The organism is Nakamurella multipartita DSM 44233 (genome assembly GCF_000024365.1).
Taxonomy (GTDB): Bacteria; Actinomycetota; Actinomycetes; order Mycobacteriales; family Nakamurellaceae; genus Nakamurella; species Nakamurella multipartita.
In genome coordinates, this window is the sequence record NC_013235.1 from 1200375 (window position 1) to 1431060 (window position 230686).

The following is a 230686-nucleotide window of genomic DNA, read 5'->3' on the forward strand; positions in this document are numbered from 1 at the left end:
ATGGTCGGTGTAGGCAAAGCCGAAGGTCATGGGTGTACTCCGGGGGAGATCGGCAGCGGCTCGACGACGACGTCGTCGGCCCCATCGGTGGGCTGGGTGGTCAGCAGTGAGCCGTCGGCGACCTCGACCCAGTCCGGGTGGTCGTCGTAGGGCTCGGAGGCGACGACGACCCCGCCGGGCAGCCGGCGCCAGCACAGGCTGGTGCCCCAGGCGGTCGCGGTGATGGACCGCCCGTCGGTGAGCAGCATGGTGGCCCGGCCGCCGCCGGCGTCCTGGATCCGGGCGATCACCTCGGTCAGGGCCGCTCGGGGTGCCTTGCCGCGGGCCAGCAGGTCCAGGGTCAGCGCCCACAGCAGGGCGGAGTCGGTCGGCGCCTCCAGGGTGGCCAGCACCCCTGGGTCGAGCCCCCAGGCCAGGCGGGACGCGGTGGCCGGCCAGCCGCCCACCGCGCCGTTGTGGCTGAACAGCCAGGGTCCGCGGCGGAACGGCGCGGCGGCCGCCACCGACTGACCGCCGACCATGCCCACGGTGGCCGAGCGCACCGCGGCCAGCAAGGCCCGCGTGTGGATCACCCGGCTCAGCTCGGTGAACGTCTCGTCGGCCCAGACCGGTCCGGCGCCCCGGTGCCGGGCGGGCCCGGTGTCCGGTGCGGGGCCCAGCCTTGGGTCGGGCCCCGTGTCGGGTGCGCGGCCGGGCCCGCTCGGGTCGACGAACGGACGCTCGGGGTACCAGCCGACGCCGAACCCGTCGGCGTTGACCACCCCGTGCTGCTGCCGGCGGGGCGCCCACGACTGGCGGACCAGGCTGAACGGTGGGTCGGTCAGCAGCTCGCCCATCCGGATCGGCGGGCCCACGTAGGCCAGGTGACGGCACACGCTCAGCCCTCCCCGGGGGCGGCGTCACGCGCGCAGCGGAACCCGGCGAAGATCTGCCGCCGGATCGGGTAGTCCCAGTTGCGGAAGGTACCCCGGCAGGCGACGCGGTCGGCGGCGAACGAGCCGCCGCGCAGCACCTTGTACTCCGGGCCGAAGAAGACCTCCGAATACTCCCGGTAGGGCCAGGCGGCGAACCCGGGATAGCCGGTGAAATCGCTCGACGTCCACTCCCAGACGTCGCCGATCAGTTGCTGGATCCCCAGCGGGCTGGCGCCGGCCGGATAGGCGCCGACCGGGGCCGGCCCCAGATGGTCCTGCCCCAGGTTGGCCCGCTCCGCGGTCGGGTCGTCCTCGCCCCACGGGTACTGGCGGGTGGTGTCGGAGACCGGGTCGTACCGGGCCGCCTTCTCCCACTCGGCTTCGGTAGGCAACCGCCGGCCGGCCCAGCGGGCGTAGGCGTCGGCCTCGTACCAGCACACGTGCAGCACGGGCTCATCCGGGGGTACCGGCTCGGTCCGGCCGAACCGGCGCCGCACCCACTCCGGGCCCTCGCGCCGCCAGAACAGGGGCGCGGCCAGACCGACCCGCTGGACGTGCGCCCAGCCGGCCGGGTCCCACCAGCGGCGGGTGGCGTAGCCGCCGTCGGCGATGAAGTCCTGGTAGTCGGCGTTGGACACCGGCACCGTGTCCAACCAGAACGCGTCCACGTGCACCGGATGCGCGGGACGCTCGTTGTCCAGGGCCCACGGGTGGGCCGAGGTGCCCATGGTGAACGGGCCTGCCGGGACCAGCGTTTGCGCCGGCAGCCGGTCGCCCGGGGCCGCCGGCGGGGGCGGCGCGGACAGCACCGGTTCGCCTTGCCGCAGCTGGTGGGTGGCCAGCATCGTCTCAGCGTGCTGCTGTTCGTGCTGGGCGATCATGCCGAAGACGAACCCGTCCTCGGTCAGCCGCCGTCCCCGCAGCGGGGTGCGGTCGAGCAGGTCGATGACCTTGGACCGGACGTCGGCGACGTACGTGCGGGACTGGGCCGGGTCCAGCAGGGGCAGGCTCGGCCGGTCGGCGCGCGGATGCTGGAAGGCGTCGTAGAGCTGGTCCACCGTCTCCGGCAGGAGCGGGTCGCGGCCGCCCACGTCCCGCAGCAGCCACAACTCCTCCTGGTTGCCGATGTGCGCCAGGTCCCAGACCAGCGGCGACATCAGGGTGGAGTGCTGGCGAATGAGGTCGTCGTCGTCGACCGCCTCGGTCAGCAGGGCGGTCCGTCGGCGGGCCCGGGTCAGGTCGTCGACGATCCGCGACCGGATCTCGTCGTCGGTGCCCTGCGCCGGCTCCCTGTTCGGTGCGCTCATGCCGTTCCCTCCCGGTGGTTCTCGGATTCATCGCATGCGGGTTCGCGCCCGGCGCCGGCGGGCGGGTCGTCGGCCGGCGAGCGGCCGCGCAGCGTCCAGCGCTGCAGGTATCCCTCGACCGGGTCGGCGAACCGGGCCGCGGTCGGGTCCCGCCGCAGGGCCTGCGCGGCGGTGGTCAGCAATGCCGTCGCCGCCCGGCCCAGCGCGGGATCCCGCACCCCGGACCGGGCCGCCGTCCGCCAATGCTCCTGGACCGGTTCACACGTCGCCCGGGCCTGGTCGGCGGCCGCCGGATCGTCCAGCAGGGCCGCGATCACCGCGGCCGGCACGATCCACCAACAGCCCGGCAGGGCATCGAGGTAGCGGATCTCCAGATGCCCACGCGGTCGGACCGGCGGGAACAGGGTGCTCAGGTGGTAGGCCAGGTCGTCGACGGTGGGGGCCGGGCGGTCCGGGACCGCGCGGCGGCCGTGCCGGATCCAGGACCGCATGCTCAACTCGGGCGGGGCCGACCAGTCGTCGTGCTCGCGCCGGATCAGCATGACCGGCGCATCCAGCGACCATCGGGTGAAGGCGGTGGCCGGATCCTCGCCCGGGGCGCGGGGCGGCGCCCCGGTGCGGGCCGGGTCCAGCTCCTGCCAGATGGCCTGCCGGGTGCTCTGGAAGCCGGTCGCCCGGCCCAGCCGCCGCGGGGAGTTGGCGAAGGCGGCGACCAGGGTGGGGCCGATCGCGTGCAGCAGTTCCCACCGGCGGTGCAGGTCGACGGCCGGGGTCGCGGCCTCCACGTTGACCTGCACCGATGCGGTCGAGCACATCATCGCCGGCCCGGTCGCGCCCCAGGGCCGGAAGTACCGCTCCATGGCTCGGTAGCGAGGCTGATCGGTGATCCGCCGGGGAGGCCGGATCGGATCGACCCCCAGCCCGACCAGGCGAGCGCCCCGGCCCCGGGCGCGTCGACGCAGCCGCGCCAGGTCGTGATGAACGGTGTCCACCGTGGCGGCCAGGCTGTCACCGGGGCGGGAGCTGAGCTCGACCTGCCCCCCGGGCTCCACCGTGACCCGACCGTCCAGACCCCCGCCGGGCGGGCTGTCGGGCGGGCCGTCGATCAGGCGGTCGATCAAGTGCGGGTACTGCTCGTGCGGGTAATGCGTGGCCAGGGCGTCGTCGCCGGTGCCGGCCACCAGGAACTCCAATTCCAACCCGACCCGGTGCGGGGGCCCGTTCTTGAAGAAGGTCCGTGGGATCCAGGCCTCGGCGGCCGCTTCGGACAGGGTCGGTTCGACCGGCAGGTCGCTGAACGTCGTCGTCGACGGCGCGGTGGTGACGGGTCTCATCGGCGGCCTCCTGCGGTCGTCCGGGCTCGCGTCGAGCCCGGGTCGGTGCGGTAGTTCCCCATCTGAGCTCCAGTGTCTCTCCGAGGTCTGACAGTCGGCCCGACAGCGGGCCCACCCATGGTCTCGCGGATGGTCTCGCGGGAGGTCGGACTGAACCATTGCCCCGTCCCGGTCGTGCTTCTGGCAGCGTGTCGGGAACGGGCGAGGACGGGAGGTGAGCGTGGCCGACGACGATCGGGGCGGGCCCGTCACCGACCGGGGACCGGCGCCGGTCGAGCCGGAACTGGACGTCCCGGAACTGGACGACGCCGCGTTGCTCAAGGCGCTGCACGACGAGCACGCCACCGCCCTGTGGCATTTCGTGCTGCACCTGACCGGCGGCGACCGCAGCCGGGCCGAGGACGTGGTCCAGGAGACCCTGTTCCGGGCCTGGCGGCGGCCCGCGGTGCTGGCCCAACAGCAGTCCTCGGCCCGCGGCTGGCTGTTCACCGTGGCCCGCAACATCGTCGTGGACGGGTGGCGGGCCGACCGCCGGCGGCCGACCACGTCCACCGAGTCGGTGCCCGAACCCTTGCAGCCCGATGCCACCGACCGGGCGTTGCAGGCGATGGTGGTCGCCGAGGCGATGCAGCGACTCAGCCATGACCACGGCGCCGTCCTGCTGGAGTGCTACTACCGGGGGTGCACCGCCGCGCAGGCCGCCGCCCGGCTGGACATCCCGATCGGCACGGTCAAGTCGCGGCTGCACTACGCCCTGCACGCGCTGCGGTTGGTCCTGGAAGAGATGGGGGTGGTGAAGTGACCCAGCAGCCGGCCGATGACGACCTGCTCTGTCACGACGACGCCGCCTACGTGCTGGGCGCGCTGTCCGCGGCCGACCGCCGGGCGTACGAGGAGCACCTGCGGGAGTGCCAGACCTGTCAGGCCTCGGTGCGCCGCCTGGCCGGAATGCCCGGCCTGCTGGCGTTGGCCGCCCCGGACGCGATCGGCGATGCGGACCCACCGGTGCCGCCGTCCCTGCTGCCCACCCTGCTGCGGCGCGCGCGCCGCGCCGACCGGCGGCGCCGCCGGTTGGTCGGCGGGGTGGTCGGTGGGCTGGCGGCGGCGACGGCCGTGCTGCTGGTGGTGCTCGTCTGGGCGATCGCCCGGCCCGGCGCGGCCCCGACGAACAGCGCGGACGCGGGGACCTCGACCAGTGCCTCGGCCGGGTCGAGCGCCGGCCCGATCGCCGCACCGGACGAAACGGTGCCGCTGGACCAGGTGCTGCCCGGGCCGATGACCGCCACCCTGGAGCTGGACGACAAGCGCTGGGGGACGGCGATCACCGTCGTCTGCTCGTACGAGCAATCGATGCGGGGGTCCGTCCCCTACGACCTGGCCGTCGTCGACACCGACGGGCAGGTGACCTCGGCCGGCTCTTGGAGCGGGGTGCCGGGGGTGACCGCCCGCGTGCCGGTGGCCACCGCGGTGACCCGCGACCACATCTCGGCGTTCGAGATCCGGTTGGCCGACGGCCGGACCATTCTTCGCGGTTCGCCGTAGCGAATGCGGATTGGCGAAATGTCAATCCGCCACGCGAGCAAATACCCGGTGATCAGGTTCACGCGCAGTACCTTCGGGCCCATGACCCGTCGGATCATGCTGTTCGAACTCAACGAGGTCCCGTGGCGGATCGTCGACGAATTCGTCGCCGACCACCCCACCTCGGCACTGGCCCGCCTGCTGCCCCGGACCCGTTGCTACACCTCGATCGCCGCGGACCGCGGGCATCTGTCGCCGTGGACGACGTGGCCGACGGTGCACCGCGGGGTCAATGACGAGCAGCACATGATCAGCGCATTCGGGCAGGATCGCGCCGAGGCGGACAAATGCTTCCCGCCGGTGTGGCAGTTGCTGCGCTCGGCCGGGGTGTCGGTGGGGGTCTGCGGCTCGCTGCACAGTTTTCCGCCGCCGCCGGACATCGACGGCTACAGCTTCTACCTGCCCGACCCGTTCGCCACCGAGCCGATCGCCCATCCCGAGCAGCTGATTCCGTTCCAGGAATTCCAGCTGATGATGGTCCGGGCGTCGGCGCGCAATGTCGACACCGCGGTGCCGCGGGACGCGGCGCTGAAGTTCCTGCGGACCAGCCACCGGATCGGGGTGCGGGCCGGCACTTTCGCGGCCCTGGCCGGTCAGCTGGCCAGCGAGCGGCGCCGGCCCTGGCTGAGCACCCGCCGTCGCTCCATGCAGGCCATGGTCGCCTTCGACGTCTACGCCAAGTCCCTGTCCGACAGCCGGCCGGCGTTCAGCTCGTTCTTCACCAATCACGTCGCGTCGGCGATGCACCGGTACTGGGCGGCCGGGCATCCCGGCGACTACGACGAGATCGGCCTGGGCGAGGACTGGATGGACCGGTACCGCGAGGAGGTGCCCTGGGCGATGGCCCGGGCGGACCGGATGATCGGCCGGCTGGCCGACTTCGCGGACGAGAACCCCGACTACGAGCTGTGGATCGCCTCCAGCATGGGCCAGGGGCCGACCATGGCCCAGGCCCTGGAGACCCAGCTCTACCTGCAGGATCCGGGCCGGTTTCTGCAGGAGGTGGCCGGCGTGCCGCAGGACGGGTGGAGCCGGCGGCCGGCGATGAACCCGCAGTGCAACGTCCGGGTCGCCCCCGACCACGTGGCCGCGGTCGACCAGGCCCTGCGCACGGTCACCGTCGCCGGCCAGCCGTTGGTGTTCCGCCCGGCGGCCGACGGGTTCTTCTCGATGGACTGGGGGCAGCCGAACCTGCACGACGTGCCGGACGCGGTCCGCGTGGCCGGCGTGGTCCGGGACCCGGGCGAGCTCGGCCTGCAGGCGGTCGAGATCGAGGAGCGCTCGGACACCACCGCCTACCACGTGCCCGACGGGGTGCTGGCCATCTACGATCCGCAGGACACATCGGCCAAACCCGGTATCCGGCGCGATGTCTCGGTGCTGGAAGTGGCGCCGGCCATCCTGCACACCTTCGGCGTGACGGTGCCCGGGTACATGCAGGAGCCGTCGGTGCTGCGCCGCGAACTGGTCCCGCACTCGGTCGGCACGTTCTAGCCGGGCGAGGGCTGGTGCTGCCGGCGCATGTCCCAGGCGTCGGTGATCAACTCCTGCAGGCGGGCGGCATTCACCCGGTCCAGCCGGACCAGCACCAGCGCGGCGTGTTCGTACGCCGCGGTGGTGAAGAACAGCTCGGGTTCGCCGCGGATCAGGGCCTGCTTCTCGGCCTCGTCGCCGACGAACAGCACCGCGATGTCGGTACGGATCCGCCGCCCGCGCCCGAACCCTTCGGGGTAGGACCAGATGAATCCCCGGTTATCGACGCGGAAGTCGAAGCCGTCACTGGGGATCTCCACGACGCCGGGCAGCGCCAGCGCGATCCTGCGCACATCCGCTGCCTCAGCCACGGGGCGAGGGTACCGGGGCCGGCCGACGAGGGGCACGGAACGGACGCCGGTACCCCTCGTCGGTGACGATCAGCTCGTGCCGATGGCCTGGTGAATGGCCGCGACCACCTCGTGCGGCTTTTCCATGTGGGCCATGTGTCCGGCCCCGTCGACCACGTGCACCGGGACCCGGCTGCCCAGGGCCGAGGCATTCGCCGCCGGGACGATGGCGTCCTGCGCGCCCCAGACGGCCACCGTCGGGCCGCCGAACGAGGCCAGCGCCGCGGTCACGTCGACGCCGTCGGCCAGGTGCGTGGACAACGTGGCCAGGGCGACATCGACGCCGTCGATCCGCTTGTACCGCAACAGGTCGTCGATCAACTGGCGGTGCACCAGCGACGGATCGGCGAACAGCTCCAGCAGGTGCGGCTTGAGTTCCCGCCGGGTCTGCGCCCCGGCGAACCCGCGCAGGTACTCCACGTTGATCTGCGGCCCGACGCCGGCCGGGGAGATCAGCGTCAGCGAGGACACCCGCCCGGCGGCCGCCGGGCTGCCGGCGACCGCCGCCACCACCGCCCCGCCCATCGAGTGCCCGACCAGGTGCACGCGGGAGAGCTCAAGGGCGTCCAGGAACCCGATGACGATCGCGGCCAGCGAATCGATCGTGCCGGGCCCGACGTCCTTGCTCGACGCGCCGTGCCCGGGCAGGTCCAGCGCGTACGTCGCCCGGGGCCGATCGGCGTCGGCGGCGATGGGTTCCTGGACGAACATCCAGGAGTCCTTGTCCCCGCCGTACCCGTGCACGAAGACCACGGCCGTCTCCGCCGTCGGCTCCTCCGGGGCCAGCACCGCGTAGGCGATGGTGGTCCCGTCGAGCTGGACGGTGCCCAGCTTCGGGCCGGAATCGTCGACGATGTCACCGGAAGCCAGCTGCTCGCGGGCCTGGGCCAGCGCCGCGTCGATCTCCTCCTGCGGCACGTCGGCGTCGGCGACCAGGGCGATCGTGCCGCCCACCGGCACGTCCACCATCGTGTCCACGACCAGGGCCCGGACGGTGCCGGCCCAGGTCGATTCCAGGGCGCCGGCGATCTTGTCGGTGTCGATCTCGCAGATGTCCTGGCCGTGGGCCAGCTCGTCACCCTCGGCGACGAACCAGTCGGTGACCTTGCCGGACTCCATCGACAGGCCCCACTTGGGCATGGTGATCCGCTGGATGCGGTCGGTCACTTGGCTGGGGGCGGTTTCTTCCGTCGTGGTCACGGTCATCGGCTCCAGTCGGTGACGGTCTTGACCGCGTTGAGGATGTCCTGCGCCTGCGGGATGTAGGCCTCCTCCAGGGAACGGGCGAACGGCACCGGGACGTGCGGCGGGCTGACCATCTTGATCGGCGCCTTCAGGTCGCCGAACGCCTCGGAGACCACCTGGGCGCTGATGTCGGTGGCCATGTTGCACCGCGGGCTGGACTCGTCGACGATGACCAGCCGGCCGGTCTTCTCGACCGATTCCAGGATGGTGTCCAGATCCAGCGGGCTGGTCGTGCGCGGGTCGATGATCTCGGCCTGGATGCCGGAAGCCTCGAGCTCGGCCGCCGCCTCGACGGCCTTGCTGACCATCCAGCCCATGGCCACGATCGTCACGTCGTCGCCCTCCCGCACCACGTTGGCCTCACCGAACGGGATGGTGTAGCTCTCCTCCGGAACCGGCCCGGTGACGTCGTACATCGCCTTGTGCTCCAGGAAGATCACCGGGTCGTTGTCCCGGATCGATTGGATCAGCAACCCTTTCACCTCGTACGGGCTGGAGGGCAGGACCACCTTGAGGCCGGGCAGGTGGGTGAAGATCGGGTAGAGCGCCTGCGAGTGCTGGGCCGCGGCCGACAGCCCGGCGCCGTACATCGCCCGGATGGTCACCGGGGTGACCGCCTTGCCGCCGAACATGTACCGGAACTTGGCCGCCTGGTTCATGATCTGGTCCAGGCAGACGCCCATGAAGTCGACGAACATCAGTTCCGCGACCGGCCGCAGCCCGCGGGTGGCGGCGCCGACGGCCGCGCCGATGAAGCCGGACTCGGTGATCGGGGTGTCCAGGACGCGGTCCGGGAACTTGGGGTACAGGCCCTTGGTGACGCCGAGAACGCCGCCCCAGGCGTCGTCGTCGCCGTCTCCGGCGACCCCGCCGGCCACGTCCTCACCCATCACGATGACGCTCGGGTCGCGTTCCATCTCCTGGGCGAGGGCCTCGTTGACCGCCTCGCGGTAGCTGATCGTGCGTGTTGCCATGATCGTTGTCTCCCTTGATCGTTCGCGAGTCGGTTCAGTACTTGACGTAGACGTCGGTGAGCAGGTCGGCGGCACCGGGGACGGCGGCGGCCTTGGCCTCGGCCACCGACTCGTCGATCAGCTGCGCCACTTGCGCGTCGACCTGGTCCAGCTGGGCGTCGGTGAGCCGGCCGGTCTCGGTGACCCGGGCCCGGAATCGCTTGAGGCAGTCCAGGCTTTCCCGGGCGTGACCGATCTCGTCCTTGGGCCGGTAGGTCTGCTGGTCGCCCTCGAAATGGCCGTAGTAGCGGGTCAGCTTGACCTCGATCAGGGTCGGGCCGCCACCCTCCCGGGCCCGCCGGATGGCCTCGCCGGCCACCTCGTAGACGGCGAAGAAGTCGAAGCCGTCGACGATGACGCCGGGCATCCCGTAACCGGCGGCGCGGTCGGCGATGTTGTCCGCGGAGACCGACCACTTGGCCGCGGTCGCCTCGGCGTAGCCGTTGTTCTCGGCCACGAAGATCGCCGGCAGGTTCCACACCGAGGCCAGGTTCATCGCCTCCGCGGTGGTGCCCTGGTTGGAGGCGCCGTCGCCGAAGAAGGCGATCCCGACGCCCCCGTCGCCCTTGATCTTGGACGCCAGCGCGGTGCCGCAGATCAGCGGCGGGCCGCCGCCGACGATGCCGTTGGCGCCGAGCATGCCCTTGGACAGATCGGCGATGTGCATCGAGCCGCCCTTGCCGCGGCAGGAACCGGTGGTCCGGCCGAAGATCTCGGCCATCATCGGCTTGATGTCCACGCCCTTGGCGATGCAGTGGCCGTGCCCGCGGTGGGTGGAGGCGATGGTGTCCCGGTCCTCGTCCAGGTGGGCGCAGATGCCGGCGGCCGAGGCCTCCTCGCCGGCGTACAGGTGCACGAATCCGGGGATGTCGCCGGTGGCGAACTCGTCGTGCACCCGGTCCTCAAACATCCGGATCGACTTCATCGTCCGGTAGGCCCGTAGCAGGCGTTCGGGGGTCAGCCCGTCGTCGACGTCCGAGGGACGGTCGAGCATCGCGGTCATGATGACTCCTTCTCTGGGTTCCGGCCGGGGCCGGGAGTGGACGAGCGGGAAAGCAGGGTGGAGCGGGCGGTCGAGGCGCTCAGGGCGGTGGGCACGTCGATCACCCGGGGGCCGTCGTGCCGCAGGGTGACGGTGACCGTGTCGTCGGGACCGAACTCGATCTCGCGTTCGCCGTCGACGGCGACGGTTCCCCTGGGCTCCCGGACCGGATGCGGCCGGTCGGGGAGCAGTTCGCCGACCTCGCGGACCCCGACCGGCTGCAGCAGGCCGGGGGCGAGCGGGGCCAGCACGGTGTGCCCGGCGCGGGCCGGGTCGTCGAGCAGGACCGCCGCGCCGTGCCGATCGCGGCGGTGGGTGGGCATCAGCCGGCCGACGATGGAGGACAGGCCGATGCCGTGCGGTTCGCCGAACGTGCAGTACAGCTCGCGCAGCGAGGTCCCGGTCCACAAGGCCCGGGACCCGATGTCGACGGCGGTGCTCACGCAGGCGTCCACCAGGGCGACCTCGTGGTCGACCCGGCCGTCGGCCCGCCGCACCTGGACGTGCAGCATCTTGCCGCGGGTGGTCGGGGCGGCCGCCGCCCCGACCGCGATCATGCCCAGCGCCATGCCGGCGACGGTGGCCTCGATCATGATCGGGAAGGCGTTGTTGGTCCCGGTGGACAGGGCCAGCATGGGGGTGTCACCCAGCCCCGGCACCGCAGCCCGCATGGTGCCGTCGCCCCCGAGCAACACGACGGCCGCCGAGCACTGGTCGGCCATGATCCGGGCGTAGGCCGTGGTGTCGGCCGCGGTGCCGGTGGGGTGGTCCAGTTCCAGGAACTCGACCTTGGGCCAGCGCAGATGGGCGGTGGAGCGGGCGTTGGCCAGCCGGGTCATCTCCCGCTGCACGCCGGCCGCGATACCGAAGGTGTCGGTGGACAGCAGCACCCGCTCGACCCCGAGAGTGCCGGCCGAGCGCAGGATCCGCAGCACCATGCTGGCCTTCTCGGTGTTCGGGAACACCGAGGCCTGGGACACGATGCGGCGGATGTCGCGGCCGGACATCGGGTTGGGGATGATGCCGATGGCGCTGCCCGGCACCACCGGCAGGTCGTCCCCGCGTTCGAGTATCACTGCCTGCCCACCCCTTCCTTCCCGCGCGGATCAACTACGCCGGCGCGGCTCAACTCACTCGAAATGTGACTGGTGTGGCGGAAGTCGACGACTTCATCCGCGCGGACGCGGGCTGCGGCCTACCGGTAGACCATGCCGCCGTCGATGAGCACCGACTGACCGGTCATGTAGTCCGAGTCCGGCCCGGCCAAGTACGAGACAAAATTGGCCACGTCGTCGGCGGTCTGCGACCGACCCAGGGCAATCGTGTCCGAGAACTGTTGGAAGGTGGCGCCTTTCTCGGCACCGGTGAGATCGGCGAAGCGCTGGTCGATCTCGACCCACATGTCGGTGCCGACCACGCCGGGGCAGTAGGAATTGACCGTGATGCCGAACGGGGCGTACTCCTTGGCCGCGGCCTGGGTCAGCCCGCGAACGGCGAACTTGGTGGCGCAGTAGACGCCGAGCATGGCGAATCCGTCGTGGCCGGCGATGGACGCGGCGTTGATGATCTTCCCGTTGTTCTTCACCCCCTTGCCGCCGGTAGTGGCGCCGCGCTGCTTGAACTTGGCCGCCGCGGCCTGGATGCCCCACAGCACACCCTCGACGTTGACCGCGAGGATCTGGCTGACCTCTTCGGGGGTGACGTCGTCGATCGGGTTGACTTGGGCGATGCCGGCGTTGTTGATCATGATGTCGAAACCGCCGAGGGCGGATTCGGCGTGGTTGACGGCCGCGTAGACCTGCGAGCGATCGGTCACGTCGGCGGCGAAGACGGTGGCCTTGCGGCCCAGTGCACTGACCTCGTCGGCGACGTCCTGCATCGTCGAACGCTCGCGGTCGACGATGGCGATGTCGGCACCGTCCTTGGCCAGGCGCAGCGCGATGCCGCGGCCGATCCCTCGGGCCGCGCCGGTGATCAGGGCAACCTTGCCTTCGATGCTCATGCGGTGATGGTCCTTTCGACGGGTGGAACCGGGCCCGGGAGCGGGCCGGTCGGGTCGGTCGATGCTGTGCGGGATGCCCGCGAGCGGGCGTCCGCTCCGGGTCTCGGGTGGCGCTGGATTCCCCTGCGCGGATCAACTCGCCGGAAATGTGACTGATGGGACGGGAGTCAACGACTTCGGGCGCGCCGGGGAAGTTGATCCGCGCGGGCAGGGGGCGCGGGGGAGGGGCGGGGGGAGGGGCGGCGGGGGGGTCAGGGGTGGACGAGGATCTTGACGTTCTCGGCCTTGTGGTCGATCAGCTCGCGGAAACCGCCCTCGACGATGTCGTCCACCGCGATCTTGCCGGTGATGAACTGGGCGGCATCGACTTTGCCGTCCTGCAGCAGCTTGATGGTGGGTTCGTGGTCGTTGCAGTAGGCCAGCGACCCGATGATCGACACCTCGTTGAAGACCAGGTCGTTCATCGCGACGGTGGCCTCGTGGCCCCAGATGGCCACGTTGACGACGGTGCCGCCGCCCTTGGTCGCCCTGATCGCCTGCGCGGTGGCCCCGTTGAAGCCGGCGCATTCGAACGAGACGTCGGTGCCCACACCGCCGGTGAGATCCTTGATCGCGGCGACGATGTCGGTGTCCGTCGGGTCCAGCACGGTGCTCGCGCCGGCCGCCGCGGCCTTGACCTTGCGGACCTCGGCCGGCTCCACCACGATCACGTTCTCGATGCCCTGCGCCTTGAGCGCCGCCACCGTGACCAGGCCGATGGGCCCGGACCCGTAGACGGTGGCGCTGTCACCCGGGCGGGCCTTGGACAGCCGGACCGCGTGATAGGCCACGGCCAGGGGCTCGATCAGCGCGCCGATGTCGGTGGGCAGGTCGCCGATCGGGAAGGTGCGCTTGGCGTCGGCGACGACGAATTCGGAGAAGCCGCCGCCCCCACCGGACAGACCGATGAAACCCAGGGTGTCGCAGACGTTGTAGATGCCGGCCCGGCAGCGGGCGCAGGTGCCGCAGGTGATGTAGGGCTCGACCACCACCCGCTCGCCGACCGAGACGTTGGTGACGCCGTCGCCGACATCGGCGACGATCCCGGCGAACTCGTGCCCCAGGCAGACCGGCACGGTTTCCCCGGTCAGCGGGTGCGGCGATCCGGCCGGCGGCGCGAAGATGGGACCGTCCAGGTACTCGTGCAGGTCGGTGCCGCAGATCCCGCACCACTCGATCTTGACCTTGACCGTCCCCGGGCGGACGGTCGGCTCGGGGATCTCCTCGATCCGGATGTCCTTGTTCCCGTAGTACATGGCTGCCTTCATGCGTGGGCGTCCTTCCTGGGGCGGATTGACCGGAGCGAGCGCGATGCTCGCCATCGCGGCGGACGGTTCGGGCCATGCTGTGGCCCCCGTCACGGTGTGCAGGAAGGCTAGGACGGTGAGGGTGGCAGCGGGGTTGCAGCGGGCCGGCCGGCCCGGCGGACCGGGGCTAGAGCAACCCGCGGGTGAACCATTCGGTCTCGAATTCCACCAGCCGATCCCACTCGTCCAGGATCGGTCGGTAGGCCTCCAACCAGGCCTGATAGGCCGGTCCCTGGGTCGCCCGGTCGTAGCTGGTCCGATCGGGCCACCGCGCGATGGCCAGGACGGCGGCCGCGTCCTGCAGCTGCTCCAGGTCCAGTTCCACGGCCGGATCCAACGTTCGGTAGTGCGGTGCGATGCGGGCGCGCAGCAGGTCTCGCACCGCCTCGGCCGGCACGCCCGGCCGGAGCCGCCAGCGCCGATAGGTCACATCACGCGGCCCCGACCCGGTCACCGGCCGGGTGCCGTCCGCACTCCGGTGGCGCGGGCGCCGACCGGCTGAGGAGGAACCGAGCGCCGGCCGGCCATCGCGGGCACGCCGAACTCCCGGTCGATCCGGCGCAACCGGGCGGCAAGGTAAGCCCGGGCGGAATCGGCGGCCGGCAGGCGGGACAGCAGCAGCCGGATGGCCTGCGGGTCCATCGCGCCGACCTCGGACTCGACCCACCGGCGCAGGTGCGCGACGCCGGGAGCGGACAGCACGGCGTGCCGAACGCCCTCGTGCAGTTCGTCGCGGAGCAGTTCGATCGGCAGCACGCTGGACCGGGGGAGCAGCGGCCCGCCGTAGGCGTCCAGTGCGGCACCGAGCTTGCCGGCCCGGACCAGCCGGGTGACTTGCAGGAAGTCGGCCGTGAGCACCAGGTCGGGTTCGAAGCAGTAGGGGTTGGACCGGATGCAGCCATCGAGAATGGCCCGGATGCGGTGCATCTCGGCTCGTACCGTGGTCCGGATCCCGTCGTCGCCGTAGATCTCGCTGGCCAGCTCGTCGGCGGTCAGCCCGTGGGGGCTGGTCGCCAGCAGGGTCAGGATCTCGGCCCGGCGTTGGGACAGGCCCACCTCGCGGCCGTTGACCACGGCGCGAGCCTCGCCGGCCCCGAGGAAGCGCAGCTCCAACGTCGGCCGGGCCGCTCGGGTGCGCGCCGGGGGCAATTCGACGATGAGGTACTCGCCCTGCGGCTGGGCCGGTAGTTCGGAGCCGTCGGGCAGGGTGAGCCGGCCGGTCCGGTGGGCCTGGTCGATCAGGCTCGGGGTCAGCGTCGGCAGCTCGCCGAGCACGGGCCGGCCGCCCGGACTGAGCAGGGCGATGCCGTCGACCGCGCGGTGCTGCTGACGGACCAGGTCGCGGGCCCGTTCGTCGGCCTCCCGACGGGCGCCGCGGAGCATCTCGTGCACCAGGGCGGCGCCGCAGCGGACCAGGGCGAGTGCATCGGGATGGGCGTTGCGATAGGGCCCGGACACGTCCAGCACGCCGAGCAGGGCCCGCGTCTCCGGGTCGTACACCGGCGCGGCGCTGCAGACCCAGTTGTGGTGGCTGCGGACCAGGTGCTCGGCCGAGAACACCTGGTTGGCCCGGCCCTCGACCACGGCGTTGCCGATGGCGTTGGTACCGACGGCATCTTCGGACCAGCGAGCGCCCTCGACGAATTCCAGACTCTCGGCCAACCGGATCACATCCGGCGAACCGACCCGCCACAGCACCTCGCCGGCCGCCGAGGCGATCACCAGGATGTGTGTACCGACCACCGAGTCGTCGCCGAGCAGCCCGGCCAGCGCCGGGACGAATGGGGCCAACGGATGCTCGGCCCGCAATCGGCGGATCTCCCGGATCTCGTGCAGGCGCGGTGGGCGCTGGCTGTCCGGATCGACGCCCGCGGCCAGGGCCCGGCCCCAAGAACTCTGGATCCGGTCGGAGACGAAGGCATCCATGTCCCCGGACAGCACCTTCTCGTAGGCCGCCCGCAACGCCCGGGCCCGATCGTCCGGATCCAGGAAGGCGGCGCGGGCCCGCGGGCGCAACTCATGGTCGTGCGCATCCGCGCCCAGGAACTGCCCGAGCAGATCCACGGGTCCGCTGTCGGGTCCGCCGTCCGGCCCGCGGGGAGGTGCTGAGCGCTCAGTCATGGCCGTCCTCACATCGGTGTCGGTCTCGCGGCACGCCGTGCGCACGAACCGCCCATCAGGGGACGAACAGGTTCACACGCCGCGTTGCGCACCTCCATGGTGTCCGCGCGCCGGACCGCTGACAAGGGGGCTGCGGCTGCGATGCCTGCAACCCGGATTGCCCAGTGATGAGAGTGGTTGTCGGTCAATCGATATGAGGGGTCAGGCCGAGGCTCGCAGGATCGGCGAAGGGGCCCGGTTGCAACCCTGCTGCAACCCCGGCTAGCGGGTCACCGGGCCGTCCCAGTCCCACTGCGGCACGGCCAGCCCGGGCGGCACCTGGTCGCGGTCCTCGTGGGTCAGCACCCGGTCCACCGCCCACGTCATGTACTCGCGCATCGCCGTCCGGAACGCCGGGTCGTCGGGCAGATCGGCGTCGTCCATGGCCTGCACGAAGCACGCCACGAACCGTCGGCCCAGGTCGGACATGTCACCGTTGCCGGCATGCATCCGCAGCACCCCCGACTCGGTGCCGCACCGATCGGAATAGGTGCTCGGCCCGCCCAGCACCTGCGCCCAGTAGGCGGCCAGGCGCGCAACGTGCTCGGGGTGCTGGCCGGGATGGGAGAACGGGTGGTTGAGCTCCGGGTCCTGCAGGCACCGCTGGTGGTGCGCCTGGGCCAGGGCCAGCAAGGCCGGGTCGCCACCGGCGAATTCGTACAACGAGGCTCGCATGCGGCAATCCTGCGCCTCGGCCGTCGTCAGCGCGAGAGGCCCGAGCCGGTCTGATCGGGTTGGTCCGGTCATCCGCCCAGCGCTGCGCGGGCCAGCACGCGGGCGGCCGCCGGCACCGCCTCGTCGCGGCGCTCCGGCCAACTGTGCCGGCTGGGCAACAAGCCGGCGTACTCGAAGGCGATGGAGGTCGCCCACATCATGTGGACGGCGCCCCGTGAGTTGATCGCCTCGCCCTCGCCGTCGCGCCAGCCGGCGGCGGTCAGGCCCTCCGCGACGAGGCTTTCCCGGGCTTGCTTGGACAGTCCCGTGGCGACCCCGAGCAGGAACAGCACACCGGCCTGGCGTTCCCCCTCGGCTCGTGGCCCCCGCGCGGTCTCGGCGACCGGGAGCACGTCGACCAGGTGCTGCCAGAGAAAGTCCGGGTCGTCGATGACCCGCTGGCCGGCCCTGCTCGGCACCAACCGGCCGTTGGCCTTGCGGAGCAGGCCCAGACGGTGGGCCGACTCGCGCAGGTGCAGCACGGGAACGGTGTCGCGCTCCCGACTCGCGCGCCCGATCCACAGCTTGTCCAGATCCAGGGCCAGGGCCGCGTCCCGGACCACGGCCGGCGGGAGATAGCCGGCCGCCGTGAGGGTCACGCCGCCGGGACCGATGCGGTTGAGCAACCATCGATAGTGTCCGCCGACCTGGTGGCGCTGCCACGGTTCCACGACGGGTGGTGGCGCGGCCAGGGCATCCAGGGCCGTGCCGATCGCCGGCGAGGCGGAGATCTCGGCCAGCAGCCCGCCCAGCAGTGAATCCGGGTCGATGGCCGGTGATCGCAGCCCGCCGCGGTTTTTCAGCGCCTCGTTCACCTGCTCTGGTTCGAAGTGGGCCGGGTCGAAGTCCGCCCCGGCCCACCGTCGTAGCTCCCCGTGGTCGGGATGACTCGGGTCGGCCAGGATCTGCAGCAGGTGGGCGTACCCCCCGATGCCACCGCAGTCCTCCGGCGGGCAGGCCCACTCGCCGCCGACGCAGCGGGCCGGATCGGCGCCCGGCGACCGGTCCATCACCTCCTCGAGATCGAGTGTGTGCGACCAACTGTCACCGAAGTCGTACTCGTAGAACAGGCGGTCGCCCGGTCCGACGAGCACCTCGTCCAGGCGGACCCGTCGCTCGTCGATTCCGACGATGCCTTCGGCCAAACCGGCCGGCATCACGTAGTTCTCGGCCTCCGGGTCGTGAACCTGCCCGCCGCTGGCGAACTGGTGCAAGTGGTAGTCCTGCCAGCCCATCACCATCTGCAGGACGTCGTGGACCCGGTCAAGGAAAAGGTCGCTGGCCAGATCGACACGCCGCCACACCGGCGGCTGCGCACCAGTCAGTTCGACGTGCACCCGATAGGTGACGGGTACCTCGCGGCGCGGACGACGGCGAGACGCCGGGACAGCCTGCAGGTGACCGCCGGCCGGCCGGGAACTGGGCGTGGACACCGCGGCAGGCTATCTCGTCGTCCGGACTCGTCATTGGCGGATTCGGTGCAGGGTGTTGCGGAGGGGTTGTTGGTGGGGTCGATCCAGGTGGGCGGGATGATCTCGGGGTGGCCGTCGGGGGCCGTGCGGATGCGCCAGTGGCCGGTGTGGATGAGGGTGTGGTGGTGTCCGCACAGAACGGCACCCGGCCTGAGGATGGTGGGGCTGTGACCATCAGTCGTCGGCCCAGGTGTGGATGTGGTGCAGGTCGGACCAGCGGGCGGGGCGGTCGCAGCCGGGGAAGACGCAGCCTTGGTCGCGCAGGGTGATGGCGCGGCGGATGACGGTGGGCCAGGTGCCCGCAGCGAGCAATGTCATACCCGGGAAGCTTCCAGTATTCGGCGTGCAGCAGCCGGTCCAGACCGACCCGCACTTGCTCGGCGACGCGGGTCACGTCGTCGAGGTTGGTCACCGCCGCGGTCATGCGAAAACCATCCCACACGTGTACGACACTACGCCCTGAGCAGGGATGATTCGGAGACCTTGCCCGGGCGACGATCGACCGTCCAGCTCAGATGCGAGGTGCGCGGGGGCATCGGGGGAGCGGTGTTGGACCGACAAATGACGCCGGGAACATAGTAGGAATCCCCCGACAGCGCTGGACTACTTCACCGGGCCCGCCTCGAAGACCATCTGCAGGCCATCGTCGGGGTGGTAGGTCCAGGTGACGTTGCAGTTGCGCCCCTCGGCGTCTCGGGTCCCGTCGAGCGCGCGCGTTTGGCCCATGCGGTCGAGAACGGCGGAGCTGAAGCCGAGCTCGTCGAGCATGGCGCGCAGACCCGGCTGGGCCTTGGCCGCGCCGGAATCGAAGACCACCACGCTGACTGAATCGGAATCGCCGGTGACGACAGCGGTATCACCCAGGTGGCGTTCGGCAACCTCGATCAGATTTGGCGTCGCGGCCTTGGCGGATTCGGTCGCCGCCAGTTGGTTGCTCGTGCTCACCCACAGCGCGGTCACGACCCCCAAGGCGACCGTTAGGACGCCGATCACGGCGAGCAGGATCGGGGTCCGGGACCGCGCCGACGAACCCGGTGCCATCGCGTCCGGGGCGATGACGGGAACCGGGCCGGTGGGTGCATCAGGGTGGTAGAAGGGGTCGGCGCCGTTGTCCGGGGGAATGATCGGGGTTGTCATCGATCAACTCACCTGGGTCCAGGGAGCGCATCGCCGGGACTCGAACGCCCGGTCCGACGGGTCGATCGTCACCACGGTCGCACCGTTGCTGTTCGAGATGATGTCGTTCAGTGAGCCGCTCGTCCCGGACAGCCGTGCCCAGTAGCAGTCCCCGTTCTCCGATCGGTACGTTCCGGGCTGGACGTCGACGCCCACCAGATTGATCCCGTCCTTGATGGTCGTGGAGGGTCCGGCCGCCGCCTCTGTCACGGTGACGGTCGTCGTGACGCTGACCGGTGGTGCCGTGATCGTGGTCGGAGCGGCCGTGACGGTCGCGGTCGCGGTGGTGGTGGCGGTCACGGTTCCTGGTGGTGCCATGGACGTAACGGTGGCCGGCGCCGCGACCGGCTGCCCGGCGCTCCTCGTGGCCGACGCCCGGCCGACAGCAACGGCGGCGACGAGCGCGACGACCATGGCCGCGATCGCCACGATCCTGCCGCGGCTGGATTTCTTGGTCTGGATGGCCGGCGGTGGTTCCGGGAATCCCGGGTACTGCATTCCCCCTGGGGTGGTACTCACGATCGCTCCTTCGCGATGGTCGGGTCGTGATTCAGCAATGGGATGAATGGGATGTCGTTTCGTCACGCAGAATGGCTCGACGAATTCGAATGCACCCGATCGGGTCGTCCGGGAGCCGACCCCGCTGCGGCTCCGGGACGCCCGGCCCGGCTCAGGCAGCTGCGGATTCGGTGCCAGAGGCTCCCGTCAACGCGGTCATCGCCTGCCCGAGCAGCCGGTCCAGCCCCAACCGGAGTCCGTCCGCCTCCTTGTCGATCTTGGTCGCGTTGCTCCCGACCAGTCCGGCCAATCGCTTGACCTCGTCGATGCGGCCGAGCAGATCGATTGCTTCGGTGAGCTTCTCGCGCGCGGTGTCGATCTCCGCGTCTTCCCGCCGCGCATCCGCGGCGACTGCCGCCAGCCGCAACATCTGGACGACAGTGCGCAGCATGGCCGGGTCGTCGTACTCGGGGTCGAAGGCCATGACGATTCGGCGGGCGGTGATCGTCTGGATGGTGCGGCCCCCCAGCTGGTCGGGGCTGCGGACCAGACCCAGCGACGCCAGCGCCGTCCGGTTGCGTTCGGCCTCGTCCAGGTAGCTGTTCCAGGACGTCCGCTTCGAATCGGTCATCTCGATGACGACGTTGACGGCACCGCCGTCCACCGCGAGCACCCCGTCACCCTTCTTGCTCCGGGGCACGGCGCCGGGGCGAGTGCCCGTGGCGGCGTATTCGTCGCCCAGACCGGCGGCGATCCCGTCCATTAACTCGTGGACTCGCTGCTCGAAGGTGCCTCCCTTGAGCGTGGTGAGCCTCGCGGTGGCGGCGGCTGCCTCCGCGGCGGCGTGGGCCTGCCGGACCGCGGCCGTCAGCTCCTCGACCTTGGCTTCCAGTTCCCGATGGTTCTTGTCCAGAGACTGGCTGAGCTCCTGCTGTTGCCGGGTGAGCTCGGCATTGTGCTTGGCGATCGGCGAGGTCGGGTCGGCCGGATCGAACTGCCGAGTGACCCGCTCGATCAGGTCGGCGGTCTGCTTGGTGGCGCGGTCGTCCAAGTCCCGACCGAAGCGGTCCAGGACCGGTCCGAGCCGAGCCAACAGCTCGGGGTTCTCACCACCGAGCAGCCGGCCGACCTCGTCAGCCAGCGACTTGCGGGCGCCCTCCACGTTGTCCGAGAAACTCCGCCGGGCGGCGATTCCCGCATCGGTGATGGCCTTCCTGGCCTCGGTCGAGGCGCGCTCCATCGCTGAGGTGGCGGCCGTGACGGCGTCGGCAGTCGCGGCTGCGGCTTTGCTACTGGCCTCGGCCGTCCGGTCCCCGACCTGCGCGACCAGGGTGTCGAGGCGGATCTGGTCCTGGACGCCGCCGGCGCCGGCGATCGCATGCACGCCGATGGTGATCGCCTGGGTGACGAACGCGGCGAGATCGGCATCGCCCATGTCGGCCGGGGTGACGATGGGGCCGCGGTGCCCGGTGGCCCACCGGCGCGACTCGGTGACGACCACCGGTTCGGTGATCGACAGTGACGCGATGACGACTGCGTCGTGGTGCGTGTCGTAGTGGGCCGAGGCCGGCCCGGTGGCGATGCTGGTCATGGGTTCCTCCGTGGTCGAGACGAGTGATGGACGACTGGTCACCAGCCTCAAGTCGCATTCGACCAACGTCATCCCGATAGCGTGATAACGGGGGTTATCACTTCCGCGATTGACCCGGCGAGCGCGGGACGGTTGACTGGTCGCAGCCGAGCTCGAAGGGGGATGTTCAACGATGTCTGCGTTGTCGGCAGTGGACCTTCGACTCGGGCTGGCCGACGTCGCCGCACTCGCTCTTGTGCAACGCCCGGTCGTCTCGGTATGGCGGACCCGTAGCACCGGTACCGACCACCCGTTCCCCGCACCCGTCGAGACCCTGGACGGTCAGGAGTGGTTCGACGGTCGGCAGGTAGTCGAGTGGCTCGAGGCCACCGGTCGAGGCAACAACCCCGAAGCACGAGCGGATTTGGCCGCGTTTGCCAGCATCGATGGCGGTTCGCCCGCCGGCGATCAGGAGGTCTTTTTCGGTCTGACCGCACTGCTGTGCTTGACGGCGATAGTCGGAAGCCCCTTCGGTGAGACGGCCGCCGGGGACATCCTGGACCTGGCTGACGAGGCCGACCCGGACAATGATCTGCTGTTCGGTGAGATCGAGGAGCTCGGCGGACGAATCGGCGCCCTGGCCCACTACTGCGACCTGCTGGTCGACGCGGCCTACCACCCCGCTGCGGCGTTGGAGAAGCTGATCGGCGAGCGATTCCGTCGCCATGTCCCCGCACAGAGCACAGTGGCCTTGACTGGGCCGGCCCACGAACTCATCGGGTCCGCCGCGATCGCACTGGCCGACGGCGCCGGGCACGAGTCGCTGACCGTTGTCGACCCGACCCCTGGCGGGAGCGATCTCCTCCTCGCGGTCGCCGAGCGGGCCGGCGCGCGTGACCTGACGGTGTTCACCGGCCGATCAAACGACGCGGCAGCCCGATTGGCCCGGCGCCGGCTGCGGGTACACGGCGTTCATCGCGCGGACGGAGCGGGTAGCGACGCTTCCGGCGACCAGCCGGACCAGGCGATCCTGCTCGCCCGATACCCGAGCCCGGGGCAGCCGGACGTGGCGGCGGCGGAGATGCTCAACGCCGTCACCGATCTGCTTCTCGGCACCACCCCCCAGCAGCGATTCCTGGTCGCAGCACCAGCCGCCGTGCTGACCGATCGGCTCCGTGATCCCGGGGCGCGAATGGCCAGGGACCGGCTGATTCGCTTCCCGACGCTGCGCGCGGTCGTGCGGCTGCCGGCCGGGCTGGTCGCGGCTAAACCGCGCGAGCGACTGGCATTGATGCTGTTCGGGCGTCGGCACGACCCATCACCCGACGAGCCGCAGATGCTCGTCGGTGATCTGAGCAACGCCGCGCTCAGCAACGCGGTGATCGACGACCTGGTAACCGACCTCGTGGCCAGCACCTCGTCGCCCGCAATCGCACGAACACACCCTTTCCGCTTCCTGCGCCCGGTCATGGTGCGCCGGGTCCTGGCCACCGCCGGTTCGATCGTCGAGGTCGTCGGTCCCGGTCAGGCCCGGCCGGTCTCTGGGGCCGACTTGGTGCTGCGCATCACGGAGATTGTTGAGGGCATCGCCCGCCCGCTGGCGGCGCCAACCGTGCCGGAGATGGCGGTGGCGAGCCATCTCCAGAACCTCATCCCGATCACCACGCTCGGTGCGGCCAAGGACCGCGGTGACGTTCGGATCCTGGCCGGGTTGCGGCTGGACACCGGGCTCGGCCCCGGCGGGGTTATCCTCCTGGGCGAGTCGGAAGTGTGCGGCGCCGCCCGCGTGGGGGATCGGACGGTCGATCGGCTCGCCGTGATTGCCCGCCATCCGGCGGTCCAGTTCACGGAGCCGGGCGACGTGGTCTTCACGAGCTCCCCGCGGCCGGGTGCGCTGGTCGATACCAACGGCAGCGCGGTCGTGACCTACCCCGCGCGGATTGCCCGCATCGCCCGCCCCGACTCCGGGCTGGCCGCCCGCCTGCTCGCCGCCGACATCAACGCGCGGCCGGAAGGAGCGAAGGCCTGGCGCGGGTGGCCGCTGCGTCGGCTTCCGTCCGACCAGGCGACGGTGCTCGACCAGGCCCTCGCGGAGATCGAGGAGTATCGGGTCGACCTCGAACGGCGCCGGCACGACGCCGAGGATCTCGCCCGGCTGCTGGCCCGCGGTGCCACCGACGGCGCTGTCACCCTGACCACCACAACCGAACCGACGAAGGGAACTTGACGACCATGCCGCCCCGCGGACGGAAGGCAAGTACGGCGGTCACGCCGGCTGTTTCGACACCACCCGCTGCCTCCACGATGAAGGAACTCAAGGACACCCTGTGGAAGGCCGCCGACAAGCTCCGCGGCTCCATGGACGCCTCGCAGTACAAGGACGTGATCCTTGGCCTGGTCTTTCTTAAGTACGTCTCCGACGCGTTCGACGAGCGGCGGGAGCAGATCCGGGCCGAGCTCGAGGCCGACGGGATCGATGAAGACCAGATCGACGGTTTCCTCGATGACGTCGACGAGTACCGCGGCCACGGGGTGTTCTGGGTCAACCGGGACGCCCGCTGGTCGTACCTGGCTCAGCACGCCAAGGGCATCCCGGCTGTCGGCAACGAGCCGCCTAAGCAGGTCGGACAGCTGATCGATGAGGCCATGGACTACCTGATGGACGCGAACCCATCGCTGCGGGCCACGCTGCCGCGGATCTACAACCGCGACAACGTTGATCAGCGCCGCCTCGGTGAACTGCTCGACCTGTTCAACAGCGCCCGGTTCACGGGACAAGGCGCAACCAAAGCCCGCGACCTGTTGGGTGAGGTGTACGAGTACTTCCTGGAGAAGTTCGCCAAGGCCGAGGGCAAGCGGGGTGGCGAGTTCTATACGCCGGCCAGCGTGGTCCGGGTGCTGGTCGAGGTGCTGGAGCCGACCCGGGGCCGGGTGTACGACCCGTGTTGCGGGTCCGGCGGCATGTTCGTGCAGACCGAGAAGTTCCTGGAGGCCCACCACCGGGAGGGCTCCGAGATCTCCGTCTACGGGCAGGAACTCAACGAGCGCACCTGGCGGATGGCCAAGATGAACCTGGCCATCCACGGGCTCAGCGGCAACCTCGGACCGCGGTGGGGCGACACTTTCGCCCGTGACATCCACCCCGATGTACAGGCCGACTACGTGCTGGCGAACCCGCCGTTCAACATCAAGGACTGGGCCCGCAACGATAAGGATCCCCGCTGGAAGTTCGGCGTTCCGCCGGCCGGCAACGCCAACTACGCCTGGATCCAGCACATCATCTCCAAGCTTGCCCCCGGCGGCTCCGCCGGCGTGGTGATGGCCAACGGCTCCATGTCCACCCAATCCGGCGGGGAAGGTGCCATCCGCGCCCAACTGGTCGAGGCCGACCTGGTGTCCTGCATGGTCGCCCTGCCCACCCAGCTATTCCGGTCCACCGGGATTCCGGTCTGCCTGTGGTTCTTCGCCAAGGACAAGACCGTCGGTACCGGCGGGTCGGTGGACCGGTCCGGGCGGGTGCTGTTCATCGACGCGCGGTCAATGGGGAACATGGTGGATCGGGCCGAGCGGTCGCTGTCCGACGACGACATCGGTTTGATCGCCGGGACATTCCATGCGTGGCGGGGGACAGCCTCGGCGCGAGCGGCGGGGCTGGAGTACGCCGACAAGCCCGGGTTCTGTTACTCGGCGACGCTGGCTGAGATCAAGGCCGCCGATTACGCGCTGACGCCGGGGCGGTATGTGGGGGCGGCGGAGGTCGAGGACGACGGGGAGCCGATCGAGGAGAAGATCGATCGCCTGACGAAGCAGTTGTTCGACCAGTTCGACGAGTCGGAGCGACTGGCCAAGGTCGTTCGCCAACGGCTGGGACGGCTGTGAACGGAATCGAACCTCGCACTCTGCCCAGTCTGCTCACCTTCATCGTCGATAACCGAGGCCGCTCGTGTCCCACCGAGGCGGAGGGCTTTCCTTTGATCGCGACAAACTGTGTCAAAGACGATAGTCTTTATCCGGTGTTTGAGAACGTACGGTACGTTTCGCAGGCCACCTACCGCGATTGGTTTCGCAGTCATCCAGAGCCGGGTGACATCGTCTTCGTATGTAAGGGTTCGCCGGGACGAATCGCGATGGTTCCGGACCCAGTGCCGTTTTGTATCGCGCAAGACATGGTGGCGTTGCGTGCGAACTCTCGAATCGTGAATCCGCACTATCTATACTATGCCCTCAAGAATCAGGAGGTGCGCGCTCGAATCGAGAATATGCATGTCGGGACAATGATTCCTCACTTTAAGAAGGGCGATTTCGGAAAGCTGCACCTGGACGTTCATGTCCGATTGTCCGATCAGATGGCGATCGCGGAGGTGCTGGGCGCGCTCGACGATAAGATCGCCGGCAACTCCAAGATGGCTTCGACTGCTGGCGAATTGGCTACGGAGTGCTTCCGTGATGTATCTATTGATGCAACGTTCGATGAAACGACTTTTGAGAAGGTGGCCGCTATCGGTGGAGGTGGAACACCTTCCACGAAGGTGCCCGGGTATTGGGACGGGCCCATCGCCTGGGCAACGCCGACTGACCTGACGGCACTGCCTGGCCCGTACTTGGAGCGCACGGCTCGATCGATCACCCTGTCTGGTCTGGACAACTGCGCGTCGGCACTCTTCCCGCGGGGCGCCATTCTGATGACCTCGCGCGCTACGATCGGAGCCTTTGCGATTGCGCAACGGCCGGTGGCGGTCAATCAAGGATTCATTGTCGTCGTTCCCGAAGATCCCCAGATGAAATGGTGGCTTTTCCACACGATGCGTGACCGGGTCGACGAGTTCATCTCGCATGCTAATGGGGCGACCTTCCTGGAGCTGAGTCGGGGTAGGTTCCGAAGCCTTCCGGTTCGGGTCCCCGCCGGGCGTGTCCTGCGGGCTTTCGATGAGCGAGTGGAGGCAATCCATGCGGTAGCGCGACACGCACTGGTCGAAAATACGGAGTTGGCCGAACTTCGCGACACTCTCCTCCCGCACCTCATGTCCGGCAGGCTCCGCGTCAAGGACGCCGAAAAGCAGGTGGAGGCGGTGGTGTAGGTGTCCGCGAACGACCTCCCAGATCGCACTGGCTTCCCGCCGACCCCGAGCCACGTCGGCCTGCCCGGGTGGTACCCAGAACTGCTGGACTCGGTCGCCGGTCGGATCACCGCTGGCCGGCAGCGGGCGACCGGGGCGGTCAACCGGGAGCTGGTCCTGAGCTACTGGGCGATCGGCCGGGACATCCTGGACCGGCAGGAGCAGGAGGGCTATGGCACCAGGGTCATCGACCGGCTCTCGGCCGACCTCAAAGGGCGGTTCCCGGACGCTAAAGGGTTCTCGCCGCGCAACCTGAAGTACATGCGGAAGTTCGCCGAGGCCTGGCCCGACCCGGCAGTTGTGCAAGGGACCCTTGCACAACTGCCGTGGTGGTCCCAGATCGCTCTGATGGAGAAGCTGCACGACCCTGAGCAGCGGCTTTGGTACGCCGCCGAGGCCATTGAAGCGGGCTGGAGCCGGGACATCCTGGCCCTGCAGATCGACCTCAAGTTGCACGATCGCAAGGGCCGGGCGATCACCAACTTCGCCGGCACCATGCCGCCCGCCGACTCGGACATGGCCCAGCAGGCGACCAAGGACCCGTACGTGTTCGACTTCCTCGATCTCACCGAGCGCAGCCGAGAGCGGGAGCTCGAGACCGGGCTGGTAGAGCACGTCGGGAAGTTCCTGCTCGAACTCGGGCAGGGATTTGCCTTCGTCGGCCGGCAGGTGCGACTTGAGGTGGACGGCGAAGAGTTCTACTGCGACCTGCTCTTCTACCACCTGAAGCTGCGGCGATACGTCGTCATCGAACTCAAGGCCGTGAAGTTCGAGCCCGGCTTCCTCGGCCAGTTGGGCATGTACATGGCTGCGGTCGACGACCTGCTCGCCCACCCGACGGACGAGCCGACCATCGGGTTGATGCTCTGCAAGGGCAAGAACGATGTGGTCGCCGAGTGGGCGCTGCGCGGCTACTCCTCGCCGATCGGCGTCTCCGACTGGACCACCGCAATTTCCACCGCGCTGCCGGACGACCTGGCATCGAGCCTGCCCAGCATCGAGGAGATCGAGGCCGAGCTGTCCGATCCGAGTTCGAGCCAGACGGACAACAGCGACACCACGGACTGAACGAATAATTGGGGGCACGATGGGCTTACACGGGGGAATGAGCGAGAGCGAATGGGAACAGCTCGCTCTGGACACCTTGGGCGAACTCGGCTGGCAACCAGTGCACGGCAAGGACGTCGCACCGGGCAGTGGAGAGCGGGAGAAGTGGGAGGACCTGCACATCCCGTCCCGCATGCTGGCCGCGATGCGAAGGCTGAACCCGGAGGTGCCCGAGCAGTATCTGCAGCAGGCGCTTGCCGAGATCGTCACGCCGACGTCAAATGACGCGATCACCGAGAACTACCGGCTGCACATGGCGGTCGCCGAGGGATACCGGGGGATCACCTACATCGATCACGATGGCGCCGAACAGAATCCGACGATCCGCCTGGTCAGTCAGGACCCCGAGGCCAACGACTGGCTCGCCGTCGGCCAGGTCACCATTTTCCAGGGGGAGTTCGAGCGTCGCTTCGACATCGTGCTGTACTGCAACGGAATGCCGGTGTCCATCGTCGAACTCAAACGGGCCGGCAGCAAGTACGCCGATCTGGCGTCCGCTCACACGCAATTGCAGAACTATCTCGGGCTGTTCCCGATGGCCTTCCGTTTCTGCGTCTTCACCATCGTCTCCGACGGCATCACCGCGAAGTACGGCACCCCCTTCACCCCGCTGCACCACTTCTCGCCGTGGAACGTCGACGAGCACGGCGCCGTCGTCAATCCTGGCGACCGCGACGCGCAGGGCAACGCCGACACCGCCATCGAGGTCGCCCTGCACGGCCTCTACACCCACGACCGCTTCCTTGACCTGCAACGCAGTTACACCGCGTTCGACGAGGGCGCCGAAGGCTTGAGCAAGCGCATCGCCAAGCCGCATCAGTACGTCGCGGTCAGCAAGGCGCTCGCCAAGACAATCGACGCGGTCGAGAGCGACGGGAAAGCAGGCGTCGTCTGGCACACCCAGGGCTCCGGAAAGTCCATGGAGATGGAGCTTTACACCAACCTGGTCATCACCGCGCCGAAGCTGCTCAATCCCACCGTCATCGTCATCACCGATCGCACCGAACTGGACGGCCAGCTGTTTCAGAGCTTCCGGGTCAGCCGCCTGCTGCCCGAAGAACCCCAGCAGATCCGTCGGCGATTGGAACTCCGCGACGAACTGTCCAACCGGATCAGCGGCGGCATCTACTTCACCACCCTGCAGAAATTCAGCAAGACCGGCGACGAGAAGCTGTCCGGTTCGGATCACCCCCTGCTGTCCAATCGCCGCAACATCATTGTGATGGTCGACGAGGCGCACCGCAGCCACTACGACGACCTTGACGGCTACGCCCGGCACCTGCGCGACGCGCTGCCGCACGCCACCCTGATCGCGTTCACCGGCACCCCCATCTCCTTCGACGACCGCAACACCCGCGACGTGTTCGGCGACTACGTCGACATCTACGACCTGAGCCGAGCGGTCCAGGACGGCGCCACCGTGCCGGTGTACTTCGAACCTCGGCTGATCAAGGTCGGCCTGGCCGAGGGCGTCACCCAGGAGCAGCTCAACGAAGCCGCCGACCAGGCCACCGAAGGCCTGGACGACGTCGAGCGGACCAAGATCGAACAAGGCGTGGCGGTGATCAACGCGGTCTACGGCGCGCCGGCCCGGCTGCGTGCGCTCGCCGGCGACCTGGTCGACCACTGGGAGCAACGGCGCACCGCGATGCGACCGTTGATCGGCGCGCACGGCAAGGCGATGATCGTCGGCGGCACCCGGGAGATCTGCGCCCGGCTGTACGAGGAGATCATCGCGCTGCGCCCGAACTGGCACTCGCCCGACCTGCACCAGGGCGTCATCAAGGTCGTCTACTCGTCGGACTCGTCCGACACGGGACTGATCGCGAAGCACCGACGGCGCGCGAGTGACAACGCGACGATCAAGCAGCGGCTCCGCGAGGTCGACGATGAGCTCGAATTGGTCATCGTCAAGGACATGATGCTGACCGGTTACGACTCGCCGCCCCTGCACACCCTGTACCTGGACCGCCCGCTCAAGGGAGCGCTGCTCATGCAGACCCTGGCCCGGGTCAACCGCACATTCAAGGAGAAGGACGCTGGGCTCCTGGTCGGTTATGCGCCGCTGGCCGACAATCTGCAGCAAGCTCTGTCCGAATACACCCAGCAGGATCAGCAGAACAAACCGCTCGGCCGGGACACCGGAGAAGCCGTTGTGCTGGTCAAGGAACTGCTGCAGGGCATCGAGACGATGCTGGCCGGCTTCGACTGGCGCAGACTCATCGTTCCTCGCCAGCCCAAGTCCTACGCCATCGCGGCGACCGCCACGGCGAACTACCTGCGGAGTCCCGAGACCCCAGGCAATCAGGTCGCCGAGGGTGAAGAACCACTGCGGTCGCAGTTCCGGCAAACGGCCGGGCGGCTGACCCGGGCTTGGGCCTTGGCGGCCGGCGACCCCGGACTGGCGGACCAGAAGTGGGACGTGCAGTTCTACGAAGAGGTTCGCATCTACATGGGCAAGTTCGACGCCGACGAACGCCAGGCCAACGGCGAGCCGGTCCCCGAGGAGATCGAGCTGCTGCTCTCGTCGCTGATCGCCGAGTCGACCGCATCGGGCGAAATCATGGACATTTACCAGGCGGCCGGGATTCCGAAGCCGTCGCTGTCCGACCTGACCCCGGATTTCGCCCGAAAGGCGCAGCAGGCCCGCAACCCGCACCTGGCCATCGAGGCGCTGCGTAAGCTGGTCGCCGAGGAATCGGGCAAGGTGTCCCGGCATAACCTGGTGCGCCAGCGGGCGTTCGGCGAACGAATCGCCGAGCTGATGATCCGGTATGCCAACCAGCAGCTGACCTCGGCCGAGGTGATCGCCGAACTGGTCGCCATGGCTCAGGAGATCAAGGCCGAAGCGGGGCGCGGGCAGCACTTCTCGCCCCCGCTGGACGAGGATCAACTCGCGTTCTATGACGCGGTCGCGCAGAACCCCTCCGCGATCGACGTGCTCGGCGAGGGCAAGCTGGCCGACATCGCCCGGGACTTGGTCACGGTCATGCAACGCGACATCCGCACCGACTGGACCGTTCGCGAGGACGTTCGGTCCCGCCTGCGGTCTTCGATCCGCCGGCTGTTGGCGATTCACAAGTACCCCCCGGATAAGGCCCAGGGGGCCATCGAGTTGGTCATGGAGCAGATGGAGTCGATGGCTCCGAGGTACTCGGAGCAGCGTCGGGCCGGCTCGTAGACGCCGCGGCGCTTTCGCGCCTCGCCTAGGCCGACGGCAGAACGGCAGGCGCCCGATCCGGGGCGAGCCGAGAAGGAGCGCAGACTTGGTAATCCTGCGGCGACTGCTGGCGACACGCCGCCGCCCGCCGGCACTGGCATCATGGGCCAAGTGAGCAGCCGCCCGCCGTCGCGCCGTCACCTGGAGGCCGTGCCGGATCCCTCGACGCACGCCGGGGCTCGCCGGGGCAAGACCGGGTCGGCGTTGAGCCTGTCCGACCGATGCGAGCCGGCCCCGCCGGTCCGTCGTCGGGATGGCCGCCCCACGACCGCGCAGCCGGCCGACCCGCTCCGGACGCCGGCCGCGCACGGCGCCCCGGACCCGGCGTCGGAGGACATCACCGCGGCCGACATCTGTCGACTGCTGGCCGACCTGGGGGCACCCGCCGACCTCACCCAGGCAGTGGCGGAGTTCGGTGACGACCTGCCGGCGCTGGCGACCTGGTTGCAGGAGATCGGCGCCTTCGGTGCCCCCGGTGACGTGCTCGAACCCATGCTGGCGCAGTGGACCGACCTGCTTGAACCGGGTGTCGGCGCGCTGGCCGCCGAGATCTGCGCTGGCGAGTTTCTGCACTCCTTCCACGCGGCCGCCGACGGTTCGCCGTGCCAGATCGACGCCATGGACTTCCTGCTCCGCGAAGTCGCGGCGACCGGTCGGCCGGAGGCCCTGGCGATGTGCCGGTGCCTGGCCCACCTGGGACCGCCGGTGGTCCGGCCGACCGCCCGCCGTAGCGCGCAGGATCTGCTCGAGGCCGGCCTGGCCGACCAGCCGTGGGTCGCCGACCTGGACCGGGCCGAGTTCGCGGCCGCCTTCGCCTACGTCGAGGCAGCTCAGGAATCCCTGGTTCTCGAGTTCCGGCGGGCCGACACCGGCCATGCCGTGGTCGTGGTCGTGGACCACCGTCGTGGCGGTGGCGTCCAGGACCTGTTCGTCGTCGACGACGCCCAGGTGCTGCGTCGCGAGGTCCGTCAGGCGGCCACGACCCGCGGATTCGCGATCACGCCGCTGCCCGCGCCGCAGGCGGCGGCCCGGTTGCAGGCGGCGCTGGCGGCCCCGAGTTGTGCCACCGAGCCGGACGAGATCGTCGGCGTCGGCGTTCATTTGCCGCTGCTGCAGGACCGGCTGACCCGGCTGCCGACGTCGGGCTGACCCGGTCGGGCCGGGCTGGTGTCGGGAAAGGACTGACCAGATGCGCATTCTCGTAGTCGGGGCGGGAGCCGTGGGCGGTCTGTTCGGCGGTCTGATGGCCCAACACGGCCGGGACGTCACGTTCCTGGTCCGCGCGCCGCGGGCCGCCGCCCTGGCGGCGGACGGCCTGCAGCTGGTGGGCATCCCGGGGGGCCCGCAAGACCAGGTCCGCGCCGTCCCGGTCGCGGTCGTCACTGCCGATCAGCTGTGCGAGGCGGGCCCGTTCGACATCGTCTTGCTCGCGGTGAAGGCCTACGACCTGGAATCGGCGATCGAGGCGATCGCTCCCGCGGTGGACGCGGGAGCGGCGGTGCTGCCGCTGCTCAACGGCATGCGCCATATCGACCGATTGACGGCGCGGTTCGGTGCCGAGAACGTCCTCGGCGGCTTCGCTTTCGTCTCCGCCTACCTGGACGAGCAGGGCCGGATCGGCGCCGGACCGGTGCCCGCCGCCCTCACCTATGGCGAACTGGACGGGTCGAGCACTGACCGGGTCCGCCGCTTCCACGAGCAGGCCGACGGGTGCGGGTTCCGGGTCACCCTGTCCACAGCCGTCCGCGACGAGATGTGGGCCAAGTGGGTGTTTCTGGCCGCGTTCGCCGCGCTCACCATCCTCTCCGGCGGCTCGGTCGGGGAGACGGCGCGCGCGCCCGGCGGCCCGCGCACCGCGCGGGCCCTGCTGGCCGAAACCGCGTCGGTGGCGCAGGCCGCCGGCCACCGGCCGTCAGCGGAGAAGGTGGCCGGCGACCTGGCCGTGCTGACCGCGACCGATTCGCAGAACCGGGCCTCCATGGACAAGGACCGGTTGGCCGGACGGCCGGTGGAGAGCTCGGCGATCATCGACGACCTGGTCGAGCGGGCCGACGCAGCCGGCCTGGACGTCCCGCTGCTCCGGGCCACCCAGGCGGCGCTGGGCGTCTATGTCACCCGGCTGGCCGACGCCGCGGCGGCCGCGGGGTGAGTGCAGCGGTCATCCTGCGGCGGGGGACCGTCGCTGTGTCAGAGGCGGATGGAACGATGAGATCTCAGCCATGGCACGAGGGAGACGCATGCCGGACGGACCGACGCCGACGCTGAGCTCGGCGCAGGCGGACAAGCTCGGCCGTCAGCTCGACGCCTGGCGCCGCCAGCTGGTGGCCCTGGACCGCCGGCAGCGGCAGCTCTACTTCAAGCACACCCGCACCGCATCGTTGGAGCTTGTCGATCCGGGTCCGGACGACCTGGCCATCCTGCTGTCGGCCCGACCGACCCGGCTGTTCACCCGGGTGCCGGAGCCGAGCCTGCCGTTGGCCGTCGACGCCCCCAGCACACCGACCCCGGCACCGACCGCACCGGCCACCCCGGACACCAGCCGCGCGCAGTACGGGCGGCCGGTCGAGCACGGCATCGAGGTCGCCGACAAACGCCCCGCCGAGCTGGAGGGGTCGCTGCGTCGGCTGGACGTCATCGCCCGCCAGTTGTACGCCGACCGCGGTTTGTGGACGCTCTACACCGGCCTGTTGATGCTGCAGTGGATCGACCCGGACGACAACGCCACCGTCACCAGCCCGGTCGTGCTGGTTCCGGTCGAGCTGACCCGAGCGGCCCGCGACCAACCGTTCACCCTGCGGCGCAACGACGAGGACCCGGTGCTCAACCCCACGCTGCGGCTCAAGCTCAGTGAGCTGGGGATCGAGCTGCCGGCCTTCGACGCCGACGATCTGGACCTGGCCGGGCTGCGGACGGCCATCACCCAGGCGATCGGCGATCGGCCCGGCTGGGCGGTGCTGGACCGGTCGGTGCTGACCACCTTCAGCTTCCAGAAGGAGGCGATGTACCGGGATCTCACCGACAACGCGGCGAGGATCCTGGCCCACGCCCAGGTCCAGTTGCTGGGTCTGGGGCCCGACGCCCCGGCCTCCGGAGAGCTCGCGTTCGACCCGCCCGACCCGGCCAGCCTGGACCAGCAGTATCCGGCCGAGGAGCTGGCCAGCATCCTGGACGCCGACAGCAGCCAACGAGCGTGCATCGTCTCGGCCCGCGATGGGCGCAGCTTCGTCATGGACGGCCCGCCGGGCACCGGCAAGAGCCAGACGATCGCCAACATCATCGCCGAGTTGATGGCCGCCGGGAAGACGGTGCTGTTCGTCAGCGAGAAGGCCGCCGCGCTGGACGTGGTGCGAGACCGGTTGACCCAGGCCCAACTCGGCTCGTTCCTGTTCGAGCTGCACTCGCACGCGGCGACCCGCAAGAACGTCGTCGACGACCTCTACCGCACGCTGCAGCAGCAGGTGGCCACCAAGGCGCTGTTCACCGACAACGACCGCCGGTTGCTCGTCGCGATGCGCGAGCAGCTCACGCAGTACGCCACGGCGATGAACGAGGTCCGAGAACCGCTGGGTCGCTCGGTGTTCGGTGTGCTGGGCGAGCTCAGCGAGCTTCCGCTGGTCGCCCGCTCACTGCCCACCGCGGACTTCTGGGCCGCCCTGGACGACACGACACTGCGCCGGATCGCCGACCGGGCCGACACCCTGTCCCGGAACTGGCGCCCGGTGCTCGACGGGGAGGCGTTCGGCTGGCGAGAGCTGGCGCAGGACAACCACACCGAGTTCACCATCGCCGAGCTGATCGCCGCGGTGACCGATGCCGCGTCCTCCGCCGATGGCGTCGCCATGATCGGGGCCAGCGTCGACGACGACACCGGGCTGGTGCTGCCGATGAGCCTGCCCGCGCTGCGGGGCCGGGTGCGGCTGCTGCAACTGGCCGAACGGCGCCCGCCGGTGGCCGACGCCTGGTTGTTCCTGCCCGACCTGGCCCCGGTGGTCGAGCGGCTCGCCGCCCGAAAGTCGTTGGGTGGACAGCTGACCGCCGCGCGAGCCGAACTGGGCGGGATCGTCGGCCCGCGGGCGGCACAGGTGGACGACCCTGCGCTGGAGGTCCTCGCCGGTCTGCGGGAGCTGATGTGGGCCCCGACGGAGACGACCACCACCGACGTCGCCGGCGGGCTGCTGGACTTCCTGGACTCCGCCCCGGCCCGGCTCGCGGGCATCGATGAGGACGCCATCCACCTGGCCGGGCTGCTCGGGCTGCCCGACCGAGGACTCACGCTGGGCCGGGCCCGGGCGTACGCCGAGTTGGCGCTGCTGGCCGAGAACCCGGCCAAGCCGCAACCCGGCTGGCTGAACCCGGCGATGCAGGCGGCGGTCGGGGAGTCCATGACCGTGCTGGGTCCGCTCACCGATCTGGTCCGCCAGCACGAACGCAGCATGCGCGAGGTGTTCACCGACGAGGCCCTGGGTCTGGACCTGGCGGCGCTGAACACCCGGTTCCGCGAGTCGCACCACGGATGGGGGCGCTTCTCCGGTCAGTCCCGGGCCGACCGGCGCACCCTCAAGGCCGTCACCGTCCGCGGCAAGGTCGACAAGCGGGTCATCGAAAGGCTTCCCGACGCGGTGGCCTGGCAGGCGGCGACCCGCGAGCTCACCACCAAGGAGCAGCAGTTCGCGCCGCCGCTGGGTCGGGCCTACACCCGGTTGGATACCGACTTCGCCCGGGTCGGCAACGCGTTGGAGACGGCCCGTCGGGCCGTCGGGCTGGCCGGCGCGGCGGTCGACCCGGCCCGGCTGGCCCGCCAGCTGGCCGACGGTGGGACTCCCGACCCGGGGCTGACGTTGGTCGCCCGGCGGTTGACCGATCGGGTCGCCGACTGGATCCGGTCCACCACGGCGGCGCTGGATCAGCCGGCGGTGCGGCAGATCGAGCACCTGTCGTTGGCCGATACCGCCCGCTGGTGCACCGACCGGGCGGCGGACCTGCGCGAACCGCTGGCCGCGGCCGGGCAGGTGGCCGACCTGTGCGGCCGGCCCATCAGCCTGGCCCAGGCGCGGGCCGCGCTCACTGCCGCCCGCCGCCGGGCCGAATACGAGCGAGCCATCGAGAGCACCCGCGCCCAGGACGAAGAGCTGCTCGGGCCCGGTTACACCGGGGCCGACACCGAGTGGGCGGCGATGGATGCCGCGATCGAATGGGCCCGTCAGGTGCGCGAGGTCGCCGGTGGGTCGGTCAGTCCGGCGACCGCGGAACGGCTGTCGTCGCTGACCCTGGACTCGGGTCTGCTCGGCGGGGCCATCGAGGACTGGGAACGGGCCCGCGACCGGGTGCTGGCCGCCTTCACTGAACCGCGGGCCCGCGAGCTGGCCGCCGACCTCGAGCTGGATCTGCGCCAGTCGGCCCAGGCCCTGCGCGAGATGGCCGACAGCGCCTACGGGGACATCACGCAGTGGTGCACCTTCGCCCAGCAGCGCACGGCGCTGACCGACCTGCACCTCGGCCCGGCCGTGCAGGCGGTCGCCGACGCCCAGACCCCGGCCGAGCAGGTGCCCGGCGCGATCGAGGCCGCCGCCCTGCGAGCCTGGCTGGACACCACGATCGAACGGGACGAGCGGCTGCACCGCTACCAGGCGGCCGAACGCGATGCCCTGGTCACCCAGTACCGGGAGCTGGACCGGCGGATCGTCAACCAGGCCAACACCCTGGTCGCCGCCCGCTGCGGCGAGCGGCGGCCGCGGTCGTTGACCGGCCGGCCGGCGCAGATCATCACCCGGGAGGCCAACAAGAAGACCCGGCACAAGCCGATCCGGCAGCTGCTGGACGAGGTCGGCAGCCTGGTCACCGAGCTCAAGCCCTGTTTCATGATGAGCCCGCTGACCGTCTCGATGTTCCTCACGCCCGAGATGCGCTTCGACGCGGTCATTTTCGACGAGGCCTCGCAGGTGGTCCCGGCGGACGCGGTCAACTGCATCTACCGCGGGGACCAGCTGATCGTGGCCGGGGACCAGAAGCAGTTGCCCCCCACCGACTTCTTCGCGCGGGCCGAGGACGCCGACTTCGACGTGGCCGCCGACGCCGGCGAGGGGCAGCTGCCGGACCCGGCCGCGCTGGACACCTTCCAGTCCGTGCTGGATTTGTGCAAGGCCGCTGGCGGGCTCAGCTCGCTGCCCCTGACCTGGCATTACCGCAGCCGGCACGAGGACCTGATCACCTACTCGAACTACCGGTTCTACGACGGCAGCCTGCGCACCTTCCCCAGCGCCGCGTTCGACAGCGCCGACCTGGGCGTCGAGCACTTCCTGGTCGAGGGCCGTTACCGCCGCGGCGGACCCCGGGACAACCCGGTGGAGGCACGCAAGGTCGCCGAGCTGGTCGCCCACCACGTGCACACCCGACCCCATCTGTCCCTGGGGGTGGTCACCTTCTCCACCGCGCAGGAGGACGCCGTCCGGGCCGCGATCGAGGCGTCGGACGAACCGGAGGTCGCCGAGCTGCTCGAGCAACACGACCGGCTCGGCGGGTTCTTCGTCAAGAGCCTGGAGAACGTGCAGGGCGACGAGCGGGACGTGATCATCTTCAGCATCGGTTACGGACCCGACGAGCACGGCAAGTTCACGATGAACTTCGGCCCGCTGAACCGCGAAGGTGGTTGGCGACGGCTCAATGTCGCGATCACCCGGGCCCGGCGCCGGGTGGAGATCGTCAGCTCGTTCGCCCCGGCCCAGATCACCGGAGTCAGTTCGGCCGGGCCGCTGCACCTGCGCGGCTACCTGGACTTCGCCGACCGCGGTGCGGCCGCCCTCGCGCACGACGCGCCCGCCTCGGGCGGCGACGCGGAGAGCGTCTTCGAGGAGCAGGTGGCCCAGGTGATCCGGTCCTGGGGTTATCCGGTGCACACCCAGGTCGGGGCGGCCGGATACCGCATCGATCTGGCCGTGCTGCACCCGGACCGTCCAGGAGAGTACCTGCTGGGTGTCGAATGTGACGGCGCCGCTTACCATTCCGCGCGCACGGCGCGCGATCGCGACCGGCTGCGCGAGCAGGTCCTGGTCGGCCTGGGCTGGCGGATCCACCGGATCTGGGGTTTGAGCTGGTGGCGCGACCGGTCCACGCAGCAGGACCGGCTGCGGGCGGCCATCGAGGCGGCCATGCAGTCCACCGACCGGGCCGGCGTCGACGATGTCACCCACACCGGCCGCAGCCATCCCGCTGACGAGTCCTCGGTGACCGAAATCGCGCGTGCCGCCATCGAATTCGACGAGCTGGATCCGCCGGCCGTGCCCAGCTGGGCGCAGCCGTACCGGCCGGCGGCCCACCGCGGGTCGGAGCGGCAGGCCGATCCACGTTCCCCCGAGGCCCGTCCCGCCCTCCGTCGCTTCTTCGAAGGCGCGCTGCGGGCCGAGGCCCCGGTGCACGAGACGGTGCTGCTGGCCCGGTTCCGGGAGGCCTGGGGGATCGGCCGGTTGGGGGCACAGGTTCGGTCCAACGCCGAGTACGTGCTGTCCCGGGTGCGGGTCGACGGCCAGGAGGTCCGGCGGGACCCGGCTGGTTTCTACCGGGTCGACGGCGCGCCGCTGGCGGTCGTCCGGGTGCCCACCGAGTCCACGACCGTCCGTCCGGCGCTGGCCATTCCGCCCGAGGAGATCGACCTGGCCGTCGTCGGCACCGTCCGCGACGCCATCGTCATCGAGGAGGACCAGCTTCCGGTGGCCGTGGCCCGGTTGTTCGGCTGGCAGCGGACCGGGCCGGACATCCAGAACACCATTGCCGCCTCGCTGTCCCGGATGGTGCAGCAGGGCCGGGTGCAGCGCAACGCGCGGCGAGAGCTGCGGCTGGGCGACTGACCGACCGCCCCGGATCCGGGAGTGCCCGTCCGGGAACCCGTTCGGCCCAATCTGTTCATTTCGGGTATTTGACTGCGCCGTCGGGTCATCGGAGGAGGGACAGGCAGTCGGCGCGGGACACGGTGTTCCGCACCCACCGAAGGGGGTCAGCGATGGCGAGCAGGGACACCGGCAGAGACAGCGGCGCACCGGAAGTCGATCCACACCAACCGGTCTCCAGCCAGGCCGAGGGCGCCGATCCGGACGTGGTGCTCGAGGAATCGGTCAGCGACGCGCCCGGGACCGGGCGGGGCGCCGTGGTGGATGCGGCCGGGGCCGTCGAAGCCGTGGGCACGGTGGCCGCGCAGGCGCTGTCCTTCGACGACGTCGTTCCGGACCTGACCGGACTTCGGCCCATCGGGAGGCCTCGTACGGGCCGATGCTGGGCCCGGAGACCGTGCACGGCCCGGACAACCGGATCCAGATCACCAACACCGCCGCCTACCCGTGGAGCGCCCACGCGTCCCTGCTGATCACCGCCCGGGACGGGTCGCGCTGGATCGGCACCGGCTGGTTCATCGGACCGCACACGCTGGCCACGGCCGGACATGTGGTCCACATCAAGAACAGTGGCGTGGCCGGCCGCGACGGGTGGGTACAGAGCATCCAGGTGATGCCCGGCCGCAACGGCGGCGCGCTGCCGTTCGGCTCGGTCACCACCGCCAACCTGCGATCGGTGAGCGGGTGGACCAACGATGGCAATCCCGAGTACGACTACGGAGCCATCATCCTGCCGACCGACCTGGGCAACCAGACCGGCTGGTTCGGTCTGGGCGCCTACACCGACAACACCCTGCGCGGATCGACGGTGAACATCTCGGGCTACCCGGGGGACAAGCCGGCCGGAACCCAGTGGTACCACTGGAATCGCGTCGCCGACGTCGGAGCCCGCAAGGTCTACTACGAAATCGACACCGCCGGCGGGCAGAGCGGCAGCGCGGTCTACCGGGTGGTCGACGGGGCCCGGTACGGCGTGGCGGTGCACGCCTACGGCGGCTCGGCCACCAACAGCGGTACCCGGATCACCACGCCGGTGTTCAACAACCTGGTGGCCTGGAAGGCCTGATCGCCCGCCCGCGCACCACGACCGGATCGAACCGAGGGTCCCGGTCCGGCTCGTGGTGCGCGGGGCGGGCGGACGGCTCGCGCCCGGCCCGGGAGGCAACCGCTAGCGCTGGGCCGGCACCGACGCGGCCTGGTCTCGCTGGAAGGCCGGGTCGTCGGCCAGGTCTCGGTTCTTGGTCTCCGAGTAGGTGCCGACCGCCGCGATCGTCAGCAGCGAAGCCACCGAGACGTACACGGCGATGGCGTAGCCGGTGCCGAAGCCGGTGTAGAGCGCGACCGCGATCAGCGGCGCCAGCCCGCCGGCCAGGATCGAGGCGAGCTGGTAGCCGACCGATACGCCGGAGTAACGGACCCGGGTGCCGAACAGTTCGGACAGGAACGCCGCCTGGGGGCCGTACATCGCGCCGTGGAACAGCAGGCCGCCGACCACCGCGACCACGGTGAGCGGGAAGCTCTTGGTGTCGATCAGGAAGACGAACACGAACGACCACACGGCCACCCCGACCGCCCCGAACAGGTACAGCGGTTTGCGGCCCACCCGGTCGGACAGGGCGCCCCAGAGCGGGATCGTCACGAAGTGCACGGCCGCGCCGATGAGCACCGCGTTGAGCACGAACGAGCTGGACGCGGTGTGCTCGGGCGGATTCTTGGTCAGGTAGGTGACGATGACGACGGTGAAGATGTAGTACGAGACGTTCTCGGCGATCCGGGCGCCCATCGCGGTGAAGACCTCACGCGGGTACTTGCGGAACACCTCGACGATCGGCATGTGCGACTTGGTGCCGGCCGCCTCGCTGGTCGCCGCCTGTTCCGCGGCCTGCCGGAACACCGGCGACTCCTCGATGGACAGCCGGATGAACAGCCCGATCAGCACCAGCACCGCGGACATCAGGAACGGGATCCGCCATCCCCAGGACAGGAACGCGTCCTCGCTCTGCACGAGCGCGAGCAGGGCCAGCAATCCGTTGGCCATCAGCTGGCCCAGCGGTACCCCGGCCTGCGGCCAGCTGGCCCAGTACCCGCGCCGCTCCTTGTCCCCGTGCTCGGACACGATGAGCACCGCGCCGCCCCATTCGCCGCCGAGGCCGAAGCCCTGGACCAGGCGCAGCACGATGAGCAGGATCGGCGCGGCCAGCCCGATCGCGTCATAACCGGGCAACAGGCCGATCAGGAACGTCGACAGCCCCATCATCAGCAGGCTGATGACCAGCAGCTTCTTGCGTCCCAGGATGTCTCCGTAGTGACCGAAGACCAGGCCGCCGATGGGGCGGGCAATGAACCCGATGGCGAAGGTGCCCAACGCCAGCAGGACGCCGACCGCCGGATCACTGGCCGGGAAGAACACTTTCGGGAACACCAGAGCGGCGGCCACGCCGTAGAGGAAGAAGTCGTACCACTCCACGGTGGTACCGGCCATGCTCGCGCCGACCACCTTGACGATGGTCGATCGGCTCGGCGTGGCGGCTGGGGGCTTGGGGTTCGTCATTGATCCTCCGTGCTGGGGGCGATGTCGGCGTCGTTGCCCGGGTGATTCCCGATGCGACGCTAGAGCCACCCGCGCCCGGAAGTGATGTGCCGATCACCCATGCCTTTCCGATGATGTATGTGTCGGCACCACTGCCTCAGCTGATCGCGACCGCCAGTCGCGACCGGAGCTCATCGATCGAGATGCCGTAGGTCTCGCGGACCCGAACGCCGTCCGCGCTGATCAGGAAGACGGCGTGGTCGGTGTAGACGCGGCTGACGCAGCCGAGTCCGGTGAGCGGATAGGTGCATTCGGGGACGAGCTTGGGCCGGCCGTCCCTGGTGAACAGCGACATCATCACGAACACGTCCTTGGCCCCGTTGGCCAGGTCCATCGCGCCGCCGACGGCGGGGATGGCGTCCGGTTCGCCGGTGTGCCAGTTGGCCAGATCGCCGCGACCCGAGACCTGGAAGGCGTCCAGCACACAGATGTCCAGGTGACCGCCGCGCATGATCGCGAAGGACGCCGCCTGGTCGAAGTAGGCCGCCCCGGGCCGCTCGGTGACCGGGATCTTGCCCGCGTTGACCAGGTCGGGGTCGATCTGGTCGCCAGTTGCGGCGGGCCCCATGCCCAGCATCCCGTTCTCGGTGTGCAGGATGACGCCGCGCTCGGGGGGCAGGTGGTCCGAGACGGTGGTCGGCAACCCGATGCCCAGGTTGACCACGGCGCCCCGCGGGATGTCCCGAGCGACGGCGGCGGCCAGCTCGGCACGGGACAACGGGGTGTCCCGCATCGGCGGGCCCGGTGGGGTCGTCGACGCGCTCATCCGGCTGCTCCTTGCGGGTCGGGGGTCGCCGCGGGCGGGCAGCGGACCAGCCGGCGCACGAAGATTCCGGGGGTGACGACGGCCTCCGGGTCGAGGCCGCCCGGCTCGACGATCTCGCTGACCTGGGCGATCGTGGTGGTGGCCGCGGTCGCCATGATCGGACCGAAGTTGCGCGCGGTCTTGCGGTAGACCAGGTTGCCCATGGTGTCCGCGCGGTGCGCCTTGATCAGGGCGACGTCGGCATGCAAGGGCAGCTCGAGGATGTAGTCGCGGCCGTCGATGGTGCGCTGCTCCTTGCCCTCGGCCAGCAGGGTGCCGACGCCGGTGGGGGTGTAGAAACCGCCGATGCCGGCCCCGGCCGCCCGGATCCGTTCGGCCAGGTTGCCCTGGGGCACCACCTCGAGTTCGATGGCCCCCGCCCGGTACAGGCGGTCGAACACCCAGGAGTCGCTCTGCCGGGGAAAGGAGCAGATAATTCGACGGACCTGGCCGGCGGCCAGCAGGGCGGCCAGCCCGTGATCGCCGTTGCCGGCGTTGTTGCTGATCACCGTGAGACCGGTTGGGCCGGCCCGGCGGACTGCGTCGATCAGTTCCACCGGCTGCCCGGCGGACCCGAAGCCGCCAATGAGAATGCTGGCCCCGTCAGGTATTCCGACCACCGCTTCGTCCGGAGTGGCAGCAATGACGGTCATGCTCGGGATCCTTCCGACGCGGTCACGATTCCGCACGACAGAGAGAGCCTGCCCGACGCCGGTTGACGCGGTCGCGCGCCGGCCCTGGGATGGGGTCATGGCCACCGTAGGACCGGACGTCGTGGTCGTCGGCAACGCCGGCGTCGACACCAATGTGTATCTGCCGGCCGGGGCCGCGCTGGCCGACCTGGTGCGGACCGAGGGCCACTTCGCCTCCGACCTTGACTACGTCGGACACCCGGGCGCGTTCACCAGCCGCGGGTTCGCCCGGCTCGGGCTGCGCACCGCGTTCGTCGGACACGTCGGGGCCGATCCGCTGGGGCAGTGGGTGCGCGCCGAACTCGCCGCCGACGGCATCGACCTGACCGGAGTGGGCGTGGACCCGGCCGGCACCGCCCGCAGCGTGAACCTGATGTCCGCGGACGGCTCCCGGGTGAACTTCTACGACGGCCGCGGCCACCAGGACCTGCGCGTCGACCCGGTGGCCGCGGCCCCGTGGTTCGCCGGGGCCCGATTGGCGCTGTTCCATCTGCCGAACTGGGCCCGGCACCTGGTTCCGGTGGCCCGGGCCGCCGGCGCCGTGGTGGCCTGCGATCTGCAGGACGTGCACGATCCGGACGAGCCGTACCGACGGGATTTCGTCCGGGGCGCCGACATCCTGTTCGCCTCGGCCGCCCACCACGACGATCCGGTCCCCATGCTGGCGCGGCTGCTGGCCGGTGGGGCCGGCCTGGTGGTCTGCGGCCGCGGTCGGCGCGGCGTCCTGGTCGCCTCGGCGCGGGGGGTCGAGAGCTTCCCGCCACCGGAGCTGGACCTGCCGATCGTGGACACCAACGGAGCCGGTGACGCGCTGGCCGTCGGCTTCCTGGCCGCCCACGTCCTGCAGGGGCGGCCCATCGCGGCCGCGGTGCTGCGCGGTCAGCTGGCCGCCCGCTGGGCCTGCGCCCAACGGGCCAGCAGCTCCGCGCCGATCGATCCGGCCCAGCTGGAGGAGATGCTCGCCCGCCTCGCCGGCCGGGCTGCCGCCGGGGCCCCGCCGGGCGCAGACGGGCGGGTGCCGGGGCGGACCGGGTAAGATCGGTGGACGAAGCACCCAGCGCTGAGGTTCGACTTGCCCCCGGGGCGGCATCACTGCCGCGACCGGACCGGGAGTGGGACCGGCGAACACCGATCGACCGCGGTCGGACGTTCGTTCAGCCCTGACCGCCCAGCCAGGCGATTTGCCGGCACCCGAGTCCGACGGGTAGCCTGATCGACCGGCCCGGTCCTGCTGGGTCGCTGTCGTGTGCCCAGGATTCGATAGGGTCCCGGAACGCCCGGCAGCACTCGCAGTCACCCTCGGCCGTGTGTGCGATCCAGCCCGCTGGATCAGGCAATCTGCCGGGGCCCGTACAGGAACGAACACAGATCGGCCCCAGCACGGCCTCGTCGCGAAGGAAGAAGTCAGCAGCGCATGCCCACGATCCAGCAGTTGGTCCGCAAGGGCCGCACCGACAAGATCGGTAAGACCAAGACCCCTGCCCTCAAGGGCAGCCCCCAGCGGCGTGGCGTGTGCACCCGCGTCTACACCACGACCCCCAAGAAGCCGAACTCGGCGCTGCGCAAGGTCGCCCGGGTCAAGCTGACCAGCCTGGTCGAGGTCACCGCCTACATCCCCGGCGAGGGCCACAACCTGCAGGAGCACTCGATCGTGCTGGTGCGCGGCGGCCGGGTCAAGGACCTGCCGGGTGTGCGCTACAAGATCGTGCGCGGCGCGCTGGACACGCAGGGCGTGAAGAACCGGAAGCAGGCCCGCAGCCGCTACGGAGCCAAGAAGGAGAAGAGCTGACATGCCCCGCAAGGGACCCGCTCCGCGTCGGCCATTGGTCGCCGATCCGGTTTACAACTCGCCCCTGGTCACCCAGCTGGTGAACAAGGTGCTGCTCGACGGCAAGCGCTCGATCGCCCAGTCGATCGTCTACGGCGCGATGGAAGGCGCTCGGGAGAAGACTGGCGGCGATCCGGTCGTCATCCTCAAGCGTGCGCTGGACAACGTCCGCCCCGCGCTGGAGGTCAAGAGCCGCCGCGTCGGTGGCGCCACCTACCAGGTGCCGATCGAGGTCAAGCCGGCCCGGGCCACCACCCTGGCGCTGCGCTGGCTGGTCGGCTACTCCAAGGCCCGCCGCGAGAAGACCATGACCGAGCGGCTGATGAACGAGCTGCTGGACGCTTCCAACGGTCTGGGCGCCTCGGTCAAGCGGCGCGAGGACACGCACAAGATGGCCGAGTCGAACAAGGCCTTCGCGCACTACCGCTGGTAGGACACGGCGCAGCGCCGGACGGGAATATCGCACCCCTGTTCGGCGCTGTACGTGTGCTGCCCTCGCCGCATGGAACATGCAGTGCGAGTGTGCGGCGCACCCCCCTTTTGAGCTACTGAGACGAGGAAGAAGCCACCGTGGCCACCAACGCCCTGGACAAGGTCCGCAACATCGGGATCATGGCGCATATCGACGCGGGCAAGACCACCACCACCGAGCGCATCCTGTTCTACACCGGCATCACGTACAAGATCGGCGAGGTCCACGAGGGCGCCGCGGTCATGGACTGGATGGAGCAGGAGCAGGAGCGGGGGATCACCATCACCTCCGCCGCCACGACCACGTCGTGGAAGGGTCACAAGATCAACATCATCGACACCCCCGGGCACGTCGACTTCACCGTCGAGGTGGAGCGGTCGCTGCGGGTGCTCGACGGTGCGGTGGCGGTCTACGACGGCGTCGCCGGGGTCGAGCCGCAGACCGAGCAGGTCTGGCGGCAGGCCGAGAAGTACAAGGTGCCGCGGATGTGCTTCGTCAACAAGCTCGACCGCACCGGAGCCAACTTCTTCCGCTGCGTCGACATGATGGTCGAGCGCCTCGGGGCCACCCCGCTGGTGCTGCAGCTGCCGATCGGCGCCGAGGGCGACTTCATCGGTGTCGTCGACCTGCTGCAGATGCGGGCCCTGACCTGGCGCGGCGAGACCGTCAAGGGCGAGGACTACGCGGTCGAGGAGATCCCGGCCGACCTGCAGGCGCAGGCCGACGAGTACCGCGAGAAGCTCATCGAGACCGTCGCCGAGAACGACGACGAGGCGATGGAGGCCTACCTCGCGGGCGAGGAGCTGTCCCTGGACCAGCTCAACGCGGCGATCCGCCGGGCGACCATCGCCGGCAAGCTGAACCCGGTCGTGACCGGCTCGGCGTTCAAGAACAAGGGCGTCCAGCCGATGCTCGACGCGGTCGTGGCCTACCTGCCGTCGCCGCTGGACATCGGGGCCATCGAGGGCACGCTGACCGACGGGGTCACCCCGGCCGAGCGGCAGCCCGACCCGGACGCCGAGTTCGCCGGCCTGGCCTTCAAGGTCGCCACCGACCCGCACCTGGGCAAGCTGACCTTCGTCCGCGTCTACTCGGGCACCCTGAACTCGGGCAGCCAGGTCGTCAACGCGACGAAGGACCGCAAGGAACGGATCGGCAAGATCTACCAGATGCACGCGAACAAGCGTGAAGAGCTGGCCAGCGTGCACGCCGGCGACATCTGCGCGGTCATGGGCCTGAAGCAGACCACCACCGGGGACACCCTGTCCGACCCGCAGCACCAGATCGTGCTGGAGTCCATGACGTTCCCGGAGCCGGTCATCTCGGTGGCCATCGAGCCGAAGACCAAGAGCGACCAGGAAAAGCTCGGCACGGCGATCCAGAAGCTGGCCGAAGAGGACCCGACGTTCAAGGTCAAGAACGACGAAGAGACCGGTCAGACGGTCATCTCCGGCATGGGCGAGCTGCACCTGGACATCCTGGTCGACCGCATGCGGCGCGAGTTCAAGGTCGAGGCCAACATCGGCAAGCCCCAGGTCGCCTACCGCGAGACCATCCGCGGCACCGTGGAGAAGTACAGCTACACCCACAAGAAGCAGACCGGTGGGTCCGGCCAGTACGCCAAGATCCTGATCACCATGGAGCCGCTGGACCTGGAGTCCGCCGACGGCGCGACCTACGAGTTCGTCAACGCGGTCACCGGTGGGCGTATCCCCAAGGAGTACATCCCCTCGGTGGACGCCGGGGCCCAGGACGCGCTGCAGTACGGCGTGCTGGCCGGCTACCCGATGCTGGGGGTCAAGATGACCCTGGTCGACGGTGCCTACCACGAGGTCGACTCGTCCGAAATGGCCTTCAAGATCGCGGGTTCCATCGCGACCAAGGAAGCCGCCCGGATGGCCAAGCCGGTGCTGCTCGAGCCGCTGATGAGCGTCGAGGTGGTCACGCCCGAGGACAACATGGGCGACGTGATCGGCGACCTGAACTCCCGCCGTGGACAGATCCAGTCCATGTCCGAGCGCTCCGGCGCCCGGGTGGTCACCGCGCTGGTGCCGCTGTCGGAGATGTTCGGCTACGTCGGCGACCTGCGCTCGCGCACCCAGGGTCGCGCCTCGTACTCGATGGTGTTCGACCGTTACTCCGAGGTGCCGGCCAACGTGGCGAAGGAAATCATCGCCAAGGCGACCGGCGAGTAGGTCGGGAACGCGGGCCCGGTGCGGGCGGCCTTGGTCGCCTGCCACCCGGCCCGACACCCGATCGGCGACAATTTCACATCACCAGGGATACGGATTGGCCCCACCGGGTGGCCATCCGTACCCTGCACAGTCGGGATGGTGCACGCCCCCAGCGGGACCACCATCACGGGTCCGGACCAGCAGGTTCGGTCCAGATCCAACCAGTCCGCCTGACGAACTCAGTCCCGACCGAGGCAGTAGTCGCAAGGCGCAACGGAACAGTCCTGAGGAGGACCAGCAGTGGCGAAGGCGAAGTTCGACCGGAGCAAGCCGCACGTCAACATTGGCACCATCGGCCACGTTGACCATGGCAAGACCACCCTGACCGCGGCGATCACCAAGGTTCTGGCGGATAAGTACCCGACCCTGAACCAGGCGTCGGCCTTCGATCAGATCGACAAGGCGCCGGAAGAGCGTCAGCGCGGCATCACCATCAACATCGCGCACGTCGAGTACCAGACCGAGAAGCGTCACTACGCGCACGTCGACGCCCCCGGTCACGCCGACTACATCAAGAACATGATCACCGGTGCCGCCCAGATGGACGGTGCGATCCTGGTCGTGGCCGCCACCGACGGCCCGATGCCGCAGACCAAGGAGCACGTGCTGCTGGCCCGCCAGGTCGGCGTGCCCTACATCCTGGTCGCGCTGAACAAGTCCGACATGGTCGACGACGAGGAGATCCTGGAGCTCGTCGAGCTCGAGGTCCGCGAGCTGCTGGCCGGTCAGGACTTCGACGAGGACGCCCCGGTCATCCGGACCTCCGGCCTGAAGGCGCTCGAGGGAGACCCGGAGTGGGTCAAGACCGTCGAGGACCTGATGGACGCGGTCGACGAGTCGATTCCGGAGCCCGAGCGGGACACCGACAAGCCGTTCCTGATGCCGATCGAGGACGTCTTCACGATCACCGGTCGTGGCACCGTCGTCACCGGCAAGGTGGAGCGTGGCGTCATCAACGTCAACGCCACCGTCGAGATCGTCGGCATCAAGCCGAAGTCCTTCCAGACCACGGTCACCGGCATCGAGATGTTCCGCAAGCTGCTCGACACCGCTCAGGCCGGCGACAACGCCGGTCTGCTGCTGCGCGGCACCAAGCGTGAGGACGTCGAGCGCGGCCAGGTCGTCGTCAAGCCGGGCTCGATCACCCCGCACACCGAGTTCGAGGCCCAGGTCTACATCCTGGGCAAGGACGAGGGCGGCCGGCACACGCCGTTCTTCAACAACTACCGCCCGCAGTTCTTCTTCCGCACCACCGACGTGACCGGTGTGGTGAACCTCCCCGAGGGCACCGAGATGGTCATGCCGGGCGACACCACCGAGATGACCGTTCAGCTGATCCAGCCGATCGCCATCGAGGAGGGCCTGCGCTTCGCCATCCGCGAGGGTGGCCGCACCGTGGGCGCCGGTTCGGTGACCAAGATCATCAAGTGAGCTGAGACCTTCGGGTCTGGAGCACTCGCCAGGGCCTCGCCGTGACCTTCGGGTCGCGGCGGGGCCCTGTCGCGTTTTCGTGGCGCCGTTCGGGCGGGACCGCTGCGGGATGACACCATGGGCCCATGAGTGGTCTGTTCGCCCTGCTGGACGACGTCGCGGCGCTGGTAAAGCTGACGGCGTCTTCGCTCGACGACATCGCCGGGGCGACGGGCCGGGCCAGTGTGAAGGCCGCCGGGGTGGTCGTCGACGACACCGCGGTCACCCCGCGCTACGTGCAGGGCCTCAAGCCCGAGCGTGAGCTGTCGATCATCTGGCGCATCGCCAAGGGCTCGCTGCGCAACAAGCTGCTGATCATCCTGCCGGTCGCGCTGCTGCTGTCCCAGTTCGCGCCGTGGGCCCTGACCCCGATCCTGATGGTCGGCGGCACGTACCTGTGTTACGAGGGTGCGGAGAAGCTGTGGGAGAAGTTCTCCGGCCACGAGGCGCAGGCCCAGGACCCGGACGAGGTCGAGGCCGTCGACCCGGCCGAGCACGAGAAGCGGGTCGTCTCCTCGGCCACCCGCACCGACTTCATCCTCTCCGCCGAGATCATGGTCATCGCGCTGGACGAGGTGGCCAGCGAGGGCTTCGTCGCCCGGGCCATCATCCTGGCCATCGTCGCGGTCCTGATCACCGCGCTGGTCTACGGCGTCGTCGGCCTGATCGTGAAGATGGACGACGCCGGGCTGGCCCTGGCCCGCAAGCCCAGGCGCGCGGTGGCCGGCTTCGGGCGCGGCCTGGTCAAGGCCATGCCCATCGTGCTGAGCACCCTGTCCTGGGTCGGCGTGGTGGCCATGCTCTGGGTCGGCGGGCACATCCTGCTGGTCGGCATGGACGAGCTGGGCTTCCATCTGCTCTACGGCTGGGTGCACCACCTGGAAACCGCTGTGCACGACGCCACCGGCGGGGCCGGGGCCGCCCTGGGCTGGGTGACCAACACGTTCTTCTCGGCCGTCCTGGGCCTGCTGGTGGGCGCCATCGTGGTCGCTGTGCTGCACGTGTTGCCGATCGGGCGCAAGACGGCCGGCCATGGCGCCGACGACGGGGCTGCGGGGCACGGGGCTGCGGGGCACGGGGCCGGCCCGGCCACCCCCGATCCGGCCACCCCCGATCCGGCCACCCCCGATCCGGGCCCGTCCGAGCGGAGCACGCCCGATCCGGATGAGCCCAAGGGCTGAGCGGATCCGTCGTGGTCACCGTCATCTTCATCGCCGCGGCCATCGGCCTGCTGCTGTACATGATCAGGTACGCCCGCCGCTACGGCGCCGGCCAGACCCGGGACACCACCGACGACCAGTACGGTTGGGACAGCGGGTCGGACAGCGGGTCGGACAGTGGCTCCGATGGCGGTTCAGACAGCTCGAGCAGCGACTGAACGCGGTCAAGATCACCCCGACTTGAAGTCGGACCGCTCGCTCGGGCATACTGTTCCGGTTGCCCTGAACCGGGTTCGCGCTACCGCGCGGTCTCGATCCGGGTGAGCACTGATCTACAAGGCCTTACAGCACGAACAAGCATGTCTCGCACTCATCCGAGTGCGGCCGTTCCAGTGTTCGTCCCTTGACCGGGGCGGACGCATGCGGAAGCTGGGCGACACGCCCGACCGCGTGGACCGGTGAACCCAGACAGACTGAACAGCGGCGGCGGACACCTGTTCGCCCGGACGAGTGCGCGGAATCATCTCGCGTGCCCATCGGCATCGTGCCGGGCGTGGGCGGATGACCCGCAGGTGGTGCGCGAGCACCGCAGCAGGAACACGGCGGGCCTTCCGCCGCGAGTGAGTACAGCGCGAACACTTCGCGCCGAACGAGAGGGACGGCAAGCGTGGCGGGACAGAAGATCCGCATCAGGCTCAAGGCCTATGACCATGAGGCGATCGACGCGTCGGCACGCAAGATCGTCGAGACCGTGACGCGTACGGGCGCCCGGGTGGTCGGCCCGGTGCCGCTGCCCACGGAGAAGAACGTGTACTGCGTCGTGCGCTCGCCGCACAAGTACAAGGACTCGCGCGAGCACTTCGAGATGCGCACGCACAAGCGGCTGATCGACATCCTCGATCCGACGCCCAAGACCGTCGACGCTCTCATGCGCATCGACCTGCCGGCGTCCGTGGACGTCAACATCCAGTAGGGGATCGGCTTCACCGCAAGGTCCCCGAAGCGATCACGTCCACACCGCCCTCCGGGGCGTAGTCACAGCACAGGAGATGGGTAGTACCAACATGGCAGAAGCGATCAAGGGAATCCTGGGCCACAAGCTCGGGATGACCCAGGTCTTCGACGAGGCCAACCGCGTGGTTCCGGTCACCGTCGTCGCGGCCGGCCCGGTCGTGGTCACCGCCGTGCGCACCCCGGAGACCGACGGCTACAGCGCGGTTCAGTTCGCGTTCGGCGCCGTCGACCCCCGCAAGGTGAACAAGCCGGCGGCCGGCCAGTTCGTCAAGGCCGGGGTCACCCCGCGCCGGCATCTGGTCGAGCTGCGCACCGACGATGTCTCGGGTTACAGCGTGGGCCAGGAGCTCACCGCCGCCGAGGTCTTCGACGCCGGCGCGGTGGTCGATGTGACCGGCACGAGCAAGGGCAAGGGCACCGCGGGTGTGATGAAGCGGCACGGCTTCGCCGGCCTGGGCGCCGGTCACGGCGTGCAGCGCAAGCACCGTTCGCCGGGCTCCATCGGCGGCTGCTCCACCCCGGGTCGGGTGTTCAAGGGCCTGCGCATGGCGGGCCGGATGGGCAACGCCAAGGTGACCGTGCAGAACCTGACCGTGCACGCGGTCGACGCCGACCGCGGCCTGGTCCTGATCAACGGGGCGGTGCCCGGTCCCAAGGGCGGCCTCGTGATGATCAAGTCCGCCGTCAAGAACCAGAGCAAGGTGGGTGTCTGATGACCACCGTCCAGATCACCGACCCGGCCGGCGCGGCGGGTGCCACCGTCGAGTTGCCGGACGAGATCTTCAACGTCCCGGCCAACGTGCCGCTGATGCACCAGGTCGTGGTGGCCCAGCTGGCCGCCGCTCGCCAGGGCACGCACAAGGCCAAGACCCGCGGTGAGGTGTCCGGCGGCGGCAAGAAGCCGTACCGCCAGAAGGGCACCGGCCGGGCTCGCCAGGGCTCGACCCGCGCGCCGCAGTTCGCCGGCGGTGGCGTCGTGCATGGCCCGTTGCCGCGCGACTACACCCAGCGGACCCCGAAGAAGATGAAGGCCGCCGCGCTGCGCGGGGCCCTGTCCGATCGGGCGCGCGGGGGCAACGTGCATGTCCTCGAGTCCCTCTCGGTGGACGGCACGCCGTCGACCAAGAAGGCGCTCGGCGCGCTGCACAGCGTCTCCACCGCGCGCAAGATCCTCGTCGTGCTGCAGTTCGGCGACGAGATCGGTTGGAAGAGCCTGCGCAACGTGCCCAACGTGCACCTGCTGTGGGCCGGCCAGCTCAACACCTACGACGTGCTCGACAGCGACGACGTGGTCTTCACCCGGGCCGCGCTCGAGGAGTTCCTGTCGGCGTCCAGCCGCTCGGCGAAGTCCGCGCCGGTCAGCACCGGACGGCACGCCGCCCGCGACGAGGACGCTGCGTCCCCGTCCCTGACCAAGGCCCCGGCCGCCACCGATGTTGAACAGGAGGAGGAGAAGTGATCGCCGATCCTCGCGACATCATCATTCGGCCGGTCGTCTCCGAGAAGAGCTACGGCCTGCTGGAATCCGGCAGCTACACCTTCGAGGTGCGCCCGGACGCCAACAAGACGCAGATCAAGATCGCCATCGAGAAGATCTTCGACGGCGTCACGGTCGTGTCGGTGAACACGCTGAACCGGCAGGGCAAGCGCAAGCGGACCCGCACCGGGTACGGCCAGCGCAAGGCCATCAAGCGCGCCATCGTCACGCTGTCCGCGGACAGCAAGCCGATCGACGTCTTCAGCGGCGCCTGAGCAGGGTAAGGGACGAGAAGAACCAATGGGTATCCGTAAATACAAGCCGACGACCCCCGGTCGTCGTGGCGCATCGGTTGCCGACTTCACCGAGATCACTCGGAGTGAGCCGGAGAAGTCGCTGGTCCGCCCGCTGCATTCCAAGGGCGGCCGCAACGTGCACGGGCGGGTCACCGCTCGGCACCAGGGTGGCGGGCACAAGCGCGCCTACCGGGTGATCGATTTCAAGCGGGCGGAGAAGGACGGGGTGCCGGCCAAGGTCGCGCACATCGAGTACGACCCCAACCGCACCGCCCGGATCGCGCTGCTGCACTTCGCCGACGGCGACAAGCGCTACATCATCGCGCCGAACAAGCTGTCGCAGGGTGACACCGTCGAGACCGGTTCCGGTGCCGACATCAAGCCCGGCAACAACCTGCCGCTGCGCAACATCCCGGTCGGCACCGTGGTGCACGCGATCGAGCTGCGGCCCGGTGGCGGGGCCAAGATCGCCCGCTCGGCCGGCGCCAAGGTCCAGCTGGTGGCCAAGGACGGCCCCTACGCCCAGTTGCGTATGCCCTCCGGCGAGATCCGCAACGTCGACGTGCGCTGCCGCGCCACCGTCGGCGAGGTCGGCAACGCCGAGCAGGCCAACATCAACTGGGGCAAGGCCGGCCGGATGCGCTGGAAGGGCAAGCGCCCCTCCGTCCGTGGCGTGGCCATGAACCCGGTCGATCACCCGCACGGTGGTGGCGAGGGCAAGACCTCGGGCGGTCGCCATCCGGTGAACCCGGCCGGCAAGCCGGAGGGTCGCACCCGTCGGCCGAACAAGGAAAGCGACAAGCTCATCGTTCGTCGCCGGCGCAAGGGCAAGAAGCGGTGACCGTGACCTCGAAGTCCGCAGTCCACCCGAAGAACCCCCACGCAACCACCGACAACGGAGCAGGAAGGTAGGCACGAGATGCCCCGCAGTCTCAAGAAGGGCCCGTTCGTCGATGACCACCTGCTCAAGAAGGTGGACTCGGCGAACGACAAGAATTCCAAGGCCGTGATCAAGACGTGGTCGCGCCGGTCCACGATCATCCCCGACATGCTCGGGCACACGATCGCGGTTCACGACGGTCGCAAGCACGTCCCGGTGTTCGTCACCGAGTCGATGGTCGGCCACAAGCTGGGCGAATTCGCTCCGACGCGGACCTTCAAGGGTCACGTGAAGGACGACCGCCGGTCGCGGCGCGGTTAGGAGATCAGGACATGAACGCCAAGAACGAGGTGGAAGAGCTGCCCCGCAGCCAGGCCACCCTGCGCTACGCGCGGCTGACCCCGATGAAGGCCCGCCGCGTCGTCAACCTGATCCGGGGCCGTTCGGCCGCCGACGCCGCGTCGATCCTGCAGTTCGCGCCGCAGGCGGCGAGCGAGCCGGTGGCCAAGCTGCTGGCCTCCGCCGTGGCCAACGCGGAGAACAACCAGGGGCTGAACCCGGAATCGCTGATCGTGGACAAGGTCTACGTGAACGAGGGCCCGACGCTCAAGCGGTTCCAGCCGCGGGCGCAGGGTCGCGCGTTCCGCATCCGGAAGCGGACCAGCCACATCACCATCGAGCTCGTCTCGGTGAGTGCCGACCAGTCCAAGGGCCGCAATGCGGGCCGGAGTGCGAAGGGAAGGACCCGGTAGTGGGTCAGAAGATCAATCCACACGGGTTCCGGCTGGGCATCACCACCGACTGGAACTCGCGTTGGTACGCGGACAAGTCCTACGCCGACTATGTCGCCGAGGACGTGCAGATTCGCAAGCTGATGAGCAAGGGCATGGAGCGGGCCGGCATCTCCAAGGTGGAGATCGAGCGGACCCGGGATCGGGTGCGGGTGGACATCCACACCGCCCGTCCGGGCATCGTCATCGGTCGCCGTGGCGCCGAGGCCGACCGCATCCGCGGCCAGCTCGAGAAGCTGACCGGCAAGCAGGTCCAGCTCAACATCCTCGAGGTGCGCAACCCGGAGTCGGACGCGCAGCTGGTGGCCCAGGCCGTGGCCGAGCAGCTGTCCAACCGGGTCAGCTTCCGTCGGGCCATGCGCAAGTCGATGCAGTCGGCTCAGCGTTCGCCGCAGGTCAAGGGGATCCGGATCCAGTGCTCCGGTCGTCTGGGCGGCGCCGAGATGAGCCGGTCGGAGTTCTACCGCGAGGGTCGCGTGCCGCTGCACACCCTGCGGGCGGACATCGACTACGGCTTCTTCGAGGCCAAGACCACCTTCGGCCGCATCGGCGTGAAGGTCTGGATCTACAAGGGCGACAAGGTCGGCACCCTGGCCGAGCAGCGTGCGGCCGAGGCCGCCGCCGCGCAGCGCGGGGCCCGCGAGGGTCGGGGCGATCGGGCCGAGCGTCCGGCGCGTCGTCGCTCCGGCTCCTCGGGCACCACTCCGACATCCACCGAGGCCGGTCGTGCGGCCGTCGAGGAGAGCCCCGAGGCTCTGCCCGTCGACGTGCCGGCCGGTACCGAGACCACTGGGGCGTAGGTCATGTTGATTCCCCGCAAGGTCAAGCACCGCAAGCAGCACCGGCCCCACCGGACCGGCATGGCTTCGGGCGGGACCCAGGTCACCTTTGGCGATTTCGGCATCCAGGCACTGGAGCCGGCGTACGTCACCAACCGGCAGATCGAGTCCGCTCGTATCGCCATCAACCGGCACATCCGACGTGGCGGCAAGGTCTGGATCAACATCTACCCGGACCGTCCGCTGACCAAGAAGCCGGCCGAAACCCGAATGGGTTCCGGCAAGGGCTCGCCGGAATGGTGGATCGCCAACGTCAAGCCGGGTCGCATCGTCTTCGAGATGAGCTACCCGAACGAGGCCACCGCCCGCGAGGCGCTGCGCCGCGCGATCCACAAGCTGCCGATGAAGTGCCGCATCGTGACCCGGGAAGGAGTTGAGGGCTGATGAGTACCACCACCGCCGAGCTGCGCGAGTTGGGCCAGGACGAGCTGGTCCTGCGACTCCGTGAAGCCAAGGAAGAGCTGTTCAACCTGCGCTTCCAGATGGCCACCGGGCAGATGGACAACAACCGTCGGCTGCGCACCATCAAGCACGACATCGCCCGGATCTACACGGTCATGCGCGAGCGCGAGCTCGGCCTGTCCGTCGGTCCGGACGAGCTGGCCAAACAAGGAGGTGCTGCGTGAGCGAGCAGCCGGAGAACACCACCGCCGACGACACCGTCGACGCGGCCGCCGGTGCGCCGGAGGCCAAGGTCCGTGGCGAGCGCAAGACCCGTGAGGGCCTGGTCGTCTCGGACAAGATGAACAAGACGATCGTCGTGGCCCTGGAGGACCGGGTGAAGCACCCGCGGTACTCCAAGGTCATCCGCCGCACCACCAAGGTCAAGGCGCACGACGAGAACGAGACCGCCGGCATCGGCGATCGCGTGCTGCTGGCCGAGACCCGGCCGCTGTCCGCGACCAAGCGCTGGCGTCTGGTGAAGGTCCTGGAGCGCGCGCAGTAATCCTGCCGCCCCGGGATCGGATGGGCCCTGCCCCGAGCGTGCGCTCGGGGCAGGGCCTTTCGTCGTTGGCCGGTGCCCGGTCCTAGGGCTGACCTGGGCCGATTGGCCTTCCGGGGGATCTTCGCGTAAGGTTGAACATTGGCGTCAGTAGGGCTGCGCAAGCGGCCCGGTGATTAGCCGATCTGGCCTGGCAAGGTCGGAAATCTTGCCAGGGCTCCGTCACCTTCCTGCGTGACACGCCATGTCGAACGGCTCCGGCCGGGCGGCGGACGCGGGTCCGTGCGGCCTCGTGCCACAGGCAAGAGTGAAAAGGCGAGCGAACTTCTCGCTCGTACTTCCTCTTGTCTTTTCGCATGTCGGCGCTAGGACGCTCGCAGAGGGCGGCCGGAACCAGAAAATCGCGACCCGGCGATCCCGGGTCGCTAGGAGAAGGCGGACTGCAGTGATTCAGCAGGAGTCCCGTCTCCGAGTCGCCGACAACACCGGCGCCAAGGAGATCCTGTGCATTCGCGTACTCGGGGGTTCGTCCCGCCGGTACGCAGGCATCGGCGACATCATCGTGGCAACCGTGAAGGACGCCATCCCAGGTGCCGGGGTGAAGAAGGGCGACGTGGTCAAGGCCGTCGTCGTTCGCACCGTCAAGGAGCGGCGCCGTCCCGACGGCAGCTACATCAAGTTCGACGAGAACGCCGCGGTTCTGCTCAAGAACGACGGTGACCCCCGAGGCACCCGCATCTTCGGCCCGGTGGGCCGCGAGCTGCGCGACAAGCGGTACATGAAGATCATTTCGTTGGCGCCGGAGGTGCTGTGATGGGGCTGAAGGTGCGTAAGGGCGACACCGTTCTGGTGATCGCCGGCAAGGACAAGGGTGCGCGGGGCAAGGTCATTCAGGCCTACCCGGACACCGACCGCGTCCTGGTCGAGGGTGTGAACCGGATCAAGAAGCACACCAAGGTCTCGACGACCCAGCGTGGTGCCAAGACCGGCGGCATCGTCACCCAGGAAGCGCCCATCCACGTGTCCAACGTGCAGGTGGTCGACGCGGACAACAAGCCGACCCGCGTGGGCAAGCGCGAGGACGAGAACGGCCGTCGGGTTCGTTTCTCCCGTCGTACCGGTAAGGACCTGTGATGACCGTGACCGACACCGCTACCGAAGCAGCTCCCAAGCCGCGGCTCAAGCTGCGCTACCAGAGCGAGATCAAGGACGCGCTGCAGAAGGAATTCGGCATCGCGAACGTGATGCAGATTCCCGGCGTGACCAAGGTCGTCGTCAACATGGGCGTCGGCGAGGCGGCCCGTGACGCCAAGCTGATCGAAGGCGCCGTGCGCGATCTGGCCACCATCACCGGGCAGAAGCCGGTGATCCGCAAGGCCACCAAGTCCATCGCCCAGTTCAAGCTGCGCGAGGGCATGCCGATCGGCGCGAAGGTCACCCTGCGCAACGATCGGATGTGGGAGTTCCTGGACCGGTTGCTGACCATCGCGCTGCCCCGTATCCGCGACTTCCGCGGCCTGTCGGCCACCCAGTTCGACGGCCACGGCAACTACACGTTCGGCCTGAACGAGCAGTCGATGTTCCACGAGATCAACATCGACCGGATCGATCGGCCGCGAGGCATGGACATCACGGTCGTCACGACGGCGACGACGGACGACCAGGGGCGCGCGCTGCTGCGGCAGCTGGGCTTCCCGTTCAAGGAGAACTGATCGCATGGCCAAGACCGCTCTGATCATGAAGTCCAAGCGCAAGCCGAAGTTCGCGGTGCGCGGATACACCCGGTGCAACCGCTGCGGCCGGCCGCACTCGGTCTACCGCAAGTTCGGCCTGTGCCGGATCTGCCTGCGGGAGATGGCGCACGCGGGCGAGCTGCCCGGCGTGACCAAGTCCTCCTGGTAGACCCTGGCCCTGCGCGCCACCCGGCCAAGCAAGCTTCGTCGGTGAAACCACGACATCGGACCAGGCATCCGGGCGATCAGCCCGGATGAACCGGCCGAGAAAGGCACGACCCACATGTCCATGACCGACCCGATCGCGGATTTCCTCACCAGGATCCGCAACGCCAGCTCGGCGTACCACGACGAGGTCGTCATGCCCTTCTCCAAGTTGAAGGGCAGCATCTCCGACATCCTGGTCAAGGAGGGCTACATCGCCTCCTGGACCACCGCCGACGCCACCGTCGGCAAGTCGCTTGTCGTCAAGCTCAAGTACGGCCCCAACCGGGAGCGTTCGATCGCCGGCATCCGGCGCGTCTCCAAGCCGGGCCTGCGGGTCTACGCCCGCTCGACCGAGCTGCCCAAGGTCCTCGGTGGCCTGGGCATCGCGATCATCTCCACGTCCAACGGGCTGCTGACCGATCGTCAGGCCGCGAAGAAGAAGGTGGGCGGGGAAGTCCTCGCCTACGTCTGGTAAGGGGGTAGGGACATGTCTCGAATCGGACGACTGCCGATCCCCGTTCCCGCGGGCGTCGACGTCAAGATCGACGGTTCCTCGGTCACGGTGAAGGGCCCCAAGGGCTCGCTCACCCACGCCGTGGTCGAACCGATCGCGGTGGCCCAGGAGGGCACCGAGCTCAAGGTCACCCGGCCCGACGACGACCGCGACTCGCGGGCCCGTCACGGCCTGACCCGGACCCTGCTGAACAACATGGTCGTGGGGGTCACCCAGGGCTACAGCAAGTCCATGGAGATCGTGGGCGTCGGTTACCGCGTCACCGCCAAGGGCAAGGACCTCGAGTTCGCCCTGGGCTACTCGCACCCGGTGCCGGTTCCGGCTCCCGAGGGCATCAGTTTCGTCGTCGAGTCCCCGATCAAGTTCCGCGTCGAGGGCATCGACAAGCAGCAGGTCGGCGAGGTCGCCGCCAAGATCCGCAAGCTGCGCAAGCCCGACCCGTACAAGGGCAAGGGCGTCCGCTACGCGGGCGAGGTCGTGCGGCGCAAGGTCGGAAAGACAGGTAAGTGACGATGGCAGCATCTGTTTCCCACGCCCGGCGGGTTTCCCGGGCCCGTCGCCACTTCCGGCTGCGCAAGCGCGTCTCGGGTACCCCGAGCCGTCCGCGGCTGGTCGTCAACCGGTCGGCGCGGCACATCGCCGTCCAGCTGGTCGACGACACCGTTGGCCGCACCCTGGTCTCGGCGTCCACCCTCGAGGCGGACCTGCGGGCCACCGAGGGCGACAAGACCGCCAAGGCCCGCAAGGTCGGCGAGCTCGTCGGCCGGCGTGCGGTGGAGCTGGGTGTCACCACGGTGGTCTTCGACCGCGGCGGCGACGCCTACCACGGCCGGATCGCGGCCCTCGCGGATGGCGCCCGTAGCGCCGGCCTGGAGTTCTGATGATTCACAACATGATCGAGAGGGATATCTGATGCCCGGACAACAGCGCGGCGGCTTCGGCGGCGGCGGCGACCGGAGCAACGATCGCGGAGACCGGCGGGATCGCCGGGGCGGTCGCGACGGTGGCCGTCGCGATGCCCCCGCGGAGAAGAACCCGTTGCTCGAGCGGATCGTGGTGACCAACCGGGTCGCCAAGGTCGTCAAGGGTGGTCGGCGGTTCTCGTTCACCGCTCTGGTCGTCGTCGGTGACGGCGACGGGCAGGTCGGCGTCGGTTACGGCAAGGCCAAGGAAATCCCGGCCGCCATCGCCAAGGGCGTCGAGGAAGCCAAGAAGTACATGTTCCGGGTGCCCCGGATCGCCGCCACCATCCCGCACCCCGTGCAGGGTGAGGCGGCCGCCGGCGTCGTGCTGCTGCGCCCGGCGTCCCCCGGTACCGGTGTCATCGCCGGTGGACCGGTGCGCGCCGTGCTCGAGTGCGCCGGCATCCACGACGTGCTGAGCAAGTCGCTCGGCTCGGACAATCCGATCAACATCGTGCACGCCACGATCGACGCCCTCAAGCGGCTGCAGCAGCCCGAGGCCGTGGCCGCCCGTCGTGGGCTGCCGATCGAGGACGTCGCCCCGGCGGCGATGCTCCGGGCGCGTGCCGGTCAGGGAGTCTGACATGAGCGATCAGAAGGTCAAGGTCACCCAGGTCAAGTCGACCATCGGGAACAAGCGGGGGGCCCGCGAGTCGGTCCGCTCGCTCGGCCTGCGCAAGATTCACCAGAGCGTCGTGGTCGACGACAACGCGGTCAACCGCGGCTACATCAATCGCGCGTCCCACCTGCTCACGGTCGAGGTCGTGCAGGGGAGTGACGCGTCATGACGATCAAGCTGCACGATCTGCGGCCGGCCAAAGGCGCCAAGCGGGCCAAGGTCCGCGTCGGCCGTGGTGAGGGCTCCAAGGGCAAGACGGCGGGTCGGGGCACCAAGGGCACCGGCGCGCGCAAGAACGTCTCGCCCCGTTTCGAGGGTGGACAGCTGCCGCTGCACATGCGGCTGCCCAAGCTCAAGGGCTTCAAGAACCGCTTCAAGGTCACCTTCCAGGTGGTCAACGTCGGCCAGCTGGCCGAGCTGTTCCCGCAGGGCGGGACCGTCGGGGTGGCCGAGCTGGTCGCCGCCGGTGCCGTCCGCAAGGGTCACAAGGTCAAGGTGCTCGGCGACGGCGACCTGAACGGCGTCGTCCTGCAGCTCACCGTGGATGCCGCGTCCGGCTCGGCCAAGGAGAAGATCTCCGCGGCCGGCGGCAGCGTCACCACGTCCTGATCTGTTCCACTCGCAGTAGCCCAGCGCCACCCGCCCCCGTCACTGGGGTCGGGTGGCGTTCGGCTTTTCCGATCCCTTTCCGATCCGTTTCCGATCCGTTTCCGGGTTCTGTTCGGGTCCTGTTGGTGCTCCGTTCCGGCCCTGTTCCGCTCGCTTTTCCGGGCCGTCCCCGAGCCTGGGGTATGTCCGCCTCATCCGATTCGGAGCATTTCCGAGCGGTTGCGGCCAAGTGTCGCCGTTGGTTCACCATCCGTTCACCATCGACTCCTACCGTCCGGCAAGCCGATGGGTCGACGCCGAGGTCGAGCTTTCCCACTGTCGGTTTCCGCTTCAGTGGACCCGCCCCACCGTGACTCGGGGGGCGAACAGATCGAGGACCGATGTCGACAACCCTGTTCCTGGTGACGGTAGTCATCATCACCGCACTGTTCTTCGATTTCACCAACGGCTTCCACGACAGCGCCAACGCGATGGCCACCTCGGTGGCCACCGGCGCCCTCAAGCCCAAGGTTGCCGTGTTGATCGCGGCCATCCTGAACGTCGCGGGCGCGTTCCTGTCCACCGAGGTGGCCAAGACGATCTCCGGCGGCATCGTCAACGACGCCGTGGTCACCCCGACAATGATCTTTGCCGGGTTGGTCGGGGCCATCCTGTGGAACCTGATGACCTGGCTGTTCGGTTTGCCGTCTAGCTCCTCGCACGCCCTGTTCGGCGGCCTGATCGGCGCCGTGCTGATCGGTGCCGGCGCGTCCGGGGTCAACTTCTCGGTGGTCGTCTCCAAGATCCTGCTGCCCGCGGTGATGGCTCCGCTGGTCGCCGGTCTGGCCGCCGGCCTGGCCACCTTCCTGCTCTACAAGCTGATCAAGCGGGCCGACGCCGAGCCGGCCGCCGGCTGGTTCCGGCACGCCCAGTCCGTGTCCGCCTCCCTGGTCGCTCTGTCCCACGGCACCAGCGACGGGCAGAAGACCATGGGCGTCATCACCCTGGTGCTGATCACCGCCGGATACCAGGAGGCGGGCACCGGCCCGCAGTTCTGGGTGGTCGCGGCGGCCGGTCTGGCCATCGGCATCGGTACCTACTCCGGTGGCTGGCGGATCATGCGGACGATGGGCAAGGGCATCGTCGACGTCAAGTCCCCGCAGGGCTTCGCGGCCGAGACGACTTCGGCCGCGGCGATCCTGGCCTCCTCGCACATGGGCTTCGGACTGTCCACCACCCAGGTCTGCTCCGGCTCGATCATGGGCTCGGGCGTGGGCAAGAAGCTGGCCGAGGTGCGCTGGGGCACCGCGCGCAAGATCCTCTACGGCTGGCTGCTGACCCTGCCGGCGGCCGCCCTGGTCGGCGGCGTCGCCGCGGCCATCGCGCTGACCGGAACCATCGGCCTGCTGCTGGTGTTCCTCGCCCTGCTGGTCGGGGCCGGCACCATCTACGCGATCTCCAAGCGGTCCCCGGTGGACAGCGCCAACGTCAACGACTCCGCCGAAGTGACGATCAACCCGGTCAAGCAGCCGGCCGACGTCTGATGCCGGCACTCTCTGCTCGCCCGACCCGACCTGAGACAGGAACGACGACATGAAGATCGACTGGGCATCCCTGGGGCTGGTCGCGGTGACCACCGTGGTGGCCGCCATCGCCATCGTCGGCATCTTCTCGCTGGGGGTGTCGGCGCTGACCTCCGGCGGCCGCACCGCCAGCGGAGCGGCCACGCCGAGCGCCACCGCCCGGATCGGCGGTTACCTGTGTCTGGGGGTGTCGGGGCTGCTCGTCCTGTACGGGCTGTACCTGATCGTCCCGCAGTTCCACTGAGTGCACCGGTCTAGACGACCCCACTGACCGACCCCACTGATCGACCCTGAGGACGACCGTCCGGTCCGGGAGAACTGATGAGCGAACAACCGCTGCACGACGCCCGCGGCCAGGTCGTCGTCGGGGTCGACGATTCCACCGAATCCGCCGAGGCCGCCGCCTGGGCGGCGGACGAGGCGAGCCGGCGGCGGACCGGCCTGATGCTGGTCTCGGCCTACTCGGTGCCGCACCGCGGCCTGCTGGCCTACGACGTGATGTCCGAGGACTATGCCGGGGTGCTGCGCACGCAGCAGCAGGACCTGCACCGGCGGATCGCCTCCGGACTGCTGGAGCGGCACCCCGAGCTGCCCATCACCAGCGCGGTCGAGACCGGGCATCCGGTGGACGTGCTGCTCGGCCGCTCGGCCGGCGCCGCCCTGCTGGTCGTGTCCACCCGGGAGCGCGGCCGGTTCCGGCGGCTGATCGGCGGTTCGGTGGCCATCGGCCTGGCCGGGCACTCGCCGGTACCGCTGGCGGTGATCCGTCCGGGTGCGGCGCAGCCCCGGTCCGGGCCGATCGTGGTGGGCGTCGACGGATCGGCCGCCAGCCAGCCGGCGGTCGCGCTGGCCTACCAGGAGGCCTCGCTCCGCGGGGCCGAACTGGTCGCCCTGCACGCCTGGCACGACGACCTGACCGTCGAGGTCGACGAGCAGGGGCTGATCGGCGCCGACATCGACGAGGCCAGCCTGCGGCAGATCGAACAGGCGCTGGTCTCCGAGGAACTCGCCGGCTACGCACAGACCTATCCGGACGTGGTGGTCCGCCCGGTCGTCCGCAAGGGCGACCCGATCACCGAGCTGCTCGAGCTCAGCGCGGACGCCGCCATGGTGATCGTGGGCAGCCGCGGGCGGGGTGGCTTCAAGGGCTCCGTGCTCGGTTCCACCGGGCAGGCCCTGATCGCGCACGCCGACGCCCCGGTCGTCGTGGTCCGCCCGCTCGACTGAGCCCCGCCCGACGCCCTCTCGTCCCGGGCCCCTCTCGTCCCGCGGTCGACTTGCCACAAACGCACCTCCCACGCGCCGCGGAAGGTGCGTCTTTGGCAAGTCGGCGAGGGCGGGGGCCGGGGCGGGCGCCGCGGTCAGCCGGGGCCGTAGAGCGAGGGGAAGGCTGCATCCGGGCGCGGGGTACGCCGCACCGCCGGGTTGTAGCGCAGGCTGTTGGGCACCCGGGCGCATTCGGGGCCGATTCGCAGGGTGTCGGCGATGGCGCCCTGCTCGCGCAACCGCAGCAGGTCGGCGGTGACGATGTCGCGCAGGGTCTGCGGGTCGATGGTGTTCAGGTAGATCTTGGTGCCGCCCTCGAACCCGGCGATGGTGGACAGCCGCCACTTGATCAGCACCCGCCAGGGCATCGGCACGTCACCGTCCGGCGGCTTGTGGTGCCATTCCTCGTTGCACGGCACCCCTGGGCCCGACGCCGCGTGCAGGGCGTGGATCAGGTCGGACATGCCGCGCAGCTCGGTGGTGGAGTGCAGCCAGGGTTGCGGCCGCTCGCTGCGGGAGAAGATCTCCAGGGTGGGGTAGCGGTGGCCGAAGCCGGCGAAGGCCACCGCATGGTCGTTCTCGGTGACCGTCAGGTTGTGCTGCGCCGCGTAGTCGACGGCGAACTCGTTGTAGACGTTCGGGTTGGCCCGGGCCCGCTGGATCTCCAGCTCGGCCTGCATCCCGCGCTCGTCGATGGCCACCAGCTGCTTGTGCAGATGGTCGAAGGACGCGCCGGCCGGGCGCAGCCAGTTCTGGAACACCGCGACGTAGCGGACGTACGGGTTGGTGGCATAGAGGTCGCGCTGGGCGTCGATGGTGAAGCGCAGGTAGGAGTCGTGCTCGTCCGGGGTCAGCGTGCCCGACGAGGCCAGCTGGCCGTCGTTCTCCGCGTCGTCGGGGTAGTGCCGCCGGGCCACGATCACGTCGTGGCCGCCGCCGAAGAAGTCCTCCACGTGCGCCTCCCGGTCGGCCTGGCTCATGTGCGCCCAGGGCTGCTGGGTGCGTCGCTCGACCAGCGCGGCGACGTGGGCCCGGCCGGCGTCGGTGGACAGGTAGTCGGCCATCGCCTCCCGTTGGGCCGGCGCGAGCTGGTGGCCGTAGTTGAGCTGCCAGTAGTCGAAGGAGACGATCTCGAACAGGTTCGGGATCCGGCGGAAGTCGGCCACGGTGTCGAAGAGCTGGTCGGCCCGCAGGTGCCGGATCATCCGCTCGCCCTGCGTCCCGGTGACCAGCCGGGCCTTCTCCGGCGGGGTCTGCCGGTAGTGCTCGGGGCAGAACGCGCAGGCCCCGGTGCGCAGCTCGTCGGTCAGCGGGGCGGTGGTGGCCGGCTCCGGGGCGCGCAGCGGGCGGCGGGCCCGGCCGGGCACGGTCCACACCTGGGTTCCGGTGAAGGGATTGATCTGTTTGAGGGTGCCGTCGCTCATCCGCTGCAGGAACGCGGACGCCCCGGCGATCGGGGGCGCGGTGCCGAACGCGCCGACCCCGAACGGGCCGGCACCGAACGAACCGGGGGTGGGAGCCGACATGGGCCCATTGTCGGGGTGCCACGCGGTCGGCGCAGCGGGCCGCCGCGCCGGGCCCGGGTTCGCGCCGTCCCCCCACCGGCGGTGGGTAGGTTAGAGTCGAGTGCTGCGCCCGTACGCGGCAGCCTTCGGCTGTCCGGGTCGGGGTGTGACACGACATGCGGCTCACGGGCCACCACGCAACGACGGAGTTTCGGCCACCGGCTGTTGCTCCGATCGGGCCTGACTGCGGACGGGCCCGGTGAACCCAGGAGGATCATTGCTCGCCGCCTTCGCCTCGGCGCTGAAGACACCAGATCTGCGCAAGAAGATCCTCTTCACGCTCGCCATGGTCGCCGTCTACCGTCTGGGCGCCACCGTCCCGTCGCCCGGCGTCTCCTACGGGGCCATCCAGACCTGTATCGACGAGGCCGGAACGGGCAACGACCTGTTCACGGTGCTCAACCTGTTCTCCGGTGGCGCGCTCCTGCGGCTCAGCGTTTTCGCGCTGGGCATCATGCCCTACATCACCTCGTCGATCATCATTCAGCTGCTGGGTGTGGTCATCCCGCGCTTCGAGCAGCTCAAGAAGCAGGGGCAGGCCGGTCAGGCCAAGCTCACCCAGTACACCCGGTACCTGACCATCGGCCTGGGCATCCTGCAGTCGACCGCGTTCCTGGCCCTGGCCATCAACGGGCAGATGTTCCCCGGCTGCTCGGTCGGTGACCAGATCATCCCCGACCAGAGCGCCTTCGCCCTGATCACGTTGGTCCTGACGATGACCGCCGGCACCGCCGCGATCATGTGGATGGGCGAGCTGATCACCGATCGGGGCATCGGCAACGGCATGTCGATCCTGATCTTCACCTCGATCGCCGCGCGGATCCCGGCCGAGGGCATGAACATCCTGAACAACCAGGGTGGCGTGGTCTTCGCGGTGATCATCGTGCTGGCGCTGATGATCATCGCCGCGGTGGTCTTCGTCGAGCAGGGTCAGCGCCGGCTGCCCGTGCAGTACGCCAAGCGGATGATCGGCCGCAAGATGTACGGCGGCACCTCGACCTACCTGCCGCTCAAGGTCAACCAGGCCGGCGTCATCCCGGTCATCTTCGCCACCTCGCTGCTGTACCTGCCGTTGCTGCTGGTCCAGCTGGTCGCGCCGACCACGGTCAACGCCGACGGCACCCAGGAGGTCAGCGGCTGGGCTCAGTTCCTGCAGCTGTACGTGATCAACCAGGGCAGCTGGGTGCACATCCTGCTGTACTTCGCGCTGATCATCTTCTTCACCTACTTCTACGTCGGGATCACCTTCAACCCGACCGAGCGGGCCGACGAGCTCAAGAAGTACGGCGGCTTCATCCCGGGCATCCGGCCGGGCCGACCCACCGCGGAGTACCTGCAGTTCGTGCTGTCCCGGATCACCCTGCCTGGGGCGATCTACCTGGGAATTGTGGCCATTCTCCCGAACCTCTTCCTGGAACTGACCGGTGAAGGCAACAATCAGAACTTCCCGTTCGGTGGCACGGCGGTCTTGATCATGGTCGGTGTTGGGCTGGACACCGTCAAGCAGATCGAGACCCAGCTGATGCAGCGCAATTATGAAGGGTTCCTCCGCTGATGAGACTTCTGATCGTCGGTCCCCAGGGTGCCGGTAAGGGCACTCAGGCCAGCCTGCTCGCCGAGCACCTCGGCATCCCGCACATCTCCACCGGGGACATCTTCCGGGCCAACGTGGGCGCCGGCACCGAGCTGGGCGTGCTGGCCAAGACCTACATGGACGCCGGTGACCTGGTGCCCGACGAGGTCACCGTGGCCATGGTCGCCGCCCGGTTCGACGAGCCCGACGCGGGTCGGGGCTTCCTGCTCGACGGCTTCCCGCGCACGGTGCCGCAGGCCGACAAGCTGGGGGAGATCCTGATCGAGCGCGGCGAGGACGTCGACAAGGTGATCCTGCTCGAGGTGCCCGACGAGATCCTGCTCGAGCGGATGCTCGCGCGCGGCCGGGCCGACGACACGGCCGAGGCGATCAGCCGGCGGCTGGAGCTGTACCACACGGAGACCAAGCCCCTGCTGGACTTCTACGCCGGCAAGCTGGTCGAGATCGACGGCGTGGGCGAGATCGACGAGGTCCAGCAGCGGATCCGCACGGCCCTGGGCCACTGAGACCGGAACGGACTTCGCTGGGATGGTCGAGGCGATACAGCTCAAGACCCGCGGGGAACTGCAGGCCATGCGCGCCGCGGGTCGCCTGCTGGCCGAGGCCATCGCGGCCGGTCGCGCGGCGGTGACGCCGGGTTGCAGCACCCTGCAGATCAACGACGTCATCGCGTCGGTGATCGCCGACGGCGGGGGGACCAGCAACTTCCTGCACTACGGCGCCCAGGGCTCGGACCCGGGGTTCCCGGCCACGATCTGCGCGTCGGTCAACGACGAGGTGGTCCACGGCATCCCGGCCGCGGACCGGATCCTCGTTGAGGGGGACCTGCTGTCCATCGATGCCGGCTGCATCGTGGACGGCTGGCACGCCGACAGCGCCGTCTCGGTGCACGTCGGCGAGCCGATCGAAGGGGATCAGGGCGCGGCCGAGGTCGACCTGATCAACGCCTGCGAGCGGGCCATGTGGGTGGGCATCGCCGCGGCCCGGGCGCACGGCCGGCTCGGCGACATCTCCGCCGCCATCGAGCAGTCGGTCGCCTGGTCGTCCCGGGCCGACGGCCGCCGCTACGGCTCGGTCTCCGGGTACGGCGGCCACGGCATCGGCACCGCCATGCACATGGCGCCCTTCGTGGCCAACCAGGGCAAACGGGGCAAGGGTCCCCGGCTCGCCCCGGGCACCGCGCTGGCCATCGAGCCGATGCTCACCCTCGGCCGGCCGGGCACCCGGGTGCTGGCCGACAACTGGACCGTGGTCACCAAGGACGGCGCCCGCGCCGCGCACTGGGAGCACTCCATCGGGATCAGCGAGGACGGGATCTGCGTGCTGACCGCCGCCGACGGGGGCGCGGCGGGTCTGCTCCCGTTCGGCGTCACCCCGATCAGTCTGGACTAGGGTCGGCGCCTTGCCGTTCCTGTCCCGCGTGGCGTCGGCGGCTGCCCGGCGTGCCCCGATCTTCGTCGTCGTCACCACGCTGCTGTGCGGTCTGACCCTGGCCCTCGGATACGCCAACAAGGCCCGGTGCATCGGCCCCGAGTACGACGCCGAGGGTCGCAGCACCCCTAACTACGGCGTCCGGATCACCCGGGACGTCTGCTACACCGACATCCAGTTCCTCTGGCTCGGCCGGGACGTCAACGAGCACGTCTTTCCCTACGTGCACGGCGGGTACGACGCCGCGCGGGGTGAGCTGTACGGCGGGGCCGTCGAATACCCGGTGCTGACCGGGCTGGCCATCTGGGTGGCCGCGCTGCCGTCGGACACCGACGGGGCGTTCCTGACCATCTCGGCCGTGCTGCTGTCGATCGCCGGGCTGCTGTCGGCGGCGATGTTGGCCTGGTTGGCCGGGTTGCGGTCCTGGTGGTTCGCCCTGGCTCCGCCGCTGGTGCTCTACGCCTTCCACAACTGGGACCTGTTCGCGGTCGCCTGTTCGGTGTGGGCCTGCTGGATCCTGCTGCGGGCCGCCCGGGAGACCGGGGGCATCGACCGGGTGCGGCCGCTGATCGTCGCGGCGCTGGCCCTGGGCCTGGGCGCCGGCTTCAAGTTGTATCCGGCGATGTTCGCGCTGCCGGTCGCCTGCTGGCTCGCGGCTGGGGCCTGGCGACCCGGCCGGGCCGACGTCGGCCGCGGTCGGCGAGTGCTGGCCGGGGCCGGCTTCCTGGTCGGCACCGGCGCCGTCTTCGCCCTGATCAACCTGCCGTTCCTGATCGCCGGCTGGCGCGGCTGGTGGGCCTCGTTCCAGTTCCAGTGGAGCCGGCCGATCGACATGACCACCAACACGCTGTGGTTCTGGCTGTTCCGGCCGTACAGCAACTCGGGCAACGAGGTCGTCCAGGACCGGTTGGCCCTGGCCGCCACGATCGCCACCCTGCTCGGGCTGCTGCTGGCCGTCGGCGTGGGGTGGCTGCGGTACCGGCGGGACCGGGTCTACCCGTGGCTGCCGGTGTGCGCTGCGATGCTGGCCGCCTACCTGCTGCTGAACAAGGTGCATTCGCCGCAGTTCGTGCTCTGGTTGCTGCCGTTCTTCGTGCTGCTGCGGGTGCGGGCCGGCTGGATCCTGGCCTACTTCGTGGCCGACGCGGCCATCGGCATCGGCTTCTTCCGCTGGCAGTACCTGATCAACAGCCGGCTGCCGGACACCACCTGGGACGCCTTCTCCCCGCAGGCCGTGCTGATCGGGGTGTGGGGCCGGATCGCCCTGCTGATCGCGTTGTTCCTCGTGTTCTCCCGCGCGGCCGTGGTCGAGGTGCCGGCCCCGGCCCCGCCTCGACCGGCCTCGCCCCGCCCCGACGGTCCCGGAGCCGCACTGGACTCCGCCAAGGGGTTCTGAACTCCCCGTCGACAGGGAGTTGGGAACACCTTCGTGGAGTCCAGTTGGCCGGCGTGGAGTTGGCTGGAGTGCAGTCGGCCGGCGTGGAGTTGGCGGAATGACCCGGACATGCCGCAGCGGCGGCGAGGATGTCCTCGCCGCCGCTGCGGTGGTTCAGATCAGGATGGGTCAGTGGGCCAGTTCCTTGGTCTTGTAGGACTCGACGTCCGCCCGGTGCTCGGCGGCCGAGTGCTCGTCGAGCATGTCGGCGTCGTCGAAGGGATCCTCACCGGTGAAGACCCGCTTGGTCTGGCTGTAGTCGACCTCCTTGGTCCAGTGGGCGATGACCAGGGTGGCGACGGCGTTGCCGGAGAAGTTGGTCAGGGCGCGGGCTTCGGACATGAACCGGTCGACGGCGACGATCAGGCCGACACCGGGGACCAGGTCGGGGCGGTGCGAGGCCAGGCCGCCACCCAGGGTGGCCAGGCCGGCGCCGGTGACCCCGGCGGCGCCCTTGGAAGCGATGATCATGAACAGCAGCAGGGACAGCTGCTCGCTCCAGGTCAGCGGGGTGCCCATGGCGTTGCCGATGAACAGCGAGGCCATGGTCAGGTACATGGCGGTGCCGTCCAGGTTGAACGAGTAGCCGGTCGGCACCACGATGCCGACGACGGGCTTGGACACACCCAGGTGCTCCATCTTGGCGATGAGGCGGGGCAGGGCGGTCTCGGAGGAGCTGGTCGCCACGATCAGCAGGTACTCCTGGCGCAGGTACTTGAGCAGGCTGAAGATCGACAGGCCGGTGGTGACCTTGAGCAGGCCGCCCAGGATGACCACGATGAAGGCGACGCAGGTGGCGTAGAAGACGGCGACGAACAGCGACAGCGCACCGATGGCGGCCCAGCCGGCGTTGCCGACGACGCCGGCGATGGCACCGAAGGCACCGATCGGGGCCAGCCACATGATGCCGGCCAGGATCTTGAAGACCAGACGCTGCAGGACGGTGATGGCGCCGATGATCGGCTCACCCTTGCTGCCCAGGGCCTGCACCGCGAAGCCGACCAGCAGGGCCACGAACAGGGCCTGCAGCACGTTGCCCTCGGTCAGCCCGCCCAGCAGGGAGTGCGGGATGATGTCGATGATGAAGTTGCCCGAGCTCTCGGCCGCGGCCGGCACGGTGTAGGTCGCGGTCGCCGCGGCGGCCTGCAGGCTGTCGCCGGGGTGGACCAGGTTGCCCACCAGCAGGCCCAGCCCGAGGGCGAACGTCGACATGACGATGAAGTAGAGCAGGGCCAGGCCGCCGACCTTGCCGACCTGGGACGCCTTGCGGACCGAGCCGATGCCCAGCACGATCGTGCAGAAGATGATCGGCGCGATCATCATCTTGATCAGGTTGACGAACGCGGTGCCGATGATCGACAGGCCGGCGGCGCTCTTGCCGAAGATCAGACCGACCGCGACACCGGCGACCACCGCGACGATGACCGCGATGTAGAGCCAGTGGGTACTGATCTTCTTCTTGGGCTTGTCGGGAACGGGAACACCAGTGCTTGTCGGCGGGGTGTTGCTGGTCGTCATTGACATCTCCTCGTGGGCCGCGGTGGCGGGGTGCTGTGAAGACCATCCCGTCAACCGGACGCCAGGTCACTGGTTTGTTCATAAAGTAAGTGGCGCGAGCACCACAAACCCGCCGGCCGGCCCGGCCCGGGACCCTCACCGTTGACGGGAAGCCCTGTGTGACAACGACAATCACCGTGCTAGCGGTCGCGGCGCTGCTGGTCGGGCTGATCGCCGCGGCCCTGCTCGGGGGGCGGTGGGTGCGCCGCCGAATGCTCGATCCGCCGGGGGTGCGGGCCGCCGCCCAGGCTCTGCGCACGGCCGGACTGGCCGCGCCGCCGCTGCGTCACGGGCTGACCGCCGAGTCGGTGGCCCAGGCGCTGCCGTACCTGCTGGCGCTGCTGGAGACCCCCGGAGTGGCGCTGTGCGACCCCCAGGGTCGATCCCTGGGCGTGCAGGGCCGGGGCGGGCATCACCTGGCGGAACTGGCGCCGACCGTGCGCGCCGCCCTGCAGGCCGATCGCCGGCAGCTGGCCACTCTCGCGCCGTGCGCGCGGCCCGGCTGCCCGGTGACCCGCGCGGTCCTCGTGCCGCTGGTCGCGTCGGGGGAGCCGGCCGGCGCGCTGGTGGTGCTCACCGGGTCGGCCGTCGGCCCGTACCTGATCCGGGCGGCCGACGAGACGTCCCGATTCATCACCACCCAGCTGGAGCTCTCGGACCTGGACTCCTCGCGGGCCGACCTGGCCCGGGCCGAGGTGCGGGCGCTGCGCGCGCAGATCTCCCCGCACTTCATCTACAACGCGCTCACCACCATCGCCGCCTTCGTGCGTAGCGACCCGGACCGGGCCCGGGAGCTGCTGCTGGAGTTCGCCGACTTCACCCGGTACTCCTTCCGGCAGGCCGGGGAGTTCACCACGCTGGCCGACGAGCTGGGCAACATCGAGAAGTACCTGATCCTGGAGCGGGCCCGGTTCGGCGATCGGTTGCGCATCCGGTGGACGATCGCGCCGGAGGTGCTCGGCGTCGTGGTGCCGTTCCTGTCCATCCAGCCGCTGGTGGAAAACGCCGTCCGGCACGGGCTGGCCGGCCGGCCGGGCGGCGGCACCGTCGTGGTCACCGCCTCGGACAACGGGCCGGACTGCGTGATCAGCGTCGAGGACGACGGGGTGGGCATGGACCCGGATTCGGTCGGGGTGCACGCCCACGACGACGCCGACCACGTGGGTCTGGGCAACGTCGACGACCGGCTGCGGGCGGCGTTCGGCGAGGACTACGGGCTGGTCGTGGAGACCGCGCCGGACGCCGGGACCAAGGTGATCGTGCGCCTGCCCAAGTTCGCGCCGGGGGTCACTGCCGGCCGGTGAGGTCCGGCGGCCGGGCCGGTGCCGGGCCGGTTCCGGGCCACGGCCCGGCCGGCGTCCTGCCCACGGTCCTGCCCGGTACCTACCCCGTTGGCGGGTTGTCCCTCTCGCGCCCAGCCGACAGGATGCAGGCAGCGAGCAACCGAGGAGCGGAGGGCAGGTGCAGGTGCGTCCAGGGGATGCGGACCCGGCCCGGCCGGCCGCCGAACGGGCCGACCCGGCGCGCCCGGCCGGTCTGACGGTGCTGGCCGTCGACGACGAGGCCCCGGCCCTGGACGAGGTGGCCTACCTGCTGCGCGGCGACCCGCGGGTCGGCACCATCCTGACCGCGGGCAACGCCGCGCAGGCGTTGGCCCTGCTCACCGGGTCGCCCGGCCAGGGGCCCGAACCCGACGCGGTCCTGCTCGACATCGCCATGCCCGGGTGGGACGGCGTCGACCTGGCCCGGGTGCTGTCCGGGTTGCCCCGGCCGCCGGCCGTGGCGTTCCTGTCCGCGCACGACAACCGCGCGGTCGAGGCGTACGAGATCGGCGCGGTCGACTACCTGCTCAAACCGGTGCGGGCGGCCCGGCTGGCCGAGGCGGTCACCCGGTTCTGCGCGGCCCGGGACGCCGCGATGGAACTGGACCGGCGGCGGGCCGGGCACCCGGCCGAACCGGCCCGGGCCGCGGCCCCGGCCGCCCCGTCCGGCCGGTCCGGGCCGGCGGACGTGATGATCGCGGTGGACCTGGCCGGCAGTACCCGGTTCGTCCCGCGGTCGTCGGTCTGCTGGGCCGAGGCGCAGGGCGACTACGCCCGGCTGCACGTCGCCGGCGGCGGCAGCCACCTGATCCGCACCCCGCTGGCCGTGCTGCAGGAGGAGTGGGCACCGGCCGGCTTCGTGCGGGTGCACCGCGGGTATCTGGTCGCGCTGGGCCGGATCGTCGAGCTGCGCTCGGTGGACGGCGGCTACCGGGTGGTGGTCTCCGGCCAGCCGACCCCGGCCGACCTGCCGGTGAGCCGGCGTCACCTGCGCACCCTCAAGCAACAGCTGCTGGCCGGGCGCCGGCCGGGCCGGTGACCGAGCGTCATCCGCCCCGGCGGGTGCGGGTGGTGCTGGCCGACCGCCGGCCGTCCCGCCGGCCGGTGTTGCGCGGCGCGGAGGTGGCCGAACAGACCGAACTGGGCCGCGAGCTGGTGCGCGGGCTGGTCCGCGCCCAGCTGGTCGCCTCGATCCGGATCGCCGTGCTCGCCCTGGCCCTGTTCGCGCCCCTGCCGGCGCTGTTCGCGCTGGTGCCCGCATTCGGGCAGGCCCGGGTGCTGGGCATCCCGGTCGCCTGGTGGCTGCTGGGGGTGCTGGCCTACCCCACGCTGTACCTGCTGGCCCGCGGGCACCGGCGGCAGGCCGAACGGATCGAGCGCGACTTCACCGACCTGCTCGGCCGCGACCAGGACGACCGGCCCGACCCGCCCCGGACCGGGCCATGACCCCCGACGGCTCCACCCTGTCGTTGGTCGCGATCACCCTGGTGGTGGTGCTCACCGGGATGGTCGGCGCCTACGGGGTGCGGTTCGCCCGCACCACCAACGACTTCCTGGTCGCCTCGCGGACGGTGCGGCCGGCCTGGAACGCGGCCGCGATCTCCGGTGAGTACCTGTCGGCCGCCTCGTTCCTGGGCGTCGCCGGCCTGATCGCCGTGTACGGGCCGGACGCCCTGTGGTACCCGGTCGGGTTCACCGCCGGCTACCTGGCCCTGCAGTTGTTCGTGGCCGCCCCGCTGCGCCGCTCGGGCGCCTACACAGTGCCGGACTTCGCCGAGATTCGCTGGGGGTCAAGGCGTTTGCGGGCCCTGGCGACCGCGCTGGTGCTGGCCATCGCCTGGCTGTACATGGTGCCGTTGCTGCACGGCGCCGGTCTGGTGCTGCAGGAGGTCACCGGCCTGCCGCGGTGGGTCGGGGTCACCGTGGTCGCGGTGGTGGTAACCATCAACGTGGTCGCCGGCGGCATGCGCTCGATCACCCTGGTCCAGGCGCTTCAGTACTGGTTCAAGCTGGTGGCCATCGCGCTGCCGGTGCTGGTGGCCTACGCGCTGACCCGGCCCGGGGTGGCACAGCTGTTCACCGGGGAGTGGGCCAACGCCGGCACCGGGCTGGGCGCGGGGGAGTCCGCCCCGGAGATCTACTCGCTGATGCTGGCGACCTTCCTGGGCACGATGGGGTTGCCGCACGTGCTGGTCCGCTTCTACACCAACGTCGACGGCGGGTCGGCCCGGGCCACCACCGTCCGGGTGATCGCCCTGCTCGGGGTGTTCTACGCGTTCCCGACGCTGGCCGGGGTGCTGATGCACCAGCTGATGCCGCCGCCCGCGCCCGGGCAGGCCGACACCCTGCTGCTGGGCCTGCCGGCCCAGGTGGTTGGTGGGGTGCTCGGCGCGGTGCTGGCCGCGCTGGTCGCGGCCGGGGCGATCGCCGCGTTCCTGTCCACCTCGTCCGGGCTGGTGGTGGCCGCGGCCGGGGTGCTGTCCACCGATGTGCTGCGCGGCCGGGTCCGCGACTTCCGGGCCGCGGCCGTGGTCGCCGGGCTGGTGCCGCTGGCCATCGCCCTGCCGACGACCAGCGTCGACATCTCCCGGGTGGTCGGCATGGCCTTCGCGGTCGCCGCCTCGACGTTCTGCCCGTTGCTGGTGCTGGGCATCTGGTGGCGCGGGCTGACCACCGCCGGCGCCGTCGCCGGCCTGCTGGTCGGCGGCGTCGCCTCGTTGGGCTCGCTGGTCACCTGGGTGGTGTTCCCGGCCGTGCAGACCGGCTCGCTCGAGTCGTTGCTGGGCCAGCCGGCGGTCTATTCGGTGCCCGCCTCGTTCGCCACGATGGTGGTGGTCTCGCTGGTCACCCGCTCGTCGGTGACACCACGGGCCGACGCCGTGCTGGCCCAGCTGCACCTGCCGTCGGCGGCGCGGCGGGTCGGCGCCTGAGCGGCCGCCCGGTGCTCAGGCGTCCTGGACCCGGGCCCGGCGGTCGTCGTCCTCGCGGGCGCCGCGCAGGTTCAACGCCCGCGGGAACAGCCGCCGCTGGGTCAGCCAACCCGCGGCCGCCAGCGCCACCCAGAGCACGGTGCTCAACGCCTGCTCGCTGCCCGGCTGCGGGTGCCGCAGGAAGCCCAGCGGGTCCGGCCAGACCAGCCCCAGCCCGCTCAGGATCAGCCCGGCGCCGCCCAGGGCGGTGGCCCAGAGCAGGACGCGTTCGCGGAACTTGTCGGCCAGGAACCCGAACACCAGCGCCGTCGCGACCACCACGACGACGGCCAGCAGCACGTTGCGGTCACCGGCGGCAGTCACCGCGTACAGCTTGGCTCCGATCAGCGAGCCGGCGACCAACCCGACCACGAACCGGGCGACCTTGAACACCAGGGCGACCAGGATCTCGGTGATCAGGGCGGACCCGGCGGCGATCAGCAAGGCCGTCCAGGTCGAGGCGGCGAACAGGTCGGCCAGCAGCCAGCCCAGCCCGAACCCGGACGCCAGGATCGCGACGTGGACCGAGCCGATACCGAAGAAACACAACACGATCCCGACGCCGACGACGACCAACCCCGACACCGCCACCACCCCCGCAGGCTCCCGATCCCGGTCTTCGGATCGTCTTCAGGATCCCACGGCCGTCCGCCGCCGGGCAGTGATCGCAAGGACCCGATCGGGTGACCGGCGCCCGGAGTCGCTCACACTCAGAAGCCGCCGATGCCCTTGCCGACCAGCACCGCCCCGATGACCAGGAACAGCACGGACATCACCGCGGCGTTGTTGGCTTCCAACCAGGACTTGGCCCGGTCCAGCGGTGCGCGCATCCGGTCTCGGGTCACCGCGTAGGCAACGACCGGAATCGCCACCGTGCTGGCGGCGATCACCGTGTAGATCGCCACCACGACGACGGTGTCCGCGACGCTCAGCTCGGCGGCCCCGATCGCGATGCCCGCGGCCGCAGCCATCAGGAGGTTCTTCGGGTTGATCGCCGCCAGGGCCAGGCCCAGACCCAACGCCTGGACGAACCCCATCCGGTCGATCGCGGCCATCCACTTCGGCGCGCTCCGGTGCCGGTCGCGGGCATGCCATTGCCGCAGTCCGGCGGACATCAGCACCGCGCCCAGGCCGACCTTGACCCAGCTGACCCCGGCCTGCGACTGGCCCGCGTCGACGCCGCCGGTGATCACGGTGAACACCGTGACCGCGGCAACGATGCCGACCACCCAGCCGATCAGCAGCCCGAGGCTGGTGCTGCCGGCGTGGGTCGAGAACAGCATGAGGATGGCGGCGACGATCGCGATGGGCGAGATCGCGATGGCGATGGCCAGCGGCAGGACGTCGCCGATCACACCGTTCATGCGGCCCTCGATTCGTTCGGGTGATTAGCGAGTGATCGTTCTCCCGTGAACCGGCATGGGGCAACCCAGGCCCGGTTTGCGCAGCGATGGTCCAGCGGATCGTGCCGCTGGCTCTGTCGGGCCCGACGGGCGCCAGATCACCTGACCGACTCACCAGGGGCACGACCGAAGGCCCGCCGGTACAGCTGCTTGACCTGAACCTCCAGCTCCACCGAGGGACCCTCGACGGGGACGCCGGGGGCGACCTGACCGATCGGCAGCGGGGCGACCGGGCCGGCCGGCACGCCCCACTCGCCGAGCCAGGCGGTCAGCTGGGCGGTCGAGGTGGCGTAGACGATCCGGCCGAGGCCGACCCAGGCATGGGCGGCCGCGCACATCGGGCAGTGCTCGCCGGAGGTGTAGACGGTGGCCGCCCGCCGCTCGTGCGGGGAGAGGTTCGCGGCCGCCCAGCGGGCGAGTTCGAACTCGGGGTGGCGGGTCCGGTCACCGCCGGCCACCCGGTTGTGGTCCTCGGCGAGCACCGTGCCGTCGCCGGTGACCAGCACCGAGCCGAACGGTTCGTCGCCGCTGTCCAGGGCCTGCTCGGCCAGTTCGACACAGCGCCGCAGGTGCCGAAGATCCGTCTCGTCCATGCTCGGATCCTGCCGTGTGCGGGCCCGTCAGGCGACCCCGGCGCGGCGTTCGACGGCCTCGGCCTCGGCATTCCACTGGGCCTTTCCGGCCCGCCAGCCCTCCTCGTCGGCGCCCAGACGCCAGTACCCCGAGATCGACAGCCGCTGGGCCGGCAGCTGCCGGTCCACCCGCAGCAGCCGGCGGATCTGGGCGACCCAGCCGGCCTCGCCGTGCACGAAGGCCTGCACGTCGGTCAGCGGCAGCTCGATGCCGCGCACCGTCTCCACCAGCTGGCCGCCGAGGACCCCGTACCCGGTGTGCAGCCAGGTCAGGCGCACGCCCTCGGGTAGGTCGATGGCCAGCCGGGACTCCGGTCCCGGGACCTCGAGCACCACATGGCCGCGGGCGTGGTCGGGCAGGGCCTCGATGCTGGCCGCGATGGCCGGCAGGGCACTCTCGTCGCCGACCAGCAGGTGCCAGTCGGCCGCCGGATCGGGCCGGTAGGCGCCGCCGGGGCCGCGCACGAACAGCGTGTCGCCCGGTCGAGCGGCCTGCGCCCAGGGTCCCGCGACGCCGGCGGTGCCGTGCACCACGAAGTCGACGGTCAGCTCGTGCGCGACCGGGTCGAAGGCGCGGACCGAATAGGTGCGGACCACCGGCCACTGCTCGACCGGCCGCTCGCGCTTGATCTGCTCTAGGTCCAGCGGCTGGGGGTACTCGGCCCGCGGGAAGATCAACTTGACGTAGCCGTCGGTGAACTCGCTGGGCACGAATTCGGTGAGCCCGCCGAACGTGACCCGCACCATCGTCGGGCTCAACCGCTCGGTGCGCACCACGGTGGCCGGCGCGGGCATGGGCCGGCGAACGGCGGTGGGGGTCGGTGAAGCGGTCACACGGATCCTCTTTCTTAGGGTTGCCTTACTTGCACCCTACTGCATGCCGGGCGGGGGGTGGTGCGGATGGGCTCGGCCGCTCATCGGCACCGCGGCTCTGCCGCTCATCGGCACCGCGGCCCTGCCGCTCATCGGCACCGCGGCTCTGCCGCTCATCGGCACCGATCGACCGTTCGGCGCAGCGGCGAGTGTCCTGCCGACGGGCGGGTACCCCTCTCGGGCCCCGGTCCTTACGTTTTCCAGGTCCGGCCGGACGCAGTGTTCCGGTGATGCAGTGCCCAGGTGATGCAGTGCCCAAGACAAGGAGGTCTCATGGCCGAACCACCCCCCACCACCGCCGTCTCGAGCGCGAGCACGGTGAACTGGGAAGCCGTCCAGGATTCGCCGGATTTCCGCAAACTTCGGCATGCGTTGCGCTCCTTCGTCTTTCCCGTCACCGTCGCGTTTCTGGTGTGGTACTTCAGCTACGTGCTGTGCGCGGCGTTCGCGCGAGACTTCATGGACACCAAGGTGTTCGGCAACATCAACATCGGGTTGCTTTTCGGCCTGCTGCAGTTCGTCACCACCTTCCTGATCGCCCTGCTCTACGCCCGGCACATGAACAGCAAGTTCGACCCGGAAGCCGACCAGCTCCGCGACGAGATCGAAGGAGTGGTCTAAGTGTTGGTCTCCCTCGCCGCGACCCAGGCGGCCGAGTCGGCCGCCGCCGACACCGATTCCGGGCACCAGGTGCTGACGATCTCGCTGTTCGCGACGTTCGTCGCGATCACCCTGGGCATCACCATCTGGGCCAGCCGGCAGAACCGCACGGCCGCGGACTTCTACGCCGGCGGCCGCTCGTTCACGGGCATGCAGAACGGCTTCGCCATCGGCGGCGACTACATGTCGGCCGCGTCGTTCCTGGGCATCGCCGGGCTCATCGCGCTGTACGGCTACGACGGGTTCCTGTACTCGATCGGCTTCCTGGTGGCCTGGCTGGTCGCCCTGCTGCTGGTCGCCGAGCTGATGCGCAACACCGGCAAGTTCACCATGGCCGACGTGCTCAGCTTCCGGATGCGGCAGCGTCCGGTGCGCACCGCGGCGTCCATCTCCACCGTCGTCGTGTCGATCTTCTACCTGCTGGCGCAGATGGTCGGCGCGGGCGAGCTGGTCTCGCTGCTGCTGGGCATCAGCTCGCAGACGGCCAAGAACATCGTCATCGCCGGCGTCGGCCTGCTGATGATCGTCTACGTCGTGTTCGGCGGGATGAAGGGCACCACCTGGGTGCAGATCATCAAGGCGGTGCTGCTGATGACCGGCGCCGCGATCATGACGTTCTGGGTGCTGGCCAAGTTCGGCTTCAACCCCTCGGCCCTGCTCGGGGCGGCCGCGGACGCCTCCGGCAAGGGCGAGGCGTTCCTGGAGCCGGGGCTGCGCTACGGCGTGGAATCGGCCGACGCGACCAAGACGCTGCTGTCCAAGCTGGACTTCATCTCCTTGGCCATGGCCCTGGTGCTGGGCACCGCCGGCCTGCCGCACATCCTGATCCGCTTCTACACGGTCCCCAGCTCTAAGGCGGCCCGCAAGTCGGTGCTCTGGGCCATCGCCCTGATCGGCACCTTCTACCTGATGACGCTGGCGCTGGGCTTCGGCGCGGCGGCCCTGGTCGGGCACGAGGCGATCACCGCGCAGAGCGCGGGCGGCAACTCGGCGGCCCCGCAGCTGGCCGAGGCGCTCGGCGGGGTCGGCACCGGGCTGGGTGCGGTGATGCTCGCGGTGATCGCCGCGGTCGCCTTCGCCACCATCCTGGCCGTGGTCGCCGGGCTGACCCTGGCCTCGTCCTCGTCGTTGGCGCACGACCTGTACGCCAACGTGATCCGGCGGGGCAAGCCGACCACCGACAAGCAGGAGGTGCGGGTCGGCCGGATCGCGGCGGTCTGCATCGGTGCGGTGTCCATCGCGCTGGCCATTCCGGCGCAGTCGCTGAACGTGGCCTTCCTGGTGGCGATCGCCTTCGCCATCGCGGCCTCGGCCAACCTGCCGGTCATCCTGTTCTCGCTGTTCTGGAAGCGGTTCAACACCCGCGGCGCCACCTGGGGCATCTACGGCGGTTTGATCTCGGCCCTGGTGCTGCTGATCTTCTCGCCGAACGTGTCCGGCGGTGCGGTCAGCCAGGCCACCGGCAAGGCGGCCAGCCTGTTCAGCGACCCGTCGATCGACTTCCACTGGTTCCCGCTGAACAACCCGGGCCTGGTCTCCATCCCGCTGGGCTTCCTGTTCGCCTTCATCGGCGCGGTCACCAGCAAGGAGTTCAACAAGGCCAAGTGGGCCGAGATGGAGGTGCGTTCGCTCACCGGTGCGCACGCCGAGAAGGCGTCCTCGCACTGACCTGAGCCCACCCCACCATCGTGTCGATCATGGGAAGAGGGCCGTTGACCCGCCGGGTCAACGGCCCTCTTCCCATGATCAACTGCTGGGCGGGCGGGCGGTGGCTCCATAGTGGGGCGCGGGGCCGGGCGGCTCGGTAGGTTCGCAGGCGGGGCCACGCCGCCGCGGCCCGGGTCAGGAGGTCCGCCATGCGATCCGGTTCGAGCTGGTCGCTGGCTCGCCGCATCCTGGCGCTGCAGGCCGTCGTGCTGTTCGTCGTGCTGGCCGGGCTGCTGGCGGCGGTGCTGGTGGACTCGGACGCCGAGACCGAACGGGCCACCGGCGAGCGGGTCGCCTCGATCGCCGCCGCGGTGGCCAGCTCGCCCGACGTGGTCGACGCCGTCACCGCCCCGCAGCCGGCCGGGGCGGAGATCTCCGGGCCGTCCGCGGTGATGCAGCCCTACGCCGAGTCGGTCCGGACCTCGACCGCCACCGACTTCATCGTGATCATGACGCCCGAGGGCGTGCGCTACACCCACCCCGACCCCACTCAGATCGGCGGCACCTACTTGGGCAACCGAGCGGCCGCGCTGGCCGGCGGCGTCGGGATCGAGACCTACACCGGGACGCTGGGCCCCTCGGTCCGGGCCATCGTGCCGGTCGAGCAGGACGGCACGGTCGTCGCCCTGGTCTCGGTCGGGGTGACCGTCGACCACATCAACGAGCTGACCAACCGCCGGTTGCTCTACCTCGGGCTGATCGCCCTGGGGGCGCTGGCGGTCGGGGTCGCCGGCTCGTTGATCATCGCCCGCTGGGTCCGCCGGCAGACCCTGGGCATGGGGCCCAAGGAACTGGCCCGCCTGTTCACCTACTACGACTCGGTGCTGGCCTCAGTGCACGAGGGCATGGTCCTGCTGGACGCCAAGGGCACCATCACCAGCATCAATGCCGAGGGTCGGCGGCTGCTCGGCCTGGGCGATGCGGCGATCGGCCGGACCCCCGCCGAGGCCGGCCTGCCCGCCCATCTGGCCGCCATGATCGTCGACCCGGAGAGCCTGACCGACGAGCTGGTGCTCTCCGCCGAGCGGGTGCTGGTGATCACCCGGCGGCCGGTCGAGGTCCGGGGCACGGTGGTCGGGGCGGTGGTGACGCTGCGCGATCACACCGAGCTGGACGCGTTGACCGGGGAGCTGGACCGGGTGCAGGTGTTCTCCGAGGCGCTGCGGGCCCAGGCCCACGAGTCGGCCAACCGGATGCACGCGGTGATCTCACTGATCGAGTTGGGGGAGACCGACCATGCACTGAGCTTTGCGGTCGAGGAGATGCAGACTGCGCAGCGGCTGGCCGACCGGGTGCTTGAAGGGGTGGGCAACCCGGCAATGGCCGCGCTGCTGCTGGCCAAGTCCGCGCAGGGCGCCGAGCGGGGCATCGACGTCACTGTCCGGGCCGGGTCCTACCTGCCGCCGCACGCCGCGCCCGACCCGGAACTGGTCACCATCGTGGGCAACCTGCTCGACAACGGGTTCGACGTCCTGACCACCGTCGCGCCGACCGACGGGCCGCGGTCCATCAAGGTCGGGCTGGACGTGCTGGGCGCCACCATCCCCGGGGCCGAGGGCGTGGGCGGCGGCCCGCCCCGGCCCGACCCCCCCGGCCGCCGACGACGGTGTCGACCTGCCCGAGCCGTACGTGCGGATCACCGTGACCGACACCGGCCCCGGGCTGACCCCCGCCCAGGCCCGGTCGGTGTTCAACCGGGGCTGGTCGACCAAGTCGGCCAAGGGGCCGGCCGGTGATCGAGGGCTGGGCCTGGCCCTCGTCGCCCAGGCGGTGGCCCGCTGCGGTGGTACGGTCCGCGCGGACCCCGGGCCGGGCGCCCGGTTCGTGGTCGCGCTGCCGTACCGGCCCGGACCGCACCCCCCGACCTCGGTGCCCGATGACGCCCGCCCGGCGCCGCCCGGCGCGGCCGATCCCTCGCCCGATCCCTCGCCCCCCACCGTCGTCCGGCAGGAGACCCCCCGTTGATCCGTGTGCTCGTCGTCGAGGACGAGCCGATCGCCGCCCGTGCGCACAAGGCGTACGTGGAGCGAATCGGCGGGTTCGAGGTGGCCGCGGTGGCCAACTCCCGGATCGAGGCCGAACGGGCCCTGGCCAAGGGCGGCATCGACCTGGTCCTGCTCGACCTGCACCTGCCCGACGGCAACGGGCTGGACCTGTTCCGCCGGATCCGGGCGGCCGGCTCGACGGTGGACGTGATGGTGGTGTCCTCGGCCCGGGACGCGGATGTGGTGCGTTCGGCGGTGGCCCAGGGCGCCGTGCAGTACCTGCTCAAGCCGTTCGCGTTCAACGCCCTGCGGGACCGGCTGACCTCCTACCGGGAGTTCGCCGAGCAGGTCGCCGGGGCCGAGGACGTCGACCAGGCGTCGGTGGTCCGGGCCCTGGGCATGCTGCGGGCGCCGAACACCGGATCGCTGCCCAAGGGCATGACCAAGGAGACGCTGGCCATCGTGGTCGGCGCCCTGCGGGAGCTGGGCGATGCGTCGGCGACGCAGATCGGCGACTTCCTGGGGGTCTCCCGGATCACCGCGCGCCGCTACCTGGAGCACCTGGCCGACACCAATGTGGCCGAGCGGACGCTGAAGTACGGGCAGGTCGGGCGGCCGGAGACGCGTTACGGGCTGCGTCGCGCCGACCCGCCGAACCAGCCGATGGGTTAGACCGGCGAACTGCCGGTCGGCGGGCCGGCCGGTGGGTCGGACGGTCCGGCGGGGCCGGATGCGACCGTCGGCACCAGCGGGCTGGGCACGGATCCGACGGTCAGCCGCCAGACCTCGCGCACGGTCACGCACAGCATCAGCCAGGCCAGGCCGGTGATCCAGCCGGCGATCACATCGGTGAACCAGTGCACCCCGAGGTAGATCCGCGACCAGCCGATGGCCAGCACGAACAGCACCCCACCGGTGATCAGCACCACCCGCCAGGCGGTGCTGGCGATCAGCGGCACGACGACGACCAGGATGACCCCGACGATCGCCGCCGAGGCCAGCGCGTGGCCGGACGGGAACGACTCGTTGGTCTCGGTGACCAGCCGGAACTCCACCGGCGGGCGCTCTCGGCCGACGGTGGCCTTGCCGACCCGGACCAGCAACCCGGCGCCGGCGGCGACCACGGCGACCAGCACGGCGTCACCGCGGCGGTCCTTGAACCACAGCAGCAGGACGGTGCCGACGGCGATGATGCCCATGGACAGCGTGCTGCCGACCTCGGTGACGACCTTGGCCACCGCGGTCAGGAACGGGGTCCGGCTGTCCACCGCCCACGCCCACACCGTCGGGTCGACCGAGGCCAGCCCGTTGTGCTCGATGGCCCCGTCGGCCAGACCCAGGATCACCGCCCCGAGCACCATCAGCAGGGCCCCGCTGGCGACCAGCAGCTCGACCACCCGGGGGCGGGAGCGACGCCAGCGGATCGCCACCACCAGCCCGAGCCCCATCAACAACAGCCCGGCGATGGCGTAGGGCAACCAGACGTAGCCGTACTCGAAGAACGTGTCCTCGGCGTCGGCCCGCGCGAGCAGCATCATCGGTCGGCCGATCAGTCGAAGAACTCTTCGAGAAACGTCTTCTTACGCTTCTTCGGCCGCAGTTTGTCGGCCCGCACCCGGTCGTAATCCCGGCGCGCGTCCTTGGCCGGTCGCTGCGGGCGGTCGTAGTCCACGATCGGGGCCGCCTCGACCACCGGCGGGGTCAGGCCGAAGAACTGGGACTCCGCGGCCATCAGGCGTTCGAGCTCGCCGCGGTCCAGGAAGACCCCCCGGCACTGCTTGCACACCTCGACGGTGACCCCGTCGCGTTCGGCACTGCGCATCTTGCCTTGGCACTTCGGACAGATGAGGCTCATGATGCGTGCCAGGTTATCCCGGGCCCGGTCGCGGGCGGGGGCGGCGTCATCCGAACAGGCCGTCGATGAATGATTTCTTGCCCTTCTTGCTCGAGCTCTTCTTGCCCTTGCCCAGGTAGTCGGTGGCCATCGAGGCGATGGTCGACAGGTCGGCCATGGGGGAGCGGCTCGGCGCGGCCCCGGCCGGCGGCACGTTCGGGTAGCTCGGGGTCGGGTGGCTCGGGGTTGGGTAGCCCGGGGTTGGGTGGCTCGGGGTCGGGTGGCTCGGGGTCGGGTAGCTCGGGGCCGGCGGAGCGGCCGGGCCGCCGTTGAAGCGGGACTCGGCGTCGATCAGGTGCTCCAGCTCGCCGCGGTCCAGGAACAGCCCGCGGCAGTCGGTGCACTGGTCGACCGTGACCCCGTTGCGCTCGTAGCTGCGCATCGAACCCTGGCACTTGGGACAGATCATGCTCACGACGTCATCCTTCCCGGGGCCCTCGGCCGCGCGGCCGCGACCCCGCCTGGGCAACGTGGATCACCGGTCGCGGAGTTCCGGACGGGCTCGATCGGGGTCCGGGACGGGCCCACGGGTCCGGCAAATAGCAGGAGTTGGCGCACCGGCGCAAGGGGCGTACAGTGGAACGTCGGCGCGCGGGTCGCGTCGGCTTGCTGCTGCGCGCGGTCAAGTCGACGTTGGATGAAGTCCATCCGGTGCGCCAGCCCCCGGGCCATCCGCCGCCGGTTCACGCCGGCCGGCGACGCCTGCGGGGCCGCCGGTCCCGACGGTACCGGTATGACCCGGCGAGCTTGCAGTAAGAAGTGCGGAGGATATGGGCAAGAAAGACGGGGCCATCGAGGTCGAGGGTCGCGTGGTCGAGCCGTTGCCCAACGCGATGTTCCGGGTCGAGTTGGAGAACGGGCACCGCGTGCTCGCGCACATCAGCGGCAAGATGCGTCAGCACTACATCCGAATCCTGCCGGAGGACCGGGTCGTCGTCGAACTTTCGCCGTACGACCTGACCCGCGGTCGGATCGTCTACCGCTACAAGTAAGCGGGGCTCGACCCGGTTTCGCCGGGTTGAACCCTGCACCACCGTGCCCTTTCTCGGGGCGCGGACCGGGACCGTGCGTCCCGGGCGATCGGCCTGAGACCTCAGGACCGATAGGGAGCGGACCCGCCCGGGTCCGCGTGGTCCGACCCCGCTCCGGGGCCGGTACTAGAGAAGAGGAACAGCAGTGAAGGTTCAGCCGAGCGTCAAGAAGATCTGCGACAAGTGCAAGGTGATCCGCCGGCACGGTCGCGTCATGGTCATCTGCGAGAACGTTCGCCACAAGCAGCGCCAGGGCTGACGGCCTCCGTCCACCCTGCCGCGGACCCGCCTGATCCCAGAACGGTCCGACCGGCCGGCCTCGTGCCGGTCACCATCGCGTCACCACCGCCCTGCCCCGGTTCACGCCGGGACGGCCAGCGGGATTCCCCCGGACCACGGGCCGGGGCCTCGACCAGATGTCGGGGATGGGACGCGACCGACACCCGTGGGCGACACAAGGGAGTACACGCCAGATGGCGAGACTCGTCGGCGTCGATCTGCCCCGCGACAAGCGGATGGAGATCGCGCTCACTTACATCTATGGGATCGGGCGCACCCGATCGCTGGAACTGCTGGCGGCCACCGGGATCAGCCCGGACCTTCGCTCCAAGGACCTGACGGACGAGGACGTGCTCGCGCTGCGCGACGCGATCGACGCCGCCGATCTCAAGGTCGAGGGCGACCTGCGCCGTGAGGTTCAGGCCGACATCCGCCGGAAGATGGAAATCGGCTCCTACCAGGGTCTGCGGCACCGCCGCCACCTGCCGGTCCGTGGTCAGCGCACCAAGACCAACGCGCGCACCCGCAAGGGACCGAAGAAGACCATCGCCGGCAAGAAGAAGGCCAGGTAAGCCATGCCCCCCAAGTCCCGTCAGGGCTCCGCGGCGGTCAAGAAGATCCGCCGCAAGGAGAAGAAGAACGTCTCTCACGGCCACGCGCACATCAAGAGCACGTTCAACAACACCATCGTCTCCATCACCGACCCCACCGGTGCGGTGATCAGCTGGGCGTCCGCCGGCCACGTCGGCTTCAAGGGCTCCCGCAAGTCGACCCCGTTCGCCGCCCAGATGGCGGCCGAGAACGCCGCCCGCCAGGCCATCGAGCACGGCATGCGCAAGGTCGACGTGTTCGTCAAGGGCCCGGGCTCGGGCCGGGAGACCGCCATCCGGTCCCTGCAGGCCGCGGGGCTCGAGGTCGGCGCGATCTCGGACGTCACCCCGCAGGCGCACAACGGAACCCGTCCGCCCAAGCGGCGCCGGGTCTGACGCGGGTCTGGGATACGGAGCAAGGAGACACAAGTCATGGCTAGATACACCGGACCTATCACCAAGAAGTCACGCCGCCTCAAGACCGACCTCGTCGGTGGCGACATGGCCTTCGAGCGTCGCCCCTTCCCGCCCGGTCAGCACGGCCGCGCGCGGACCAAGGAGAAGGAATACCTGACCCAGCTGCAGGAGAAGCAGAAGGCTCGCTTCACCTACGGCGTCATGGAAAAGCAGTTCCGTCGTTACTACGCGGAAGCCGCCAGCCGGACCGGCAAGACCGGTGACACGCTGCTGCAGATCCTCGAGTCGCGGCTGGACAACGTCGTGTACCGGGCCGGCCTGGCCCGCACCCGGCGGCATGCCCGGCAGCTGGTCTCGCACGGCCACTTCGAGGTCAACGGGGTGCGGGTGGACGTGCCGTCCTACCGCGTCGAGCAGTACGACCTGATCACCGTGCGCAAGCAGTCGACCGAGTCGTTCCCGTTCGAGCTGGCTCGCGCCACGTTCGGCGAGCGGACGCCTCCGGCGTGGATGAAGGTCGTGCCGGAAACCCTGCAGATCATCATCCACTCGCTCCCGGTGCGGGCGCAGATCGACTCGCAGATCACCGAGCAGCTGATCGTCGAGTTCTACTCGAAGTAACCGCCGCCTGCCGCCGAGGGGTGTTTCACCCTTCGGCGGCAGTCGTGCGTGTCCCTGGTCCCCGGGCATGGGGAATGCGGCCGGTGGAACGGCCGTTGCAGACGGCTACATGAAGTACCCCAGTGACGTCATATGGCGGATGTCACCTGTGAAAGGACCCAACGCATGCTGATCTCCCAGCGCCCCAGCTTGACCGAGGAGCCGGTGGCCGACAACCGGTCCCGCTTCATCATCGAGCCGCTCGAGCCCGGATTCGGGTACACCCTGGGCAACTCCCTGCGGCGCACCCTGCTGTCCTCCATCCCCGGCGCGAGCGTCACCAGCATCCGCGTCGACGGCGTGCTGCACGAGTTCACCACCGTGCCCGGCGTCAAGGAGGACATCACCGAGCTGATCCTGAACCTCAAGGAACTGGTCGTCTCCTCCGAGGACGACGAGCCGGTCACCATGTACCTGCGCAAGCAGGGCCCCGGCGACGTCACCGCCGCCGACATCGCCCCGCCCGCCGGCGTGACCGTGCATAACTCGGATCTGAAGCTGGCCACCCTGACCAAGAAGGGCAAGCTGGAGATCGAGCTGGTCGTCGAGCGTGGCCGCGGCTACGTCCCGGCCTCGCCGAACAAGGTCGTCGGCGCCGAGATCGGCCGCATCCCGGTCGACTCGATCTACTCGCCGGTGCTGAAGGTCACCTACCGGGTCGAGGCCACCCGCGTCGAGCAGCGCACCGACTTCGACAAGCTGGTGCTGGACGTCGAGACCAAGCCGTCGATCACCCCGCGGGACGCGCTGGCCTCGGCCGGCACCACCCTGGTGGAGCTGTTCGGGCTGGCCCGCGAGCTCAACGTCGACGCGGAAGGCATCGAGATCGGGCCGTCGCCCGCCGAGGCCGACCACATCGCCGCGTTCGGGCTGCCGATCGAGGAGATGGACCTGACCGTCCGCTCCTACAACTGCCTCAAGCGCGAGGGCATCCACACCGTCGGCGAACTGGTCTCCCGGACCGAGGCCGACCTGCTGGACATCCGCAACTTCGGGCAGAAGTCGATCGACGAGGTCAAGATCAAGCTCGCCGGCATGGGCCTGGCCCTGAAGGACTCGCCGGCCGGGTTCGATCCCGCCGCCGCCGCGCTGTCCTACGGCGACACCGACTGGAACGACGACACCGACGACAGCGGCTACGGCTCGCTGGCCGGCCTCGGTGGCACGCCCCAGGACGACACCGACTACGCCGAGACCGAGCAGATCTGACCCATCCATCGCACCCGCGATGCGGTCCACCCGGACATCCGGGTGGGCGGGACCCGATCAGGGTCCTGAACACGAAGGAAACCGTCGGCGCCCCGGGGTTCGCCCCGGGGTGGCCGCCTCACCCGCGGTGCACACCCCACGCGCGGACCACGAAAGAAGGACAACGCGATGCCCACGCCCCCCAAGGGTCCCCGTCTCGGCGGATCGCCGGCCCACGAGCGGCTGATCCTGGCCAACCTGGCCACCCAGCTGTTCGAGCACGGCAAGATCACCACCACCGAGGCCAAGGCCAAGCGGTTGCGCCCGTACGCCGAGAAGCTGCTCACCAAGGCCAAGGTCGGCACCCTGCACGCCCGGCGTGAGGTCATGAAGGTCGTCCGCGACAAGGACGTGGTGCACAAGCTGTTCGCCGAGATCGGCCCGTCCTTCGAGACCCGCACCGGTGGCTACACCCGGATCATCAAGACCGCCCCGCGCAAGGGCGACAACGCCCCCATGGCGATCATCGAGCTGGTCGGCGAGGAGACCGTGTCCGCGGCCGCCTCCCGGGTGATCCGTTCGTCGGCCAACCGCGGTGACCGCGCCGCTCGGGTCGCCGCGTCCGCCGCCGCCGGTGGCGCGGCCGCCGCCGAGGACGCTCCGGACCGCGAAAGTGCGTCGGACCAGGTCGTCGACGCGGCCACCGAGGCGCCGGCCGAAGGCGCCGAGGTGACCGAGGCGGCTCAGACCGCCGAGGATGCCGGCGACCGCGAGAGCGGTTCGGTCCAGGCCGTCGAGGCGGCCGACGAGGCCCCGGCCGAGGGCGCCGACGACGAGACGGCCAAGTAGTACCTCGCCTCGCACGCCCGCGGACGACCCCGTGACGCACCGGCCCGACCGGCTGCGGCACGGGGTCGTTCCCGTTCCCGAGAAGAATCCGGAGCCGATGCCCGAGCGTCGCCTGCGCCTGGACATCAGCTACGACGGCACCGATTTCGCCGGCTGGGCGATCCAGCCCGGGCTGCGCACGGTGGCCGGCGAGCTGACCAGCGCCCTGACCACCATCGTGCGCACCCCGGTCCGGCTGGTCGTGGCCGGCCGCACCGACGCCGGCGTGCACGCGGCCGGCCAGGTGGCCCACGTCGACCTGCCCCAGGCGGCCCTGCTGACCGTCATCCCCCGGGACCGGGCCGATCACCCCGACCCCGAGCGGGCCGGCCGCCTGGGCCTGCTGCGCCGGCTCGGCGGGCTGCTGCCGCCGGACGTGCGGGTGCGGGCCGTGCTAGCCGCGCCGGAGGGCTTCGACGCCCGGTTCTCCGCGCTGCGCCGCCGCTACCGCTACCGGATCGGCACCGCCGAATGGGGTGTCGAGCCGGCGGACCGCCGGTTCGTCTACGCCCGCCGGCGCACGCTCGACGTCGAGGCGATGACCTTGGCCGCCCAGGCGCTGGTCGGCCTGCACGACTTCCACGCCTTCTGCCGCCCTCGGGAGGGGGCGACCACCATCCGTGACCTGCAGAAGCTGACCGTGACCCGGGCCGGTGACGAGGTGCGGATCGACGTCGTCGCCGACGCGTTCTGCCACTCGATGGTCCGGGCCCTGGTCGGCTCGCTGCTGGCCGTGGGCGAGCTGCGAATGCCCACCGCCCGGCCGGCCGAGTTGCTGGCCGCCGGCGAGCGGACCTCGGCGTTCGCCGTGGCGCCGGCGCACGGCCTGAGCCTGGTCGGGGTGGACTATCCGCCCCCCGCCGAACTGGCCCGCCGGGCCCACGACACCCGGGCCGTGCGCTCGCTCTGAGCGCCCGCGAATCGACGGCGCCGGCGATCCTGCCCGGCTGGGGCGATGCCAATCGCCCCCGCGGCGCTCTACGGTGCCCCCGAGTGCGCGAAATGGGGTCGACGTGACTGAAGAACCCGAGCTGCCCGGACCCGCGTGGACCCCGGCCGGGGGACCCGCCGGGGCCGCCCCGGACCGGCCGATCGACCATGATCTGGCCTTCGCCGACGAGGTGGTGGATCCGACTCCGCGGCCCGCGCCGGCGCCGATCCCGGTCCGGCTGCGCCGTTCGGTGACCGGGTGGCTGGCCTCGGTGCGGCCGCGACCGCGGGACCTGCGCGCGGACGCCATCGCCGGCGTCTCCAACGCCATCGCCTCGGTGCCCGACGGCATGGCCATGGCCCTGCTGGTCGGGGTGAACCCGGCCTTCGGCCTCTACTCCTCCTTCGCCGGCAAGATTGGCGGCGGGCTGTTCAGCAGCACCTCGCTGATGGTGGTGACGGCCGCGGCGCTGGCCGCCGGCTCGGTGCTCGAGGACGTCGCCCCCGACGAGCGGGCCGGCGCGGTGATCGCGCTGACCCTGTTCGTAGGCATCCTGCTGATCGCGGTCGGCCTGCTGCGGCTGGGCCGCTACATCCGGTTCGTCTCAAGGTCGGTGATGGTCGGGTTCCTCACCGGGATCGCGGTCAACATCATCTTCGGCCAGCTGCCGGGTCTGGTCGGGGTGGAGCCCGACCCCGGGGTGGCCGTGCAGAAGGCGTACTACGTGGCGGCCAACCTGCACGAGATCACCGTCGCCTCGGCCCTGGTCGGGGTGGGCGCGCTGGCCGCGATGATGCTGCTCGGACGCACCCCGCTGCGGCTGTTCGGCACCCTGATCGCGGTGGTGGTGACCACCGCGGTGGTGGCCCTGGCCGGCCTGGACGACGTGCGGACCGTGCTGGACATCGGGGCGATCCCCACCGGGTTCCCGCCCATCACCCTGCCGCCCTGGCCCACCCTGCTCAACGTGGACCTGATGGCCGGGGCGGCCGCGATCGCCGCGATCATCCTGGTGCAGGGGGCCGGGGTGGCCGAGTCCGCGCCCAACCCGGACGGCTCGCCCTCGTCGACCAACCGCGACTTCATCGGCCAGGGCGCCGGCAACCTGGTCGCCGGCCTGTTCCACGGCATCCCGGTCGGCGGGTCGGTGAGCACCACGGCGATCAACATGGCCGCCGGGGCCCGCAGCCGGTGGTCGGCCGTCTTCGGCGGGCTGTGGATGCTGGTGATCCTGGTCGCGCTGGCCCGGTGGGTGGAGATGGTGCCGCTGCCCACGCTGTCCGCGGTGCTGATCTTCGCCGCGTTGATGACGATCAAACCGGCGGTGATCGCGGTCGTCTGGAAGACCAGCACCACCGGCAAGATCGCGATGACGGTGACGTTCGTGTCCACCCTGGCGCTGCCGATCGCGGCCGCGGTCGCGGTCGGCGTGATCTGCTCGCTGGTGCTGCAGCTGAACAAGGAACAACGCGACTTCCACCTGGTGCGCCTGGTGCCGGTGCAGGGGCAGTTCGTGGAGCGGGCCGCCCCCACGGTGCTGCCGGACGCGCAACCGGTCGTCCTGGACGTCTACGGCAGCCTGCTCTACGCGGGGGCCAAGACCCTCGGGGCGCGGCTGCCCAAGCCGTACGGGTCGAGCCGGCCGGTGGTGATCCTGCGGTTGCGCGGGCGGGGCTCGTTGGGCTCGACGTTCTTCGGCGTCGTCGCCGGCTACGCCGACGAGCTGGCCGCCGCCGGCGGCCGGCTCTACCTGTCCGGGCTCGACCCGGCGATGGTGGACCGGTTCGAACGCAGCCAGCAGGCCGAGGTGCGTCGCAAGATCGCCGTCTTCCCGGCCACCGAGGTGCTCGGCCGGTCCACGCTGGCCGCGCTGCAGGACGCGCAGCAGTGGCTGGCCCAGCCGCCCGATTCGCCCCCCGATTCGCCGGCCGATTCGCCGCCCGGTCCGCAGGACGGCTGAAGGCAGGTACGGTCGGCGGGGCAGTCCCTAGCACCCCGATCGGCGATTTTGACCTTGACCGCGCCGGGGGAGTACTCTGGACAGCCGTGTGCCGCGCGGCTGCGTGTGGCGGTGATCGCGTGTGCGCGTCGCTGCCGGACTCGTCAGCCCGGAGCTGGAACTTCTCGGTGGAACCCGGGTGGATCGAGCTCATGCCGACGGCATCGACAAGGGGGCAGCCGCCCCTGGACCTGAGCAACTGGACGACAACGAAGAGGCATCACCGTGCGCACGTACAGCCCCAAGCCTGGCGATGTGACCCACGACTGGCACGTCATCGACGCGACCGACGTCGTGCTGGGCCGCCTGGCCAGCCAGGCCGCACAGCTGCTGCGTGGCAAGCACAAGCCGATCTACGCCCCGCACGCCGACACCGGCGATTTCGTGGTGATCATCAACGCGTCGAAGGTCGCGGTCAGCGGCAACAAGCGTGACGCCAAGCTGCTGTACCGGCACTCCGGCTACCCGGGCGGGCTGCGCAGCCAGACCGTTGGGCAGCTGCTGGACACCCGGCCGGAGCGGCTGGTGGAGAAGGCGATCGTGGGCATGCTCCCGCACAACACCCTGGGCCGCTCCCTGGCCCGCAAGCTGAAGGTCTACCCCGGCGCGGAGCACCCGCACGCCGCGCAGAAGCCGCAGCCGTACGAGATCACCCAGGTCGCCCAGTAACCAGTCGCCGCCCCCGCCAGCCGGCGTCGGCCCAGGTCCTACCCCAGAACAGCGAGAGAGTCTGCACGTGAGCGAGAACCCCGAAACCGTCGTCGAGGAATTCGACTACGAACTGCCCGACGAGGTCGTCATCGAGATCGACGAGACCCTCGAAGACACGGCGGACGCTCCGGCCGCGGCCCCGGCCGTGGTCGCCGTGCCGATGGATCGTCCGGTGCAGACCGTCGGCCGCCGCAAGGAGGCCATCGTCCGCATCCGCCTGCTCCCAGGCACCGGCGAGTTCACCCTCAACGGCCGTCCGCTGGACAGCTACTTCCCGAACAAGGTGCACCAGCAGCTGATCAAGGAGCCGCTGGTCACCGTCGAGAAGGCGGAGATCTACGACGTCATCGCCCGCCTGCACGGTGGCGGCGTCACCGGCCAGGCCGGCGCGCTGCGCCTGGCCATCGCCCGCGCCCTGATCGAGGTGGACGAGACCGACCGCCCGGCGCTGAAGAAGGCCGGCTTCCTGACCCGGGACGCCCGGGCCACCGAGCGCAAGAAGTACGGCCTGAAGAAGGCCCGCAAGGCTCCCCAGTACTCGAAGCGCTGATTTCGTGGGGCGGCTGTTCGGCACCGATGGTGTCCGTGGGCTGGCCAACGCCGACCTGACGCCCGAGTTGGCGTTGCGTCTGGCCACGGCTGCCGCCCAAGAACTCGGCAGTTCCGCGGGGACGGCGTCCGACACCGGTCCGTTCCGGTCGGCGGCGCCGCGGCGGGACCGGTCGCAGAGCCCGGTCCGCCCGCTGGCCGTGGTCGGCCGCGACCCCCGGGCCAGCGGCGAGATGCTGGAGGCGGCGGTGGCCGCCGGCCTGGCCTCGGCCGGCGCCGACGTGGTCCTGCTGGGCGTCCTGCCGACGCCCGCGGTCGCCTTCCTCACCGCCGACCTGGACGCCGACATGGGCGTGGTCATCTCCGCCTCGCACAACGCGATGCCCGACAACGGCATCAAGATCTTCGCCGCCGGTGGCCGCAAGCTCGAGGACTCCGTCGAGGACTCCATCGAGCGCCGGATGGACGCCCTCGCGCCGCTGCCCACCGGTGAGGGCGTGGGCCGGATCACCCTGGCCCCCGACGCCGGCCGTCGTTATCTCGATCACCTGCTGGTCGCCACTCCGAACCCGCTGCGCGGTCTGCGGGTCGTCGTCGACTGCGCCCACGGCGCCGCCTCCCAGTTCGCCCCCGAGGTCTACCGCCGGGCGGGTGCCGAGGTCATCGTCATCGGTGGCAGCCCGGACGGGCTGAACATCAACGCCGGGGTGGGTTCGACCTACCTGTCCGGCCTGCGCGATGCCGTCATCGCCGAAGGTGCCGACATGGGCATCGCCCACGACGGCGACGCCGACCGTTGCCTGGCCGTGGCCGCCGACGGGACCGTCGTCGACGGGGACGTCATCCTGGCCCTGCTGGCCATCGCGCTGCGCGACCGCGGCCGGCTGGCCGGCGACACCGTCGTGGCCACCGTGATGGCCAACATCGGTTTCCACCGGGCGATGAACCAGGCCGGGATCACCGTGCGCACCACCGCGGTGGGGGACCGGTACGTCCTGGAGGACATGAACGCCGGCGGCTTCTCACTGGGCGGCGAGCAGTCCGGACACCTCATCCTGGCCGAGCACGCCACCACCGGCGACGGGCTGCTGACCGCCCTGCACCTGATGGCCATGGTCGCCGAGACCGGCCGCCCCCTGGCCGAACTGGCCTCGGTCGTCGTCCGCTACCCGCAGGTGCTGATCAACGTCCGGGTCTCGGACAAGGTGGCCGTGGCCGCGTCCGAAGAGGTCCAGAGCATCGTCGCGCAAGTGACCGCCGAACTCGGTGACGAGGGCCGGTTGCTGCTGCGCCCGTCCGGCACCGAGCCGCTGGTCCGTGTGATGGTCGAGGCCGGCACCGACGAGATCGCTCAAGCCGCCGCGGAGCGCGTGGCCAAGGTCGTCGCCGCCGTCTGACCTGACCGTCTGACCTGGCCGCCTCGCCGCGCGGCGGGCCGGTTCGCTGATCTTTCCCGCGTCGCCCTGGCCCGGGTGTCCGCTTCGGCGCGGCTTTGATCAGCGAAGCGCCCTGACCCGGTTCCGGTCAGAGCATCGCGGCGGTGACGAGATCGCCGGCGTCCACCGGCGGGGTCAGATCCGGGTCGTTGGGATCGAGCAACGTGGTGCCCGAAACCTTGCTCTCCATCTGATCGGCCAGCTGCGGTGCATCGGTCAGGTGCCGGATGAAGAACGCCGACGCCAGGATCCGGGTCGCGTGCTGGACCTTCTTGTCCGAGTCGGCGCCCAGGATGTTGTTGACGAAGCTCGACCCCTCGGCCAGGCCCAGGTGTCCGGACCCCTTGACCCGCCGCAGCTGCGTCGGACCACCCCAGGACTGCGCGATCCGTGCGCCGTCGGACTCGGCCCAATCGTCCTGCGCACCGATCAGGTGCAGGCTGGGTGCGTCGACCCGACCGGCCGCCTCGACCGCGGACGGCCTGGTCTCCGCGGCGGTGACGGTGACGACCGCCCGGATCTGCGGGTCCTTGGCCGCGGCCAGCACCGCCGCGCCGCCGCCGGTCGAGTGCCCCAGGACCCCGAGCCGGCGCAGATCGCCGCGCACCCGGCCGCCGCCGAGCTCGCCGTAGGCGACCATCCGCAGCGCCCGGGACAGGTCCAGGGCCAGGCCCTGGTGCGAGGAGAACAGGCTCCGGTGGGTGTTCGGAGCGACGACGATGATGCCCCAGGAGGCCAGGTAACGCATGGTGTCGGCGTACTTGTCGGCCGACTGCAACCAGCCGTGGCCCAACGCCACGATGGGCAGCCGGCGGCCGGAGGACGGGGTGAACACCAGGCCGGGCAGCCCGGCCGGGGCCAGATCGCCGACGGCCACCCGATGTGGGCCCTTGTAGGTGAAGTATTCGAAGGTGGGCCGGTTGATGCTCGGCGGCGCCTGCTTGGCCATTCGAATCCTCCGTGCCCGGCGTTCCAACGGTGACCGGAACGGGGCCCCGGTCGCCCTCGTACAGTAGCCGGTGCGGCGCCGGCGGCTGGATCGGCGGCCGGCCACGACCAGGGGAGCACCCGTGCCCGACGACTTCGCAACGAATCTGCGGCGGCTGATCCGGGCCCGGTTCCCGCTGCTGTCCATCCAGACCGCGGAGGAGTCGCGGGTGCTGGCCGAGATCGCCGCCGTCGTCGGCAACCGCACCCAGATCGCGCCGGCCCGCCAGGTGTACACGTGGTCGACGGCCAACGGCTTCGCCGCCCTGGGCCAGCCCGGCAACGCCGAGACCCGGACCCCGCACGCCGCGCTCACCGCGGCCGCCGCGCTGACCATGCCCAGCGTGGTGATCCTGCTGGATCTGCACCCGTGGATGGGCTCGTCCTCGACGCCGGCCGACACCCAGCTGGTGCGGCAGATCAAGGACACCGTCCGGTTCTACAAGGACGGTCCGGTGCCGCGGACGCTGATCATGATCTCGCCGACCCCGCGGATCCCGCCGGACCTGGAATCGCTGGTCACCCTGCTGGAGTTCCCGCTGCCCACCGAGGCGCAGATCCGCTCCACCCTGGACGGGATGATCAGCCGCAACACGGCCGCCGGCGCGCTGACCCTGGCTCTGGGCCCGGACGGCGCCGAGCGGCTGGCCAAGGCGGCCCTGGGGCTGACCGCGTTCGAGGCCGAGAACGCCTTCGCCCGGGCCATGGTCGACGACGGCCGGCTCACCGACGACGACATCGTGCTGGTGCAGGAGGAGAAACGGCAGATCGTCGCCAAGTCCGGGGTGCTGGAGGTCGTGCGGTCCTCGATCGGCCTGGACGACATCGGCGGCCTGGAGAACCTCAAGACCTGGTTGCGCAAGCGCAACGGCGCCTGGCTGGACGAGGCCGCCGCCTACGGTCTGCCGGCGCCCAAGGGTGTGCTGGTCACCGGAGTGCCCGGCTGCGGCAAATCGATGACGGCCAAGGCGATGGCGTCGGCCTGGTCACTGCCGCTGGTCCGGCTGGACATCGGCCGCGTCTTCGGTGGCCTGGTCGGTGCGTCCGAGCAGAACATGCGCACCGCACTGCGCACCGCGGAGGCGATCGCGCCGTGCGTGCTGTGGATCGACGAGATCGAGAAGGGCTTTGCCTCCGGTGCCTCCGGTCAGGGCGACAGCGGCACCTCGGCCCGGGTGTTCGGCACCTTCCTGTCCTGGATGCAGGAGAAGACGGCGGCGGTGTTCGTCATTGCCACCGCCAACCAGATCGGGCTGCTGCCGCCGGAGATGATGCGCAAGGGCCGCTTCGACGAGATCTTTTTCATCGACCTGCCGACCGACGCCGAGCGCAAGGTCATCTTCGGCCTGCACCTGAAGGCCCGGCTCAAGGCCGGCCCGGCGCTGGGTGCGCTGGCCGTCGACGACGCGCTGCTGGACGAGCTGGTCGCTCTGACCGAGGGCTTCTCCGGCGCCGAGATCGAGCAGGTGGTGATCTCCGCCTGCTTCGACGCGTTCAACGAACGGCGCGCGCTGACCCGGGACGACCTGCGGCACGAGATCGGCAACACCGTCCCGCTGTCGGTCACCCAGTCCGAGCAGATCGACGCCCTGCGCGCGTGGGCCGACATCCGCGCCGTGGCCGCCTCCGCCCCGCAGGACCGCGCCGGTTACGCCACCCCCGAACCCGCCCCCTCGTTCCTCGGGGTGCCCCCGGAGTCCGTGCTGGCCCGCGGCGGGCGGCCGGTCGAGGCCTGAGCGGGCTCCAGCTCGACTCGGCGGTGGCGGCTCTTGCTGACCTCGGCTTTACTCCGCCACGGTGCTCTTTACTCCGCGACGGTGGTCTCTCCTCCGCGACAGTGTTCGGTACTCCACGTCGACGTGGAGTGAAGAACCCCGGCGTGGAGTTGCCTCGCCCGAGGCGGAGTCATGAGCGGTCCGGTGGGCGCACGGTCAGCAGCGCTCCGTCAGCGGCGGGCCTGGTGTTGCGCAGCGCCGACGTCGAAGGCCCGGCGGATCCGGTCGGCGAGAGCGCGTGGGTCGCTGAGGTCCGACCAGGTCCAGCGGACGACGTGCCAGCCCAGCTCTCGGATCTTGTCCTCGCGGACCTTCTCGGCGAAGATCCGGTCGCCCGGTGGCTCGCCGGGCCGCAGCAGCCGGCCGTACTTATGCGCGCCGTCGAACTCGCCGACCGTCCGGTGCTCGGGCCAGCCGAAGTCGCAGTGGGCAAAGACCTGCCCGCCCCGCCCATGAATCGCCAGCTGCAGCTCCGGTCTGGGCAACGACTGCTGGTCGATCAGCACCCGGCTGGCGGACTCGCCGACGCTGCCGGCCCGACCGTCGGCGAACCGGACCGCCCGATCGGCGGCGCAGACGCCCGGCCGCCGGCTCGCCCGCGCGACCGCCGTGGTCAGCTCGGCTCGGGTCACCAGCGCTCGGACCAGGGCGTGGTCCGTAGCCACGACGGCCTCCTCGAACGGCCGGCTGCGCCCCAGGTCGACCAGGGTCCGCGCGACGGAGGTCACCCGATGCCGTCCCATCATGACGATCTCGTCCGGCTCCAGGACGGCGCAGTAGGTGTGCAGCCCGGCGCGCCGATGACCGGCATGGCCGTCCGGGTTCGTGACCTCCACCGCGCCGGGCGGCGGCTGCCGGAGGTCGATGCCATGCCGGTACGCCGCCGACCGGTGACTGAGCACTGACCGCTCGTTCGCCTGCAGCAGGGCCGCGTCGATGGCCAGCAGGTGGCGTTCCCGTGGGGTCAGGGTCAAGCCCAGCTGAGTGGTGTGCGTTACGAGGTCGGCCGCCGGTGATTCTTCTTTGGTCAGGCGGCGGTGGTGATCGCTGGGGCGTTGTTCGCGGTGTTCTCCTTAGGGTCGTGCGTGCCTACGGCTTGGGATCGGGCCAGTACCTCGATGCCGAGGTAGCGGCGGCCCTCGGTCCACTCGTCGTGTTGCTCGGCCAGGACAGCGCCGACGAGGCGAATGAGGGCGCCCCGATCGGGGAAGATCCCGACGACGTCGGTCCGGCGGCGGATCTCCTTGTTGAGCCGTTCCTGCGGATTGTTGGACCAGATCTGCCGCCAGATCTCCTTCGGGAACGCGGTGAACGCGAGCAGGTCGGCGCGGGCCTGGTCGAGGTGGTCAGCGACCGCGGGCAGCTTCTCGGCGAGCGTGTCGATGACCCGGTCGAACTGGGCGGCCACGGCTTTGGCGTCGACCTGGTCGTAGATCGAGTGCAGCATGGTCCGCACCCACGGCCAGCTGCTCTTGGGGGTAATCGACATCAGGTTCACCGCGTAATGGGTGCGGCAGCGCTGCCAGGAGGCGCCCGGCAGGGCCGCGCCGATCGCGGCGACCAAGCCGCTGTGCGCGTCGCTGGTCACCAGCTTGACACCGGTCAGGCCGCGGGCGACCAGGCCACGCAGGAACGCCAACCAGCCGGCGCCGTCCTCGCGGCTGGTCACGTCCACCCCGAGGATCTCGCGGTGCCCGTCACCGTTGACGCCGGTCGCGAGCAGGGCGTGGACCTGCACGACCCGGCCGCCCTCGCGGACCTTGAGGACCAGCGCGTCGGCCGCGAGGAACGTGTACGGGCCCTGGTCCAGCGGCCGGGTGCGGAACGCCTCGACCTGCTCGTCCAGGTCGCGGGCCATCACCGACACCTGCGACTTGGACAGCGACGTCACGCCCAGCGCCTGGACCAGCTTCTCCACCCGCCGGGTCGAGACCCCGAGCAGGTACGAGGTCGCGACGACGGAGACCAGGGCGCGTTCGGCGCGGGTCCGCCGTTCCAGCAGCCAGTCCGGGAAGTAAGACCCGGACCGCAGTTTCGGCACCGCGACGTCCAGGGTGCCGACCCGGGTGTCGAAGTCCCGGTGCCGGTACCCGTTGCGGGAGTTGACCCGGTCCGGGCTGCGTTCTCCGTAGCCGGCGCCGCACAGGGCGTCGGCCTCGGCGCCCATCAGCGTCTGAATGAACGTGGACAGCATCGAGCGGAGCAGGTCCGGGCTCGCCGACGCGAGCATGTCGCCGACCATGGTCGTGGGGTCGTTAGGCTGCGCAGTGGTCATCGCGTGATGTCTCCTTCGACAGACTGTGAGAGGTCCTTCGAAGCCTCACGCGGTGGCCGTCCTCGTCCCGGGACCGACACGCCCCGACCTGCCTGGTCAGGGGGTCAAGGTCGATCAGTGGTCGTACACCACTCTGGTGGACTTAACTGGGGTCAGATGTCGCAGGTCGTCCGTCGGCACGTAGATCCCGCGTCGCACCCGGGTCCATTCGCCCCGAGCGAGGCGGCGCTTGATGTCATCCGGATCGGCCCCGCCGTCGACCAGGTCGGAACGTCGGATCAGCGGCGCCGGCTGAGACCACCCATGGATCGGGTCATGGTTGGGGTCATGGATGGGATCGATGTGGGCGAGGCTCATCTCGGCGACGGTGCCCGCTCGCGTCCCGCCGGGCCAGCGCCGTTGCCCGAATGTGGATGGATGCGGGGCATGGGGACAAATCCGGTCGGCTCGGCGTTCGGCGACGCCTTCCCTGTCTGGGCGGGGCCGGCGCTCCTCGGCTCTACTCCGGCTGCGGCGAGTCGACTCCACCGTGGGGTTCTGAACTCCGCGTCGACGTGGAGTGGAGCGCACACTCGTGGAGTTGTCTGTGTCGGGGTGGAGTTGAGTGGCGAGTTTCGCCGCCGGCCGCTGCTCCGGCTCCGCTCCGCCGCGCCGAGCCGAGCCGAGCCGCGCCTGATCGCGCTCCGCCGCGTGCGTTGAGCTGCGTCGCGCTGCGTCACGCCCCTCGGCGACACCGGCCGGCTCTACTCCGGCTGCGGCGAGACAACTCCACCATGGGGTTCTGAGCTCCGCGTCGAGGTGGAATGGAGCGCACACTGGCGGAGTTGTCTGTGTCGGGGTGGAGTTGAGTGGCGCTTGCTTTCGCCGCCGGCCGCTGCTCCGGCTCCGCCGAGCCGAGCCGCGCCACGCCTGATCGCGCTCCGCCCCGTGCGTTGAGCTGCGCCACGCCGCGCCACGCCCCTCGGCGACACCGGCCGGCTCGACTCCGGCTGCGGCGAGACAACTCCACCGTGGGGTTCTGAACTCCGCATCGACGTGGAGTGGAGTGCACACCCGCGGAGTTGTCTCGGCCGAGCCGGAGTTCAGTGGACCGGGGTGAGCAGAGAACGCCATGATCAACTTCAGCGGGGCGGAGGGCGGAGGGCGGAGCAGCGAGGGGGGGTCAGGGAGGCCGCGGAGGACGAAGCCGCGAGCGGGGCGGAGCCCCGAGAGGAGGTGGGGGGGAGGGTCAGCGGCGGTCGACCGCGTCCCGCAAGGCGCTGAACGAGGCGACCAGGAGCCGGCGCTCCTGGGCCAGGAGCGGGTCGGCCAGGGTGCAGCCGGCGGTGACCCAGCGGTCGGAGGCGTCCATGGCCTGGACTCGCAGCGCCGCGGCCGGCTGCACGGCGGCGGGCGGCAGGTCGTAGACGTAGGCGTAGAGCGCGGTGAGCGCGTCGACGAGCTGCTCTTCGGTGACGCCCGTGTCGTGCTGGTGCTCGCGATGCACCCGCCACCAGTGGACCTCCAGCGTCGCCGCCCGGGCCGGGTCGAAGCCGCCCCAGCCGGACCGGACGACCAGCCGGTAGAACCGGCGCATGGCGGCCCGCGCCCCGTCGGCGTCGTTGTCCGGGAAGGGCGCCCATAACTGGTTGGCCCGCAGCACGTGCCAGGCGCCCTGCAGGGTCCGGAGCCACGGCATGCCGAACCCGGCCCGGACCATCGTGACGGCCGCTCGCAGGAACGGCCCCCACTCCCGCCGGTAATAGGCCGCCCAGGCCGCGCATTCGGCTCGGCCGACGGCCACCGGGTCGAAGGTCACTGGTGAACACTCCTTGATGCGGGCCCTGAGAGGGTGCTCGTTGTAGGGACTCGGCGGGAGCCGGGGTGACGGCCTTCGTCGGTCGCCGTTCGACGGCCACGATGACACTGCCGCCCCCGGTTCTCGCGGGGCTGTAAACCGGCAACAGAGGGACGCGCCGCAGAGCGCCAGTCAGTGACCGCCCGGTGATCGGCCTCCTCGCCGAGTCGTCGCTGCCGTTGTGAGGAGTTGTTGAGTTGTCCCTGCCCGAATGCGATTTCTACGTCGGTATCGATTGGGCCGCCCAAACGCACGCCGTGTGTGTGCAGGACGCGGCCGGGAAGATCACCGCGCAGTTCACGATCGAGCACACCGCCGACGGTTTCGCGACCCTGTTGGCCCGCCTGGGTCGGTTGGCCAGCGACCCGATGCAGGTCAGCGTCGCCCTGGAACGGCCCGACGGTCGGCTGGTCGACGCCCTGCTCGAGGCTGGCTACCCGGTGGTGCCGGTCAGCCCGAACGCGATCAAGACCTGGCGCGACGGTGAGGTGCTCTCCGGCGCCAAGTCCGACGCCGGCGACGCCGCCGTCATCGCCGAGTACCTGCGGTTGCGGTCGCACCGGCTGCGGCCGGCCACCCCGTTCACCGCGCAGACCAAGGCGGTTCGGACGGTCGTGCGCACCCGCGATGACATCGTGGCCATGCGGACCGCCACGGCGAACCAGCTGACCGCCCTGCTCGATGCCCACTGGCCCGGCGCCACCAAGGTTTTCGCCGATATCGAGTCGCCGATCGCGTTGGAGTTCCTGACCCGGTACCCGACCGCCAAACACGCCGCGGGCCTGGGTGAGAAGCGCATGGCCGCGTTCTGCGTCAAGCACGGCTACTCCGGTCGCCGCTCGGCCGCGGAGCTGCTGACCCGGCTGCGGGCTGCGCCGGCCGGCACCACCGACCCGGACCTGGTCGAGGCCGTCCGGGACGCCGTGCTGGCGCTGGTGGCCGTGCTGCGCACCCTCGGCGCGGTCCGCAAGGACCTGGACCGGTCGGTGACCGCCCATCTCGGGGAGCACCCGGACGCCGCGATCTTCACGTCGCTGCCAAGGTCGGGTCAGATCAACGCCGCCCAGGTGCTCGCCGAGTGGGGCGATTCCCGCCAAGCCTACGACTCGCCCGACGCCGTCGCGGCATTGGCAGGCCTGACGCCGGTCACCAAAGCGTCCGGGAAATACCACGCCGTGCATTTCCGCTGGGCCTGCAACAAAGGGTTCCGCAAAGCGATGACCACGTTCGCCGACAACAGTCGCCACCAGAGCCCATGGGCGGCCGACGTATACCGACGAGCCATCCAACGCGGACACGACCACCCGCACGCCGTCCGGGTGCTGGCTCGCGCCTGGGTGCACGTCATCTACCGCTGCTGGCTCGACCGGCAGCCTTACGACCCGGCCCGGCACGGGAACGCGATCAAGATCAACAACGGCCAAATTGCGGCCTGAGGTTGACACAGAGGGTGTCATCGGCCCAGGTCGGGATGTGGCTGAGCGGGACGTGCTCGGAGCGGTCATGAGTTACCTCCGCGGACTGTGGTCTGCCCGAATTGTCGAGAATAATTCGGAATGGGGCGATCCGCGGATGGGTTGACGCCGAAGAAAGGGCATGACCGTGACCGACGAACCGGCCGCGAGCCAAGAGGCCGCCGCCATCGATCAACCCCGTCCGATTGCCGCCGTCCTGGACCGGATGCAGCGGGCGCTGGACGAGATCCCACCCCCGCTCACGCACCGTCGGTTCTTCGCCGAGACCTACCTGCGCACCACCCGGGCCGTGGGCGACGCCGTCGACCAGGCCCGCTTCGAGGACCCGGCATGGGTGGAACAGTGGGACGCGGCCTTCGCCGAGCTGTACCTGACGGCGGCGACGGACGAGGCCAACGCGCCGCGGCCGTGGCGGCTGGCCCTGGCCGCGCCGGCCGAGCTACCCCAGCTGCGGCACGTGCTGCTGGGCATCAACGCACACATCAACTACGACCTGCCGCAGGCGCTGCTCGCGGTGATCAGCGATGACGACTTCGCCGATCCGGTGCTGATGGACCGGCGACGCCGCGATCACCAGCGGATCGACGGGGTGCTCTCGGCCCGGGTCGGCCAGGAGGACGCCGAGTTCGACCGCGCGCTGCTCGACCGGTTGCTCGGCCCGCTCAACCGCCGGGCCAGCCGGCGGTTCCTGGCCGAGGCGAGGGCCAATGTCTGGCACAACACCGAGCACCTGCAGCGGGCCCGGCTGGAGGGCCCGCAGGCCTACCGCCGGCGGTTGGCCGAGCTGGAGGTGCTGTCCGCGGCCAAGATCGCCGACCTGTTGGCCCCCGGTCAGGTGCTGCTGCGGCTGGCCGTCAGCGGGTTCGGCGTGAGCCTGCCGCCGGAGTGAGCGTCGTGGGTGAGCGGGCCGCGATCGTGGGTGACGATTCCGGTACCCGGAAGGGGGACCACGGTTGCGTCGGTGTGACGACCTTCGCGCCTCGCCAGGAGGGGTCCCCGCAGCCGTTACCCTGGGCAGAATGTGCGGAATCGTCGGCTACACCGGTCCCCGTCAGGCGCTGCCGCTCGTCCTGGAGGGACTGCGCCGGCTCGAGTACCGGGGCTATGACTCCGCGGGCGTCGTGGTGCTGGACCGGGACGGGGCGGCCCCCCAGCTGAACCTGGCCAAGAAGGCCGGGCGGATCGGCAACCTCGAGGCCTTCATCGACACCGGGGCGGTGGCCCTGGCCGGCACGACCGGCATGGGACACACCCGGTGGGCCACCCACGGCGGCCCGACCGACCGTAACGCGCACCCGCACACCGACATGCACCGCCGGGTCGCGGTCATCCACAACGGCATCATCGAGAACTTCGTGCCGCTGCGGGCCGAGCTGGAGGCCGCCGGCATCGAGTTCAGCAGCGACACCGACACCGAGGTGGTCGCGCACCTGCTGTCCCGGGTGATGGCCGACGGCCCGACCGCCGGTGACCTGCCGGCCAGCATGGCCGCCGTCTGCCGCGGCCTGGAGGGTGCGTTCACCCTCGTCGCGATGCACCTGGACGCTCCGGAGACGCTGGTCGCGGCCCGGCGCAACTCGCCGCTGGTGGTCGGCATCGGCGAGGACGAGATGTTCGTGGCCAGCGACGTCGCCGCGTTCATCGCGCACACCCGGAACGCCGTCGAGCTCGGCCAGGACCAGCTCGTCGTGATCAACCCGGACGGCTACGAGGTCACCTCCTTCACCGGTGGCGAGCCGGACTTCCGCGAGTTCCACGTCGATTGGGACCTCTCGGCCGCGGAAAAGGGCGGCTTCGAGTTCTTCATGGACAAGGAGATCGAGGAGCAGCCCGCGGCCGTCGCGCAGACCCTGCTGGGCCACTTCGACGGCTCCGGGATCGTGCTGGACGAACTGCGCCTGTCCGAGGACGACCTGCGCACGATCGACAAGGTGTTCGTGGTCGCCTGCGGCACCGCCTACCACTCCGGGCTGGTCGCCAAGTACGCCATCGAGCACTGGTGCCGGATCCCGGTCGAGGTCGAGGTGGCCAGCGAGTTCCGCTACCGCGACCCCGTGCTCAACCGGGACACCCTGGTGGTCGCGGTCAGCCAGTCGGGCGAGACCGCCGACACGCTGGAGGCCCTGCGGCACGCCCGCCGGCAGAAGGCCCGGGTGCTGGCCGTCTGCAACACCAACGGCTCGCAGATCCCGCGGGAGTCCGACGCCGTCGTCTACATCCACGCCGGGCCGGAGATCGGCGTCGCCTCGACCAAGGCGTTCCTGGGCATGCTGACCGCGAACTACCTGGTCGGGCTGGCCCTGGCGCAGGCCCGCGGCACCAAGTACCGAGACGAGATCGCCCGGGAATACGAGGAACTGACCAAGATCCCGGACGCCATCGCCACCACGCTGACCCTGATGGACCCGGTCCGCAAGCTCGCCCAGGAGATCTCCACGGCCAAGGCGATCCTGTTCCTGGGCCGGCACGTGGGCTACCCGGTCGCCCTCGAAGGCGCGCTCAAGCTCAAGGAACTGGCCTACATGCACGCCGAGGGCTTCGCCGCCGGCGAGCTCAAGCACGGGCCGATCGCGCTGATCGAGGAGGGGCTGCCGGTCGTCATCGTCACCCCGTCGCCGGTCACCGACCCGCTGCTGCACTCCAAGCTGCTGTCCAACATCCGGGAGATCCAGGCCCGCGGCGCCCGCACCATCGTCATCGCCGAGGAGGGGGATGAGACGGTCGCCCCGTTCGCCGACTTCCTGATCGAGCTGCCCAAGGTGCCCAAGCTGTACCAGCCGCTGATCACCACCGTGCCGCTGCAGATCCTGGCCGCCGAGATCGCCCGGGCCAAGGGCTTCGACCTGGACAAGCCCCGGAACCTGGCCAAGTCGGTCACCGTCGAGTAGGACGTGATCGTTCCTGCGGTGCCGGTCGGCGCGAGCGTGGTCGCCGTCGGCATCGACGTCGTCGCGGTCGACCGGTTCGCCGCCGCGCTGGCCCGCACGCCGACGCTGGCCCGTCGGCTGTTCAACCCGGACGAGCAGGTGACGGCCACCGGCCATCCGCGGGGCCCGGCGTCGCTGGCCGCCCGGTTCGCGGTCAAGGAGGCGGTGGCCAAGGCCCTGGGCGTGCCCGCCGGCATGGACTGGCACGACTGCCGGGTCGTCTCCGAGCTCTCCGGCCGCCCGGTGCTGCAGGTCAGCCAGACCGTGGCCGACGCGGCCGCCGCCCAGGGCATCACCGACTGGCGGATCTCGGTGTCCCACGACGCGGGCATCGCGGCCGCCGTGGTGCTGGCGATCGGCCCGGCCCGGACGGAGTCGACCCCGTGATCGAGGCCTACACCGTCGAGCAGATCCGGGCCGTGGAGGCGCTCGCGCTGGCGCGCGACGGCGACGCGACCCTGATGCGCCGGGCCTCGTTCGCGGTGGCCGCCGAGGTGGCCGAGCGGGTACCCGCGCCGCATCCCGGGCGGCGGGTGGTGCTGCTGGTCGGGTCGGGCAACAACGGCGGCGACGCCCTGTACGCGGGCGCCTTCCTGCGGGGCCGGGGGATGGCGGTCACCGCGCTGCTGCTCAGCCCGGAGCGCACCCATGCCGGCGGTCGGGCCGCGCTGCGCCGGGCCGGCGGCCGGATCCTGACCCACGACGATCCGGCGGGGCCGGGGATCATCGCCCGGGCCGAGGTGATCATCGACGGGGTGGTCGGCATCGGCGCCACCCCGCCGCTGCGGGCCGCGGCCGCCGAGCTGATCGGGCAGGCCAACGCGACCGATGCGCTGCGGGTCGCGGTCGACCTGCCCAGCGGGATCGAGCCGGACACCGGCCAGGTCCGGGGGACCTGCTTCCTGGCCGACGTCACCGTCACTTTCGGCGGCATCAAGGTGGGCCTGCTGATCGCCGATCAGCAGGCCGGCACCGTGGTCAACGTGCCCATCGGCATGGACATGACCGGCCGCCCGGCCGAGGTGATCGCGATGACCGACGGCAGCCTGCGGCAGGTGCTGCCGGCCCCCGCGCCGGCCGCCGACAAGTACTCCGGCGGGCTGGTCGGCGTGGTCGCCGGCTCGCCCGGATACCCGGGCGCCGCGGTGCTCTGCGTGGGCGGGGCCGTCCGCACCCGGCCGGGCATGGTCCGTTACGCCGGGCCGCAGGCCGCGGCGGTGGTGGCCCGCTGGCCGGAGGCGGTCGCGGTCGACTCGCCCGCCGACGCCGGCACCGTGCAGGCCTGGGTCGTCGGCCCCGGGATGGGCACCGAGGGCCAGTCGATCACCCTGCTGCGCTGGGTGCTGGGCCGGGACGAGCCGGTGCTGGTCGACGCCGACGGGCTGACCATCCTGGCCGCCATGCCGGCGTTGCTGCAGGCCCGCCGGCGGGCCGGCCAGCCGACCGTGCTCACCCCGCACGACCGCGAGTTCAGCCGGGTGTTCCCGGACATCGAGCTGGACGACCGGCTGGCCGCCGTGCGCCGGGCCGCCTGGGTCAGCGGGGCGACCGTCCTGCTCAAGGGGCATCGCACGCTGATCGCCGACCCCGGCGGGCAGGCCGCGGTCAACCTGTCCGGCTCGTCCTGGCTGGCCACGGCCGGCTCCGGGGATGTGCTCAGCGGCGTCGTCGGCTCGTTGCTGGCCGCCGGTCTGCCGCCCCTGCTGGCCGCCAGCGCCGGCGCGTTCCTGCACGGCCGGGCCGGCCAGCGGGCCCAGCGGGCCGGGTTGTTCGGTGCGCACGCGCTGTGGGATCACCTGCGGGCCGACCCGGACGGCATCGGCTGAACACCGGCTGAGCACCGGCCGACCCGGTGTCCCGGACTGTGTGGCCGGACACGCAGGCACGAGGCGAATGGGCGGCCGGCCGCTGCGCAAACGTGGTTCCATCGAGGGGTGAGCACCACCGCTGGGTCGACCGCCGGGCCGACCGCCGACCCGACGCCTCGGCGGGCCGGCGAGCGGGTGGCGGCCGTGGTCGACCTGGCCGCGATCACCGCGAACGTGCGCACCCTGCTGGCCCTGATGCGCGGGTCGAACCCGGCCGGGTCGGTGATGGCGGTGGTCAAGGCCGACGGCTACGGGCACGGCGCGGTCGCGGCCGCGCAGGCGGCGCTGGCCGGCGGTGCGACCTGGCTGGGCGTAGCTACCCCGACCGAGGCCCTGCAGCTGCGGGCGGCCGGGGTCGACGTGCCGGTCCTGGCCTGGCTGTGGCCGCCCGGGGAACGGGTCGCGCCGGCGCTGGCGGCCGGGGTGCAGCTGGCCGTGGCCAGCCGCGCGCAGCTGGACCGGGTCCTGGACCAGGCCGTCGGTGCGGTGCCCGACATCCACGTCAAGGTCGACACCGGCCTGGGTCGGGGTGGGGTCGGACCGGCGGAGATCGGCGCCGTGCTGGACGCGGTGGCCGCCGCCCAGCGGGCCGGTCGGGTCCGGGTCGCCGGCCTGATGAGCCACCTGGCCAGCGCCGACGTGCCCGACGACCCGTCGGTGCCCGAGCAGACGGCCACCTTCCACCGGATCCTGGCCGCCGCGGCCGACCGCGGCATCGACCCGCCGCTGCGGCACCTGGCCAACACCGCCGGCCTGATCGACCATCCGGCCACCCGGTTCGACCTGGTCCGGGTCGGCATCGGCGGCTACGGCCTGAACCCGGTCGCCACCCCGGTGCCGCTGACCCCGGCGATGACCCTGCGCGCGACCGTCGCCCTGACCAAGCGGGTGCCGGCCGGCCACGGGGTGTCCTACGGCCTGACCTACCGGACCGATCGGGAGACCACGCTCGCGCTGATCCCCCTGGGGTACGCCGACGGCCTGCCGCGGGCAGCCAGCAATCGCGGCGAAATCTGGTTGGCCGGCGCCCGGCGGCGGATCGCCGGCCGGGTGGCGATGGATCAGGTCGTCGTGGACTGTGGCGACGACCCGGTGGCCGCCGGCGATCCGGCGATCGTCTTCGGGCCGGGGGAGCAGGGCGAACCGACCGCGCGCGACTGGGCCGACTACTGCGGGACCATCGACTACGAGATCGTGACCAGGATCGGGCCGAGGGTGCCCCGACGCAATGTCGGGGAGGCAATTCCATGAGTACGTTGGGCCGGATCCTGGGCACCGCCGGGGTGGTCACCGGAGTGCTGGGCGCGGCAGCGCTGGGCGGGGTGACCGCACAGCGGGTGGCCGTGCGCAAGTACCAGAGCGCCCAGGCCGCGCTGCTCACCGAGCCGGGGGCCGAGCCCGCGTTCGAGGCCATGGACGCCGACCGCACGTATTCGGTGGACACCTGGGACGGGGTCGCGCTGCACGTGGAGGAGGTCGGCCCGCTCGACGCCCCGCTCACGGTGATCTTCGCGCACGGGTGGACGCTGCGGCTGGGGTCCTGGCACTTCCAGCGGTGGGGCCTGGCCGGCCCCGGTTTCGGCGAGCCCCACGAGGCGGAGTCGATCGGCACCCGCACCGCCCGGCGGACCGGGACCGCGCGGATGAGCGCCCAACCCAACGCCCGCCTGGTGTTCTACGACCACCGCTCGCACGGCAAGTCGACCCGGGCGCCCGAGGGGCACTCGACGATGGACTACCTGGCCGCCGACCTGCACAGCGTCATCGACACCGCCGCGCCGACCGGGCCAATCGTGCTGATCGGTCACTCGATGGGCGGCATGGCCATCTTCACCCTGGCCGCGCAGGATCCCGACCTGTTCGCCGACCGCGTCGTCGGGGTCGGCCTGGTCTGCACCGGGGCCACCTATCTCAAGCCGTCCGAGCTGAGCAAACTGCTCATCGCCGGCGGTAACCCGCTGGTCAAGGTGCTCAAGGAGGTCGGCTCCCGGTACCCGGCCATCTTCGAGCGCGGCCGCTCCAGCAACCGGGACGCGGTCTGGCTGCTCACCCGCAGCCTGGGCTTCTCCCGCAAGGACGTCTCCGGCGCGCTGGTGGACTACCTGGACGAGATGGTGTCCTCGACGCCGGTCGAGGTGATCGCCGAGTTCCTGCCGGCATTGTTCGCGCACGACCAGACCGAGGCGCTGCCCGCGCTGGCCGGCATCCCGACCATGATCGTGGCCGGCGACCAGGACCGGATGACGCCGCTGGACCGATCACAGCGGATCGCCGAGGTCCTGCCGGACGCCCGGATCGTGGTCGCCGAGGGCTCCGGGCACATGACGATGATGGAGGACCCGATGGTCACCAACGAGGCGCTGCGCGAACTGCTGCGCTTGGCGCTGGCCGGCGCGCAGACCGGCCAACGCAGCGCCAAGCGGTCCCGCTGGTCGCGGCCGGCCCGATGACGATCCTGGCCACCGCCGCCGACACGCACGCCCTTGGTCAAGCCCTGGGGCGGCGCCTGCGCCCCGGCGACCTGCTGATCCTGTCCGGCTCGTTGGGCGCCGGTAAGACGACCCTGACCAAGGGCATCGCGCAGGGCATGGGGGTGCGCGGGTTGGTCACCTCGCCGACGTTCGTCATCGCCCGGGTGCATCGCCCGGCCGATCCGGCCGGCACCCCGCTGATCCACGTCGACGCCTACCGGCTCGGCGGGGCCGTCGAGCTCGACGACCTGGACCTGGACACCGACCTGACCACCGCGGCCGTCGTCGTCGAATGGGGCGAAGGGGTGGCCGAGCAACTGGCCGAGGACCACCTGCTGGTCGAGCTGACCCGGCTGCCCGACGACCGGCGCACGGTCGAGCTGACCGCCACCGGACCGCAGTGGTCGGCCCGCATCGGCGACCTGCTGGCCGGGTCTTACGGTTCCGGGTAGCTCGGCCGTCCGCCCTGGTCGGCCGGCCCGGCCAGGACCTACGGTGGGTGGGTTCGCAGGGTCGGGAGGTGGAGCGATGGACCCGTCACGGGTGCTCGTCGTCGACGACGACGACACCGTCCGCGAGGTCCTGCGCCGCTACCTGACCCGGGACGGTCACGACGTGCTGGAGGCGGCGGACGGGCCGACCGGCCTGCGGCTGGTGCGCAGCCACCACCCCGACCTGATCGTGCTCGACCTGATGCTGCCGGGCATGGACGGATTGCAGGTCTGCCGCGAGGTCCGCCGCACCTCCACCGTGCCGGTGATCATGCTCACCGCTCTGGGCCAGGAATCGGACCGGGTGGTCGGCCTGGAGTTCGGCGCCGACGACTACGTGGTCAAGCCGTTCAGCCCGCGCGAGCTGGCCCTGCGGGTGTCCCGGGTGCTGCAACGCAGCCGCGGCCCGGCCGCCCCGGCCGCGCCGGGCAGCGCCGAGGTGACCAGTGCCGACGGGGAACTGTCGGCGAACGCGTTGTCCCGCACCGCCCGTCGCGGCGGCGACGAGCTGGCCCTGACCAGCCGGGAGTTCGACCTGCTGCACTTCCTGTTGGCCCACCCCGGACAGGTGTTCAGCCGGACCGAGCTGATGGAGCAGGTCTGGGGCTGGTCGTTCGGCGACCAGTCGACGGTGACGGTGCACGTGCGCCGGCTGCGGGAGAAGGTCGAACCCGACCCGACCAAGCCGACCCGGATCGTGACCGTCTGGGGCGTGGGCTACCGGCTCGACGGCGACCTGCGCCCGGCCGACCCGGGCTGAGCCGCGGTGATCCGGTGCTGACCGACCTGCTGCACATCCTGCCCTGGGCCCTGTTGGCCGCGGTGGCCACCGCCGCCGTCGAGCTGGGCGTGCTGTACCTGCTGCGCCGCCGCTCGGCCACCGCCAACATCGCCGCCCTGGTCAGCATCCCGATCCTGGCCGTGCTGCTGTTCGTGGTCAGCGTCAGCGGCTTCATGTACACCCCGATGCTGGCGTTCGCGGCCACCGCCTGCGCGTTGATCGCGGTGGTGGTCATCCCGGTGGCGGTCTACCTGGGCCGGCGGATCGCGCTGGGCGCGATGGAGGCGGAGAAGCAGCGGGCCGCCGAACGCGCCGCCGAGGCCTCCCGCCGGCAGCTGGTCGCCTGGGTCAGCCACGACTTGCGGACCCCGCTGGCCGGCATCCGGGCGATGAGCGAGGCGTTGGAGGACTCGGTGGTCGTCGACCCGGACGAGATCGCCGACTACGCCCGCCGGATCAGCGCCGAAACCGCCCGGCTGTCCACCATGGTCGACGACCTGTTCGAGCTCTCCCGGATCAACGCCGGGGCGTTGCGGCTGACCTTGGGCCCGGTTTCGACCGAGGAACTGGTCGCCCAGGCGATGGAGGCCGCCGCCCCGGCCGCCGGGCAACGCGGGGTGCGGCTGGCCGCCAGCGCCGAACCGGGCTGGCCGGTGGTCAACGGCTCCGACCGGGAGTTGATCCGGGTGCTGGCCAACCTGCTGGTCAACGCCATCCGGCACACCCCGTCCGACGGCACCGTTGAGGTCCTGGCCGGGCAGCAGAGCGACCACGCCTGGCTGGCCGTGCAGGACGCCTGCGGCGGCATCGACCCGGACGACCTGCCGCGGGTGTTCGACGTGGCCTTCCGCGGGGCCGCCGCCCGCTCGCCGGAGACCGGGTCGGCGGCCGGCGGGGCGGGCCTTGGCCTGGCCATCGCCCGCGGGCTGGTCGAGGCGCACGGCGGCCGGATCAGCGTGCACAACGAGGGGCCGGGTTGCCGGTTCGAGGTTCAGCTGCCGCTGGCGGCCGCGGCCTGAGCCGCCCGCGAGCGCAGCAACCCCAGGCCGAGCAGGGCGGCCAGCACGATCTGCGCGGCCCCGGCCGCCCGCTGCAGCAGGCCGGGCGGCAGCGACAGGTCGGCCGCCCCGAGCACCCCGGGAATCCGATTCACGATCAGCGCGGTGCTCAACGCTCCGCTGACCAGGCCGACCGCGAGCAGCGTCCGCCGCAGGCCGTCGGCCAGCGTCCGGGCCAGGCGGCGCCACAGCCGGACGGCGGCCAGCGGCAGCAACGCGAACACGGCGGCCCCGGCGATCAGGTGGATCGTCGAGGACGTGTCACCGGGCCGCCCGGGCAGGTTGGTCGGGAACACCGCCGCCGCCACCAGGGCCAGCGCCCAGCCGGCCAGCAGGGCCCGCGTCCAGGCCGTTCCGCTCAGCCCGGCCAACGCGCGGACCAGCGCGATCCCGGCCACCGCGAGCGCGCCTGCGGTCAGGGCGAACAGGGGCTCGCCCGCCGGCGTGGTGACGACCACATCGCTGATCGTGGTCCGAGCCATGGAGGTCCCGCTCGGTGCGTCCAGGTGCAGCGCCGCGATCGGCGGCACCGAGGCCACCGCACCGGCCAGGGCCACCCGGGCACTGCGGGCCGGCGCCACGACGGCGGCCAGGCCGGCGAGGGCCGGGCCGGGGCTCCGAGCCCCGGTCAGCGGGCTGCGCAGCAGGGTGGCGGTGGTCATGCCGGGCTCCTCGAATGATCATGAACGGTCGGTGTGAATTGGTTGAAATGACCGTATGAAGGTTCGAAGGCGCAGGTCAGAGGGTTAGCCCTGGTTCTGGCTGGGGTCTGGGAGGCAGATCCCCCACGGGGTCGACCCCGACCGGATCGGGACTTTCCCCGACCCCGGGCCCGCTCTGGACCCACCGGTGCCGGGGTCGGTCGGCGACCGGCCGGACCCTCGCGATTCCACCTGCCGGGAAAGGTGCCGACGACGGCCGTCCACCGGGTCGGTGCCTCCGGCGATGGGCAGGATGGCGGTTCCGACGCATGCGCCGACCGCCCACCACCCAAAGGAGCGACGATGCCCGACCCGCAGGATCTGCCCGACTACTCCGAGGCCGACCTGACCGTCGGCCATCAGAAGGAATACGCCGCGGGCGTGAAGGCGGTCGCCATCTCGATGAAGCGGGCGCTGCACCACATGGGCACCACCCGTTCCGTGCGCACCCTGACCCAGCTCAATCAGGCCGAGGGTTTCGACTGCATGAGCTGCGCCTGGCCGGACCCGGAGGTCGGGCATCGGCACACCGCCGAGTTCTGCGAGAACGGGGCCAAGGCGGTGGCCGAGGAGGCCACCACCGCCCGGATCACCCGCGAGTTCTTTGCCGCACACAGCATCGCCGAGCTCGATGCCCGCTCCGAGTGGTGGCTGGGCCAGCAGGGCCGGCTGACCGAGCCGATGGTCAAGCGCCCCGGGGCCACCCACTACACCCCGATCGAGTGGGACGAGGCGTTCGCGCTGATCGGCCGCGAACTCAACGCCCTGGGCAGCCCGGACGAGGCCACCTTCTACACCTCGGGCCGGGCGTCGAACGAGAGTGCTTTCGCCTACCAGCTGTTCGTCCGCGCCTTCGGCACCAACAACCTGCCGGACTGTTCGAACATGTGCCACGAGTCGACCAGCGTGGGGCTGGCCGAGTCGATCGGCATCGGCAAGGCCTCGGTCAGCATCGAGGACGTCTACAACGCCCAGCTGATCATCGTGGCCGGCCAGAACCCCGGCACCAACCACCCGCGGATGCTCTCCGCGCTGGAGATCGCCAAGCGCAACGGCGCCACCATCGTCTCGATCAACCCGCTGCGGGAGGCCGGCCTGGTCCGGTTCAAGAACCCGCAGCGGCCGGCCGGCGTCGTCGGCGACGGCACCAAGATCTCCGACCTGCACCTGCCGGTCAAGATCAACGGCGACCTGGCTCTGTTCCAGGCCCTCGGCTCGCTGCTGGTCGAGTGGGACGCCCTGGACCACGACTTCATCGCCGCCCACACCGCCGGCTTCGAGGCCTGGAAGCAGCACGTCGCCGCGGTCGACTGGGACCAGGTGACCGAGGTGACCGGCCTGAGCCGCGCGCAGATCACCGAGCTCGGCGAGCTGCTGCGCCGCTCACTGGTGCACCATCCTTAGGTCATCAATCCTCGAGGGGTTGGTGATGCGCCCGAGGTGCCGCCCGGTCATCGCCCAGCTCGCTGGACACGGTTGATGTCCACGATGAGATCTGCGAGATCTGGCGGTTCCCCGGGACGTGCCGACCGTCGACAGGGCTGAGCGCCAAAGCTGCGTGCCGCGAGCGCCGATCAGTGAGCGAACCGGCAGACACGTCCCGGCACCATCGGCACCGTACGAGGGCGCCTCCCCACTGGGACTAGCAGCGAGGAGGCTGACGTGAAGTCTGCCAGCAACACCCTGCCCGACCAAGCACCCCAAGACCTGACCGCAGGCCTGGACTGGGCCCGCGACGACCACGCCGTGTCGATCGTCAACGACCGCGGCCGCGAGATTGCCCGGCACACCATCGAGCACACCGCCGCCGGACTGATCGAACTCGTGGCCGTGCTCACCCGCGCCGGCTGCCAGGAGGTCGCGATCGAACGCCCCGACGGGCCCGTGGTCGACGCCCTTCTCGGCGCCGGTGTGACCGTGGTCGTGATCAGCCCGAACCAGGTCAAGAACCTGCGTGGCCGGTACGGCTCGGCCGGCAACAAGGACGACCGGTTCGACGCCTACGTGCTCGCCGACACCCTGCGCACCGACCGGTCCCGGCTGCGGCCACTGGTGCCCGACGCACCGGAAACCGTCGCGCTGCGCCGAATCGTCCGCGCTCGCCGCGATCTGGTCGCCCACCGCGTGGCCCTGGCCAACCAACTGCGCGCCCACCTTCGCCTGGTCTTCCCCGGTGCGGTCGGCCTGTTCCGGCAGATCGACTCGCTGATCACTCTGGCGTTCCTGACCCGTTTCCCGACCCAGGACAAAGCCGACTGGCTCACCCCGACCAGACTCGGCCGGTGGCTGTCCTCGGTCGGCTACTCCGGACGCACCGACCCGGCCGCGTTGCACGCCCATCTGACCGCCGCACCCCGCGGCGCCGCCGGCGACCAGACGGCGTACACCGCGATCACCGCATCCTCCGTTGCCCTGCTCACCGCGATGGTTACCCAGATCAAGGCTCTGGAAGCCCAGATCAGCGCCCAGCTCGACGCGCACGCCGACCAACACATCTTCACCAGCCTGCCCCGCTCGGGCCGCGTCCGGGCCGCCCGGCTGCTCGCCGAGATCGGCGACTGCCGAGCCAAGTTCCCCACCCCGGAAGCGTTGATCTGCCTGGCCGGTGTCGCCCCGTCCACCCGCCAGTCCGGAAAGATCCGCGTCGTGGCGTTCCGATGGGCCTGCGACAAACAACTCCGCGACGCCGTCTGCGACTTCGCCGGCGACTCGATCAAGGCCAACCCCTGGGCAGCCGATCTCTACCGAAGAGCCAGAGCACGAGGTCACGACCACCCCCACGCCGTCCGGGTCCTGGCCCGTGCCTGGCTGACCGTCATCTGGCACTGCTGGCAGGACGGCGTGCGCTACGACCCCGCAGAACACCGGGCCCTGCAACGCCTCCTCAACCAAGATCAAAAAAGGGCGGCTTGACACAGGGCTTCTCATCGGCGACGGTGTTCTGCTGGGCGATGGGCCTGACCCAGCACCGCAACGGGGTGGCCACCATCCGCGAGGTCTGCAACCTGGCCTTCGCCCAGGGCAACATCGGAAAGCCCGGCGCCGGCCTGTTCCCGGTCCGCGGGCACTCCAACGTGCAGGGCGACCGCACGATGGGGATCTGGGAGCGGCCGCCGCGCAACTTCCTGGACGCGCTGCAGCTGGAGTTCGGCTTCGACCCGCCCCGCGAGCACGGCCTCGACGCGGTCGACTCGATCCGCGCGCTGCGCGACGGGCAGGCCCACGTGTTCATCGGGTTGGGCGGCAACTTCGTGCAGGCCTCCCCGGACACCGAGGTCGTCATCGAGGCGATGCAGCGGGCCCGGCTGACCGTGCAGGTGTCCACCAAGCTGAACCGCTCGCACCTGGTCTGCGGGCAGACCGCGCTGATCCTGCCGACCAAGGGCCGGACCGAGAAGGACGTCCAGGCCTCCGGCGAGCAGTGGATCTCGGTCGAAGACTCCACCTGCGCGGTGCACTCGTCCAAGGGCCCGCTCAAGCCGGCCAGCCCGCACCTGAAGTCCGAGGTGGAGATCGTCTGCCGGATGGCCGAGGCCACCCTGGGTGATCGTTACGGCATCGACTGGGCGGGCATGCGGCGTGACTACAGCGTCATCCGTGGGCACATTTCCCGGGTCGTGCCCGGTTGCGAGTCCTACGAGGTCAACGTGCGGCGGCCCGGCGGGTTCGTGATGCCGCACCCGCCGCGCGACACGCGCACCTTCCCGACCACCTCGGGGCGGGCCGAGTTCGCGGTCTCACCCATCGAGACGATCGAGGTGCCGGCCGGGCATCTGCTGCTGCAGACCCTGCGCAGCCACGACCAGTACAACACCACCATCTACGGGCTCTCGGACCGCTACCGCGGCATCGAGGGCGGCCGCAAGGTGATCTTCCTGAACCCGGAGGACATCACGGCGCGCGGCTTCACCGACGGGCAGCTGGTGGACATCGAGACCCACTGGCCCGACGACGAAGTGGTCCGCTGCGTGCGGCAGTTCCGGGTCGTGTCCTACGACACCCCGCGGGGGTCGGCGGCGGCCTACTACCCGGAGACCAGCCCGCTGATCCCGCTGGACTCGACCGCGCTGGAGAGCAACACCCCGACCTCCAAGTCGGTGGTGGTGCGCCTGCTGCCGGCCGGCCAGGGGCACGAGCATCAGGTCGCCGACGCCACCCAGGACGAGGTCGGTTCGGACTGGGTGCACAAGTGGGAGCCCGAGGTGGAGATCCACCTGTCCTGACAGTGAGGATGTAGGGGTGGATCGCCGTCGAGCTTCGGCTTGACTCGTGCCCTGACTGACCGTGGTGTCCTGAACGGGATGTGTCGGCCGGGGTTCGGCGGCGATCTCGGCACCTGCCGGACGGGCGTCGTGACCTTATAGGAGCCTGGCCAGAGGCCCCGTCACTGTCTTGTCCGCCCGCCCGACCGGCGCGTGCCGCCCTTCCCGGTTCAGCGACAGGACGGCAGGTCAACGATGACAGCAGTACAAGCGGAGCGACAAGCAGACTCATCGGCGGTCGAGGTGGTCGGCGGTGTGGACACCCATAAGGACACCCACACCGCGGCAGCGGTGGACACCGCGGGGCGGGTGTTGGGGTCGGCCCAGTTCCCCACCGACGCCGCCGGCTACCGGGCGTTGCTACGGTGGCTGCGCGGGTTCGGGACGCTGCTGCTGGTCGGTGTCGAGGGCACCGGTGTCTACGGGGCCGGCCTGGCCCGATTGCTGGCCGCCCAGGGCGTGGCCATGGTCGAGGTCGACCGGCCCGACCGCAAGGCCCGCCGGTGGCAGGGCAAATCCGATCCCGTCGATGCCGAGGCTGCGGCCCGGGCCGCGTTGGCCCGGGTGCGCACCGGGCTGCCCAAGCATCGAGACGGTCGTGTCGAGGCGCTGCGGGCATTGCGGGTGGCGCGCCGTTCGGCCGTCGGGCAACGCGCTGACGTGCAGCGACAGATCAAGGCGCTGATCGTCACCGCACCGGAATCGCTGCGCGCCCAGCTGCGGGCGTTGCCCGACCGAGAACTGATCAAGGTCTGCGCCGACCAGCGGCCGGACCGTGCCGGTGCCGGCGATCCGGGCACGGCCACCAAGATCGCGCTGCGCTCTCTTGCTCGGCGCCACCGGGCGCTCAGCGTCGAGATCGCCGATCTCGACGAGCTGCTCGGTCCGCTCGTGGCCCAGATCAACCCCGGGCTGCTCGCACTCAAAGGCATCGGTCCCGACGTGGCCGGGCAGATGCTCGTCACGGCCGGCGAGAATGCCGACCGCCTCACCAACGAGGCCGCCTTCGCGATGCTGTGCGGCGTGGCGCCCTTGCCTGCTTCGTCGGGCAGGACGACCCGGCACCGGCTCAACCGCGGCGGAGACCGAGCCGCCAATAGCGCACTCTGGCGCATCGTCATCACCCGCATGGGCACCGATGATCGAACCAAGAACTACATCGCCCGACGCACCGCCCAGGGGCTGACCAAGCCCGAGATCATCCGCTGCCTCAAGCGATATGTCGCCCGAGAAGTCTTCCTCGCGCTTACGTCCGCGTCCGCAGAAAAACGACCCGCCAAAGCAGCTTGACAACCATAGGAGCATCCGCCGCCCCCACCTACAGGGTGACCGCGGCGGTGCCGAAGGCGACGTTGAACCGATCGCACCAGATGACCACCGAGGTCAGGCCGGTCAGGTCGGCGTCGGCCGGGATCGGGTAGTTCTGGTTGCCGTCGGTGCCTTTGAGGTCGCCCAGGTGCACGTAGCGGCCGTCGTCGTAGCGACCCCAGTCATCGCCCCCGGCCGGCTGGTCGGACAGTGCGACGTCCACGTCCGGGCCGTCGCTGGTGGAGAAGTTCTCCAGGCGCAGGTACCGCGATCCGTCCGGCAGCTGCAGCACCGTGGCGGTGCCGGTGGTGGCGTGCTCGCCGTCGACGAACGAGCCGGTGGCCAGCACGACCGGGTCGGCCGGCGGGTCGGCGGGTGGGTTGGCGGCCTGATTGGTCGGGACGGTCGGCGGCGGGGTGCTCGCGGCCGTGCCGGCCCCGGTCGCGACCACGGTGGCGGCGGCGGTCTGGGCGGCGGCCGCGGCCACCGTCGGCGCGGCCTCGTCGACGGTGCTGCGGGTGAACAGCTTCCACGGCTGGAACAGGGCCAGCCCGACCACGGCGCCGACCACCAGCACGGCGGCGACGGTGATCAGGACGATCTTCTTGCGGCTGCGCGGCGCGGCGGACGGGCCGCCGGCGCGGGTATCGAGGTCACTCATGACGACTCCAGAACGAAGGTGGGCGGCGCGGGGGCCGATCACGGTTCAGCTCATCGTCAGCGACCAGAACGGATCAAGAGTTCAGATGTGACGGTTCCCTGACGATCGGTTCCCCGACGATCGGGCCCCTGACGAGCGGGGCGGTCACAGGAGCCGCGGCGGCCACGGGCCGATACCCGGCGCGGCGACGCCGCCCGACGAGCCACCAACGCAGGCTCAGAAACCGCAGCCCGCCGACCCCGGCATTGACCGCGATCAGGGCCAGCACCCCGGCCGCTCCGGCGGGGTCGTCCAGCGCGGCGACCGCGATCATGCTCAGCGCCAGGGTGGCCAGCGAGGTCAGGATGCCGACCAGGTGGTCGCCCTCGGCCCGGCCGGCGGGAGCGGCGGTCGCCCCGGCCGCGGGGAACGAGTAGCGCCGGTGCGCTTCGGTCGCGACCAGGGTGGAGACCAGCCAGGACGCGATGGTGGCCGGCTGCGCGCCGACGCAGTCGGCCAGGAAGGCGTAGAGAGCCAGCTGGACCACGCTCGCGGCGCCGCCGACCAGGCCGAATCGGACCAACTGGACCAGCGGACCGGTGCCGGCCCGGACGGCCTGCACGCCGGCGCGGGCGCCCGTCGCACCGGATGAACGGGTCAGGGTGGCCAGGGTCATGGACCTCATGCTCGTCCGGCCGGCCCAGCGCGAGCCAGGCAGAGCCTGAGCGGTTCCTGTGCGTACGGGTTCAGCCGCGGGCCGGCGTGCTCTCCCGGATCACGACGTCGCCGGCCACGGTGAGCACCCGGGCGCCTCGCTCCGCCGAGTCGGCGTCCGCGTCGAACGTGGTGCCCAGGGCCAGCTCGAGGGCGTCGGCGCCGATCCGCTGCATCGGCAACCGGACCGTGGTCAGCGCGGGCCGGACGTCGCGCAGGGTGGAGATGTCGTCGAAGCCGGCCACCGCGACGTCCGCGGGCACCCGCACGCCCCGGTCTCGTAGCGCGGCGACCGCGCCGACCGCCATCACGTCGTTGACGGCGAACACCAGGTCGATGCCGCTGCTGGGCCGGTCGTGACCGGAGCCGTCGGCACCGGCCTCGGTCAGGTCGTGGTCGAGCGCCCCCAGGTCGAGCAGCTCGGTCATCGCCACGTACCCGCCGTCCCGGGTGAACGGCGCGGCGATCACCAGGTCCGGATCCAGCGTCACGCCGGCCTGGTCCAGGCCGGCCCGAAAGCCGCTGACCCGGTCCTCGGAGGTGGCGATGGCCTCCGGCCCGGACAGCACGGCGGCCCGGCGATAACCAAGGTCGGCCAGGGTCAGAGCGAGCCGACGGGCGCTGCCGGCGTTGTCGATCGCGATGGTGTTCAGCGGCAGCCGGTGCTGCCCGACCACGGCGACGTGCCCGCCGCCGACGGCGTAACCCAGCAGCTCCTCGGCCAGCCGGCCGGCCGACTCCGGGTCGTTGAAGCGGGATCCGGCCAGCACGATCGCACGGGCCCGTTGCCGGCGCAACGCCTCCACGTGCCGCACCTCGGCCAACGGGTCGGACAGGGTCGAGGAGATCGTCACGATCAGGTTCCGGGTGGCCGCGGCGGCCATCACACCTGCGGCCAGCGCGGCCGCGGACGGGTCGGCGATGTCGTGCACGATCAGGCCGACGGTGGTCGTGGTGCCCCGGACGACGGCCTGCGCGTTGGCGTTGGGGGAGTAGTTCAGCTCGGCGGCGGCGGCCTGCACCCGGGCCCGCAGCTCGGGGTTGACGGTGCGCCCGACCGAGCCGTGCAGCGCCCGCGACGCGGTGGCCACCGACACCCCGGCCCAACGGGCCACATCCGCCAGGGTGACCTGATCGGCCACGTTCGCCTCCCCGCCCGGCCGGCGGCCGGCTCGAGCCGCCAGCGTATCGGCCGGGCGACCGTAAGATGGCCCATCGTGCTCGTCCTCGCTCTCGACACCTCCACCCCGCAGGTGTCCGCCGGGGTCGTCCAGTTGCGCCGCCCGCATGAACTGATCGCCGCGCTGCAGGCCGACCCGACCGGCCCCGTGCGCCCCGCTCAGGTGCTGGCGCAGCGTGCCGTCACCGACGGGCTCGGGCACGCCGAACGGCTGATGCCCCTGGTCGCGGACGCGTTGGCGCAGGCCGGCCGGACCCTGCGGGAGCTGGACGCGGTGGTCGTGGGGATCGGCCCGGGCCCGTTCACCGGCCTGCGGGTGGGCATGGTCACCGCCGCGTCGCTGGGGGACGCCCTGAACCGCCCGGTGCACGGCGTGCCCAGCCATGACGGGCTGGCCCGATCGCTGTCCCCGCTGTCCGGGGATCTGCTGGTGGTCACCGACGCGCGCCGGCGCGAGGTCTACGTGAGCGGGTACCGGGCCGACGGCCGGCGGGTGCTCGGTCCGCTGGTGGCCGCGCCGGCCGCCGTCCCCGACCTGCTGGCCGAGCACGACCTGCGGCCCATTCACGTCGCCGGGGCCGGCGCGGAATTGCTCGAGCTGCCCGGCACAGAGCAGCTGGCAGAGCGGCTGACAGTGCCCGCGGACGCGCCGGTGCTCGGCCTGGTCGAATGCGCGGCCACCGGCCTGCTCACCGATGTGGTGCCCGGCCCGCTGGTCCCGCTGTACCTGCGCCGTCCGGACGCCACCGTGCCCGGCGCGCGCAAGTCGGTGCTGGGCCGATGATGGCCGCGGCGCTGGCCCCGATCCCGCTCGAGCAGATCGTGCCGGCCGACATCCCGACCCTGGTCGAGCTGGAGGAGATCCTGTTCCCGGGGGACGCGCCGTGGACCGCGGAGATGTTCGCCGGCGAGTTGGCCGCCGGCTGCCACTACGTCGTGCATCGGGATGCCGCCGGCGTGGTCGACGGGTACGCGGGGATCTCGCTGCTCGGCGACGAGGCCGAGGTGCACACCATCGGCGTGCGGCCGGCGGCCCAGGGCGCCGGCCTGGGCCGGGGCCTGCTGCGTGCGCTGCTGGCCCACGCCGGAGACCGGCGGATCCTGCTGGAGGTGCGCACGGACAATGCCGCGGCCATCGCCCTGTACGAGTCGGAGGGTTTCGTGATCGTCGGTACCCGGCGCCGCTACTACCACAGCGGGGCCGACGCCTACACCATGGCCCGGCCCCGATGACCGCCCCCGAGGGCCGCGGGGCCGTCCTGCTGGGCATCGAGACCTCTTGCGACGAAACGGGTGTCGGCCTGGTCCGGGTGGGCGCCGACGGGCCCGAGCTGCTCGGCCAGGCGGTCGCCTCCAGCCAGGACGAGCACGCCCGGTTCGGCGGCGTGGTGCCCGAGATCGCCTCCCGCGCGCATCTGGAGGCGATGGTGCCCACGGTGCGGGCGGCATTCGCGCGGGCCGGGCTCGAGCCGCGCGACGTCGACGCGATCGCCGTGACCGCCGGACCCGGGCTGGCCGGTGCGCTGCTGGTCGGCGTGGCCGCGGCCAAGGCCTACGCGGCCGCCTGGGACGTGCCCCTGTTCGGGGTCAACCACCTCGCCGGGCACGTCGCGGCGGACACCCTGGAACACGGGCCGCTGCCCACGCCGGCGCTGGCCCTCCTGGTCTCCGGCGGTCACACCCAGCTGCTGCGGGTGGACGACCTGGCCGGCTCGATCACCGAGATCGGCACCACCATCGACGATGCCGCCGGCGAGGCGTACGACAAGGTGGCGCGGTTGCTCGGGTTGAGCTACCCGGGCGGCCCGGTCATCGATCGGCTGGCCGGTGACGGCGACCCGGCCGCGATCCGCTTCCCGCGCGGCCTGACCGGTCCGCAGGACCCGGCCTACGACTTCTCCTTCTCCGGCCTGAAGACCGCCGTCGCCCGGTACATCGAGCAGGCCGAGCGCGACGGCCGGGTGGTCGACGTGCCCGACGTCTGCGCCAGCTTCCAGGAGGCCGTGGTCGACGTGCTCACGGCCAAGACCGTCCGCGCGGCCGTGGAACTGGGCATCGGCACCGTCGTGGTGGCCGGCGGGGTGGCGGCCAACGGGCGGCTGCGGGCCCTGGCCCAGCAGCGGTGTGCGGCCGCCGGGCTGACCTTGCGGGTGCCGCGACCCGGGCTGTGCACCGACAACGGCGCGATGATCGCCGCCGTCGGGGCGGCGGTGCTGGCCGCCGGCGGGGTGCCGTCCGGGCCGGCGCTGACCGGCAACCCCGGGCTGCCGGTGGCCACCGTGCTGGTGCCCTGACCTTCTCGGTCCGGCCTCCTTGTCAGGCCTACTCGGCCCGTTTCTTGGCTGTCTCGGTCCGGCCCCGTTCACCCGGGGCTCGCCTACCCTGGCAGGGGTGATTCGTGATCCGAATCACAGCCCTGTTGACCGAGGAGTGTCGATGACCGCGACCACCGCGCACGATCCCAGCCCGTTCTTGGGGACGGCCGCCGGCCAGGCCCTGCTGACCCGGCTGCGCCAGAGCACCGACGGGCGCACCGGCGACCAGCTGTCCACCGCCATCCGGGCGGTGACCACCGCCGGCTCCACCCTGCCCGTCGCCGAGGTGGACGCGGCCCTGGCCGCGATCACGCTGCTGCTGGCCGACTTCCAGCCGGCATTGCTGGACGGCGCGGCCGACGAACCGGCTCTGCGCAGCTGGCTGCGGCAGGTGGACACCGAGCTGACCCCGGGCCGGCGGATGGCCGCCGAGGCGGCGCTGACGCGGGTCGAGATCGATCTGGACAACCAGTGGTACGACGCGCATCTGGCCGCCGGCACGGTTCGCCCGGCGCTGGACGAGGTGCACCGGCTGCGCAACGCGCTGGCCGACGCCGCCGGCTGAGCAGGCCGGGGCGGGCCGACGGGTCGGCCCCGGAAGGCTGGCCCCGCGGAGATGGCCCCGGGGAGATGGCCCCGAAGAGATGGCACAGTCGGGGCATGACGTCTGCGGAGCCCTCGGTGCGGCGGCCGGCCGGGGTCACCCTGATCGCGGTGCTGCTGGTGGTGGCCGCCGTGCTGGCCGCGATGATCGGGCTGGGGGTGCTGCTGGCCCGCGGCGACGCCGCGTTCCTGCGGCAGTCGCAGCTCGCGGCCGGGGTGTGGCTGGCGGTGGGTCTGGCCGCTCTGCTGCTGGCCGCCGTCGACCTGCTGGTCGCCCGCGCGCTGCTGCGTGGTCGCGGCTGGGCCCGCGGGGCGAGCGTCGTCCTGGCCCTGCTGCACCTGGTCGGCGGCGGGTTCGGGATGCTGACCTTCGGCGGCAACCTGCAGTGGAGTTCGCTGCTGACGATCGCGGTGGCGATCATGGTGCTGGGCCTGCTCTTCTCGACCCGGGCCGAGGCGTTCTTCGCCCGGCGCTGAACGGGCCGGGACGCGGCGCCGGGGATTTGCCGGGCCCGATGGTTGAGACCTGGCACTCCCATGGCTAGAGTGCTAGTTGAACGGCTCAGTGACGGCCCGGCACCCGCGACGACGGGCCCGAACCGCGCCGGGACACCCGAATCCAACGGTGACCGCCCGTGGGCGGCCGCCGCAGTAGCGAACCCCAGAAGGGGGAGGTCACACCGTGGCGAGCGTGAACATCCAGCCGCTCGAGGACAAGATCCTCGTTGAGGCCAACGAGGCCGAGACGACGACCGCGTCCGGCATCGTCATCCCCGACACCGCCAAGGAGAAGCCGCAGGAGGGCACCGTGCTTGCGGTCGGCCCCGGGCGGTACGACGACAGCGGCAAGCGCATTCCGATCGACGTTGCCGAGGGCGACGTGGTCATCTACTCCAAGTACGGCGGCACCGAGGTCAAGTACAGCGGCAAGGAGTACCTGCTCCTGTCCGCGCGTGACGTGCTGGCCAAGGTCAACAAGTGACACCGACCGGCCGGTGACCGCAGTTTCGTGCACCGGTCGGTCCGCTGCTTTTCACCCCGCCCCGGCGGCCCGCCACTCGCGGGCGGCCGGGGCGCGGTCATCTGTGTCCCCGAGACACGGATGTCCAGGGCCCACGGCCCGCAGTCAACCCCTCCCCAGCTGACAACAGGACTGGACAACACATGGCGAAGCAGATCCGCTTCGATACCGACGCGCGCGCGGCCCTGCAGCGCGGCGTCGACAAGCTCGCCGACGCGGTGAAGGTCACCCTTGGGCCGCGCGGCCGGTACGTGGTGCTGGACAAGAAGTTCGGCGGCCCGACCATCACCAATGACGGCGTCACCATCGCTCGCGACATCGAGCTGGACGACCCGAACGAGAACATGGGCGCGCAGCTGGCCAAGACCGCGGCGACCAAGACCAACGACGTGGCCGGCGACGGCACCACGACCGCGACCATCCTGACCCAGGCGATGATCGCCGAGGGCCTGCGCAACGTCACCGCCGGGGCGAACCCGCTGGCGCTGCGCTCGGGCATCACCCAGGCCGCCGACCGGGTCAACGAGCTGCTCACTGAGTGGGCGACCCCGGTGGCCGGCGACCGCGAGGCCATCGCCCAGGTCGGCACCATCGCCTCCCGCGACGAGGTGATCGGCGACCTGCTGGGCGATGCCCTGCAGCACGTCGGCGCCGACGGCGTGGTCAGCGTCGAGGAGCACTCCGGGCTGACCACCGAGCTCGAGTACACCGACGGCGTGCAGTTCGACAAGGGCTACCTCTCGCCGTACTTCGCGACCGACCCGGAGGCCGCCGAGGCCGTCCTGGAGGACGCGCTGGTGCTGCTGGTGCGTGAGAAGATCTCCGCCCTGGCCGACCTGCTCCCGCTGCTGGAGAAGGTGCTGGAGGCCAAGAAGCCGCTGCTGATCGTGGCCGAGGACGTCGACGGCGAGGCGCTGTCCACCCTGGTGGTCAACGCCATCCGCAAGACGTTCACCGTCGTCGCGGTCAAGGCGCCGTTCTTCGGCGACCGGCGCAAGGCCTTCCAGCAGGACCTGGCCATCGTCACCGGGGCCGAGGTCGTCTCCGCCGAGGTCGGTCTCAAGCTGGCCGAGGTCGGCACCGAGGTGCTGGGCCGGGCCCGGCGCATCACCGTCACCAAGGACACGACCACGATCGTGGACGGCGGCGGCTCGGCCGAGGCGGTGGCCGATCGGGCCGCGCAGCTGCGGGCCGACATCGAGAGCACCGATTCGGACTGGGATCGGGAGAAGCTGCAGGAGCGGCTGGCCAAGCTGGCCGGTGGCGTGGCGCTGATCAAGGTCGGCGCGGCCACCGAGATCGAGGCCAAGGAGCGCAAGCACCGCATCGAGGACGCGGTCAACGCGACCAAGGCGGCGGTGGCCGAAGGCATCATCGCCGGCGGTGGATCCGCGCTGGTGCACGCCTCGGCCGCGCTGGCCGAGCTGCAGGAGCAGCTGTCCGGCGACGAGGCGCTCGGCGTCGGCATCGTTCGGCGCGCGCTGTCCGCCCCGGCCTTCTGGATCGCCGCCAACGGTGGCCAGGAGGGCGCCGTCGTGGTCAACCGCATCGCGGATCTGCCGCGGGGCGAGGGCTATGACGCCGGCCAGGACCGGTATGTCGACCTGGTGCAGGCCGGCATCATCGACCCGGTCAAGGTGACCAAGTCGGCCGTGTCCAACGCTGCGTCGATCGCCGGCATGGTGCTGACCACCGAGTCGACCGTCGTCGACCTCCCGGAGGACCAGCACGACCACGGCGCTGACGGCCACGGCCACCACGGCCACAGCCACTGATCGCTGGGTCGATATCCGGTCGAGCTGACACACGAAGGCAGGTCGTTCCGACGCATCGTCGGGCGGCCTGCCTTCGCCGTTGGGCCGATCGGTCGGTGAGGTGCGCTCAGCCGGGGGTGGTTTCACTCATTGGTAGCAATCTGTGTCCGCAGACAGTGCCAATTCTCCCGTTCGCAGTACTACCATCGAGTGATGGTGGGCAGGGTGGCGGCCCGTCCGGACGCGGGGCTCCGGGCGACGGCCGGCGAGACGGGACGCCGGGGGGCGATGGTGTGAGACGACGATGGTGGGCGCGGCCCGCCGGTTCAGTGCACGCCGGCCAGGGTCAGCATCTGCGCCCGTTCGCTCTCCGAGAGCCCGCCCCAGATCCCGTAGGGCTCGTGCACCTTCAGGGCATGTTGCCGGCAGGCCGCCATGGCCGGGCACTGGAAACACACCGCTTTGGCCTGGGCCTCCCGACGGGCGCGCGCCGGACCGCGCTCACCCTCGGGGTGGAAGAAGAACGAACTGGCCATTCCCCGACACGCCGCGTGCAGTTGCCAGTCCCAGAGGTCTGCATTCGGTCCGGGAAGGCGCCTGGTATCCGCCACGTCGATCTCCTCTACAGCAACACGCGCCGCCGGTCTCGGCGCTCGGTTGGAACACCGGGTGTGCAGTGCTGTTCGATCCCGCCGACAGCGCCGGGGAACTGGGCGCGGTCGGCCGGACGCCGACAATCGGCACTTCCCGGGCCCTCTCGAGGGGGTGGAAGTGCGTGCGTCGTGGCGTCTCGGAGCCGGATCCGCGCTGATCGCGGCCCTGTTGATCTCCAGACCCTAGAGCGCTCCAGCGCCCGCGACAAGACCTTGATCACCTTTTTTGTCGATCTTGAGAAAGGCGCCGTCATCGTTGTCGCCGGCACGGTCGGACGGGTCGGGTGTGAAGTGCGTCACCGACCCCCGATGCAGTCCGGTCGACCCGTATATCTACAGTCAGTAACTGCAAAACTACATTCCGTGCAGATGCCCTGGAGGGATGGATTGTTCGCTCGCCGTCGCCCGTCCGGGTACGGGTACCGACCGGTCCGCCCACACAACGACGGACCATCCGAGTTAGTGACACGCCCGTTCGGGGGCTCCCTCATTCCGCCGAGCGGGCTGAGGCAAGTACCATTCACAGCGTCTGCAGGGGGAGTCTCGTGACCAGCGTCCTAATTTGCGATGAGCGTCGAAGCGCTCGTGATGGCCTGACCCGGGTAATGGGAGCGGTCCCGTCGGTCGACGGCATCGACTGCGTGGCCAGTGGGGACGAACTGCTGTCCCGCTTCGGGCGCCAGCCCAGCGACGTGGTGCTGATCGGCACCCAGCGGGCGCTGACCAGTGGGATCGAGGCGACCCGCCGGCTGCTGGCGGTGCATCCCTCGGCCGTGGTCATCGTCTTCGGCTCGCCGGACGACACCGCCTCGATCGCCGCCGCCATCGCCTGCGGGGCGCGCGGGTTCCTGCGCTGGGACGCCACCCAGCCGGAGATCGTCGCCGCCCTGGCCGACACGCTGACCACGCCGCGGTTGCCGGCCCTGCGTGACACCCCCGACGGGGAGGCGCCGCTGACCGAGCGCGAGATGCAGGTGCTGCGGGGCATGAGCCAGGGCCAGTCGAACGGGGAGATCGGCCGCGAGCTGTTCCTGTCCGAGGACACGGTCAAGACGCACGCGCGGCGGCTGTTCCGCAAGCTCGGGGCGCGCGACCGCGCTCAGGCCGTCGCCCTCGGTTTCCGCCGCGGCTTCGTCGCCTGATTCGCCGGCGCTCCGGATCGGGTCCCCCACTCCACTGACTGGGCGGGCCGGGCCGGTGCGCCAAACGGTGGATTTTCGGATCCGTCCGGACCTCGGCTGGCTACCATGAGATGCCGAATGCCCTGTTCTGCGGGGCAATCCGCCCACCACATGGCCACCGCGACCGCACGGTGTAACGGGGGTGCCGCCGCGAGCGATGAATGAGCAGTCGTCGGACACGTTCGACCCCACTGGCATCGACGATCTCGTCGACCGGGCGGTGCAGGGCGAGCCGGCGGCCATCGAACAGCTCATCGGTCGGATCCTGCCCGCGGTCGTGCGCTACTGCCGCACCCGGATCCCGAGCGGGGCGACGTCGTCGCTGGCGACGGCGGACGACATCGCGCAGGAGGCGTGCTTGGCGGTCCTCACGGCCCTGCCCACCTTCCGGCGCGAGGGCAAGCCGTTCCTGGCCTTCGTGTACGGTATCGCCGCCCACAAGGTCGCCGACGCGCACCGCGCCGCGTCCCGGATCCGCTCGACCCCGATGGCCGAGGTCCCGGACGCCGCCTCCACCGAGGGGGGACCCGACCATTACGTGGCGGCCAGCTCCACGGCGGCGATCGTCGAGGAGCTGCTCGAGCACCTGCCCGAGACCCAGCGGGAGATCCTGCGGCTGCGGGTGGTCGCCGGGCTCAGCGCCGAGGAGACGGCCGACGCCCTGGGCATGACGGCCGGCGCCGTGCGCGTCGCTCAGCACCGGGCCCTGGCCAAGCTGCGTCAACGCCTGAGCAGTCGGGCCGAGCTCGACGAACGTCTGAGCTGATGCGGCGGAGACGGCCGGGCCGGCGCACGAGTGACCCCGATTCACCCGTGGTCGATCTCGACCGGGTGCTCGCCGACGATCGGCGGATCGACGCCATCGCGCGCGGATCCGGTCTGGAGGCCGAGCGGCGGGCCTGGCTGCGCGGGACCCGCCGGCCGTCCGGACGCGGCCCGGGCCGCGGGCGGGACGAGCCGCTGCTGGACCTGCTGGAGCAATGGCGCCACGAACTGGTGCACCGGCCGCTGCCGTCCTCGCCCCGGATGACCTCGCCACCACCCGAGATCGAGGCACCCCGGATCGAGGCGCCCCGGGTCGAGGCACCCCGGATCGAGCCGCCCCGAATCGCACCGACTCGGACTGCGGCGGCCCGGCTCCGGGCCGCCGGCCGCCGGGTGAGGTCCCCGCGTCCGGTGGTCGCGGTGGCCGCCGCCATCGGGGCGATCGTGGTCGGCTCGGTGACCGTCGGCGCGGCCGACGCCCGGCCGGGCAGCCCGCTCTGGCCGATCACCCGGGTGCTGTGGCCCGACCGGGCGGTGGCGCTGGAGTCGGCCGCAGCGCGTTCCGGGTACGCCTCCCCGCGCACGCGGTGGGGGCCGGTGCGGACCGAGGAGGCCCTGGCCGCGCTCTGGCCGGTGAGCGAGCTGGACTGGCTGGCGGGCACTGCCGGCGACACGGCAACGGTCCCGGCCCGCCCCGCCGGGGTATCGACCGCAGTGACATCGACGGCAGTGACATCGACGGCAGTGACGTCGGCCGCAGTGACATCGACCGCCGGCACACCGGCTGCCGTGACGTCGGCTGCCGTGACGTCGGCCGCAGTGACGTCGGCCGCAGGGACGTGGGCCGCCGAGCCGGCCGCGGCGGCGGTGGATTCCGCCGATCCGGCCACCACCCGGCCCGCGGCTGCCGGGGCTGGGTTGACCTGGCCCGGCCCGGACGGGTTCGCCGACCGGCCGACCGGCTCCTCGGTCGCGGCCGGGATCGACCTGGTCGGGGCGGTCACGCCGCCGCCGCCGACGGTGAACACGCAGGTCCCGGCGTCGCCGATGGCCAGCGGTGAACCGACCGAGGCCCCCGAGCCGGCGCCGCCGGCGCCTCCGTCGGATCCGCCGCCGAGCCGATCCTGGGGCGAGGCCGATCACGACCACGGGGACCGGGCCGACGGCGGCGGGAGCGGCGCCGCGTCGCCCGCGGTCGGCGATCCGGACCCGGACGGTGCGGCGGGGACGGTGGCGGGCGGGTCGGGCTCGGGGTCGGGGCGCGGGCCCACCGAGTGACCCGATCGGCGGGACGTCGGTCACGGCGGGCCGGAAGCGGCGTGCCGCTCACCTAGGATGGTGCTGGGAGCTGCCGGGACTCTCGCCTGACCCCGCAGCACACGTCAGCGGGAGGTCGTGGAATGTCGGTCACGCAGCAGCCGCTGTCGCGCGAGATGGATGGGGCGCCCACCGTCTCGATGGAAGACAAGTTCGCCACCCTGGGTCTGACCTACGACGACATCCTGCTGTTGCCGGATGCCTCCGACCTGGTCCCCAGCGAGGCCGACACCAGCACCTGGCTCTCGCGCAACGTCCGGCTCCGGGTCCCGCTGGTCTCCAGCGCGATGGACACCGTCACCGAGGCCCGGATGGCCATCTCCATGGCCCGCGAGGGTGGGCTGGGGGTGCTGCACCGCAACCTCTCGATCGAGGACCAGGCCTCGCAGGCCGAGATCGTCAAGCGCTCCGAAGCCGGGATGGTCACCGATCCGGTCACCTGCCGCCCCGACGCCACCCTGCGCGAGGCCGACGCCCTGTGCGCCAAGTTCCGCATCTCCGGCGTGCCGGTCACCGACGCCGATTCACACCTGCTGGGCATCATCACCAACCGCGACATGCGGTTCGAGGTGGACAAGTCGCGTCCGGTCCGCGAGGTGATGACCAAGATGCCGCTGGTCACCGCCCCGGTCGGGGTGAGCGCGTCGGCCGCCCTCGGTCTGCTGCGCAAGCACAAGATCGAGAAGCTGCCGCTGGTCGACGCCGACGGCCGGCTGCGCGGCCTGATCACCGTCAAGGACTTCGTCAAGACCGAGCAGTACCCGCAGGCGACCAAGGACGCCGATGGCCGGCTGCTGTGCGGCGCGGCGGTGGGCGTCGGTGAGGATTCGTACAAGCGGGCGATGGCGCTGGCCGACGCCGGCGTCGACGTGATCATGGTCGACACCGCGCACGGTCACTCCCGGCGGGTGGTCGAGATGGTCGCCCGGCTGCGGCACGACATCGGCGCCCGGGTCGACATCGTCGGCGGCAACGTGGCCACCCGGGCGGGCGCGCAGGCGCTGGTCGATGCGGGAGCGGACGCGGTCAAGGTCGGCGTCGGGCCCGGCTCGATCTGCACCACCCGGGTCGTCACCGGAATCGGCGTGCCCCAGGTGACGGCAATCTGGGAGGCGGCCAAGGCCTGCCGCCCGGCCGGCATCCCGGTGATCGGCGACGGCGGGCTGCAACAGTCCGGCGACATCGCCAAGGCCATCGCGGTCGGCGCCGACACCGTCATGCTCGGCTCGCTGCTGGCCGGCGTGGCCGAGTCGCCCGGCGAGCTGATCTTCGTCGGCGGCAAGCAGTACAAGACCTACCGGGGGATGGGTTCGCTCGGCGCGATGCAGTCCCGGGGCGAGGCCCGCTCCTACTCCAAGGACCGCTACTCGCAGGACGACGTGCTCGCCGACGACAAGCTGGTGCCCGAAGGCATCGAGGGCCGGGTGCCCTACCGGGGCCGGCTGCAGGACGTGGCGCACCAGCTGGTCGGTGGGCTGCGGGCGGCCATGGGCTACACCGGATCGGCCACCATCGAGCAGCTCAAGGACGCCCGCGTCGTCCGCATCACCTCGGCCGGCCTGCGCGAATCGCACCCGCACGACATCGCCATCACCTCCGAGGCGCCGAACTACATCGACCGCTGACGGCTGGGCCCCCTCCGTCGGGCGCCGCACTTGGGGGAGTGGGGTGGCTGGCGATCATGGCCCGCCGCCCTCTGCTGTGCAAGGCTGTGACCTGCGGTGATGCTGAATTTTCGGCTCTTAGGGGACTCGGTGATGATCTTGATAGGGCCTGGTGTGCACGGCGGTCGCGTTGGTGCAGGTCAGCGGCTGTGCCAAATGGGGTAGGGTTGCATTCCACGTCACGCCGTTGGGCGTATAGAAACACCAAAGCACGTCGCCAACTTCTGCTAGTATACTCGTTGCATTCCACGTCACGCCGTTGGGCGTATAGAAACGTCGTCACCACGTTGCCACAGGGCAATCGAACCAGTTGCATTCCACGTCACGCCGTTGGGCGTATAGAAACCTTCATCGGTTCGCCTTTCTGTCTGTCAGGTCGAGTTGCATTCCACGTCACGCCGTTGGGCGTATAGAAACGTGAGCTTGGACATCCCTCGGATCGTCCCGCGTAGCTCCCGGAGTTGCATTCCACGTCACGCCGTTGGGCGTATAGAAACCGACTCTCGCGGTTGCCCTCGGCGTCGTATTTATCGCGGTTGCATTCCACGTCACGCCGTTGGGCGTATAGAAACGGCTGCGCGAAAAGCTCGTCGCGCCAAGCAGTTTCGTTGCATTCCACGTCACGCCGTTGGGCGTATAGAAACGAACTGCTCGGCGGTGGCCGAGCGGGTCACCATGGTTGCATTCCACGTCACGCCGTTGGGCGTATAGAAACGCGTGCATGAGGGGTCAACCTTTACTTGAGGGTTGCATTCCACGTCACGCCGTTGGGCGTATAGAAACGGACCCAGTAGGGACACTTGAGGGTGATGACTCGGGTTGCATTCCACGTCACGCCGTTGGGCGTATAGAAACAGCTTCGCGAGCCGTGGATCTTGGCGTTGGCCGTGGTTGCATTCCACGTCACGCCGTTGGGCGTATAGAATCTACACGTCTCGGTGTGCTCGTTGTAGAACGAACTGTTGCATTCCACGTCACGCCGTTGGGCGTATAGAAACAACGCGGAGAATCCGTTTATGTACGGATCGCTCCGACAGGTTGCATTCCACGTCACGCCGTTGGGCGTATAGAGACGGCTCGTTGGGGACGCACGATCCATCGTCGAGCTGTTGCATTCCACGTCACGCCGTTGGGCGTATAGAAACTTGGTCTCGTCGATGCCTTGCTGCAAATGTTGTGCGAGAGTTGCATTCCACGTCACGCCGTTGGGCGTATAGAAACTAGATCGCCGCCTGCGGAGCGAAGGACAGACTCAGGCGTTGCATTCCACGTCACGCCGTTGGGCGTATAGAAACTAGATCGCCGCCTGCGGAGCGAAGGACAGACTCAGGCGTTGCATTCCACGTCACGCCGTTGGGCGTATAGAAACCGCTTGCAGGCAGCTGCTTGACGATGTTGTCGTTGCATTCCACGTCACGCCGTTGGGCGTATAGAAACATGCATAGTCCTGCCTTTGCGATGAAGCCGAAAGTTGCATTCCACGTCACGCCGTTGGGCGTATAGAAACGTTGAGCACGGCCGCGAGGCTGGTGCGCTGCGATCCGTTGCATTCCACGTCACGCCGTTGGGCGTATAGAAACTGCAGCGGGCACACAATTCGATTGGAATTCCCGCGAGTTGCATTCCACGTCACGCCGTTGGGCGTATAGAAACTCACGTAAGCTCACTCGTAAGTGAACTAGTAGGTCACCGTTGCATTCCACGTCACGCCGTTGGGCGTATAGAAACCGATTGGGCGGGAAAGAGCCGCCACTTGAGCCAGCGCGTTGCATTCCACGTCACGCCGTTGGGCATATAGAAACGTGTGTCACACGATCACATCCTTTTGTTGTCAAAGGTTGCATTCCACGTCACGCCGTTTGGCGTATAGAAACTGGATGCCCTGGTCGGTCCGGAGAAAGCTCTTCTCGATGCATTCCATGTCACGCCGTTGGGCGTATAGAAACTCCTCACATCACTTGCACTTCCATGCTCACCAGTTGCATTCCACGTCACGCCGTTGGGCGTATAGAAACGTGCCGACCGAGTTGCCTGATGCCTCGTTGTTAGGTAGAGTTGCATTCCACGTCACGCCGTCGGGCGTATAGAGACATGATGGCACTACTGTCGCCGGTAAACATGCTGATGGTTGCATTCCATGTCACGCCGTTGGGCGTATAGAAATACTAAGGCGTCGACGGGCTGGGCGGTGAGCGCGTGCAGTTGCATTCGAAGTCACGCCGTTGGGCGTATAGAAGCGGCGCCTGGCGGGCCATAATCCGGAACGCGTCTTGCGGTTGCATTCCACGTCACGCCGTTGGCCGTATAGAAACTTGTTCAGGACGACCTTGATGGCCTCCACGACCGGGTGACGTTGCATTCCACGTCACGCCGTTGGGCGTATAGAAACCCTGTGCAGCGTGGTGGCCGGCCCGACGGTTTCACAGGTTGCATTCCACGTCACGCCGTTGGGCGTATAGAAGCCTCGCCACACATAAATCGTGCTGCCCTTTTGTGCAGTGGAGTTCCGTATCACGTCGTTGTTCGTTGGGCGTATAGAGATCCGAACAACTTGCGGAGGATCAACAGGACGCCGCTGGCAATCAGCGTCACTGTCAACGGTCAGTTTGCGGTCCCCGCTGGTGGCCATCTGGTGGTCCCCACCCTGCCGCTGATTTCAGTGGTGTTGGGGGCCTCCTTGCGGTGCTGTCGGGCGTCGCGCATGCGGTAGGACTCGCCGTTGGTGACGACGACGGTGGCGTGGTGCAGCAGGCGGTCCAGGATGCTGGCGGCGGTGGTGTGCTCGGGCAGGAACCTTCCCCATTGGTCGAATGCCCAGTGGGAGGCGATCGCCAGTGAGCGTCGTTCGTAGGCGGCCGCGACGAGCCGGAACAGTAGTTGGGTGCCGGTGTCGTCCAGCGGTGCGAAGCCAACTTCATCGCAGATGATCAGGTCGTTGCGGAGCATGGTGTCGATGACCCGGCCGACGGAGTTGTCGGCCATTGCTCGGTAGAGATTCTCGACGAGATCGGCTGCGGTGCAGTATTTAACCCGGTAACCGGCGGCGACGGCGGTGTGTCCCAGACCGATCAGGGTGTGGCTCTTGCCGGTGCCCGGCGTTATCCCCGGTTCCTGACGCGCCCTCATCACTGTCATCACCGAGCCCTGTCCTGACGTCCTGCCATCGTCGTTTCCTCGCAATCAGCGGGTCTTCTTCGACGAGATGGAACGGCAACGATGGCGCAGAGCGTGATGGCCCGACCCGACGGCGGGCCTCGCACGTGGACGGTGATCGATCAGGGATACCGGACGGTCGGACCGGTCGAGGAGTGGCTGGAGGCCCACCGGCATCTTTGGTCGCCGAACACGGTCCGCGGGTACGCGACCGCGCTGAGCCAGTGGTGGACGTTCCTTGAACAGCGGGCCGAGTCCGGGCGGTGGAACGAGATCGGCGTGCCGACGGTGTCGGCGTTCGTGTCCTGGATGCGCAACGGGCGCCGGGTCGAGCGTTCCCTGGTGCCGGAGGACGGGCCGTCGCCGGAGACGATGCAGGCGCGGCTGGCCGCGGTCATCTCCTTCTACACGTGGCACGAAGCCGTGTCCGGCGTTCCGGTGGCCGGCCGGTTGATGCGTGGAGCGCCGCGGCGGGCAGTGGCCCGGGGGCTGCTGTCCCATCTGGATGCCCGCTCGGGGCCCGCTCCGACGTCGCTGGTCCGGGTGCGCCGCAGCCGGCGGCATCGTCCGCCGTTGCTGATGCCCCAGCAGATCCAGGCGATCCTGGATGGCTGCGCCACCTACGATCCAGACACCGGTGAATGGGTCGGAAACCTGCGTGACCGGCTGCTTTTCGCCGTTCTTGCGGAGAGCGGCATGCGGATCGGCGAGGCGTTGGGTTTGCGGATCAGCGACTTCGTGATGGGTCGCGGCGGCACCCCGTTCATCGAGATCGTGCCTCGCGCGGACAACACCAATGGGGCGCGGGTGAAGATGATGCGTCCCCGCCGGGTCTACGTCGGCGCCGATCTCGAGCGGCTGTTCGCCGACTACCTGACCCTCCTGGCCTGCACAGCAGCCGATATGGGCATCGCGGTGGCGGCGGACTCGCCGCTGCTGGTCAACCTGCAACGGCCGCCGCTGCTGGCTGCGCTGCACGAGGGCACCGTCCGCGACAAGACGGCCGCGCTGCGGAAGAAGGGGATCGGCCCGCCCGGGTGGACCCCGCACTGGTTCAGGCATAGCCACGCGACCGCGTTGCTGCTGGCCGGCACGGCGGAGTGGGTGGTGTCCCGTCGGCTGGGGCACGCCCACGTCCAGACCACGCTGGACCTCTACGGCTGGGTCCGCGAGGACGAGGCGCTGCGGGCGGCGGCGAACTGGACGTCGTACGCGTCCAATTGGCGGGTGACCGATGCGCCGTGAACCGGGCGGGGGCCTTCGGCCCGCCGAGGACCTGGATCCCGTTCATCGGCTCTGGCTGGAGCTGCCCGAGCAGTGGCGGGGTCCGGTGATCGGACCCGGCATCGCGAACTGGGACCGGATCACCGAAAACGGCGACAGGCGAATCGATCTGACTGGGCTGCCTGACCCGTTCCCGGCCGAACTCGCGTGGATGGCGCACTGGCAGTCCGTCGACGGGACCCGATCGACGGTGCTGGCGATGAACCAGCTGGCCAACATCCTGCGCCGCGCCATCCGCGAGGGGCACCCGTTCCCCACCTCGATGCTGGCCTTGGACTGGGAGACGGCCTCGGCGTTGCAGGGGTGGTTCTACGCGCACCGCTGGGGGCGGCTCCCACCCAAGGACAGCCGTAGCCGGCTGCGGGTGCTGTTCCGGTTCGCCCGGCAGGCGTTGATCGCCCGCTGCCACGATGGCCCGTGGTGGACGCTCGACGAGTGGCATCCACGTTGTGATCCGCGGATACCGCTGTCGACCCGGGAACCACAGGCCAACTACGGGTGCTCGCCCGGGCAGATCACCCAGCCCTGGCTCCGGGAAGCCGTCAAGTGGTACCTGGGGACCCAACTGGAGTCCGGGGCGCTGCGCTGGACGACCGTGAGCCAGGACCGGATGAATTGCCTGCGCCGGTTCGACGTCTGGCTGACCAGTTGCCTGGACGATCCCATCGAGGTGCTCGGCGATCCAGCGGCGGCCGCCGGGCAGGCGGACAGATATCGACGTTGGGCCATGGAACCGGGCCACCGGAAGACCGGCACGTTCGACCGTCGGACGCCCCCGAAGCCGGCCCACCCGCGCCTGATCAACGACGACATCCGGGCAGTGGCAGATCTGTTCACCTTCATGGTGGCCAACCGAGACCGGGCCCACATCGTCACCGGATACGCCGTCTGGGATCGGGTCACCGACACCCACGTGGCCGGATGGTTCCGCCAGGTCTCCCGCATCCCGCGGACACCCACCCTGAACGACCGGCACTACGTCGACGACCACGCGCTCGCCCAGATTCCGGGTGCGCTGCCGTTGCTGGGCTTGCCCCGGGACCAACAGATGACGATCACCCGGGGCGACGGCACCCAGGTTCTCGCCGCCGGCTTCGACGATCCGCAGGCGATGCGGATGATCCTGCTGCAGATCCTGACCGGGCGTCGGTCCAGCGAGATCCGCACGTGCGAGTTCGATTGCCTGTCACCGGCTCCCGATATCTCGGTGCAGTCCGGGCAGGACCAGGAAGTCGTCCGGTTCCGCTACGCCCAAAGCAAGATCGACACCGCGCCGGACACCATCCTGGTCGACCGCGAGGTCTCCGCGGTCATCGAGGAGCAGCAGCGTTGGGTCCGCGAACACCTGCCGGAGTTCGAACCGCGGCATCTGTTCGTGCAGCGGACCGGGAACCGCAACGGCGACAAGCCCTACCCGCCGGGAACCTACAACTGGATGCTCCGGGAGCTCAGCAACGTCGCGCGGATCACCGACGGCCAGGGCCGGCAACTGCAACTGAGCAACACGCACCGGTTCCGACACACCAAGCTCACTCGGCTCGCCGAACTCGGCCTGCCCATCCACGTCCTGCAGCGGTACGCCGGGCACGCCACACCGACCATGTCGATGCACTACGTGGCGCAGCGCGAGGAACACGCCGAGCAGGCGTTCCTGGCCACCGTCAAGCTGCGGGCCGACGGCAGCCGGGTCCAGTTCTCCCGTGAGGACCACGACGGCCTGCACCTGCTCGACCGGGCCGACCGGTTCCTGCCCAACGGCTGGTGCCTGCTGCCCCCGCTCCAATCCTGCGACAAGGGCAACGCATGTTTGAGCTGCTCGGTCTTCGTCACCGACGCGACCCACGAGCCGACACTACGACGCCAACAGGCCGAGACCGAAGCGTTGATCACACGCACAACCAACGCGTTTCGGGAGAAGCACGGTCGCGCCATGCCCGAGGACAATGTTTGGCTCGCGCAGCGTCGAGCCGAGCAAGCGGCGCTCACCCGGCTGTTGGACACGATGGCCGACCACCCCGAACGGGCGGTGCAAGGAGGCGGATGCGGCGCACCTCCGACAGGCCCGGTGCCCCTGGCACTCACCGGACCCAGGCGCAGGACCCGGCCATGACCGACGCGAACGCGAAACGCGCCGCGACGCTGACCGCCGCAGCCAAAGCGAAATCAGCCGCGAAGACCCAGGCCGCCGAGCAAGGCATCCGCGCGCTGGTCAAACGGGGCGAGTCCGTCACCTTCCAGGCCGTTCAACGGGAAGCCGGCGTCTCGCACGCCTTCCTCTACGGCAGCCCGGACCTCCGCGCGCGGATCGAGCACCTACGTTCCCGCGGCCGCCCGGGACCGACGCCAGCCAACCCACCGGACTCGGAAAGCACGCTCGTCCTGAGCCTGACCGCCCAGATCACCCAGCTCAAGAAGCGGCACCGGCAAGAGATCCAGACCCTCAAAGACGCGCTCGCGCAAGCCCACGGGGAGAACCTTGAACTTCGCCGCGAACTCGCCCGCAAGGGCAGCTGCGCCCGGCACCACACCGCTCACGTTGCATCGATCGCAGAAACGTCATGACCAGCGCAAATGTCGCTCGCAGGAGCCCAAACCGTCGATAACGGTCGGCCCGATCAGCGCGAGGTTGGCCTTGGCCCGGATCCAGTCCAAGCCGGCCAGGTAGTCGAACGTGTTCTGCGGGATCGAGGACGCGTTCACGTCGAACCCGTCGAGGGTCTTGACCACGGGGAAGGCGGCGGCCTTGAGCCGGGCGGCGGCGTTGGAGGCGTCCCGGGCGGTGATCTCGGCCTCGACCAGGACACGGAGCAACTCGTGCGGGGTCCACCGCTGAGTCTTGGCGGTTTGCAGCACTTCCGGGGCGGCCTGGCGGATCGCAGCGAGCTTGAGCCGCCGTAGCCCGGCGGCCAGGTCCGCGGGCAGCTCGGGCGGCGCCGGCGGCGCGACCGGCCCGGTGCTGCTGGTCGTGGTGGTGGTGGTGGTCATCGGGTGCCTCCGGTCGCGGCGCTGGTCGGATCGTCGGGGGTGCCGCGGTAGGTGGTGCCAGTGACCTGTTCGAGGCGGTAGGCGTCCAGCGACGCCGGCTCCGGCGCGCCGGTGGGCAGGTCCAGGACCAACGCCCCGCCGGCCGGGACCGGGGTGGGTGCGGCGGCGCCGGCGGCCAGGATCGAGCGGACGTCGTCGGCGCGGAACCGTTTGAACGCGACCGCCCGGGTCAGCGCGTCGACCAGTTGCTGCTGCCCGTGCGCCGCGCCGAGCGCGAGCAGGATCTCCAGCTCGGCGGCCAGCCGGGTGTTCCCGGCCGCGGCCGACCCGACCAGGAACGCGTTCGCGGGTTCACCGAGGGCGCAGAACTGCTTCTCGACCGGGGTTTTCGGGCGCGGCCCGCGTTGGGGTGCGGGGCGGGGACCGCCGTAGTGCTCGTCCAGGACCCGCGCCTCGCCCGGCGCGGCCAGTTCATGGTCGGCAACGACCTGCCCCGAAGCGGGTTCGACCAGCAGCAGCCGGCCGCCGTCCTGCACAACCCGCACCGTGGTGCCGATCAGCCGGGTCGGCACCGAGTAGCGGGCCGAGGCGAACCGCACACAGGACAGCTTGTCGACCTTGCGGGTCACCGGCGGCGGCCCGATCTCCAACCGCAACGACGGCAGAGCGGCCAGCAGCTCACGTTCGGTGCCCAGCCGGGTGGCCGGCACGGCGTGGATCTCCGAATGGACCGCCGAGTTCACCTCGTCCATCCACACCCGGGCGGCCGTGTTGGCCTCGGACACGGTGACCGGCCGCCCGGCCAACTGCGCCTCGGTGAACAACGGCACGAACAGATCCTGCTGGGCGTAACCGACCAGGTTCTCCACGACTCCCTTCGATTCGGGGTCCGAGGCGAGGCAGAAGTCGGGTGAGAACCCATAGTGGGATGCGAATCTCACATACGCTGCGGTCGGCACGACGACGTTCGCGACGACGCCGCCCTTCAAGCAGCCCATCCGGTCGGCCAGCACCTTGCTCGGCACCCCGCCCATCGTCGCGAACGCGTCCGCGACCAACGCCATCGTGGTCGTGGCCTTCTCGTCGGCGGCGAACGCGACGTACCGCCACCGCGACCACGGCAGCACCGCACAGAACAGGTGCAGCCCGCCGTCCAACGGGGTCCAGTCGATCACCAGGTACTCGCCCGGTGTCCACACCGCCGGCCGCCGACCGCGGTGATGATCCCGCCGCCACAGCCGCTTCTGCTCGGCGACCAGCCGGCGGAAGTTGCGGGCCGATCCCTCGTACCCCGCCGCCCGAACGATCGGCAGCAGCCGCTTCGCCGAGACCTTGCCGTGCGACTTGTCGACCCGCTGGTAGACCAGACCGGTCACCTCATCAAAATTCCGGGGCCGGGCCCTGCCCGGCGGCGCCGCGGCCGGCTCACCGGCTGAATCGCCCTGGATTCGCTGGAGGCTCGGGGTTACGCAGCCTCCCCGGCCGGGGCGCTGGTCTGCTGACGGTACAGCTGCTCGTAGGTGACGGGTGGCCGGTAGTCGATCGAGGAGTGCAGTCGGCGGGTATTGAACCAGTGCACCCAGCCGGCGGTCGCGGTCTCGACCTGCTGCGGGCCGGCCCAAGAGCGCCGGTACCGGTCGATCAGCTCGGTCTTGTACAGGCCGATGGTCGACTCCATGAGCGCGTTGTCCAGGGCATCCCCGACCGAACCGATCGACGGCGCGATCCCGGCATCGACCAGCGCGGTGGTGTAGGCGATTGACGTGTATTGCGACCCGGCATCCGAGTGATGAACCAGACCAGTTGAGGTGAAACGGGTATCGGTGCGGCGCCGGGTGAACAGGGCCTGATCGAGGGCGGCGGCGACCAGTGCGGTCGTCATCGACGAGGCGACCCGCCAGCCCAGGATCCGGCGGGAGTACACGTCAACCACGAAGGACACGTAGCAGAACCCGGCCGGGGTCCAGACGTAGGTGAAGTCCGCGACCCACCACTGGTCCGGCCGGGTCGGCGCCGCCCAGTCCCGGTTGATCAGGTCCACCGGCCGGGGCCGGTCGTCGGCGGCGCGGCGGCGGGTCGTCGTGGTGCGGTGGTCGCCGCGGCGCACACCCCGCAGCCCGGCGATGGTCATCAATCGGGCGACCTGGTCCCGGCCGACCAAGTGCCCTTCCTGGGTCATCAGATGCCACATCTTGCGCACCCCGTACAGGCCGTGGTGCTCACGGTGCAGGTCGATGACGGTGTTGACCAGGTGCGCCTCGGCCCGCAGCGCAGGGCTGACCGGCCGGCGGCGGTGCGCGTAGTAGCTGCTCGGGGCGATCGGCATGGCGTGCTCGGACAACACCCGGCAGATCGGCTCGACCCCGAAACGATGCTTGTGCGCGTCGATGTAGGCGCAGATCACTTGAGTCGGCGGTCGAGCTCCGCCGCTGCGAAAAACGCCGAAGCGGTGCGCAGGATTTCGTTTGCACGGCGTAGTTCGGCCACCTCCCGGCGCAGCCGGACCAACTCGGTGTGCTCGTCGCTGGTGGTGCCCGGCCGCACGCCGGCGTCGATCTCGGACCGCTCGATCCAGCCCCGGAGGGTCTCGGACTTCACGTCGATTAGAGCGCCGACCTGCCGGCGGGCCTGGATCGCCGACTCGGCCGGATGCGAGGACCGGCGTTCCCGGTACATCCGCACTGCACGGTCACGGGTCTCCTGGTCGTACTGGCGTGGTGCTGGCATGGCTCGATTCTCCTTGCGAGATCAGAGCCTGCAGCAGATCCAGGACATCTCAGGCCTGCGCGCGCTCGATCACCCGACGCACCGTCTTGTGCGTGACCCCGCACATCTCGGCGGCGCCGCGATACGTGCCCACCATCTGGTAGGCGGCAATGATGTTCATTCGGTCCCTCGCTGACAGCATGGGAACTCCCCTGGGCGGTGCGGTGACTGGTTGGCACCGCCACCGTCACCGCCCAGGGCCTCTAGGACGCTCCTGAATTATCCGTATGTCGGCCCCTGTTGATCTTGTGGGTTCGGGATGATCTTGGTGTGCAGGGTCGGTCGCGGGATCAGCGTGAGTTGTTGGATGCCGAGTCGGTAGTCGGTGGGCTGCTCAAGCCGGGCAGCGTGTTCGCGTTTCTGGCCGCGCACCGTCGGGAGGTGTTCCCGGACGGCATGTTCGCGGATCTGTTTCCGTCGGGTCGGGGCCGCCCGTCAGTGCCGGCCGACGTGATGGCGTCGGTGATTGTGCTGCAGGCTCTGCACGGCCTGTCCGACGCGGACACGGTGGACTCGGTGACGTTCGATCTGCGGTGGAAGGCAGCGTGCGGGTTACCGGTGACCGCTGCGGCGTTCCATGCCACGACATTGACGTACTGGCGGCGTCGGCTGGCCGCTTCGCAGTCGCCGAACCGGATCTTCGACGCGGTCCGCCAGGTCGTGGACCAGACCGGGGTGCTGGCTGGAAAGAGCAGGCGAGCGTTGGATTCCACGATCCTGGACGACGCGGTCGCCACCCAGGACACGGTCACCCAGTTGATCGCGGCGATCCGCCGGGTCCGCCGCGAGGTACCCGGCGCCGCCGAGGTCGTCGGCGAGCACTGCTCGGCTCACGACTATGACGACCCGGGCAAACCGGCGATCGCCTGGAACGATCAGCAGGCCCGCGAGGCCCTTGTCGATGCGCTGGTCACCGACGCGCATCGGGTGCTGGGACACCTGCCCGACCAGGAGCTCGGACCGAAGGCGGCGGACGCGGTCGCCCTCTTGGCGTTGGTCGCCGGGCAGGACGTGGAACCGGTCGAGGGCTCGGACGGCACCGACGGACGGTGGCGGATCGCGCAGCGGGTCGCCCCGGACCGGGTGATCTCCACCGTGGACCCGGAGGCGCGGCACGCCCACAAGACCGTCCACCGGCGGCAGGACGGGTTCAAGGCACACATCGCGGTCGAACCCGACACCGGTCTGGTCACCGCCTGCGCGGTGACCATGGCCAGCGGACGCGGCAACAGCGACGCCGAGGTTGGACCCACCTTGCTGGCACAGGAGACCGAAAAGCTGCACGTGCTGGCCGATTCGGCGTACGGATCGGGATCCGCGCGGGCCGAACTGGACCATGCCGGGCACATCGCGTTGATCAAGCCGTTCCCGCTGCGGTCGGCCGTGCCGGACGGGTTCACCCTGGACGACTTCACCGTCGACCCCGAGGCCAGGACGGCCACCTGCCCGAACGGGGTGACCCGGTCGATCACCGCGCAATGGTCCGTCACCTTCGGAGCGGCTTGCCGCGGCTGCCCGCTCCGGGCCCAATGCACGACCAGCGACGCCGGTCGATCGCTGAAGCTGACCGAGTACGAAAGCCTGCTCAGGGCGGCCCGTCGACAAGCGGAAACCGAAGAATTCCAACAGGTCTACCGACGGCACCGGCCGATGGTCGAACGATCGATCTCCTGGCTGGTCCGCGGCAACCGCAAAGTCCGCTACCGCGGCGTCGCCAAGAACGACCACTGGTGGCACCACCGCGCCGCTGCGATCAACCTCAGGCGAATGCTCACCCTCGGGCTGACGCGGGTGAGCGGGACGTGGACCATTGCACCGGCCTGACCGGCCGGCACGCGACCTCACCGGGCCGTGAGCAACGGCCCGTCCCTCCGATCAGTCTGAGATGTCCTGGATCTGCTGCAGGCTCTGATCTCGCAAGGAGAATCGAGCCATGCCAGCACCACGCCAGTACGACCAGGAGACCCGTGACCGTGCAGTGCGGATGTACCGGGAACGCCGGTCCTCGCATCCGGCCGAGTCGGCGATCCAGGCCCGCCGGCAGGTCGGCGCTCTAATCGACGTGAAGTCCGAGACCCTCCGGGGCTGGATCGAGCGGTCCGAGATCGACGCCGGCGTGCGGCCGGGCACCACCAGCGACGAGCACACCGAGTTGGTCCGGCTGCGCCGGGAGGTGGCCGAACTACGCCGTGCAAACGAAATCCTGCGCACCGCTTCGGCGTTTTTCGCAGCGGCGGAGCTCGACCGCCGACTCAAGTGATCTGCGCCTACATCGACGCGCACAAGCATCGTTTCGGGGTCGAGCCGATCTGCCGGGTGTTGTCCGAGCACGCCATGCCGATCGCCCCGAGCAGCTACTACGCGCACCGCCGCCGGCCGGTCAGCCCTGCGCTGCGGGCCGAGGCGCACCTGGTCAACACCGTCATCGACCTGCACCGTGAGCACCACGGCCTGTACGGGGTGCGCAAGATGTGGCATCTGATGACCCAGGAAGGGCACTTGGTCGGCCGGGACCAGGTCGCCCGATTGATGACCATCGCCGGGCTGCGGGGTGTGCGCCGCGGCGACCACCGCACCACGACGACCCGCCGCCGCGCCGCCGACGACCGGCCCCGGCCGGTGGACCTGATCAACCGGGACTGGGCGGCGCCGACCCGGCCGGACCAGTGGTGGGTCGCGGACTTCACCTACGTCTGGACCCCGGCCGGGTTCTGCTACGTGTCCTTCGTGGTTGACGTGTACTCCCGCCGGATCCTGGGCTGGCGGGTCGCCTCGTCGATGACGACCGCACTGGTCGCCGCCGCCCTCGATCAGGCCCTGTTCACCCGGCGCCGCACCGATACCCGTTTCACCTCAACTGGTCTGGTTCATCACTCGGATGCCGGGTCGCAATACACGTCAATCGCCTACACCACCGCGCTGGTCGATGCCGGGATCGCGCCGTCGATCGGTTCGGTCGGGGATGCCCTGGACAACGCGCTCATGGAGTCGACCATCGGCCTGTACAAGACCGAGCTGATCGACCGGTACCGGCGCTCTTGGGCCGGCCCGCAGCAGGTCGAGACCGCGACCGCCGGCTGGGTGCACTGGTTCAATACCCGCCGACTGCACTCCTCGATCGACTACCGGCCACCCGTCACCTACGAGCAGCTGTACCGTCAGCAGACCAGCGCCCCGGCCGGGGAGGCTGCGTAACCCCGAGCCTCCAGCGAATCCAGGGCGATTCAGTCAGGAGAATCATCCAGGGCCGGGCGACGACTCAGGACCACGCCTGACAGCCCGATCACGCGCGAACGCTCCCACTGTCCCAAAGCGAACTCCCGAACCCACAAGTGACCGTTATTCAGGAGCGTCCTAGCTCCCGTCCGACACGACGAGCGACAGGGTGGGGACTTTTACCTGGCCACCAACGGGGACCTCACCTGGCCACCAGTGGGGACTTTTCCATGGCCCCGGACAGTCACGCGGTTGAGCGACCCTGGGACGCGCGCCCGCACCACCAGGCAAGTGGGGCGGGCATCCGCCCTTCCGGCTCGTCGCCGCTCGTCGCTGCGAGACGGATGCGGTCGTGGGGCCGGCGAATGACGGAGGGCGCTCGTCGCGGCCGATTAGAGCCCAGTGTGATGTTCGGGTTGCCCGGGTCGGTCGCCTAAGCCAAGATTCACGACGCGGGCTGCGGTCGGTGAGTGCCTTGGGGGCTATCAGCGACATCGGCCGCACACCGGGGTTGGCGTGCGGACAGGTCCCAGTGGGGGGATGAATGGTCGTCATGTGCGTGTCGAGTGCTGGGCTGGTGAGAGCCTCGTGACGCAGACCTACGTGGTGGTTGCGGCTGTCCGGATCCAGACGTGGCTCGCCCGCACGCCTCGGCTCTCGCTCATCCGGGGCGCGTCGCGGGCTCTCCGCGAGGTCACCCTGGCGTCGACGATTTCGGATCTGCTGAAAGCCGAGGGGCTGGCAGGCTTCGCCGAGGTGGACTCCGATGCCGGCGACGTCGACGGGCTGATCGTCGTCCGCACCGACGAGTCCGTCGCTGATCGGGTTCGTGCCGTGATCGGTGGGCATGTGCAGTGGGAGCTTCCCGGTCTGGAATGGTCCAGCTGGCAGGGACCGGCGGCGACCGTCCTCGACGCGCTGAACCTGGCGCGCGACGGTGAGCTATTGATTCCCGAGCTGATCGGGGTGCCGTTTGCGCAGCAGTGCCAGCAATGCCGGGCCGAGGTCGCCACCGAACAGATCGTCATTGAGAAGGTTGAGGGCAGCACCTGGTGCGGGGCCGATTGCCGTCGACGCTTCCGAACGGGCCATGCCGGCCACAGCGGCGCGCATCGAGAGTCGATGCGGATTCCCGGCGCGAGCTTCGGACCCGGGTTCGCCGAGCTGGCGACTGTGGTCGGACTTCCGGAGGCGAGAGCCACGAGCTATCTTGGCAAGCAAAACCACCTTGCCGTCATCGCTGCCGACGGCAACGCGATTGGTGACTTGTTCAATCACATCAGTGACCTGATCACGGCCAACGGGGCGGCCCTCGACGTGCGCACGCGCGCGGTGTCGATGATGGACGGCGCCACCAAGGACGCGCTGCGAGCGGCCGCCGACGCGATCACCGATCCGGCCGGCAAGGCGGCCGTCGAACCGCATTTCGTCGGTGGTGACGATGTATTGGTCAGCGTGCCGGCACCGCTGGCCTGGTCCTTCGTGATCGCCCTGACATCCGCCTTCGAGGCAGCCTTTAAATCCGCATTCGAGTCGGCGTTCGGGCAAGACATTCGGCAGTGGTCCGACCTTCGTCAACTGGTGCAGGGCACCAGTCTGGGCGTCGGGATCTGCTTCGCGCACCTGAGCCACCCCTTTTCCTCCGGCCAGGCGTGGGCTCACCGCGCGATGAAGGCGGCCAAGAAGCAGGTCGAAGGCACGTGCGCCGCGGTGTCCTGGGTCGATCTCACCGCCGAGAACACGCTGCCGCCCAAGCGCCATCGGACTGCCAGCGATCTGAACAGCCTGCGCGACGGCGTCCGCGTGACGCCGGCGGACGTCCTGCTGGAACTGCCCACCTCGGCCCGAGCCGCGCTGGCCACCATCGTCGAGAACGGCCTGGCCGCAGACGCAAAGTCCGGCGACGGTAGGAGGCGGGCCGTGGTCAAGCTGGCCGACTACGCGCATCGCAACAATCAGCCGCAGCTCGGCCGGTGGCTGGCCGAGACCGGCGACCACGAGCTGGTGCTCCGGGAGCTGAGCAACGGGCTCAGCCTGGCGCGGTGGTGGCCCGGAGCGTCTCGCCCGGACCACGCCTTGGCCCCGGTCGACGGGACGCCCGAATGACCGAGATCGTCTTCGACATCGACTTCCATGGACCATTCCGGGTGGCCCGGGGCGAGGCCAGTGCTGGCGCCGACGCCATCGTCGACCGGGACAACCCGTTGCCCGGCAGCAGTCTCAAGGGCCTCATGCGGGCGGCGGCAGCCCAGCTGCTGGGAGTGAAGCCGCCCTGGCTGTCATTGGTCTTTGGACCCAGCACCGAAGAGAATCGCGAGCTGGAAGTTCGGCAGGCCGGGTCCTGGAGTTGGTCGTCCGCGCACTTCGAGTCGGTACCGGCGGTGGGTCGATCGGCGCGAGTCAAGATGACCGACCGGGGTGCCGTCGACGACCACCATCTCCAGATCGGTGAACAGCATTGGGCCACCCGGGCGTGGTTCTCGGTGTCGTACCTGGGACCGTCCGATGAGGACCTGGCCGATCATCGCCTGATCCTGCGGGCGGCCGCCCGTGCCGTCACCGCCCTGGGCGGGCAACGGCGACGCGGGCAGGGCTGTGGGTCACCATCCGCGATCGGGACAGGACCTGGACCGACGGCGATTCGCAGCGGTTGATCACGTTGGCGCCGCCCGGGCACGGTGGGACCGAAACCGCCAGCGCGGCAACGACCCTACCGCTGGCCGCGGGCGGTCCGTTGACCCGCCTGATCTACCGGCTGCGGACGACCGCGATGATCAGCGCGGGCGTCGGCGCCGAGGTCGGCAATACCCAGCATGGCCATCTGGTCATCCCGGGGTCCACCATCCGCGGGGCGTTGGCCGCGGCCTGGATGCAGGATCATGGACTTCGGGTGGCCGACCGGCAGATGGCCGAGGTGTTCGAGCGCGACATCAGCGTCGGCCCGGCCATTCCGGTGGGCAGTCGGCTGGAGCCGGTCTCGGCGCAGCGCCCCAAGTACGGCAAGGGGCCATCCCGCGACCGGGCCGTCGAGGTGGCCCGCGGCGAAGTACCGGACGACTGGTCGAAGGTCGAGGAAGGCAGAGGCTGGTCGGTGCCGGATACCTACCGAACCAGCGCCACTCGCACGGCGCTCAACGCGAACGGCACGGCCGCCGAGTCGAAGCTCTACACGGCCGAGGGACTACGGACCGGCACGGTGCTGGTCGGGGAGTTGGTCGTGCCGGCCACGTCCGACGACCTTCGGCAGTGGCTGTCCAGTCTGCGAACCCTGCGGGTGGGCGGCCGGCGCAGCGTCGGGGGAACAGCGGAGTTCGAGCTCGTGCCGGACATCCCGCCGGCCGAGCCGGGCGCCCCGGTTTCCGGCGGCCGAGTGGCGCTGCGGCTGAACAGCCCGGCCATCCTGGTCGACGACATCGGTTCGCCGACCGTCGATCTCGGTGCCGCCCTGCGCCGCGACCTGGATGAGCCCGAGCTGCAGGTGATCCAGACCTGGATTCGTACCACGCGGATCGAGGGGTGGCATGCCGCTTCGGGTCTGCCCAAACCGGCGGAGCTGGCCGTCGCTGCCGGCAGTGTGGTGGTGGTGAGCGGGCTGACTGCGGCAGGCGCAGCCCGGCTGATTGGCGGGGTGGGGCTACGGCGGCAGGAAGGCTTCGGCCGGATCGAGATCGTCGGCCCCGACGAACCGCCGTTCGGGGCTGCGGTCCGGGACCCCGCGCCGGTGGTCGAATCACCACCTGTGGTCGAGCCACCACCGGCCGGCGACCCGGCGGACGACGGGAGTGACAATCCTCCCGCCGTCGTCGAGGCCCGTCCCAGCATCGAAACCCGGGTGGACGCCCTGGTTCGCTCCATCTCGGCATCTGGGTTGGCTGGATTCGCATCTGGTCTGGAAGAAATGGCCTCGCGAATCGCCGACCAACGCGCAGCCGGGACGACCAAGGGCGACAAGATCGCGCTGGGGATGGCGGAAATGGCAAGAAGCCTGCCGTGGCTCCGGGGGCAACCGTCCGAACTCCAACAGCAGACGGTGGAACTGCTCCGGTCACCGCAGGTGGCGGAGGTACGGGACCGCGCCCGAGCCATCCGACGGGAACGATGGGCATGAGCACGATCACGCTGATCCGGGTGGACGGGACCGTGGACGGCCCCTGGGCCATCGGATCGGGAGAGGCCGGGCAGGAGATCAATCAGGCCATGCTCGTGGACGAGCGGACCCAGGCGCCTGTTCTGCCGTCCACCACCCTGGCCGGTGCGCTGCGTGCCCACCTGGGAGAGCCGTCGGCCAGCGATTGGCTCGGACCGGACTCAGACGCCAGTGACGAGCAGGGGAAACCGCTGTCCGCCACGAGCCCGTCGCGGTTGTGGGCGCTGGGCGCGATCACCACCGCCGGTCGGGACGACGCCCGATTGGAGCGACGGACCGCGATCGACCCGCAGCGAGGAGCGGCCGGCGGCCAGACCCTGCGAACCGAGCACGTCGTCGACGTTGCCGACCCCGACCGGTCCTCGTTCCGCTGGGTGCTGCAGCACGACGGTGCCATCGACCTTGCGCTGCTGGACCGCTTGGCTGACTGGTCCTGCGCGATCGGTGCGCGGCAGACTCTCGGCCTGGGCCGGATGCGGGTGTCCCGGGTCGAGGCAATCACCCTGAACCTGTCGGAGGCCCGCCAGCTGACCTGGTGGTTGACCCAACGCGCCGAGTGGCTCCGCGAGCCGGCCGGACAACAGAACGTGGAGTCTCCCGAGGACGGCCCGCACGAGGTGCGGTGCGGAACGGCCACGGAGAGCGGGTATCCAGTGTTCAGCTATCTATGGCGCATCGTCGATCCGCTGCACGTCGGCACACCGTCGAAGGGTGGCGATGACGTCGCAACCGCGCCGGATGGTGGTCGAATCGCTCAACTTGCCCCGCTGCGCCGTTCGCGGACAGTGCCGGGCGCGGCTGAGGTCCCGGGCAGCGCGTGGAAGGGCGTCTTCCGTCACCGATGCGAATTCATCTTGCGCGCCTGCGGAGCCGGCGAGGACCAGATCGCCGCCGTTGTCGGAGTTCTGTTCGGCGCCAGCGGCGAGGACGGCCCGGGCCGGCGGCGAGGCCTGCTCGTGTTCGACCGGTCCACCGTGGTGGCGCCGCCGGATGCGGTGACGTCACGGTCCCATGTTGCGATCGACCGGATCAGCGGGGGTGCGGCGGACGGCCTGCTCTACCGGATCGAATCGGTGGACCGGGGTGAACTGACCTTGACGGTGCGGTCGTTCGCGCAGCTGCCCGCGCCGGTGGGGAACCTGCTCGACCACGTGGTGCGGGATCTGCACGACGGGGTGGTGGGCATCGGCGGGTCGACGACCCGTGGCTACGGCACCATCGCAGTGACCGGCGATCCGCCGACGCCCGGACCGGTCGATCTCCAGGGATTGGGTACCTTCGCGTCGACCGTGCTCAACTCGGCGAAGGCCCCAGCATGATCACCAGCGCGACGCTGACCGCCTGGCTGCCGGGTGGCCCGGGGGAGTGGGCGGCCACCGTGCAACGGGCCAGCGACCTGGGGGAGATGTCCTGGCTGTGGGCCGATCTGGGCGGGTTGCAACACGCCGGGTCCTTGCCCGAGGCGGCCCCGATCACCGGTTGCATCTGGGGCTGGGCGGACCAGCGCTGGGTGCGGCTGCGGGTCGACTACCCGATCGGCGGTGCCGCGCGGGTGTACGGGGCGATGCTGACGGCGGACCCGAACGCCGGCGCCGCTGGTGAGGGTGCCGGGACCAGGGTTCAGGTCCGTGACACCCGAACGGACGCGTTTCGGTCGTCGCACTCACGCGGACCCGGGTTGTCCGCATTGAAAGGCCATCAGGTCCGGTGCCTGTCGGTGCCAGCGCGGTCGTTGACCTTCGTGGAACTCGTGCCGCAGAGATGATCACCGATCATGGCCGGTAATCGAGTGGTTCGGTCCCTGACCCGGCTGCCGACCTGGATCGGTGCGCCGGCCACGGCTATCACCGGTGTGCTGTCCACCGCGGTGGCCGGGCTGGTGATCGAGGACATCCTGCCCAATCAAGATGGCGTGGGCCCGGTGGATCTCGGCCATTCCACCGGCTGGCGATGGCTGGCGCTGGCGATCTCGCTGACCCTGTTTTCCGCCCTGGTGTATTCGGGAAGTTGGCGCCGCCGCCGGTTGGGCAGCCTGTTCTACTTGCGCGTTCTGCCGCACGGCCAGCCCGACTGGATCTCGGATCTAGCCCAGCAAAAGGGTTTGGCCCGGCCGCTGTTCCGATCCTTGCTGCGGCGCTACGACTGCGGGGCTGGGCTCGCCGGAGACATCGTCGAAGTGGTGGACGAGTACACGGACCGGGTCGTGGAGCTGGTGCACCAGGACGACCCGGCGACCACCACCACGATCGCGCCAAACCTGTCACTGCCGGTGGCGATCGCGCTCGGATACAACTGGTTGATCCCGCCGCAGGTGCGGTTGATGGACATCGACCGCCGCCGCTCCACCATCGAGCAGGATCTGGAGTTCACCGTCGCCGAACTGGTGGCAGCAGGCCCGCAGGCATCCACCCCACCCCGGGTCCAGATCATTGATCGGGACGATCCGCTGGGCCGGGCTGGCCTGCTGTGGCTGGAAGTCGTCCTGGCCGACCAGGGTGGTCCCGGGATGAGCTCGGTACCAGCCGGTTTCAGTGTCCCCGCGCGTCACCGGGCGGTCGGCGTGCCGGCTGGGAACGGTCGGTTCGGGCCCGTCGTTGCTGGGAGCACCGAGTACACGGCCTCGTCGTTGGCCGCCTTCGTGGCCCGGCAGATCGTAGATTCCGTCGCGCAGGGGCACACGGTGGTGTTGGTGGCTCGGCTGCCCAAGACCGTCGCGCTCGGAGTGGGTCGGCTGCTGCAGGAGGCCGCCCGCCAGCCTGGAGGCCCGCGGAACCTGTGGAATCACTTCTGCCCGCTCGTCTACCTGCAGGGCGATGCCCGGCCCTACCGGTATCTCCGGGTGCGGCCGGAGCAACCAGATCCGGCGCAGCTCCTGGCGTCCAGCTGATGGACCGGTTGAGGCTGATCAACCTCACCCAGCACGAGGTCGTCATCGACCCCGGACAGGCTCCGGCGGTGCGCATCCCGCCGTCGGGTTCGTTTGCCCGGTTGATCGAACGGCAGCAGCCGTGTCCGGCGTTGACCGTCAACGGGTCATCGATCCCGGTCATTGCGGTGTCCTACGGAACGATCGCCGATCTGCCCGAACCGCAGCCTGGCGTCGGCTACATCGTCTCCCGATTGACCGCAGCCGCCCGGCCGCGATCCGACGTCTATTTCCCGTTGGGCGAGATTCGCGACGAAACTGGCCGGATCGTCGGCTGCCGGGCGCTGGGCCAGTTCGATCCGGGAGGTGGTGGAGCTGATGCCAGTGGTGGTTGATCTGCTCTTGAAAGGGCCTGAACGGATCAGTGTCCCGGTCGCGGCGACCCACGCGGCAATCGCCCGGCGGATCGACGCCGACCATCACGCCCCGGTCAAGCCCTTCACCATCGGTCCGCCCCGCAGCCGTCCGGGTGGAGTTGTGCTCCGCGTCGGCCTGCTCGACGATGCCTTGGCCGATGTACTCGACCTTTCCTTCGCAGGCAACGCGGAGATCAGGCTCGGCCGGCACTTTTTCACGTTCGCCTCGGCTCAGCGGGTGTCCGCCACGCGGTGGGAACATCTCGCCGACGGGGCGACCGGTGGCCGGTGGACCGTGGAGTTCTTGACGCCGGCGACGTTTCGCCGCGGGGGTCGGACCAGCCCCTGGCCGGCACCGGAATCGGTTGCCCGCGGGCTGGGTTCGCGCTGGCGGGCGCTGCATCCGGAGACCGCGCCCGCCCTGGACGACCGCCAGGCCCGGTCCATCTGGGTCTCGGACGTCCGCGGGGAAAGCGTCGCGGTGTCCGGACCGGACGCGGTCATCTCCGGCTTCGTCGGCACCGTGACCTACCGCGCCGACCGCGCCGGCGACGAGGCGGTCGCCTTCGGCCGACTGCTCCGGTTCGCCACCTTCGGCGGGATCGGGTCGTTCACCGCCTTCGGCTTCGGGCAGGTCGCGGTGCGCGAGAGCGGGATGGCTAGGCCAGCTGCCGAATCGGTGGAATGACCGTGGTCGCGCCCTCTCTCGTTCACCGGATCGCCGAACGCGGGTGCTGGAAGCGGCCTGGACGGCCATCCTGGACAGCGACCGGGAAGACGGCGCTCTCGCGGTGGGCGTGGCCCGCTTTGCCGAGGATGCCGACGAACGTCTGGATCGGCTGGCCGACGGGCTGCTCGACGGGGGATACGAACCGGGCCGGTTGACACCGGTGCCGCTGATCCGGGTCGACGGAGCTACCCGGATGCTCCATGTGCCCACGGTGTCCGATCGGGTCGTCGAGCGGGCGCTGCTGGGAGTGCTCACCCCGCTGGTCGATCCCTGGTTGGGCGCGGCCAGTTTCGCCTACCGCCCGGGAATCGGTGTGACCGATGCCGTCCAGGAGGTGGCGCGGCTGCGCGATGAAGGTTTGGTCAAGCCCAGCTGAGTGGTGTGCGTTACGAGGTCGGCCGCCGGTGATTCTTCTTTGGTCAGGCGGCGGTGGTGATCGCTGGGGCGTTGTTCGCGGTGTTCTCCTTAGGGTCGTGCGTGCCTACGGCTTGGGATCGGGCCAGTACCTCGATGCCGAGGTAGCGGCGGCCCTCGGTCCACTCGTCGTGTTGCTCGGCCAGGACAGCGCCGACGAGGCGAATGAGGGCGCCCCGATCGGGGAAGATCCCGACGACGTCGGTCCGGCGGCGGATCTCCTTGTTGAGCCGTTCCTGCGGATTGTTGGACCAGATCTGCCGCCAGATCTCCTTCGGGAACGCGGTGAACGCGAGCAGGTCGGCGCGGGCCTGGTCGAGGTGGTCAGCGACCGCGGGCAGCTTCTCGGCGAGCGTGTCGATGACCCGGTCGAACTGGGCGGCCACGGCTTTGGCGTCGACCTGGTCGTAGATCGAGTGCAGCATGGTCCGCACCCACGGCCAGCTGCTCTTGGGGGTAATCGACATCAGGTTCACCGCGTAATGGGTGCGGCAGCGCTGCCAGGAGGCGCCCGGCAGGGCCGCGCCGATCGCGGCGACCAAGCCGCTGTGCGCGTCGCTGGTCACCAGCTTGACACCGGTCAGGCCGCGGGCGACCAGGCCACGCAGGAACGCCAACCAGCCGGCGCCGTCCTCGCGGCTGGTCACGTCCACCCCGAGGATCTCGCGGTGCCCGTCACCGTTGACGCCGGTCGCGAGCAGGGCGTGGACCTGCACGACCCGGCCGCCCTCGCGGACCTTGAGGACCAGCGCGTCGGCCGCGAGGAACGTGTACGGGCCCTGGTCCAGCGGCCGGGTGCGGAACGCCTCGACCTGCTCGTCCAGGTCGCGGGCCATCACCGACACCTGCGACTTGGACAGCGACGTCACGCCCAGCGCCTGGACCAGCTTCTCCACCCGCCGGGTCGAGACCCCGAGCAGGTACGAGGTCGCGACGACGGAGACCAGGGCGCGTTCGGCGCGGGTCCGCCGTTCCAGCAGCCAGTCCGGGAAGTAAGACCCGGACCGCAGTTTCGGCACCGCGACGTCCAGGGTGCCGACCCGGGTGTCGAAGTCCCGGTGCCGGTACCCGTTGCGGGAGTTGACCCGGTCCGGGCTGCGTTCTCCGTAGCCGGCGCCGCACAGGGCGTCGGCCTCGGCGCCCATCAGCGTCTGAATGAACGTGGACAGCATCGAGCGGAGCAGGTCCGGGCTCGCCGACGCGAGCATGTCGCCGACCATGGTCGTGGGGTCGTTAGGCTGCGCAGTGGTCATCGCGTGATGTCTCCTTCGACAGACTGTGAGAGGTCCTTCGAAGCCTCACGCGGTGGCCGTCCTCGTCCCGGGACCGACACGCCCCGACCTGCCTGGTCAGGGGGTCAAGGTCGATCAGTGGTCGTACACCACTCTGGTGGACTTAACTGAAGGTTTGCGCTGGGTGTGCCGTTGCGACATCGACAACTGCTTTCCCTCGATTCCGAAGGATCGCTTGCGGCGCAAGCTCACCGCGCTGTTCCAGGGCGACCCGACCCTGCTGGGGATCCTGACCCGCCTGCTCGCCCGGCCGGCTGGCGGCTCCCCGGCCGAGGCACTGCCAGGGTTGCCGCAAGGGTCGCCGCTGTCACCCCTGTGGGCGAATCTGATTCTGGCGGACTTCGATGACGCGGTCGCCCGGACCGGGTTTCCCCTGGTGCGGTACAGCGACGACATGGTGATTGCGGCCGCGGACCGCGCCGAGGCATGGGAGGCGATGCGGGTGGCCCATGATGCCGCCGCCGGTATCGAGATGTCGTTGGGGGCCGACAAGAGCGCGGTGATGTCCTTCGACGAGGGTTTCACCTTTCTGGGCGAGGACTTCGGTCCGCGTTACCCACCGGCGTTGAGTGATCATCGGACGGTCGACCCGCCCCGGCGCGTGCTGTACCTGGGGGTGCAGGGATCCAGGGCCCGCATCATGGACGGCCGGGTGATCGTCGAATCAGGGGACGACGCTGAACTGCTCGACGTCCCCTCGGGGTTGATCGAGCGGATCGTCACCTTCGGCGGGGTTGGCGTGTCCGCCGGTTTGCGCTCGTGGGCGCTGGCCAACCAGGTCGACCTGGTGTTCTTGTCCCGACGCGGCAGCTATCTGGGACACGCCTGGGCGGCGGCGGCCGACCACCGGGTGTCCCGGCTTCGGGCCCAACTCGCGGCCGCCGACGATCAGGCAGTGTGGCTCCCCTTGAATCCCCCCGGCGTGTCCGGAGGCTGTCTCAAACGGTGAGTCCGGCGGTTTGCTGGGCTCGGTGGTGAGCGTAGAACGCGTCCTCGAGTTCGGCTGGTGGGATGTCGCCGCAGTACTCGTGCAGGCGTCGGTGGTTGTACCAGTCGATCCATTCGGCGGTGGCGAATTCGACGGAGTCGATGCTGCGCCAGGGGCCGCGGTGACGGATCACTTCGGCCTTGTACAGGCCGTTGATTGTTTCGGCCAGGTCGTTGTCGTAGGAGTCGCCGACGCTGCCGACCGATGCTGCGATGCCGACCTCGGCGAGGCGTTCGGAGTACCGGATGGATGTGTACTGGGACCCGCGGTCGCTGTGCGCCACGACGTGTTCCACAGTCCGGTCGGCCCGTTGACGGGTCCAGATGGCCTGCTCCAACGCGTCCAGGACGAGCTGTGTGGTCATCGTGGTCGCGACCCGCCAGCCCAGGATGCGGCGGGCGTAGGCATCGGTCACCAACGCCACGTACACCCATCCCGACCAGGTACTCACGTAGGTGATGTCGGCCACCCACAAACGATCCGGCACGAGCGCGCCGAACCGTCGTTGCACCAGGTCAGCGGGCCGCTGCGCACCCGGATCGGCGACCGTCGTCCGCTTGATCTTGCCCCGGCGGACACCGACCAGGCCGGCGGAGCGCATCAGCCGTTCCACGGTGCACCGGGCCACCGAGACGCCTTCCCGGTTCAGCTGCAGCCACACCTTCCGGGCACCATAGGTGCCGTGGTTGTTCTCTGTGTGGACCCGGCGGATCTGCTCGAGCAGGGCCGCATCCCGCACCGCGGCCGGCCGCGTCTGGGCGGGCCGGGCGGCGTGCTCGTAGTAGGTGGACGGGGCGATCCGCAGACCCAGGTGCTCGGTCAACACCTGGCAGATCGGCTCGACTCCCCACCGCAGACCGCCGGCCTCCCGGCGGCCTGCGTGGCAGCGGATGAACTCCGCGATCAGTGGGAAGGCCGGTCGAGCTCGGCCGCGAAGAAAGGCTTGATATGCGGGTGATCTGACACGTCGGGTGTCAGCCTTGGTGCCCGGCCCCGGGTTGGGGCCGGGCGAGGAGGTCCCGTGATGGAGTTCGTGCCCTGTTTGCAGCGCCCGGCCGGGGAGGTGCCGCGGCTCGGGGAGGTGCTGTTGGACGAGTACCTGCGGTTCGTCGCGGCGCGGTGTCGGCCGAATACGCTGCTGGCTCAGATGTTCGACCTGAAGGTGTTCTTCACGGTCGTGGGGCGGCCGCCGGTGGAGGTGACCACGGCCGACGTCCTTCGCTTCATCGAGCGGCAGCGGGCAGCCCGTAACGGCAACGTGGTCCGGCTCGCCGATGGCGAGTCGGGGTTGGCGTTGACGACGATCAAGCGGCGTCTCGCGACGGTCTCCGGCCTGTTCGAGTATCTGGCCATTCGCGGGTTGGTGGCACGGAACCCGGTGCCGCGCAGTCTGTCTGCTCGGCCGGGCCGGGCACCTGTGCGAGGTGCTCCGTTGATCCGGGCGCCGCGCCGGCTGCCGCGGATCCTGAGCCCGGCCGAGGTGAACGCGCTGATCAGCGCGCTGCGGACGGCCCGGGACCGGGCCATGGTGTGGCTGATGCTGCTCGGCGGCCTTCGCCGCTGCGAGGTCCTGGGCCTGCGGCATCGTGACGTCCAACCGGGCGAGCGGCGAGTGTTCGTCACCGGCAAGGGCGGCCACGAGCGGGTCGTGCCGGTCGGGAAGGTGTTCTTCGCCGAGCTGGCCGGCTATTACGCCACGGAGCGACCAGACACCGACACCGATCAGGTGTTCGTTGTGTTGAAGGGACAACGCCGAGGCCAGCCGCTGTCCGCGGCCGGGGTGGACGAGGTGCTCTCCGGCGCCCGCCGGCGGGCCGGGCTCGCCCACGCCACCTGCCATGAGTTGCGCCATACCTGCTTCACCCGGCTCCGCGAATCCGGGATGGCGTTGGAGGCGATCCAGGCCCAGGCTGGGCACGTCTCGATCGAGACCACCAAGATCTACCTGCATCTGGCCCCGGACTGGCTGGTCGACGAGTACCGAAAGGCGATGGACATCCTCGACGACATCGCGGGAGCTCAAGGATGAGCGGGACCGCCGAATCGACCGCGGCCCGGGCCGAGGAACCCGGGATCGGCCAGGCTCGGGCGGCCTACCTGGCCGACGCTGGCACCCAGCCGGCACGACTGTCCCGGTCGCGGAGCATCGGGCGGTTCGTCACCGAGTTCGGTGACGTGAGCGGTTGGCGGGCCTGCTCGGTGCCCGAACGGCTCGCCGCCGGAGACCAGGCGCGAGCCTTCGCGCACTTCGCTGTCGTGCACGACCGGGTCCCGGTCGAGGCCGAGTACGTCGCAGCCGTGACGTCGAGGTGGGGCCATCACGTCGCGAACCGAGATCCGGAGCAGGCTAACCAATTCCGGCGCCAGGCCGCGTCGTTGAGTTTCAATCGGTTGGAGATCGACAAGATGTGGTCCAAGCTCGCCCAGATCTGCGTCATCACCGGCAGCCGCCCGGACGAACTGAGCAGCGACAACTACGTGGCCGGGCGGGCCGCGTTCTGGGCCGCGGTCGTCGCCAAACACGGCGGCACGATCCCGACAACACTGGCGACCCCCCTGTTCGGCCTGGACGCCGTGATGTTCCACCGGGGCCAAGCGCCCCGACCCACGACACGCAAGTCATGGGCTGCCCGGTCGGTGCCGGAGACCAGCTGGGACCAGATCACCGCCGCCGCCCCGATGATGGCCGCCACCATGCACCGCTACCTGGACCAGCTGCGGGTCAGCCTGCGCGCTTCATCGGTCGCCAGCATCGAGATCACCCTGCGGCAGATCGCCGGGCACCTGATCTCCACCAGCAGCGTCACGACGGTCGCCGACATCGGCCGGCCGCAGATCGAGGCCTACGGGACCTGGCTGGCCGGGCGTGGCGGCTACCGCAAGAACAGCACAATCAGCAAAACGACCATCGGGATGCGGATGTGTCACCTCGGCGCGTTCTTCCGCCGGATCATCGAATGGGGCTACCCCGACGCACCCCTTCGGCCACCGGTCTTCTCCTCCGACCGGCCGGCCAAAGACAAGCCGCTGCCCCGGTTCCTCGACGACGCTGCTACCGCCAAGTTCATGGCCGCGGCACGGGAGCTGCCCGACCCGTTCGGTCGGCTCGCCATCGAGATCTTGGCCCGCACCGGCATGCGCAAGGGTGAGCTACTCGGTCTGACCACCGACGCCGTTGTGCAGATCGGCTCCGCCTACTGGCTGCGGATCCCTGTCGGCAAACTCCACAACGACCGCTACGTTCCTCTCCACCCGCAACTGAAAACCATGATCGACAACTGGCTCGAACAGCGACCCGACTGGCAAAACAGCCACCTGCTGTTTACCGACCGGGGCCGGCCGATCCCACCCACCCGAGTCGACCACGCCGTTCAAACAGCCGCCACCGCAGCCGGTATCGGTCACGTGCACCCACACCAACTCCGGCACACGCTAGCCACCCAGGCAATCAACCGCGGCATGAGCCTCGAAGCGATCGCCGCGCTGCTGGGCCACAAGACGATGAGCATGACCCTGGTCTACGCGCGCATCGCCGACCGCACCGTCGCCGACCAGTACTTCACCGTCACCGAGAAGGTCCAAGCTCTCTACCAACAGCAGCAACCCGCAATGCTACCCGCCGCGGACGAACCAGCCCCGATGCGCAAACTCCGCGCCGAACACAGCAAACGCATGCTCGGCAACGGCTTCTGCACCCGACCCGCCGAACTCGAATGCCACTACGAAACGATCTGCGAGTCCTGCACCTTCTTCGTCACCACCATCGAATTCCGACCCACCCTGCAGGCTCAACGTGACGACGCCGCCCGCAAGGGTCAAAGCGGCCGTCAGAAGGTCTACGACGGACTCCTTCAGCGACTCGCCGACACCGCTACTTGACACCGATCACCCACATAAGCCGAAGCTGCCTTCAGAATGGCGTTGGCGCGCTTGAGTTCTGCGTTCTCCCGACGCAGCCGGCGCAGCTCGGCCGACTCCTCCGAGGAGGTGCCGACCCGGGTCCCGGTGTCGACCTCGGCCTGCCGCACCCACTTACGGACCGTCTCGGCAGTACCGACGCCGAGCAGCTCAGCCACGCGGCTCATCGCCGCCCATTCGGACTCGTGCTCACCCGCGATCTCCGCGACCATCCGTACAGCCCGCTGCTTCAGCTCCAGCGGGTACCGCCTCGTTGAATCTCCCGGCATGACTCCAACCTTCCCAAGCTCTGGAGTCTCCGGACACGCCGGGGGGATTCACCTTCGGTCGCGCCCTGGTGGCGGCCAAGGTGCGCAAACAGATCGTTGTGCTGCAGCGGATGGGTCGGCGAGACAACGCCGACGCCGTCACGGAAGCCACTCACCAGATGGAGTCATTGGTCGGCATGATCGCCGATTGCGGGACTCGGGACGAGTTGATGGGCATGGAAGGCGCCGCCGCTCGTCAGTACTTCCAGGCCATGGGCGAGATCGTCCCGGAAGGCGTGCGATTCGAGGGGAGATCCGGTCGACCGCCGGCCGACGTCATCAACGCGGCGCTGTCCTACGGCTACGCGATCCTGCTCGGAGAAGCGGTGTCCGCGCTCTGCGCGGCTGGCCTAGATCCGGCGATCGGGCTGTTGCACGCGGAGGAAGATCGGCGGCCGTCGTTGGCGTTGGACCTGATGGAGGAATTCCGGCCGCTGATCGTCGACCAGGTGGTGGTGGCCGCGGCTCGACGCAATACGCTCACCGGAGCACACGGCCGCCGTGAGGAGGCAGTACCAGGTGTGCTGCTCACCAAGGCGGGCAAGGAAGGGTCTGCCCCGAGTTCAGTTGACACCTGACCTCTGAGGTTTCGGCCTCAGACGGAAGGATGTCTTTCGTGGCTAAGCCCTATCCCAAGGAGTTCCGCGACGACGTCGTGGCCGTGGCCCGCAAGGGCCAGGCGACGCTGACGCAGATCGCGAAGGACGTCGGCATCTCCGAAGGCTCGCTCGCGAACTGGATGAAGCAGGCCGACATCGAGGACGGTCGCCGTCCCGGTCTCACCGACGTCGACCGTGCTGAGCTTCGCGAGTTGAAGAAGCGCAACCGCCTCCTCGAGCAGGAGAACGAGGTCCTGCGTAGGGCAGCGGCCTACCTGTCGCAGGCGAACCTGCCGGGAAAATAGTCTTCCCGCTCGTCCGAGAGATGGCTGCGACCGGCGCCCCGATCAGGGTGCCGGTCGCGGTGACGTTGCGGGTGCTCGGCCTTTCGCGGGCCGGGTACTACAAGTGGCTCAGCGACCCCGTATGCCAGCGGGACTACGACGACGCCCACCTCATCGACAAGCTCTACGACCTCCATGGCGACGATGCGACGTTGGGCTACAGGTTCCTCACCGACGAGCTCGAAGACGAGCACGGCATCCAGGTCGGGGAGAACCGGGTGCACCGCCTGTGCCGCATCGCCGGCATCACTGCCAGCCACCACAAGAAGCGCTCCAAGACCGGCTCGACCGGCCCCGCGCCACACGACGACCTCCTCGCGGTCGTCGACGAGCACGGCGTCGTACGTCACGAGTTCCTCGCCGACGCCCCGAACAAGGTGTGGCTGTGGGACATTTCCGAGCACCCCACCCGCGAAGGCAAGCTCTACATCTGCGCGATCAAGGACGTGTGGTCGAACAAGATCGTGGGCTACTCCATCGACTCCCGGATGAAGTCGTCCCTGGCGCGGGCCGCGATGCGCAACGCGATCGCGCTCCGCAGCCCGGCCGGGACAGTCTGTCACTCCGACCGAGGCGGTCAGTTTCGTGCCAAGCGGACCCAGCGGCTGCTGGCGAACAACGACCTGGTGGGGTCGATGGGCCGCTCCCACGGCGCCGGCGACAACGCCAGCATGGAGAGCTTCTTTTCCCTGCTGCAGAAGAACGTCCTGAACACCCGCCGTTGGGACACCCGCGACGACCTCCGCCTCGCGATCGTCACCTGGATCGAAACCAAGTACAACCGACGACGCCGCCAGCGGGCCCTCGGCAAGCTCACCCCGGTCGAGTTTGAGATGATCTACAAGGCCGCAGAAGCGGCCTGACTACTGCAAACCCCGAGTGTCAACCAGACCGGGGGCAGACCCGAATGCGTGGTCGACGGGTATGAGCTGCGCATGCTGCGGCGAACCGCCGGGGCGTTGCCCGGCTTCTCCGGGACCCTGCGCCGGCATCTGTACCGGCAGGCCGAACAGATTGCGGCCCTCGTGCATGGACGCAGTGACCAGTGGATCGGCCTGTCGTGGCGCTGACGGTGATCGTTGCCTACGACATCAGCGAGGACAACCGGCGGGCCCGCCTGGCCGCCGTGCTGCAGGCGTACGGCGATCGAATACAGAAGAGCGTCTTCGTGCTGTCGGCAGACCAGCCGTTGATCGATGACCTGCACCGGCGCGCCCGGGACATCATCGACCTGGACCGGGACTCGGTCTACTTCTTCCGGCAGTGCGCGCCGTGCTGGGAGTCCGTGGGAGTGGTGGGCCAGGCCACCGTGGCGGAACCGCAGCGATACTGGGCGGTGTTCTGACTGTTGCTGGGCTCATTGACGGGCTGCTCTTGTCTGGGAAAGGGGGTGGCTGGCGATCATGGTGCGCAGCCTTCTGCTGTGTAATCCTCTGACCTGCGACAATGCTGGCTTAGAGCTCTGCCGGCGGACAGTTGTTGATCTTCAGTCGGCCTGGTGTGCAGCGGGCCCGCGTTGGCGCAGGTCAGCGGCAGTGCCTGGTGGGGTAGGGTCAGAAACCACGTCACGCCGTCAGGCGTATAGAAACTACTTTCACCGGCGTAAACCGACTAGGCATAGAAGTCAGAAACCACGTCACGCCGTCAGGCGTATAGAAACGTCTATGAAACGACGCAGTCAGTTCTTTTGCCTCAGGTCAGAAACCACGTCACGCCGTCAGGCGTATAGAAACATCTGCGACGGGTCCGCACCGACAACCATACCGAGGTCAGAAACCACGTCACGCCGTCAGGCGTATAGAAACGACCTCCTCATCGCTCGCTGAACTGTTGATTACCAGGAGTCAGAAACCACGTCACGCCGTCAGGCGTATAGAAACCTGCGGGCTAGTTCACGGTAGTCGTCACGATCCATGTCAGAAACCACGTCACGCCGTCAGGCGTATAGAAACGTTCCCGTCTTCGTCAACCAGACTGAAGATGCCATCGGTCAGAAACCACGTCACGCCGTCAGGCGTATAGAAACTAGACACGATTATTTCTCCACAGCATCAGCATGCATGTCAGAAACCACGTCACGCCGTCAGGCGTATAGAAACGAAGGAGGTTGGAACCTCACTTCTTGGGAGCGGTCAGAAACCACGTCACGCCGTCAGGCGTATAGAAACCCCTCAGCAGCCGAGCGGTGTCATGCCGGCCGTCAGAAACCACGTCACGCCGTCAGGCGTATAGAAACTTTCGGTGGCAGGCTGGAAATAAGTCCAACAGTGCGGTCAGAAACCACGTCACGCCGTCAGGCGTATAGAAACTTTCGTCGCTGACCGAGATATAGAACGTGTACGGCTCGTCAGAAACCACGTAACGCCGTCAGGCGTATAGAAACCCAGACGGCAAAGAACAAGAACGCAAAGACGAAACCACCGGTCAGAAACCACGTCACGCCGTCAGGCGTATAGAAACTTTGCTACACCCTGCGCGCCACCAGATCCCCAGTTGTCAGAAACCACGTCACGCCGTCAGGCGTATAGAAACCTAGCAATCTTTGCATATATCTCGTTGCGCTGCGCACCAGTGTGGTCAGAAACCACGTCACGCCGTCAGGCGTATAGAAACGCTCTGGGCCACCATGAGGGTCGTGCGAAGGTGAGGGGGTCAGAAACCGGCTCTTCGCTTTGAAGCTGGGTGGGGGTTTGATCCCGGGGCGACACGCCGGGGCTGAGATGCGCTGATGTGGGGCCTGGGGTCCTCACGATCCGTGTTCACCGCCAAGTGAATGCGACCCGTGAGGAAGGCCCCAGGTGAGCGATGACGTTACCGGTGTGTTCGTGCTGCCCGGATTCCGGGTGGTGTCCAGCGACGTGCTCGACGACGAATGGCACCTGCTTGTGGAAACGCGGCGGGAGCCGACGGGCTGCCCGACCTGCGGCGCGGTCGCCCGAGTCAAGGACCGGCGCACGGTGACCGTGCGGGACCTGCCGGCCGGCGGTGTGCCGGTCGTTCTCCGTTGGTGCAAGCGGATTTTCGAGTGTCGATACGGGTTGTGCGAGAAGAAGACCTGGACCGAGCAACACGACGCGATCGCCCCGCGTGTGGTGCTCACCGACCGTGCGCAGCAGTGGGCGTTCGAGCAGGTCGGCCACCACGACCGGGCCGTGTCCCGGGTCGCGGCCCAACTCGGCGTGTCCTGGCACACGATCATGACCCAGGTCGTTGACCGCGGCACCCCGCTGGTCGAGGACCCGGACCGGCTGGCCGGGGTGAGCGCGGTCGGGGTCGACGAGACCTCGTTCCTGCGGGCCACCGGCACCCGGCACACCCAGTACGCCACCGGCGTCGCCGACCTGACCCCGGGCCGCCCACCGCGGCTGCTGGACGTCGTACCGGGCCGCTCCGGCCGAGTCCTGGGCGACTGGCTGACCGACCGCGACGAGGCCTGGCGGTCCGCCGTTCTGACCGCGTCGCTGGACCCGTTCCGCGGTTATGCCACCGCGCTCTCGGCGCATCTACCTGCGACGACGCGCGTGCTGGACGCCTTCCACATCGTCAAGATCGTGCTTCTCGCGGTCGACCAGGTCCGCCGCCGCGTGCAGCAGGACACCACCGGGCACCGCGGCCGGGCCGGCGACCCGCTGTACCGGGTACGACGGATCCTGCGGCGCCGCTACGACCGGCTCACCGACCGGCAACTGGTCCGACTGCGGGCCGCACTGACCGACGCGGACACGCACGAGGAGATCACCGCCGCCTGGCTCGTCGCGCAGAACGTCATGCAGGCCTACGCCAACCCCGACCGGGCCGCCGGACGCGCCGCGGCCGAGCAGGTCATCACCCTGGCCAAGACCTGCCCGGTTCCCGAGATCGCCCGCTTCGGGCGCACTCTGGTCGCGTGGCGGACCGAGTACCTGGCCCGGTTCGACAACCCCGCCCTATCCAACGGACCCACCGAGAACCTCAACCTGAAGATCAAGAACACCAAACGGATCGCCCGCGGCTACCGATCGTTCGCCAACTACCGTCTGCGACTACTTCTCAACCACGGCCTCATCAGGCAAGATCAACAACCGGCACGGATCCGACCACACCGACCCAGGTTGATTGCGTAGAGCCCAGAAACCACGTCACGCCGTCAGGCGTATAGAAACACCACCAGCAGCACGGCGACCACTATGCCAACTGTCGTCCAGTCAGAAACCACGTCACGCCGTCAGGCGTATAGAAACTCAGCTCGCGGCCATCACTCGGGTCAGCGTGCCCAGGGTCAGAAACCACGTCACGCCGTCAGGCGTATATAAACCCCACTGTTCACTGAAGTAAGTGGACGCAGCCGAAACCTGGTCAGAAACCACGTCACGCCGTCAGGCGTATAGAAACGCTTCACCGAGAGTGTTCATTTGGTCTTCACCGTCGTCAGAAACCACGTCACGCCGTCAGGCGTATAGAAACCCGCTCGAGCGTGAAGGTGTCCTGCCAGCTCAAGGGACGATTGTCAGAAACCACGTCACGCCGTCAGGCGTATGCAAACCTCGTCCGGACGGACGAAATCCTTCTCGACGCCATGTCAGAAACCACGTCACGCTGTCAGGCGTAGAGAAACTGAGTTTCCGGCCTGACCGTGGATTCTTGCGGCGTCAGAAACCACGTCACGCCGTCAGGCGTATAGAAACTCGGTCTCGTAGCAGGGCCGGTGTCGAACTCGTCACTGAGTCAGAAGCCACATCACGCCGTCAGGCGTTTGGAAGAAGGCGTTTCGATTGCAAATGTGCGCGTGAGCGCGTGTCGCCAGAAGGTCGGGCCGCTCGGGGTGCCGAGACTGCCGGAGCGTGGGATCCTTGTGGAGTCTGGTCGGGGCCTTGCGGGGCTGCGCCAGCCTGCTGGGGAGCTGATGAGTAGGGCGGTGGGGGCGTGAGCGTCGTGCTTGTAGCTGGCGACCACTTGCCGACGGCGGGAGGCCCGTGCGGCCAGCGGCCCAGCCCGGCGATTGCCGGGTGTCGACGCAGCCGCATGAGGGAGCCACATTGGCCCGAATGCCGTGGCATGACGAGGCAGTGCAGTCAGGCTTCGACGGAACAAGAGCAGCAAGGTCGAGCCGCGACCATCCGGCGGGCGAGTTCAAAGCCACGGGCCCGCTGGGCGTGGAAACTGAGGTTGGCGACAGAACCTCGTGCTCGACGAAAGAATGTGGCTGCGATTGGCCGGAGGTTGCTTGATGCCCCAGCTCGATAGCACGAGCTTCGTCAACCCGTATACCTTCGTGGCGATCTCCGATGTGATCCCGAGGCGCCGGCCGCCGGGGCACGACGGTGGCAACCGGCTGGGGCCTAATGGGCAGCCGCTTTACTCCGGTTCGCTCGACGTCACCTGGACTCTGGCGACACCCATGCTCCTGCCTGCCGGCGAGATCAGCTGCAATGTGGACGGCGCCGTGCAGGTTCCCGGGGCGTCGGTCAAGGGGGCCGTCCGTTCGCTGCACGAAGCCATGTTCCGGGGCTGCCTGCGGGTGGTCGACGAGGGCTTTCTTCCGTCATATCGGCAGATCGCCGGGTCCAAGCCGCAGCCACCGTGGCGGCTGGGCGTGGTGCAGCGGTCCACGGCGGCTGGAAAGCCGATCGCGATCAAGCTGTGTGAGGAGACGGTCTGGGTAGACGGCCCGAGCCTGTTGGCTGCCTACGGTCGTCAGGATTCGTCATGGGGCGAGCCCCGGACCGGTGACGCTTTCTGCTTGGAGGGTGACGAGGAATGGTCCACCCTTGAACGCTGGGAAATGCGCACTGTGGAGTCGGCGCGGGGCCTGATCCGGCCAAGTATCGATCGCGACGATTCCGGTGAGCTCGCTCTGGGTAGTGAACTCCCGGAGAACCACGCGGTCGTGCTGCTCACGGATATCGGAGCCCGACGCAAAGTCACCAAGGCGGGCAAACGAGGCCGATGCCTTTGGGCTACCGGCATTCTCGGCGGCAAGTCCATGGCCGTGGCGCCCGAGGCTTGGGAGATCTATCGACAATCTTGCGACGGCGCGGACGACCGACGGCGTCTGCTGGCCCCGCCCAAGGCTGAGAGCGGCCGCCGGATCGCGAATCCGCGGAGCCGGGTCGCCTCGAGCGGTGGCGACTCCCACGATCGACGTCGTTTCGCGGAGGTGAAATGGTGGGGAACCTACGCAGATGGCAATCGGCGCGAGAGTGATGTTCGCATCGGGTGGCGGTCAATGGTTACCGGATTCCTCTTTCCGGGTGAGGTAGTTTGGGTCCTGGCTGATGGCGAGAAAGTCACCCGCATCGAGCATTCGGCGATCTGGCGGGAATTGGGCGCTCAGCCCCTGTCGGAACGAGTACCCAGGCAAGCCCTGCCATGCACTGATCCGGCCATGCACGCGCCGGAACTCGGGGAGCGCCAAGGATTGTGCTTGTCCTGCGAGATCTTCGGGTCGGTCGATCCCAAGGGCACCGACCAAGGCGGTCAGCAGACCGCCTATGCCGGTCATGTGCGTTTCGGGACCGCGACGGCGGAACCGGGCGCCCGGGTCGAGCAAATCGACCTCGCACCGTTGGGTGCACCCCGGTTGGGCGCCGGAATGTTCAGCCTGCAGGACAGGTCGTTGACCAGCCGTCGGGGCGGGTCGCCCCCCGGGCAGTGGGGATCGGCCAGCGACAAGCCGCGGCCGCGTGGCCTCCGCGGCCGAAAGTTTTACTGGAACAGCGATCCCGACGAGCAGGCGGCCGCCTGGACCGGCCAGCTCCAGCGCAGCGTGAGCGTGACCCCGCGCCACCAGCGGCGACCATCTCAGCGGGAGTTCGGCGGGCGTCGCGATCTGCTGGCGCCCGGCACCACCCTGCGTCAGACCATCCGCTTCGACGCGCTGTCCCCGGCCGGCTTGCATTCCCTGCTCGCTGTGCTGGATCCCGCGCGGGTGCTGCCGGCCCTGGGCGGCCCGGGTTATCACGTGCGCCTCGGCGGTGGCCGGCCGTTCGGTCTCGGGGCGGTGGCCGTGCGGATCGAGTCCTGCACGATCGAAACCATCGGCGATCGCTACCGGCGGGCCGAGCCCGCGCCGGCCGGACCGCCACCGGCGCACGACCCCGCGGCCGTGAGTGGCTATCTGGACCAAGCGGCCTGCGTCGGTCTGGCCCGTATCCTGAATCCGCACGGGCTGGGCGACGATCGCCACCTGGTCTCCTACCCGCCCGGCGACGTCTGGGAACGCGTCAACACCCAGCGATTCGACGAAAGCTACCGGTTCTTCACTGAGAACAACGGTCAGCAGTTCAAGACCCGCGTCAACCCATGGGCCCCGTTGCCGACCCTGCCCACCACATCGGGCGAAGCCTTCCGCGCCAGTCAACCGATCCACCCCAGCGGTGGGCGATAGGCTGCGCATCGCCGGCCCTGGTCCACCCGGCCGGCACGTCGGGCGCGCGATGCCGGTCCGGTACCAGCCGGTTCGGGTGCGCAAGGAACAGCCCGCTCGTGCTGCTTGCGCCGTCCAGCAGCTGAGCGGCCCCGACTGCGCCGAAAATAGTCCCGCCGATCCGTCGCGGGTTTGTCCCATCGCCTACCCTGACCGCCGGGTCCTGTCACACGCGCGGGCCCAAACCGAGGAGGAACGGTGCCGGAAATCGAGATCGGCATGGGGCGCACCGCGCGGTCGGCCTACGAACTGGACGACATCAGCATCGTGCCGTCCCGGCGCACCCGCTCGTCCTCGGACGTGTCGATGGCCTGGCAGATCGACGCCTACCGGTTCGAGATGCCGCTGATCACCCAGCCGACGGACGCCATCGTGTCCCCGGGGCTGGCCGCGGAGGTCTCCGCGCTCGGCGGTCTGGGCGTGCTGGACGGCGAGGGGCTGTGGGCCCGGCACGCCGATCCGCAGAAGGTCATCGACGAGCTGCTGGAGCGGGCGGCGGTAGCCGATGACCCGGACGAGGTGATCGCCGCGATTCAGCAGGCCTACGCCGAACCGGTCTCGATCGACCTGCTCACCGAGGCCATCCACAGCCTGCGCGACGGCGGCGGCACCGTCTCGGTGCGGCTGTCCCCGCAGAACGCGGCCGCGCTGGCCGGTCCGGTCATTGCGGCCGGGGTCGAGCTGCTGGTCATCCAGGGCACGATCATCTCCGCCGAGCACGTGCGGGCCGACGGCCGGGCGCTGAACCTCAAGTCGTTCATCTCCGAGCTGGAGGTGCCGGTCGTCGTCGGCGGCTGCTCGGACTACAAGACCGCCACCCACCTGATGCGCACCGGCGCGGCCGGGGTGATCGTCGGCACCGGGCACGGCACGACCACCACCACCGACGAGGTGCTGGGCATCGCCGTGCCGATGGCCACCGCCATCGCCGACGCGGCCGCGGCCCGCCGCTCCTACCTGGACGAGACCGGTGGCCGGTACGTGCACGTCATCGCGGCCGGCGGGATCGAGTCCAGCGCCGACATCGCCAAGGCGATCGCCTGCGGCGCCGACGCGGTGATGCTGGGGGAGCCGCTGACCTGGGCGGCCGAGGCGCCGGCGGCCGGCTGGTACTGGCCGACCACCGCGGCGCACCCGGTGCTGCCGCGCGGGTTCGCCGCGCCGGTCGGCCCGGCCGACGTGCCGCTGGCCCAACTGCTGCGGGGCCCGGCGTTGGGCGCCGACGGCCGGACCAACCTGTTCGGCGCGCTCCGCCGGGCGATGGCCAAGGCCGGGTACTCCGACCTCAAGGAGTTCCAGAAGGTCGGCTTGACCGTCCGCGCCTGACCGTCCGGGCCCGGCGATCAGCTCGCGGGCTTACAGCCAGCCCTTGCGCTTGAACAGCACGAACAGGGTGAGCACGGCCAGCACCATGACCGTCAGCCCGGCCAGGAAGCCCTGCCCGTCGCCGAAACCCGGGTAGGGCACGTTCATCCCGAGGAACCCAGTGATCAGGGTGGGCACGGCGATGATCGCCGCCCAGGCCGAGAGCTTCTTCATGATCACGTTCAGGTGCACGTCGGACAGGGCCAGGTTCGTCTCGTAGGCCGAGCTGAGCAGCTCGCGCAGGGTGTTCGTCTCGGCCGCGGCGTGCTGGGCGTGGTCGCAGACGTCCTGCATCCGGCGGATCACCCCGCCGTGCAGCAGGTCGGCCAGCGGGTCGTCGTCGGCCGCCGCGCGGGCCGCCGCGCCGGACAGATCGAGCAGGATCTCGGCCATCGGCGCGCTCACCCGGCGCAGCGCGGCGATCGACTGGCGCAGCCGGAAGGCGCGCAGTTGGTCCGCGCGGTTCATCGGCTTGTCGTCGAACAGCGACGTGGTCAGCTCGTCGGCGGCGTCCTCCATGGCCAGCAGCGTCTTGGTCTCGGAGTGCACCATCGTGTCCAGCAGCAGGTGCAGCCCGGCGGCGACCCCGTCGGCGCTGAGCACCGTGGTGTTCTCGGCCAGCCGCCGGGTCAGCGCGGCGCCGGCCGATTCGTCGGCGACGACGGCCAGCATCCGGTCGGTGGCCAGCACCGCCACCCGATCCCGGCGCAGCTCCTCGGCACCGGCATCGAACGAGACCAGGGCGCCGATCAGCAGCACGGTGCGGCCGACCGTGTCGAGCTTGGGCGGCTCCCGGTCGGAGAGCACATCGTCCACGGCCAGACCGTCGAGGGCGAACAGCTCGGCGGTGGGCCGCAGCGCCTCGGCCGTGCGCGGCACCCACCACCAGGCCCGGGTCGCCTCGTCGCCCTCCAGCTGCTCGGTGATCTCGGCCACCGTCACGTCGGCGGCCACCACCGCCCCGCCGCGCCACACCCGGGACCGGCGAGGGCCGACCTCGGTGGGGCGTTCCTGCGTCGTCGACGTCACGTCGCCATGATGCGCTCTACGCTCATCCGGTGACCGTGCTGATCGATCCGCCACGCTGGCCGGCCCACGGCCGGCGCTGGTCGCACCTGGTCAGCGACCATTCCTACGCCGAACTGCACGCGTTCGCCGCGGCCAACGGCATCCCACCGCGCGGGTTCGACCACGACCACTACGACGTGCCCGACGAGCGGTACCAGGCGCTGATCGGGGCCGGCGCGGTGCCGGTGGAGGCCCGGGAACTGGTGCGGCGGCTCACCGCGGCCGGGCTGCGGCGTCCCAAGCGCGATCGGCGGACCAGCGGGCTTCGATAGACTCCGCCGGTTCCGCGTTCGCACCGGCGACGTCCCACCTGTGACCTGCCACCGGTGTGTCGTCCACCCGCGAGGCCCCACCAGCGAGAGGCAACCGCCGTGCCCGACCAGCCCGCCGCCCATCCGAACCCGGTGCTGGTGGTCGATTTCGGGGCGCAGTACGCGCAGCTGATCGCCCGCCGGGTCCGGGAGGCGAACATCTACTCCGAGATCGTGCCCTCCACCGCGACCGTCGCCGAGATCGCGGCCCGCGAGCCGGCCGCGGTGATCCTGTCCGGCGGCCCGTCCAGCGTGTACGCCGACGGCGCGCCGGCCGTCGATCCGGCTCTGTTCGACACCGAGATCCCCGTCATGGGCATCTGTTACGGCTTCCAGGCGATGGCCCGGGCGCTGGGCGGCACCGTCGCCCGCACCGGCCGCCGCGAGTACGGCGCCACCGACCTGTCCGTCGGCGCTCCGGACGCGACCCTGCTGCGGGACCTGCCGGCCCGGGCGACCGTCTGGATGAGCCACGGCGACGCGGTGTCGGCCGCCCCCGACGGGTTCACCGTCACCGCCAGTACCCCGGACACCCCGATCGCCGCGTTCGAGAACCTGGACCGGCGGCTGGCCGGCGTCCAGTACCACCCCGAGGTGGCCCACACCGAGCACGGCCAGGACGTCCTGCGGCGCTTCCTGTACGACGTCGCCGGCATCATCCCGGACTGGAACCCGCAGAGCATCCTGGACGAGCAGGTGGCCGCCGTCCGCGCGGTCGTCGGCACCGAGAAGGTGATCTGCGCGCTGTCCGGCGGGGTCGACTCCGCGGTCGCCGCGGCGCTGGTGCACCAGGCCGTGGGCGACCAGCTGACCTGCGTGTTCGTCGACCACGGCCTGCTGCGGGCCGGGGAGCGCGAGCAGGTCGAGCGCGACTACGTCGCGGCCACCGGCATCCACCTGGTGACCGTGGACGCCGAGCAGCGGTTCCTGGCCGCCCTGGACGGCATCACCGAGCCCGAGACCAAGCGCAAGATCATCGGCCGCGAGTTCATCCGGGTCTTCGAAACCGCGGCCGCGGAGATCAACGCGGCCGAGGGCGGGGTGAAGTTCCTGGTCCAGGGCACCTTGTACCCGGACGTGGTGGAGTCCGGCGGCGGCACCGGCACCGCGACGATCAAGTCCCACCACAACGTCGGCGGCCTGCCCGACGACCTGCAGTTCCAGCTGGTCGAGCCGCTGCGGGCGCTGTTCAAGGACGAGGTCCGGGCCCTGGGCGCCGAACTCGGCCTGCCCGCGGCGATGGTCAAGCGGCACCCGTTCCCCGGACCCGGCCTGGGCATCCGGATCATCGGTGCGGTCGACGCCGAACGGTTGGCGGTGCTGCGGGCGGCCGACGCGATCGTCCGCGAGGAGATGACCGCGGCCGGGGTGGACGAGCAGATCTGGCAGTGCCCCGTCGTGCTGCTGGCCGACGTGCGCTCGGTCGGGGTGCAGGGCGACGGCCGCACCTACGGCCACCCGATCGTGCTGCGCCCGGTCTCCAGCGAGGACGCGATGACGGCCGACTGGTCCCGCCTGCCCTACGACCTGCTGGCCCGGATCTCCAACCGGATCACCGGCGAGGTCAGCGAGGTCAACCGGGTCGTGCTGGACATCACCAGCAAGCCGCCGGGCACCATCGAGTGGGAGTGAGCGCCCGGCGGTGACCCGGGACGAGCACGCGGCCGGCCGGTCGCGGGTCTGGCTGATCGTTGCCCTCGGGTCGTTGTCGGCGTTCGGGCCGCTGTGCCTGGACATGTACCTGCCGGCCCTGCCGGTGCTCCCGGGGGAGCTGAACTCGACCGCCGCGGCCGCCCAGCTCAGCCTGTCCGCCTGCATCATCGGGCTGGCCGTCGGCCAGGTGATCACCGGCCCGCTCTCGGACCGGCTGGGCCGCCGCCGCCCGCTGCTGCTGGGGGTGGCCCTGTTCGCGCTGGTCAGCGCGCTGTGCGCGGTGACAACGTCGATGACGCTGCTGATCGGGCTGCGGCTGGTGCAGGGCGCGGCCGGAGCGGCCGGGATCGTCATCGGGCGGGCCGTGATCGCCGACCTGTTCACCGGCAAGGCGGCCGCCTCGTTCTTCGCCGCGGTCGCCTCGATCAACGGGCTGGCGCCGATCCTGGCCCCGGTGATCGGCGGGCAGATCCTGCGGGTGGGGACCTGGCGGACGGTGTTCTGGGTGTTGGCCGGCATCGGGGTGGTGCTGCTGGTGCTGGCGTTCTTCGTCATCCGCGAGTCCCTGCCGCCGTCGCGGCGCTCGGCCGGCGGCCTGGGCGCCACCCGCCGGGCGTTCGGCACTCTGGTCCGCGACCGTGGGTACGTCGGCTGTGTGCTGGCCGGCTCCCTGGTCACTGCCGCGATGTTCGGCTACATCTCCGCGTCGCCGTTCCTGCTGCAAGACCGGTTCGGTCTGTCCGCGCAGTGGTTCAGCGCGTGCTTCGCGCTCAACGCGCTGGGCATCGTCGCCGCGACCCAGGTCGGCCGGCTGCTGTTGCGCCGGGTCAGCTCGCTGTGGTTGCTGTCCCTCGGGGTCGTCCAGGGTCTGCTCGGGGCGATGCTGCTGGCCGTGACCGTGGCTGCCGGGTGGGGTCTGGCGATGGTGCTGGTGTCGCTGTTCGTCATGGTGTCCGCGGTCGGCTTCGCGCTGCCGCACGCGTCGGCGATCGCCATGGACCGGCATCGCCGGATCGCCGGCTCGGCGTCCGCCCTGCTCGGGTTGACCCAGTTCGCGCTGGGCGCGGTGACCGCGCCGCTGGTCGGCCTGGGCGACCCGGCCTCCGGGGTGGCCCTGGCCGGGACCGCGGTGATCGCGACCGGGCTGGGGGCGCTGGCCCTGCTGGTCGGGCGGTCGGCCGTCGGCGGGCCCGGGCCGGCGCGGGTGGTCGGGGCGGGCTGACCCCGGGCGCAGACGCCGACCGGCCCCGCCTCCCGGAGGCGGGGCCGGTCGATTGCTCGGTCAGCGGGGCTGGCGGCCCCGACCGGGCAGCGCGGTGAGCAGCAGCCCGATCCCGACGGCGGCCACGATCCCGGCGACCACCCACTTGGTCCACTCGGTGAACAGCCAGAACGGGTTTCCGGTGAAGCCGACCGACGCGACGGCCAGGAAGGCCAGCGAGAACAGCAGTCCGATCCAGTTGACGCCGCGCCGGCGTCCGGTCGTGGTGGTGGACTCAGCCATGGCGCACCGTCGCCTGGCCGGCTCCGACGTGCACCGTCAGATTGATGGTGCCCTCGTCCGACGAGCCCCGTTGGGTGGTGCTGACCTCCTGCTGCAGGCCGTCCTGGGTCTGGCCCAGGCAGTCGATCTCGCCGGCATTGGCCGAGCAGGTCAGGTTGACGTTGGCGTCCGCGGGCACGATGACGGTGGCCTGACCGGCCCGGACGGTCACCTCGGTGTCCACGCTCTGGCCGGGGGTGACCGACAGTTGCCGCAGGTCCAGCGTGCCCTGCCCGCCGTTGAGGACGAAGTCCTGCTCGGCGGCGGCGACCGTGGTCGGGACCCAGGTCTGCTGGCCGTAGCCGGTGGTGCCGTTGATCCCGGTGATGGTCAGCGCCAGCGTCACCAGGGACAGGAAGATCCCGGGCCCGATCAGCGAGCCGCCCCGGCCGCGCAGCGAGCCGATGAGCAGGCCGACGGCGACGACGGCCAGGGCGAGGGCGGCGACCCCGGCCCAGCTCAGGGCCCACCAGCCCTGCAGGATGCCGACCGTGGCCAGGCCGCCGACCAGCAGCACCACTCCGAGGGTGACCCGGCCGATCACCGACCGCTGGCGAGGGGCCGGCGGTGGCGGCGGGGCCGCCGGTTCGGGCAGGTCCCAGGCGAAGGGCGCGACCCCCAGCGGATCCCAGGCCGGCGGCTGGGCCGGCCCGGCGGTCGGCGAGCCGGGCTCGTCCTTGCGCAGGTTGACCCGCTCCGCCGGCGGGGTCCCGTCGGCCTTCTCGTCCCAGAACGCGGGCCGGTCGAACGGCGAGGCGGCGGGTTGCGGGCCGGACTGCCCGCTCGAACCGGCCGCGTCCGTCGACCCGGACCACGGCTGGCGGGCCACCCACTGTTCGGCCTGCTCACCCCAGGACCGGCCGGTCTCGGCGGCCTTGCTCGACCACTGGTCCACCCACGGCGGGGTGCTGCCCTTGGCGCAGGAACGGCTCTTGTTTCGGACGATCAGCACGACCACCACGCCGGCGATCACCAGCGGCCAGAACGGCAGACCCCAGGAGAACATCGACAGCACGGAGATCAGCGCGACGATCGCCAGGGCGAGCGCGACGATCGGCGGCGTGGCCGACCGGCCGCGGCCGAGCAGCGCTTCGGCGGGGGAGACCTCGTCGCCGTCGGCGGGCAGCAGCAGCCAGCCCAGCACGTACAGCAGGAAGCCGAAGCCACCGAAGATGGTCAGGACGACGAAGGCAACCCGGATCAGGACCGGGTCGACCCCGAAGACCCGGCCGATGCCGCCGGCCACACCCGCGATCTTGCGGTCAGTGCCCGAACGACGGGGGCGCCGCGACCACCAGTCTCCGCCGGCGGCGCCGGGCCCGGCGGGCTGTTCGTGTGCTGTGCTCATGGCTACCAGCGTGCGCGGCCGGGCCGGTCGACCACCATCGGGGATCACCCTGGTTCCCCGATCCAGGGTGAACCCGCATACCACTGAGGCCACTCTCGTGTGACTCTGGAGAGGTGAAATCCATGCCTGCGTTGCGCCGCGCCGCCCGGACGGGCCAGCGCCCGCCCGAGGTGGCCGCCGACCAGGCCACCGACCCGGCCGCCCCCTCCGCCGACGCTCCCGCCGCCGGACCGATCCCGGATCGGGCCGGCGAGCCGGCCACCCAGCCCATTCCCGTCGTCACCCCCGACCCGGCGGGGGTGTCCCGGCCCGACCTCGCGGGGGCGTCCCGGCCCGACCTTGCGGTCGATGCGCCGGCCTCCCCCCGGGTCCCGGTCGGCAGCCGGTACACCGCCGACGGGATCCCGAAGCTGAGCCGCCGCCGCGACTACCGCGTACTGGGCGGGGTGGCCGGGGGCATCGCCGACCACCTGCGGGTGCGGGTGCTGTGGGTGCGGGTCGCGTTCGTGCTGCTGGCCCTGATGGGCGGCGCCGGGGTGCTGGCCTACGGGCTGCTGTGGATCTTCGTCCCGCAGGCGTCGCCGGATGCGCCCGCGCCGGAGCCGCCGAGCCCGGTCGAACGCCGGCAGGCGCTGGGCATCGCCGCGGTCGGGGTGGCCATCCTCATCGTGGTGGCCGCCCTGGGCCTGGGCGATTCGCTCGGGGTGGTCCTCGGCCCGCTGGGCCTGGCCGCCATCGGCGCGGCCTTCATCTGGCGCGAGGCCGACGACGCCCGCCGGGCCCGCTGGCGGCGCAGCGCGGCCGGCATCGTCGGCCCGAGCCGGGCGTCCTGGTGGCGGCTGATCGGCGGCTGCGTGCTCGTCGTCGGCGGGCTGTCGGTGTTCGCGTTGGGTCAGGTCGACTTCACCGCCGTGCAGTCGGCGCTGCTGGCCGTGGTGCTGACCCTGGTCGGCGTCGCCGTCATCACCATCCCCTGGTGGGTGCGCCTGGTCCGGGACCTGGGCGACGAGCGGCAGGGCCGCATCCGGGAGAAGGAGCGGGCCGAGATCGCCGCGCACCTGCACGACTCGGTGTTGCAGACGCTGGCCCTGATCCAGCGGCAGGCCGGGGACAGCAAGGAGGTGCTGCGGCTGGCCCGCAGCCAGGAGCGGCAGCTGCGCACGTGGCTGTACGGGCCGGCCGGGTACGCCGCCGGGCACGGCACCGCGGACTCGCCGGCGCCGGTCGACCAGACCTTTGCCGCCAGCCTGGCCGAGGCGGCCGGCGAGGTCGAGGACACCTACAACCTGGCGGTCACACCAGTGATCGTCGGCGACGCGGGCATGGATCAGCACCTCAACGCGCTGGTCGCGGCGTCGCGGGAGGCGATGGTCAACGCGGCCAAGCATGCGCAGGTCGAGGAGGTCAGCGTGTACGCCGAGATCGAGGACGGCACCGCGAGCGTGTTCGTCCGGGACCGGGGCATCGGTTTCGATCAATCCGTGGTGGGATCGGACCGGCGGGGTCTGGCCGAGTCGATCCGTGGTCGGATGGAACGGCACGGTGGCACCGCGACCGTGCGGTCCGCGCCCGGCGACGGCACCGAGATCGAACTGACCATGCCCGTGCGTGATCGCGAGACCGGCGCCGAACCCGCGCCCGGCGCCAGCCAGCGACAAGGGGATGTCAGCTCATGAGCCAGCCCGTCAGCGTGTTCGTCGTCGACGACCACGCCCTGTTCCGGACCGGAGTCAAGGCCGAACTGGCCGGCCTGGGCGACGATCGGATCGCGGTCGTCGGCGAGGCCGGGTCGGTCGGGGAGGCGGTCGTCCGGATCACCTCGAACCCGCCCGACGTGGTCCTGCTGGACGTGCACATGCCCGACGGGGGCGGCCGTTCGGTGCTCGAGCAGGTCCACAGCAAGCTGCCCGACGTCGTGTTCCTGGCCCTGTCGGTGTCCGACGCCGCCGAGGACGTCATCGCCGTCATCCGGGCCGGCGCGCGCGGCTACGTCACCAAGACGATCTCCGGCCGGGAACTCGCGGACGCGATCGTCCGGGTCTCCGCCGGGGACGCGGTGTTCTCGCCGCGGCTGGCCGGGTTCGTGCTGGACGCGTTCTCCGACCGGGGCTCGCCGGCCCCGATCACCGACCCCGAGCTGGACCTGCTCTCGCCCCGCGAACGCGAGGTGCTCAAGCTGCTGGCCCGGGGGTACGCGTACAAGGAGATCGCCGCGCAGCTGTTCATCTCGATCAAGACGGTCGAGACGCACGTGTCGAGCGTGCTGCGCAAGACCCAGAAGTCGAACCGCTACGAGCTGTCCCGGTGGGCCTCCGACCGCCGGCTGGTCTGAACCCGGCGCCGACTACTTGCGGCCGAGCTTGCCTCGGCCCATGGCCAGCAGCATCATGCCCAGGTCGGTGCCGGCCGGACCGAGGGCGCGGAAGCGCTCCAGCACGGCCATCTCCCGGCTGTAGACGATCTTCGGTCCGCCCAGGCTCTTGCGGGCCCGGCCGATCGCGTGCGAGATGGCGGTGCGCCGCAGGATCAGCTCGACCAGCTTGGCGTCGATCTCGTCGATCTCCACGCGCAGCTCGTCGATCCCCTCCTGACTGTCCGGGACGGGCACTTCCTCGGGCGTTTCGCTGGCGACGATGTCCGGCTCCGTGATGGTCGATCTGGTCCGCAGATGCACCGGAAGCTTGCTCTCGGTCGACTGCGGGGCGGTCAGGGCACTGGTCATGATGATCCTCCTTGCCCCTCGTCCGCGATCGGCCGGCACGAAAAACGCCCCGGGTCTCGTGGACCTCGGGGCGTCGTCTGGGCGGGTGGTTCAGCCTTCGACGGGCACCGGGATCCGGTACCCATAAAAAAACTCGGGCCGCTGCGGGCGGCGGGAGTCGGCGTGGCTGGACACGCGATCAGTAGACCACACGACCCCGCCGCCCGGCCACCCCCCGAGGGCGCGCCCCCTCTCCTTGGTGTTGATCATGGCCAGAATGCCGTTTTCGGCGCGCCATCACCGCACCCTTCCCATGATCAACACCAAGGGGGGTGGGCGGGGTGCACCCGAACAGGTGATCGAGTGCGCGGCTTCGCGCGGTGCGCCGTCGCTGTCGGGGGCGGCGGGTAGCGTGAGCACCGTCATGACGAGCCTGTTCGACCTTCCCGCCGATTTCGGCCTCTCCGAGCCCACGCCCCCGCCGGCCGACCGGGCGCGGGAGCGCGCTCGGCAACGCGCCGCCGAATTGCTGGACGGGCTCAACCCGCCGCAGCGGGAGGCGGTCGAGCACCGCGGCGCCCCGCTGCTGGTGGTGGCCGGGGCCGGCTCGGGCAAGACGCGGGTGTTGACCCGGCGCATCGCCTACCTGCTGGCCGTCGGCGGCGCCCAGCCGGGGGAGATCCTGGCGATCACCTTCACCAACAAGGCCGCCCGCGAGATGAAGGACCGGGTCACCGATCTGGTCGGCGGCCGGGGCCGGTCGATGTGGGTGTCCACGTTCCACTCGATGTGCGTGCGGATCCTGCGGGCCGAGGCCACCCAGATCGGCCTGAAGACCACGTTCACCATCTACGACCAGGCCGATTCGCAGCGGCTGGCCCAGCTGGTGGCCGGCGGGCTCAACATCGACACCAAGAAGTACCCGGCCCGCATGCTGGCGGCGTCGATCTCCAACCTCAAGAACGAGCTGATCGACCCCGAGACCGCGCTCGAGCGGGCCGATTCCGACCAGGCGACCCTGGTCGCCAAGGTCTACCAGGGCTACCAGGAGCGGCTGCGGGCCGCCTCCGCGCTCGACTTCGACGATCTGATCATGCAGACGGTGTTCCTGCTGCAGCGTCATCCGGCGGTCGCCGAGCACTACCGCCGACGGTTCCGGCACGTGCTGGTCGACGAGTACCAGGACACCAACCATGCCCAATACCTGCTGGTCAAGGCCCTCGTCGGGGGCACCGCGGACGAGCAGGAGGTGCGCACCGCGGACGGCGAGCTGGTCCGGGCCGCGGCCAGCGAGGTCCCGCCGGCCGAGCTGGTCGTGGTTGGTGACGCCGACCAGTCCATCTACGCGTTCCGCGGCGCCACCATCCGCAACATCGTCGAGTTCGAACGGGACTACCCGAACGCGCAGACGATCATGCTGGAGCAGAACTACCGCTCCACCCAGACCATCCTGTCCGCGGCCAACTCGGTCATCGCCCGCAACCCGCAGCGGCGGGCCAAGAACCTGTGGACTGCGCAGGGCGGCGGCACCCGGATCACCGGTTACGTCGGCGACAACGAGCACGACGAGGCGCAGTTCGTCGGCAAGGAGATCGACGCGCTGGTCGACGCCGGCGAGGCGGTCTTCGGCGACGTCGCGGTGTTCTACCGGACCAACTCGGCGTCCCGTTCGCTGGAGGACGTGTTCATCCGCAACGGGATGCCGTACCGGATCGTCGGCGGGGTGCGCTTCTACGAGCGCAAGGAGGTCAAGGACGCCCTGGCCTACCTGCGCGCGGTGGCCAACCCGGACGACGAGATCAACCTTCGCCGCATCCTGAACACCCCGCGCCGTGGCATCGGCGACCGGGCCGAGGCGTGCGTGTCGGTGTTCGCCGAACGGGAGCGGATCGGCTTCGGCGAGGCCCTGCAGCGGACCGGCGAGATCCCGGGACTGGCCGCGCGGTCGGCCAACTCGCTGTCCTCGTTCGCCGAACTGCTGGCCGGCCTGCGGTCCGAGGTCGGCTTCGGCATGGAGCCGGCCGACCTGCTCACCGCGGTGCTGGAACGCACCGGGTACCGGGCCGAGCTGGAGAACTCCGAGGACCCGCAGGACGGATCCCGGCTGGAGAACCTGGACCAGCTGGTCAGCGTGCTCCGCGAGACCACCGAAACCCTGCTCGCCGGCGGCGGTCTGGCTGCCCTGGGGCTGGCGGCCGACGCCGGCCCCGAGCCCGGGGACGGTGCCGACGCGCCGGCCGAGCCGGGGCCGAGCGCCGACGAGGACGTGCCGCCGGACGCCGGGGATCTGCTGCTGGCCGTGCTCGAGCAGCTCTCGCTGGTCGCCGACGCCGACTCGGTGCCCGACTCCGCCGAGGGCATGGTCACCCTGATGACCCTGCACACGGCCAAGGGCCTGGAATTCCCGGTGGTCTTCGTGACCGGCTGGGAGGACGGCATCTTCCCGCACCAGCGGGCGCTGGGCGACGACTCTGAGCTGGCCGAGGAACGCCGGCTGGCCTACGTCGGGATCACCCGGGCAATGAAGCGGCTGTACGTGACCCGGGCGATGATGCGCTCGGCCTGGGGTCAACCCGCGGCCAACCCGGCGTCCCGGTTCCTGGACGACATCCCGGCCGAGCTGATCGAGTGGCGCCGCACCGACGCGGACGCCCGGGCCGGCGGCTTCATCGGCGACAGCGACTTCGAGGGCGACTACGGCTACGGCCGGTTCGGCGGGCGCTCCGGGTCCCGGTTCGGGTCCGGTTCGGGTTTCGGGGGCCGCTCGGCGCCGGTGACGGCGAGCCGGTTCGGGTCGAACTCACCGTCCCGGGCGGGCGCCCGGCGCGGACCCACCCTGGGTGCCCGGCCGGCGCTGGAACTCGCCGTCGGCGACCGGGTCTCGCACGACAAGTACGGCCTGGGCAAGGTGCTGGCCGTCGACGGGGCCGGGCAGCGGGCCACCGCCACCATCGACTTCGGCGCCGCCGGCAAGGTCCGGCTGATGCTCATCGGCGGCGTGCCGATGACCAAGCTCTGAGCCGGCCGTAGGATCCGCCGATGTCGATCGATCCGGCCGAGCGGCTGGCCCTGATGCAGGCGTTCGCGCAGTCGTACCGGGACCGGCATTTCCGGCCCGAGCACTACGACCTGGCGCAGGGCTACCTGCAGACGACCCTGTCCGACGACTCGCGGATGCCGCTGCCGTTCTTCGTCGAGTACAACAACGCGTGGTGGTTCGAGATCGTCACCGCCGTGGACGTCCCGGCGGTCGGGTACGACCCGGACAGCGACACCGGCTTCATCGTGCTGGACATCCGGTACGACACCGAGACGCTGCGGGCGATGCAGCATGTGCACTTCGGTTCGGTCGGCGACCAGGGCGGCCGGAACGTGATCGCGCGCATCCGGACCTACGCGTCCAACACCTTCTTCGGCCGAGCTCATCCGCTGGTCGAGCTGGACCGGTACGGCAACGGCTTCTGGCTGGAGACCGGCTATCACCTGCGCCCGTCGGCCGAGGCGGCCCAGGCGTTCCTGGCCTCGGCCGAGGGGCAGCGGTTCGCCTCGACCGCGCCCACGGCCGCCCCGATCGAACGGATCACGCGCAACCTGGAGCAATTGCTGGCCCGGATCTGAGCGGTCCGGGGCCGGCCGCCGGGTCAGTCGCGGGCGGCGATCGGCCGGGTCTGCCAGAGCCACATCAGGCCCAGCACCGGCAGGATGATCGGCACGTAGCCGTAGCCGGCGCCGAAGCGGGACCAGACGGTGTCGTGCGGGAACGCGGTCGAGTCCAGGATCGATAGCAGGCCGACGATCAGCACGCCGGCCATCTCGGTGCCGACCGCGGCCCAGGCCAGGGGGCGGGACCAGCGGCGGTCGGTGATCAGCCCGACCGCGGCGGCGATGTAGACCACCCCGGAGAACAGCGACAGCGCGTAGGCCAGCGGCGCCCCGTCGAACTTGGTGGCGATCTGCACGACGCCGCGGGCGGTCGCGGCCACCGCGAACACCAGGTACAGCGCGATCAGCAGGCGACGGGGTCCGGTGGGCGGCGCGTCGTCGGCGTCCGCGGCCCGGCCGTCCCGGTCCTCGTTGACGGCGCGTGACTCAGCCAACGGGGGCCTGCCACAGCTGCAGGAGCCTGAGCATCATCACCGCGACCACCACTGCAGTGAAGCACAGGCAGACCGACCCCCAGCGGGTTCGTTCCTCCCGGGCCAGGTAGAAGCCCAGCGGCAGGGCCAGCAGGACGCCGATCGAGTAGGCGACGAAGGTGACCGGTTCGGCGACGTCGTGCCCGCCGAACAGCTGGATCAGCGCGATCACCACCTGCACCAGCAGGGCCACCTCGACCACGATCGCCCCGACCATCTGGGCCTCGCTGGTCGGCCGGCGGCGCGCCGCCTGGATTCCGGTCCACAGGGCGAGCACCAGCCCCGCGGCGAGGATGGCGTAGCCGAGCACCGGAATCACCCGACGATCATCGCCCACGAGTGGACCGGCCACGAACACCGGACTTGTCGGACTCAGTTGCTACCGTCGGCACCGTGATGCAGCCCGCTTGCGCCGTCCGCGCCCACGGTGCGCCCGTTCCGGCCCGGCCCGCTCGGGAGCGCCGTGACCGGCGCTGATCGGACTCAGGCCGCGGCCCGCAACCGGGCGGCCATGCTGGCCTCGCTGCTGCTGGCCGCCGGTGTGGTGGTCGCGGCCACCCCGGTGCTCCCGGTGGTGCACCCGGCGGACGGCGCCGCCGTCTCCGCCTACGCCATCGCCGGCTGGGCCGCGGTGCTGCCGGGGCTGCTCGCGCTGATCCTGGCCGTGGTCCGGCCGGTGCTCGGCGTGGCCGCGACGGCCGGCGCCGGGCTGATCGGGATCGCCCGGTTGCTGGCCGACCTGGCCGTCGTCGCCGAGACCGACCGGGTCTCGCGGCCCGAGCTGTTCGTCGAAACCACCGACCGGGCCCGCCCGTTCGCGGCGGCGGCCGGCGGATGGGTGCTGCTGGGCGCCGACCTGCTGATGATCGTGGTCGGGGTGCTGGCCGCCCGGCGGTTGGCCGCCGAGGTGGGGGAGCGGGACGAGCGGCGCGGCGACGCGCTGTTCGGCGGCCCCCCGCCGGACCCGGTCTCGGCGGCCGAGGCCGATCCGGGCGTCCCGGCGGCCGCACTGGAACCGCCGCCCGGACGCCGACGACTGAACCTGCCGATGCTCGGGGTCGGCTTCCTCGGCGCCGTGCTGCTGCTCGTCGGCAATCTCGACATCCCCTACCAGGGCGGCTACCTGGCCTTGCGGGTGCTGCCGTTCGGCACCAGTGTGAGCGGGCTGGCGGCCGCGGTGGTGCTGTCGGTGATCGCCGCCGGTGCCGTGCTGGTGGCCGCGGCGCTGCCCCGGGACGTGGCTCAGGCCCTGCTCGGCGGGACGGCCCTGGCCGCGGCCGTTCCCTCGCTGACCGCCGTCGTCGCCGTCGTCGCCGGGGCGCCGACCGGTCTGTCCGCAGTGGTCTGGTGGGCCCTGGCCGGGGCCGCCCTGCTGGCCGCCGCCGGGTTGCTGGCCCGCCGGGCCGTCGGCCGGTCCGGCGGTTCGGACACGCTGGCCTCGCCGGCGACGCCGACGCTGATCGCGGCGATCTGCGCGCTGGCCGCGGCGGCGGCCCTGGGCGCAGCGTCGCAGACCTCGCTGCTGTACCTGGACGGGGCGCCGCCGGACGAGGTCTCCGGTGTCCTGCTGGCGCCGGCCGCCCTTCCCCTGTTGATCGCGGCCATCCCGGTGGGCCTGGCCGCCGTGCTCGCCCTGGTGCCGGCCACGGCCGTGGTCGGGCGCACCGGGCTGATGATCGTCTGGGCCGGCGCCGGTTACGCGCTCGGCCGGGCGTTCTGGGCGACCTCGTTGGTCTCGGCGACCTCGTCGGGGTCGACGACCGGCATCACCCACACCTGGACGATCGGGCCGGGGGGCTGGTTGATGTCGGTGGGCGCCGCGCTGGCCGTGGCCGCCGCGGTGCTGGCCGCGACCGGTCACCGCCGGGCCGAGCAGGCCTCGCCCGAGGTCGTCGACGACGACAGCCTGGCCGCCTCCCGGGCCGCCCGCCGGTGGATCGCCGTCGCCGGGTCGGTCGCCGTCCCGGTGGCGTTGGCCCTGCCCGTCTACAGCGGGTTGGGGGTTTCCTCGGCCCCGAGCCTGCTGCACGGACTGGACCTGGACACCTGGGCGTTCTGGGCCCTGGCGGTCGGCGGCTGGCTGGGCTTGTGGCTGGGGGCGACGACCCGGTCGGCGCTGGTGGCGGCGACCGCGCCGGTGGCCGCGGCGACCGTGCTGGCCCAGCCGCTGCTGGTGCCCGGCGTGGTCCGCGGCCTGCCCGGATTCACGCTGGCCGCCGGATTCTGGGCCATTGTGGTACTGGTGATCGTGCTGCTGGGCGTCGCCGCCGTCGACGCGCGCTCGGCGGCCGGTGTCCGGACCCGGTCACCGTGGCCGGCCGGCGGCGCCGACGGGCGCCCGCAACCGGATCCTGTCGAACCGAAGGGCAGCAGGGGATGACCGTGTCAGCAGCCGGCGACGATCGGGCACCCGTCCAGGGCCAGATCCGGGTGGTGGTGGCCAAACCCGGGCTGGACGGCCACGACCGCGGCATCAAGATCGTCGCGCGGGCCCTGCGCGACGCCGGCATGGAGGTCATCTACACCGGGCTGCACCAGACGCCGGAGCAGATCGTCGCCGCCGCGCTGGCCGAGGACGCCGACGCGGTCGGCCTGTCCGTGCTCTCCGGCGCCCACATGACCCAGTTCCGCCGGGTCGTCGAACTGCTGCAGGAGGCCGACGCCGCCGACATCATCGTCTTCGGCGGGGGCATCATCCCGGCCGAGGACATGGACGAGCTCGCCGCGCTGGGCGTGACCGGGATCTTCACCCCGGGCGCACCGACCGGGGAGATCGTCAGCTGGGTACAGGCCGCCGTCGCCCGCCGGCGGGCTGCGGCGCAGTAGCGGGCCGCCGGCGCCGCTCAGTCGGCCCGGCCGCCGGCCAGCCGGCGCAGCAGCAGATCGATGGCGGTCGGCACTAGGGAGAGCGTGGCCAGCTCGCCGACGCCGTCCAACGGCACCCAGCGGGCCTCGTCGGAGGAGCCGCCGACCTCGTGGGTGAGCTCGCCGCCGACGATCCGGGCCAGGTAGATCACCCGCAGGGCGTGCAGCGGTCCGTCACCGGGCACGATGCGGTCGGCGGGCTCCAGGAACAGCGAGTCCACGCCCAGCAGGGTGCGCAGCTCGACCTCGTACCCGGTCTCCTCCTGCACCTCGCGCACCGCGGCCTGCTCGGTCGTCTCGTAGGCCTCCAGGCCCCCGCCGGGCAACGTCCAGCCGGTGCGCCCGTTCTCGTTCCAGTGCGTGAGCAGCAGGTCCCCGTCTCGCACGATGACCGCATACGCGCCGACCCGGACGTCCACGGAACCACCCTAAAGCCCCAGCCGGGCCGGGCCACAGGGCCGAGCCGGGGCGAACGTGGGCCAGGTCTCACCGCCACCGCGCCGAGTGGCCCGAGACGGTCGCTAGGGTGACTGCGACGGTCTCCGGCGCCCGCATTCCGGGTTCGCGCCGGGCCAGTGGACGACCGACCGCCCCGGTGAGGGAGACGACGTGGATCTGTACGAGTACCAGGCGAAGGAACTCTTCGTCGCGCATGGTGTGCCCGCTCCGGCCGGCCGGGTGGCGCGCACCGTGGAGGAAGCGGTAGCCGCGGCCCAGGAGCTGGGCGTGCCGGTGATGGTGAAGTCGCAGGTGAAGATCGGCGGCCGGGGCAAGGCCGGCGGCGTGAAGTTCGCCGCCACCCTGGACGACGTGCGCACCCATGCGGGCAACATCCTGGGCCTGGACATCAAGGGCCACGTGACCCGGCAGGTGCTGATCACCCCGGCGAGCGAGATCGCGCAGGAGTACTACGTCTCCTACCTGCTGGACCGGTCGAACCGGACCTTCCTGGCCATGGCCACCAAGGACGGCGGCATGGAGATCGAGCAGCTGGCCGAGGAGCGGCCGGACGCCCTGGCCCGGATCCCGGTCAACGCGCTGACCGGCGTCGACGCCGAGAAGGCCAAGGAGATCGCCGCTGCCGGCAAGTTCCCGGCCGACGTCGTCGACCAGGTCGAGGCCGTGCTGGTCGGGCTGTGGGACACCTTCGTCGGCGAGGACGCCACCCTGGTCGAGGTGAACCCGCTGGTCAAGGACGGCGAGGGCAAGGTCGTCGCGCTCGACGGCAAGGTCTCGCTGGACGCCAACGCGGACTTCCGGCACCCGGAGCATGCGGCACTGGCCGACACCGCGGCGGAGAACCCGCTGGAGGTCGCGGCCAAGGAAAAGGGTCTGAACTACGTCAAGCTGGACGGTGACGTCGGCATCATCGGCAACGGCGCCGGCCTGGTCATGTCCACGCTCGATGTCGTCGCCTACGCCGGTGAGGCCCACGGCGGGGTCAAGCCGGCCAACTTCCTGGACATCGGCGGCGGCGCCAGCGCCGAGGTGATGGCCAACGGGCTGGAGATCATCCTGTCCGACCCGGACGTCAAGGCGGTGTTCGTCAACGTCTTCGGCGGCATCACCGCGTGCGACGCGGTGGCCAACGGCATCGTCGGCGCCCTGAAGATGCTCGGTGACGAGGCCACCAAGCCGCTGGTCGTCCGGTTGGACGGCAACAACGTGCTGGAGGGTCGGGCGATCCTCAACGAGGCGAACCACCCGCTGGTCATCCAGGCCGAGACGATGGACGAGGGCGCGGACAAGGCCGCCGAGCTGGCCCACCAATCCGGCGCGGCCGCCCTGAACAGCACGAGCACGGGAGTCTGAGAAACCGATGGCGATCTTTCTGACCGAGTCCTCCCGGGTCATCGTGCAGGGCATGACCGGTTCCGAGGGCACCAAGCACACCCGGCGGATGCTGGCCTCCGGCACGAACATCGTCGGTGGGGTCAACGCCCGCAAGGCCGGCACCACCGTCGATTTCGACGGGTCCGCGCAGCCGGTGTTCGGCTCGGTGGCCGAGGCCATGGACAAGACCGGGGCCGACGTCTCCGTGCTGTTCGTGCCGCCGGCGTTCACCAAGGACGCGATCATCGAGGCGATCGACGCCCAGATCGGGCTGGCCGTGGTGATCACCGAAGGGGTGCCGGTGCACGACACCGCCTACGCCTGGGCGTACGCGGTCAAGACCGGCAACGCCACCCGGATCATCGGGCCGAACTGCCCGGGCATCATCAGCCCCGGCAAGTCCAACGCAGGCATCATCCCGGCCGACATCACCGGCCCGGGCCGGGTCGGCCTGGTGTCCAAGTCGGGCACGCTGACCTACCAGATGATGTACGAGCTGCGCGATCTCGGGTTCTCCACGGCGATCGGCATCGGCGGTGACCCGATCATCGGGACCACCCACATCGACGCGCTGGCCGCGTTCGAGCAGGACCCGGAGACCGAGGCGATCGTGATGATCGGCGAGATCGGCGGCGACGCCGAGGAGCGTGCGGCCGCGTTCATCGCCGACAACGTGAGCAAGCCGGTCGTCGGGTACGTGGCCGGGTTCACCGCGCCCGAGGGCAAGACCATGGGCCATGCCGGGGCGATCGTCTCCGGCTCGGCCGGCACTGCCCAGGCCAAGCAGGAAGCCCTTGAGGCGGTCGGCGTCAAGGTCGGCAAGACCCCGTCCGAGACGGCCCGGCTGCTGCGCGCCGCGATCGGCTGACCTCCGGCCCGCCGCGGTCGTCGGTCGGTAGGTTCGATCGGGAGCACCACCACCCTGATCGACACATCGATCGACGAGCCCGCTCGACGACAGTGATCGACGACCGCGGCGAGCGAGGAGTGATTTGAGATGACCGGCCCCGGCGACTACCGCGCCACCCCACCCGGCGCGGCCTGGGCACCGCCCGGCCCCGACCGGCCGGCGGCCCCGACGCCATCGGCACCGACCTGGGCGTCCGCACCCCAGCACCCCGGTTGGTCCGCCGGCCCCGGCGCGCCGGGCGGGACGGTGAACCCGCCGGCCGCGGCGCCCGGTCGTTCCCTGGGCGACCTGGGCGCGGCCAAGCTGTTCGGCCTGGCCATCGCCGTGCTCGGGGGACTGAACTTCATTTTCGGCTTCCTGCCACAGGTCACGTCCCCCCGGCTCGACGAAAGCCTGTCCGTCTACTCCGTCGGACCCGGGTACGTGCCGATCCTGCTGCTGATCGGCGGGCTGCTGGCCCTGGCCGCGCTGCTGCCGGGCAGCGAGTGGTCCCGGCTGGCCGTCGCGGCGGTCTCGGTCGGCGGCGCCGTCGGCGCGTTGATCTCCCTGGGCACCACCGGACCGGTGGAGATGTTGACCACCGCCCAGGTCAGCAAGGGACTGGGTGCGGTGCTGCTGACCATCTTCGGCATCATCCAGGCCGTCGTGGCCATCGCCGCCTACGTGGTCGGGGCCGACATCGGCAACCGGACCACCCGGGTCGCGGCGACCGGGCGTGCGGACCTCGAGGGATACCCGGTGATGGCTCGGCCGGTGACCCCGGCCCCGGATCCGGTGTGGACCGCCGACGGGCCGGCTCGTTCGACGCCCTGGTCGCCGCCGGCCCCGACCGGTTACCCCGGGGGATACCCGGCGGCCGCGGCCTGGGCGCCGCCGGCCGACGACGACCGGCCCACCGGGCCCCAGCCGATCGTCGGCGACCGCACCGGCCCGGGCGCGGCCCCGCCGCAGGGCCCGGCCGAACGCGAGTTGCCTCGGGTCGCGCCGGTCACCCTGGACAAGGCGCCGGCGGCCGATCCGTCGTCCGGACCGACCGAGATCTACCGGGTTCCGCCGCGCCCGGACACCGAGCGCCCGCAGGAGCCCGACCAGCGCTGACCGGGCCCGGCCGATGAGTTCGACCCGGCGGCGCAGTCGAGACAGCATCGTTCCCGCGCAGAAGGAGTCCCGATGCCCGTCACGCACACCCTCGAGGTGCCCGGCGCCGTCCTGACCTACGACCAGTACGGGCCGCTGCCGACGGCCGACGGTCGTCCGCCGCTGGTGATGATCGCGCAGCCGATGGGCGCCGCCGGTTTCGCCACCCTGGCCTCCTACCTGCCGGACCGGACCGTCGTCGCCTACGACCCGCGCGGGCTGGGCCGCAGCACCCGCTCGGACGGGCGCACCGACCACGACCCCGAGCAGCAGGCCCAGGACGTGCACGCGCTCATCGATGCCCTTGGCGCCGGCCCGGTCGACCTGTTCGCCAGCAGCGGCGGCGCGATCACTGCGCTGGCCCTGGTCGCGGCGTTTCCGAACGACGTCATCACTCTCATCGCGCACGAGCCACCGCTGCTGGGCCTGCTGCCCGACGTGGACGGCGCCTTCGCCGCCGAACGGGCCTGTCAGGACGCCTACCGGGCCGGCGGCTGGGGACGGGGCATGGCCGCCTTCATCGCCATGTCGTCCTGGTCGGAGGAGTTCACCCCCGACTACGCCAGCCGGCCGCTGCCCGACCCGGCCGCCTTCGGCCTGCCCGACCAGGACGACGGCACCCCGACCGACCCGCTGCTGTCGGGCGTCTCGAACGCGGTCACCGCGTACCGGCCCGACATCGCCGCCCTGCAGGCCGCGCCGACCCGGGTGGTCATCGCGGTCGGCGTGGAGTCCGCGAAAGGCCTCACCGGTCGCACGTCCCAGGCGACGGCGGCCGCGCTCGGTCAGCCGGCGGTCGAGTTCCCCAGCCATCACGGCGGCTTCTCCGGACCCGAGTTCGGCCATCCCGGCCAGCCCGAGGCCTTCGCTGCCCGCCTGCAGGACGTTCTCGGCGGCGCCGCCTGACCTTCGGTTCCTGACCGACGGCGTGCCTGGCCCGGCCGGCTGGCCGCCCGTGTGACAGTGGGTCCGTGCTTCGCGATCTGGCCCCCGAACGGGCGGCGGTCCCGTCCGACGATCCGCCGCCGCCGACCGGGATGGTCGTCGCGGCCGCCGCGCTGCGCGGCGCGGTCGTGGCCATCGCCGGTGTGCTGCTGACCGCCGGGTTGGCCCTGATGGTGTGGGCGGTGACGCCCGCATCCGGTCCGGACGCGGCGGTCGCCCTGCGCGGCGGGGTGACCGCGTTCGCGCTGGCCAACCTGATGCCGGTGGCCATCGGTGGCGTCACTCTTAGCCTGCCCCCGCTGCTGCTGACCGCGGTGCCAGCCGGCCTGCTGTTCCTCACCGCCCGGCGGGGCCGGTTCCTGCCCGTCGGGCGCTATCAGGAGGCCGTCGCCGTCGCGACCACCGCCGGGGTCTACGGCCTGGTCGTCGCGGCCGTCACCCGGGGCTACTCCTCGCCCGACGCCGTCCCGGCCGGCTGGGTGTGGACGGCGTTCACACTGGCCCTGGTGGCGACCGCGGCCGGCATGATGCACGGCGACTCCGCGTGGTCGCGGTGGGCCCTGAACGCCACCGCCGGTTGGGCCCGGGCCGGCCTGCGCGGCGCGCTGGTCGGGACGGCCGGGCTGATCGGGGCGGGTGCGCTGGTGCTGGCCGCCGGGCTGATCGGGCACTTCGGCACGGCCGTCGACATCGCCGCGGCGACCGCGCCGTCCTGGCTGGATGGGCTGGGCGTGACCCTGCTCGGGCTGGCCTACCTGCCCAACGCGGTGGTCGCCGCCGTCGGGTTCGTCTCCGGCGTCGGCTTCGAGATCGGCCCGGGTACCTATTCGCCGTTGGCCACCTCCACCGTCGACCTGCCCGGGGTGCCGCTGCTGGCCGCCGCTCCGCAGCACGACGGACGGTCGGTGCTCGGCCTGGTGGGCCTGGTGGTCCCGCTGCTCGTCGGCTACCTGGTCGCCCGTCCGGCGATCCGGCGGCTGGTCACCCGGGCCGACCGGGTGGCGGCCGCGGCGCTGGGCTCGGCGCTGACCGGTGCGGCGATGGCGCTGGCCGCAACGATCGCCCGTGGCGGCGTCGGCGACGGCCGCTGGTCCGGCATCGGCGTGTCCCCGCTGCTGCTCGGCCCGCTGATCGCTGTGGAGGTCGGGGCGGTCGCCGTCATCGTCGCCGCGGTGACCGGATGGCGCACCGTGCCCTGGCGGATCCGGGACATCGCCGCCGAGCCGGTCCAGCGGGTGCGTCGCCCCCGCCGCACCCCGGCGGCGACCGAGGACGGCGATCCGGCCGGCCAGACCAGTCCGGCCGAGAAGGCCGAGCAAGCCGGCGAGCCGGCCGAGGACGAGGTTCAGGACCACGCCACCGAGACGGCGAAGGCCGCGCCGACCGATGAGGTCGACGACAGTGACGACGAACCCGACGACGAACCGGACGACGAACCCGACGACGAACCGGACCCCGACGAGAGTTCGGACGGCCCCCGCGACTGACCCGGCTCGGGTCGGTCAGCAGCTGGGCCGGCACAGACGCTGGCCCACCGCGTCCAGGAAGATCTCGCCGATCTGCCGGGGGTCCTGCGACAGGTAGGTGGCCCCACCGGTGGCCCGGCTGATCTGCTGGAGCGCGGCCACGTCGCTGTCCGGGCCGAAGGCGATCGAGATCACCGGTACCGGCCGGGCCGGGTCCTGCTCGGCGGCCAGGGTGCTGAGCAACTGGTCCATGGTGATGCTGTTGACGTCGTCGTTCATCCCGTCGGTCAGCAGCAGCACCACGTTGACCCGGTCGGGGTCGTAGCCGGCCCGCACGGTCCGGGTCGCATCCAGCACGGTGTCGTACAGGCCGGTACCGCCGTCGGGGATGGCCTGCAGCCCGTTCAGCGCGGCGGCCAGCCGGGCGGCACCGGTGCTGCCCTGCCCGTCCGGCCCGAGCGAGCTGATCGGGATGAGCTCGCGGTGGTCGCTGGTCGGGCTGAGCCGGGTGGAGAACTCCCACAGGCCGATGTCGCTGTCCGCCCGGTACAGGCCCAGGCCGCGAGCGGCGGCGTCCTTGGCCAGGTCGATCCGGTCGGCGCCGTTGGTGCCCGGCACCTGGGCCAGCATCGACCCGGAGATGTCCATGACGGCCAGCATCCGGGTGCCTTCGTTGGTCACCTGGACGCTGCGGATGGCGTCGTCGACGGCCTGCGGGGTGGGCGGGTCCGACGTCTCCCGGTACGCCGGGTCGATGCCGCTGGCGGCCCCGGCGGCGCTGATCGCCGGCCCCGGAGTCTGATCCGGGGCGCGGAAACCGGCCGCCAGCAGGGCGGTGCGGGCCGGTTCGGTGGTCAAGGCGGTGGCCAGCTCGCGGGCGGCGGCCGTGGCGGCCGGGTCGCCGCCGACGGCGACGACGGGAAAGTCCATGGCGAACCCGCCGGGTCCGGGGTAGAGCGCCCGGGCGGGTGAGTCCGGATGGTCCTGATCCCAGGCGAGCAGCGACTGCTCGGTGACCGGCACCGCGGTGCCCGGATCGGACGTTAGGCGGGCCAGCAGCTGAGCGTCGTCGACCGGCAGGTCGGCCGGGCTGGAGCGGACCGCCCAGGTCAGGGCGGGCCGGGCGTCGGTGGCGCCGCTGACCGCGGCCCGGGCGGACAGGGTGGCCGCCACCGCGGCCGCCGACCGTTGCGGGTCGGGCAGGCCCACCCGGATCGGCGCGGCCGTCTTGCGGGTGGCCAGCAGGCCGGCGACATCGGTCGATGCACCGGCCGCGGCCAGCTGTTGCTGGGCCTGACCGGACAGGGCGAACACGACGGGACTGGTGGCGATGGACGGGGCGTCCGGCCCGACGGTGCGCCCGGCGGCCGTCGCCCGGGGCAGCCAGCTGGACGAGTCGGGGATCCACACGTCGGCGGTCGCCGATCCGTCGACGACCTGGGCCGGGTCGACGGCGTCGATCCGCACCGGGCATCCGGCCACGGTCAGGTCCTGCCGCTCGGCGAAGGCGGTCAGTGTGGGGGCGAGATCGGGCGTGACCGCGACGGTCAGCGGCTCACCCGGGCACCTCGCGCCCGCACTCACGGGGGCACTGGCGGCCGCGCCGTCGAACGGGCTGCCGGTCGGGCTCGCCGCCGTCACTGTCACCGCCGCCGGGCCGGCGGCGGGATCGGTCGACGACCGGGACCGCACCAGCCAGGTGATGACGCCGGCCGCGGCCACCAGGGCCACCACCACGGCCACCACGGTCAGGGTGCGGCGGCGGGCCGGGGACCTGCGGTGCCGGCCGTGCGCGGCCGGGGGCGACTGATCGGTCATGGCGGTCGGCAACCCCCTCGGCGTGCGTCCTGCCGTCAACGGTAGGCGCGATCGGGGGCAAAATCAGCCGGTTTGCCGGGCCGGTCGGGGCGCCGGCTCGGGTGCCCAGCCGGGCGATTACCCTGAACCGGCCGATCCCGGCCGTTCCCTGCCGAAGGAAGATCCCGAACCAGTCGTGCCCCCAGTCGAGAACCCCAAGAACGTGGTCGTCCTCGCGTCCGGCTCCGGAACGCTGCTGCAGGCGCTGCTGGATGCGCCCGATCCCAAGCCGTTCCGGGTGGCCGCGGTCGGTTCCGACCGCTCGTCCTGCGTGGCCCTGGACCGGGCCGCCGGGGCCGGCGTGCCCACCTTCAGCTGCCGGGTCGCCGACCATCCCGACCGGCCGGCCTGGAACGCCGCACTGGCCGCCGCGGTGGCCACCTACGCGCCGGACCTGATCGTGCTGGCCGGCTTCATGAAGCTGCTCGCGCCGACGTTCCTTGACGCCTTCGACGGCGCCTTCACCAGCAAGGTGATCAACGCGCACCCGTCGCTGCTGCCGGCGTTCCCGGGCATGCACGCCCCGGCCGACGCGCTGGCCCACGGGGTCAAGCTGACCGGCTGCACCGTCTTCCTGGTGGACGCCGGGGTGGACGCCGGCCCGATCGTCGCGCAACGGGCGGTGCCGGTGGCCGACGACGACGACGCGGACACCCTGCACGAACGGATCAAGGTCGTCGAGCGAGCGCTGCTGGTCGACGTGGTGACCGCCCTGACGGCGGCGCCCTACACGGTGAACGGACGAAAGGTGATGCTGGGATGAGCACCCAGGACGGGCGTCGGCCCATCCGGCGGGCCCTGCTGTCGGTGTCGGACAAGTCCGGCCTGCTGGAGTTGGCCGCCGCGCTGCACGCCGCCGGGGTGAGCATCGTGTCCACCGGCGGGTCGGCCCGGGCGATCGCCGACGCCGGCATCCCGGTCACCCCGGTCGAGCAGGTGACCGGCTTCCCGGAGTGCCTGGACGGCCGGGTCAAGACCCTGCACCCGGCGATCCACGGCGGCCTGCTGGCCGACACCCGGCTGCCCGACCACCTGCGCCAGGCCGACGAGCTGGGCATCGAGCTGTTCGACCTGGTGGTGGTCAACCTCTACCCGTTCCGGCAGACCGTGCGCTCGGGCGCCTCGTTCGACGAGTGCGTCGAGCAGATCGACATCGGTGGCCCGGCCATGGTCCGGGCCTCGGCCAAGAACCACCCGTCGGTGGCGGTGGTGGTCGACCCGGCGCGCTACCCCGACATCGAGCAGGCGCTGGCCGACGGCGGGTTCACCCTGGCCCAGCGGGCGGCGCTGGCCGCGGCCGCGTTCGCGCACACCGCCGCCTACGACATCGCCGTCGCCTCCTACCTGGGCGGGGCGACGACCGGAGCCGACGGCTGGCCCGAGTTCACCGGGGCGAGCTGGGACAAGATGTCCACGCTGCGCTACGGGGAGAACCCGCACCAGGCGGCGGCGCTGTACCGGCACTGGCGGGTCGGGCTGGCCTCGGCCGAGCAGCTCCACGGCAAGGAAATGAGCTACAACAACTACGTCGACGTGGACGCCGCCTGGCGGGCCGTCGGCGACTTCGCCGATCCGGCCGTGGCCGTGGTCAAGCACGCCAATCCCTGTGGCATCGCCGCGGTGACCGGTGGCGCCGACGACACGATTGCCCGGGCCCACCGGCTCGCCCACGCGTGCGACCCGGTGTCGGCCTTCGGCGGGGTGATCGCCGCGAACCGCCCGGTGACCATGGAGATGGCCGAGCAGATCGCCGACGTGTTCACCGAAGTGGTGCTCGCCCCGGCTTTCTCGGCCGACGCGGTGACGGTGCTGACCCGCAAGAAGAACATCCGGCTGCTGGTCATGCCGGAGGGCGCCGCGCCCGATCCGATCGAGTTCCGGTCGATTTCCGGCGGGGTGCTCGCGCAGCGCCGGGACCAGCTGGACGCCCCCGGCGACGATCCGGCGACCTGGACCCTGGCCGCCGGCCCGGCGGTGGACGAGGCGACGCTGGCCGACCTGGTCTTCGCCTGGCGGGCCTGCCGATCGGTGAAGTCCAACGCCATCCTGCTGGCCGCCGACGGCGCGTCGGTGGGCATCGGCATGGGGCAGGTCAACCGGGTCGATTCGGCTCGGCTGGCCGTGGAACGGGCGGGGGAGCGGGCCCGTGGTTCGGTCGCCGCGTCCGACGCGTTCTTCCCGTTCGCCGACGGCCCGGAGATCCTGATCGCCGCCGGGGTGCGGGCGATCGTGCAGCCCGGCGGTTCGGTCCGCGACCCCGAGGTCATCGCGGCGGCCGAGCAGGCCGGGGTCAGCATGTACTTCACCGGGACCCGCCACTTCTTCCACTGACGAGTCGAGACCGGACGATCCGAACCTGACTGGCGGCCCGCAATGGCCCTGCAACTGACCGAGACCGAGTACGTGGACGAGGATTTCGCCGACGTCGACCTGACCGGCCAGGAGCTGGCGGACATCACCTTCACCGGGTGCGACTTCACCGAGGCCGCCCTGGTGGGGGTGCACACCCGCCGGGTGACGTTCACCAACTGCCGGTTTCGGGGGACCGAGCTGTACGACAGCACCCACCGGTCCACCTCGTTCGCCTCGTGCACGTTCGAACGGGCCGCGCTGCACGGGATGTCGCTGCACGGCTGCCGGCTGACCGGGTCCAGCTTCACCGACTGCCGGACCCGGCCGCTGACCATCCGGGACTGCGATCTGACCCTGGTCTCGCTGGCCGGGGCGAACCTGGCCGGGGTCGATCTGTCCGGCTTGCGGCTGCGCGAGGCCAATCTGGTGCGGGCCGACCTGTCCGGGTGCGACCTGCGCGGGGCCGACCTGACCGGCGCGCGGGCCGAGCGGCTCAACCTGACCGGCGCCGATCTGCGCGGCGCCCGGGTCGACGCCGGGCTGTGGGTGGCGGCCGTGCTGACCGGCGCCCGGGTGGACATCGACCAGGCCGTGCTGTTCGCCGCCGCGCACGGCCTGGCCATCGGCTCGGCCGAGGACTGACCGGCGCCGGCGCCGACGACCCGGGGCGGTCCACGGGCCTCGGCCTGTCGCGCGGCGGGCGTTCCGGCCGGTCGGGTAGAACTGGTCGCGGGACCCGGACCGGCCGCGTTCTCGCAGATGGCGGGGAGGATCGAGTGCGACAGGGACGGACCTGGGTCCTGGTCTGGTCGGTGCTGCGATTCGCGATGGCCGCGGCCGTGGTCGCCGCCATCGTCGGGCAGCTCATCCGCAGCGTCGGGATCTCCGCGGACAAGGGGTGGCCGATCGCGGGGACCGTGATCGACTTCTTCAGCTTCTTCACCATCGCGTCCAATTGCGGGTCGGTGCTGGCCCTGACCATCGGCGGGATCATCGGCCTGTCCCGGGCGCGCGTGGATCCCCGATGGTTCGCCGTCCTGCTGGCCTGCGTGAGCACGTACATGCTGATCACCGGTCTGGTCTACAACCTGCTGCTGCGCAACATCCCGCTGCCGCAGGGCAGCACGGTGCCCTGGTCGAACGAGATCCTGCACGTGTGGGCGCCGCTGTTCCTGCTGTTGGACGTCGTCCTGGCGCCCAAACGGCGGGTGGCGCCCTGGTCCACGCTGGGCGCGATCATCGTCTTCCCGGTGATCTGGGCGATCTACACGCTGGTCCGCGGGCCCCTGGTGCACGACTTCCGCACCGGCAACGACTGGTGGTACCCCTACCCGTTCCTCAACCCGCACGTGCAGCCCTGGGGCTACGGCAGCGTCGCCCTGTACGTGCTGGGCATCGCCGTCGCGGTGATCGGCATCGGCGCGTTCGTCGTGGCCATGAGCCGACGCTTCGGCGTGTCCGACCGGACGCCCGCCGCGATCAGCTGACCGCCCGCACCCGCCGCTCCGACCCGCTTCGACCCGACCTGGCCTGACAGTGAGGATGTAGGGGTGGATCGCCGTCGAGCTTCGGCTTGACTCGTGCCCTGACTGACCGTGGTGTCCTGAACGGGATGTGTCGGCCGGGGTTCGGCGGCGATCTCGGCACCTGCCGGACGGGCGTCGTGACCTTATAGGAGCCTGGCCAGAGGCCCCGTCACTGTCTTGTCCGCCCGCCCGACCGGCGCGTGCCGCCCTTCCCGGTTCAGCGACAGGACGGCAGGTCAACGATGACAGCAGTACAAGCGGAGCGACAAGCAGACTCATCGGCGGTCGAGGTGGTCGGCGGTGTGGACACCCATAAGGACACCCACACCGCGGCAGCGGTGGACACCGCGGGGCGGGTGTTGGGGTCGGCCCAGTTCCCCACCGACGCCGCCGGCTACCGGGCGTTGCTACGGTGGCTGCGCGGGTTCGGGACGCTGCTGCTGGTCGGTGTCGAGGGCACCGGTGTCTACGGGGCCGGCCTGGCCCGATTGCTGGCCGCCCAGGGCGTGGCCATGGTCGAGGTCGACCGGCCCGACCGCAAGGCCCGCCGGTGGCAGGGCAAATCCGATCCCGTCGATGCCGAGGCTGCGGCCCGGGCCGCGTTGGCCCGGGTGCGCACCGGGCTGCCCAAGCATCGAGACGGTCGTGTCGAGGCGCTGCGGGCATTGCGGGTGGCGCGCCGTTCGGCCGTCGGGCAACGCGCTGACGTGCAGCGACAGATCAAGGCGCTGATCGTCACCGCACCGGAATCGCTGCGCGCCCAGCTGCGGGCGTTGCCCGACCGAGAACTGATCAAGGTCTGCGCCGACCAGCGGCCGGACCGTGCCGGTGCCGGCGATCCGGGCACGGCCACCAAGATCGCGCTGCGCTCTCTTGCTCGGCGCCACCGGGCGCTCAGCGTCGAGATCGCCGATCTCGACGAGCTGCTCGGTCCGCTCGTGGCCCAGATCAACCCCGGGCTGCTCGCACTCAAAGGCATCGGTCCCGACGTGGCCGGGCAGATGCTCGTCACGGCCGGCGAGAATGCCGACCGCCTCACCAACGAGGCCGCCTTCGCGATGCTGTGCGGCGTGGCGCCCTTGCCTGCTTCGTCGGGCAGGACGACCCGGCACCGGCTCAACCGCGGCGGAGACCGAGCCGCCAATAGCGCACTCTGGCGCATCGTCATCACCCGCATGGGCACCGATGATCGAACCAAGAACTACATCGCCCGACGCACCGCCCAGGGGCTGACCAAGCCCGAGATCATCCGCTGCCTCAAGCGATATGTCGCCCGAGAAGTCTTCCTCGCGCTTACGTCCGCGTCCGCAGAAAAACGACCCGCCAAAGCAGCTTGACAACCATAGGAGCATCCCGACCCGACCCGGTCAGGCCGGCGGCGCGGACGCGTCCGGGGTGACCCGATGCCAGCGGCGCCACGGCCACCACCAGCGGCGCGCGCCCGTGCCGTGCGGCGCAGCGGCGGATTCGGACCCCGCCGCCGGTTCGGCCGCCGGTTCGGCCGCCGGTTCGGCCGCCGGTTCGGCCGCCGGTTCGGCCGCCGGTTCGGCTGCCGGGTCCTCCGCCGGGTCCGCCGAAAGGGCGGCGGCCCGCTCGTGCAGGCGGGCCCGGACATCGTCCGGTTCGTAGGCCCGGCGCTCGCGCTGGTCGCGGGCCACGATCACGCCGGTGGCCGCGACGCCGGCCAGTCCGGCCAGCCCCACCCACTTCCACACCCGATTCGCCACGGCGTCACGGTAGCGGGACGGCGGCCCGCTGCGGGCCGCAGGTGCGGCCGGAGGTTAGGTTGACCCGGTGCCCGATCAGACCCGCCCGGGATCGACCAGCCTGGACGAGGCGGTGGAGCTCACCCGCACCGGCGACGTGTGGTTGTTCCGCGGCCGGACGCTGGCCGACCGCACCATCCGCACCCTGACCAACGCGCCGGTCAACCACGTCGGCATGGCCGTGGTGATCGACGACCTGCCCCCGCTGATGTGGCACGCCGAACTGGGGCGTTCCCTGCCGGATCTGTGGGCCGGCAAGCGCCAGCGCGGGGTGCAGCTGCACGACCTGCGGGACGCGGTGACCGTCTGGGACACCCGGTACGGCGCCCAGGCCTGGTTCCGTCAACTGGTGCCGGAGGCCACCGCGGCCATGGAGGACGCAGTGCTCACCACCATCGCCCGGCTGGACGGCGCGCCGTTCCCGAGCACCTGGAAGCTGACCAAGAGCTGGGCCACCGGCCGGCTGCGCTACCACAAGGACACCGAGACGATCTACTGCGCCGAGGTGGTTGCGGCGACCTACCAGGCGATGGGCCTGCTGCCCGGGCACCGGCCGCAGAACTGGTACGACCCGGGCAAGTTCTGGAGCGGCGACGGCCTCACGCTCGAGGGCGGCGCGACACTCGGCCCGGAGATCGCCGTCCGGTCGGACGCGGCGGGGTGAGATAGTGCCGTTCGTGATCGATTCATGACCGCCGTGCTGCTGGACGGCCGAGCCACCCTGGCCGCGATCAAGCTGGAACTGCGGGAGCAGGTCGCGGCCCTGGCCGCCCGGGGGATCGTGCCCGGCCTGGGCACCGTGCTCGTCGGCGACGACCCGGCCAGCCGCTGGTACGTCGCCGCCAAGCACCGGGACTGCGCCGAGATCGGCGTCGCCAGCATCCAACGCGAGTTGCCGGCCGGGTCCACCCAGGCGCAGGTCGAGGCCGTCGTCGACGAGCTCAACGCCGACCCCGCCTGCACCGGGTTCCTGGTTCAGCAGCCCACCGGCCTGGACGAGTTCGCGATCCTGTCCCGGGTCGATCCGGCCAAGGACGTGGACGGGTTGCACCCGTACAACCTGGGGTCGCTGGTCCTGGGCCACGCCGCGCCGCTGCCCTGCACCCCGATCGGCATCATCGAGCTGCTGCGCCGCTACCGGGTCCGGCTGGCCGGCGCGCACGTGGTGGTGATCGGCCGCGGGATCACCGTGGGCCGCCCGCTGGGCCTGCTGCTGACCCGGCGCAGCGAGAACGCGACCGTCACCCTGTGCCACACCGGCACCCGCGACCTGGCCGCGCTGGTCCGGCAGGCCGATGTCGTCGTCGCCGCGGCCGGCGCCCCCGCCCTGGTGACGGCCGACATGGTCAAGCCGGGCGCGGCGGTGCTGGACGTGGGGGTCAGCCGGGTCGACGGCAAGATCGTCGGCGACGTGGCCCCCGGCGTCGGCGAGGTGGCCGGGTTCCTCGCGCCCAATCCGGGTGGGGTCGGCCCGATGACCAGGGCCATGCTGCTGACCAATCTGGTCGAGGCCGCCGGGGCTCGCGAACCGGCCGTCGATCAGGCCCGATGACCACCGGCCGGGCGATGGTGCGGGCCATCCCGATCACCATCGTGTTGGCCATCGTGGCGTTCGGGCTGGTGCTGATCGCGCTGGCCTACTGGCGGCGCGGTACCGCGGCCCTGGCCCTGGCCATGCTGCTGGCCGGGCTGCTGCGGGCGGTGCTGTCCGAGCGGGTGATCGGGGTGCTGGCGGTGCGCGGCAAGGGCTTCGACGTCAGCTTCTACCTGCTGGTCGGGGCGATGATGGCGACCCTGGCCGTCACGGTGCCCTGACCGCCGGCGGTCACGGCTCCTGCAGCAACCGGCCGAACACGCCGGCCAGCACGGCCGCCTCCTGGTCGGAGATCTGATCGGTGAAGGCCCGCTCCACGCCCGCGATGTGCACGACGGCGGCGCTGCGCAGGGCGGCCCGTCCGGCGCGAGTGAGCTTGACCACCACGCCGCGGCCGTCGTGCGGGTCCGGCAGGCGCTCGACCAGCCCCTCGTCGGCCAGCCGGGCGACCTTGCGGGACAGCCCCGGCTGGGACAGCACCACCCGGTCGACCAGGTCCCGCAGGCGCAGCCGGCCGCCGTGCTCCGCGAGCTGAACCAGCACGTCATAGGTGGACAGCGGGATCTTGCCCGCGTCCTCCAGTTCCTGCCCCAGGCGCTGCATCAGCCGGGCCTGGCACTGCAGCAATCCCTCCCAGGCGGCCTTGCGATCTCCCGAGAAACTCCGCTGGCTGCCGGCTGCGGCTGACCCCATGCGTCCCCCCACACTTGCCGGGTACTGACTTGTCCGTGAGCTGTTTCCCCGACCCGCCGACGCGCATGCACCTGTCCTGACGGTACGGTCTGCGCGGAGATCTCGCACCACTCTTCGGGCCCGTGTCGAGCCTTGTCCCGGGCCCGTGGCAGGACCTGGGCGCAGCAGTTCGGACTGGTATCGAGAAGGAGTACGCGGCATATGGCGAAGATCAAGGTCGAGGGAACGGTCGTCGAGCTGGACGGCGACGAGATGACCCGGATCATCTGGCAGTTCATCAAGGAGAAGCTGATCCTGCCGTACCTGGACGTGAACCTGGAGTACTACGACCTGGGGATCGAGAGCCGGGACGACACCAACGACCAGATCACCATCGATGCCGCGCACGCCATTCAGAAGCACGGCGTGGGCGTCAAGTGCGCCACCATCACCCCGGACGAGGCCCGGGTGGAGGAGTTCGGCCTCAAGAAGATGTGGCGCTCGCCCAACGGCACCATCCGCAACATTCTCGGCGGCGTGATCTTCCGCGAGCCGATCATCATCTCCAACATCCCCCGGCTGGTCCCCGGCTGGACCAAGCCGATCATCGTGGGCCGCCACGCCTACGGCGACCAGTACCGGGCCACCGACTTCCGGTTCCCCGGCGAGGGCACCCTGACCATCACCTTCACGCCCAAGGACGGCTCCAAGCCGATCGAGCACGTGGTCTTCGAGTCGCCCAGTTCCGGTGTCGCGCAGGCGATGTACAACCTGGACGACTCGATCCGCGACTTCGCCCGGGCCTCGCTGAACTACGGTCTGTCCCGCAAGTACCCGGTGTACCTGTCCACCAAGAACACGATCCTCAAGGCCTACGACGGCCGGTTCAAGGACCTGTTCCAGGAGGTGTTCGACGCCGAGTTCATCGGGGCCTTCAAGGAGGCCGGCATCACCTACGAGCACCGGCTGATCGACGACATGGTCGCCTCCGCCCTGAAGTGGGAGGGCGGCTACGTCTGGGCCTGCAAGAACTACGACGGCGACGTCCAGTCGGACACGGTGGCCCAGGGCTTCGGCTCGCTCGGCCTGATGACCTCCGTGCTGATGACCCCGGACGGCAAGACCGTCGAGGCCGAGGCCGCGCACGGCACCGTCACCCGGCACTACCGGCAGCACCAGGCGGGCAAGCCGACCTCGACCAACCCGATCGCTTCGATCTACGCCTGGACCGGCGGCCTCAAGCACCGCGGCAAGCTCGACGGCACGCCGGAGGTCACCGGTTTTGCCGAGGCCCTCGAAGATGTCGTCATCAAGACCGTCGAGGGCGGCAAGATGACCAAGGACCTGGCCCTGCTCGTCGGTCCGGACCAGGAGTGGCTGACCACCGAGGACTTCCTGGTGGCCCTGGACGAGAACCTGGCCACTCGCCTGGGCTGACGCCCGCCCTGGTGGGTTCGCTGATCGCGGGTTGGCGGGTCGCGGGTTCGCTGACCGGAAAATCAACGTGCCGTTGGGCAGCCAAGGGTGACCCGTGGTGGTGACCATCGGGTTGAGTGGGTGTCGGGTTTAGGCGGCCGCGGTCAGGGTGACGTTGAAGCCGAGGGCTTCGAGTTGCCGGACGTGGTTACGGGTTCGGCGTCCGATGTCGATGCGTTGGTCGTTGAAGTCGACGCCGAGGTCGTGGAAGGTCGTGCCGGGGTTGGCGAGCAGGTGCCAGATGATGACAAGGATGGATCGGGCGATGGCGACGATCGTTTTGAGTTTGCCGCGGCGTTTGATCAGGCGTCGATAGCGTTCTCCCAGGAAGGTTTGGGTCTTGCCGCCGGTCGCGGCCGCTTCACCGAGCACGGCGCGCAGGTAACGGTTGCCCTTGCCGGTCTTACCGGTTGTTGATCGTTTCCCGGACTGGATCGTGCGGGGGCACAGCCGGGTCCAGGACACCAGATGGCCAGCGGTCGGGAACCGGCTCATGTCCAGCCCGATCTCGGCGATGATGACCTGTGCGTTGCTTGGGCCGATCCCGGGTATCTGGTCCAGGATCTTGATCATGTCTGCGGCCGTCGGCGGTGTCCGGCGCTGGGCCGCCTCGTCGGCGGGTGCGTTCGCCCTCGTACCGGGCCGAGTTTGGCCATCCGGTGCGGGGCGGTCCGGATCGGGGGTGTTACCGGCCGGCAACCTGGCCAGGAGTGCCTCGATGCGTGCGGTCAGGACGTCGATCTGATCGGTCAGCGTGTCGATCTGATGCAGCAGCATCCGGGCCAGCTCGGCGTGATGATCGTCGAACTGACCGGTCAGCGACTCGACCAGGTCGGCGTGCTTGAGCCGCATCCGGCCGCGGGCCATGCCGGCCAGAACCCGCGGGTCCCGCTGGCCCGCGATCAGGGCCTCAATCATGTCCCGGACGGACAGGGTGTCGATCCTGCTCGCCACGGAGGTGACCTTGATCAGGGCGTCCTCCAGCAGCTTCTCCAGCCGTTGCCAGTACCTGGTCCGGTCGCCGGTCAGATCGGCCCGCATCCGGGTGTAGTCGCGCAACTGCCGGACCTGCGCTGATGGCACGAACGATGGACGCAACAGCCCCTTCTCGGTGAGCTTGGCCAACCACACACTGTCCAGCTTGTCCGTTTTGGGGCGACCGGGGACGTTCTTGACATCGCGGGCATTGACCAACTGCACGTCCAGGCCATGAGCTTCCAGCAGATAGAACCAGATCCGCCAGTAGTCCGAGGTCGATTCCAGGGTCACCTTCTCGATGCCCTGGTCTGACAGCTGTGCGGCCAGGCCCAGGACCGCTCTGGTTCGGGCCGGGACGTCCCAGACTTTGCTCACTCGCCGACCCGTCCCGGACGCGGCTGGTACGCGAACGCAGACTGTGCCCGAGTCCTTGCCCACGTCGATCGCGCAGACCCGCTGCACGATCTGTTCATGGGGTTCGTCGAGGATCTCCTCGACCTGTTTGGTCATCACACCGCGTCGCTCCTTCCCTGAGGTGCACCACCGCCACGGCGGGCTGCCCGGGGGCCTCGGTCGGGAACCGAAAATCTGACCGGCGTGCTCGAAGCAACAGTGCGTGACCCGTCAAGGTCGGGCCCCGGCGCCAGACTGATCAACGGGCTCGAAGCTCAAGCGAACGAATCGGCGTCGACAGGCAACCCACCACCCATTTTCACGCCGTCGTGGCGTCACCGGAAGGGACAGGGTGACTGATCAAAGCCGCGCGGAACCGGACGTTTCCTGGGCCTGGCCGCGGCTTTGATCAGCGAACCGCGGTGGTTCGCGGACGAAAGCCGCGCGGAACCGGGCATTTCCTAGGCCTGGCCGCGGCTTTGATCAGTCACCCTGTCCCTTCCGGTGACGCCACGACGGCGTGAAAATGGGTGGTGGGTTGCCTGTCGACGCCGATTCGTTCGCTTGAGCTTCGAGCCCGTTGATCAGTCTGGCGCCGGGGCCCGACCTTGACGGGTCACGCACTGTTGCTTCGAGCACGCCGGTCAGATTTTCGGTTCCCGACCGAGGCCCCCGGGCAGCCCGCCGTGGTGGTGGTGCACGCTCGGGAAGGGAGACACGCGGTGTGATGACCAAACAGGTCGAGGAGATCCTCGACGAACCTCACGAACGGATCGTGCAGCGGGTCTGCGCGGTCGACGTGGGCAAGGACTCGGGCACAGTCTGCGTTCGCGTACCAGCCGCGTCCGGGACGGGTCGGCGAGTGAGCAAAGTCTGGGACGTCCCGGCCCGAACCGGAGCGGTCCTGGGCCTGGCCGCACAGCTGTCAGACCAGGGCATCGAGAAGGTGACCCTGGAATCGACTTCGGACTACTGGCGGATCTGGTTCTATCTGCTGGAAGCTCATGGCCTGGACGTGCAGTTGGTCAATGCCCGCGATGTCAAGAACGTCCCCGGTCGTCCCAAAACGGACAAGCTGGACAGTGTGTGGTTGGCCAAGCTCACCGAGAAGGGGCTGCTGCGTCCATCGTTCGTGCCATCAGCGCAGATCCGGCAGTTGCGCGACTACACCCGGATGCGGGCCGATCTGACCGGCGACCGGACCAGGTACTGGCAACGGCTGGAGAAGCTGCTGGAGGACGCCCTGATCAAGGTCACCTCCGTGGCGAGCAGGATCGACACCCTGTCCGTCCGGGACATGATCGAGGCCCTGATCGCGGGCCAGCGGGACCCGCGGGTTCTGGCCGGCATGGCCCGCGGCCGGATGCGGCTCAAGCACGCCGACCTGGTGTTGACCACCGCTCTGGATGACGGCCGCTGACCTGTCTTTCGTCATGGGTGCTGCCGACGAACGTGCGCGGGTGTGCTGGCGGGTTGAGTCCGGTCGTCGTCACCGTCAGTGTGACCAGCATCGGAAATGGACAACGGCCCTCCCGCCGACGTGTCCGGGAAGACCTGTGCGGGAGGGCCGTGCTCGGATGCACGGAGGCACCCGTTGGTCACGGTAGAGGCGAATCAGGATCTGGTCGAGTCCCGGCTGACGGGCGGCGGCGTGCCGTGCCCGGTCTGCCCAGGTGTGCTGGCCCCTTGGGGGTGGGCTCGCCGGCGTGACGTCCGAGGCGTCGGGTTACTGCGGCCCCGCCGAGCCAGGTGTTCGTCGTGCCTGATCACGCACGTGCTGCTGCCGGTCACGGTGCTGCTGCGGCGGGCCGACGCGGCCGCGGTGATCTGGGCGGCGCTGGTCGCCCGGTCGGCCGGCCACGGGCACCGGGCGGTCGCCGTCCTGGTCGGGGCGCCGGCGCCGACGGTCCGGGGCTGGTTGCGACGGATGAGCACCCGGTTGGAGCCGGTGCGGGTGCACTTCACCGTCGCTGCCCGGCGGGCCGGGGTGGACCAGCCGGCCCCGGACGCGACTGGCGACGCCTGGCGGGACGTGGTGGCCGCGGTCGCCGCGGCCTGGGTGGCGATCGCGTCCCGGTTCGGGTCGGCCGGTTTGGTCGGCACAGTGACGGCCGGACAGGTCGCCTGTGCGTCCTCGGGCGGCCGGCTCCTGTCCCCGGGTTGGCCCCGGCTCTCGACACCGTGTTGATCAACACGAGTTGCCCCTGACGTCACCGGTGTTGGTCCGGGATCGTCGCGAAGGCCGTTGCCCGGCAACACCTGCCGGGCGGTGAAGCGACGACGAGGACGGGTGTGGTTGATGAGTGTGGACACGGTCAAGCAGCGGGAACGGGCGCAGCAGATCGCGTTGTTCCGATATCAGTTGATCTGCCCGGCGCTGGAACCGGGCCTGTCGACCAAGCAACGCGGACGGGTCGTTCGGGCGATCGCCGACCGGGAACACGACGGCCCGTTCGGCGGCCGGGTCCGATACTCGCGGGAGTCGTTGGACCGGTGGATCCGCCGGTACCGGGCCGGCGGGTTCGAAGGTCTGTGCCCGTCGCCCCGGGAACCCGGCACCCGGATCGACACCGGCGTGTTCGAGCTGGCCGCCGGTCTGAAACGGGAGAACCCGGCCCGCACGGTCGCCCAGGTCGCCCGGATCCTGCGATCCTCGACCGGCTGGTCACCGTCGGAAACGACGCTGCTGCGGCATTTCCACCGGCTGGACCTGATGGTGCCCGGCGGCGCCGGGCCGGCCGTGTTCGGCCGGTTCGAAGCGGCCGATTGCAACGAACGGTGGGTCGGCGACGCCCTGCACGGGCCCAGGGTCGCCGGCCGGAAAACGTACTTGTTCGCGTTCCTGGACGACCACAGCCGGGTGGCCGTGGGGTATCGGTTCGGGTTCGCCGAGGACACCGTCCGGCTGGCCGCGGCCCTGCAACCCGCGTTGGGCAGCCGCGGCGTCCCCGGCTCGGTCTACGTCGACAACGGGTCCGCGTTCGTCGACAACTGGCTGCTGCGGGCCTGCGCGGTGCTCGGGATCCGGCTCGTCCACAGCCGTCCGGGGCAGCCGCAGGGGCGGGGCAAGATCGAACGCTGGTTCCGCAGCGTGCGCGACCAGTTCCTGGTCGAGATCGATGACAGCACCGCCGACCAGATCCGGGATACCGGGATGACCCCCGCCGGCGCCCTGCTGGAACTCAACGGGTTGTTCACCGCCTGGGTCGAGGCGTCCTATCACCACCACGTGCATTCCGAGACCGGGCAGAGCCCCTTGCAACGCTGGACCGACGGGTGGCAGCGGGCCGGCCGGTCTCCGGCGATGCCGACCCCCGCGGATCTGACCGAGGCGTTCCTGTGGTCCGAACAACGCGTGGTCACCAGGACCGCGACGGTGTCGCTGCACGGCAACACCTACCAGGTTCAGGCGGGGCTGGTCGGTCGGAAAGTCGAGTTGGTGTTCTCCCCGTTCGATCTGGAAACCCTGCGGGTCCGCTACGACGGCCGGGACCACGGGCCGGCGGTGCCGCATCGGATCACCCGGCACACCCATCCCAAGGCCAGACCCGAGACCCCTGAACCGGCAACGACACCGCGGACGGGGATCGACTACCTGGCGCTGGTCGCGCAGGACCACCAGCAACAGATCAGTGCCGACCAGAAGATCAACTATCACGCCCTCTACCCAGGTGAGCTGCCCGGGCAGCGCAGCATCGACGACGCCCTGGCCGACCTCAACGGCAACGACGGCAACGACGGCAACGACGGCAACGACGATGGTCAGGCGGTGGCCCGGTGAGCGTGCAACGCCTTCAGGCCCACTACGGCTTCACCCGGATGCCGTTCGGCCGGAACCTGGCCCCGGGCATGCTGCATCGGCACCGCGGACTGGGCGAAGCGATCGCCCGGATCAGCTGGTGCGTCGACCAACACGCCCTCGGCGTGATCACCGGCGAGGTCGGCGCCGGCAAGACCGTCGCCGTCCGCGCCGCCACCGCCGCCCTGGACAGCAGCCGGCACGTCGTCATCTACCTGCCCAACCCGTCCGTCGGGGTCCGCGGCATGCTCCACCACATCGTCGCCGCCCTGGGCCGGACCCCGTCGTTCTACACCTCGATCCTGGCCCCGCAAGCCGCCGACGCCCTCGCGGCCGAACACGCCGAACGCGGCCGCACCCCCGTGGTCGTGATCGATGAGGCGCACCTGTTGGACAACCAGCAACTCGAAGCACTGCGCATGCTGTCCAACCACGACATGGACTCCGGCAGCCCGTTCGCCGCGCTGCTCGTCGGGCAACCCACCCTGCGGCACCGGCTGCGCCTCGGCGTGCTCGCCGCGCTGGACCAACGGATCTCGGTGCGCTGCACCCTGACCGGGATGACCGACCAGGAAACCGCGGACTACCTCACCCACCACCTCAAGATCGCCGGCCGCAGCGACACCCTGTTCAGCGGCGACGCCACCACCCTGATCCACAACGCCGCCCGCGGCTACCCCCGCGCCATCAACAACCTCGCGATCAACGCCCTGACCGCGGCGTTCGCCCGCAACCAGGCCATCGTCGACGAGAAATCAGCCCGGGCCGCGATCGCCGAAACAGGAGGCGAATGACCCTCACATTGACGACGACCCCGCCGCCATGACCACCAAGGCCCCGCCCACCACCACCGGGCGGGGCCTTTCAACACCCAGACCATCGTCAACAACGACGATGCCAACATCGCCATGTAGAGCGCCGGTCAACACCTGGTCGAGTCGCTGACCGGTCAGTTCGACGATCATCACGCCGAGCTGGCCCGGATGCTGCTGCATCAGATCGACACGCTGACCGATCAGATCGACGTCCTGACCGCACGCATCGAGGCACTCCTGGCCAGCTTGCCGGCCGGTCATACCCCCGATCCGGACCGCCCCGCACCGGATGGCCAAGCTCGGCCCGGTACGGGGGCGAACGCACCCGCCGACGAGGCGGCCCAGCGCCGGAAACCGCCGACGGCCGCAGACATGATCAAGATCCTGGACCAGATACCCGGGATCGGCCCGAGCAACGCACAGGTCATCATCGCCGAGATCGGGCTGGACATGAGCCGGTTCCCGACCGCTGGCCATCTGGTGTCCTGGACCCGGCTGTGCCCCCGCACGATCCAGTCCGGGAAACGATCAACCACCGGTAAGACCGGCAAGGGCAACCGTTACCTGCGCGCCGTGCTTGGTGAAGCGGCCGCGACCGGCGGCAAGACCCAAACCTTCCTGGGAGAACGCTATCGACGCCTGATCAAACGCCGCGGCAAACTCAAGACGATCGTCGCGATCGCCCGATCCATCCTTGTCATCATCTGGCACCTGCTCGCCAACCCCGGCACGACCTTCCACGACCTCGGCGTCGACTTCAACGACCAACGCATCGACATCGGACGCCGAACCCGTAACCACGTCCGGCAACTCGAAGCCCTCGGCTTCAACGTCACCCTGACCGCGGCCGCCTAAACCCGACACCCACTCAACCCGATGGTCACCACCACGGGTCACCCTTGGCTGCCCAACGGCACGTTGATTTTCCGGTCAGCGAACCGCCGGGGGCCGCGCTGGTTCGCGGACGAAAGCCGCGCGGAACCGGGCATTTCCTGGGCCTGGCCGCGGCTTTGATCAGTCACCCTGTCCCTTCCGGTGACGCCACGACGGCGTGAAAATGGGTGGTGGGTTGCCTGTCGACGCCGATTCGTTCGCTTGAGCTTCGAGCCCGTTGATCAGTCTGGCGCCGGGGCCCGACCTTGACGGGTCACGCACTGTTGCTTCGAGCACGCCGGTCAGATTTTCGGTTCCCGACCGAGGCCCCCGGGCAGCCCGCCGTGGTGGTGGTGCACGCTCGGGAAGGGAGACACGCGGTGTGATGACCAAACAGGTCGAGGAGATCCTCGACGAACCTCACGAACGGATCGTGCAGCGGGTCTGCGCGGTCGACGTGGGCAAGGACTCGGGCACAGTCTGCGTTCGCGTACCAGCCGCGTCCGGGACGGGTCGGCGAGTGAGCAAAGTCTGGGACGTCCCGGCCCGAACCGGAGCGGTCCTGGGCCTGGCCGCACAGCTGTCAGACCAGGGCATCGAGAAGGTGACCCTGGAATCGACTTCGGACTACTGGCGGATCTGGTTCTATCTGCTGGAAGCTCATGGCCTGGACGTGCAGTTGGTCAATGCCCGCGATGTCAAGAACGTCCCCGGTCGTCCCAAAACGGACAAGCTGGACAGTGTGTGGTTGGCCAAGCTCACCGAGAAGGGGCTGCTGCGTCCATCGTTCGTGCCATCAGCGCAGATCCGGCAGTTGCGCGACTACACCCGGATGCGGGCCGATCTGACCGGCGACCGGACCAGGTACTGGCAACGGCTGGAGAAGCTGCTGGAGGACGCCCTGATCAAGGTCACCTCCGTGGCGAGCAGGATCGACACCCTGTCCGTCCGGGACATGATCGAGGCCCTGATCGCGGGCCAGCGGGACCCGCGGGTTCTGGCCGGCATGGCCCGCGGCCGGATGCGGCTCAAGCACGCCGACCTGGTCGAGTCGCTGACCGGTCAGTTCGACGATCATCACGCCGAGCTGGCCCGGATGCTGCTGCATCAGATCGACACGCTGACCGATCAGATCGACGTCCTGACCGCACGCATCGAGGCACTCCTGGCCAGCTTGCCGGCCGGTCATACCCCCGATCCGGACCGCCCCGCACCGGATGGCCAAGCTCGGCCCGGTACGGGGGCGAACGCACCCGCCGACGAGGCGGCCCAGCGCCGGAAACCGCCGACGGCCGCAGACATGATCAAGATCCTGGACCAGATACCCGGGATCGGCCCGAGCAACGCACAGGTCATCATCGCCGAGATCGGGCTGGACATGAGCCGGTTCCCGACCGCTGGCCATCTGGTGTCCTGGACCCGGCTGTGCCCCCGCACGATCCAGTCCGGGAAACGATCAACCACCGGTAAGACCGGCAAGGGCAACCGTTACCTGCGCGCCGTGCTTGGTGAAGCGGCCGCGACCGGCGGCAAGACCCAAACCTTCCTGGGAGAACGCTATCGACGCCTGATCAAACGCCGCGGCAAACTCAAGACGATCGTCGCGATCGCCCGATCCATCCTTGTCATCATCTGGCACCTGCTCGCCAACCCCGGCACGACCTTCCACGACCTCGGCGTCGACTTCAACGACCAACGCATCGACATCGGACGCCGAACCCGTAACCACGTCCGGCAACTCGAAGCCCTCGGCTTCAACGTCACCCTGACCGCGGCCGCCTAAACCCGACACCCACTCAACCCGATGGTCACCACCACGGGTCACCCTTGGCTGCCCAACGGCACGTTGATTTTCCGGTCAGCGAACCGTCAGGGAAGTGTCACCGCCGCCGCGACAGCGCCGCCCGCCGGTGCCGAACCCGCGTCGGCCCGGCGGGCGGGCTCAGACGGGCCAGGCCGGCAGGTCGGTGCCCTGCGCGAAGAACATCCACTCGTACCGGCTGGAGCGCTCGAAGGCGGCGATCATCGCGTCCCGCTCGGCGGGTGAGCCGGCCTGGAAGGCGCGGTCGGCGAACCCGATCGCGGACGTGGTGGCCGCGGCAAAGGCCGGGTCGGCGTAGGTCTCGATCCAGGCGGCATAGGGATGCGCATCGGCCGAGGACCGCTGGGCCTGCAGCACGCCCAGCCGCTCGCCGATGTGCTGGTAGAGCCAGAAACAGGGCAACACCGCGGCGGCCGCCTCGGCGTACGAGCCGGTCGCGCAGCACCGGTGCAGGTGATCCAGGTACGCGGTGGTCACCGGCGAGGTCTCGATTCCGCTGAGCGACTCGCCGTGCGCGGTCAGCAGGGTCCGGTGCAGGCCCATCTCGGCCTCCAACGCGGCCGCCGAGGAATGCGCGAAGAACTCCTGCGCGTCCTGGTCCGGGGCCAGCGCGGCCACCCGGGCCAGGCAGCGGGCGTACTCGCGCAGGTACTGGGCGTCCTGGGCGAGGTAGAAGCGGAAGTTGACCCAGGGCAGCGACCCGTCGGCCAGCGCGACGATAAACGGCATGGTCTCGATGGCCGCCCGGATCGGCGCGATCCGCGACCACTCCTGGGTGGAGAAGGTGGCCGGGAACAGCGCGTGCAGATGATCCACCGGCCCCCGGCCCTGACCGACGCCCAGCGCCGCCCCACCGGCCAGGGCACCGGTCAGCCAGGCCTTGGCGTCGACCGCCGCGGCCGCCCAGGACTCGCGCTGCGGCCGCAACGCGGCCAGCGCGGACGACAGGGAGCAGCCGGTGCCGTGGGTGTTCGTGGTCGACACCCACGGGCCGGGCACCAGGGTCACCGAGCCGTCCGGCCCGACCAGGGCGTCGGTGGCCAGCTGATCGCCGTCGGCGCCGGCCGAGCCCAGATGGCCGCCCTTGACCAGGACCTGCGCCCCGGTGCTGGAGGCCAACGCCTTGCCCTGGGCGATGGCCCCGTCCAGATCCCGGGCCGGCTCGTCACCCACCAGCACGGCCAGCTCGGCGACGTTCGGGGTGAGCAGGTCGGCCCGGGGCAGCAATGCGCGCAACGCGGACTCGGCGTTCTCGTCCAGCAGCCGGTCGCCGCTGGTGGCGACCATCACCGGGTCCAGCACCACGAACGGCGGGCGGTGGGTGGCCAACCAGGTATCGACGACGGCGATGTTCTCGGCCGAGCCGAGCATGCCGATCTTCACCGCGTCCACGGCGATGTCGTCACTGATCGCGTCCAGCTGCTGGGCCAGGAAAGAGGCCGGCGGGCTGAACACCCCCCGCACCCCGGCGGTGTTCTGCGCGGTCAGCGAGGCGATCACGGCCATGCCGTAAGTGCCTTGGGCGGCAAAGGTTTTCAGGTCGGCCTGGATGCCGGCCCCGCCGGAGGGATCGGACCCGGCGATGGACAGAACGCGGACAGTCATGACGACATCCCTTCGCTAGCATGACCTAGATCAGGTGGTTACGGGTGTGGTTCTCAGCCCGTCGTCCGGGCACCCCGTGTCTGGATGGCAACCTACCAGCATGTCGCTCGTTGACAGGGTCGTCCGCCGCTGCCTAGTCTCGCCGCATGCAGCGCGGGACCGAGCGGAGTGTGTCCGCGTCCGCCGCTGTCCTGAGCCGGTGTGAACACCGCCGCCGGCACGTCGACCTGAACCGGGTCGCCAGCGCCATCTGTTGCCGCTGAATCCGGCACTGATCCCCAGCCCTTCTCGGGTGCGGGGCAGTGCTCTCGGCACTCCTCGGCATCATTCCTGGCAACCCCGCGAAGGGCACGGGCCATGACGGCTCCCCGCACCATCGACATTCATCAACACCTGTGGCCGGTCGACCTGATCGAGGCGTTGCGCCGGTGCAGCGTCCCACCCCGGCTCGACGGCTGGACGCTGTACCTGCCCGGTGAACCCGCGTATCAGGTCGACCCGGCCGACCACGATCCGCAAAGCCGTCGGGCCACCGAGTCCGGCCGGATCGTGCTCGGCCTGTCCAGCCCGCTGGGCATCGAGGACCTGCCGCCGGAGCAGGCCGCACCCCTGTTGGCCGCCTGGCACGACGGGGTCGCCCGGTTGCGGCCCGACTTCGACGCCTGGGCCTCGGTCGCCGGTCGCGACCCGGATCTGACCGCGCTGCGGCAGCAGCTGGCCCAGGGCTTCGTCGGCCTGCAGATCCCGGCGACCGCGCTGGCCGGCCCGGCCGACGTCGAGCGGCTCGGCGAGGTGCTGGCGCTGGTTCAGGCGGCCGACCGTCCGGTGTTCGTCCACCCCGGACCGGTGCCCGCGGCCGGCGCCGACCGGCCGGCCTGGTGGGCCGCCGTCGTCGACTACCCGACCCAGTTGCAGGCCGCCTGGTGGGCCTGGTTCGCCGCCGGCCGGTCCCAGTTCCCTTCCCTGCGCGTGTGTTTCGCGGCCGGCGCGGGTCTCGCTCCGGTCCACCACGAGCGATTCCAGGCCCGCGCCGGCCGCACCGTCACGGTGGACCCGCACACCTTCGTGGAGACGTCCTCGTACTCGCGGCAGGGCGTGGACGCCCTCACCCGCGCCGTCGGCGTCGACCCGATCGTGGTGGGCAGCGACCGCCCCTACGGCACACCGCATCGCACCGACCTGGGCGAGGCCGCCCGGACCGCCTTCACGCAGACCAATCCGTACCGACTTTTGACCGGAGAACGACCATGACCGGCACCGCAACCCAGACCCTGGACCGCACCCCCGACATCGACCCGATCGACCCGGCCGCCGACGTGGCCGGCCGCCTGGACGGCGTGACCGTCGCCGCCCGGCAGGCCCGCTCGCTCGCGCAGCAGGCCGGCCGGCTCACCCTGGAGAACCTGCCCGGCCGTGACCTGGATCCGGACGAGCTGGTCGAGCTGGCCAGCTCGGTGGCCAGCGATCCCGGGCCGCTGGCACCGCACATCGCGTTCAGCGACGACAAGCGGCACTACGTCAGCCTGCACCGGGACAGCCACGTCGACGTCTGGCTGCTGTGCTGGACGCCGGAGAACGACACCGGCTGGCACGACCACGACATCTCCTCGGGGGCGGTCGCGGTGCTGCGCGGGGCGCTCACCGAGCACAACCTGGCCGTCGCCCAGGACAGCATCCGCACCGACGTGGTCGCCGGGGAGGTGTTCGGCTTCGGACCGGATCACATCCACCGCCTGACCGGCCGGGATCCGGGCAGCGTCTCGGTGCACGCCTACTCGCCGCCGCTGTGGCGGATGGGCCAGTACACCCTGGGGCCGGGCGGGCAGCTCCGGCGCCGGGCGGTGTCCTACGCCGACGAGTTGCGGCCGCTGGACTGACCCTTGTGCGGGCAAATGTTAGTGACTAACATTTGCTCATGACCATTCGTGAGACGGCGACTAGCCGGACCCAGCGCACCCGGGCCCGGTTGCAGACCGCGGCCCTGGAGCTGTTCGCCCGGCAGGGCTACGAGGCGACGACGGTGGCGCAGATCGCGGCCGCGGCCGGGGTCACCGAGATGACCTTCTACCGCCACTTCGGGACCAAGGACCAGCTGCTGCTGGACGACCCGTACGACCCGCTGATGGCCGGCGCCGTCGCCGCTCAACCGCCGGGGCTGCCCCCGGTGATCCGGGCGGTCCGGGGGATCCGCGCGGCCTGGCGGGCCGTGCCGATCCAGGACACCGGGCCGGTACGGGACCGGCTGGCCATCGTGGCCGCGACGCCCAGCCTGGCGGCGGCGGTCCGGGCCAACACCGCGGCCAGCGAAGCCGCGATCGGCGCCGAGCTGGCGGCCGGGGGCGCCGATCCGCGAGAGGCGGCGATCGCCGCGGCCGCGGTGATGGCGGCCCTGATGACGGCGCTGCTGCAGTGGGGGCGGGACGGCGACGGCACCCTGTCCGCGGCGATCGAGCGAGCCCTGGACGTGGTGGAGGCCCACCATGACTGACCGACTGCGTCTGACCGGGGTGACCCGCGCCTACCGCGGCGGTGCCGGTGTCCGCAGCGTGGACCTGGACGTGCAGGCCGGCGAGGTGCACGCGCTGGTCGGGCTCAACGGGGCCGGCAAGTCGACCCTGATGAAACTGATGGTGGGCATGCTGCGACCCGACGCCGGTGAACTGGCCGTCCTCGGCGCGGACGTGCGGGTCGCCGGCCCGGACCGGTGGGCCCGGGTCGGGGCCGTCATCGAATACCCGCTGGCCTACGGCGAACTGGACGGCCGGACCAACCTGGAGCTGGCGGCGCGGCTGCGCGGGGTGCCGGCCCGCCGTATCCGGCCGATGGTCGACGACGTGCTGGCCGAGCTGGATCTGCACCGCTACGCGAGCGTGCCGGCCCGGCGGATGTCACTGGGGAACAAGCAACGGCTCGGCCTGGCCGCCGCCCTGCAGCATCGGCCCGACCTGATCGTCCTCGACGAGCCGACGAACGCGCTGGATCCGGCCGGGATCATCCTGCTGCGGGAGGCGCTGCTGCGGCGGGCCGCCGACGGCGCCGGAGTGCTGGTGTCCAGCCACCACCTGGACGAGGTGGCCCGGATCGCCACCCGGATCACCGTCATCGCCGACGGGCGGGTGGTCGGCCGGCTGGACCCGGACGGCGTGGACATCGAACGGTCCTTCTTCGCCCTGGTGCACGCGGCCACGACGAGCGGAGCGCGGTCATGAACCTGTTCCGAGCGGCGCTGGCCGTCGAGGCCGGTAAGGCCCGGGCGGCGCGGGTGCTGTGGGCGACCGGGATCCTGCTGACGATGGGGGTGGCCGCGCTGGCCGGCGGGATGGTCGCCGCCGTCCGTTCCGGCAACGCCGAGGTCGCGGCCAAGATGGGGCCGGCCGCGGCGACCGGCGACTGGTCCGCACTGCTGTCGGTGGCCGCGCAGATCACCGCGGCCGGCGGGCTGCTGGCGTTCGGGGTCGGGGTCAGTTGGCTCACCGGACGGGAGTTCGCCGACCGCACCATCTCGGCCCTGTTCGGGCTGCCGGTGGGTCGCGGCACCATCGCGACGGCCAAGCTGGCCGTCTACGCCGTCTGGGCGCTGGCCGTGTCGGCGGCGGTGTGCCTGGTGCTGCCCGTCGTCGGTCTGCTCGTCGGCCTGGGCCTGCCGACCGCGGCCGATGCGGCCGGCCTGGCCCGGCAGTTCGCACTGGGGGTGCTGACCGCGCTGATCGCCGTGCCGGCCGGCTGGGCCGCCTCCCTGGGCCGCGGATTGCTGCCCGGGATCGCCACCGCCGTCGGCCTTCTCGTGGTCGCCCAGGTGGTGGCCATCGCCGACGTCGGCGGCTGGATTCCGTTCGTCGCCCCGGCCTTCTGGGCGCTGGCCCCGTCCGGGGCGACGGCGACCGCGCTGGTCACTGTTCCGCTCGTGCCGGCCGTCTTCGGGGTGGCCACCGTGTGGGTGTGGCGGCGGCTGCAAATGGACCGGTAGCGGCGTTCGGCGCGGCGCCAGGATGGCAAGATCGCGCACATGAGTGAGTCCGACGCCACCGACCGCAAGCCGCGGGTGCTGTCCGGCATCCAGCCGACGGCCGATTCGTTCCATATCGGCAACTACCTCGGCGCGCTGCGGCAATGGGTGCGGATGCAGGACACCCACGAGTGTTTCTACTCGGTGGTCGACCTGCACGCGATCACGGTCGAACAGGATCCGGCGGTGCTGCGGCACCGGACCCGGGTCGCGGCCGCCCAGCTGCTCGCCCTGGGCCTCGACCCGGAGCGGTGCACGCTGTTCGTGCAGTCCCAGGTGCCGGCGCACACCCAGCTGTCGTGGGTGATGGAGTGCCTGACCGGGTTCGGCGAGGCCAGCCGGATGACGCAGTTCAAGGACAAGTCGCAGCGCGGCGGCGCGGACCGTTCCAGCGTCGGCCTGTTCACCTACCCGATCCTGCAGGCCGCCGACATCCTGGCCTACCAGGCCGACGCGGTGCCGGTCGGCGAGGACCAGCGCCAGCATCTGGAGCTGACCCGGAACCTGGCCCAGCGGTTCAACGCCCGCTACGGCCCCACCTTCGTGGTGCCCGAGCCCTACATCCTCAAGTCGACCGCCAAGATCTACGACCTGACCGAGCCGCGGGCCAAGATGAGCAAGTCGCTACCCGGCGGCACCCTGGACCTGCTGGCCCCGGTGAAGGCGTCGGTCAAGCGGATCAAATCGGCGGTCACCGACACCGAACGGGAGATCCGGTACGACGAGGAGAACAAGCCCGGGGTGTCCAACCTGCTCGGCCTGCTCTCCGAACTGCGCGAGGTGCCGATCCCGGCCCTGGAGCAGGAGTACGCCGGACGCGGCTACGGCGACCTCAAGTCGGACCTGGCGGCCGCGTTCGTCGCCTTTGCCGAGCCGGTGCAGGCCCGGGTGCAGGAGTACCTGACCGACCCGGCGGCGCTGGACAAGGTGCTGGACCTGGGCGCCCAGCGGGCCCGGCAGGTCGCTGACGTTACCGCCGCCACCGTGTACGAAAAGGTCGGGCTGGCCGTCGGCTGACCTGCTGAAACCGGCGCCGACGGGGAACACTCACCCGACGAGAGTCAGATCGGTCCGATCCCGGATTGACCCACCGACCCGGAGGTCCCATGGTCACCACCCCCGAGCGCACCGCCGGGAAGGGCCCGGTCCCCCAGGACCCACCCCCGGTGGGCCGGCTCGTCCTGCTGGGCAAGCGCATCGCCTCCCGCCCGGGCATCAAACACCTGATCGCGGCGATCACCCGGTACGGCGACCGGCTGGGCAGCCAGTTCGCCGGCGCGATGACCTACTTCTCGTTCCTGTCGCTGGTGCCGATCCTGATGGTCGGGTTCTCGGTCGGCGGCATCGTGCTGCGCAACAACCAGGAACTGCTGGCCCGGTTGGAGAGCGAGATCGCGGCGATGCTGCCGAAGGAGATCGCCGACCCGATCGTGGCCCTGATCGACAGCGTGGTGGCCAACCCTCTCGGTGTGGGCATCGTCGGTCTGCTGATCGCCCTGTATTCCGGGATCGGCTGGATGGGCAACCTGCGCAAGGCCGTCCGAGCGTTGTGGGGCAAGCAGTTCGAGACCGGCAAGGCCACCGCGGACAACCTGGTCGTCGGCACGCTCAAGGACCTGGGGGCGCTGGCCGGCCTGGCCGTGGCGATCGTCGTTTCGCTGGGCCTGAGCGCGGTCGGCAGCCAGTTCGCCAGTGCGGTGGCCGACCTGCTCGGCCTGGGCGACCAGGCGTGGCTGGTGCCGGTGCTGACCGTGACGACCATCCTGATCGCCATGGCCGCCGACGTGTTGATCTTCATGTGGGTCTACACGGTGCTGCCGCCCAAGAGCCAGCGCTCCTCGTTCAAGGCCCGGCTGCGCGGATCGATCGTCGCCGCGATCGGCTTCGAGATCCTCAAGTACGCCCTGACCACGATCCTGCCGGCCTTCACCGGCACGTCGCGGACGGCGGCGATCTTCGGCCCGGTCATCGGTTTGCTGTTCTTCTTCAATCTGGTCGCGCAGCTGGTGCTGTTCGTCGCGGCCTGGGTGGCGACCGCCGACGGCGGGGCCGACGACGACGAGCACGACCCCCTGCCCGAGGTGCCCGAGGCCACGTTCATCGTGCGCAAGGAGCCGTCCCGGGCGCGGCTGGCCGCCCTGCTCGGGGTCGGCGCCGCATTGGGCTGGGGGGCCGGCCGCCGCAAGGAGTGAGCGCCGAACCGATCAGCCCTCGGGTTTGGATTCGGGCCTGGGCTCGGTCGTCGGCTGGGTCGTCGGCTCGGTCGTCGGCTCGGCCTTGGGTTCGGAAGCCGGTTCCGGCGCCGGCTCGGGCGCGGTTTCGGACTGCGGTTCGGACGCGGGTTCGGACGCCGCCGCGGAAGATTCCGCGGCCGACGTTTCCGGAGAAGGCTCGGCCGACGTCTCGGGTGTGGTCGCGGCGGTGGCCTCGGTCACCGGTTCCGCTGAAGGTTCCGCGGCCGATTCCGGGTTCGGGGCCGCTGCCGGTTCCGGGTCGGGCCCGGGTTCGGGCTTGGGCTTGGCGTCGCCGGCGAAGCTGGCCCGCTTGTTCAGGGCCCGCCGGCGGATGAGCAGCACGATGCCGGCGGCGACCACCAGCAGGCCGACGCCGGCCAGGATCCAGGCCACCGGGATGCCGCTGGAGGACTCGCCGGCGGTCGGGCTCGATTCGCCGGTGGACACGGCGGCGGGGGAGGCGCTCGCCGACGCCGAGGGCGAGGCGGACGGGGTGAGGCTGGGTGTGGGGGTCGGCCCGGCGGTCGCCTCGGCCAACGAGGTGACCAGCGTGCCGACCGGAGCGGTGCCGGCGGGCAGGGCGAAGCCCCAGTCCAGCAGGGACGCGGCCTGCATCCACTGCCGTCGCGGCTGCTGGGTGCCGTGCATCATCGTGACGACCAGCCGCCGCCCGTCCTTGGCCGCCATCCCGACGAAGGTGTTGCCGGCGTCGTCGGTGAACCCGGTCTTGCCGCCGAGGGCGCCGGGGTACTGGGCCAGCAGCTGGTTGTCGTTGGCGGCGATGTAGCCCTCGCCGCTGGCCGCCGGTACCCGGATGTCGGGCCGGGCGATGATCTCCGGAAACGGAGCGATGGCCATGTCCGCCTTGGCGAACAGGGCCAGGTCGTAGGCCGAGGTCGACTGGCCGGGCCCGTCCAGGCCGGACGGGGTGGCCGCCCGCGTGTCCAGCGCGCCCAGCGCCTTGGCGGTGGCGTTCATGTCGGCGATGGTCTTGTCGTACCCGCCGTTGGTCCGGGCCAGCGCGTTGGCCGCGTCGTTGCCCGAGATCATCACCAGGTACGAGAGCAGGTCCCGGACGGTGTAGGTGCCGCCGGCCTCGATGCCGACCCGGGTGCCGTCCTGGGCGGTGTCGGCCTGGGTGCCCTGCACGACCTGGTCCAGGTTGGTCAGGTTCTTGAGCATGACCTGCGCGGTCAGCAGCTTGAGCGTGCTGGCCGGGCGGTAGCGACCGTGCGGATCCTTGGCCGCCAGCACCTCGCCGGTGTCCAGATCGGCGATCAGCCAGGCGCCGGCCGAGATGTCCGATGGCAGGGCGGGGGAGTTCGCCGGCACGATCAGCCCGCACCCGCCCAGCGCCGCGCCGCCCACCGGTTGGGCAGGGACGGGCAGCGGCTCGGGCGGGCTCTGCCCGTCGGGCACGTTCTCGGACGTGTCGACGGGCGGCGGCGGTTGGTTCCGTTGCGCACAGTCGTCGGTCGAGGGGGTTTCGACGGTGACGCTCGGCGGCACGTACGGGTCGGTATTGGGGGTCGCGGAGGCCGGGACGGGCGCGGCGACCAGGCAGCCGGCGATCAGGAACGTGGCCCCGACCAGGGCGACGCGCCGGGGCAGGGAGGCGGACATCGTGACCTACGGTAACGCCCGCCCCGTGAACCGCCTGTCAGCGGGCGGTCACCGGCCGGTCTCAGGACTCGGCGGAACGGCCCGCGGCCGCGGCCTCCTGCGACTGCTCGATCTGCCGGCGCACATCGTCCATGTCCAGGTCGCGGACGGCGCCGATCAGCTGCTCCAGGGACGGCGCGGGCAGCGCACCGGCCTGGGAGAAGACCAGGATCCCGTCCCGGAACGCCATCAGCGTCGGGATGGAGCGGATGTTCGCGGCCGCCGCGAGCTGCTGCTCGGCTTCGGTGTCGATCTTGCCGAAGACGATGTCGGAGTGTGTCTGCGAGGCCGACTCGAAGATCGGCGCGAACATCTGGCACGGCCCGCACCAGCCGGCCCAGAAATCGACCAGCACGATGCCGTCACCGGACACGGTGCTCTCGAAATTTGCCTTGGTCAGCTCGATGGTGGCCATCAGAAATATCCCTCCGGGATCGTGTGGACGCTGCGACGAAATGGGTCGCGAATCTGGCAAGCACAACCCGGCGCCCACCGGGCGCATTCCCGACGGCCCGGTCGCTGGTGCGGGGGACCGGTCAGGGGGCCGGTGCGTCGGGGGCGCCCGGCGCACCGATCAGCAGGTCCTCCACCGCCCGGCGCACCTGCACCAGGTGCGCGGTCATCGCCTCCTGGGCGCGCTCGGGCGATCCCGCGTCGATGGCCGCGACGATCGCGGCGTGCTCGCGGTTGGCCGCATCACGCCGATGCGCGATCAGGTTGAGCGTCTCGGACTGGCGGGCGGCGGCGGTGCCCATGGTGGCCTGCAGGTCGATGAAGACCCGGTTGCCACTGGCCCGGGCGATGGCCGCGTGGAACGAGGCGTCCAGCTCGACCCAGCGGGCCGGTTCGGTGGTGGCCAGCATCCGATCCAGCATCCCGTGCAGCTCGGCGAGCTGCTCGGGGGAGCGGCGGGCGGCGGCCAGGCCGGCCACCGGGATCTCGACGTGCGGCCGGGCCTCGAACAGATCCTGGCTGGAGTAGTTGCCCACGGTCAGGGTGGCCGGGACGTGGTCGGCGATGACGAAGGTCCCGCTGCCGGTCCGGGTCCGGGTCAGGCCCAGGGTCTCGCACGAGCGCAGCGCCTCCCGGACCACCGTGCGGCTGACCCCGTACCGGGTGGCCAGCGCGGCCTCCGAGGGCAACCGATCGCCCACCGGTAGCTCGCCCCGCTCGATGGCGCCCCGTAGATCGGCCAGCACCGCCTCGGCGGCGGAGACCCGGGCGTACTTGGGTGCCGAGGTTGTCCAGCTGTCGGACGAGCTCATGGGCGTCAGGGTAAGTCGGGGACCGGACGACGTGGGCCGCTGTGACCAGCGTCACGGTTGACGGTTGGAAGCCAGGCTCATTTGTTCTTCACAACCTGTCCGACAGCTTGACAGCTAGGTAGCCGGGTAGCAACGAAGCTCCTCCGTCGTGATCTGCAAGTGCCTGCAGCAATCCGTTCGTCCGGTCAGATTCTTCCTGTCAGAAGGGTGCCCACCACTCATGTCCATCGCCACCAGCGAGATCGCCCCCGAGAGTGCGGTCGAGGTGCGCAGCGAGCACGACCTGCTCGGCTACCTCGACGTCCCGGCCCAGTCCTACTACGGCGTGCACACCGCGCGGGCCGTCGAGAACTTCCCGATCAGCGGCATCCAGCTGGCGATCTACCCGCTGTTCATCGGCGCGCTGGCCACCGTCAAGCAGGCCGCGGCCACCGCGAACCGCGACATCGGTGCCCTCGACCCGGTCAAGGCGAACGCCATCATCGCGGCGGCCCAGGAGATCCGGCAGGGTGCGCTGCACGACCAGTTCGTGGTCGACATGATCCAGGGCGGCGCCGGCACCTCCACCAACATGAACGCCAACGAGGTCATCGCCAACCGCGCGCTGGAGCTGCTCGGCCACGCCCGGGGCGAGTACCAGCACCTGCACCCGCTGCAGGACGTCAACCTGGGTCAGAGCACCAACGACGTCTACCCGACCGCGATCAACATCGCGCTGGACGCCTACGTGGTCAAGCTCGACGCCGCGCTGGGCCGGCTGCACGCCGCCTACCTGCGCAAGGCCGACGAGTTCGCCGACGTGCTGAAGATGGGCCGCACCCAGCTGCAGGACGCCGTGCCGATGACGCTGGGCCAGGAGTTCGGCGCCTTCGCCTCCACCCTGGCCGAGGACCGGCAGCGGCTGCAGGAGGCCCGCGCCCTGCTGCACGAGGTCAACCTGGGCGGTACCGCGATCGGCACCGAGCTCAACGCTCACCCGGAGTACCGCCGGCACGTCGTGGCCGAACTGCGCCGCCTCACCGGCATCCAGACCCTGGTCTCGGCCACCGATCTGGTCGAGGCGACCTCCGACGTCGGGCACTTCGTGCAGCTCTCCGGTGTGCTCAAGCGCGTCGCGGTCAAGCTGTCCAAGACCTGCAACGACCTGCGGCTGCTGTCCTCGGGCCCGCGGGCCGGCTTCGGCGAGATCAACCTGCCGGCCCGGCAGGCCGGCTCGTCGATCATGCCCGGCAAGGTCAACCCGGTGATCCCCGAGGTCGTCAACCAGGTCGCCTTCGAGGTGATCGGCAACGACGTCACCGTGACCCTGGCCGCCGAGGGCGGGCAGCTGCAGCTCAACGCCTTCGAGCCGATCATCGCCCACTCGCTGTTCGCCGGTCTGGACCACCTGGCCGCCGCCGCGACCGTGCTGGCCGACAAGTGCATCGACGGCATCACCGCCAACCGCGAGCTGCTGCGCGACCGGGTCGCCAACTCGATCGGCCTGGTCACCGCGCTGAGCCCGGTCATCGGTTACGAGAACGCCACCGACGTCGCCCAGGACGCCCTGGTCAGCGGTCGGGGAGTGGCCGAGATCGTCGAGCAGCGGGGTCTGCTCAGCGCCGAGCGGATCGCCGCGATCCTGGATGCGATGGCCGCCGCGCCCGGTCCCCGGGCATGATCGCCCCCACCCAGGTCGGTTCGTCGGCGTCCACCCTGGCCGCGGAGCCGGCCGGCGGGGACGTCGAGCTGGCCCGGGTCTACCGGTCCGGGCTGCACGAGGGCACCCACGTCGGCGCCCTGGTCGTCCTGGATCGCGACGCCAGTGTGCTGTGGCACCGCGGTGATGTCAGCCGCCCGGTGTTCCACCGGTCCTGCGCCAAGCCGTTCCAGGCGGTCGCGATGCTCGAGGCCGGGCTGACCCTGGCCACCCCCGACCTGGCCCTGGCCGCCGCGTCGCACGCCGGCGAGCCCGAGCACGTCGCCCGGGTGCTGGCCATGCTGGACGAGGCCGGGTTGACCGAGCATGACCTGACCTGCCCGCTCGACCTGCCCGGCAACCAGGCCGCGCGGGACGAGGTGATCCGGGCCGGCGGCGGCCCGCGCCGGGTCTACATGAACTGCTCGGGCAAGCACGCCGCGATGCTGACCACCTGCCTGCGGGCCGGGTGGCCGACCGCCGACCTGCTGGACCCGGCCCACCCGCTGCAACGGCGGATCCGGGCCACCATCGAGCGGATCACCGGATCGCTGACCCACGACATCGTCGGGGTCGACGGGTGCGGAGCCCCGGTGTTCGCCACCGATCTGGTCGGCCTGGCCCGCGGTTTCCGCACGCTGGTGAGCGCCGCCCCGGGCTCCCGGGAGCGGGCGGTGGCCGACGCCATGCGCCAGCACCCGCAGCTGGTCGGCGGCTCCTCCTCCGGCGACACCCTGCTGATGACCAGGGTTCCCGGCATGCTGGTCAAGCTCGGCGCGGACGGGGTACAGGCGTTCGCGCTGCCCGACGGCCGCGCGGTCGCATTCAAGATCGCCGACGGCGGCGAGCGGGCGCGGCTGCCGCTGATCCGGGCCGCCCTGGACTTCCTGGGGGTGCCCACCGATGTCGTCCCCGGCGCGCCCGGGGCCCCCTTCGCCGACGCCGTCATCCGCGGCGGCGGCCGGCCGGTCGGCTCCGTCGTGGCCGCCCCCACCCTGTTCGGCTGAGCCGGCCGATCTCCCCGACCCGATCGCGCTCACCGACTGAGCACGGTCCGTCGCTGTTCAATCCTGTCGATCCTGTTTGGCCCCGTCCGTCCTACACAACGAGGTGTCCTGTGACCATCTCCACCAACCCGTCGAACGAACCCCGATCGGGCGTTCATCCGACCTACCACCACCCGTCGCCGGAGCAGACCGAGTCCCACCTGACCGAGCTCTTCCAGGAGGAGGAGCAGGGTTACCACAAGGGCCTCAAGGCCCGTCAGGTGCAGATGATCGCCATCGGCGGCGCCATCGGCACCGGTCTGTTCCTGGGGGCCGGTGGCCGGCTCGCCCAGGCCGGACCGGCCCTGGTCTTCATCTACGCGCTCTGCGGCTTCTTCGCCTTCCTGGTGCTGCGGGCCCTGGGCGAATTGGTGCTGCACCGGCCGTCTTCGGGCTCCTTCGTCTCCTATGCCCGTGAGTTCTACGGCGAGAAGGCCGCTTTCGCGGCCGGCTGGATGTACTGGCTGAACTGGGCGATGACCGCGATCGTGGACGTCACCGCGGTCGCCCTCTACATGAAGTTCTTCGGCAAGTACTCGCCGTTCATCAACTCGGTGCCGCAATGGGTCTGGGCGTTGGTCGCACTGGGCGTCGTGCTGGCGCTGAACATGGTGTCGGTCAAGGTCTTCGGTGAGCTGGAGTTCTGGTTCGCGCTGATCAAGGTCGTCGCGCTGGTCGCCTTCCTGCTGGTCGGCACCTACTTCGTCATCTTCGGCACACCCATCGACGGTCAGCCGGTCGGTTTCAGCCTGATCGCCGACAACGGCGGCTGGCTGCCCAACGGGCTGCTGCCGGCGATCGTGATCATCCAGGGTGTCGTGTTCGCCTACGCCTCGATCGAGCTGATCGGCACCACCGCCGGCGAGACCGCCAACCCGGAGAAGGTGATGCCCAAGGCGATCAACACCGTCATCCTGCGGATCGGCGTCTTCTACGTCGGCTCGGTCCTGTTGCTGGTCCTGCTGCTGCCCTACACCGCCTACCAGGCCGGGGTGTCGCCGTTCGTCACCTTCTTCGACTCGATCGGCGTCAACGGCGTCGGCGTGATCATGAACCTGGTCGTGCTGACCGCCGCGCTGTCCTCGCTCAACGCCGGCCTGTACTCCACCGGCCGCATCCTGCACTCGATGGCCAAGAACGGGTCGGCGCCCAAGTACGCCGGCCGGATGAACAAGGCGGGCGTGCCCTACGGCGGCATCACGATCACCGCGGCGGTGACCCTGCTGGGTGTCGGGCTCAACGCGGTCGTCCCCGAAGAGGCTTTCGAGATCGTGCTCAACGTGGCTTCGCTGGGCATCGTTGCGGCCTGGGCGACAATCGTGCTGTGCCAGATCCGGCTCAAGCAGTGGGCGGACAAGGGCCTGCTCAAGCGGCCCTCGTTCCGGATGATCGGCGCCCCGTTCACCTCGTACCTCACGCTGGGCTTCCTGGCCGCCGTGCTGGTGCTCATCGGATTCGACTACCCGGTCGGCACCTACACCATCGGCTCGCTGGTGATCATCGTGCCGCTGCTGGTGCTCGGCTGGTTCTTGTGCCGTGGCCGGATCGCCGCCATCGCCCAGGAGCGGGCCTCGATCACCGGGCAGTACCCGGTGGTGGCCAACCCGACCCCGATCACGCCCGCGACCGACCCCGCCGACCCGGAGTCGCCGACCGACACCCCGCCGGCCCGGTAGTTCCGGCCCCCGCCGCACCTGATCGAATCGTTCCGCCCCACCGTCGCCCGCACCGCCGCCGCCCGCACCACCGCCCGCCCCCGCTGCTCGCCCCGACCCGGTCGTTGACCGACGAGAGGAAATGACCATGGCGCTCGCCCCGTATGAGCTGGTCCATCAACCGCGGGAGGTGGTGGCGCGGGTGCGTGCTCGTGGTCGCCTGGTGTTGTCCTCGCCGACGATTAATCGGGGGACGGCGTTCACGTTGGCGCAGCGGGAGCAGTTGGAGTTGACGGGGTTGTTGCCGACGGGGGTGTCGACGTTGGAGGGTCAGGTTCGGCGGGTGTGGGCGCAGTATTTGCAGCAGCCGTCGGATTTGGCGAAGTGGGTGTATTTGGCGAATTTGCGGGATCGTAACGAGGTGTTGTTCTACCGGTTGTTGTCGGAGCATTTGCCGGAGATGTTGCCGGTGGTGTATACGCCGACGGTGGGGACGGCGATCGAGCGGTTCAGTCATGAGTTCCGGCGTAGTCGGGGCGTGTTTTTGTCGGTGGATCATCCGGATCAGGTGGAGACCGCGTTGCGGAACACTGGTTTGGGTCCGGATGATGTTGATTTGTTGGTCGCGACGGATTCCGAGGGGATTTTGGGGATCGGTGATCAGGGGATCGGTGGTATTGAGATCTCGATCGGGAAGTTGTCGGTGTATACGGCGGCGGCGGGGATTCATCCGCGGCGGGTGTTGCCGGTGGTGTTGGACATGGGTACCGATAATTTGCGGTTGTTGAATGATTCGATGTATTTGGGTGAGCGGCATGCGCGGGTGCGGGATCATCGGTATGACGAGTTGATCGATGCGTATGTGACGGCGTGTAACAAGTTGTTCCCGAACGCGATGTTGCATTGGGAGGATTTCGGGACGGAGAACGCCCGCCGGATTTTGAACAAGTATTCGGGGGTGTGTTGCACGTTCAATGATGATATGCAGGGCACGGCGGCGGTGGTGTTGGCGGCGGTGTTCTCGGCGGTGCGGGCGGCGGGGTCGCGGTTGGCTGATCAGCGGATCGTGATCCATGGGGCGGGTACGGCCGGGTTGGGGATCGCGGACATGTTGCGGGATCAGATGATCCGGGAGGGGTTGTCGCCGGCGGAGGCGACGGGCCGGTTCTATGCGTTGGCCAAGCAGGGGTTGTTGGTTGATGACGATCCGTCGTTGTTGGATTTCCAGGTGCCGTATGCGCGCTCGCGGGCCGAGGTGGCGGGGTGGCCGGCGGGTGCGGGTGGGGTCGGGTTGGCCACGGTGGTGTCGCGGGCGCGGCCGACGATTTTGATCGGGACGTCGACGCAGGCGGGGGCGTTCACGGAGTCGATCGTGCGGGAGATGGCTTCGTTCAATGCGCGGCCGATCATTTTGCCGTTGTCGAATCCGACGAGTAAGGCCGAGGCGTTGCCGCATGATCTGATCCATTGGACGGACGGGAAGGTGTTGACCGCGACGGGTAGCCCGTTCGAGCCGGTGCATTACAAGGGGGTGGCGTATCAGATTGCGCAGTCGAACAATGCGTTGGTGTTTCCCGGGTTGGGGTTGGGGGTGGCGGTGACGAAGGCGTCGCGGATCAGTGAGGGGATGATCGCGGCGGCGGCGGATGCGGTGGCGGCGATGTCGGATGCGCGCACGCCGGGGGCGAGTTTGTTGCCGCCGATGACGGTGTTGCGGACGGCGTCGGCGGCGGTGGCGATCGCGGTGGCGAAGGCGGCCGATGCCGAGGGGTTGGCGCGGGTGGAGCTGAGTAATCCGGTGCAGCAGGTGTATGACGCGATGTGGCAGCCGGAGTATCCGCGGATCGAGCCGATCGAGGCCTGAGCGAGTCGTTTCCTCGGGAAGGATCGGATGTGTGATGGCTGATATCGAGCGTTTGCCGGAGCCGATTGTGGATCATTGGGATTGGCAGGGGGCGGCCGCCTGCCGGGGGATGGATTCGGAGGTGTTTTTCCATCCGAGTGCGGAACGGGCGCGGGGTCGGCGGGCGCGAATCCAGGCGGCCAAGGCGGTGTGCGGGACGTGTCCGGTGATCGCGCAGTGTCTGGCCCACGCGTTGGCCGTGCGGGAGCCCTACGGCGTCTGGGGCGGCCGCTCCGAAGACGAACGCGCCGAGTTACTCGGCCTGCGATCACTGCGTTACCCGGCCCGGATCCGTACCGCGCCGGAACCCGTTCTGGCCACCAC

214 protein-coding genes, 11 pseudogenes, 2 CRISPR repeat arrays, 1 riboswitch and 2 other annotated features (2 of these 230 only partly in view) are annotated in these 230686 nt (G+C 70.4%); of the genes and pseudogenes, 160 read left to right on the forward strand and 65 right to left on the reverse strand.

What is annotated here, in order from left to right; all coding sequences use genetic code 11:
• The 4 genes in view from egtD to egtA are tightly spaced (at most 2 nt apart) and all read right to left on the reverse strand, a layout consistent with a single transcriptional unit that may run on beyond the window.
• Window positions 1-30 carry the 5' end (the start) of an L-histidine N(alpha)-methyltransferase gene (egtD, locus tag NAMU_RS05395; protein WP_015746401.1) on the reverse strand. Its footprint begins 957 nt before the window's first position, so the window shows 30 of its 987 coding nt (coding positions 1-30); it begins with the start codon at window positions 28-30; its stop codon lies off the left edge, out of view.
• A complete protein-coding gene (locus NAMU_RS05400; RefSeq protein ID WP_015746402.1) occupies window positions 27-875 on the reverse strand; it encodes a class II glutamine amidotransferase domain-containing protein in 849 nt (282 codons plus the stop codon). Before NAMU_RS05400 ends, egtD begins: the two co-directional genes overlap by 4 nt.
• Window positions 876-877: 2 nt before the next feature.
• Entirely contained in the window at window positions 878-2221 is a 1344-nt protein-coding gene (gene egtB / locus NAMU_RS05405) for an ergothioneine biosynthesis protein EgtB (RefSeq protein WP_015746403.1), read from the reverse strand.
• Window positions 2218-3555 (reverse strand): ergothioneine biosynthesis glutamate--cysteine ligase EgtA, encoded by a 1338-nt coding sequence (egtA, locus tag NAMU_RS05410; protein ID WP_015746404.1) that lies wholly within the window; start codon window positions 3553-3555, stop codon window positions 2218-2220. Before egtA ends, egtB begins: the two co-directional genes overlap by 4 nt.
• A 220-nt stretch (window positions 3556-3775) precedes the next feature.
• On the opposite strand from egtA, the gene NAMU_RS05415 reads away from it, so the two are divergent.
• The 3 genes from NAMU_RS05415 to NAMU_RS05425 all read left to right on the forward strand — a co-directional run bounded on the left by NAMU_RS05415 (window position 3776) and on the right by NAMU_RS05425 (window position 6630).
• Entirely contained in the window at window positions 3776-4357 is a 582-nt protein-coding gene (locus NAMU_RS05415) for a sigma-70 family RNA polymerase sigma factor (RefSeq protein WP_015746405.1), read from the forward strand.
• Window positions 4354-5097 carry an anti-sigma factor family protein gene (locus NAMU_RS05420; RefSeq protein WP_015746406.1) on the forward strand — a complete coding sequence of 248 codons (744 nt, stop codon included), beginning with the start codon at window positions 4354-4356 and terminating at the stop codon, window positions 5095-5097. Before NAMU_RS05415 ends, NAMU_RS05420 begins: the two co-directional genes overlap by 4 nt.
• A gap of 81 nt (window positions 5098-5178) precedes the next feature.
• On the forward strand, window positions 5179-6630 hold the full coding sequence (locus NAMU_RS05425) for a hypothetical protein (RefSeq protein WP_041368465.1): 1452 nt from the start codon (window positions 5179-5181) through the stop codon (window positions 6628-6630).
• On the opposite strand, the gene NAMU_RS05430 is transcribed toward NAMU_RS05425, so the two are convergent.
• The 15 genes from NAMU_RS05430 to NAMU_RS05495 all read right to left on the reverse strand — a co-directional run bounded on the left by NAMU_RS05430 (window position 6627) and on the right by NAMU_RS05495 (window position 21278).
• Window positions 6627-6980 carry an MmcQ/YjbR family DNA-binding protein gene (locus tag NAMU_RS05430; protein ID WP_015746408.1) on the reverse strand — a complete coding sequence of 118 codons (354 nt, stop codon included), beginning with the start codon at window positions 6978-6980 and terminating at the stop codon, window positions 6627-6629. The two genes, NAMU_RS05425 and NAMU_RS05430, sit on opposite strands and share 4 nt — an antisense overlap.
• A 69-nt stretch (window positions 6981-7049) precedes the next feature.
• The gene (locus tag NAMU_RS05435; protein WP_015746409.1) at window positions 7050-8219 is read right to left on the reverse strand and encodes an acetoin dehydrogenase dihydrolipoyllysine-residue acetyltransferase subunit; all 1170 of its coding nucleotides are present in this window, start codon (window positions 8217-8219) and stop codon (window positions 7050-7052) included.
• 2 nt (window positions 8220-8221) lie between these two features.
• Complete coding sequence (locus tag NAMU_RS05440) at window positions 8222-9238, reverse strand: alpha-ketoacid dehydrogenase subunit beta (protein ID WP_015746410.1); 1017 nt, start codon at window positions 9236-9238, stop codon at window positions 8222-8224.
• 34 nt (window positions 9239-9272) lie between these two features.
• Window positions 9273-10280, reverse strand: coding sequence for a thiamine pyrophosphate-dependent dehydrogenase E1 component subunit alpha (locus NAMU_RS05445; RefSeq protein ID WP_015746411.1), 1008 nt, complete (start codon window positions 10278-10280; stop codon window positions 9273-9275).
• A complete protein-coding gene (locus tag NAMU_RS05450) occupies window positions 10277-11395 on the reverse strand; it encodes an ATP-NAD kinase family protein (RefSeq protein WP_015746412.1) in 1119 nt (372 codons plus the stop codon). Before NAMU_RS05450 ends, NAMU_RS05445 begins: the two co-directional genes overlap by 4 nt.
• Before the next feature lie 119 nt (window positions 11396-11514).
• Entirely contained in the window at window positions 11515-12321 is an 807-nt protein-coding gene (locus tag NAMU_RS05455) for an acetoin reductase (RefSeq protein ID WP_015746413.1), read from the reverse strand.
• 251 nt (window positions 12322-12572) lie between these two features.
• Window positions 12573-13628, reverse strand: a complete 1056-nt coding sequence (locus NAMU_RS05460) for a 2,3-butanediol dehydrogenase (protein ID WP_015746414.1) — start codon at window positions 13626-13628, stop codon at window positions 12573-12575.
• A gap of 166 nt (window positions 13629-13794) precedes the next feature.
• Window positions 13795-14097: a hypothetical protein gene (locus tag NAMU_RS05465; protein ID WP_041368467.1), complete on the reverse strand. Its 303-nt coding sequence runs from the start codon at window positions 14095-14097 to the stop codon at window positions 13795-13797.
• Between the two features lie 20 nt (window positions 14098-14117).
• On the reverse strand, window positions 14118-15788 hold the full coding sequence (locus NAMU_RS05470) for a helix-turn-helix domain-containing protein (RefSeq protein WP_015746416.1): 1671 nt from the start codon (window positions 15786-15788) through the stop codon (window positions 14118-14120).
• Between the two features lie 261 nt (window positions 15789-16049).
• The gene (locus NAMU_RS05475) at window positions 16050-16502 is read right to left on the reverse strand and encodes a globin domain-containing protein (protein ID WP_015746417.1); all 453 of its coding nucleotides are present in this window, start codon (window positions 16500-16502) and stop codon (window positions 16050-16052) included.
• Window positions 16503-16570: 68 nt separating this feature from the next.
• On the reverse strand, window positions 16571-17974 hold the full coding sequence (locus NAMU_RS05480; protein ID WP_015746418.1) for a plasmid pRiA4b ORF-3 family protein: 1404 nt from the start codon (window positions 17972-17974) through the stop codon (window positions 16571-16573).
• Between the two features lie 213 nt (window positions 17975-18187).
• Window positions 18188-18331 (reverse strand): HNH endonuclease signature motif containing protein, encoded by a 144-nt coding sequence (locus tag NAMU_RS30365; protein ID WP_217180764.1) that lies wholly within the window; start codon window positions 18329-18331, stop codon window positions 18188-18190.
• A gap of 285 nt (window positions 18332-18616) precedes the next feature.
• The gene (locus NAMU_RS05485; RefSeq protein WP_015746419.1) at window positions 18617-19150 is read right to left on the reverse strand and encodes a hypothetical protein; all 534 of its coding nucleotides are present in this window, start codon (window positions 19148-19150) and stop codon (window positions 18617-18619) included.
• 3 nt (window positions 19151-19153) lie between these two features.
• Window positions 19154-19708, reverse strand: coding sequence for a hypothetical protein (locus NAMU_RS27045; protein WP_015746420.1), 555 nt, complete (start codon window positions 19706-19708; stop codon window positions 19154-19156).
• A gap of 151 nt (window positions 19709-19859) precedes the next feature.
• Window positions 19860-21278 (reverse strand): hypothetical protein, encoded by a 1419-nt coding sequence (locus NAMU_RS05495; protein ID WP_015746421.1) that lies wholly within the window; start codon window positions 21276-21278, stop codon window positions 19860-19862.
• Between the two features lie 172 nt (window positions 21279-21450).
• On the opposite strand from NAMU_RS05495, the gene NAMU_RS05500 reads away from it, so the two are divergent.
• The 9 genes from NAMU_RS05500 (at window position 21451) to NAMU_RS05540 (ending at window position 39647) form a co-directional block, all read left to right on the forward strand.
• A complete protein-coding gene (locus NAMU_RS05500) occupies window positions 21451-23484 on the forward strand; it encodes a hypothetical protein (protein ID WP_015746422.1) in 2034 nt (677 codons plus the stop codon).
• A gap of 5 nt (window positions 23485-23489) precedes the next feature.
• Complete coding sequence (locus tag NAMU_RS05505) at window positions 23490-25136, forward strand: type I restriction-modification system subunit M (protein WP_015746423.1); 1647 nt, start codon at window positions 23490-23492, stop codon at window positions 25134-25136.
• Window positions 25133-26335 (forward strand): restriction endonuclease subunit S, encoded by a 1203-nt coding sequence (locus NAMU_RS29780; protein ID WP_015746424.1) that lies wholly within the window; start codon window positions 25133-25135, stop codon window positions 26333-26335. Before NAMU_RS05505 ends, NAMU_RS29780 begins: the two co-directional genes overlap by 4 nt.
• A complete protein-coding gene (locus tag NAMU_RS05515) occupies window positions 26336-27442 on the forward strand; it encodes a PDDEXK nuclease domain-containing protein (RefSeq protein WP_015746425.1) in 1107 nt (368 codons plus the stop codon).
• A 19-nt stretch (window positions 27443-27461) separates the two neighbouring features.
• Window positions 27462-30662, forward strand: a complete 3201-nt coding sequence (locus NAMU_RS05520; protein ID WP_015746426.1) for a type I restriction endonuclease subunit R — start codon at window positions 27462-27464, stop codon at window positions 30660-30662.
• A gap of 150 nt (window positions 30663-30812) precedes the next feature.
• Window positions 30813-31850 (forward strand): hypothetical protein, encoded by a 1038-nt coding sequence (locus tag NAMU_RS05525; protein WP_041368470.1) that lies wholly within the window; start codon window positions 30813-30815, stop codon window positions 31848-31850.
• 40 nt (window positions 31851-31890) lie between these two features.
• Window positions 31891-32850 carry a ketopantoate reductase family protein gene (locus tag NAMU_RS05530; protein WP_015746428.1) on the forward strand — a complete coding sequence of 320 codons (960 nt, stop codon included), beginning with the start codon at window positions 31891-31893 and terminating at the stop codon, window positions 32848-32850.
• Between the two features lie 88 nt (window positions 32851-32938).
• Window positions 32939-38542 (forward strand): DUF3320 domain-containing protein, encoded by a 5604-nt coding sequence (locus tag NAMU_RS27050; RefSeq protein ID WP_015746429.1) that lies wholly within the window; start codon window positions 32939-32941, stop codon window positions 38540-38542.
• 418 nt (window positions 38543-38960) lie between these two features.
• Complete coding sequence (locus tag NAMU_RS05540; RefSeq protein WP_015746431.1) at window positions 38961-39647, forward strand: trypsin-like serine peptidase; 687 nt, start codon at window positions 38961-38963, stop codon at window positions 39645-39647.
• 102 nt (window positions 39648-39749) lie between these two features.
• On the opposite strand, the gene NAMU_RS05545 is transcribed toward NAMU_RS05540, so the two are convergent.
• The 3 genes from NAMU_RS05545 to NAMU_RS05555 all read right to left on the reverse strand — a co-directional run bounded on the left by NAMU_RS05545 (window position 39750) and on the right by NAMU_RS05555 (window position 42629).
• Entirely contained in the window at window positions 39750-41132 is a 1383-nt protein-coding gene (locus tag NAMU_RS05545) for an MFS transporter (RefSeq protein WP_015746432.1), read from the reverse strand.
• A 136-nt stretch (window positions 41133-41268) separates the two neighbouring features.
• Window positions 41269-41937, reverse strand: coding sequence for a 3-oxoacid CoA-transferase subunit B (locus NAMU_RS05550; RefSeq protein WP_015746433.1), 669 nt, complete (start codon window positions 41935-41937; stop codon window positions 41269-41271).
• A complete protein-coding gene (locus tag NAMU_RS05555; RefSeq protein WP_015746434.1) occupies window positions 41934-42629 on the reverse strand; it encodes a 3-oxoacid CoA-transferase subunit A in 696 nt (231 codons plus the stop codon). Before NAMU_RS05555 ends, NAMU_RS05550 begins: the two co-directional genes overlap by 4 nt.
• Window positions 42630-42726: 97 nt before the next feature.
• Between NAMU_RS05555 and NAMU_RS05560 the strand changes: the two genes are divergently transcribed.
• From NAMU_RS05560 to NAMU_RS05710, 31 genes are all read left to right on the forward strand, one after another.
• Window positions 42727-43704 carry a carbohydrate kinase family protein gene (locus tag NAMU_RS05560; RefSeq protein ID WP_015746435.1) on the forward strand — a complete coding sequence of 326 codons (978 nt, stop codon included), beginning with the start codon at window positions 42727-42729 and terminating at the stop codon, window positions 43702-43704.
• 378 nt (window positions 43705-44082) lie between these two features.
• Window positions 44083-44457 carry a 30S ribosomal protein S12 gene (gene rpsL / locus NAMU_RS05565; RefSeq protein WP_015746436.1) on the forward strand — a complete coding sequence of 125 codons (375 nt, stop codon included), beginning with the start codon at window positions 44083-44085 and terminating at the stop codon, window positions 44455-44457.
• Window position 44458: 1 nt separating this feature from the next.
• Window positions 44459-44929: a 30S ribosomal protein S7 gene (gene rpsG, locus NAMU_RS05570; RefSeq protein WP_015746437.1), complete on the forward strand. Its 471-nt coding sequence runs from the start codon at window positions 44459-44461 to the stop codon at window positions 44927-44929.
• A 137-nt stretch (window positions 44930-45066) separates the two neighbouring features.
• Window positions 45067-47163 (forward strand): elongation factor G, encoded by a 2097-nt coding sequence (gene fusA, locus NAMU_RS05575; RefSeq protein WP_015746438.1) that lies wholly within the window; start codon window positions 45067-45069, stop codon window positions 47161-47163.
• Window positions 47164-47442: 279 nt separating this feature from the next.
• Window positions 47443-48633, forward strand: a complete 1191-nt coding sequence (tuf, locus tag NAMU_RS05580) for an elongation factor Tu (protein ID WP_015746440.1) — start codon at window positions 47443-47445, stop codon at window positions 48631-48633.
• Window positions 48634-48758: 125 nt separating this feature from the next.
• Window positions 48759-49853 (forward strand): DUF808 domain-containing protein, encoded by a 1095-nt coding sequence (locus tag NAMU_RS05585; protein ID WP_015746441.1) that lies wholly within the window; start codon window positions 48759-48761, stop codon window positions 49851-49853.
• Between the two features lie 11 nt (window positions 49854-49864).
• The gene (locus tag NAMU_RS05590) at window positions 49865-50050 is read left to right on the forward strand and encodes a hypothetical protein (RefSeq protein ID WP_015746442.1); all 186 of its coding nucleotides are present in this window, start codon (window positions 49865-49867) and stop codon (window positions 50048-50050) included.
• 449 nt (window positions 50051-50499) lie between these two features.
• Entirely contained in the window at window positions 50500-50805 is a 306-nt protein-coding gene (rpsJ, locus tag NAMU_RS05595; protein ID WP_015746443.1) for a 30S ribosomal protein S10, read from the forward strand.
• 91 nt (window positions 50806-50896) lie between these two features.
• Window positions 50897-51559: a 50S ribosomal protein L3 gene (rplC, locus tag NAMU_RS05600; protein ID WP_015746444.1), complete on the forward strand. Its 663-nt coding sequence runs from the start codon at window positions 50897-50899 to the stop codon at window positions 51557-51559.
• On the forward strand, window positions 51559-52305 hold the full coding sequence (rplD, locus tag NAMU_RS05605) for a 50S ribosomal protein L4 (RefSeq protein ID WP_015746445.1): 747 nt from the start codon (window positions 51559-51561) through the stop codon (window positions 52303-52305). Before rplC ends, rplD begins: the two co-directional genes overlap by 1 nt.
• Window positions 52302-52598: a 50S ribosomal protein L23 gene (rplW, locus tag NAMU_RS05610; RefSeq protein WP_015746446.1), complete on the forward strand. Its 297-nt coding sequence runs from the start codon at window positions 52302-52304 to the stop codon at window positions 52596-52598. Before rplD ends, rplW begins: the two co-directional genes overlap by 4 nt.
• Window positions 52599-52623: 25 nt before the next feature.
• The gene (gene rplB / locus NAMU_RS05615; protein WP_015746447.1) at window positions 52624-53460 is read left to right on the forward strand and encodes a 50S ribosomal protein L2; all 837 of its coding nucleotides are present in this window, start codon (window positions 52624-52626) and stop codon (window positions 53458-53460) included.
• A gap of 78 nt (window positions 53461-53538) precedes the next feature.
• Window positions 53539-53820, forward strand: coding sequence for a 30S ribosomal protein S19 (gene rpsS / locus NAMU_RS05620; RefSeq protein WP_015746448.1), 282 nt, complete (start codon window positions 53539-53541; stop codon window positions 53818-53820).
• Window positions 53821-53831: 11 nt separating this feature from the next.
• On the forward strand, window positions 53832-54251 hold the full coding sequence (gene rplV, locus NAMU_RS05625) for a 50S ribosomal protein L22 (protein ID WP_015746449.1): 420 nt from the start codon (window positions 53832-53834) through the stop codon (window positions 54249-54251).
• Complete coding sequence (gene rpsC / locus NAMU_RS05630; RefSeq protein WP_015746450.1) at window positions 54251-55090, forward strand: 30S ribosomal protein S3; 840 nt, start codon at window positions 54251-54253, stop codon at window positions 55088-55090. The genes rplV and rpsC overlap by 1 nt, the downstream gene beginning before the upstream one ends.
• A 3-nt stretch (window positions 55091-55093) precedes the next feature.
• Complete coding sequence (rplP, locus tag NAMU_RS05635; protein ID WP_015746451.1) at window positions 55094-55513, forward strand: 50S ribosomal protein L16; 420 nt, start codon at window positions 55094-55096, stop codon at window positions 55511-55513.
• A complete protein-coding gene (gene rpmC, locus NAMU_RS05640) occupies window positions 55513-55755 on the forward strand; it encodes a 50S ribosomal protein L29 (RefSeq protein ID WP_015746452.1) in 243 nt (80 codons plus the stop codon). Before rplP ends, rpmC begins: the two co-directional genes overlap by 1 nt.
• Window positions 55752-56075 (forward strand): 30S ribosomal protein S17, encoded by a 324-nt coding sequence (gene rpsQ / locus NAMU_RS30370; protein ID WP_015746453.1) that lies wholly within the window; start codon window positions 55752-55754, stop codon window positions 56073-56075. The genes rpmC and rpsQ overlap by 4 nt, the downstream gene beginning before the upstream one ends.
• Window positions 56076-56517: 442 nt before the next feature.
• A complete protein-coding gene (rplN, locus tag NAMU_RS05650) occupies window positions 56518-56886 on the forward strand; it encodes a 50S ribosomal protein L14 (protein ID WP_015746454.1) in 369 nt (122 codons plus the stop codon).
• Window positions 56886-57206: a 50S ribosomal protein L24 gene (gene rplX / locus NAMU_RS05655; RefSeq protein WP_015746455.1), complete on the forward strand. Its 321-nt coding sequence runs from the start codon at window positions 56886-56888 to the stop codon at window positions 57204-57206. The genes rplN and rplX overlap by 1 nt, the downstream gene beginning before the upstream one ends.
• Window positions 57206-57784, forward strand: coding sequence for a 50S ribosomal protein L5 (rplE, locus tag NAMU_RS05660; RefSeq protein ID WP_015746456.1), 579 nt, complete (start codon window positions 57206-57208; stop codon window positions 57782-57784). Before rplX ends, rplE begins: the two co-directional genes overlap by 1 nt.
• 4 nt (window positions 57785-57788) lie before the next feature.
• Window positions 57789-57974 carry a type Z 30S ribosomal protein S14 gene (locus NAMU_RS05665; RefSeq protein WP_015746457.1) on the forward strand — a complete coding sequence of 62 codons (186 nt, stop codon included), beginning with the start codon at window positions 57789-57791 and terminating at the stop codon, window positions 57972-57974.
• 114 nt (window positions 57975-58088) lie between these two features.
• The gene (gene rpsH / locus NAMU_RS05670; protein WP_015746458.1) at window positions 58089-58487 is read left to right on the forward strand and encodes a 30S ribosomal protein S8; all 399 of its coding nucleotides are present in this window, start codon (window positions 58089-58091) and stop codon (window positions 58485-58487) included.
• Window positions 58488-58499: 12 nt separating this feature from the next.
• A complete protein-coding gene (gene rplF / locus NAMU_RS05675) occupies window positions 58500-59036 on the forward strand; it encodes a 50S ribosomal protein L6 (protein ID WP_015746459.1) in 537 nt (178 codons plus the stop codon).
• A 2-nt stretch (window positions 59037-59038) separates the two neighbouring features.
• The gene (rplR, locus tag NAMU_RS05680; protein ID WP_015746460.1) at window positions 59039-59407 is read left to right on the forward strand and encodes a 50S ribosomal protein L18; all 369 of its coding nucleotides are present in this window, start codon (window positions 59039-59041) and stop codon (window positions 59405-59407) included.
• A gap of 31 nt (window positions 59408-59438) precedes the next feature.
• On the forward strand, window positions 59439-60071 hold the full coding sequence (rpsE, locus tag NAMU_RS05685) for a 30S ribosomal protein S5 (protein ID WP_015746461.1): 633 nt from the start codon (window positions 59439-59441) through the stop codon (window positions 60069-60071).
• A gap of 1 nt (window position 60072) precedes the next feature.
• Window positions 60073-60276, forward strand: a complete 204-nt coding sequence (gene rpmD / locus NAMU_RS05690; RefSeq protein WP_015746462.1) for a 50S ribosomal protein L30 — start codon at window positions 60073-60075, stop codon at window positions 60274-60276.
• On the forward strand, window positions 60273-60716 hold the full coding sequence (gene rplO / locus NAMU_RS05695; RefSeq protein WP_015746463.1) for a 50S ribosomal protein L15: 444 nt from the start codon (window positions 60273-60275) through the stop codon (window positions 60714-60716). The genes rpmD and rplO overlap by 4 nt, the downstream gene beginning before the upstream one ends.
• Before the next feature lie 380 nt (window positions 60717-61096).
• The gene (locus NAMU_RS05700) at window positions 61097-62239 is read left to right on the forward strand and encodes an inorganic phosphate transporter (protein ID WP_015746464.1); all 1143 of its coding nucleotides are present in this window, start codon (window positions 61097-61099) and stop codon (window positions 62237-62239) included.
• A 49-nt stretch (window positions 62240-62288) separates the two neighbouring features.
• Entirely contained in the window at window positions 62289-62522 is a 234-nt protein-coding gene (locus NAMU_RS05705; RefSeq protein ID WP_015746465.1) for a hypothetical protein, read from the forward strand.
• Window positions 62523-62599: 77 nt separating this feature from the next.
• Window positions 62600-63505, forward strand: coding sequence for a universal stress protein (locus NAMU_RS05710; RefSeq protein ID WP_015746466.1), 906 nt, complete (start codon window positions 62600-62602; stop codon window positions 63503-63505).
• 134 nt (window positions 63506-63639) lie between these two features.
• Here NAMU_RS05710 and NAMU_RS05715 read toward each other — a convergent pair whose 3' ends face one another.
• Complete coding sequence (locus NAMU_RS05715; RefSeq protein ID WP_052308138.1) at window positions 63640-64968, reverse strand: DUF4921 family protein; 1329 nt, start codon at window positions 64966-64968, stop codon at window positions 63640-63642.
• Between the two features lie 358 nt (window positions 64969-65326).
• Between NAMU_RS05715 and secY the strand changes: the two genes are divergently transcribed.
• Genes secY through NAMU_RS05735 form a run of 4 tightly spaced genes read left to right on the forward strand, consistent with a single transcriptional unit; the run spans window position 65327 to window position 69530 of the window.
• Window positions 65327-66664 (forward strand): preprotein translocase subunit SecY, encoded by a 1338-nt coding sequence (gene secY / locus NAMU_RS05720; RefSeq protein WP_015746468.1) that lies wholly within the window; start codon window positions 65327-65329, stop codon window positions 66662-66664.
• Entirely contained in the window at window positions 66664-67209 is a 546-nt protein-coding gene (locus NAMU_RS05725) for an adenylate kinase (protein ID WP_015746469.1), read from the forward strand. The genes secY and NAMU_RS05725 overlap by 1 nt, the downstream gene beginning before the upstream one ends.
• A 22-nt stretch (window positions 67210-67231) precedes the next feature.
• Window positions 67232-68095 (forward strand): type I methionyl aminopeptidase, encoded by an 864-nt coding sequence (gene map, locus NAMU_RS05730; protein ID WP_015746470.1) that lies wholly within the window; start codon window positions 67232-67234, stop codon window positions 68093-68095.
• Between the two features lie 10 nt (window positions 68096-68105).
• On the forward strand, window positions 68106-69530 hold the full coding sequence (locus NAMU_RS05735) for a DUF2029 domain-containing protein (RefSeq protein ID WP_015746471.1): 1425 nt from the start codon (window positions 68106-68108) through the stop codon (window positions 69528-69530).
• A 168-nt stretch (window positions 69531-69698) separates the two neighbouring features.
• Here NAMU_RS05735 and NAMU_RS05740 read toward each other — a convergent pair whose 3' ends face one another.
• Window positions 69699-71087 carry a C4-dicarboxylate transporter DctA gene (locus NAMU_RS05740; protein WP_015746472.1) on the reverse strand — a complete coding sequence of 463 codons (1389 nt, stop codon included), beginning with the start codon at window positions 71085-71087 and terminating at the stop codon, window positions 69699-69701.
• A gap of 158 nt (window positions 71088-71245) precedes the next feature.
• Here NAMU_RS05740 and NAMU_RS05745 point away from each other — a divergent pair, with 158 nt between their 5' ends.
• The 4 genes from NAMU_RS05745 to NAMU_RS05760 all read left to right on the forward strand — a co-directional run bounded on the left by NAMU_RS05745 (window position 71246) and on the right by NAMU_RS05760 (window position 75378).
• Window positions 71246-72430 (forward strand): sensor histidine kinase, encoded by a 1185-nt coding sequence (locus NAMU_RS05745; protein ID WP_015746473.1) that lies wholly within the window; start codon window positions 71246-71248, stop codon window positions 72428-72430.
• Between the two features lie 157 nt (window positions 72431-72587).
• Window positions 72588-73487, forward strand: a complete 900-nt coding sequence (locus NAMU_RS05750; protein ID WP_015746474.1) for a LytR/AlgR family response regulator transcription factor — start codon at window positions 72588-72590, stop codon at window positions 73485-73487.
• Window positions 73484-73894 (forward strand): hypothetical protein, encoded by a 411-nt coding sequence (locus NAMU_RS05755; protein ID WP_015746475.1) that lies wholly within the window; start codon window positions 73484-73486, stop codon window positions 73892-73894. The genes NAMU_RS05750 and NAMU_RS05755 overlap by 4 nt, the downstream gene beginning before the upstream one ends.
• Window positions 73891-75378, forward strand: coding sequence for a sodium/solute symporter (locus tag NAMU_RS05760; protein ID WP_015746476.1), 1488 nt, complete (start codon window positions 73891-73893; stop codon window positions 75376-75378). The genes NAMU_RS05755 and NAMU_RS05760 overlap by 4 nt, the downstream gene beginning before the upstream one ends.
• A gap of 15 nt (window positions 75379-75393) precedes the next feature.
• Here NAMU_RS05760 and NAMU_RS05765 read toward each other — a convergent pair whose 3' ends face one another.
• The 4 genes from NAMU_RS05765 to NAMU_RS05780 all read right to left on the reverse strand — a co-directional run bounded on the left by NAMU_RS05765 (window position 75394) and on the right by NAMU_RS05780 (window position 78286).
• Window positions 75394-76011, reverse strand: coding sequence for a DUF4203 domain-containing protein (locus NAMU_RS05765; RefSeq protein ID WP_015746477.1), 618 nt, complete (start codon window positions 76009-76011; stop codon window positions 75394-75396).
• Between the two features lie 116 nt (window positions 76012-76127).
• Window positions 76128-76781, reverse strand: coding sequence for a GAP family protein (locus NAMU_RS05770; RefSeq protein WP_015746478.1), 654 nt, complete (start codon window positions 76779-76781; stop codon window positions 76128-76130).
• Window positions 76782-76918: 137 nt separating this feature from the next.
• Complete coding sequence (locus tag NAMU_RS05775) at window positions 76919-77413, reverse strand: nucleoside deaminase (protein ID WP_015746479.1); 495 nt, start codon at window positions 77411-77413, stop codon at window positions 76919-76921.
• 27 nt (window positions 77414-77440) lie between these two features.
• The gene (locus tag NAMU_RS05780; protein WP_015746480.1) at window positions 77441-78286 is read right to left on the reverse strand and encodes a siderophore-interacting protein; all 846 of its coding nucleotides are present in this window, start codon (window positions 78284-78286) and stop codon (window positions 77441-77443) included.
• Window positions 78287-78598: 312 nt separating this feature from the next.
• On the opposite strand from NAMU_RS05780, the gene NAMU_RS05790 reads away from it, so the two are divergent.
• The 5 genes from NAMU_RS05790 (at window position 78599) to NAMU_RS05805 (ending at window position 83349) form a co-directional block, all read left to right on the forward strand.
• A complete protein-coding gene (locus NAMU_RS05790; RefSeq protein WP_015746481.1) occupies window positions 78599-78946 on the forward strand; it encodes a DUF485 domain-containing protein in 348 nt (115 codons plus the stop codon).
• A gap of 3 nt (window positions 78947-78949) precedes the next feature.
• Entirely contained in the window at window positions 78950-80653 is a 1704-nt protein-coding gene (locus tag NAMU_RS05795) for a solute symporter family protein (RefSeq protein WP_041369882.1), read from the forward strand.
• Between the two features lie 188 nt (window positions 80654-80841).
• Window positions 80842-82428 (forward strand): sensor histidine kinase, encoded by a 1587-nt coding sequence (locus NAMU_RS05800; protein WP_015746483.1) that lies wholly within the window; start codon window positions 80842-80844, stop codon window positions 82426-82428.
• Entirely contained in the window at window positions 82379-82657 is a 279-nt protein-coding gene (locus tag NAMU_RS27055) for a hypothetical protein (RefSeq protein WP_169312469.1), read from the forward strand. The genes NAMU_RS05800 and NAMU_RS27055 overlap by 50 nt, the downstream gene beginning before the upstream one ends.
• Window positions 82654-83349, forward strand: coding sequence for a response regulator (locus tag NAMU_RS05805; RefSeq protein WP_015746484.1), 696 nt, complete (start codon window positions 82654-82656; stop codon window positions 83347-83349). Before NAMU_RS27055 ends, NAMU_RS05805 begins: the two co-directional genes overlap by 4 nt.
• Here NAMU_RS05805 and NAMU_RS27060 read toward each other — a convergent pair.
• The 3 genes from NAMU_RS27060 to NAMU_RS05820 all read right to left on the reverse strand — a co-directional run bounded on the left by NAMU_RS27060 (window position 83346) and on the right by NAMU_RS05820 (window position 84980).
• Window positions 83346-84215: a phosphatase PAP2 family protein gene (locus tag NAMU_RS27060; RefSeq protein ID WP_015746485.1), complete on the reverse strand. Its 870-nt coding sequence runs from the start codon at window positions 84213-84215 to the stop codon at window positions 83346-83348. The genes NAMU_RS05805 and NAMU_RS27060 overlap by 4 nt on opposite strands.
• Before the next feature lie 11 nt (window positions 84216-84226).
• A complete protein-coding gene (locus tag NAMU_RS05815; RefSeq protein WP_052307828.1) occupies window positions 84227-84499 on the reverse strand; it encodes a TFIIB-type zinc ribbon-containing protein in 273 nt (90 codons plus the stop codon).
• 79 nt (window positions 84500-84578) lie between these two features.
• The gene (locus NAMU_RS05820; RefSeq protein WP_083786000.1) at window positions 84579-84980 is read right to left on the reverse strand and encodes a TFIIB-type zinc ribbon-containing protein; all 402 of its coding nucleotides are present in this window, start codon (window positions 84978-84980) and stop codon (window positions 84579-84581) included.
• A gap of 361 nt (window positions 84981-85341) precedes the next feature.
• On the opposite strand from NAMU_RS05820, the gene infA reads away from it, so the two are divergent.
• From infA to glmM, 12 genes are all read left to right on the forward strand, one after another.
• Window positions 85342-85563 carry a translation initiation factor IF-1 gene (gene infA / locus NAMU_RS05825; RefSeq protein ID WP_015746488.1) on the forward strand — a complete coding sequence of 74 codons (222 nt, stop codon included), beginning with the start codon at window positions 85342-85344 and terminating at the stop codon, window positions 85561-85563.
• Between the two features lie 184 nt (window positions 85564-85747).
• Window positions 85748-85861: a 50S ribosomal protein L36 gene (rpmJ, locus tag NAMU_RS05830; RefSeq protein WP_015746489.1), complete on the forward strand. Its 114-nt coding sequence runs from the start codon at window positions 85748-85750 to the stop codon at window positions 85859-85861.
• Window positions 85862-86075: 214 nt separating this feature from the next.
• Window positions 86076-86453 (forward strand): 30S ribosomal protein S13, encoded by a 378-nt coding sequence (rpsM, locus tag NAMU_RS05835; protein WP_015746490.1) that lies wholly within the window; start codon window positions 86076-86078, stop codon window positions 86451-86453.
• A 3-nt stretch (window positions 86454-86456) separates the two neighbouring features.
• Window positions 86457-86867: a 30S ribosomal protein S11 gene (gene rpsK / locus NAMU_RS05840; protein ID WP_015746491.1), complete on the forward strand. Its 411-nt coding sequence runs from the start codon at window positions 86457-86459 to the stop codon at window positions 86865-86867.
• Between the two features lie 36 nt (window positions 86868-86903).
• The gene (gene rpsD, locus NAMU_RS05845) at window positions 86904-87509 is read left to right on the forward strand and encodes a 30S ribosomal protein S4 (RefSeq protein WP_015746492.1); all 606 of its coding nucleotides are present in this window, start codon (window positions 86904-86906) and stop codon (window positions 87507-87509) included.
• Window positions 87510-87674: 165 nt separating this feature from the next.
• On the forward strand, window positions 87675-88757 hold the full coding sequence (locus NAMU_RS05850; protein ID WP_015746493.1) for a DNA-directed RNA polymerase subunit alpha: 1083 nt from the start codon (window positions 87675-87677) through the stop codon (window positions 88755-88757).
• 168 nt (window positions 88758-88925) lie between these two features.
• Entirely contained in the window at window positions 88926-89585 is a 660-nt protein-coding gene (rplQ, locus tag NAMU_RS31695) for a 50S ribosomal protein L17 (protein WP_015746494.1), read from the forward strand.
• A 97-nt stretch (window positions 89586-89682) separates the two neighbouring features.
• Window positions 89683-90534: a tRNA pseudouridine(38-40) synthase TruA gene (truA, locus tag NAMU_RS05860; RefSeq protein WP_407669229.1), complete on the forward strand. Its 852-nt coding sequence runs from the start codon at window positions 89683-89685 to the stop codon at window positions 90532-90534.
• A 103-nt stretch (window positions 90535-90637) separates the two neighbouring features.
• Window positions 90638-92515: a SulP family inorganic anion transporter gene (locus NAMU_RS05865; protein ID WP_015746496.1), complete on the forward strand. Its 1878-nt coding sequence runs from the start codon at window positions 90638-90640 to the stop codon at window positions 92513-92515.
• A 264-nt stretch (window positions 92516-92779) separates the two neighbouring features.
• A complete protein-coding gene (gene rplM / locus NAMU_RS05870) occupies window positions 92780-93223 on the forward strand; it encodes a 50S ribosomal protein L13 (RefSeq protein WP_015746497.1) in 444 nt (147 codons plus the stop codon).
• Window positions 93224-93290: 67 nt separating this feature from the next.
• The gene (rpsI, locus tag NAMU_RS05875) at window positions 93291-93815 is read left to right on the forward strand and encodes a 30S ribosomal protein S9 (RefSeq protein ID WP_015746498.1); all 525 of its coding nucleotides are present in this window, start codon (window positions 93291-93293) and stop codon (window positions 93813-93815) included.
• A 4-nt stretch (window positions 93816-93819) separates the two neighbouring features.
• Window positions 93820-95211, forward strand: coding sequence for a phosphoglucosamine mutase (gene glmM / locus NAMU_RS05880; protein ID WP_015746499.1), 1392 nt, complete (start codon window positions 93820-93822; stop codon window positions 95209-95211).
• Window positions 95212-95338: 127 nt separating this feature from the next.
• Here the strand turns inward: glmM and NAMU_RS05885 are convergent, their stop codons facing one another.
• A complete protein-coding gene (locus NAMU_RS05885) occupies window positions 95339-96199 on the reverse strand; it encodes a dienelactone hydrolase family protein (protein ID WP_015746500.1) in 861 nt (286 codons plus the stop codon).
• Between the two features lie 121 nt (window positions 96200-96320).
• On the opposite strand from NAMU_RS05885, the gene NAMU_RS05890 reads away from it, so the two are divergent.
• Window positions 96321-97973 carry an AAA family ATPase gene (locus tag NAMU_RS05890; protein WP_015746501.1) on the forward strand — a complete coding sequence of 551 codons (1653 nt, stop codon included), beginning with the start codon at window positions 96321-96323 and terminating at the stop codon, window positions 97971-97973.
• Window positions 97974-98182: 209 nt separating this feature from the next.
• Here NAMU_RS05890 and NAMU_RS05895 read toward each other — a convergent pair whose 3' ends face one another.
• The 4 genes from NAMU_RS05895 to NAMU_RS05910 form a co-directional block, all read right to left on the reverse strand.
• Entirely contained in the window at window positions 98183-98986 is an 804-nt protein-coding gene (locus tag NAMU_RS05895) for a hypothetical protein (RefSeq protein ID WP_015746502.1), read from the reverse strand.
• A gap of 53 nt (window positions 98987-99039) precedes the next feature.
• Window positions 99040-100287, reverse strand: coding sequence for an IS256 family transposase (locus NAMU_RS05900; protein WP_015746503.1), 1248 nt, complete (start codon window positions 100285-100287; stop codon window positions 99040-99042).
• A gap of 114 nt (window positions 100288-100401) precedes the next feature.
• Window positions 100402-100644, reverse strand: coding sequence for a type IV toxin-antitoxin system AbiEi family antitoxin domain-containing protein (locus NAMU_RS05905; RefSeq protein ID WP_015746504.1), 243 nt, complete (start codon window positions 100642-100644; stop codon window positions 100402-100404).
• A gap of 871 nt (window positions 100645-101515) precedes the next feature.
• Window positions 101516-102085, reverse strand: coding sequence for a hypothetical protein (locus tag NAMU_RS05910; RefSeq protein ID WP_015746505.1), 570 nt, complete (start codon window positions 102083-102085; stop codon window positions 101516-101518).
• Between the two features lie 236 nt (window positions 102086-102321).
• Between NAMU_RS05910 and NAMU_RS05915 the strand changes: the two genes are divergently transcribed.
• The 10 genes from NAMU_RS05915 to NAMU_RS05960 all read left to right on the forward strand — a co-directional run bounded on the left by NAMU_RS05915 (window position 102322) and on the right by NAMU_RS05960 (window position 113156).
• Window positions 102322-103560 carry an IS110 family RNA-guided transposase gene (locus NAMU_RS05915; protein ID WP_015746506.1) on the forward strand — a complete coding sequence of 413 codons (1239 nt, stop codon included), beginning with the start codon at window positions 102322-102324 and terminating at the stop codon, window positions 103558-103560.
• A 160-nt stretch (window positions 103561-103720) separates the two neighbouring features.
• Window positions 103721-104488: a DUF5995 family protein gene (locus NAMU_RS05920; protein WP_015746507.1), complete on the forward strand. Its 768-nt coding sequence runs from the start codon at window positions 103721-103723 to the stop codon at window positions 104486-104488.
• Between the two features lie 130 nt (window positions 104489-104618).
• Window positions 104619-106487: a glutamine--fructose-6-phosphate transaminase (isomerizing) gene (gene glmS / locus NAMU_RS05925; RefSeq protein ID WP_015746508.1), complete on the forward strand. Its 1869-nt coding sequence runs from the start codon at window positions 104619-104621 to the stop codon at window positions 106485-106487.
• 36 nt (window positions 106488-106523) lie between these two features.
• A complete protein-coding gene (locus NAMU_RS05930; RefSeq protein ID WP_041369893.1) occupies window positions 106524-106913 on the forward strand; it encodes a holo-ACP synthase in 390 nt (129 codons plus the stop codon).
• Window positions 106910-108352, forward strand: a complete 1443-nt coding sequence (locus tag NAMU_RS05935) for an NAD(P)H-hydrate dehydratase (protein WP_015746510.1) — start codon at window positions 106910-106912, stop codon at window positions 108350-108352. The genes NAMU_RS05930 and NAMU_RS05935 overlap by 4 nt, the downstream gene beginning before the upstream one ends.
• A 108-nt stretch (window positions 108353-108460) precedes the next feature.
• Entirely contained in the window at window positions 108461-109645 is a 1185-nt protein-coding gene (gene alr, locus NAMU_RS05940; protein ID WP_015746511.1) for an alanine racemase, read from the forward strand.
• Window positions 109642-110844: an alpha/beta fold hydrolase gene (locus NAMU_RS05945; RefSeq protein WP_015746512.1), complete on the forward strand. Its 1203-nt coding sequence runs from the start codon at window positions 109642-109644 to the stop codon at window positions 110842-110844. Before alr ends, NAMU_RS05945 begins: the two co-directional genes overlap by 4 nt.
• Window positions 110841-111317, forward strand: coding sequence for a tRNA (adenosine(37)-N6)-threonylcarbamoyltransferase complex ATPase subunit type 1 TsaE (gene tsaE, locus NAMU_RS05950; protein WP_015746513.1), 477 nt, complete (start codon window positions 110841-110843; stop codon window positions 111315-111317). The genes NAMU_RS05945 and tsaE overlap by 4 nt, the downstream gene beginning before the upstream one ends.
• 76 nt (window positions 111318-111393) lie before the next feature.
• On the forward strand, window positions 111394-112116 hold the full coding sequence (locus tag NAMU_RS05955; protein ID WP_015746514.1) for a response regulator transcription factor: 723 nt from the start codon (window positions 111394-111396) through the stop codon (window positions 112114-112116).
• Window positions 112117-112130: 14 nt separating this feature from the next.
• A complete protein-coding gene (locus tag NAMU_RS05960) occupies window positions 112131-113156 on the forward strand; it encodes a sensor histidine kinase (RefSeq protein WP_015746515.1) in 1026 nt (341 codons plus the stop codon).
• Here NAMU_RS05960 and NAMU_RS27065 read toward each other — a convergent pair.
• Window positions 113129-113857: a DUF998 domain-containing protein gene (locus NAMU_RS27065; protein WP_015746516.1), complete on the reverse strand. Its 729-nt coding sequence runs from the start codon at window positions 113855-113857 to the stop codon at window positions 113129-113131. The two genes, NAMU_RS05960 and NAMU_RS27065, sit on opposite strands and share 28 nt — an antisense overlap.
• A 342-nt stretch (window positions 113858-114199) precedes the next feature.
• Here NAMU_RS27065 and NAMU_RS05970 point away from each other — a divergent pair.
• The 4 genes and pseudogenes from NAMU_RS05970 to NAMU_RS05985 form a co-directional block, all read left to right on the forward strand.
• Window positions 114200-115282: pseudogene (locus tag NAMU_RS05970) on the forward strand (molybdopterin-dependent oxidoreductase); the annotation flags it as partial.
• 276 nt (window positions 115283-115558) lie between these two features.
• Window positions 115559-116809: an IS110 family RNA-guided transposase gene (locus tag NAMU_RS05975; protein WP_015746517.1), complete on the forward strand. Its 1251-nt coding sequence runs from the start codon at window positions 115559-115561 to the stop codon at window positions 116807-116809.
• A gap of 11 nt (window positions 116810-116820) precedes the next feature.
• A pseudogene (locus NAMU_RS05980) lies at window positions 116821-118119 on the forward strand (molybdopterin dinucleotide binding domain-containing protein); the annotation flags it as partial.
• Between the two features lie 234 nt (window positions 118120-118353).
• A complete protein-coding gene (locus NAMU_RS05985) occupies window positions 118354-119448 on the forward strand; it encodes an IS110 family RNA-guided transposase (protein ID WP_052307831.1) in 1095 nt (364 codons plus the stop codon).
• A gap of 28 nt (window positions 119449-119476) precedes the next feature.
• On the opposite strand, the gene NAMU_RS05990 is transcribed toward NAMU_RS05985, so the two are convergent.
• The 3 genes from NAMU_RS05990 to NAMU_RS06000 all read right to left on the reverse strand — a co-directional run bounded on the left by NAMU_RS05990 (window position 119477) and on the right by NAMU_RS06000 (window position 121962).
• On the reverse strand, window positions 119477-120127 hold the full coding sequence (locus NAMU_RS05990; RefSeq protein WP_015746519.1) for a DM13 domain-containing protein: 651 nt from the start codon (window positions 120125-120127) through the stop codon (window positions 119477-119479).
• A gap of 73 nt (window positions 120128-120200) precedes the next feature.
• On the reverse strand, window positions 120201-120782 hold the full coding sequence (locus tag NAMU_RS05995) for a GtrA family protein (protein ID WP_015746520.1): 582 nt from the start codon (window positions 120780-120782) through the stop codon (window positions 120201-120203).
• A 70-nt stretch (window positions 120783-120852) separates the two neighbouring features.
• Window positions 120853-121962, reverse strand: a complete 1110-nt coding sequence (locus NAMU_RS06000; RefSeq protein ID WP_015746521.1) for a LacI family DNA-binding transcriptional regulator — start codon at window positions 121960-121962, stop codon at window positions 120853-120855.
• A 75-nt stretch (window positions 121963-122037) separates the two neighbouring features.
• Here NAMU_RS06000 and tsaB point away from each other — a divergent pair, with 75 nt between their 5' ends.
• The 7 genes from tsaB to groL all read left to right on the forward strand — a co-directional run bounded on the left by tsaB (window position 122038) and on the right by groL (window position 127714).
• On the forward strand, window positions 122038-122784 hold the full coding sequence (gene tsaB / locus NAMU_RS06005; RefSeq protein WP_015746522.1) for a tRNA (adenosine(37)-N6)-threonylcarbamoyltransferase complex dimerization subunit type 1 TsaB: 747 nt from the start codon (window positions 122038-122040) through the stop codon (window positions 122782-122784).
• The gene (gene rimI / locus NAMU_RS06010) at window positions 122781-123233 is read left to right on the forward strand and encodes a ribosomal protein S18-alanine N-acetyltransferase (protein WP_015746523.1); all 453 of its coding nucleotides are present in this window, start codon (window positions 122781-122783) and stop codon (window positions 123231-123233) included. Before tsaB ends, rimI begins: the two co-directional genes overlap by 4 nt.
• Window positions 123230-124294, forward strand: a complete 1065-nt coding sequence (tsaD, locus tag NAMU_RS06015; RefSeq protein WP_015746524.1) for a tRNA (adenosine(37)-N6)-threonylcarbamoyltransferase complex transferase subunit TsaD — start codon at window positions 123230-123232, stop codon at window positions 124292-124294. The genes rimI and tsaD overlap by 4 nt, the downstream gene beginning before the upstream one ends.
• 142 nt (window positions 124295-124436) lie before the next feature.
• Entirely contained in the window at window positions 124437-124880 is a 444-nt protein-coding gene (locus NAMU_RS06020) for a hypothetical protein (protein WP_015746525.1), read from the forward strand.
• Between the two features lie 95 nt (window positions 124881-124975).
• On the forward strand, window positions 124976-125395 hold the full coding sequence (locus NAMU_RS06025; RefSeq protein WP_138179978.1) for a hypothetical protein: 420 nt from the start codon (window positions 124976-124978) through the stop codon (window positions 125393-125395).
• Between the two features lie 205 nt (window positions 125396-125600).
• The gene (gene groES / locus NAMU_RS06030; RefSeq protein ID WP_015746527.1) at window positions 125601-125900 is read left to right on the forward strand and encodes a co-chaperone GroES; all 300 of its coding nucleotides are present in this window, start codon (window positions 125601-125603) and stop codon (window positions 125898-125900) included.
• A 182-nt stretch (window positions 125901-126082) separates the two neighbouring features.
• Complete coding sequence (gene groL / locus NAMU_RS06035) at window positions 126083-127714, forward strand: chaperonin GroEL (RefSeq protein WP_015746528.1); 1632 nt, start codon at window positions 126083-126085, stop codon at window positions 127712-127714.
• A 305-nt stretch (window positions 127715-128019) separates the two neighbouring features.
• Here the strand turns inward: groL and NAMU_RS06040 are convergent, their stop codons facing one another.
• Complete coding sequence (locus NAMU_RS06040; protein ID WP_015746529.1) at window positions 128020-128304, reverse strand: WhiB family transcriptional regulator; 285 nt, start codon at window positions 128302-128304, stop codon at window positions 128020-128022.
• A 587-nt stretch (window positions 128305-128891) separates the two neighbouring features.
• On the opposite strand from NAMU_RS06040, the gene NAMU_RS06045 reads away from it, so the two are divergent.
• The 4 genes from NAMU_RS06045 to guaB all read left to right on the forward strand — a co-directional run bounded on the left by NAMU_RS06045 (window position 128892) and on the right by guaB (window position 133234).
• Entirely contained in the window at window positions 128892-129488 is a 597-nt protein-coding gene (locus NAMU_RS06045) for a response regulator transcription factor (protein WP_015746530.1), read from the forward strand.
• 196 nt (window positions 129489-129684) lie between these two features.
• Window positions 129685-130293: an RNA polymerase sigma factor ShbA gene (shbA, locus tag NAMU_RS06050; RefSeq protein ID WP_015746531.1), complete on the forward strand. Its 609-nt coding sequence runs from the start codon at window positions 129685-129687 to the stop codon at window positions 130291-130293.
• A gap of 47 nt (window positions 130294-130340) precedes the next feature.
• Entirely contained in the window at window positions 130341-131570 is a 1230-nt protein-coding gene (locus tag NAMU_RS06055; protein ID WP_041368489.1) for a RodZ family helix-turn-helix domain-containing protein, read from the forward strand.
• A gap of 155 nt (window positions 131571-131725) precedes the next feature.
• A complete protein-coding gene (gene guaB / locus NAMU_RS06060) occupies window positions 131726-133234 on the forward strand; it encodes an IMP dehydrogenase (protein WP_052308142.1) in 1509 nt (502 codons plus the stop codon).
• A gap of 205 nt (window positions 133235-133439) precedes the next feature.
• Window positions 133440-135736: a CRISPR direct-repeat array (repeat unit 37 nt; unit sequence GTTGCATTCCACGTCACGCCGTTGGGCGTATAGAAAC).
• A 138-nt stretch (window positions 135737-135874) separates the two neighbouring features.
• Here guaB and NAMU_RS06065 read toward each other — a convergent pair.
• Window positions 135875-136366: pseudogene (locus NAMU_RS06065) on the reverse strand (ATP-binding protein); the annotation flags it as partial.
• A gap of 123 nt (window positions 136367-136489) precedes the next feature.
• On the opposite strand from NAMU_RS06065, the gene NAMU_RS06070 reads away from it, so the two are divergent.
• The 3 genes from NAMU_RS06070 to NAMU_RS06080 are packed head-to-tail and all read left to right on the forward strand — an operon-like array spanning window position 136490 to window position 140272.
• Entirely contained in the window at window positions 136490-137671 is a 1182-nt protein-coding gene (locus NAMU_RS06070) for a tyrosine-type recombinase/integrase (protein ID WP_015746535.1), read from the forward strand.
• Window positions 137661-139820, forward strand: coding sequence for a tyrosine-type recombinase/integrase (locus NAMU_RS06075; protein ID WP_015746536.1), 2160 nt, complete (start codon window positions 137661-137663; stop codon window positions 139818-139820). Before NAMU_RS06070 ends, NAMU_RS06075 begins: the two co-directional genes overlap by 11 nt.
• Window positions 139817-140272 carry a DUF6262 family protein gene (locus NAMU_RS06080; protein WP_015746537.1) on the forward strand — a complete coding sequence of 152 codons (456 nt, stop codon included), beginning with the start codon at window positions 139817-139819 and terminating at the stop codon, window positions 140270-140272. The genes NAMU_RS06075 and NAMU_RS06080 overlap by 4 nt, the downstream gene beginning before the upstream one ends.
• Before the next feature lie 45 nt (window positions 140273-140317).
• Here NAMU_RS06080 and NAMU_RS06085 read toward each other — a convergent pair.
• The 4 genes and pseudogenes from NAMU_RS06085 to NAMU_RS30845 form a co-directional block, all read right to left on the reverse strand.
• Window positions 140318-140695 (reverse strand): annotated as a pseudogene (locus NAMU_RS06085) (ATP-binding protein); the annotation flags it as partial.
• Window positions 140692-142122, reverse strand: a pseudogene (istA, locus tag NAMU_RS06090) (IS21 family transposase); the annotation flags it as partial. The pseudogenes NAMU_RS06085 and istA, both read right to left, overlap by 4 nt.
• Window positions 142123-142160: 38 nt before the next feature.
• A protein-coding gene (locus NAMU_RS06095; protein WP_456152540.1) for an IS3 family transposase occupies window positions 142161-143422 on the reverse strand; the annotation gives its coding sequence in 2 pieces (ribosomal slippage) (window positions 142161-143125 and window positions 143125-143422; 1263 coding nt in all).
• Window positions 143007-143138, reverse strand: a sequence feature (AL1L pseudoknot). (Overlaps the previous gene by 132 nt.)
• Window positions 143423-143474: 52 nt before the next feature.
• Window positions 143475-143603 (reverse strand): annotated as a pseudogene (locus NAMU_RS30845) (helix-turn-helix domain-containing protein); the annotation flags it as partial.
• Window positions 143604-143731: 128 nt separating this feature from the next.
• On the opposite strand from NAMU_RS30845, the gene NAMU_RS06105 reads away from it, so the two are divergent.
• The 11 genes from NAMU_RS06105 to NAMU_RS06160 all read left to right on the forward strand — a co-directional run bounded on the left by NAMU_RS06105 (window position 143732) and on the right by NAMU_RS06160 (window position 155212).
• Window positions 143732-145285, forward strand: coding sequence for an IS1182-like element ISNml3 family transposase (locus NAMU_RS06105; protein ID WP_015746541.1), 1554 nt, complete (start codon window positions 143732-143734; stop codon window positions 145283-145285).
• A gap of 109 nt (window positions 145286-145394) precedes the next feature.
• Window positions 145395-146656 (forward strand): IS3 family transposase gene (locus NAMU_RS06115; RefSeq protein WP_456152540.1). Its coding sequence is split into 2 segments (ribosomal slippage): window positions 145395-145692 and window positions 145692-146656, totalling 1263 coding nucleotides; the frame shifts between segments, so codons are not numbered across the junction.
• Window positions 145679-145810, forward strand: a sequence feature (AL1L pseudoknot). It overlaps the preceding gene by 132 nt.
• A 609-nt stretch (window positions 146657-147265) precedes the next feature.
• A complete protein-coding gene (locus tag NAMU_RS06120) occupies window positions 147266-148783 on the forward strand; it encodes a Cas10/Cmr2 second palm domain-containing protein (RefSeq protein ID WP_015746542.1) in 1518 nt (505 codons plus the stop codon).
• Window positions 148780-149331: an RAMP superfamily CRISPR-associated protein gene (locus tag NAMU_RS06125; protein ID WP_015746543.1), complete on the forward strand. Its 552-nt coding sequence runs from the start codon at window positions 148780-148782 to the stop codon at window positions 149329-149331. The genes NAMU_RS06120 and NAMU_RS06125 overlap by 4 nt, the downstream gene beginning before the upstream one ends.
• 80 nt (window positions 149332-149411) lie before the next feature.
• Entirely contained in the window at window positions 149412-150785 is a 1374-nt protein-coding gene (locus tag NAMU_RS06130; RefSeq protein ID WP_015746544.1) for a type III-B CRISPR module-associated Cmr3 family protein, read from the forward strand.
• The gene (locus tag NAMU_RS06135; RefSeq protein WP_015746545.1) at window positions 150782-152143 is read left to right on the forward strand and encodes an RAMP superfamily CRISPR-associated protein; all 1362 of its coding nucleotides are present in this window, start codon (window positions 150782-150784) and stop codon (window positions 152141-152143) included. The genes NAMU_RS06130 and NAMU_RS06135 overlap by 4 nt, the downstream gene beginning before the upstream one ends.
• Window positions 152140-152589: a hypothetical protein gene (locus NAMU_RS06140; RefSeq protein WP_015746546.1), complete on the forward strand. Its 450-nt coding sequence runs from the start codon at window positions 152140-152142 to the stop codon at window positions 152587-152589. Before NAMU_RS06135 ends, NAMU_RS06140 begins: the two co-directional genes overlap by 4 nt.
• 9 nt (window positions 152590-152598) lie before the next feature.
• The gene (locus NAMU_RS06145) at window positions 152599-153711 is read left to right on the forward strand and encodes a hypothetical protein (RefSeq protein WP_015746547.1); all 1113 of its coding nucleotides are present in this window, start codon (window positions 152599-152601) and stop codon (window positions 153709-153711) included.
• Window positions 153711-154085 carry a hypothetical protein gene (locus NAMU_RS06150; protein WP_015746548.1) on the forward strand — a complete coding sequence of 125 codons (375 nt, stop codon included), beginning with the start codon at window positions 153711-153713 and terminating at the stop codon, window positions 154083-154085. The genes NAMU_RS06145 and NAMU_RS06150 overlap by 1 nt, the downstream gene beginning before the upstream one ends.
• On the forward strand, window positions 154069-154794 hold the full coding sequence (gene cas6 / locus NAMU_RS06155; protein ID WP_015746549.1) for a CRISPR system precrRNA processing endoribonuclease RAMP protein Cas6: 726 nt from the start codon (window positions 154069-154071) through the stop codon (window positions 154792-154794). Before NAMU_RS06150 ends, cas6 begins: the two co-directional genes overlap by 17 nt.
• A gap of 43 nt (window positions 154795-154837) precedes the next feature.
• A complete protein-coding gene (locus NAMU_RS06160) occupies window positions 154838-155212 on the forward strand; it encodes a reverse transcriptase family protein (RefSeq protein WP_015746550.1) in 375 nt (124 codons plus the stop codon).
• Window positions 155213-155255: 43 nt separating this feature from the next.
• Here NAMU_RS06160 and NAMU_RS06165 read toward each other — a convergent pair whose 3' ends face one another.
• Complete coding sequence (locus NAMU_RS06165) at window positions 155256-156503, reverse strand: IS256 family transposase (protein WP_015746503.1); 1248 nt, start codon at window positions 156501-156503, stop codon at window positions 155256-155258.
• Window positions 156504-156555: 52 nt separating this feature from the next.
• Here NAMU_RS06165 and NAMU_RS27070 point away from each other — a divergent pair, with 52 nt between their 5' ends.
• Window positions 156556-157491: a reverse transcriptase domain-containing protein gene (locus NAMU_RS27070; RefSeq protein WP_015746551.1), complete on the forward strand. Its 936-nt coding sequence runs from the start codon at window positions 156556-156558 to the stop codon at window positions 157489-157491.
• On the opposite strand, the pseudogene NAMU_RS29100 reads toward NAMU_RS27070, so the two are convergent.
• A pseudogene (locus NAMU_RS29100) lies at window positions 157481-158380 on the reverse strand (IS3 family transposase); the annotation flags it as partial. The gene NAMU_RS27070 and the pseudogene NAMU_RS29100 sit on opposite strands and share 11 nt — an antisense overlap.
• A 174-nt stretch (window positions 158381-158554) precedes the next feature.
• On the opposite strand from NAMU_RS29100, the gene NAMU_RS06180 reads away from it, so the two are divergent.
• On the forward strand, window positions 158555-159559 hold the full coding sequence (locus NAMU_RS06180; protein WP_015746553.1) for a tyrosine-type recombinase/integrase: 1005 nt from the start codon (window positions 158555-158557) through the stop codon (window positions 159557-159559).
• Window positions 159556-161409 carry a tyrosine-type recombinase/integrase gene (locus NAMU_RS06185; protein ID WP_015746554.1) on the forward strand — a complete coding sequence of 618 codons (1854 nt, stop codon included), beginning with the start codon at window positions 159556-159558 and terminating at the stop codon, window positions 161407-161409. The genes NAMU_RS06180 and NAMU_RS06185 overlap by 4 nt, the downstream gene beginning before the upstream one ends.
• Here the strand turns inward: NAMU_RS06185 and NAMU_RS30220 are convergent.
• A pseudogene (locus NAMU_RS30220) lies at window positions 161391-161717 on the reverse strand (transposase); the annotation flags it as partial. The gene NAMU_RS06185 and the pseudogene NAMU_RS30220 overlap by 19 nt on opposite strands.
• A gap of 20 nt (window positions 161718-161737) precedes the next feature.
• Between NAMU_RS30220 and cas1 the strand changes: the two are divergent.
• The 7 genes from cas1 (at window position 161738) to NAMU_RS06225 (ending at window position 171430) form a co-directional block, all read left to right on the forward strand.
• Window positions 161738-162334, forward strand: a complete 597-nt coding sequence (cas1, locus tag NAMU_RS06195; protein WP_083785717.1) for a CRISPR-associated endonuclease Cas1 — start codon at window positions 161738-161740, stop codon at window positions 162332-162334.
• 38 nt (window positions 162335-162372) lie between these two features.
• Window positions 162373-163562 (forward strand): IS3 family transposase gene (locus NAMU_RS06205; RefSeq protein ID WP_086008622.1). Its coding sequence is split into 2 segments (ribosomal slippage): window positions 162373-162651 and window positions 162654-163562, totalling 1188 coding nucleotides; the frame shifts between segments, so codons are not numbered across the junction.
• 48 nt (window positions 163563-163610) lie between these two features.
• A complete protein-coding gene (locus tag NAMU_RS29785) occupies window positions 163611-163769 on the forward strand; it encodes a hypothetical protein (RefSeq protein WP_015746557.1) in 159 nt (52 codons plus the stop codon).
• A complete protein-coding gene (gene cas2, locus NAMU_RS06210; protein ID WP_015746558.1) occupies window positions 163760-164044 on the forward strand; it encodes a CRISPR-associated endonuclease Cas2 in 285 nt (94 codons plus the stop codon). The genes NAMU_RS29785 and cas2 overlap by 10 nt, the downstream gene beginning before the upstream one ends.
• A gap of 207 nt (window positions 164045-164251) precedes the next feature.
• A CRISPR array of direct repeats spans window positions 164252-165312; the repeat unit is 37 nt; unit sequence GTCAGAAACCACGTCACGCCGTCAGGCGTATAGAAAC.
• A 185-nt stretch (window positions 165313-165497) separates the two neighbouring features.
• Entirely contained in the window at window positions 165498-166802 is a 1305-nt protein-coding gene (locus tag NAMU_RS06215; protein ID WP_015746559.1) for an ISL3 family transposase, read from the forward strand.
• Window positions 166803-167905: 1103 nt separating this feature from the next.
• On the forward strand, window positions 167906-170065 hold the full coding sequence (locus NAMU_RS29105) for a hypothetical protein (protein ID WP_015746560.1): 2160 nt from the start codon (window positions 167906-167908) through the stop codon (window positions 170063-170065).
• A gap of 258 nt (window positions 170066-170323) precedes the next feature.
• Window positions 170324-171430 carry a GuaB3 family IMP dehydrogenase-related protein gene (locus tag NAMU_RS06225; protein WP_041369924.1) on the forward strand — a complete coding sequence of 369 codons (1107 nt, stop codon included), beginning with the start codon at window positions 170324-170326 and terminating at the stop codon, window positions 171428-171430.
• A gap of 30 nt (window positions 171431-171460) precedes the next feature.
• On the opposite strand, the gene NAMU_RS06230 is transcribed toward NAMU_RS06225, so the two are convergent.
• On the reverse strand, window positions 171461-172498 hold the full coding sequence (locus NAMU_RS06230) for a magnesium transporter CorA family protein (protein ID WP_041368500.1): 1038 nt from the start codon (window positions 172496-172498) through the stop codon (window positions 171461-171463).
• Between the two features lie 29 nt (window positions 172499-172527).
• Here NAMU_RS06230 and NAMU_RS06235 point away from each other — a divergent pair, with 29 nt between their 5' ends.
• The 3 genes from NAMU_RS06235 to NAMU_RS06245 all read left to right on the forward strand — a co-directional run bounded on the left by NAMU_RS06235 (window position 172528) and on the right by NAMU_RS06245 (window position 175723).
• Window positions 172528-172809, forward strand: a complete 282-nt coding sequence (locus NAMU_RS06235) for a DUF4031 domain-containing protein (protein WP_015746563.1) — start codon at window positions 172528-172530, stop codon at window positions 172807-172809.
• A 99-nt stretch (window positions 172810-172908) separates the two neighbouring features.
• Window positions 172909-174480: a glutamine-hydrolyzing GMP synthase gene (guaA, locus tag NAMU_RS06240; RefSeq protein WP_015746564.1), complete on the forward strand. Its 1572-nt coding sequence runs from the start codon at window positions 172909-172911 to the stop codon at window positions 174478-174480.
• A 10-nt stretch (window positions 174481-174490) separates the two neighbouring features.
• Window positions 174491-175723 carry a Bcr/CflA family efflux MFS transporter gene (locus tag NAMU_RS06245; RefSeq protein WP_015746565.1) on the forward strand — a complete coding sequence of 411 codons (1233 nt, stop codon included), beginning with the start codon at window positions 174491-174493 and terminating at the stop codon, window positions 175721-175723.
• 60 nt (window positions 175724-175783) lie between these two features.
• Here the strand turns inward: NAMU_RS06245 and NAMU_RS06250 are convergent, their stop codons facing one another.
• Entirely contained in the window at window positions 175784-176005 is a 222-nt protein-coding gene (locus tag NAMU_RS06250; RefSeq protein ID WP_015746566.1) for a hypothetical protein, read from the reverse strand.
• On the reverse strand, window positions 175998-177392 hold the full coding sequence (locus NAMU_RS27075) for a PspC domain-containing protein (protein WP_015746567.1): 1395 nt from the start codon (window positions 177390-177392) through the stop codon (window positions 175998-176000). The genes NAMU_RS06250 and NAMU_RS27075 overlap by 8 nt, the downstream gene beginning before the upstream one ends.
• A gap of 122 nt (window positions 177393-177514) precedes the next feature.
• Between NAMU_RS27075 and NAMU_RS06260 the strand changes: the two genes are divergently transcribed.
• Window positions 177515-179068: an ATP-binding protein gene (locus NAMU_RS06260; protein ID WP_083785722.1), complete on the forward strand. Its 1554-nt coding sequence runs from the start codon at window positions 177515-177517 to the stop codon at window positions 179066-179068.
• Window positions 179065-179724, forward strand: a complete 660-nt coding sequence (locus NAMU_RS06265) for a response regulator (RefSeq protein WP_015746569.1) — start codon at window positions 179065-179067, stop codon at window positions 179722-179724. Before NAMU_RS06260 ends, NAMU_RS06265 begins: the two co-directional genes overlap by 4 nt.
• A gap of 12 nt (window positions 179725-179736) precedes the next feature.
• Here the strand turns inward: NAMU_RS06265 and NAMU_RS06270 are convergent, their stop codons facing one another.
• Complete coding sequence (locus tag NAMU_RS06270; RefSeq protein ID WP_015746570.1) at window positions 179737-180114, reverse strand: chorismate mutase; 378 nt, start codon at window positions 180112-180114, stop codon at window positions 179737-179739.
• 403 nt (window positions 180115-180517) lie between these two features.
• Here NAMU_RS06270 and NAMU_RS06275 point away from each other — a divergent pair, with 403 nt between their 5' ends.
• Together NAMU_RS06275 and NAMU_RS06280 are read left to right on the forward strand one after the other, a co-directional pair.
• The gene (locus NAMU_RS06275) at window positions 180518-183112 is read left to right on the forward strand and encodes a UvrD-helicase domain-containing protein (protein ID WP_015746572.1); all 2595 of its coding nucleotides are present in this window, start codon (window positions 180518-180520) and stop codon (window positions 183110-183112) included.
• A 20-nt stretch (window positions 183113-183132) separates the two neighbouring features.
• Window positions 183133-183711 (forward strand): hypothetical protein, encoded by a 579-nt coding sequence (locus NAMU_RS06280; protein ID WP_015746573.1) that lies wholly within the window; start codon window positions 183133-183135, stop codon window positions 183709-183711.
• A 23-nt stretch (window positions 183712-183734) separates the two neighbouring features.
• Here the strand turns inward: NAMU_RS06280 and NAMU_RS06285 are convergent, their stop codons facing one another.
• Window positions 183735-184106: a hypothetical protein gene (locus tag NAMU_RS06285; protein WP_086008623.1), complete on the reverse strand. Its 372-nt coding sequence runs from the start codon at window positions 184104-184106 to the stop codon at window positions 183735-183737.
• Between the two features lie 76 nt (window positions 184107-184182).
• Window positions 184183-184548, reverse strand: coding sequence for a hypothetical protein (locus NAMU_RS06290; RefSeq protein WP_015746575.1), 366 nt, complete (start codon window positions 184546-184548; stop codon window positions 184183-184185).
• A gap of 144 nt (window positions 184549-184692) precedes the next feature.
• Here NAMU_RS06290 and NAMU_RS06295 point away from each other — a divergent pair, with 144 nt between their 5' ends.
• Both NAMU_RS06295 and NAMU_RS06300 read left to right on the forward strand, forming a co-directional pair.
• A complete protein-coding gene (locus tag NAMU_RS06295; RefSeq protein WP_015746576.1) occupies window positions 184693-186609 on the forward strand; it encodes a hypothetical protein in 1917 nt (638 codons plus the stop codon).
• Window positions 186606-187055, forward strand: coding sequence for a cobalamin B12-binding domain-containing protein (locus NAMU_RS06300; protein WP_015746577.1), 450 nt, complete (start codon window positions 186606-186608; stop codon window positions 187053-187055). The genes NAMU_RS06295 and NAMU_RS06300 overlap by 4 nt, the downstream gene beginning before the upstream one ends.
• A gap of 17 nt (window positions 187056-187072) precedes the next feature.
• Here the strand turns inward: NAMU_RS06300 and NAMU_RS06305 are convergent, their stop codons facing one another.
• Window positions 187073-187513, reverse strand: coding sequence for an NUDIX hydrolase (locus NAMU_RS06305; RefSeq protein WP_015746578.1), 441 nt, complete (start codon window positions 187511-187513; stop codon window positions 187073-187075).
• A gap of 190 nt (window positions 187514-187703) precedes the next feature.
• Here NAMU_RS06305 and sucC point away from each other — a divergent pair, with 190 nt between their 5' ends.
• The 5 genes from sucC to NAMU_RS06330 all read left to right on the forward strand — a co-directional run bounded on the left by sucC (window position 187704) and on the right by NAMU_RS06330 (window position 193406).
• The gene (gene sucC, locus NAMU_RS06310) at window positions 187704-188906 is read left to right on the forward strand and encodes an ADP-forming succinate--CoA ligase subunit beta (RefSeq protein WP_015746579.1); all 1203 of its coding nucleotides are present in this window, start codon (window positions 187704-187706) and stop codon (window positions 188904-188906) included.
• A 7-nt stretch (window positions 188907-188913) separates the two neighbouring features.
• Window positions 188914-189795 carry a succinate--CoA ligase subunit alpha gene (gene sucD, locus NAMU_RS06315; protein WP_015746580.1) on the forward strand — a complete coding sequence of 294 codons (882 nt, stop codon included), beginning with the start codon at window positions 188914-188916 and terminating at the stop codon, window positions 189793-189795.
• Between the two features lie 129 nt (window positions 189796-189924).
• A complete protein-coding gene (locus tag NAMU_RS06320; RefSeq protein ID WP_015746581.1) occupies window positions 189925-190935 on the forward strand; it encodes a DUF5336 domain-containing protein in 1011 nt (336 codons plus the stop codon).
• A gap of 72 nt (window positions 190936-191007) precedes the next feature.
• Entirely contained in the window at window positions 191008-191880 is an 873-nt protein-coding gene (locus NAMU_RS06325; RefSeq protein ID WP_015746582.1) for an alpha/beta fold hydrolase, read from the forward strand.
• Window positions 191881-191945: 65 nt separating this feature from the next.
• Window positions 191946-193406 carry a cell division protein PerM gene (locus NAMU_RS06330; RefSeq protein WP_015746583.1) on the forward strand — a complete coding sequence of 487 codons (1461 nt, stop codon included), beginning with the start codon at window positions 191946-191948 and terminating at the stop codon, window positions 193404-193406.
• Window positions 193407-193421: 15 nt separating this feature from the next.
• On the opposite strand, the gene NAMU_RS06335 is transcribed toward NAMU_RS06330, so the two are convergent.
• Window positions 193422-195203 carry a substrate-binding domain-containing protein gene (locus tag NAMU_RS06335; RefSeq protein ID WP_015746584.1) on the reverse strand — a complete coding sequence of 594 codons (1782 nt, stop codon included), beginning with the start codon at window positions 195201-195203 and terminating at the stop codon, window positions 193422-193424.
• 175 nt (window positions 195204-195378) lie between these two features.
• Here NAMU_RS06335 and purN point away from each other — a divergent pair, with 175 nt between their 5' ends.
• From purN to NAMU_RS06360, 5 genes are all read left to right on the forward strand, one after another.
• A complete protein-coding gene (gene purN / locus NAMU_RS06340) occupies window positions 195379-196005 on the forward strand; it encodes a phosphoribosylglycinamide formyltransferase (protein WP_015746585.1) in 627 nt (208 codons plus the stop codon).
• Window positions 196002-197573, forward strand: coding sequence for a bifunctional phosphoribosylaminoimidazolecarboxamide formyltransferase/IMP cyclohydrolase (gene purH, locus NAMU_RS06345; protein ID WP_015746586.1), 1572 nt, complete (start codon window positions 196002-196004; stop codon window positions 197571-197573). The genes purN and purH overlap by 4 nt, the downstream gene beginning before the upstream one ends.
• A 42-nt stretch (window positions 197574-197615) precedes the next feature.
• Window positions 197616-198236: a pentapeptide repeat-containing protein gene (locus NAMU_RS06350; protein ID WP_015746587.1), complete on the forward strand. Its 621-nt coding sequence runs from the start codon at window positions 197616-197618 to the stop codon at window positions 198234-198236.
• Window positions 198237-198370: 134 nt separating this feature from the next.
• Window positions 198371-199081: a Pr6Pr family membrane protein gene (locus tag NAMU_RS06355; protein WP_015746588.1), complete on the forward strand. Its 711-nt coding sequence runs from the start codon at window positions 198371-198373 to the stop codon at window positions 199079-199081.
• Between the two features lie 281 nt (window positions 199082-199362).
• Window positions 199363-200457 (forward strand): IS110 family RNA-guided transposase, encoded by a 1095-nt coding sequence (locus NAMU_RS06360; RefSeq protein WP_052307831.1) that lies wholly within the window; start codon window positions 199363-199365, stop codon window positions 200455-200457.
• Window positions 200458-200487: 30 nt separating this feature from the next.
• Here NAMU_RS06360 and NAMU_RS29110 read toward each other — a convergent pair whose 3' ends face one another.
• Entirely contained in the window at window positions 200488-200847 is a 360-nt protein-coding gene (locus NAMU_RS29110; RefSeq protein WP_015746589.1) for a hypothetical protein, read from the reverse strand.
• Window positions 200848-200914: 67 nt separating this feature from the next.
• On the opposite strand from NAMU_RS29110, the gene NAMU_RS06370 reads away from it, so the two are divergent.
• From NAMU_RS06370 to NAMU_RS06380, 3 genes are read left to right on the forward strand one after another with little or no spacing between them, the layout of a single operon-like run.
• Entirely contained in the window at window positions 200915-201550 is a 636-nt protein-coding gene (locus tag NAMU_RS06370) for a hypothetical protein (protein WP_015746590.1), read from the forward strand.
• A gap of 24 nt (window positions 201551-201574) precedes the next feature.
• Window positions 201575-202438, forward strand: a complete 864-nt coding sequence (locus tag NAMU_RS06375; protein WP_015746591.1) for a bifunctional methylenetetrahydrofolate dehydrogenase/methenyltetrahydrofolate cyclohydrolase — start codon at window positions 201575-201577, stop codon at window positions 202436-202438.
• Entirely contained in the window at window positions 202435-202701 is a 267-nt protein-coding gene (locus tag NAMU_RS06380) for a DUF3017 domain-containing protein (protein WP_015746592.1), read from the forward strand. Before NAMU_RS06375 ends, NAMU_RS06380 begins: the two co-directional genes overlap by 4 nt.
• A gap of 10 nt (window positions 202702-202711) precedes the next feature.
• Here NAMU_RS06380 and NAMU_RS06385 read toward each other — a convergent pair whose 3' ends face one another.
• Window positions 202712-203173, reverse strand: a complete 462-nt coding sequence (locus NAMU_RS06385) for a MarR family winged helix-turn-helix transcriptional regulator (protein WP_015746593.1) — start codon at window positions 203171-203173, stop codon at window positions 202712-202714.
• A 201-nt stretch (window positions 203174-203374) separates the two neighbouring features.
• Between NAMU_RS06385 and NAMU_RS06390 the strand changes: the two genes are divergently transcribed.
• Window positions 203375-204589: an NADP-dependent isocitrate dehydrogenase gene (locus NAMU_RS06390; RefSeq protein WP_015746594.1), complete on the forward strand. Its 1215-nt coding sequence runs from the start codon at window positions 203375-203377 to the stop codon at window positions 204587-204589.
• A gap of 129 nt (window positions 204590-204718) precedes the next feature.
• On the opposite strand, the gene NAMU_RS06395 is transcribed toward NAMU_RS06390, so the two are convergent.
• A complete protein-coding gene (locus NAMU_RS06395) occupies window positions 204719-206116 on the reverse strand; it encodes an IS110 family RNA-guided transposase (protein WP_041368389.1) in 1398 nt (465 codons plus the stop codon).
• A 610-nt stretch (window positions 206117-206726) separates the two neighbouring features.
• On the opposite strand from NAMU_RS06395, the pseudogene NAMU_RS06400 reads away from it, so the two are divergent.
• The 4 genes and pseudogenes from NAMU_RS06400 to NAMU_RS06415 form a co-directional block, all read left to right on the forward strand.
• A pseudogene (locus tag NAMU_RS06400) lies at window positions 206727-207389 on the forward strand (IS110 family transposase); the annotation flags it as partial.
• 384 nt (window positions 207390-207773) lie between these two features.
• Window positions 207774-208187, forward strand: a complete 414-nt coding sequence (locus tag NAMU_RS06405) for a hypothetical protein (RefSeq protein ID WP_245544824.1) — start codon at window positions 207774-207776, stop codon at window positions 208185-208187.
• A gap of 111 nt (window positions 208188-208298) precedes the next feature.
• The gene (locus NAMU_RS06410; RefSeq protein WP_015746596.1) at window positions 208299-209780 is read left to right on the forward strand and encodes a DDE-type integrase/transposase/recombinase; all 1482 of its coding nucleotides are present in this window, start codon (window positions 208299-208301) and stop codon (window positions 209778-209780) included.
• Window positions 209777-210592 carry an ExeA family protein gene (locus NAMU_RS06415; protein WP_015746597.1) on the forward strand — a complete coding sequence of 272 codons (816 nt, stop codon included), beginning with the start codon at window positions 209777-209779 and terminating at the stop codon, window positions 210590-210592. The genes NAMU_RS06410 and NAMU_RS06415 overlap by 4 nt, the downstream gene beginning before the upstream one ends.
• Before the next feature lie 3 nt (window positions 210593-210595).
• Here NAMU_RS06415 and NAMU_RS06420 read toward each other — a convergent pair whose 3' ends face one another.
• A complete protein-coding gene (locus NAMU_RS06420; protein ID WP_041368506.1) occupies window positions 210596-210793 on the reverse strand; it encodes a hypothetical protein in 198 nt (65 codons plus the stop codon).
• Between NAMU_RS06420 and NAMU_RS06425 the strand changes: the two are divergent.
• Window positions 210728-211468: pseudogene (locus tag NAMU_RS06425) on the forward strand (IS110 family transposase); the annotation flags it as partial. The gene NAMU_RS06420 and the pseudogene NAMU_RS06425 overlap by 66 nt on opposite strands.
• A gap of 403 nt (window positions 211469-211871) precedes the next feature.
• Window positions 211872-213269, forward strand: coding sequence for an IS110 family RNA-guided transposase (locus NAMU_RS06430; RefSeq protein WP_015746598.1), 1398 nt, complete (start codon window positions 211872-211874; stop codon window positions 213267-213269).
• 159 nt (window positions 213270-213428) lie between these two features.
• On the opposite strand, the gene thiD is transcribed toward NAMU_RS06430, so the two are convergent.
• On the reverse strand, window positions 213429-214913 hold the full coding sequence (gene thiD / locus NAMU_RS06435) for a bifunctional hydroxymethylpyrimidine kinase/phosphomethylpyrimidine kinase (protein ID WP_015746599.1): 1485 nt from the start codon (window positions 214911-214913) through the stop codon (window positions 213429-213431).
• Window positions 214904-215000, reverse strand: a riboswitch (TPP riboswitch). (Overlaps the previous gene by 10 nt.)
• Window positions 215001-215059: 59 nt before the next feature.
• Here thiD and NAMU_RS31700 point away from each other — a divergent pair.
• From NAMU_RS31700 to yhjD, 8 genes are all read left to right on the forward strand, one after another.
• Entirely contained in the window at window positions 215060-215176 is a 117-nt protein-coding gene (locus tag NAMU_RS31700; protein ID WP_407669203.1) for a putative leader peptide, read from the forward strand.
• A gap of 94 nt (window positions 215177-215270) precedes the next feature.
• A complete protein-coding gene (locus tag NAMU_RS06440; protein ID WP_015746600.1) occupies window positions 215271-216164 on the forward strand; it encodes an amidohydrolase family protein in 894 nt (297 codons plus the stop codon).
• Window positions 216161-216790 carry a cysteine dioxygenase gene (locus tag NAMU_RS06445; RefSeq protein ID WP_015746601.1) on the forward strand — a complete coding sequence of 210 codons (630 nt, stop codon included), beginning with the start codon at window positions 216161-216163 and terminating at the stop codon, window positions 216788-216790. Before NAMU_RS06440 ends, NAMU_RS06445 begins: the two co-directional genes overlap by 4 nt.
• Window positions 216791-216828: 38 nt before the next feature.
• A complete protein-coding gene (locus NAMU_RS06450; protein ID WP_015746602.1) occupies window positions 216829-217401 on the forward strand; it encodes a TetR/AcrR family transcriptional regulator in 573 nt (190 codons plus the stop codon).
• Entirely contained in the window at window positions 217394-218122 is a 729-nt protein-coding gene (locus NAMU_RS06455; protein ID WP_015746603.1) for an ABC transporter ATP-binding protein, read from the forward strand. The genes NAMU_RS06450 and NAMU_RS06455 overlap by 8 nt, the downstream gene beginning before the upstream one ends.
• Window positions 218119-218880: an ABC transporter permease gene (locus tag NAMU_RS06460; RefSeq protein ID WP_015746604.1), complete on the forward strand. Its 762-nt coding sequence runs from the start codon at window positions 218119-218121 to the stop codon at window positions 218878-218880. Before NAMU_RS06455 ends, NAMU_RS06460 begins: the two co-directional genes overlap by 4 nt.
• Before the next feature lie 39 nt (window positions 218881-218919).
• A complete protein-coding gene (trpS, locus tag NAMU_RS06465) occupies window positions 218920-219936 on the forward strand; it encodes a tryptophan--tRNA ligase (protein ID WP_015746605.1) in 1017 nt (338 codons plus the stop codon).
• Between the two features lie 89 nt (window positions 219937-220025).
• Window positions 220026-221111, forward strand: coding sequence for an inner membrane protein YhjD (gene yhjD / locus NAMU_RS06470; protein ID WP_015746606.1), 1086 nt, complete (start codon window positions 220026-220028; stop codon window positions 221109-221111).
• Window positions 221112-221453: 342 nt separating this feature from the next.
• Here the strand turns inward: yhjD and NAMU_RS06475 are convergent.
• From NAMU_RS06475 to NAMU_RS06485, 3 genes and pseudogenes are all read right to left on the reverse strand, one after another.
• A pseudogene (locus tag NAMU_RS06475) lies at window positions 221454-222776 on the reverse strand (serine hydrolase); the annotation flags it as partial.
• Window positions 222777-222837: 61 nt separating this feature from the next.
• Entirely contained in the window at window positions 222838-223230 is a 393-nt protein-coding gene (gene trxA / locus NAMU_RS06480) for a thioredoxin (protein WP_015746608.1), read from the reverse strand.
• Between the two features lie 121 nt (window positions 223231-223351).
• Window positions 223352-224080, reverse strand: a complete 729-nt coding sequence (locus NAMU_RS06485; protein WP_015746609.1) for a FadR/GntR family transcriptional regulator — start codon at window positions 224078-224080, stop codon at window positions 223352-223354.
• 220 nt (window positions 224081-224300) lie between these two features.
• Between NAMU_RS06485 and NAMU_RS06490 the strand changes: the two genes are divergently transcribed.
• From NAMU_RS06490 to NAMU_RS06510, 5 genes are all read left to right on the forward strand, one after another.
• Window positions 224301-225740: an aspartate ammonia-lyase gene (locus tag NAMU_RS06490; RefSeq protein ID WP_015746610.1), complete on the forward strand. Its 1440-nt coding sequence runs from the start codon at window positions 224301-224303 to the stop codon at window positions 225738-225740.
• Window positions 225737-226765, forward strand: a complete 1029-nt coding sequence (locus tag NAMU_RS06495; protein ID WP_015746611.1) for an asparaginase — start codon at window positions 225737-225739, stop codon at window positions 226763-226765. Before NAMU_RS06490 ends, NAMU_RS06495 begins: the two co-directional genes overlap by 4 nt.
• 110 nt (window positions 226766-226875) lie before the next feature.
• A complete protein-coding gene (locus NAMU_RS06500) occupies window positions 226876-228480 on the forward strand; it encodes an amino acid permease (RefSeq protein WP_015746612.1) in 1605 nt (534 codons plus the stop codon).
• Between the two features lie 127 nt (window positions 228481-228607).
• Entirely contained in the window at window positions 228608-230323 is a 1716-nt protein-coding gene (locus tag NAMU_RS06505; RefSeq protein ID WP_015746613.1) for an NAD-dependent malic enzyme, read from the forward strand.
• Window positions 230324-230357: 34 nt separating this feature from the next.
• Window positions 230358-230686, forward strand: the 5' portion of a protein-coding gene (locus tag NAMU_RS06510; RefSeq protein ID WP_015746614.1) for a WhiB family transcriptional regulator. 28 nt of this gene lie beyond the right edge of the window; 329 of the gene's 357 nt are visible here — the first part of the coding sequence; it begins with the start codon at window positions 230358-230360; its stop codon lies beyond the right edge, outside the window.

Bases quoted from the DNA above. Each gene is read 5' to 3' on its own strand.
- rpmC (WP_015746452.1), top strand. From the start codon at position 55,513: ATGAGTACCACCACCGCCGAGCTGCGCGAGTTGGGCCAGGACGAGCTG.
- egtB (WP_015746403.1), bottom strand. From the start codon at position 2,221: ATGAGCGCACCGAACAGGGAGCCGGCGCAGGGCACCGACGACGAGATC.
- rplD (WP_015746445.1), top strand. From the start codon at position 51,559: ATGACCACCGTCCAGATCACCGACCCGGCCGGCGCGGCGGGTGCCACC.
- shbA (WP_015746531.1), top strand. From the start codon at position 129,685: ATGAATGAGCAGTCGTCGGACACGTTCGACCCCACTGGCATCGACGAT.
- NAMU_RS05955 (WP_015746514.1), top strand. From the start codon at position 111,394: ATGGACCCGTCACGGGTGCTCGTCGTCGACGACGACGACACCGTCCGC.
- NAMU_RS05725 (WP_015746469.1), top strand. From the start codon at position 66,664: ATGAGACTTCTGATCGTCGGTCCCCAGGGTGCCGGTAAGGGCACTCAG.
- NAMU_RS06375 (WP_015746591.1), top strand. From the start codon at position 201,575: ATGACCGCCGTGCTGCTGGACGGCCGAGCCACCCTGGCCGCGATCAAG.
- NAMU_RS06275 (WP_015746572.1), top strand. From the start codon at position 180,518: ATGACGAGCCTGTTCGACCTTCCCGCCGATTTCGGCCTCTCCGAGCCC.
- thiD (WP_015746599.1), bottom strand. From the start codon at position 214,913: ATGACTGTCCGCGTTCTGTCCATCGCCGGGTCCGATCCCTCCGGCGGG.
- rpsK (WP_015746491.1), top strand. From the start codon at position 86,457: ATGCCCCCCAAGTCCCGTCAGGGCTCCGCGGCGGTCAAGAAGATCCGC.
- NAMU_RS05455 (WP_015746413.1), bottom strand. From the start codon at position 12,321: ATGAGCATCGAAGGCAAGGTTGCCCTGATCACCGGCGCGGCCCGAGGG.
- rplQ (WP_015746494.1), top strand. From the start codon at position 88,926: ATGCCCACGCCCCCCAAGGGTCCCCGTCTCGGCGGATCGCCGGCCCAC.
- rplV (WP_015746449.1), top strand. From the start codon at position 53,832: ATGAACGCCAAGAACGAGGTGGAAGAGCTGCCCCGCAGCCAGGCCACC.
- NAMU_RS27065 (WP_015746516.1), bottom strand. From the start codon at position 113,857: ATGACCACCGCCACCCTGCTGCGCAGCCCGCTGACCGGGGCTCGGAGC.
- tsaD (WP_015746524.1), top strand. From the start codon at position 123,230: ATGACCGCCCCCGAGGGCCGCGGGGCCGTCCTGCTGGGCATCGAGACC.
- NAMU_RS05445 (WP_015746411.1), bottom strand. From the start codon at position 10,280: ATGACCGCGATGCTCGACCGTCCCTCGGACGTCGACGACGGGCTGACC.
- rplB (WP_015746447.1), top strand. From the start codon at position 52,624: ATGGGTATCCGTAAATACAAGCCGACGACCCCCGGTCGTCGTGGCGCA.
- NAMU_RS06335 (WP_015746584.1), bottom strand. From the start codon at position 195,203: ATGACCGATCAGTCGCCCCCGGCCGCGCACGGCCGGCACCGCAGGTCC.
- NAMU_RS05470 (WP_015746416.1), bottom strand. From the start codon at position 15,788: ATGACTGAGCGCTCAGCACCTCCCCGCGGGCCGGACGGCGGACCCGAC.
- NAMU_RS05985 (WP_052307831.1), top strand. From the start codon at position 118,354: ATGACAGCAGTACAAGCGGAGCGACAAGCAGACTCATCGGCGGTCGAG.
- rpsM (WP_015746490.1), top strand. From the start codon at position 86,076: ATGGCGAGACTCGTCGGCGTCGATCTGCCCCGCGACAAGCGGATGGAG.
- NAMU_RS05700 (WP_015746464.1), top strand. From the start codon at position 61,097: ATGTCGACAACCCTGTTCCTGGTGACGGTAGTCATCATCACCGCACTG.
- rpsG (WP_015746437.1), top strand. From the start codon at position 44,459: ATGCCCCGCAAGGGACCCGCTCCGCGTCGGCCATTGGTCGCCGATCCG.
- rimI (WP_015746523.1), top strand. From the start codon at position 122,781: ATGATGGCCGCGGCGCTGGCCCCGATCCCGCTCGAGCAGATCGTGCCG.
- guaB (WP_052308142.1), top strand. From the start codon at position 131,726: ATGGATGGGGCGCCCACCGTCTCGATGGAAGACAAGTTCGCCACCCTG.
- NAMU_RS06165 (WP_015746503.1), bottom strand. From the start codon at position 156,503: ATGACCACTGCGCAGCCTAACGACCCCACGACCATGGTCGGCGACATG.
- NAMU_RS06505 (WP_015746613.1), top strand. From the start codon at position 228,608: ATGGCGCTCGCCCCGTATGAGCTGGTCCATCAACCGCGGGAGGTGGTG.
- NAMU_RS05995 (WP_015746520.1), bottom strand. From the start codon at position 120,782: ATGACCCTGGCCACCCTGACCCGTTCATCCGGTGCGACGGGCGCCCGC.
- NAMU_RS06485 (WP_015746609.1), bottom strand. From the start codon at position 224,080: ATGAGCTCGTCCGACAGCTGGACAACCTCGGCACCCAAGTACGCCCGG.
- NAMU_RS06360 (WP_052307831.1), top strand. From the start codon at position 199,363: ATGACAGCAGTACAAGCGGAGCGACAAGCAGACTCATCGGCGGTCGAG.
- NAMU_RS06135 (WP_015746545.1), top strand. From the start codon at position 150,782: ATGAGCACGATCACGCTGATCCGGGTGGACGGGACCGTGGACGGCCCC.
- NAMU_RS27050 (WP_015746429.1), top strand. From the start codon at position 32,939: ATGCCGGACGGACCGACGCCGACGCTGAGCTCGGCGCAGGCGGACAAG.
- trpS (WP_015746605.1), top strand. From the start codon at position 218,920: ATGAGTGAGTCCGACGCCACCGACCGCAAGCCGCGGGTGCTGTCCGGC.
- rpsL (WP_015746436.1), top strand. From the start codon at position 44,083: ATGCCCACGATCCAGCAGTTGGTCCGCAAGGGCCGCACCGACAAGATC.
- sucD (WP_015746580.1), top strand. From the start codon at position 188,914: ATGGCGATCTTTCTGACCGAGTCCTCCCGGGTCATCGTGCAGGGCATG.
- NAMU_RS05990 (WP_015746519.1), bottom strand. From the start codon at position 120,127: ATGAGTGACCTCGATACCCGCGCCGGCGGCCCGTCCGCCGCGCCGCGC.
- NAMU_RS06460 (WP_015746604.1), top strand. From the start codon at position 218,119: ATGAACCTGTTCCGAGCGGCGCTGGCCGTCGAGGCCGGTAAGGCCCGG.
- purH (WP_015746586.1), top strand. From the start codon at position 196,002: ATGAGCACCCAGGACGGGCGTCGGCCCATCCGGCGGGCCCTGCTGTCG.
- NAMU_RS05740 (WP_015746472.1), bottom strand. From the start codon at position 71,087: ATGACGACCAGCAACACCCCGCCGACAAGCACTGGTGTTCCCGTTCCC.
- NAMU_RS06390 (WP_015746594.1), top strand. From the start codon at position 203,375: ATGGCGAAGATCAAGGTCGAGGGAACGGTCGTCGAGCTGGACGGCGAC.
- NAMU_RS05495 (WP_015746421.1), bottom strand. From the start codon at position 21,278: ATGACCAGCATCGCCACCGGGCCGGCCTCGGCCCACTACGACACGCAC.
- NAMU_RS06140 (WP_015746546.1), top strand. From the start codon at position 152,140: ATGATCACCAGCGCGACGCTGACCGCCTGGCTGCCGGGTGGCCCGGGG.
- NAMU_RS06145 (WP_015746547.1), top strand. From the start codon at position 152,599: ATGGCCGGTAATCGAGTGGTTCGGTCCCTGACCCGGCTGCCGACCTGG.
- NAMU_RS05505 (WP_015746423.1), top strand. From the start codon at position 23,490: ATGCCGCCCCGCGGACGGAAGGCAAGTACGGCGGTCACGCCGGCTGTT.
- NAMU_RS06125 (WP_015746543.1), top strand. From the start codon at position 148,780: ATGACCGAGATCGTCTTCGACATCGACTTCCATGGACCATTCCGGGTG.
- NAMU_RS06495 (WP_015746611.1), top strand. From the start codon at position 225,737: ATGATCGCCCCCACCCAGGTCGGTTCGTCGGCGTCCACCCTGGCCGCG.
- NAMU_RS05920 (WP_015746507.1), top strand. From the start codon at position 103,721: ATGACCGTGACCGACGAACCGGCCGCGAGCCAAGAGGCCGCCGCCATC.
- NAMU_RS06080 (WP_015746537.1), top strand. From the start codon at position 139,817: ATGACCGACGCGAACGCGAAACGCGCCGCGACGCTGACCGCCGCAGCC.
- rplF (WP_015746459.1), top strand. From the start codon at position 58,500: ATGTCTCGAATCGGACGACTGCCGATCCCCGTTCCCGCGGGCGTCGAC.
- NAMU_RS05710 (WP_015746466.1), top strand. From the start codon at position 62,600: ATGAGCGAACAACCGCTGCACGACGCCCGCGGCCAGGTCGTCGTCGGG.
- rpsE (WP_015746461.1), top strand. From the start codon at position 59,439: ATGCCCGGACAACAGCGCGGCGGCTTCGGCGGCGGCGGCGACCGGAGC.
- NAMU_RS31700 (WP_407669203.1), top strand. From the start codon at position 215,060: ATGCAGCGCGGGACCGAGCGGAGTGTGTCCGCGTCCGCCGCTGTCCTG.
- NAMU_RS06280 (WP_015746573.1), top strand. From the start codon at position 183,133: ATGTCGATCGATCCGGCCGAGCGGCTGGCCCTGATGCAGGCGTTCGCG.
- NAMU_RS06445 (WP_015746601.1), top strand. From the start codon at position 216,161: ATGACCGGCACCGCAACCCAGACCCTGGACCGCACCCCCGACATCGAC.
- egtA (WP_015746404.1), bottom strand. From the start codon at position 3,555: ATGAGACCCGTCACCACCGCGCCGTCGACGACGACGTTCAGCGACCTG.
- rpmD (WP_015746462.1), top strand. From the start codon at position 60,073: ATGAGCGATCAGAAGGTCAAGGTCACCCAGGTCAAGTCGACCATCGGG.
- NAMU_RS05885 (WP_015746500.1), bottom strand. From the start codon at position 96,199: ATGGCCAAGCAGGCGCCGCCGAGCATCAACCGGCCCACCTTCGAATAC.
- NAMU_RS05440 (WP_015746410.1), bottom strand. From the start codon at position 9,238: ATGGCAACACGCACGATCAGCTACCGCGAGGCGGTCAACGAGGCCCTC.
- NAMU_RS05520 (WP_015746426.1), top strand. From the start codon at position 27,462: ATGGGCTTACACGGGGGAATGAGCGAGAGCGAATGGGAACAGCTCGCT.
- tsaE (WP_015746513.1), top strand. From the start codon at position 110,841: ATGACGATCCTGGCCACCGCCGCCGACACGCACGCCCTTGGTCAAGCC.
- NAMU_RS06250 (WP_015746566.1), bottom strand. From the start codon at position 176,005: ATGGCTGAGTCCACCACCACGACCGGACGCCGGCGCGGCGTCAACTGG.
- infA (WP_015746488.1), top strand. From the start codon at position 85,342: ATGGGCAAGAAAGACGGGGCCATCGAGGTCGAGGGTCGCGTGGTCGAG.
- NAMU_RS06325 (WP_015746582.1), top strand. From the start codon at position 191,008: ATGCCCGTCACGCACACCCTCGAGGTGCCCGGCGCCGTCCTGACCTAC.
- NAMU_RS05770 (WP_015746478.1), bottom strand. From the start codon at position 76,781: ATGAACGGTGTGATCGGCGACGTCCTGCCGCTGGCCATCGCCATCGCG.
- NAMU_RS06075 (WP_015746536.1), top strand. From the start codon at position 137,661: ATGCGCCGTGAACCGGGCGGGGGCCTTCGGCCCGCCGAGGACCTGGAT.
- NAMU_RS30365 (WP_217180764.1), bottom strand. From the start codon at position 18,331: ATGACATTGCTCGCTGCGGGCACCTGGCCCACCGTCATCCGCCGCGCC.
- NAMU_RS05460 (WP_015746414.1), bottom strand. From the start codon at position 13,628: ATGAAGGCAGCCATGTACTACGGGAACAAGGACATCCGGATCGAGGAG.
- NAMU_RS05820 (WP_083786000.1), bottom strand. From the start codon at position 84,980: ATGATCTGTCCCAAGTGCCAGGGTTCGATGCGCAGCTACGAGCGCAAC.
- NAMU_RS05945 (WP_015746512.1), top strand. From the start codon at position 109,642: ATGAGTACGTTGGGCCGGATCCTGGGCACCGCCGGGGTGGTCACCGGA.
- NAMU_RS06150 (WP_015746548.1), top strand. From the start codon at position 153,711: ATGGACCGGTTGAGGCTGATCAACCTCACCCAGCACGAGGTCGTCATC.
- NAMU_RS06270 (WP_015746570.1), bottom strand. From the start codon at position 180,114: ATGACCAGTGCCCTGACCGCCCCGCAGTCGACCGAGAGCAAGCTTCCG.
- NAMU_RS29105 (WP_015746560.1), top strand. From the start codon at position 167,906: ATGCCCCAGCTCGATAGCACGAGCTTCGTCAACCCGTATACCTTCGTG.
- NAMU_RS05540 (WP_015746431.1), top strand. From the start codon at position 38,961: ATGCTGGGCCCGGAGACCGTGCACGGCCCGGACAACCGGATCCAGATC.
- NAMU_RS05715 (WP_052308138.1), bottom strand. From the start codon at position 64,968: ATGAGCGACGGCACCCTCAAACAGATCAATCCCTTCACCGGAACCCAG.
- rpsD (WP_015746492.1), top strand. From the start codon at position 86,904: ATGGCTAGATACACCGGACCTATCACCAAGAAGTCACGCCGCCTCAAG.
- trxA (WP_015746608.1), bottom strand. From the start codon at position 223,230: ATGGCCACCATCGAGCTGACCAAGGCAAATTTCGAGAGCACCGTGTCC.
- NAMU_RS05775 (WP_015746479.1), bottom strand. From the start codon at position 77,413: ATGGACGAGACGGATCTTCGGCACCTGCGGCGCTGTGTCGAACTGGCC.
- NAMU_RS05560 (WP_015746435.1), top strand. From the start codon at position 42,727: ATGGCCACCGTAGGACCGGACGTCGTGGTCGTCGGCAACGCCGGCGTC.
- NAMU_RS06320 (WP_015746581.1), top strand. From the start codon at position 189,925: ATGACCGGCCCCGGCGACTACCGCGCCACCCCACCCGGCGCGGCCTGG.
- NAMU_RS06180 (WP_015746553.1), top strand. From the start codon at position 158,555: ATGGAGTTCGTGCCCTGTTTGCAGCGCCCGGCCGGGGAGGTGCCGCGG.
- NAMU_RS06385 (WP_015746593.1), bottom strand. From the start codon at position 203,173: ATGGGGTCAGCCGCAGCCGGCAGCCAGCGGAGTTTCTCGGGAGATCGC.
- NAMU_RS05550 (WP_015746433.1), bottom strand. From the start codon at position 41,937: ATGAGCGCGTCGACGACCCCACCGGGCCCGCCGATGCGGGACACCCCG.
- NAMU_RS05790 (WP_015746481.1), top strand. From the start codon at position 78,599: ATGGCCGAACCACCCCCCACCACCGCCGTCTCGAGCGCGAGCACGGTG.
- NAMU_RS05555 (WP_015746434.1), bottom strand. From the start codon at position 42,629: ATGACCGTCATTGCTGCCACTCCGGACGAAGCGGTGGTCGGAATACCT.
- NAMU_RS06430 (WP_015746598.1), top strand. From the start codon at position 211,872: ATGACCAAACAGGTCGAGGAGATCCTCGACGAACCTCACGAACGGATC.
- rplR (WP_015746460.1), top strand. From the start codon at position 59,039: ATGGCAGCATCTGTTTCCCACGCCCGGCGGGTTTCCCGGGCCCGTCGC.
- NAMU_RS27075 (WP_015746567.1), bottom strand. From the start codon at position 177,392: ATGAGCACAGCACACGAACAGCCCGCCGGGCCCGGCGCCGCCGGCGGA.
- NAMU_RS06300 (WP_015746577.1), top strand. From the start codon at position 186,606: ATGACCGTGTCAGCAGCCGGCGACGATCGGGCACCCGTCCAGGGCCAG.
- map (WP_015746470.1), top strand. From the start codon at position 67,232: ATGGTCGAGGCGATACAGCTCAAGACCCGCGGGGAACTGCAGGCCATG.
- NAMU_RS06490 (WP_015746610.1), top strand. From the start codon at position 224,301: ATGTCCATCGCCACCAGCGAGATCGCCCCCGAGAGTGCGGTCGAGGTG.
- NAMU_RS05475 (WP_015746417.1), bottom strand. From the start codon at position 16,502: ATGCGAGCCTCGTTGTACGAATTCGCCGGTGGCGACCCGGCCTTGCTG.
- NAMU_RS06410 (WP_015746596.1), top strand. From the start codon at position 208,299: ATGAGTGTGGACACGGTCAAGCAGCGGGAACGGGCGCAGCAGATCGCG.
- NAMU_RS05800 (WP_015746483.1), top strand. From the start codon at position 80,842: ATGCGATCCGGTTCGAGCTGGTCGCTGGCTCGCCGCATCCTGGCGCTG.
- NAMU_RS06265 (WP_015746569.1), top strand. From the start codon at position 179,065: ATGAGCCAGCCCGTCAGCGTGTTCGTCGTCGACGACCACGCCCTGTTC.
- NAMU_RS06420 (WP_041368506.1), bottom strand. From the start codon at position 210,793: ATGCAGCAGCATCCGGGCCAGCTCGGCGTGATGATCGTCGAACTGACC.
- NAMU_RS05705 (WP_015746465.1), top strand. From the start codon at position 62,289: ATGAAGATCGACTGGGCATCCCTGGGGCTGGTCGCGGTGACCACCGTG.
- NAMU_RS06020 (WP_015746525.1), top strand. From the start codon at position 124,437: ATGACCGCGACCACCGCGCACGATCCCAGCCCGTTCTTGGGGACGGCC.
- NAMU_RS05530 (WP_015746428.1), top strand. From the start codon at position 31,891: ATGCGCATTCTCGTAGTCGGGGCGGGAGCCGTGGGCGGTCTGTTCGGC.
- NAMU_RS05850 (WP_015746493.1), top strand. From the start codon at position 87,675: ATGCTGATCTCCCAGCGCCCCAGCTTGACCGAGGAGCCGGTGGCCGAC.
- rplE (WP_015746456.1), top strand. From the start codon at position 57,206: ATGACCGTGACCGACACCGCTACCGAAGCAGCTCCCAAGCCGCGGCTC.
- NAMU_RS06455 (WP_015746603.1), top strand. From the start codon at position 217,394: ATGACTGACCGACTGCGTCTGACCGGGGTGACCCGCGCCTACCGCGGC.
- NAMU_RS06185 (WP_015746554.1), top strand. From the start codon at position 159,556: ATGAGCGGGACCGCCGAATCGACCGCGGCCCGGGCCGAGGAACCCGGG.
- NAMU_RS05425 (WP_041368465.1), top strand. From the start codon at position 5,179: ATGACCCGTCGGATCATGCTGTTCGAACTCAACGAGGTCCCGTGGCGG.
- NAMU_RS05905 (WP_015746504.1), bottom strand. From the start codon at position 100,644: ATGAGCCTCGCCCACATCGATCCCATCCATGACCCCAACCATGACCCG.
- NAMU_RS05900 (WP_015746503.1), bottom strand. From the start codon at position 100,287: ATGACCACTGCGCAGCCTAACGACCCCACGACCATGGTCGGCGACATG.
- NAMU_RS06380 (WP_015746592.1), top strand. From the start codon at position 202,435: ATGACCACCGGCCGGGCGATGGTGCGGGCCATCCCGATCACCATCGTG.
- NAMU_RS06350 (WP_015746587.1), top strand. From the start codon at position 197,616: ATGGCCCTGCAACTGACCGAGACCGAGTACGTGGACGAGGATTTCGCC.
- NAMU_RS06440 (WP_015746600.1), top strand. From the start codon at position 215,271: ATGACGGCTCCCCGCACCATCGACATTCATCAACACCTGTGGCCGGTC.
- NAMU_RS06450 (WP_015746602.1), top strand. From the start codon at position 216,829: ATGACCATTCGTGAGACGGCGACTAGCCGGACCCAGCGCACCCGGGCC.
- NAMU_RS05585 (WP_015746441.1), top strand. From the start codon at position 48,759: ATGAGTGGTCTGTTCGCCCTGCTGGACGACGTCGCGGCGCTGGTAAAG.
- NAMU_RS06225 (WP_041369924.1), top strand. From the start codon at position 170,324: ATGGGGCGCACCGCGCGGTCGGCCTACGAACTGGACGACATCAGCATC.
- NAMU_RS06260 (WP_083785722.1), top strand. From the start codon at position 177,515: ATGCCTGCGTTGCGCCGCGCCGCCCGGACGGGCCAGCGCCCGCCCGAG.
- NAMU_RS05665 (WP_015746457.1), top strand. From the start codon at position 57,789: ATGGCCAAGACCGCTCTGATCATGAAGTCCAAGCGCAAGCCGAAGTTC.
- rplO (WP_015746463.1), top strand. From the start codon at position 60,273: ATGACGATCAAGCTGCACGATCTGCGGCCGGCCAAAGGCGCCAAGCGG.
- NAMU_RS06070 (WP_015746535.1), top strand. From the start codon at position 136,490: ATGGCGCAGAGCGTGATGGCCCGACCCGACGGCGGGCCTCGCACGTGG.
- rplC (WP_015746444.1), top strand. From the start codon at position 50,897: ATGGCAGAAGCGATCAAGGGAATCCTGGGCCACAAGCTCGGGATGACC.
- rpsS (WP_015746448.1), top strand. From the start codon at position 53,539: ATGCCCCGCAGTCTCAAGAAGGGCCCGTTCGTCGATGACCACCTGCTC.
- NAMU_RS05500 (WP_015746422.1), top strand. From the start codon at position 21,451: ATGTCTGCGTTGTCGGCAGTGGACCTTCGACTCGGGCTGGCCGACGTC.
- NAMU_RS05815 (WP_052307828.1), bottom strand. From the start codon at position 84,499: ATGCGCAGTGCCGAACGCGACGGGGTCACCGTCGAGGTGTGCAAGCAG.
- groL (WP_015746528.1), top strand. From the start codon at position 126,083: ATGGCGAAGCAGATCCGCTTCGATACCGACGCGCGCGCGGCCCTGCAG.
- truA (WP_407669229.1), top strand. From the start codon at position 89,683: ATGCCCGAGCGTCGCCTGCGCCTGGACATCAGCTACGACGGCACCGAT.
- rpsH (WP_015746458.1), top strand. From the start codon at position 58,089: ATGTCCATGACCGACCCGATCGCGGATTTCCTCACCAGGATCCGCAAC.
- NAMU_RS27060 (WP_015746485.1), bottom strand. From the start codon at position 84,215: ATGATGCTGCTCGCGCGGGCCGACGCCGAGGACACGTTCTTCGAGTAC.
- glmS (WP_015746508.1), top strand. From the start codon at position 104,619: ATGTGCGGAATCGTCGGCTACACCGGTCCCCGTCAGGCGCTGCCGCTC.
- NAMU_RS05760 (WP_015746476.1), top strand. From the start codon at position 73,891: ATGACCCCCGACGGCTCCACCCTGTCGTTGGTCGCGATCACCCTGGTG.
- NAMU_RS06025 (WP_138179978.1), top strand. From the start codon at position 124,976: ATGACGTCTGCGGAGCCCTCGGTGCGGCGGCCGGCCGGGGTCACCCTG.
- cas6 (WP_015746549.1), top strand. From the start codon at position 154,069: ATGCCAGTGGTGGTTGATCTGCTCTTGAAAGGGCCTGAACGGATCAGT.
- yhjD (WP_015746606.1), top strand. From the start codon at position 220,026: ATGGTCACCACCCCCGAGCGCACCGCCGGGAAGGGCCCGGTCCCCCAG.
- NAMU_RS05545 (WP_015746432.1), bottom strand. From the start codon at position 41,132: ATGACGAACCCCAAGCCCCCAGCCGCCACGCCGAGCCGATCGACCATC.
- NAMU_RS06395 (WP_041368389.1), bottom strand. From the start codon at position 206,116: ATGACCAAACAGGTCGAGGAGATCCTCGACGAACCCCATGAACAGATC.
- rplX (WP_015746455.1), top strand. From the start codon at position 56,886: ATGGGGCTGAAGGTGCGTAAGGGCGACACCGTTCTGGTGATCGCCGGC.
- rplP (WP_015746451.1), top strand. From the start codon at position 55,094: ATGTTGATTCCCCGCAAGGTCAAGCACCGCAAGCAGCACCGGCCCCAC.
- NAMU_RS05485 (WP_015746419.1), bottom strand. From the start codon at position 19,150: ATGACAACCCCGATCATTCCCCCGGACAACGGCGCCGACCCCTTCTAC.